Origin of the sequence: Sphaerisporangium rhizosphaerae, from assembly GCF_042665155.1 — a bacterium.
Lineage (GTDB): Bacteria > Actinomycetota > Actinomycetes > Streptosporangiales > Streptosporangiaceae > Sphaerisporangium > Sphaerisporangium rhizosphaerae.
Map to the genome: position 1 here is coordinate 171241 of NZ_JBHTCG010000007.1, position 198156 is coordinate 369396.

The following is a 198156-nucleotide window of genomic DNA, read 5'->3' on the forward strand; positions in this document are numbered from 1 at the left end:
GAGAAGCGCCCCAGGCGGTCGGTGCTCGCCGCCCCGGCGACCAGCGTGCCGACGGCGCGGCCCTCGGGCAGGTCCAGCGCGTCGCCGGCCGGGTAGGCGACGGCCAGCACGTCGGCCCCGGGCAGGGCGGCGCCGTCGCGGGTGACCACGCCGCTCACCGCCGACAGGCCGGTCATCTCGGAGGTGGGGAAGACGACGTCGTCCGCCGCCGCCGGGCCGCCGGCCCCGGGCAGGGCCGCCGCCGGGACGCCGCCCGCGGGAACGGCCGCCGCCGGGACGCCGGCCGTCAGCGTCGCGGCTGCGGCCACCGGCGCCCACCTGCGGGGGTAGGCCCTCACACCTGCTGTCCTCCTGCCCGGTGCCGCCTGGCTCTCTGTCCGGTGCCGCCTGGTTCTTCTGCTCGGCCGCCGCTCGTCGGTGCGCGTACGTGCGCGTACGTGCGCGTGCGTGCGCGGTCCGTGCGCGTCGATCCAACCGGTCCCGAGGGATGTCCTGTCCGCTCGGGCCGCCGCGTGGCGGCGCGCGTCCGTCCGTCCGGGACGGGGGGAGGGACGCCCGCCCGGTGGCGCGCCGTCAGCCGGAGGGAGGCGGCTTGGCCGGGAACCGCTCTCGTGCGGCCGGGCTGACCAGGGTGTTCTGGAAGGAGGTGATCTGCCATCGGCCGGCCTGCTTGACCGCGACGCTGGTGTTGATCGACAGAGTGTCGGGACGGCAGGCCTTCTCGGCGCCGTAGAGCACGCAGCCCTGGCGGATGATGACGGCCATGGCCGGTGACACGAACCGCACCCGCTCCTGGTTGACGAGCACGCGCGTGTGGCGCAGCGCCCCCTGGAAGTAGCGCTGGAGGGCCACCGCGATGCCCTGGCGGCCGTGCAGGTTCTCGCCGAGGATGTTGATCAGGTCGGCGTCGGGCGCGTAGGGCGCGGCGTACGCCCTGCCGTCGCCGCGCGCCCAGGCGTCCTCCTGGGCGCGCCGGATGCGCGCGAAGGCGGCGAGGTCCGCGGTGTGGAAGGGCGCGGCCGCCGCCGGCGCCGGGGCCTGGCCCGGGGCGGCCGCCACGGCGCCGGAGGGCGAGGCGGGGCCGGAGGATGAGGTGGTGGCGGGGGAGGCGGCGCCGGTCGAGGCGAAGCCGAGGGCGGCCGCAAGAGCCAGGCGGAGCGACGCCCGCCCATGTCGATGAAGGCCCATCGTGTGCTCCCGTCCGATGTGGATCTGCAGCAAACGTATCCGCGCGTCGTCCGATCAACGGTGAGGACCGCCACGTGTCCCGGTGAGCGCCGGTGAATGCGCGCATGCCGAAGGGCGCGGCGGTGGAAGGGATGGAGGTCTCACGCCGCCCGATCCGCCTGAGAGAAGGGGCGGAGGGCTTTTCCGGCGCGAGTGTGCGAGAGGTTCGGCCTGTTCTCCGAGGGCACGTCGTGCACAGAACGCGCCTTGTTCTACATGTCCGACATTACGGGAAATCTCGCTTGGAGTATTCCCCCGTAATGTCGGGATTAGTCCATTTCGAGCAGGACGGCTCAGGCGGCGGGAGAGGTGAGCAGGCGGTCCAGCACGCGGACGCCGAACTCCAGCCCGGCGACCGGCACCCGCTCGTCCACGCCGTGGAACATGCCGAAGTAGTCCAGCCCCGGGTCCAGCATCAGCGGCGCGAAGCCGTACCCGCGGATGCCGATCGTGGCGAAGGACTTGGCGTCGGTGCCCCCGGTCATGACGTACGGCACCGGCCGCCCCTCGGGGTCCTCGGCCAGCAGCGCCCCGCACAGCTCGTCGAACAGCCCCTCGGTGGGCGAGGCGACTCCGTCGCCGAAGCTGACGAACTCCCGGGTGACCTTGGGCCCGAGCAGCCGGTCGACGGTCTCGAGGAACTCCTCGCGGAACCCGGGCAGGAACCTGCCGTCCACGTGCGCCTCGGCCGTGCCGGGGATCACGTTGACCTTGTAGCCGGCCTCCAGCATGGTGGGGTTCGCCGAGTTGCGGATCACGCCCTTGAACAGGGTGCCGGCCCGGCCGAGCCGCTCGGCCTCCTCGTCCAGCCGGTCGAGGTCGATGCTCGTCCCGAGCGCCTTGCCCAGGTCGCTGATCAGCGTGGCGACGGCCGGGGTGAGGCGCACCGGCCACCGGTGGTCGGCCAGGCGGGCGAGCGCCCGGCACAGCTCGGCCACCGGGTTGTCCACCGGCGGCTTGGAGCCGTGCCCGGCCACGCCGTGCGCGGTGACCTTCATCCACGCCGTGCCGCGTTCGCCGACCGCCACCGGGTAGACCCGCCCTCCGTGGGGGCCGGTCACGCTGAAGCCGCCGGACTCGCTGATGGCCTCGGTGCAGCCCTCGAACAGGTCGCGGTGCCGGGTGACGGCGTACCCGGCGCCGTACTCGCCGGTGGCCTCCTCGTCGGCCAGGAACGCCAGCACGATGTCACGCTTCGGCCGCGCGCCGCGCCGGGCCCACTCGCGCACCAGCGCCAGCGTCATCGACAGCGAGCCCTTCATGTCGACCGCGCCGCGCCCGTTGACGCACCCGTCGGCGATCTCGCCGGAGAACGGGTGCGTGCGCCACTCGGCCGGGTCGGCCGGGACGACGTCCAGATGCCCGTGGATGAGCAGCGCGTCGGGGCTGTCGCCGGGGATGCGCGCCACCACGCTGGTGCGCCGGGGCGCCGACTCGAACACCGTCGGCTCCACGCCGGCCTCCGACAGCAGCCCGGCCACGTACTCGGCGGCCTGGCGCTCGCCCGAGCCGCCGGGCGTGCCGTCGTTGGTGGTGTCGATCCTGAGCAGATCGGAGCAGATGCCCGCGACGCCGGTCGCGCCGTCCGCGCTCGGGCCGGTCGGCCCCGCCCCGTTCGCCCGTGCCCTGTGCGCTCCGGTCGTCCTCGCCTCGCTCACGTTCTTCCTTTCAGTGCCAGCGGCGGCACCTCGTCGGTGGGGAAGCCGAAGATGAGCCCGTAGAACGCCAGCTCGGCCTCCAGCGCCGCGACGATCGTCTCCTCCCGCCGCCAGCCGTGCTGTTCCCCCGGGAAGGTGAGATACGCCCACCGTCCGCCGTGCTCGTCCAGCGCGGCGATGAAGCGCTCGGCCTGGCCGGGGTCGACGATGGCGTCCTCCAGGCCGTGCATGAGCAGGGCGGGCCCGGAGGCGCGGGCGGCGTGCAGGGTGGGGGAGCGGTCGAGGTAGCGCTGCCGGGTCTCGGGCAGCGGGCCGATGAGTCCGTCGAGGTAGCGCGACTCGAAGTCGTGGGTCTCCCGCGCCCAGCCCTCGGGATCGGTGATCGCGTAGTGGGCCACCGCGCCGCGGAAGACGTCGCTGTGCACCAGCGCGGCCACCGACGTCCACCCGCCCGCGCTGCCACCCCTGATCGCCACCCGCCCGGCATCGGCCAGCCCGGCGGCGATCAGGCCGCGGGCGACGCTTTCGCTGTCGCGCACGTCCACGATGCCCCAGTTGTGACGCAGCCGCTCGCGGTAGGCCCGGCCGTACCCGGTGGAGCCGCCGTAGTTGACCTCGGCGACGCCGATACCCCTGCTGGTGAAGTAGGCGATCTCCAGGTCGAACACCATCGGGCTGGACCCGGTGGGGCCGCCGTGGACGAACATCACGTACGGCGAGGCGACGCCCTCCACGGCGCCGGCGGGTGGGTACACATGGGCGTGCACGCCGTCGAACTCCATCGCGCGCGGCACCGGCAGCACCGCCGGGTCGGGCAGCTCCTTGGCACGCGACAGCACCTCGTGGGCCCCGGTGGACAGCTCGACGCGGACCACCTCGAACGGCCTGAGCGGGGACCCGCCGACCGCGACGACGGCGTCGCCGCCGGGGGAGGCCGACAGCGCCGGCGCCCAGTAGGTGGAGGAGCCGCCCACGTCGGCGATCTCGCCGGTGGCCGGGTCCAGCACGCCCAGCCGCTTGCCGTCGGCGGTGCCGTGCACGGTCACGACGCGGTCGCCGGCCAGGGTGAACCACTGGTAGCCGAGCTTCCAGGCCGCGTCGCCGAACTCCTGCGGCAGCGGGGTGAGGTTGCGCGGCGGGGCGCCGTCCAGCGTGACCAGGTGGAGGTTCCACCAGCCGGTCGGGTCGGTCACGGCGTACAGGGCGCCGTCGTCACGCCACTCGGCCTGCGCCACCGCCTCCTCGGGCCCGCCCGCCACCACGCGGTGGGGCCCGGCGGTGCCGTCCTCGCGCAGCGGGGCCACGCACAGCGAGGTGCCGTCCCAGGGCATGGCGGGGTGGTCGTAGCCGATCCAGGCGATCTGGCCGCCGCCGGGGGAGACCCGCGGGTTGAAGATGAAGTGCTGCGCCTTGACCACCACGCGCGCGGGCCCGCCCTCCAGCGGGACGGCGACCAGGTCGCGCTCGTCCTCGGTCTCGCGCACGCACCACACCTCCTCGCCGTACACGACAAGGTCGGCGTAGCGCGACGGGCCGGGAGGAGTGAGCGGCACGGGGCCGGCGCCGGGCCGCAGGAGGTACAGCCGCTGGTCCTGCCAGTTGGTGAAGACCAGGCCGCCGCCGGGCAGTGGACGCCAGGAGCGGCCGCCGTACTCGATCACCCGGTTGCGGGCGTTCCAGCCCGGCGGCAGGACGTCGTGGATCTCGCCGTCCGGGCCGCGCCGGACGACGCAGCGCCGCCCGCCCTCGGCCGGGCGCGGCTCGTCCCACCAGACCTCCTCACCGCCGGCGGTGGGCACGATCTCCACCCAGAACGGGCGGGCGTCCACGCGTGCGACGTCAACGGCAGTGATGGGAGACCGGATCACCAGTTGCCCTCCGAGGATGGGAGCGGGATGTCGTGCGGGTGGACGACATGGACGATTCCCCCGCTGCTCGTGGTCCGTAACCACACGTTCTCGAACGCGGCCCGCGGATAGGTTCTCTTGACCGTGTCGTCGGAGGCGCCGGCCGGGTCGTTGGCGATGACGTCACCATCGGCGGTGAACCCGGTGACGACCATCAGGTGGCCGCGCGTGGAGTAGCCCGACCCCGGCAGCTCGTGCTCCTTGAACGACTGGGAGGTGATCACCGGGATGCCGGCCGCGACGAGGCGTTCGACCTCGGTGAGCGAGCGCAGGCGGGTGACGAACCCCGCGAGCCCGTACCGCCCGGCGTAGGCGACGCCGAACGGCCAGTTGCCGGTGCCCTGGTAGCTGTGGTCGTACATGTCGCGCGCCGCGTGGTCCACGGCGGGACACGGGTCGCCGGGGTCGACGAACAGCAGGTCGTCGGCGCTGGGCCCGCGTCCCCAGTATTGCAGCACCATCGTCGTCGAGGCCGGGCTGCACCACGCCTCGCCGCCGCCGCCCCACTCAGGGTAGTGGCCGGCGTGCAGGCGCTGCGAGCGCGGCGGCACGTTGAGCTCGACGCCGGCCGCGGGGCCGGGCACGCTGGGCGGGACGCCGGCGCGCGTGGGCAGCGCCGAGGCCATCACCCCGACCGAGCGCACCGCCGCCCCGGGGCCGTGCAGCGTGACGCGCAGCCGGTAGCTCGAGACGGGCCGCCGGGCGACGAAGGTGTCGACGGCGACGTCGCCGTCCTCGTCGCCCTGGCCGGGCAGCGAGGTGCGGTGGATGTCGCCGCCGCCCTCGGCCCAGCGCCCCATGTCGTACCACTTGGTCAGGCCGCCGGTGACGGTGCGCGCCCGCAGCTCGACGCGCAGCCAGGAGCCCGGCGGCGCGGCGGCCGTCCACGAGGGCACCAGCTCGGTCGCCGGGAAGCCGATCTCGCGCTCCTCGGAGGTCCAGCGGCGGTAGGGCCACGCGGTGGCCGAACCGCCGAAGGGGTCGAGATAGGACGTGACGCCGCTCTCCGAGGGGACCACGTCGGTCCATCGGTGGAAGGCCACGGGAAGCGTGTCGGCGGACGGCTTGACCACGCTGTCGATTGTGGTTTCGCCCGCAGTGCGGCGCATCGGATGGTTTACGTATCTGACACCTCGCCGCGAGCCCAGCCGCCCGGTGGTGGGCGCCGCTTGGCAACCTCCCTCCGTTCTCGGCCGTCCATTACGGTGTCGCGGCGCGACAAGGCAGGCAAAGCAGACGGTTTATCTGCTTATTTGACTCTATGGCGCCGTCATTACTTTCAGTCGGTTTGATGTGATTCGGGGCCATGTGATAGGAGTTCGATTTTGCATGCCATTTTGGTGGACCTGCTGATGGCGGGGGCGGACGATCAGGAGGTGTACGAGGCCGCCTCGCGCCTGCGGGCGCACCTGCTGGAGCTTCCCGTGGACGACGTGGCCTTTCCGGCCGGGCGGGCGCCCGCCGGGGCCAAGGGCGACGGGTCCCTCATCGGCACACTGGTCGTGACCTTGGCCAACTCGGCCGTCCTGGTCGCGGTCGTGCAGGCCGTCCGCGAATGGACCACGCGTGGCGCCGGCCGGCAGGCGAAGATCAGCGACGGCGACCGGTCGCTGGAGGTCACCGGCCTCACCGCCGGGCAGCAGCGGCGGATCATCGACGCCATGCTGCTCGCGATGGACGCGGAGACCACGCGGCGCGCGGCGGAGGCGCTCAAGGACGCGGCGGAGGCCGGGAAGGACGCGGCGGAGGCGAAGCCGGACGCGCTGGAGGCCGGACAGGAGCGGGACCGGCGTGGTTAGCCCGTCCGGCGGGACCCGCGCGTACGCGCTCCTCATCGCCACCGACCACTACGACGACCCGGCCTTCGGCCACCTGCGCACGCCCGGCAGCGACGCCGCGGCGCTCGCCGCGGTGCTGGCGGACCCGCTGATCGGCGGCTACGCCGTGCGCGTCCTGCACAACCGGCCGGCCGGGGAACTGCACCTGGCCGTCGAGGACTTCTTCGACGGCCGGGGACGCGACGACCTGCTGTTCCTGTATCTGTCCGGTCACGGGTACAAAGACGACTTCGGGGTGCTGTCCTTCGCCGCCCGCGACTCGCTCAGAACCCGTATGGCCTCCACGTCGGTCGCCGCCGAGTTCGTGCGCGCCCAGATGCACCGGTCGCGCTCGCGCCGCATCGTCGTCGCGCTGGACTGCTGTTACTCCGGCGCGTTCCCCTTCGGCACGCGGCACCGCGGCGCGGCCCCGGTGGACGTGGTCGAGCGCCTGTCCGGGCGAGGACGGGTCGTGCTCACGGCCACCTCCGAGCTGGAGTACGCCTTCGAGGTGGACGACGGCAACAGGCCGGCAGGCGTCACGCGCCTGGCCGGCGGCGCCTCGTCGGTCTTCTCCGAGGCGCTCATCCACGGGCTGCGCAGCGGCGAGGCCGACCGGGACGGCGACGGCTACGTGGACGTCGGGGAGCTGTACGACTACGTCTACGACCGGGTCCGTGCCGGCTTCCCGCAGCAGACGCCCAAGATGCGCGGCGACATCGAGGGCACCCTCCACGTCGCCCGCAGCCCGAGACCTCACGTGCGAAGGGACGACGGCCCCTCGCGGGCGCCCTGGAGGCCAGGAGAGCCTGAGTCCGGGCGGTTTCCGCCCGGGGAGGGCGGGACATCTGGCGAGTCCGGCCGGACGTCGGAGACGCGCACACCCGTGCACGGTGGCCGAGCCGGGGACACCGGCCGGCGCGTCACGGCCCGGCGCGGATTCGGCGTGACGGCGCTCCTCGCCGGGACGAGACGGGGCCGCCCGGGGCGACGCGTGCCGGTGCTGCTGGCGTCCGGCGGTGCCCTCGCCGCGGCCGCGGTGGCCGCGTGGACGGTGCTGCCCGGAATGCTGTCCACCGTGCTCGCCGGGACTCCCGGCCCGAACGCCACGACCTCGGCCGGCCACCTCTCCTCCACCCCCTCCCCGGGCGGTTCGCCCTCCCACACCTCCGCCTCCGACCTGCCCAAGGGGACCCTCGCGCTGGCGGCCACCACGCAGGCGGGGCGTGACGTGGTGGCCGAGTGGACCGACCCGGCGCTCAGGACCGCCACGTACTTCGCCTACGCGCCGAGCGTGCGCCCCTCCAAGACGGGCCTGGAGGTGGCGCCGCCGCTACGCGACAAGGCGGGCGAGGTGCGGTTCCCGAAAACCCTCGGCAAGGTCTTCTTCCGGGCGGGGGGCGAGCGGCACTGGTGTTCCGCCACCTCGGTGCAATCCAAGTACCACAACGTGGTCGTCACGGCCGCCCACTGCGTCTACGACCCGGCGACCGGGCGCGCGCGCGAGGGCTGGGCATTCGTCCCGGGCTTCTACGAGGGCAGGAAGCCCTACGGCCTCTACGTCGGCAGGGCGGCCTCGGTGGACACGCGTTTCCTGCGTTCGGGGGATCAGGCGCACGACGTCGCCTTCGTGGTCGTGTACAACGGCACGAACGGCGAACGGCTCGGGGACACCGTGGGCGGGCAAGGGCTGGCCTGGAACCTGGACGGCGACAGTCCGGCGTACGCCTTCGGGTATCCGGCGGGGGCGCATCCCGACGGCGACCGCGGCTACACGGGCGTGACGCCCAAGTGGTGTGCCGGCACCATCCGGGCCGCCTCCTCCTCCGGCGGGGTCCCGCGGGGAGATGTGCTGTCCTGTCCGTTCACTCCCGGCGCCGACGGCGGACCCCTGCTCATCCGGTACGACAAAGGGAAACATCTCGGGTACGTGGCGGGCGTCGTCGCCGGATACGCCGACGCCGACGGCGACCGGCGGTTCGACCGGATCTACTCGCCGGGGTTCGGAGACGACGTCCACGACGCCTACGAGCGGGCCGCCGCGCTGTGGTCGGGTGGCCTTTAGGGCGGCCGGGGTGGCATCGGGGCCGGTCGGAGCGGGTAGGTCGGTTCCATGCGCGATCTTGCCGACGTGCGGATGTTCGTCTACCGGTGGTTCGCCGAGCGGGGGGAGCCGCCGCGCCCGCAGGACGTCGCCGGGGAGTTCGGGGTGGAGGTGCCCGTGGCGCTGGAGGCGCTCGGGGCGCTGCACGACGGCCACCTGATCGTCCTGGACGCCGACCGGCGCGGCATCCTCATGGCCCACCCGTGGTCGGCCGTGTCCCTCGGCTTCGTCGTCACCGACGACCGGGTGAAGTGGTGGGGCGGCTGCGCCTGGGACTCCTTCGCCATCCCCGCGCTGGTCGGCCGCGAGTGCCTGGTGGCGACGCACTGCCCCGGCTGCGGCAGGGCGCTGGCCGTGGACGTGTGCCCCGACGAGCACCCGGCCGTCGACCTGGTCGCCCACTTCCTGGTCCCCATCCCGCGCATGTGGGACGACGTGGTCTACACCTGCGCGCACCAGGCGCTGTTCTGCTCGGAGGAGCACGTCGGGCGGTGGCTGCGCCAGAACCGCCGCCCGCGCGGCGCGATCCTCGACATGCGCACGCTGTGGCTGCTGGCCACCCGCTGGTACGCCGGCCGCCTCACCAGGGAGTACCGCCGGCGCACGCCCGACGAGGCGCGAGCGCTGTTCCAGGAGCTCGGCCTCGTCGGGCCCTTCTGGGCGGGCGCCTGAGGCGCCCGCCCAGAAGGGTCACAGGTACAGGCCGGTGGACTCCGCCGGGGCCGCCGACGCGGCGGGCGCGCGGCCGGAGCGCAGGGCGTACAGCTCGGCCAGCGTCGCCCCCGAGCGCGGCACGCCGTCCGCGGCGCCGAGCCAGGCGGCGGCCTCCTCGGCCGACATGCGGCCGGCCTCCACCTGCGACAGGCACCGCCCGGGGCGCACGACCGCCGGGTGCAGCCGGGCCAGGTCCTCGTTGGTGGTCACCGCCACCAGCACGTCTCTGCCCTGGCCGAGCAGGCCGTCGGTCAGGTTGAGCAGCCGCGACAGGCCCTGGCCGGTGGCCTCCTTGGCCTCCGCGCGGATCAGCTCGTCGCAGTCCTCCAGCACCAGCAGCCGCCAGCGGTGGTCGTCGTCGTCGGTGTCGTACCCGACGGCGACCTCCATCAGGTAGCCGGGCTCGGCGAACAGCCGCTCGGGGTCCAGCACGCAGTCCACCTGGCACCAGCCGGACCACTGCCTGGCCAGCGCGCGCAGGGCCGTCGTCTTGCCGGTGCCCGGCGGCCCGTGCAGGAGGATGAGCCGGCCGTTGATCTCCGTGGGAGTGACCGCCATCAGGCGCTCCAGCGACTCGCCCGCCCCGCGGGTGTAGTTCTCCTTGATCGCCGGCCAGCGCGGCGCGCTGATCGGCCGCTGCGTGCGGCGCGGGCCGTGGGCGCCCGTCCACCAGAACCCCATCTCCACGTGGTCGGTGTCCTGCGGCAGCGGCTCGACGGCGTCCCTGGTTGACTCCTCCAGCACAGAGCGCGCCAGCTCGTCGCTGACGGCGGTGACGGTGAGCACGGCGGTGCGGTTGCGGAACCGCACGACGCGCAGCGTCCAGCCGTCGCCGCACGCCAGCCGCGAGTCGCGGCCGTCGTCCTCCTTGGCGGAGCGGGTGAGCCGGGCGCGTGCGGGCATGAGCGGGGCGTCGGGGCGCACCCTCTCCAGGTTGGCGGTGCGCGCCCAAGGCTGGTTCCCCGTGGCGAACGGGGACAGCGCGAGCGCGTCGATGACATCGACCGGCGAGTCGCCGTCGTCGAGCCATACCTTCATCGGCAGGGCTTCGGCGGCGGGGAAACGGACCTCCTCCACAACGGACATATATTCATGATTCCGGCCGCCCATGGGGCGAGTCCACGGATTTTCCCGTACGCCTGTCCGAAACCGCCCACTCCCGATGCGTGATTGGTAAATCACCCCATGTGGTGTTGTGTCGGTAGCTAGGGTGTCCGTGCGGATTGATGCGCTGGGAACCCTTCGGAGACAGTTTGACGTCTCTTCCGGTGGACAGTGGCCCTGAGTCCGCATACACGTCGCACCACCAGGAGAGAACTCTGTGGCAATCGACCTCGTGTCGCGCGAAGCCTGGGGCGCCCGTGCCCCGCGCGGCTCCTATTCGACGGTGACCGAGAATCGTGGCGTCAAGGTGCACTACACCGGCGGCCGGGTCGACCCCGCGATCGTGAACGACCACGCCAAATGCGTCGCCATGGTGAAGTCCATCCAGAACTTCCACATGGACGGCAACGGCTGGCTCGACATCGGATACTCGATGGTGGCCTGCCCCCACCGCAAGGTCTTCGTCGGGCGCGGCCCCCACCACCTGCCCGCCGCCAACGGCGCCGGGCTGAACAGCGACCACTACGCCGTCCTCGGCCTGGTGGGCAACAGCGGTCTGGTCCAGCCGCCCGACGCCATGCTCGAGGGCATCGTCGACGCCATCGAATACCTGCGCAAGCAGGGCAAGGCCGGCACCGAGATCAAGGGGCACCGCGACGGGTACTCCACCGACTGCCCTGGCGAGCCGCTGTACGCGTGGGTGCGCAAGGGCGCCCCGCGCCCCGGCGGCACCGGCGGGCCCGGCCCGCAGAACCCCCCGGAGGAGCACCCGCAGTGGCCCGGCAGGCTGCTGAAGTACCCGCCCGTCATGCACGGCGACGACGTGCGCACCTGGCAGGCCCAGATGGACAAGCGCGGCTTCACCATCGACGCCGACGGCGCCTACGGCCCGGCCTCCCGGCAGGTCTGCCTGGACTTCCAGAAGCAGCAGAAGCTCGACGCCGACGGCATCGTCGGCAGGCAGACCTGGAACGCCTCCTTCGAGGCCCCCATCACCTGAGCCCGCCCGGTGGCGCGGTCCCTGAGGCGTCACGGCGGCCCGCCACCGCCGATTCCCGTCATGACAGGGGGCATTACGATCCATGTCATGACGGTGGAGCATGAGGGGTTCCGCCCGGGGGCGGGCTTCGCGCCCGGCACCCGGGAGGAGTGGCGGCGCGCGGCCGTCGGAGTGCTGCGCAGGTCCGGCGCGGAGGTCGACTCCCCTGAGGAGGCGCTGGCGCACACGACCTACGACGGGGTGACGCTCAGACCGCTGTACGACGCCTCCGACCTGCCCGGCGATCCCGGCCTGCCCGGGTTCGCCCCCTACGTCCGGGGCGCCCGCCCCCTCGGCGGCGCGCTGTCCGGCTGGGACGTGCGCCAGCGCCACGCCCATCCCGACCCCGCGGTCACCCGCGAGGCCGTGCTCGCCGACCTGGAGAACGGCGTCACCTCGCTGTGGCTGGTCCTCGGCGAGGGCGGCCCGCCCCCCTCCGCGCTGCCCCGGATGCTGGACGGGGTCTACCTCGACCTCGCCCCCGTCGTCCTTTCCGCCGGCGCCGCCACCCCGGAGGCCGCCGAGGTCTACCTGCGCCTGGCCGACCAGCGCGGCACCGCCCCGGCGGGCGGCAACCTCGGCGCCGACCCGATCGGCCTGCGGGCCCGCACGGGCACGCCGGCGCCGCTGCCCGAGGCCGTCGCCCTCGCCCGGCGGGCCAAGGACGTCCCCTCGCTGCGCGCGATCACCGTGGACGCCACGCCCTACCACGACGCGGGCGGCTCCGACGCCGAGGAGCTCGGCTGCTCCCTGGCCACCGGCGTCGCCTACCTGCGCGCCCTCACCGACGGCGGCCTGACGCTGGAGGAGGCGCTCGGGCAGCTCGAGTTCCGGTACGCCGCCACCGCCGACCAGTTCCTCACCATCGCCAAGTTCCGCGCCGCGCGCATGCTCTGGGCCCGCGTCGCCGAGGTGTGCGGCGCGCCCGCCCTGGGCGGGCAGCTCCAGCACGCGGTCACCTCCTCGGCGATGATGACCGCACGCGACCCGTGGGTGAACATGCTGCGCACGACCCTCGCCTGCTTCGCCGCCGGCGTCGGCGGCGCGGACGCCGTCACCGTCCAGCCCTTCGACGCCCGCCTCGGCCTGCCCGACGCCTTCGCCCGGCGCATCGCGCGCAACACCCAGTCGCTGCTGGTCGAGGAGGCCGGCGTCGCCCGCGTCGCCGACCCGGCCGGCGGCTCCTGGTACGCCGAGCGGCTCACCGCCGACCTGGCGGGCAAGGCGTGGGAGTGGTTCCAGGAGATCGAGCGCGCCGGAGGCGCCGAGGCGGCGCTCGGACGGCTGATCCCCGAGCGCCTGGCCGCCACCTGGGCCCGCCGCTCCCGCGACGTCGCCCGCCGCGCGCGGCCGATCACCGGCGTCAGCGAGTTCCCCCACCTGGACGAGCGGCGCCCGGTGCGCGAGCCCGCGCCCGAGCCGGCCGGCGGCGGCCTGCCCCGCGTCCACTACGCGCAGGAGTTCGAGGCGCTGCGCGACCGCGCCGACCGCGCCGACCGCGCCGACCGCGCCGGCGAGCGGCCGCTGGTGTTCCTCGCCACCATCGGCCCGGTGGCCGCGCACACCGCGCGGGCCTCCTTCGCCGCCAACCTGTTCCGCTCCGGCGGCATCGCCACCCTCACCGGCGGCGCGAGCACCGACCCGGCGGCGATCGCCGGGGAGTTCGCCCGCAGCGGCTCCGCCGTCGCCTGCCTGTGCTCCAGTGACCGGCTGTACGCCGAGCACGCCGAGGCGGTCGCCGCCGCACTCGCCGCGGCGGGGGCGAGGAAGGTGTGGCTGGCGGGGAAGGGCCACTATGAGGGAGTGGACGCCGTCCTGCACGCCGGCTGCGACGTGCTCGACGTGCTCCGCACCACCTTCGACGACCTGGGGGTCGCCCCGTGATTCCCGACTTCACGCAGACGCCGCTGACGCCGGCCGGAGCGCCCGGCGAGCGATCACCCGCGGACCCGCGCGGCGAGGTCGCGCGCTGGGCCGAGGCCGTGCGCGACCAGATCGGCAAAGACCCCGCGGACCTGGTGTGGGACACCCCCGAGGGCATCGGCGTCAAGCCGCTCTACACCGCCGACGATCTCGCCGGCCTGGACTTCCTGTCCACCTACCCCGGCATGGCGCCGTACCTGCGCGGCCCCTACCCGACCATGTACGTCAACCAGCCGTGGACGATCAGGCAGTACGCCGGGTTCTCCACGGCCGAGCAGTCCAACGCCTTCTACCGGCGCAACCTGGCCGCCGGGCAGAAGGGCCTGTCGGTCGCCTTCGACCTGGCCACCCACCGCGGCTACGACTCCGACCACCCGCGGGTGGCCGGCGACGTCGGCATGGCCGGCGTGGCCATCGACTCGATCTACGACATGCGGCAGCTTTTCGACGGCATCCCGCTCGACCGCATGAGCGTGTCCATGACCATGAACGGCGCGGTGCTGCCGGTGCTGGCGCTGTACATCGTCGCCGCCGAGGAGCAGGGCGTGGCCCCCGAGCAGCTCGCCGGGACCATCCAGAACGACATCCTCAAAGAGTTCATGGTCCGCAACACCTACATCTACCCGCCGGGTCCGTCGATGCGGATCATCTCCGACATCTTCGCCTACACCTCCCGGCGGATGCCGAAGTTCAACTCCATCTCGATCTCCGGCTACCACATCCAGGAGGCCGGGGCCACCTGTGACCTGGAGCTGGCCTACACCCTGGCCGACGGGGTGGAGTACCTCCGGGCCGGCGTCGGCGCCGGGCTGGACATCGACGCCTTCGCGCCGCGCCTGTCGTTCTTCTGGTGCATCGGCATGAACTTCTTCATGGAGGTCGCCAAGCTGCGCGCCGCCCGGCTGCTGTGGGCCACCCTGGTCAAGGACTTCGGCGCGCGCGACCCCAAGTCGCTGTCGCTGCGCACCCACTCGCAGACCTCCGGCTGGTCGCTGACCGCCCAGGACGTCTTCAACAACGTCGTGCGCACCTGCGTGGAGGCCATGGCCGCCACCCAGGGCCACACCCAGTCGCTGCACACCAACGCCCTGGACGAGGCGCTGGCGCTGCCCACCGACTTCTCCGCGCGCATCGCCCGCAACACCCAGCTGCTCCTGCAGCAGGAGTCGGGCACCTGCCGGGTGATCGATCCGTGGGGCGGCAGCGCGTACGTCGAGCGGCTCACCCACGATCTGGCCCGCGCCGCCTGGGGCCACATCCAGGAGGTCGAGCGGGCCGGCGGCATGGCCAAGGCCATCGACGCCGGCCTGCCCAAGCTGCGCATCGAGGAGGCCGCCGCCCGCACCCAGGCGCGCATCGACGCGGGGCGCCAGCCGGTGATCGGCGTCAACAAGTACCGCACCGGCACCGACGAGGACATCGAGGTGCTGAAGGTCGACAACAGCGCCGTGCGCGCCCAGCAGGTCGACAAGCTGCGCCGCCTGCGCGAGGAGCGCGACGAGCGGGCCTGCCGCGACGCCCTGGACGCCCTCACCCGGGGCGCCGCGGCCGACGGCAACCTGCTCGCCCTCGCCGTCGAGGCCGCGCGCGCCAAGGCCACGGTGGGGGAGATCTCCGACGCCCTGGAGAAGGTCTTCGGGCGGCACGCCGGGCAGGTCCGTACCATCTCAGGGGTGTACCGCGAGGAGGCGGGCGACGCCGCCGGCATCGAGAAGGCCCGCGCGGCCTGCGCCGCGTTCGAGCGCGAGGAGGGCCGCCGGCCGCGCATCCTCGTCGCCAAGATCGGCCAGGACGGGCACGACCGCGGCCAGAAGGTCATCGCCACCGCCTTCGCCGACCTGGGCTTCGACGTCGACGTGGGCCCGCTGTTCCAGACCCCGGCCGAGGTGGCCCGCCAGGCCGTCGAGGCGGACGTGCACGTCGTCGGCGTCTCCTCGCTGGCGGCCGGCCACCTGGCGCTGGTGCCCGAGCTGCGCGAGCGCCTGGCCGAGCTGGGCCGCGACGACATCATGATCGTCGTGGGCGGGGTGATCCCCCCCGACGACTTCCCGGCGTTGCGCGAGGCCGGGGCGAGCGCGATCTTCCCGCCGGGCACGGTCATCGCCGACGCCGCCGTGGACCTGCTGCGCGAGCTGTCCGGCCGGCTCGGGCATGCCACCTGAGGGCGGCCGGGCGGTGCCGTCGCTGGAGGACTACGTCCAGGGCGTCCGCGCGGGCGCCGTCGGATGGATCGCCCGCGCCATCACGCTGGTGGAGTCCACCCGGCCCGACCACCGGGCGCTGGCCCAGCGGCTGCTCGTCGAGCTGACGCCGCCGGCCGGCAAGGCCAGGCGCGTCGGGGTGACCGGCGTGCCCGGCGTGGGCAAGTCCACCTTCATCGACGCGCTCGGCGTCCACCTCACCGGCGAGGGGCACCGCGTCGCCGTGCTCGCCGTGGACCCCTCCTCCACCCGCACCGGCGGCAGCATCCTGGGCGACAAGACCCGCATGGCGCGGCTGTCGGCCGACCCGAACGCCTACATCCGGCCCTCGCCGACCTCCGGCACCCTCGGCGGGGTCACCAGGGCCACCCGGGAGGCCATGGTCGTCGTCGAGGCCGCCGGGTTCGACGTGGTCCTGGTCGAGACCGTCGGCGTCGGCCAGTCCGAGACGGCCGTCGCCGAGATGGTGGACACCTTCCTGCTGCTCACCCTGGCCCGCACCGGCGACCAGCTCCAGGGCATCAAGAAGGGGGTTCTGGAGCTGGCCGACGTCATCGCCGTCAACAAGGCCGACGGCCCGCACGAGATGGACGCCCGCAAGGCCGCCCGCGAGCTGTCCGGCGCCCTGCGGCTGCTGCGCGGCGGCGGCGGAACCTGGCAGACCCCGGTGCTCACCTGCAGCGCCCTGGAAGGCACGGGTCTGGGTGAGCTCTGGCGGCACATCGTCGCCCACCAGGACCGGCTGGAGGCATCCGGGGAGCTCGCCGCCAAACGCCGCCGCCAGCAGGTCGGCTGGACCTGGACGCTCGTGCGCGACCGCCTGCTCTCCCGCCTCACCGAGGACCCCGCCGTGGCCGCCGTCACCGCCGAGGTCGAACGCGAGGTCCTGGAGGGCACCCTCACCCCCTCACTGGCCGCCGACCGCATCCTGTCGGCCTTCGACCACACCGCCTGACCCCTGCCGCGGTACCGCCTCGCCAGCGGCCGACCGCATCCTGTCGGCGTTCGGCCACTCCGCCTGACCTTGCCGCGGCACCCCTCTCGCCGGCCGCCGGCCGCATCCTGTCGGCGTTCGGCCACTCCGCCTGACCCGCCCTTGCCGCGGTCGTCCGTGAGGCGCCGGCGGACAGCGGTCCCGGCGTCGCCGCCGGGCAGAGATCCGCCGCGCCCCCGCCGTCGTTACTACCAACGGTACGGCGATCACTCTCGGTAGAAGATTTCTCTTCCTGGGGGAGCCATCCGGCGTGCCGATCATGCCGGAGGTGTCACCATGGCGACACACCGAGTGAACAGGAGGTGCGCGGGCATTGAGCAGTGATCCGCGTGATCCGCGACCGGACGGGCCACGGTCGCCCCGGGAAGGCCGCAGCGCGCCGGCCGGTCAGCAGGAGCCGCCGCCGCTGTACGCCCGGGTGGTCACCCTGTGCCGCCTGCTCGGCGAGGAGCGCTTCTTCCGCGCGGCGTTCGGCGAGGCGGGCGTCCACCCCCGGGAGGCCGCCGTCGGCGAGCGCACCCGCGTGCTGGAGCTCGACGTCGAGGAGGTCCTGCGCGCCGCACTCGGCACGCGCACTCTCAGCGCCCCCGGCCCCCGAGACCTCGACCCCGAGCCGCGCACCCTCTCCGGCCGCTGACGCCCCACCCCCGGCTCCGCCGACCACGATCCTCTCCCGGCCCTGCGCCATCCACCGGGTACACGTCCGTGGTGGCTGGTGCGCGGAGGACCGCCTTCGTCGGTGCGATGCTCTGCCGGCCTGGCCGAGTCCTTCCCAGCGCCGGGACGGTGAGTCCGGCGCAGCCGTGCGGCGGGCGATCCGGTGCCGTCCGTGGCGGCTGGTGCGCTGGGGACTCGACCTCGCCGGAGTGTTGTCCTCCCCGGCCCTGGGCGGGTCTTTTCCGGCGCCGGGGCGGCGGGGCGGGGGGACGGCGAGTTCGGCGCCGTCGTGCGGCGGGCGACCGGTGGACGGGGGACTGAGCTGGGCATGTGTGGGCACTAACGAAGGCATGTGGAACGCCAGCTCCAGCGGTACGGGCATCAGGAAGCGGCTCGGCGCCCTCGACCGGCGCCTGTTCAGATCGGTCGCCGACGCGCACCTGCCCGGCTTCGACCACGTCCTGCCGCGCCTGTCGCGCGCCGCGGACAACTCCCTGCTGTGGGCCGCCGTCGCGGGCGGCCTCGCGCTGACCGGCCGCAGGCGCATGCGCCGCGCCGCGACGCGAGGGCTGCTGGCGATCAGCCTGGCCAGTCCCGTGGTCAACCTGCTCGGCAAGCAGGCGTTCGCCCGGGCCCGGCCCTCCATCGTGGACTTCCCACTGGCCCGCCTCGGCAAGATCCCCTCCTCGCACTCCTTCCCCTCCGGCCACTCCGCCTCCGCGGCGGCCTTCGCCACCGCCGTGGCGCTGGAGGCGCCGGCCAGGGTGGCGGTGCCGGTCGCGGTCGCGGCGGGCGCCGTCTGCTTCTCCCGCGTCTACACCGGCGTCCACTACCCGGGGGACGTGCTCGCCGGGACGGCGCTCGGCGTGACGGCGGCGCTGGTCACCAAGCGCCTGTGGCCCGGCCAGACGGTCATCGGCGAGGCCCGCGGCGCCACCACCGCCCCGCTGCACGACCTCGACCCCGAGGGGGAGGGGGTCGTCGCCGTGGTGAACAACGGGGCCGGGCGCGACCCGTGCACCGCCGCCGCCGTGCGCAAGGCCCTGCCCCGGGCGGAGGTCGTCGAGACCGAGCCCGGCGAGGACCTGATGGAACGGCTGAAGGACGCCGCCAAGCGCGCCCGGGTGCTGGCCGTCGCCGGCGGGGACGGCACGATGAACTGCGGAGCCCAGGCCGCGATGGAGCACGGCGTCCCGCTGCTCCCGGTGCCGGCCGGCACGTTCGACCACTTCGCCCGCACCCTCGGCATCGAGACCATCGAGGAGGCCGCCGCGGCCTACCGGTCGGGCCAGGTGGTGGCGGTGGACGTCGGCGAGATCGCCGGACGGGTGTTCCTCAACACCGCGAGCATCGGCATCTACCCGTTCGTCGTCGACCGCAGGGAGGAATGGGAGAACAAGATCGGCAAGTGGCCGGCGCTGGTGCTGGCCATGGCCGACGTGCTCATGCACGAACGCCGGCCGCTGGAGCTGGTCGTGGACGGCGTCAGGCGCAGGGTGTGGCTGCTGTTCGCCGGCAACTGCGCCTACGAGTCGCGCGGGGTGGCGCCGACGCGCAGGAACCGGCTGGAGGACGGCGTGCTGGACATCCGCATGCTGACCGCCGCCGGGCGCCTGCCGCGCCTGCGGGCCATGCTGAGCACGATCGGCGGCGGGGCGGGCCTGTCGCGGCACTACACCCAGTGGCGGGCCGACACCCTGCGGGTCGCCGCTCCGGGGGACCCGCGCGGGGAGATCAGGCTGGCCCGCGACGGGGAGACCTTCACCGCGCCCGGGCCCGTGGTGCTGGGCAAGCGACCCCGCACCCTGCTCGTCTTCCGCCCCTCCACCTGATGACCCGGGCGGCCTGACCGCCCCTCCGTTGGACTGCGCGTCCGTTGGACTGCGCGTCCGTTGGACCGCCCCTGCGTTGGACCGCGCGTCGGGTTCGACCGCGCGTCGGTTCGACCGCCGGGTCCCGTTGACCGTGGGTCCCGTGTGGCCGAGGGCCGCCCGCTGCGGGTCCCGTCTGGTCGTGCGTTCGTCCGGTCCGCCATACGCGCGAGCCGCCGTCACGGGCGTGACGGCGGCTCGCGGCGACGGCCGAGGCTACGGCTCAGCTGGAGAACAGCATGCCGACCCAGCTGCGCTGGTGGTGGCCGTGGCGGCCGTGGTGCGGCGCGCCCCAGGCCGGACCGCCGTGCGGGGGCGGCGGGGCGGCGTACTGCTGCTGGGCCCACTGGCCCTCGACCCGCGACAGGGTCTCGAGCTCGCCGTAGTCGAGGAAGATGCCGCGGCAGTTCTCACACTGCTCGATGTGGACGCCGTTGCGGTCGTAGGTCCGCATGGTACCGCTGCACTTCGGGCAACGCATGGAGTCGGTCTCCTTCGGGGTGGTCTCGGGGCGACCCTACTGCGGGGCCGCGGCGCGCGCGATCCTCCCGCAGGAGGAGACGAGGGCCTGTTCCACTTCGTCCAGAGGACGGCCCTCCGCGCCCGCCGCCGCCACGGCTGTGGCCGCCAACTGGACGGTCAACGCGCGGGCCGGCACGTCGAGTTCCCGCCACGGATCACCGGCGGGCAGGGCCGGCCCGGCCGCGCCGAGGTAGGCCGACAGGAACCGCACCCACAGGCCGGGGGACAGCAGGCCGCTCGCGTACCAGGCCGCGGGACGGGCCAGGTCCCACGCCGGGTCGCCGGTGCCCAGGTCGTCCACGTCGATCAGCAGCCACTCGCCCTGGTACCGGATGACCTGCCCGAGATGGAAGTCGCCGTGCGCGAGCCTCCCAGAGGCCGATCTCCGGCCGTCCAAGTCCGGCGCGCCCTCGTGGTCGAGTCGTACCGGGGCCGGCCCCCTGCCGTCCAGGTCCGGCGCGCCCCTGTGGTCGAGTCCCACCGGGGCCGGCCCCCGGTCGTCCGGGTTCGGTGCGCGCTCGTGGTCGAGTCCCACCGGGGCCGATCCCCGGTTGTCCGGGCTCGGCGTGATCTGGGGGAGCAGGCTGCGGTGTGCCGCGAGGACGGTCGCCACGGGGCCGGCGAGCGCGCCGTCCAGGCCGTCGAGCAGGGCGACGGCGCGCGCGAGCCGGGCGGGGCCGCCGGCCGGGGGGAGGGCCGGCGTGTCCGGCGGGGCGGCGTGCAGCCGGGCGAGCAGCACGGCGGCGCTCTCCCACGGCGCGCCCTCGGGGTCGGCCGGGTCGACCGGCTCGCCGGCCGGCCACAGCGTGACCAGGCGCCCGTCCAGGCGCTCGGGACGGGTCGACAGCGGCGGCAGCAGCACCCCGGGCAGCGCGGACGCCGCCCGCAGGCGCGCTGTCAGCGCCGGCTCGTCGGTGCCCGGCGGGTGGGCCTTGGCCACCACGCCGCCGGCCCGGACGACCGTCACGCGGGTGTCCTTCAGCACGGACGTCGCGGGTCCGCCGCCGTACGCCCGGGCCAGGCGCGCCAGCCCTTCGGCGAGACCGTCCGCGATGCCGTCCAGCCCTTCCGCGAGCCCGCTCGCGTTGCCGTCCCGCCGTTCGGGGAGGCCGTTCGCGAGGCCGTCCCGCGGTTCGGCGAGACCGTCCGCGATGCCGTCCAGCCCTTCCGCGAGCCCGCTCGCGTTGCCGTCCCGCCGTTCGGGGAGGCCGTTCGCGAGGCCGTCCCGCGGTTCGGCGAGCCCGCTCGCGTTGCCGCTTCGCCCTTCAGGAAGGCCGTTCGTGATGCCGTCCCGCCGTTCGGGGAGGCCGTTCGCCGGGCCGTCCTGCCCGTCGATCAGGCCGCTCGTGGCGGCGTCCCGCCCGCTCGCAGCCGTGTCCTGCCGCCGGGCGGTCGCCGGTGTCGCTCGCCCATCCTCGTCGCGCACGGTCACCGGACCAATGTAGAGGCGTGCTGCGTAGGGTGGGACCATGAGGATCGGTTTCGGAGTGCCCGTCTCGGGCTCGTGGGCGACGCCCGCCAACATGCTCCGCGTGGCCCGGCGCGCCGAGGAGCTCGGCTACGACTCGCTGTGGACCTTCCAGCGGCTGCTCTACCCGGTCGGCCACCCCATGGGCCCGGTGTACCGCAGCGTCCAGGACCCTCTGATCACCCTGGCCTACCTCGCCGGGGTGACCGAACGCGCGCGCCTCGGAGTCGCCGTGCTCAACATGCCGTTCTTCTCGCCCGCCCTGCTGGCCAAGCAGCTCGCCACGCTGCAGCAGGTGTCGGGCGGGCGGCTGGAGGCCGGGCTCGGCCTGGGCTGGCTCCCCGAGGAGTTCGTCGCCTCAGGGGTGCCGATGCGGGGCCGGGGGCGGCGCGCCGTGGAGTACCTCCAGGTGATGCGGCGCTTCTGGCAGGACGACATCGTCTCCCACAAGGGGGAGTTCTACGAGGTGGCGCCGTCCCACCAGGATCCCAAGCCCCCGCCGGTGCCGGTGCTGCTCGGCGGCACGGCCGAGGTGGCGCTGCGGCGGGCGGGCGAGCTGGCCGACGGGTGGATCAGCTCCAGCCGAGCCGACCTGGCCGCGATCGATGACCAGATCTACATTGTAAAGGACGCGGCCCGGGCCGCCGGGCGCGACCCCGAGGCGCTGCGGTTCGTCTGCCGCGGCGTCACCAGGGTCCGCCAGGCGGGGCAGGACGATCGCGCGCCCCTGACCGGGTCCCTGGAGGAGATCCGCGCGGACGTCGCCGCGCTGGCCGCCACCGGGGTCACCGAGCTCTTCCACGACCTCAACTTCGACCCGGAGATCGGCGACCCGGAGGCCGACCCGGCCGCCTCGATGCGCCGCGCCGAGGAGGCCCTGGAGGCCCTGGCCCCCGGCGCCTGAATCACGTCTCACGACACGCCCTCGTAGGGGTCCCGAAGCGTCCGCATGACTCCCGGGCCGGGGGCGACGCCACCTGTTCAGCGCCCGTCAGGTGAAGGAGGGGCCGGCACCTGTCATCCTGGGGGCGTACGCACAGAAGACGCCCGAACGCGGGGGAACGGTGAACGAGCGCAAGCCGATCGAATGCTGGCTGTCGGACATGGACGGCGTCCTCGTCCATGAGGGGAGCCCCGTGCCCGGGGCGGACGAGTTCATCCGCAAACTGCGCGACTCGGGCAAGCGGTTCCTCGTGCTGACCAACAACTCCATCTACACCCCGCGCGACCTGTCGGTGCGGCTGCGCGGGGCCGGGCTGGAGGTGCCGGCCGAGTCGATCTGGACCTCCGCGCTGGCCACGGCCCGCTTCCTCTCCGACCAGCGGCCCGGCGGGACGGCGTACGTGATCGGCGAGGCGGGCCTGACCACGGCCCTGCACGAGGTCGGGTACATCCTCACCGACACCGCGCCCGACTACGTGGTGCTCGGCGAGACCCGCACCTACAGCTTCACGGCGATCACCAAGGCCATCCGGCTCATCGACGCGGGCGCCCGCTTCATCGCCACCAACCCCGACGCGGTCGGCCCGTCCAACGAGGGCTCGCTGCCCGCCTGCGGGGCGGTGGCCGCGATGATCACCAAGGCGACGGGCGTCGAGCCGTACTTCGTGGGCAAGCCGAACCCGATGATGATGCGCAGCGCCATCAACGCCATCGACGGGCACAGCGAGAGCACCGCCATGATCGGCGACCGGATGGACACCGACATCGTGTCGGGCATGGAGGCCGGGCTGCACACCATCCTCGTCCTCACCGGCGTGACCGCCAAGGACCAGGTGGACCGCTACCCGTTCCGCCCCTCGCGCGTGGTGAACTCCGTCGCCGACCTGATCGAGCTGGTCGACTGACTCCTTTGCCGGTGCGCCGTCCCGATGGCGGCGCACCGGGTTCGCCGGAATGCCGGAATGCCGGAATGACTGCCATGTCCTGACAGGCTCAGGGGGCAGGATGACGGCATGACCGACGTCTATCTTGAGATCGGCCCCAAAAGGGTTTTCGCGTGTGCCTGTGACTGGCCGGGGTGGTGCCGTGTCGCCAAGGGCGAGGAGGCCGCCCTGGAGGCGCTGGCCGAGTACATACCGCGCTACCGGGTGATCGCCGACCGGGCCGGGCTGCCGTTCGAGCCTGACGCCTTCACCGTCGTCGAGCGGGCGCCCGGCGGCAGCACGACCGACTTCGGCGCGCCCGAGGCCATCCCCGCGATCGACGCCCGGCCGGTCGACGCCGCGACGGCCGAGCGCGACGCGGCGCTGCTGCGTGCCGCCTGGTCGGTGTTGGACGAGGTCGCCGCGGCCTCGCCGGAGGAGCTGCGCAAGGGGCCGCGCGGCGGCGGGCGCGACCGCGACAAGATGGTCGCGCACGTCGTGGAGGCCGAACGGGCCTACGCGCGCAAGATCGGCGTGCGGCACAAGCCGTTCCCGATGGCCGACCTCGCCGCGCGCGACGCGCTGCGCGAGGACATCGCCGCGGTGCTGGCCGAGCCGTCCGGCGGCTGGTCCCCCGAGGCCGGCGGCTGGCCCGCCCGGTACGCGGCCCGGCGGATGGCCTGGCACGTCATCGACCACATCTGGGAGATGGAGGACCGCCGGCTCTGACGGAGCCACCGGCGCCCCCGGCGCGTCCGGGGGATCAGTGGTCGTCGGTGCGGCGCAGGCGCTTGATGTCGGAGCGGTGCTTCTTGGCCGTGATGCGCCGCTCGACGGCGCCGCGCGAGGGCTTGGTGGCCCGCCGCTTGGCGGGCGGGGGCGCGACGGCCTGCTCCAGCAGGTGGGTCAGGCGCACCCTCGCGGCCTCGCGGTTGCGCAGCTGCGAGCGGTACTCCGAGGCCGTGATGGTGATGACGCCGTCCACCAGGCGCGGGGCCAGCCGTTCCAGCGCGCGCGCCTTGAGCGGCGGCGCGAGGGCCTCGGTGGCTCCGAGGTCGAAGCTCAGCTCGACCCGGCTGTCGGTGGTGTTGACGCCCTGCCCGCCGGGCCCCGAGGAACGCGAGAAACGCCAGGAGAGCTCGGCCTCGGGGATGACGACCGAGCCGCGGACGTGAAGGGGACCGGGCATACTCCCAGCGTAGCCGCCGGCCCCTGCCGAGGATCAACTGGTTTGTGGCCTGCTTTCCGGTTGGTCAGTGTGTTGTGGCGTCGCGGGAGTCGCTTGCGAAGATCGCAGGGCTGGAGCACAGTGTCCCTGTACTGCGGGGGATTGCGGGGGCCGGCGCGATCGGGCCCCTTTCCAGGGACGACGCGGCCGGGCCGTGCGTCGTGACAGGGGAGGCCGTCCGGTGGCGGGCATCGTGGGGGTTCACGGCATCGGCAAGTACCGCTACTTCCTGGAGGCCGGTTCCGCGCAGGGGGCGGCCGAGACGATGCGGGCCAAGTGGAACCGTTACCTGCACCAGGGGCTGCACGGCGGCGTGCCGTACGCGGGCCAGTCCTACGTCGGCGAGGTGGCCTACTACGCCCATCTGCTGCGCGAGGAGGCGCCGCCCGCGACCAAGCGCGACCTGCGCAAGATGGACCCGGCCTCCCAGCTCGTGCTCGCCGGGTGGATGGAGCAGATGGGCGGGGTCGGCACGCGGGCGGGGGAGACGCTCACCGGAGTGATCCACCGCTTCGCGGAGTGGCTGCTGATGCGGCTCGGGCCCAAGGCCAAGGACTTCGCCGAGGACTTCTGCCCCGAGGTCGCCGCCTACCTCGCCGGGGCTGACGCCGCGGCCCGGGTGCGCTCGCGCGACGCCGTGGCCGACGCGATCCGCCGCAACCGGCCCAAGGTGCTCATCGCCCACTCGCTGGGCAGCGTGGTCGCCTACGAGGCGCTGTGCGCCCACCCCGAGCTGTCGGTCGAGCTGTTCATCACGCTCGGCAGCCCGCTGGCCATGCGCAACGTGGTGTTCGAACGGCTGCAGCCGCTGCCGTCGGCCGGGCGGGGCCGGCGCCCGGCCGGGGTGACCCGGTGGGTCAACATCGCCGACAAGGACGACATCGCCGCCATCCCTGGCCGGCTGAAGAAGTTCTTCGACGGGGTCACCAGCGACGAGACCGTCAACATCAACTGGGCCGACTTCCACACCGTGCGCAACTATCTGGCCTGCGGCGCGGTCAACGAGCACGTGCGCCCTTACGTCGCGTCCTGATTTGGGTAGGATCGCGATCATGAAGTGGGTGCTCTTCGACTACGGGGAAGTGCTGTGCCACGCGCAGCCCGCGGCCGACCGCGAGCGGATGGTGCGGACGGCGGGCGTCGACGCCGACCTGTTCTGGCGCGGCTACTGGGAGCACCGGCTGGAGTTCGACCGGGGCACCCTGACGCCGGGCGCCTACTGGTCGGAGGTGCTGGACCGCCGCGCGCGCGACGCCGAGGTCGAGCGGCTGGTGGAGCTGGACGTCCAGAGCTGGACCCACGCCAACCAGGACGCCGTCGCGCTGCTGGAGGAGTTCCGCGCGTCCGGGCGGCCGGTGGCGCTGCTGTCCAACGCCCCCGCGTGCCTGGCCGAGGGCGTCGAGCGGCTGCCCTGGATCGCTTCCATGGACGCCCGCTTCTACAGCGGCCACATGGGCCTGGTGAAGCCGGACGCCGAGATCTACCTGAGGGTGGCCGCGGCGCTCGGGGTCCGTCCCGAGGACGTGGTCTTCGTGGACGACCGGCTGGTGAACGTCAACGGGGCCGAGTCCGCCGGCATGACGGCCATCCACTTCCACGACGCCGGGACGCTGCGCGCCGACCTCAAGGTTGCCCTCGGCGCGTCCTGACCCGCATATCCGTAACACGCCGCTGTTCCATGCCCTGACCTGCGCCGACGTATCGGAGGTTCCGTATACGGGAATAAGTGCGACAACCGAATAACGGAGGGTGAAGATGCATGTAGGCGGCATAATCAGCGCCATCGTCGTCGGCCTGGTGATAGGCGCGCTCGCGCGGCTTCTCATCCCCGGACGGCAGAACATCCCGATCTGGCTGACCATCGTCATCGGCATCATCGCGGCCCTCATCGGCACCGCGATCGCCGGCGGCCTGGGAGTCGCCAACACCCGAGGCATCGACTGGATCGAACTGATCCTGCAGATCATCCTCGCCGTCATCGGCGTCCTGATCGCCAGCGCCCTGTGGAGCAAACGCAAAGTGACCTGATCCGCCGGGCCTCCCCCCTCGCCCGATTCGGGGGCGAACCCGGAGACTTCGCCTGGAATGCCGGAACCGGTCGCCTGGTCGTCGGCGGGTGTTCAATCACGGTGGGTAATCCGCCCACCTGGCCCGAAGGTGTTCACGCGGGCGACATCCGGCACTCGCCTGCAGGTCAGCCGGGCCGTCTGCACTTGCGGCGTGGACCACAAGCCGTCACGCAGAGCGTTCCTGATCGCCGCCACCGCCGCGGGAGCCGGTGGCCTGCTGTCATCCGCGTCCGCCGTCGCCGCGAGCGCGGCGCCCGCCGGCCGCGCCGCACGGGACCCGTTCACCCTGGGCATCGCCTCCGGCGACCCGGCGGCCGACGGGTTCGTGCTGTGGACCCGTCTCGCGCCCGAGCCTCTGGCCCCCGACGGGCACGGCGGCATGCCGTCCCGCGACGTCGAGGTCGGCTGGCAGGTCGCAGCCGACGAGCGCTTCCGCCAGGTGGTGCGCACGGGGACGGCGACCGCCCGCCCCGGCTCGGCCCATTCGGTGCACGTCGAGTTGCAGGGACTGCAGCCGGGCCGCGAGTACTTCTACCGCTTCCGCTCCGGCGGTCACCTGTCGGAGGCCGGGCGCACCCTCACCGCGCCGGCCCCCGGCACCGCGGAGACGTCCTTCACCTTCGCGGCCGTCTCCTGCGCCCAGTACGAGCACGGCTACTACACCGCCTACCGGCGGATGGCCGAGCAGCACCCCGACCTGGTCGTCCACCTCGGCGACTACATCTACGAGTACTCCGGCGGCATCTACACCGCCGCGCAGGGCAACGTGCGCGAGCACGCCGGAGGCAAGCTGCAGACCCTGGCCGACTACCGGCTTCGGCACGCCCAGTACAAGACCGACCCGGACCTGCGGCTGGCCCACCTCAACAGCCCGTGGCTGGTGATCTTCGACGACCACGAGGTGGAGAACAACTGGGCCGGCGACAACCCCGGCACGCTCGTCCCGGACTTCGCCACCCGCAAGGCGGCCGGATTCCAGGCGTACTACGAGAACATGCCGCTGCGCAGGTCCGCGGTGGCGCGCGGGCCGCGTATCAAGATCAACCGTACGGTGGCGTGGGGTTCCCTGGCGACCTTCCACCTGCTCGACAGCCGCCAGTTCCGCGACGACCAGCCCTGCGACGACGGCATGCGCTCCGGCTGCGACGAGCGCCTCGGCCAGGAGCGGGTCATGCTCGGGGACGAGCAGATGAAGTGGCTGGCCGGCGGGTTGCGCTCGGCTCCGGCCGCCTGGAACCTCATCGCCCAGCAGGTCATCGTCGGCCAGCGCGACTACCACCTCGGCCCCGGCCGCGAGCTCAACGTGGACGCCTGGGACGGCTACCCCGCCGAGCGCGACCGCCTGCTGCGCACCCTGACGGGCGCCGCGACCGGCAACCCGGTCGTGCTCACCGGCGACGCCCACGTGGCCTCGGCCTCCGACCTGCCGGCCGACTTCGACGACCCCGACTCCGAGCGGGTCGGCGTCGAACTGGTCGCCACCTCCATCTCCAGCGACGGCGACGGCTACCACGACGCCGCCAGGGACGCCGCGCTGCTGGAGGAGAACCCGCACCTGAGGTTCGTCAACGAGCGCCGCGGCTACATCATGTGCCAGGCCACGCCGCAGGAGCTCAGGGCCGACTTCCGCACCCTCGACTACATCAGCCGCAAGGGCGCCCCGGCCCGCACCGCCGCCACCTTCACCATCCCCGCCGGCGAGCGCGCCCTCACCTGAGCGCCGCGCGGCGCCGGCACGGCGGCGGCGGGCCCCGGCCCGCCGCCGCCGTCTTCGCGTCTTCGGGTCTTCGCGATCAGATGCGTCAGGGCGCGACGGCGAAGCCGAACAGGCCGGCCGGGTGGCCGGTGAGGGTGCGGGCGGCGCCGGTGCGCAGGCCGGTGTAGGAGCCCTTGCGGACCGAGGAGGGGACCAGGGTGACGCGCCCGCTTCCTGGAGAGCCGACGGCGAGGCCGGCGCCGGTGACGGCCACCGAGGAGCCGTACAGGTCGCCCGGGTGCCCCGCGCGGCCCGTCAGGACCACCGCGTGCTTGGCGGTGAGGCCGCCGGTGCGGGTGCCGGGCAGGACCAGGACGCGGTCGCCGCCGGGCAGGCCGATGGCCAGTTCGGCGTCGCCGTCCCCGTTGAGGTCGCCGGCGGCCAGGGCCGAGCCGAGCCGGTCGGTGTTGAGGCTCTTGCCCCGGATGCCCTTGGTCTTGCGCGACCAGAACTCGCCGCCGACCGCGCTGAGGCCCCGCCGCGTCCCGTACAGGACGTGCACGCCGCCGTTGCCGTACATCGGCCCGTCCTGGAAGGCGTCCAGGCCCTCGCCGGGCACGCCGATGGCCAGGTCGTCGCGGCCGTCACGGTCGAAGTCGCCGGCGGCGAGCGCCGCGCCGAAGTCGTCCCACTTCTCGGCCTCGCCGGGCACTCCCGGGCTGTTCTGGGTGTACATGCCGGCCTGGCGGGCGCGCAGGTCGACGATGGTGACCGACCCGCCGCCGGAGGTGGTGGTGCCGACGGTGTCGGCGGGGGTGCCGACCGCGAGCTCCGCCCTGCCGTCGCCGTCGAAGTCGCCGGCCGCGACGGCGGCGCCGAACTGGTCGCTCTCGAGGTGGTCCTGCGCGACCCACGGCGTGGCCTGGGTGAGGAGCGTTCCCCTGCCCTTGGGGTCGCGTCCCTTGAGGCCGAACACCCCCACTCCGCCGCCCTCCGACAGGCCGGGGATGCCGACGACCAGCTCGTCGTCCCCGTCGCCGTCCAGGTCGCCGGCGGTCAGCGCGGCGCCGAACCGGTCGGTGTCGCGGTCGCGGCCGAGGCGGGTCATGTCCAGCGTCCCGGCCGGCTTCAGGCCGCCCGCGGAGCCGTAGAGCAACTGGACCACGCCGTTGCCGTCTGCGCCGTCGGGGACGGGGGTGCCGGCGAACTCCTCCGACGCGCCGATCGCCAGGTCGGCGCACCCGTCGCCGTTGAAGTCGCCGGAGGCCACCGCCGATCCGAAGGAGTCGCCGCGCTCGGGCTCGCCCGGGATGCCGTGCTCGCCCTGGGCGAGGACGGCGGTGCGGTCGGCGCCGCGGTACAGCGTCACCGTGCCCGCCCGGCGCCGCCCGTCCACGGTGTCGTACGGCGCGGCCACGACCAGGTCGGCGGCGGCGGCGCACGCGGCGCCGAGCGCGCCGGAGGGCGTCGCGGCGGACGCCGTCCCGGCGGACGTGGTACGGGCGTGGGAGGCGGCGGCCTCGGCGGCGGGCTGGTGCAGGACGGGGACGACCACGAGGGTCGCGGCGGTGAGCAGGCGGAACGCGCGCGAGGCACTCATGCTCCGGATGGTCCCCGCCTGCCAGGACATCCGCCCTACCGCAGCGTGAAGTCCCCGCGTCGGTCGTCTGAACGGCGTGTCCACTGATCCGGAAGCCCATTGTCAGGACGGCGGGGAACCTCTACAACTTGATCGTCACGAAGTTCGTCGAGACGTCATCGGTATGTCATGACATGGACCCGAGATCAGCTCCGTGCCTGTCTACCTTCATGCCCGTTCGTACTTGGAGGTAGTAATGCGTAGTTTGGCGCGCGCCGTCGTCGTGGCGCTGGCCATCGGCCTTCCCGGGCTGGTCCAGGCGACCGCGTACGCGGGAGACCACGGAGCCGGGGGGACGCGGCCCGACTACCACACGACCGTGCCGGGGGAGTCGGTCGAGGCCGGCCGCACCGACCGCACCATCGCGCCCGGGGTCGTGCTGACGAGTTTCGACACCTTCGGCCGCGACGGCTGGACCCGGGCGCACGTCCTCAACGCCGACCTGTCGGGCCCCGGCGTGGACGTCGGGCTCGTGGGCGGCAGGCTCACCGAGACCCGGCCGCTGTCGGAGTCGGCCGACGCCCGCGGCGCCGTGGCCGCCGTCAACGGCGACTACTACGAGATCAACAACACCGACGCGGTCATCGGGCCAGAGGTCAGGGACGGCGAGCTGCGCAAGGCCACCACCGACGCCCGCACGGTCGCCACCGTCGGCGAGGACAAGGTGGCCCGGCTGGCGAGCGCGCTGCTGGAGGGCGGCGTCACCGTCGCCGGCACCTCGCACCCCGTCGCGAACCTCAACTCGCCGTCCTTGCCGGCGAACGCCGTGTCGGTCTTCACCGACCAGTGGGGCCCGGCCGCGCGCACCCTGATCGGCCACTCGGGGGCCATCACCGAACTGGTCGTCGCCGCGGGAGCCGTCACCGCGGTCGCCGGCACGGTCACGGCCACCCCCGTCCCGGACGGCGGGCTGGTCGTCGTCGGCCAGGGCACCGCCGCGGCCGCGCTCGCCGCCGCCAAGCCCGGCGACCCGGTCACGCTGGACGTCGCCCTGCGCACCGACTCCCCGGCCAAGCTGCGCACGGCGCTCGGCAGCGGCGAGGTGCTCGTGCGTGACGGCCAGGCCATCGACTTCCCGCCCTCCACCGGCAACGACGCGCCCAAGCCCCGCACCGCCATCGGCTGGTCGCAGGGTGGCAGGCGGCTGCTGCTGGTGACGGTGGACGGCTCGGCCAACTTCTCGGCCGGCCTGAGCTTCGACGAGACGGCCAGGCTGCTGGTGCGGCTCGGCGCCCGCGAGGCGTTCATGCTCGACGGCGGCGGCTCCTCCGACCTGGTCGCCCGCACCCCCGGCGACGGCCGCGTCAGCGTGGTCAACACCCCCTCCGACGGCGGCGAGCGCTCCATTCCGAGCGGCGTCGGCCTGTTCACCGCCAGGGGCTCGGGCAGGCTCACCGGCCTGTCGGTGCGCACCCCCGCGGACCGGGTGTTCCCCGGCCTCACCCTGAAGGTGTCGGCCGCCGGGTACGACGAGACCTACGCCCCCGCCGGCCTCGGCCGCGAGCGGGTCGCCTGGGAGGCGGGCCGGCTCGGTGAGGTGCGCGGCGGCCTGCTGCGCGCCGCGCGGCCCGGGCAGGGCGAGGTGAGCGCCCACGCCGGACGGGCCCGCGGCCGGGCGCGGGTGCGCGTGCTCGGCGAGCTGGCCACGGCCGGGTTCACCGTCCCGAGCCTGACCCTGGAGAGCGGCGACTCGGCCGTGGCCGGCGTGCGCGGGTACGACGCCGACGGCTTCGGCGCGCCGGTCGCCGTCCGCGACCTCACCCTCGACTACGACAAGGCCGTGGTGAAGGTCGAGCCCCGGGACGACGGCTCGTTCACCATCACAGGACTGGACGCGCCTGGGGGGACGGCCACCGTCATCACCGCCACCGTCCAGGGCAAGCCGGCGCGGCTGCCCGTCGTGGTCGGGCTCAAGCGCGCGTCGCTCGCCGAGTTCGAGCCCGCAGAGAGCTGGGAGGTCTCCACCGCCAAGGCCACCGCCACCGTGGCGTCCGTGGACGCCGCCGACCGGCCGGGCGCCCCCGCGGGCAACCAGGCTCTCGCGCTGCGCTACGACTTCACCGGCACCTCGGGCACCTCCGCCGCCTACGCCGTCGCCAAGCCCGCGGCCCTCACCCTGCCGCACGGCACCCGGCGCATCGGCGTGTGGGCCTACGGCGACGGCAGGCGGCACTGGCTGCGCGCCACGCTGCGCTCGCAGGGCACCACGAACGTGCCGTTCACCTTCGCCCAGGTCGTCGACTGGACCGGCTGGAAGTGGGTCGAGGGCACGCTGCCCGCGGGCTTCTCCGAGCCGCTCACCCTCACCAACGTGTACGTCGTGGAGACCTCCAACCTCGCCAAGGACGCGGGCGAGATCAGGTTCGACGGGCTCACCGCCCTGGTCGGCCAGGAGGTCACGCCCGAGGTGGCCATCGGGGCCGACCCGTTCGTCCTTGAGCAGAAGGGCGTCGGCGCGGGCCGCTGGCGCTTCGCCGTCATGTCCGACCTGCACGTCAGCGCCGCCGCCGGGCCGTCCTCGTTCCCGGCGCGGCAGGCCGCGGCGGCGCTGAGGCAGGCGGTCGCCGCCGAGCCCGACTTCATCGTCGTCAACGGCGACTTCGTGGACAACAACGCGCCGGCCGACATCGCCTTCGCCGAGCAGGTGCTCAAGGACAACGTCCCCGCCGGCGTCCCGGTGTACTGGACGCCGGGAAACCACGAGTCGGGGGCCACCGCAACCGGCACCCTGGACGCCTTCCTGGCCACCGGCCGCCCCGCACACCAGGTCTTCGACCACAAGGGCACCCGCTTCGTGCTGATGAACACCACGCTCGGCGGGCTGCGCGCCTCCGACTGGACGCAGGTCCCCGCCCTCCAGCAGGAGCTGGCCAGGGCCGCGAAGGACCGCTCGGTGAAGTCGCTCGCGGTCCTGTTCCACCACCCGTTGCACGACCCCTCCGGCGCCGGCGGCTCGCAGTTCGCCGACCAGCTCGAAGCCGGGCTGGTCGAACGGTGGCTGGCCGGGTTCCGCGAGAGCGCGGGCAAGCCGGTGGCGCTGTTCACCGGGCACGCCCACACCGCGGCCGTCACCCGGGTGGACGGCGTGGCCGAGGTCACCACCCCGGCCGTCGGCAAGACCCCCTACAGCTCGCCCGACAAGGGCGGCTTCCTCGGCTGGATGCTGGTCGGCGTGGACGCCACGCCGGGCAGGGTCGAGGCGGGCCTGCCCAGCCCCGGCACCCGCGACTGGCTGACCGCGCGGGTCAACCCGCTGTTCGACGAGCTCACCCTGACCGCGCCCGGCACGCTCGCCGCCGGCGCGAGCGCCGAGGTGTCGGCCACCGGCACCACCACCGGCTTCGGCCTGACCTTCCCGCTGCGCTACCCGGCCAGCGTCACCTGGAGCGGCGACCGGGCCCTCGCGGTGGCCGGCTCCGCCGAGGACGCGCGGGACGCGGCCCGCGACCACCGCGTGGTCGCGGTGCTCGACCTGTCCAGCGGCCGGCTCACCGCCGTCCGGGCCGGGCGCGCCACGCTCACCGTCGCCTCCGCCGACCGGTCGGCCTCGGCCACCGTCACGGTGACGGGGGCGCAGAAGCCCCGCTGACCGCGACGGCGGGGGCGGGCAGGGCGAAGGCCACGGCCTTGCCCGCCCCGCCGCCGGCGGACATCGTCGTCGGGTAGGCGTAGCAGTGCCCGTTGGACAGCCGGTGGGCCAGCAGCAGCCCGCGGCCGCTCTCGGAGAACGGCGCGAGGTCCACGACCTCCGGCCCAGAGCCGGCGGCCCGTCCGGGGCCCTCGTCCTCCCCGTGGCCCGCGGCCCGTCCGGGGTCGTCGGCCTCTCCGGGGGCGTCGTCGTCCTGCTGCAACCGGGCCAGGACGGCGGTGACGTGGCCGAGGTCGTGCCCGCCGTCCACCACCTCGCACCACATCGGGATGCCGCTCAGGCAGTGGACGCGCACCTCGTACGGCCCGCGCGCGTGGGTCTCGGAGTTGGCGGCGAGCTCGGCCACGATGATCTCGGCGTCGCCGATGTCGTCGCCGTCCACCCCCGCCGCGGCCAGCACCTCGCGCACGGCCGCCCGGGCGCAGCGCGAGGCCGACCCCGCCCGCAGCGTCGTGACCACGACCTGGAAGGCGTCCTCGGCGGGCGAGGGGGCATATGGCGCGCACGGGTGGTCACCCGGCCGCCGCTCCCGCGCCAGGACCCCGGTGCGGTGGTGAGCCTCCTGTGGGACGGGCTGCTCGGCGCGCATGAGCTGATCACTCCTTGGCATGTCGACCGTTGTGCCGGCGGAGGAAGCGCGCGGTGATCCCCCCGAGGTTGGCCTCCATGCTGCGGGAGCGGCGCGGGAGACGGGGAGCCGCCTCACCGATACCCATCCCGGGTCTGCCGCGATCGCCCGAGCCGATCAGCCCGGGCGATCGGTCCGACCGTTATCCCCACCGAAACCCATGGTCACCTGGTTACCTGAGAGGCCAGCGCAGCCCACCGTGGAAGGTTTGCATGAACGTCACTCAGCCGAGTGAGCAGGCGATCAGCTTCGCCGTCTGGGAACGTCCCCAAATGCGGCAGGCGCTGGCGGGGCGCGACATCGCCACCGTCTACCTGCTCCTGCAGCGCGTCGGCATCTCCCAGCGGCGCATCGCGGCGCTGACCGGGCAGTCCCAGTCCGAGATCTCCGAGATCCTCAACGGCCGCCAGGTCATGGCCTACGACGTGCTCGTCCGCATCGCCGACGGGCTCGGCGTGCCGCGCGGTTACATGGGCCTGGCCTACGACGACGGCACCCATCTCGTGGCCGTGCCGGCGCCCGGCGGGCACGACGACGACCTGGACGAGGACGAGCAGGTCCGCCGGCTGCTGGCCCACGCCGCGCAGGTGACCATCGGCGCCGCGGTGGCCTGCGCCGACGACTGGCGCCGGCCGCTGGCCCGCGTCGACACCCCCACCCCGGGGCGCATCGGCGACGCCGAGGTCGACCAGGTCGAGAGCGTCACCCGGTCGCTGCGCGCGCTGGACTACCGCTACGGCGGGGGCGTGTGCAGGGACGCGGTGGTCGCCCAGCTCACCTGGTCGCAGGCTCTGCTGCGCGCCTCCTGCTCCGAGCGGGTCGGGCGCCGTCTGCACCGCGCCCTGGCCGACCAGCACAACCTCGCGGGGTGGACCTCCTTCGACGTCGGCCTGCACGTTGCCGCCCGGCGCCACCTGGCCCGGGCCCTGGAACAGGCCAAGCACGCCGGTGACTCCTCCCTGGCCGCGAACATCCTGTACCGCATGGGACGGGTTCACCTGCATCTGAAGCGGGTGGAGGACGCGCTGCGGTTCTTCCAGCTCGGCCAGATCTGCGCCCAGGACGCCAGTTGCGAGCTGACCGTCGCCCTGCTGTGCGCCAACGAGGCGTGGGCCTACGCGCTGCTCGGCGACGAGCGGCTGGCGACCAAGTCCATCAGCCGGGCCCGTGACGAGTTCAACCGCGCCAGCACCGACGAGGCGCCCGGCTGGGTGCGGTTCTTCACCGAGGCCGACCTGATGGCCGCGAGCGGCATGACCTACCTGGGCCTGGCCGAGGCCGACGCCCGCCACCTGCCGAGAGCGGCCGAGCTGCTGTCGGGCAGCGTGCGGCGGCGCGAGCCCGAGATGGCGCGCAGCAAGGTGTTCGAGCTCATCGGCCTGGCCACCGTGCGGCTGCTGCTCGGCGAGACCGACGACGGCCTGGCCGACGGGCGCGAGGCGGTCGAGTTGATCACCCAGATCAGGTCCGTGCGCACGATCGACCGTCTCGCGCCCCTGGAGGCCGCCGCGGCGGCCCGGCCGGACAGCGCCGACGCCCGCGACCTGCGCAGGCGCATCGCGGAGCTGCGCGCCGTATGAGCCTCACCACAGTCGACGCCTCCGGCGGGCTCACCAGGGACAACCTCCACTTCCTGCTCGGCGCCCTGCACGCCGAGACGGGTCTGGACCCCGCGGGGGCCCAGCTGATCAAGTTCACCAACAACGCCGTCTTCCGGCTGCGCACGGCTCCGGTCGTGGTGCGCGTGGCCGGGTCCACCGCCGCGCGCGACCGGGTCCCGCTGGTCGTGCGGGTGGCCCGCTGGCTGCGGGACCACGACTACCCGGCGGTGCGCCTGCTGTCCGGGCTCGACCAGCCGCTGCGGCTGCACGGCCAGATGATCACGCTGTGGGAGGACGTCCCCGAGGTCGGCCCCCGCCCCGACGGCGCCGCCCTGGCCGTCCTGCTCAGGCGTCTGCACCGCCTTCCCGGCCCGCCCGCCGGCCTGCCGCGCTGGCGGCCGATGCGCGAGGTGCGGCAGCGGCTGGCCGAGCCCGAGGATCTCGGCGCCGCCGACCACGCGTTCCTGCTGCGCGAGTGCGACGAGGTGGAGGAGCAGCTCGCCGGGCTGCGCTTCGCGCTGCCGCCCGGCGTGATCCACGGCGACGCCTTCCTCGGCAACGTCATCGCCGGACCTCGCGGCCCGGTGCTGTGCGACTTCGACGGCACCGGCGTCGGCCCGCGCGAGTGGGACCTGGCGCCGGTGGCCGTCGGGCGGCTGCGGCTGGACTACGCCACCGACGACCACGCCCTGCTGGCCGAGCACTACGGCGTGGACGTCACCGCCTGGGAGGGTTTCCCGGTGCTGCGCCGGCTGCGCGAGCTGAAGCTGGTCACCAGCGTGCTGCCGATCCTGCGCAGCAACCCGGCGATCCGCCTCCAGTGGGAGCACCGCATGCGCACCTTCCGCGCCCGCGACCTGACCACCCGGTGGCAGCCCTACCGCTGAGGCGGGACGATCCCCGCGCGGCGGCGCCGCCGCCGCGGGCGTGCCAGGATAGGACCGTGACAACGGCGGTGGACACGGGCATCGACCTGGCGGACCTGGCGTTCTGGCGCCGGCCGCCGCACGAGCGCGAGCGCGACTTCGCCCGGCTGCGGAGCCTTCCCCACCCGGTGTTCTTCCCCGAGCGCCGGGTGCCTCTGCTCCGCTCCGGCAAGGGGTTCCACGCCCTGGTGCGGCACGCCGAGGTGGTGGAGGCCAGCCGCAACGCCAAGGTGTTCTCCAGCGAGCCGGCCGTCACCAACCCCGAGCCGCCCGGCTGGGTCAAGCACGTCTTCGGCGATTCGATGGTCAACCTCGACGACCCCCGCCACGCCCGCCTGCGCCGCATCGTGTCCCGCGCGTTCTCGCCGAAGATGCTCAGCGGCCTGAACGACGGCATCGCCAGGGCCGCCGAGCGCATCGTCGACGACGTCGTCGAGCAAGGGGCGCGCGACTTCGTCTCGCAGGTCGCCGCCCGGCTGCCCATCCACGTCATCTGCGACATGATGGGCATCCCCGACGGCATCCGCGCCAAGGTGCACCAGCACGTGGACGTCTCCACCGCCTACACCGGCGTCCGCATGAGCCTGCCGCGCACGGTCGCCATGGCCGGGCGCAACATGGCGGCGCTGTTCGCCCTGCAGCGCATGGTGATCGACCTCGGGCGTGAACGCGAGCGCGAGCCGGCGGGCGACCTGGTGTCGGCGCTGGTCACGGCCAACGTCGATGGCGAGCGCCTGACGCCGAGGGAGCTCGGCTCGTTCTTCACGCTGCTGCTGGTGGCCGGCAACGAGACCGCGCGCAACACCATGGCGCACGGCCTGAAGCTGCTCACCGACAACCCCGCCGAGCGCGAGCGGCTGACCGGCGACTTCGAGGCCCACATCGGCGGCGCCATCGAGGAGACCGTCCGCTACGTCTCGCCCATCATGCAGTTCCGGCGCACCGTCACCGAGGAATACGAGATGCGCGGGGTCAGGCTCGTCCCCGGCGACAAGGTGGTGCTGTTCTACGGCTCCGCCAACCGCGACGAAGAGGTCTTCGACGATCCCGGCCGCTACGACATCACGCGCAAGCCGAACCCGCACGTGGGCTTCGGCGGTCCCGGCCCGCACTTCTGCCTGGGCGCCAACCTGGCCCGCCAGGAGATCAAGATCATGTACCGGGAGCTGTTCACCCGCCTGCCCGGCATCCGCGCCACCGGCGAGCCCGGCCTGCTGCTGTCCAACTTCGACAACGGCGTCACCTCCCAGCCCTTCACCTTCTGACCCCCGCGTGGCCGCGACGCGAACCCGCCCGGCCGCTGGGTGCGGCCGGGCGGGCGTGGGGGCGAGGGTCAGCTGTTGCCGACGCGGCAGCCGTCGCCGGTCTTGCCGTTGTTGCACTGGTTGAGCTGCAGGCCGTCCAGCACGTAGGCGAAGTTCTGCCCGGAGGGGCTGACCACCGACAGTTGCGCGGTGGCCGTCCCACTCGGCGCGACCGCCGACACCGAGTACTCCTGCCAGCCGGTCGTCAGCGCGGTGACCGGGCCGTCGCTGTTGGAGATCAGCGTGCCCGAGGAGTTGTACCAGCCCAGCCGCAGCTTCACGTTGCCCGAGGTGCCGGTGGTCAGCTTGGCGAAGAACTTGTAGCGCTGCCCGGCGGTGACCGCCGGCTTACGGGTCACCGACACCGATCCCTCGGCGTAGGACTGGACGTTCATGGTCAGCGACCGCCGCCCGTCGTAGTACCGCGCGGAGACCTGGCTGTCGGACCCCGGCGGGGTGACCTGCATCCAGCCCCCGCCCGAGACGCTGAAGCCCGCGGGCGTCGCGTAGGGCGCCTGCGCCTCGACGGTGCGCTCCTGAGCGGTCAGCAGGTCGTTGCTGTACCCGACGTCGCAGCAGGTCGCCGTGGTGAAGTACGGCCAGCTCGCCGCGTTGGCCTTGCGGGTGTCGGGATAGTTGCCCTGATAGAAGGTGGCCGAGGTCTCGCTGGGGTCGTAGTAGTTGTTGAAGTCGTGGTCCAGCGTCCAGTCGTAGTACGGGTTGGCCATCAGGTCGGGGTAGCTCAGGATCTCCGAGCCCTCGGTGACCTTGGGGTGGTCGACGTAGAAGCCGTCCGCGGCGAGGTGGACCAGCTCGTGCAGCACGGTGCCGCTGGCCCAGGCGTCGGCGGTCGCCGCGCACGCGGGCTCGCACCAGGCGTTGGCCGTGCCGTTGAAGTCCTCGAACACCACGTACTTGCGGTTGTCGACGTCGTAGCCGGAGTCCGCCAGATCGTGGGTGATGGTCTGAACCGGGGTCTCGCCGCCGATGACGCCGGACTCGATCTTCTCCGGGACGACCAGGGCGTGGGCGTACCCGGAGTAGGTGCTGGTGCTGTACCCGGTCCTGCAGCTCAGGTTGATGTGCTGGTCGTAGTTGGTGGACTCGTCGAGCGACCAGTCCATCCGGTCGACGATCTTGGCGATCTTCTCGACCTGCTGCTCGTACCTGTTCCCGATGCCGTCGTGCCAGGCGTAGATGACCTGGACCGCCGGGATGCTCCCGCTGGCGTTCTTCGGGTCCGCGAGCGTCGCGGCGCAGCCCCGCTGGGGGATGCTCGCGTCCGCCGGCTGCGCGTAGGGAGAGATGGGTTCGGGGTCGTAGGGGGCATCGAAAGCGCCTGCCGGACTCGCCGTCACCAGGACAGCGAGACCCCCCGCGGCGATCACCGAAACAAGGCGCCTCAACCGTAACGACAAAGCTGCTCCTCCTGTGGGTGACATTCCGGAGGGAGCCTAACCGTCAGTGGGGGCCCAAAAAAATACGTTGACATGAAATTTCACCAGAAATCCGGAATGGGGGTGAATTGTTCCGGAGAAACGTCGGCTTCCCTGCCTCTCTATGGATGATCATCCGGGTTGTCTCCAGAGTTGCCCTTGTCGTGATCAATGCGTTCCCTGTCCCGCCGATCGGGTTGTACTGCTGCTTTGTCCCTATTCGCGAGCTTTATCGGCGTGATTCGTGCTGGTTTGTGAGCTTTATCGGCTGGGGGCCCAAAGGGCGTCCGGACGTGGCCGATTTGTTCCATATGGCGAGACGATCCGCGCCGCCGGGTTCCTGAGGAGCAGGTGAATGCGTGAAACCCGATGAGCGGCGAACCCGCGCATTACCGCCGCCCGGCCGTGCACGGGCGCCCTTTCGGGCATGGACGAGGCCGGAGCGGACCAGCGGGAGGGAAAGGCGGGGCGGCGAAGGAGCGTCCGGGCGACGGCGGTTAGTGTCCGGTTGTGGATATCGAAGACTTCAGCCTGGACCCCGCCGTCGTGCACCTGAACCACGGATCGTTCGGGGCGGTGCCGCGCCGGGTGCAGGAGAGGCAGGACGAGCTGCGCCGGGAGGCCGAGCGGGCTCCCGACGCGTTCTTCGCCACGGTGACCGAGCGCGTCGCCAAGGCGCGCGAGGAGGTGGCGGCCTTCCTCGGCGCCGAGCCCGGCGGCGTCGCGTTCGTCTCCAACGTGACCGAGGGCGTCGCCGTCGCGCTGAACAGCCTGCCGCTGCGGCCCGGCGACCAGATCGTGATCAGCGACCACACCTACGGCGCCGTCGAGATCGCCGTGCGTCGCACGGCCGAGCGGACCGGCGCCGAGGTGGTCGTGGTGGACCTCCCCGGGCGCGACGACGGCGAATGGTCGGGGGAGGACGCCGCGCGGGCCTACCTCGGCGCGGTGACGCCGCGCACCAAGGCGGCCGTCTTCGACCACATCACCTCCCACACCGCCCGCCTGCTGCCGGTGGGCGAGCTGGTGGCGGGGTTCCGCGCCCTGGGCGTGACGACGATCGTGGACGCCGCGCACGCGCCCGGCATGCTGGAGGTGGACCTCGGCGAGCTGGACGCCGACTTCTGGACCGGCAACCTGCACAAATGGGCGTTCGGGCCCCGGCCCGCGGGCGTGCTGGCCGTCGCCCCCGCCTGGCGCGAGCGGGTCGAGCTGCTGATCCCCTCCTTCTACCAGCCGGACGGCTTCCCCCGCAGTCTCGAATTCCAGGGCACCCGCGACTACACGGCCTGGCTGGCCGCGCCCGAGGGCCTTCGGGTGCTGGAGGACGTCGGGCCGAGCGCCGTCCGGGCCGGCAACGCCGAGCTGGCGGCGACCGGCCGCCGTATCGTCGCCGACGTCGCCGGCCTGCGGCCCTGGCGCGCGGACCCGGAGCTGGCCATGTGCGTTCTGCGGCTGCCGGACGGGGTCGCCGAGACCCAGCCGCGCGCCGAGGCGCTGTCGGCCGAGATCCTGCGCAGGCACGGCGTCCGGGCCGGGATCAAAGGATGGCCCGGCGCCGGCCTGCTGCGCCTGTCCGCCCAGGTCTACAACCGCGAACAGGACTACGAACGCCTCGCCGCAGCCCTGCGCGACCTGTTCGCCTGAGGCCGGTGCGGGGAGCCCGCGCGTTAGGATCTGCGGCATGGAAGCGGTGGCGCTGGCGTTGACGGCGGTCGGCACCGTGGCGGGCGTCGTGGCCGCCTACTACGCCTGGGTGGCGGTGCGGCCCGCCCGTCGAGCGGCCCCGCGCCCGGCCGCCTCCGCACCCGCACCTACACCCGCGCCCGAAGCCCTGCCGTCCGAGGAGACGGCGGGAACGGCCCTGTCCGAGCAGACGGAGCCGGCGGCGGGAACGGGACCGTCTGAGGAACCTTCGGTGGCGGGAACGGGACCGGCTGAGGAGAGCGGACCTTCGGCGGCGGGAACGGGACCGCTCCGGCGGCCGCGGTCGTCCCCGCGACGGCCGGGGCGGGTCGCCTACGACGCCTTCGTCGCCTACTCCCATGAGGACGGCGAGTGGGTGGAGGCGTTCACCCGGCGCCTGGAGGACAGGGGGCTGCGCATCGCGCGCGACCAGGTCGTCCTCGTGCCCGGCGACGTGCTCGTGCACGCGGTGGAGCGGGCCATCCGCGACTCGGCCGCCGGCATCCTGGTCTGCAGCCCGGCGTCGATGGCCAGCGGGTGGGCCCGGCAGGAGTACGCGGCGCTGGTACAGCGGGCCATCGAGAACGGGTCGCGCTTCATCCCCGTCGTGATCAAGGACGTCGAGCTGCCGGCGTTCGCGAAGACGCGCTACTACGCCGACTTCAGGGACGCCGCGCCGTCGGAGTACGACCGGCGGATCGACGACATCGCGAGCGCTCTGCGCGTCACCCGGCCCGAGGCCCGGCCCGCGACCTGAGCCGGGACGCCGCGCGGCGTCCGGAGCGGATGTCCCGCGGGAACGCCGCCGGTCCCGCGCCGTGGGTCACGGGCGCTCCATCCTGGTGGCGATCGCGGCGTGCACGGAGGCCTCGAAGTCGCCCTCCAGATCGTTCAGGATGGCGAGCATCCGGGCGCAGACCTCCACGACCTCGCGGATCCGCCGGCTCGACTCGCCCCGGTCGCCGGGATCCCTGGAGCCCCGCACCACGGCCTTCTTGGCCGGCTCTATGCAGTCTCGCAGCGCCCGCAGCCGCTGGTCGCCGTCCGCCACCGGGGCCAGCAGCTCCTCCAACCGGTCCATGGCCGAGAAGAACGGCGGATCGTCGTCGCTGGCGGCGTACTTGACCGACCAGTGCCAGGTGTCGAACCACTGGAAGTAACCGGTGGCGGTGTCGGTGCGGGTGTGCAGCACCGACACGGCGTGCTTGACGAACTTCAGCGTGTCGAGGTTGTCCAGGTACCAGAGGATCTGCCGCTGTCCGATCAGCACCGGAGCGCCGCCCAGGGATTGGAGCAGCTCCAGCACCGTCTTGCGGTAGGACGTGGCGTCCCGCCAGTCCCGGAAGTCGGCGTACTTGATGTGGCTGACGCTCGGCGGGAGCGTGACGTCGTCGAGCAGGAGCGGCAGGATGCCGAACCCCTTGCCCTCCATCGCGCGGATCTTGGCGACGCCCAGCTCCTCGCGCACCCAGGGCGAGCGCACCGAGGCGCGGGAGACGACGTAGACCAGGCTGGTGGCGGCGGCGATCTCCCCGAAGATCCGCTCCGGGATCGAGTCGCCCACCTTCAGATCGCGCTCGGCCAGGAAGGTGGCGACACCGGCGGCGGCCAGCGAGCCGTCCAGGAACCGGGCGAACTCGCGGTCCGCGCTCGAATAGGAGATGAACACCCTGGCCGGTAAAGCCCCGTCGTCGCCCATCGGTGCCCTCCCCACGACCATCGCCTCTGACCCGGCCGGGCCAGGCACCGGACGGACGCGCCGGGCGTCGCACCGCGAGCGTGTGCGCGCGGGCCGGCGGCCGGGTGGAACGCAGCGAGCATACTGCGCGCCGCCCGGCCGCCGGGCCCTGCGGAGCGTCAGCGCGGGGGAGTGGTCACCTGGACGGACTGCGACTTGGGTCCGAGGTTGCCGGCCAGGTCGCGGGCGCGCACCCAGAACGTGTAGCGCCGGCCGGGCGCCAGGTCGGTCACGACGGCCCGGGTCGCGGTGAGGTCCTGCGTTCTGACCGGCTCGCCGGGCGCCTGCCGGGGAAGCTGGTAGCCCTTGACCGCGACGTTGTCCCTGGCCGGGGACCAGGTGAGCGTGACCGCGTGCGCCGTGGGACGGCCCGCCTTCAGCCCGGCCGGAGCGGTGGGCGGCACCGAGTCCGGCACGACCAGCGTGGTGATGGAGTTGGCCGGGAAGGTGGTGGAGGCCGTGGCCGAGGTGGCCGTCGTGGTGAGCGGCAGGTCCGCGGCGCGGGCGATCGCGGCGAGGAAAGGGGACCCGGTCGCGGCCGGTGGTCATCGCACCGGCACTCCAGTCGCAGTCTGTGATTCTCCGTGCCGGTGGAGACGGCGGGTCGAGGGGATCCGGCGACATCGGCCTCCGATCGTTGGCGCTCACTGGACAGGAGAGGGGAGTCTGACGTGCGGTTCTCCTGCGGTTCTCCTGTGGTGTGCGGCTATCGCCGCGCCGAGGGTGAGGGCGGCGTAGGCGCAGGTCACGGCCAGGCCGACCGATGGGGGGAGGGGGTAGTAGCCGACGAGCGGTGACGGGTCGACGTCCACGTGCGCGAAGGTGGGGATGCTCTGGATGATCGCGAAGCCGGCGGCGGGGGTGATGATCAGCAGCCATGGCGCCAGGCCCGCGGTCGCCAGCAGGTAGGGGACGACGAGCAGCGCGATGGCCGGCACGACGGCGACGATCGCGCGCCTGACCAGGGCGGCGAGGCCCAGAGCCAGTACGGCGGCAAGCGCGGTCAGCGTCGCGAAGCCGACGATCATCCGCAGCTCGGTGCCGAGGGTGATCGGCTGGATCGGGTTCTGGTGCGCACGCAACAACGCCAGGCCGGTAGGGACCACGACGCCCGAGGCCACCAGCCCCGTCACGAACGCGACCGCGCCGACCACCGCAGCCTTCGCCGCGAGCGCCCACGCCGGATCCGGCGCGCCCGAGGAGCGGGTATCGCGCGGCGAACCGGTCCCGATCGCCGAACTGGTCCTGATCGCCGGGCCGGTCCCGATCGCCGGGCTGGTTCCGATGGCCGGGCTGGTCCCCGGCGGGGAGTCGGTCCTGTTCGACGGGTTGGTGCTGGTCGGGGAGCCGGCATTGGTCGGCGGGACGGGTCTGGTCGGGTGGCTGATCGCGGTTGGAGAACTGGTGTCGCTCGGCGGGATGGTGCTGGTCCTGGCCGGGGAGCTGGTTCTGGTCGGCGGGCCGGGTCTGGGCGGGAGGTCGGGTTCGGTCTGGGGGTTGGGTTCGGTCACGAAACTGGTCCTGGGTGGTCTGCGTCGGTGCTCTGTCGTGATGAACGTGGCGGCCATCACGAGCAGCGGGATCAGGCCCAGGGCTCCGCCGAGTAGGAGGAGGTCGGCGCGGATGCCGCCTTCGGCAGTGGCGGGGCCGATGTCGCCGCCTCCGGTCACGATGAGCTTGTCCCCGGACTCGACGACTCCGCCGGGGTGATGCGGAGTCCTGCCGTCGGACTCCATGACGACGCCGACGTCGTCGTGGCGCCAGGAACCGTTCGCGCCCTCCAGTCTGATCTGGTCGAAGGTGGCGGTGGCCTGGGCGAAGGCCATCGCCCTCTCCCACAGGGCGCCTGGTGAGGTGACGAACAGCCCGATCTCGGCCGTCTCCGGCAGCCCGGTCAGCCTGACCGTGCTGATCTCGCTCCACGTCGTGCCGTCGTCCGACTCGTACCCGGTGACGGTGTCGCCCGACCTGGTCAGCCGCAGCCACTGCGGGCCATTGTGAGGGCCGCCGGGCACGTCGTGGGTGAAATCGTCCTGCATCCGCACGCCGTGGTCTCCGGTGAGCATGACGGCGGCGTACGGGGTGCCCTGCTTGATACTCTGCCTGACGAGGAGCCCGGCCTTCGCCCACGGCACCACCCCCTGCTTCACGTTGCGCACCCCGGGTACGGCGTCCGGCATCCGCATCTGGCCGGTCAGGTCCGACACACGGGCGGTGATGCCGCCGTTCCCCTTGAGCGGCTGGTGCACGAAGTAGTACTTGTCCCGCACCGCCGTGCCGTCGGGTCCCACCAGAGGCGCGGGGCAGGGGCCCTCGCCCTTCCCGGTCACGCAGGTGCTGCGGGTACCCCCGGCGATCAGCAGTCCGAGCGACACGGTGACCAGTACGGAGGCCGCCACGGCGAGCGCCCGGCCGCGTCCGGTGCGGAACCTGACCCACTCCTCGCGCAGCGCCCGGCCCGCCAGGGTCGCCCCATATCGCTCGCGCAGGCCGGTGACGGTCCGGCTCGTCGGGTTAACAGATGGACTCATGCCGACGGTTGTACGCGGCCCCCGGTCTCGGCCGGGTCGCACGGGCTGCGACCTGGCTGAGACCGGGGACCTGGCATCGTTGAGCCATGGCACCTCGACCCGGCCGCCCCGTCCGCACGATGACCGGCGGTGAACGGCGGTGAGGGTCCTGGTCGTGGAGGACTTCGAGATCCTCGCCCGCTCCATCGGGACCGGGCTGCGCCGCGAGGGCATGGCCGTCGACGTGGTCCTGGACGGGACCGCCGCCCTCGACCGCCTGGCCACCACCCGCTACGACGTGGTGGTGCTCGACCGCGACCTGCCCGGCGTCCATGGGGACGAGGTCTGCCGGCGCCTCGCCCAGGGCCGCTGTCCGACCCGTGTCCTGATGCTCACCGCCTCCGGCACGATCGAGGACCGCGTCGCCGGGCTCGGCCTCGGCGCCGACGACTACCTGCCCAAGCCTTTCGGCTTCGCCGAACTGGTGGCCCGCGTCCGCGCCCTGGCCCGCCGCGCCACCCCGCCGCTGCCGCCGATCCTCGCATGCGGGGACATCACCCTCGATCCGGCCCGCCGTACCGCGTTCCGGGCCGGCCGGAGCCTTGACCTGAGCCCCCGGGAGTTCGCCCTGCTCGAATGCCTGCTCGCCGTGCCCGGCGTGGTCATCTCCGCGGAGGACCTGCTCGAACGCGTCTGGGACGAGGCCGCCGACCCCTTCAGCAGCGCCGTCAAGCACACCATGCACCGGTTGCGGGCCAAGCTCGGCGACCCGCCCGTGATCGAGACCATCCGCGAGGGCGGCTACCGCATCGGATCGTCATGACCGCTCACGCACTCCCCAGAAGATCCCTGCAGACACGGCTCGCGCTCGCCTACGCGGCCGGCATCTACGCCGCCGGGGTCCTGGCGCTGGTCCTGGCCGCCGTCCCGCTGGCCCGCATCGACGCGGCCATCCCCGCAGGGCACCCGTCGAGCGCGAGCGCCGAGACCGGGCCCGGGGTCGGCCTGCCCCAGCTCCTCACGGGCTCCGCCGTCGCCCTGGTCGTCCTGATCCCCATCGCCCTGGCCCTCGGGTGGTTCGTCGCCGGGCGGTTCCTGCGCCCGCTGCGCGCCATCACCGCCACCGCCAGGAGCATCTCCGCCGGAGACCTCCACCGGCGACTCGCCCTCGGCGGGCCCGCGGACGAGCTGACCGAACTCGGTCACACCCTGGACGACCTGTTCGCCCGCCTTCAGGCATCCTTCGACGCCCAGCGCCACTTCGTCGCCAACGCCTCCCACGAGCTGCGCACCCCCCTGGCCGGCCTGCGCACCCTTCTCGAAGTCGCCCTCGGCGACCCCGACGCCGACGCCGCCACCCTGCGCTCGGTCTGCCAGGAGGCACTGGCTCTCGGCGAACACCAGGAACGGCTCGTCCAGGCACTGCTGGCTCTGGCCACCGGCGAGGGCGGCGTCACCCGCTGGGACGCCGTCGACCTTGCCCACCTCGTCCAAGGAGTGCTCGCCTCTCGCCGCGGCCTGGCCCAGGAGAAGGCCGTCGATCTCAGCGAACGCCTGGCGCCTGCGGTGACGGCCGGAGACCCTGGACTCATCGAGAGCCTCGTCGCCAACCTCGTCGACAACGCCATCCGCCACAACCATGCCGGCGGGTACGTCGAGGTCGCCACCGGCACCTCCGGTACGCAGGTCGCCCTCACCGTAGCCAACACCGGGCCGGTCATCCCCGTCGACCAGGTCGAACGCCTCTTTCGACCCTTCCAGAGACTGACGCCCGAACGTCACGGCCATCACGACGGCCACGGGCTCGGCCTTGCCATCGTCAACGCCGTCGCCCACGCCCACCACGCCACCCTCACCACCAGCGCACCCCCCGAAGGCGGCCTGTCCATCACGGTGCGCTTCCCACGCGATCCTCATCCGGACCGTTTGTGACCTGCCCGGCCCGCGCATTGGACGGCACGGTCTGTGTCCACCGTCATCGGCGTGGAGTCCCCGTCGCCGAGGAAGGCTCTGGTTGTAGTGAGCACGAGCGTTCACCGGGCGCGGGGCTTTCCACTCCGGCCATGTGATGGAGATGATCGGCGCCGGGTCGGCGGGTCGTGGTACGGCGATGTCGGCGCCGGCTACGGACCCGAGCCGGTCAACGTTCCCGGACAGTGCACTAACCGTGCGCGCCCTGCTCGCGGAAGTCGACTTGGAACCAGACGACGCAGCGGGTGCCGTCCCGGTAGGTGCCCCAGCGTTTGGCGAGCGACTGCAGTATCGCCAGTCCGCGCCCGTTCTCGTCCACCGGCTTCGCGGTCCTGGGACGCGGGATCGCGTACGGCGAGCCGTCGTCGACCACGACGACGTGAAGTCTCCTGCCGGGTAGTTCTCCGATGCCTACCCGGATGATCCCGCCGTCCAGTCCAGAGCCCGAGTGGGCCAGCGCGTTGGTGACCAGTTCCGAGACGAGCAGCGTCACGTCGTCCAGGACGGGGTGCCCGGCCCCCAGAGTGTCCCGGACGAACCGCCGCGCGACGCCCACGCTCCGCGGCGTGCCCTCCAGCTCCGTCTCACCCAAAAGAATTCCCACGGTCATGCCGTCCCCTTTCTCTGCCGTCTATTCCGGTGACTTGTCACGTTTCGCGCGGTGACCGACCGGCAGAATCGCCTTACCGTGCGCAAAGAATGCCCGCACGGCCCGCCGTTCCGAAGTAAATTCACACGGCAGGGAACGGCGATGAACGGCGGTGTACGGCCAACGACGACACGCCTGTCGTAAAGCGTCGTAAATTGACGTCCATCGCCGTTCTAGCTGCACTTCACCCCATGATTGGAGCGGTCATGAACGGTGAACCCGGCGCCGGGTCATGCTCTCCGCTGGAGCGCTTCGGCGCTGACCTGCGGGCGTACAGAATGGAGGCGGGCCTGTCGCAGGCGCGCATAGGAGAACGTCTTGGCTGTTCGCAGGATCTCGTGTCGCAGATCGAACTGGCCAAGCGAAGGCCGTCCCGTGATTACGCAGAAAGGCTCGATCAGATCTTCGGTCTATCTGCTAAATCGCACTTTGTCGCGCTATACAGGCTGATGCTTTCCCCTGACGGAGGACCGCGCTACCACCTGGCCTGGGTGGAGGAGATCGAACCCCGGGCCGGGGTGTTGCGCACCTGGGATCCGCTGCTGGCCCCCGGTTTGCTCCAGGTCGAGTCCTACGCCCGGTACATATTTCGGCGCGCTCCCATGATCACGGCAGCCGAGCTGGACCGGCGACTGGTCAGCCGGATACGGCGCAAACTGGTCCTGGACCGGCAGAACCCTCCGTTCACCCTCTGGGCGTTACTGGACGAGGGGATACTCCATCGGCCAGTGGGTGACCCGAAGACCATGTGCGAGCAACTGGACTATCTGCTGGAAACCGCGGAGCGTCCCAATGCGGCCATTCAGGTCGTGCCTTTGACCGCCGGTTGCACGCCGGGGCTGATGTCACAGTTCGCTATAGCGGAACTCTTGCCGGGCGGGCAGCCCGATACGGTGTACGCGGAATCCGCGGCCGAGGGGCTCGTCACGACGGACGAGGACATCGTGACCCAGGTCCGCGGCAGGTACGACGCCATAAGGGCGGACGCACACTCGCAGCAGGCATCGCTCATCTTGATCAAGGACGCTCGGGACCGATGGAAGAGACAGATATGAGCAAGGCCGACTGGCACAAGGCCACGGCGAGCGGAGACCAGGTGGGCTCGGGGTGCGTGGAGGTGGCGACGAATCTGCCGGGGGTGGTGGCGGTGCGGGATTCCAAGGATCCGGGCGGGCCGGTGCTGGTGTTCACCCCGCACGAATGGGCGTGCTTTCTCGACGGGGCCACCAAGGGCGAGTTCGACCTCTGACATCCGAGTCGCCGCTGCGCCGGACCCGCCACTGCGCCCGACCCGGCGCGGCAGGTCAGGGCGTGGTCGGCCCGAGCTGAGGACTGCCGACCGGCCTGTGGTGGCGTCCCCCACGCCGGGCGCCACTGGTCCGTGGTGGCGCCTACCACGCCGGGCGCCCCCGCCCGCGCGCATGGGCGCGGGCGGGGGCGAGGCGGGCGAGGTCAGGCGGTCAGGGCGTCGAGGCCGTCGAGGAGGCGGTCGACGTCGGATTCGTCGGTGTAGGGGGCGATGCCGGCGCGGACCGCTCCGGCATCGCCGAGTCCCAGCCATCGGCTGCACTCGAGGGCGTAGAAGCTGCCGGCCGGCGCGTTCACGCCACGCGCCGCGAGGAAGGAGTAGATCTCGGCGGAGTCCACGCCGTCCACCGAGAACAGCGTCGTGGGGGTGCGCCTGCGTCCGGGGGCGCCGTACAGGCGCATGCCGGGGATGCGGGCCAGCCCGTTCTCCAGTCGCTCGAGCATGACCTGCTCGTGGTCCTCCAGCGCGGTCATCGAGCGCACCAGCCGCTCGCGACGGGTGCCCGCGCCGGGGACGAGGCCGGCCAGGAAGTCGACGGCGGCCGTCGTGCCGGCGAGCAGCTCGTAGGGCAGCGTGCCGAGCTCGAAGCGCTCGGGAACGGCGCCCGTCTGCGGCAGGAGCTTGTCGGAGTGGACGCCCTCCAGCAGCTCCGGGTCGGCGGCCAGGACGCCGAGGTGCGGGCCGAGGAACTTGTACGGCGAGCAGGCGTAGAAGTCGGCGCCGAGCGCCCCGATGTCGACCACGCTGTGCGGGGTCAGGTGCACCCCGTCCACGAAGAGTAGCGCCCCGGCGGCGTGCGTGCGCTCGGCGATCGCGGGGACGTCCGGCCGGGTGCCCAGCAGGTTGGACGCGCCGGTGACGGCGACGAGCCTGGTGTGCGGGCCGAGCAGCCCGGCGACCGCCTCCACGTCCAGCTCGCCGCTCTCGCGGTCGAACTCGGCCCACCGCACCGTGACCCCGCGCGCCTCGGCGGCGTGCACCCAGGGCCGGATGTCGGCGTCGTGGTCGAGCCGGCTGACCACGACCTCGTCGGCGGGGTTCCAGTCCTTGGCCAGCGCGCGGGCCAGGTCGTAGGTGAGCTGGGTCATGCTGCGGCCGAACACGATGCCCGCCGGCACGCCCGCGAGCAGGTCGGCCATCGCGCGCCGCGCGTCCAGGACGATCTGGTCGGCGCGGACCTCGGCGGCGGTCACCGACCCCCGGTTGGCCACGGCGGCCGTCAGCGCGCCGGCCACCGCGTCGGCCACGGCGTCGGGCACCTGCGTGCCGCCGGGCCCGTCGAAGTGCGCCGCCCCTTCCTTCAGTGCCGGGAACCGCTCTCGCACCGCCGCGACGTCGTACGTCACCAGACCTCCACTGTCGTCATTGAAACGACCTTTTCGCAGCGTGCGGCGTTTGCCAAGTTCGTGACGGCGGGCGTCCGGCGCGTGACGCAAAGCCGCCCACCCGTAACGGGGAACCGCCCGTGCGTGACGGGAAGCCGCCTGTGCGTGACGCAAAGCCGCTGCACGGGAAGCGAGGCGGGAGCGGGTGCGGAGCCGGGGAGGAAAGGAGCCGGTCAGGCGACGAGCTTGGAGGCGGCGGTCCAGGTGTCGCAGGAACGCGGGTCGCGGGAGGCGTGCCCCCTGTCGAGCCAGCGGGCGATGCTCGCGCCCCTGCCCTGCCGTCCCGGCTTCTTGCCCTCGTCGCCGTTGTCCTTCATCAGCTCCAGCAGGGCCCGCCAGCTCTCGGCCTCGCGCGCCGCGGTCTTCCAGGTGGCGCCGAGGAAGATCCCGGCCAGGCATTTCGACTGCAGTGAGTACCGGCGGAACTGTTCGTTCAGCTCGGCCTTGGAGGAGTACGGGATCGCCTCGAACGCCTTGCCGATGCCGGTGAGCCGCTGCAGGTGGTAGGCGTACACGCCGGCGACGAGCTGGAAGTGGAAGATCTCGCGGGTGCGCAGGTAGTCCTTGTCCGCGAGCACCGCGCCGGTCGAGGTGTCGTCGCAGTACGACCCGGCCTGGTCCTTGCCCCAGGCGTCGCCGCAGAAGCGGGCGCCCTTGGTGAGCACGACCAGCTTGGCGGGGGTGAAGGGCAGCCCCGCCTTGCGGAAGTAGCCCTCCCACGCCGTGTTCATGCACCCCCACAACGCCTGGAGCGTCTTCGCGGCGGCCTTGGCGCCGGCCGTGCTGAGCGCGCCCTTCCGGCACTCGAAGACGGGCAGGGCGCCGCTCTTGTACAGCTTGTTGGCCGTCAGCGCCGGCGCGTTCTTGACGGGATAAGCGGCGGAGGCCCCCGCGGCGGACAGGACGACGGCGGCGGAGGCCGGCGCGGCGGGCAACGGGACGACCGCGGCCACAAGCGCCGTGACGACCGTCGCGACCAGAGGTCTCCCCATGACCACCAGACGCTAGCCGAGCGAGTGACCTCGATCAATGCGCATGCCAAAGCGTGATGAAGCTCGCTCGCCCGGCCACGCGGCGACTCGGCGGACGGTGAAACCTTGTCTTCCTCGTTGACGAGGTTGGTCCGTCTCCACTAGCTTCGTCTCTGACAGAGACGAGGTTCTGCCGGTCGTCGCCTGGGCGAAGATCTCGCCGCGGCATGGTAGTAATGAGACCCCCGAAGGAGGCCGGACGGACGAGTTGGTGCGCCATGACCGAGCGATTCCTCGGCGTCGTGGGCATCGGCGAGGCGCTGGGAGTGAGCCGGCACGCGGTGCACAAGTGGCGCTCCCGCTATCCCGGCGACTCCACCCATCCTTTTCCTGAGCCCGACGTCGAGGTCGACGGGGCTCCCGGCTGGCGTCCTGACCGGCTTGCGGAGATCGTGCGGTGGCGCGACGGCCTGCCCGGCCGCGGTGCGGGAGGAGGCCGCCCGTCCGCCGCGCGCCAGGAGTACTTCAGGGCGGCGGCGGCGCACGGCCTGGACCGCGACGAGGCGACGCGCGCGCTCGTCACCTTCACCGAAGAGTTCCCCGAGATGACCGAGCCGGAGATCTGCGCCTGGCTCATCGAGAAGTGGCGCAGGTAGCCACTTCCCGGCCACCCCCAGCGAGACGGAAGGCGATGACGCATGCCCGAAATAGGTGGACAGACCGCACCGGGATTCGAAGGAGTGCGCGAGGCGTTCGCGGCCAACCTGGCCGGCGGGCAGGAGGTGGGCGCGGCGGTCGGCGTCTACCTGCACGGCCGCAAGGTCGTCGACCTGTGGGGCGGCGTCGCCGACCCCGAGACCGGCCGCCGCTGGGAGCGCGACACCCTCCAGGTGGTGTTCTCCACCACCAAGGGGATCACCGCCGCCTGCGCGCACCTACTGGCCCAGCGTGGCGAACTGGACCTGGACGCGCCCGTCGCCGAGTACTGGCCGGAGTTCGCGGCGAACGGCAAAGAGCGCATCCCCGTCCGATGGCTGCTCACCCACCAGGCGGGGCTCCCCGCGCTCGATCGCCCGGTCACCCCGGCCGAGGCGATCGCCTGGGAGCCGATGGTGACCGCCCTGGCCGCCCAGCGCCCGTTCTGGGAGCCGGGAACCGACCACGGCTACCACGGGCACACCTACGGCTGGCTGGTCGGCGAGGTCGTCCGCCGGGTGACCGGCCGCGGCATCGGCACGTTCCTCGCCGAGGAGATCGCCGCGCCGCTCGGCCTGGACCTGTGGATCGGGCTGCCGGAGTCCGAGCGGCACCGGGTGAGCCGGATCATCGCCCCCTCCTACGACCTGGACGCGCTGGCCGCCGTCGATCTGGACTCCCTGCCGGAGTCCGCGCGCGAGGTGATGAGCGCCTACACCGACCCCACGTCGCTGACCATGCGGGCGATGACCGTCATCACGCCGATGCCGAACCACGACGATCCCGCCGAGCAGGCCGCCGAGATGCCCTCGACCAACGGCATCTGCACCGCCCGCGCGCTGGCCCGCTTCTACGCCGCGCTCATCGGCGAGGTCGACGGGCACCGCATCCTCTCGTCCGAGACCCTGGCCGCGGCGACCAAGGAGCAGGCCGGTGGCGTCGACCGCGTCCTGCGCGTGCCCGTCCGCCTCGGCACCGGTTTCGGCCTGCCGACGCCCGACGCCTTCTGGTACAGCCCGACCGCCTTCGGGTTCCCCGGCTACGGCGGGTCGCTGGGCTTCGCCGACCCGGCGACCGGCCTGGCCTTCGGCTACGTCATGAACCACATCCAGGAAGGCGTGCCGGACCTGAGAGCCGCCGCCCTCCTCGACGCCGTCCGAACCGCCATCAAGGCACACGCCGGATAGCCCCGGAGCGCTCGCGGGCTCCGCGTGGCGCCGAGGCCATGAGGCGCGGATCATGCTCTCCCCGACCATCGGACGGTAGGAGGCGCGGACCTTCTGGACGGGATGGTCGAGGGGCCGTCGAGGCACCTTGGGGGACCGATTCCGAGTCGGTCCACGGTGACCCGAACGTGACGCCACGATTACCGAGGGTCATGCCGGAACCTGGTGTGCCGGTTGGCCCGTGCCCTGTGGGCGGTGCACACTGGACGGTGTGGAAGGAGATCCGATGAGCGCGCTCCCCTTGGCCGAGGGATGGCCGGGGCCGTCGGCAGAGCGGGCTCATCTGGTGATGCTCCCCGACCACCCCGGCCCGTACACCGTCGACGACTGGCTCGCGCTTCCGCAGACCGAGGAGCGCATCGAGCTCATCGACGGGAGTTTCGTGGTGAGTCCTGCCCCCGCGGCCGACCACGCGCTGTGCGCCCAGCGGCTGGTGCGCGCCCTTCTCGACGCCGCGCCGCATGACGTGGAGGTGGTCGAGAGTCCGAACGTGCAGGTCGGCAAAGAGGGGTTCATCCCCGACGTGGTGGTCGCCCGGGCGGAGCCGATCGTCGCCGGGGCCGTGGTGCTCGACTGTGACGACGTGCTGATGGTGGTCGAGATCGTCAGCCCCGGCAACAGGAAGCGCGACTACGTCGTCAAGCCGCCCTCCTACGCCGAGGCCGGGGTGCCGGTGTTCCTGCGCGTCGAGCTGCACGCGGAGGGGCCCATGCCGCTGGTCGAGGCGTTCGCCGAGCGTGGCGGAGAGTACGAACCCCTCGCCACCGCCCGCGCCGGGCAGATCCTGGTGCTGACCGACCCGTTCGAGGTACGTCTGGACCCGGCCGAGCTCACAGGCCCCCGGCGTCCACGCCAACGGTGACCGGGAGGTTCGCCGGGTCTCCGCCGTAGACGGCGCCGGCGTTCGCCGTACACCGTCCCGCCGACGCGGCGCCGTCGGGGGGATCCTTGGGACGGGTGGAAGGAGTTCGTCGGCGGAGGGGGGCCGTCACAGGACCGGTCCCCCCTGGGGATCCGCCGACCAGGTCATGTCCGGTGCTGGAAGGCCGGATATGACTGGTCGGGTCCGCCTGTCGGGTTGTCGACTCATGGGGGGGACTTCCGGCCCGGCGTGTCAGGGCCTCGTGGGTGAGGTGCTTTCTCTGATCTTGAGGTGGTAGGAGGCGCGGACCTCCTGGACGGGGTGGTCGAGGGGGCCGTCGAGGCGGCGTTTGAGCAGGTCGACGGCCACGCGGGCCAGTTCGTCCTTGTCGGGGGCGACCGTGGTGAGGGTCGGGGTGCTGAACCGGCCGTCCTCGATGTCGTCCACCCCGGCGACCGCGATGTCCTGCGGGACGCGCAGGCCGGCCGACAGGATGGCCCGCATCGCGCCGAGGGCCAGCAGGTCGTTGAAGCAGAACACCGCGTCCGGCCGGTCGGGGGAGTCCAGCAGCGTCTCCATCGCGGCGGCGCCTTCCGCCCGGCCGAACCGCTCGACCTCGACGACGGTCTCGGGCAGGCCGTGCGCCGCCATCGCCTCCCGGTAGCCCTCCAGGCGGACCGAGGAGGTGCCGCTCGGGGCGTTCTCCTGGGCGCCGAGCGCGGCGACGCGGGTGCGGCCGAGGCCGATCAGGTGCTCGGTGACCTCGCGCGCCGCGCGCACGTTGTCGATCGCCACGTGGTCGGCGGGGCCGTCGTGGATGCGCTCGCCGAGCAGCACCAGCGCGGTGTCGTCGCTGCGGGCGGCGAGTTCCTCCTTGCCGATGGCGACCGGGCTCAGGATGAGCCCGTCGATGCGGTGGTCGCGCACGCCGTCCAGCACCTGGCGCTCGCGCCCGAGGTCGCCGTCGGTCTGCTCGATGACCACGATCCACCGGTGCTCGGCGGCGGCGGCGATGACGAACCGGGACAGCTCGGCGAAGTACGGCTTGTCGATCTCGGGGAGGCCGAGCGCGATCACCCCGGTGCGGCCCTGGCGCAGGTTGCGGGCGGAGAGGTTCGGGCGGTAGTCCAGCTCCGACAGCGCCCGGTCGACCTTCTCCCGTGTGGCGGCGGAGACGTGCGCGTAACCGTTGACCACGTTGGAGACGGTCTTCACCGACACCCCGGCCAGGCGCGCGACGTCGCGCAGGCTCACTCCCACGGTGCCTCCCACGTGGCCATCCTTCCCCGTCCCCGCTTCGATCTCCGCCTACGACGGTACCGGTCCTATCGCACGTAACAGCACGGTATCGGGGTGTTTGGGCCTGTTTACAACGTTGAAACAACGTTGTACAAATCCACGTACCACTGAACGCGCGATGACAGAGAGGTCGTGCCTTGGCTGCGGCTGCTCATATCTCCCTTGACCCCTCCTTCCGGATCGCCCCGGTGGAGCCGCGGCTGTTCGGCTCGTTCGTCGAGCACATGGGCCGCACGGTCTACTCCGGCGTCTTCGAGCCGGGCCATCCGCTGGCCGACGCCGACGGCCTGCGCACCGACGTGCTGGAGCTGACCCGCGAGCTCGGCGTGACCCTGGTGCGCTACCCCGGCGGCAACTTCGTCTCCAACTACCGGTGGGAGGACGGCGTCGGCCCCGTGGAGGACCGGCCGGCCCGCCTGGACCTCGCCTGGCGCAGCCTGGAGGACAACAGCTTCGGGCTCAACGAGTTCATGGCCTGGGCGGCCAAGGCGGGCGTCGAGCCGATGATGGCGCTCAACCTCGGCACCCGCGGCGTGGCCGAGGCGCTGGAGCTGGTCGAGTACGCCAACTACCCCGGCGGCACCCGCCTGTCGGAGCTGCGCCGCTCGCACGGCGTCGACAAGCCGCACGACGTGCGCCTGTGGTGCCTGGGCAACGAGCTGGACGGGCCGTGGCAGATGGGCCACAAGACCGCCGGCGAGTACGGCCGGCTCGCCGCCGAGACCGCGAGGGCGCTCAAGCGCTTCGACCCCAACCTGTCCCTGGTCGCCTGCGGCAGCTCCAACAGCGGGATGGCGACCTTCGGCTCGTGGGAGGCCGAGGTGCTTGAGGCGACCTACGACATGGTCGACTACATCTCGCTGCACGCCTACTACGACCCGAGTGACGGCGACGCCGACTCCTTCCTGGCCAGCGCGGCCGACATGGACCACATGATCAAGTCCATCGCCGCGACCGCCGACCACGTGGGCGCCAAGCTGCGCAGCCGCAAGAAGATCAAGCTGTCGTTCGACGAGTGGAACGTCTGGTACCAGAGCCGCTTCAAGGGCGAGTCGTCCCTGGAGTGGGCCGCCCACCCCCGGCTCATCGAGGACGTCTACGACGTCACCGACGCGGTCGTCGTCGGCAGCCTGCTCATCACGCTGCTGCGCAACGCCGACCGGGTGGGCGTCGCCTGCCAGGCCCAGCTCGCCAACGTCATCGCACCGATCATGACCGAGCCGGGCGGCCCGGCGTGGCGGCAGACGATCTTCCACCCGTTCGCGCTCACCGCCCGGTACGCCCGGGGCGAGGTGCTGCGGGTCGAGCCGGACTCCCCGCTCATCGAAACCGCCAAGTACGGCGAGGTGCCCGCCATCTGGGCGACCGCCACCCACGACCCGGAGACCGGCGAGATCACGCTGTTCGCGGTCAACCGCGACCGCCACGGCGCGCTGCCGCTCGAGATCGCGCTGCCGGGGGACATGCGCGTGGCCGAGCACCTCGAACTGGCCGACGACGACCCCTCCGCGCGCAACACCGCGGCCGACCCCGAGCGCGTCGTCCCACGTCAAGGCACGGGTGCCGCCCTGGACGGCCGACGCGCCACGCTTACGCTTCCGCCCGTTTCTTGGACTATTGTCCGCTTTGCTCCCCTCACCGCCAGGAGTGCACGATGACCTCTCCTCTGTCCCGCCGTTCCTTCCTCGGACTGTCCGGCGCCGTCGGGCTGACCGCGACGCTGGCCGCCTGCGGCGGCGGCACCAAGATCGGCGCCGACGGCGGCGCGCCCGCCTCGGCCGCGCCCACCTTCTCCGGCGGCGAGTACAACGGCCCGAAGGTCACCCTGGAGTTCTGGAACGGCTTCACCGGCGGCGACGGCCCGCACTTCCGGGCCATGCTGGAGGAGTTCAACAAGCAGTACGCCGGCCGCATCGAGGTCCGCAACGTGACCCGGCGCTGGGAGGACCTCTACCCGGCGCTGCCCACCGCCATCGCCGCGAACAAGGGCCCGGACGTGGCGGTCATCCACATCGACTGGATCGGCACCTTCGCCGCCCGCTCGGTGCTCACCCCGCTCGACGACGTCGTGTCCGCCCTCAAGATCAGCGACGCCGACTTCATCCCGGCCATCTGGAACGCCGGCGTCTACGACGGCAAGCGCTACGCCGTCCCGCTGGACGTCCACTGCCTGGGCGACTACTGGAACGCCGCGCACCTGGACAAGATCGGCCTGAAGGACGCGCCCAAGGACAAGGCTTCCTACGAGGACGCCCTGGCCGAGCTGGCCAAGGCCGGCGTGGCGCAGCCGTTCTGGATGCCGAACAAGTGGCCGGCCCACCTGATGTTCATGTCCCTGCTGTGGCAGAACGGCGGCGAGCTGTACAGCCAGGACGGCGCCAAGGCCCTGTGGGGCGGCGCCGAGGGCGAGCAGGCGCTGGCCTGGATGATCGAGCAGATCGACAAGGGCCGCAGCCCGGCCAAGGTCGCCATCGACAGCCAGTACGCCGCCTTCAAGAACGACAAGACCAGCTTCACCTGGGACGGCATCTGGCAGATCAACGACCTGAAGACCAACGCCCCGAGCCTCAAGTGGGGCCTGTCCTCGGTGCCCGCCATCGGCGCCACCCCCGCGGTGTGGAGCTCCTCGCACAACTTCGTCATGACCGCGCAGGCGGCGAAGGACGCCGACAAGGTGCAGGCGGCCAAGTTCTTCATCGACCACATCAGCCGCCAGTCCACCGAGTGGGCCAAGGCCGGCATGATCCCCGCCCGCAACTCCGTCCGGCAGGACCCCTCGATCGCCGACCTGCCGCAGATCAAGCTGGCCGAGAACCCCGACGTCTTCCGCTTCCTGCCCGCGCTGCCCGGCGTCGGCGACGTGCAGTCCAAGGCCCTTGAGCTGGCCGTGGCCAAGGCGGTGCTGAAGCAGTCCTCGCCGGCGGACGCGCTGAAGGAGGGCGTGAAGACCGCCGACCAGCTGCTGGCCGACAACAAGCGGAAGTACGGCCGGTGAGCGTGCTCACCCGCTCGCGGGACCTCGCGGGGGCGGCCGCCGCCCCCGCCGGGGCCGCGCGCCGAATGCGCTGGTGGACCCCTTACGCCTTCCTGGCCCCCTACCTGCTGCTGTTCGCGGTCTTCATGGTGCTGCCGATCGGCTTCGGCCTCTACACCAGCCTCCACGAGTGGGACATCAGCCTGCCGGCCAAGCCGTTCGTCGGCCTGGCCAACTACGCCGAGCTGTTCGACCCCGCAAGCGTCGACGGCTCGCGCTTCTGGACGGCGATGCGGGCCACCGGCGTCTTCACCCTGTTCTCGGTGCCCCTGCTCATCCTGCTGCCGCTGTTCGCGGCGCTGCTGATGAACGGGCGCTTCCGCGGGCGCAACCTCTACCGCGCCGTCTACTTCGCCCCCTACGTCCTCGGGGTGGCCGTGGTCGGGTTCGTCTGGCGGTACCTGCTGGACGGCAACATCGGCCTGATCAACCACTACCTGGGCCTGGACGTGCAGTGGACCACCGACGTGCCGCCCGCCTGGATCGCCCTCGTCGGGGTCACCGTGTGGTGGACGCTCGGCCTGAACGCCGTCATCTTCCTGGCCGGGCTGCAGGACATCCCGCGTGAGCTGTACGAGGCCGCGATGGTGGACGGCGCGGGGCCGGCGGCCCGCTTCCGGTCGGTGACGCTGCCGGGGCTGCGGCCGGTCATGGTCTTCGTGGTCAACGCCACGATCCTCGCCTCGGCCAACATGTTCGGCCAGTCGTACCTGATCACGGCGGGCGCGCCCGCCGACCAGACCAAGACGGCGATCTACCTCATCGCCGAGACCGGCCTGCGGCGCTTCGACATGGGCAGCGCCTCGGCGATGAGCTTCATCCTCGCCGGGTTCCTCATGTGCGCCAGCGCCCTGGTCTTCGGCGCCTTCCGCGACAGGAGGACCTCGTGACCGCGCCTGCTCCGCGCCGGGTGCGCCGGGCCCTGCTCCACCTGGTGCTGGCCGTCGTCGCCGCGCTCTACATCAGCCCGCTGGTGTACATGGTGCTCACCTCGTTCAAGACCCGCGGGGCCGCGGGGTCCACCGAGCCCCAGTGGATACCGAGCCCGGCGACCCTGGACGCCTACCGGGAGATCCTGAACAGCCCCGACAGCCCGATCTTGACCTGGTTCGCCAACAGCCTGATCGCGGCCGTCGGCCACGCCGCCCTGGTGCTGCTCACCGCGACCCCCGCCGCCTACGCCCTCGCCCGGCTGCGCTTCCGCGGGCGGTCGACGATCTTCGCGGTGATCGTCGCGACACTGTTCGTGCCGCCGGTGGTGCTGCTCATCCCGAACTTCCTCATCGTCAACGAGCTGTCGTGGGTGGACAGCCTGCCCGCGGTGATCGTGCCCGCGGCGGCGGGCGGCTTCGGGGTCTTCTTCCTGCGGCAGTTCTTCATCACGCTCCCGGCGGAGCTGGAGGAGGCGGCCGAACTGGACGGGGCCGACCGCTGGCGGATCTTCACCTCGATCGCGCTGCCGCTGGCCAAGCCGGCGCTGGTCACGCTGTTCCTGCTGTCGTTCCTGACCAACTGGAACGACTTCCTGTGGCCCATCTACGTGCTGCTCAGCCCGGACTCGCTGACCCTGCCCGCCGGGCTCGGCAACTTCCAGAGCGCCAACACCATCCGCTACGACCTGCTGATGGCCGGTGCGGTGATCGCCAGCCTCCCGGTGATCCTGCTCTACCTGGTCGCCCAGCGCTGGGTCATCGAGGGCATCTCCCGCTCCGGCCTCAAGGGCTGAGGCCTTGTCGGCGCCCCACGCGTCGAGGCCGCGTCCGGGCCTCGACGGCTGCGGCGCCGCCGACGGTCAGCGCGAGCGTGGCCGCGGCCGGGTGGCGGGGCGGTCGCGGGTCTCCTCGATCGGGGTGCAGGGTTGCAGCGGAGGGGCGTCGAGGTTGCACGCGGCCTTGCGGTCGGGGGCTCGCAGCACGTTGGTCCGGATGGTGAGGAAGGTCAGCACGGCGGCGCAGGCCATCATCGCGGCGCTGATCAGGATCGCGGTGCGGAACCCCGAGGTGAAGGCGGTCGCCGAGGTGTAGGCGGCGCCGGTCAGCCCGACCAGCGGGGGGATGGCCGCGACGGCCAGCAGGCCGCCGGTGCGCGCCACCGCGTTGTTGACGCCGCTGGCCACGCCCGCGAACCGCTCCTCGGCCGTGGCCAGCACGGTCGCGGTCAGCGGCGCGACCGCCGAGGAGGTGCCGAGGCCGAACAGCACGACCGGCGGCAGCACGTCCAGCAGGTAGGAGGCGCCCGGCCCGATGCGGCTCATCAGGACCAGCCCGCCCGTGCAGAGCAGGATGCCCACCGTCATCGGCAGCCTGGGCCCGATGCGCTTGGCCAGGTCGCCCGCGCGGGGGGACAGAACGAGCATCAGCAGCATGACCGGGAGCATCGCCGACCCGGAGGCAAGCGGCGAGAACCCGGCGGCGACCTGGAGTTCGACGACCAGCAGGAAGAACACCACGCCCATCGCCGCGTACATGATGAGCGTGACCACGTTGACGGCGGTGAACTCGCGGGAGGCGAACACGCGGACCGGCACCAGCGCCGACACCGCCGCCCCGGCCCGCGAACGGCGGATCTCCAGCACGACGAAGGCGGCGCCCAGCGCGACGCCGGCCAGCGCCGACAGCAGCGGGATGGCCGTCCCGCGCTCGATCAGCCCGTAGGTGATCCCGGCCAGGGCCAGCGCGGCGAGCATGGCGCCCAGGATGTCGAAGCGGCCGTCCATCGCGTCGTCGCGGGTCTCGGGCACGTGCCGCGCCGCGACGGCCACCGTCAGCGCGGCCAGCGGCAGGTTGATCAGGAAGACCCAGCGCCAGCCCGCCGTCTCCACCAGCCACCCGCCGAGCAGGGGGCCGACCGCGCCGGCGACGCCGCCCAGGCCCGACCAGGCGCCGACGGCGCGCGGGCGGTCGTCGCGGGCGAAGGACGACTGGATGATGGCCAGTGAGCCCGGGGTGAGGAGCGCCCCGCCGATGCCCTGGAGGCCGCGGGCCAGCACCAGCGTCTGGATGTTGGGCGCCAGCCCGCACAGCGCGGAGGCCAGCGCGAACCAGACGACGCCGATGACGAAGATCTTGCGCCTGCCGTACCGGTCGCCGAGGGAGCCGCCGAGCAGGATCAGCCCGGCCAGGGTGAGGGTGTAGGCGTTCACCGTCCACTGGAGGCCGGAGATCGACGCGCCGAGGTCGTTGCCGAGCCGGGGAAGCGCGACGTTGACCACCGTGCCGTCGAGGAAGGCCATTCCCGAACCCAGCACGGTGGCGAACAGAACCCACCGGCCACTTGGGGATTTGAGCCGGATTCCACCCTTTTCCATGCCGTCCATCATGCTCTGACCTTCAGTGTGCTCCGAACATCCCGTCTTGCCCGGCCCCGCCCATGCCAGAGGCCGAGGTGGTGCGCTGGTGTCGCGCACGCCGGTCCCGGTGCGGGGGCAGTGCGCAGAGGAGAGCGACGAGGACGGCGGGCAGCGGCAGCCAGGACACCCGCTCAAGCAGCCATACGGGTGAGTCAGGCGCGCCAAGGAGGCCGGGGACGGCCGGGCCGGACGGCAGCGCGGCCAGCAGGACCACGGCCAGCGCCGTCTGGTGCCACAGGAAGACCGTCATCGCCGACAGGTTGACCAGGACGGCCGCCGCCCACACGCGTGGACGCCGCATGAGGGAGGTCAGCGGCCGGTGCAGTAGCATGACCAGGCCCACCTGGGCGATCCCGAAGCACACCGCGGCCAGGGTGGGCGGGCTGAGGTTGGACACCCGCGCCCCGGTGACTCCGACCATGCTCGCCGGGTAACCGAAGCCGGTGACCAGGATCACCGTCCCCGCCGCCCCGCCCGCCAGCATCGCCGCCGCTCCCCATCCTCCACCGAGCCGCGGCGCGTCACCGGCCCCGCGGGCGAGACCGAGGGCGTACGGGACGAGCCAGCCGGCGAGCACGTTGGTCCAGGCCGGCCACGCGGGGCCGCCCAGGCCGAAGCGGATCACGTCCGTGACCAGGACCAGCACGACCGCCGCGACGGCCGCGTGGACGGGCGGCACCCGGACCAGCAACGGAGTGACCGCGGTGAGCAGGCCGTACACGCCGAGGAACCACAACGGGCCGAGGGCCGGGACGGCCAGGGAGCGCAGCGACCCCGGCGGCACGCCGGCAGCCGCGAGCAGGACCAGCAGTCCGGCCCACACCGCGAGCAGCGGCCCTGCCGGGACGAGCAGGCGGCGCAGGCGGGGGCGGACCCACGCCCCGCCCGGCTCCCGGCCGAGGCTGCGCGCCGCCGCGTACCCGCCCACGAAGAAGAACACGGCCAGCGTCTGGAGCACCCACGACAGCGGAACCAGACCGGGCATGGCGGAGAGCGGGCTGGTGACCCGGAGGTGCCCGAGATCGTCCACCACCCAGGCGGTCACGAGCCAATGCCCCGCCATCACTCCGAAGATCGCCAGGGCGCGCAGCGCGTCGGCTCCCCGATCGCGCGTGGCCGGCGTGCCCGCCTCGATCCGCCCGGCGAGCCGGTCCCACGCCCGCCGCACCGGAACCGTCACGCGTGCTCCGGGCAGGGTCCCCGCCCGCCGCGTCATGGCGCGCTCACTTCGGAGGCGCGGCCGAGCGTGATCAACGCCAGGTTCCGCAGGGACACGCCACCCGGCTGGAAGTAGTCGCTGTGCCCGGCCGTTCCGGCCGCGAAGAGCAGCGCGCCGAATGAGGGGCGCGCCGGGTCGGCGCCGAAACCGAGATGCCCGATGCGCACCGGGGGGACGAAGCGCATCCAGTCGTCACCGCCGCGGCCCGCCCACAACCGGGCCCGGGCGCCGAGATCCCGCGCCCGGCTGACACCGAGGCCGGGGCTGCCGAAAACGGCCACGTCGGCCACGGGCAGTCCGGGCAGGGCCTTCGCGCAGACCACCGAGCCGTAGCTGTGGCACAACAGCGTCACCGGAGCGGAGGTGATCGAGCGGACGCGGGCGACGGCGCGGCGCAGTTCTCCGGCGCCCTCCTCGGCGACCGCGTCGGTGGCCGCCGCGAGACTGACGGCCCGCGGGCTGTCGTACCCGAGCCAGGCGATCACCGCCGGCCGGGCCGCCGGGTCCAGGGCCCGCACCTGCGCGACCAGGGCGCGCGCGGCGCCGCCCGGCGTGCTGTACGCCTTGCGCCGCCCACCGTCGAAGGTGGCCCGCGTGACGTCGGCGCCGGGCACGATGACGGCGACCCGGTCCGCCGTCGCCAGGTCGCCGAAGACCGTGACCCTACGATCGTCGGGAGTGGGGGTGAGCAGGATGAGGACGCCGAGTGCGCCGGTGAGGGAGATCGCTGCGAAAGCGCTCGTGGCCATGGGGGAGCCTCCTGTCCGGTCCGCGGCGCGCTCGCCGCGGACACGGCAGCAAGCTAGGAATCGCGATCGCTGACCCGCGTCCCCGGCAGGTGTGGTCTTCTCCGCTCCCGCCCTGGTACACGGCCGTGCGGTGCGGTGGCACCACGGGGTGAGGCGGAGAGATCACCCCTGGGGGTGACGCCGGGCGAGGGCATGGCTCGTACGCTGGGGCGGTGATCTCGCGCGCCTGGTCCGGGCTCGTCCGGTCGGCCTCGCCGCTGACCGCGGCGCTGGTCACCGGGACGGCGGAGCCCGCGGGCCCGCGGTCGCGGTCGCGGTGGCTGCGGCTCGCCGTGCCGGCGTGGGCGCGGTGGGCGCCGTTCGCCACCGTCGACCTCGTCCTCGTCGCCGACCTGGTGCTGGCCTTCATCCTGCTCGGCACTGGCGTGTCGTACCTGGAGACGGAGGCGGTGGCGTCCCACTTCTCCCCCGATGGGCCCGTCTTGATCGTGCTCGCCGCCGCCTACGCGGTGCCGGTCGCTCTGCGCGAGCGCTGGCCGGTGGCGGCGTGGCGGATCTCGGCGATGGCAGCGGTGGTGGGCGGCCTGGTCAACCCGCGCATCCTCGACGGCGCGATGGGCGGCGCCGCCGGCCACGGTGACGGCGTGATGCCCTACGTGGCGGCTCAGGCGATCACCTATCTGCTCTGCGCGTACTCGATCGCCGTGCGCGCTGATCGCAACGTCGTGATCGGGGTCTGGATCGTCTCGGTGGTGGGTGCGTGGATCATCCATCCGAACTCGATGTTCCTTGCCACGGTCCTGGTGACGGTGGCCCTGCTGTTCGGCCAGAACGTCCGGGCACGCAGGCGGGCGACCGGCCGGCTGGAGGAGGAGCGGCGGCACGGCGAGGAGCAGCGGGCGGCGCGCAGCGTGCTGGAGGAGCGCACGCGCATCGCCCGCGAGCTGCACGACATCGTCGCCCACCACATGTCCGTGATCGCGATCCAGGCGGAGGCCGTGCCGCTGCGGGCCCAGGGCGAGGTCGTGGCCCTGGAGGCGGGGCTGGCCGAGATCAGGGTGCTGTCGCTGGCGGCGCTCGCCGAGATGCGCCAGGTGCTGGGCGTCCTGCGTGGTGCGGACGGCCGCCGGGAGACGGCGCCGCAACCGGGGCTGGACCGGCTGGAGGACCTGATCGGCAATGTCCGGGCTGCTGGGCTCGCCGTCACGACGGAGGTGTCCGGCCCTCTCGACCTGCCGGCCGCAGTCGGCCTGTCGGCGTACCGGATCCTGCAGGAGTCGCTGAGCAACGCGATGCGGCACGCGCCCGGGTCGCCGGTGCGAGCCGAGATCGAGCGGACGGCCGCCGAGCTGAGGCTGAGCGTCACCAACGGCCCCGCCGACGCGCCTCCGGCCGCCACCTCGGACGGACCGGGCCAGGGGATCACGGGGATGCGCGAGCGCGCGGCTCTTCTGGGTGGCACCCTGGAAGCCGCGCCCATGGCGGACGGCGGGTTCTCTGTGACGGCCACCCTGCCGCTCGCCGCCGAACCCGCCGCGCCGGAGGAATCGTGATCCGTGTCCTGATCGCCGACGACCAGGGCATGGTCCGCACCGGCTTCACCACCTTCCTCGGCACCCAGCCCGACATCGAGGTCGTCGCGGAGGCCGTCAACGGTCAGGAGGCGGTGACGCGGGCGGCCGAGCTGGCGCCGGACGTGGTGCTGATGGACGTCCGCATGCCGGTGATGGACGGGCTGGAGGCGACGCGCCGCATCCTCGCGGGCACCGCCACCAAGGTCCTGATCCTGACGACCTTCGACCTGGACGACTACGTCTACGAGGCGCTGCGGACGGGGGCGAGCGGCTTCCTGCTCAAGGACGCCTCCGCGCAGCAGCTCGTCGAGGCCGTGCGGGTGGTCGCCGCAGGGGAGGCCCTGCTGGCCCCGTCGGTCACCAGGCGGCTGATCGCCGAGTTCGCCCGGCTCGGCGGGCCGCGGGCCCCGACCGTGAAACGGCTGGCCGAGTTGACCGGACGCGAGACCGAAGTGCTGGCGCTGATGGCCCAGGGCCTGTCCAACGGGGAGATCGCCGGGCGGCTGGTGGTGTCGGAGCAGACGGTGAAGACGCACGTCGGCCGCGTCCTGGCCAAGCTGGGTCTGCGCGACCGTGCCCAGGCCATCGTCTTCGCCTACGAGACCGGCCTGGTGCGTCCCGGCGACTGACCGCCGGCCGGGGTCCACGCGCGGGCGGTGGCCCGCCTAGATCGCGCATTGGCTCGCCGTCCCCCTCGAGGGGTGATCGGGCACCGGCGGTGAGGGTCACGGGGTTGCCGCCGACGGTCGTTCATGTCGGAGTCAGGGCTCGTCATGTGCTGTGAACTGCGATGACGCTTCGCATGCGACAGGCTGGCGGCGCCGGTGGACGGCGGGCGAGGGACGCGGCCGACGTCGCCGATTACAGAATTACGATCGCTGCAAGCGAACAAGCGCAGACATGGGAACAATCTCGGGCTCTCATTAATTGAGTCGATGTAACTCAACCCTTGGAGTTCGCATGAGTGAGAGCTTGATCCTCCCGGTGCTTCCGCTGGACGACGAGGTCGTCCTGCCCGGCATGGTCGTTCCCCTCGACCTGTCGGACGCCGAGGTGCGCGCCGCCATCGACGCCGCGCGGGCCACCTCCCAGCAGAGCAAGCCGCGCGTGCTGCTTGTTCCGCGCATCGACGGCAAGTACGGCGCCGTCGGCGTCTCGGCGGTCGTCGAGCAGATCGGAAGGCTTCCCGGCGGCGAGCCCGCCGCCGTCGTCCGCGGTGTCGAGCGGGTGCGCATGGGCTCGGGCACGACCGGCCCCGGCGCGGCCCTGTGGGTGGAGTCGACCCGCATGGAGACCGTCCCCGCCGACGGCCGCGCCGAGGAGGCGGCCAAGGAGTACAAGGCCCTGGCCACCACGATCATGCAGAAGCGCGGCGCCTGGCAGATCGTCGACGCCATCAACCAGATCGAGGACGCCTCGGTCCTGGCCGACAGCTCCGGGTACGCGCCGTGGCTCACCACGCCCCAGAAGGTCGAGCTGCTGGAGAACGCCGACCCGGCCGAGCGGCTGGCCCGGCTGGTCGAGTGGGCCCGCGAGCACCTGGCCGAGCTGGACGTCGCCGAGACGATCCGCAAGGACGTCCAGGAGGGCATGGAGAAGCAGCAGCGCGAGTTCCTGCTGCGCCAGCAGCTCGCCGCCGTCCGCAAGGAGCTCGCCGAGCTGAACGGGGACGCCGCCTCCGAGGAGGAGGACTACCGCGCCCGCGTCGAGGCCGCCGAGCTGCCGGAGAAGGTCCGCGAGGCCGCGCTCAAGGAGGTCGACAAGCTCGAGCGCACCTCCGACCAGTCGCCCGAGACCGGCTGGATCCGCACCTGGCTGGACACCGTGCTCGACATCCCGTGGAACGAGCGCACCGAGGACTCCTACGACATCACCGCCGCGCGGGCGGTGCTCGACGCCGACCACACCGGCCTCGACGACGTCAAGGACCGCATCATCGAGTACCTCGCCGTCCGCAAGCGGCGCGCCGACCAGGGGCTCGGCGTGGTGGGCGGCCGCCGCAGCGGCGCCGTCCTGGCGCTGGCCGGCCCTCCCGGAGTCGGCAAGACCTCTCTCGGCGAGTCGGTCGCCCGCGCCATGGGTCGTAAGTTCGTCCGCGTCGCCCTCGGCGGCGTCCGCGACGAGGCCGAGATCCGCGGCCACCGGCGCACCTACGTCGGCGCGCTGCCCGGCCGCATCGTGCGGGCGATCCGCGAGGCCGGAAGCATGAACCCCGTCGTCCTGCTGGACGAGGTGGACAAGGTCGGGGCCGACTACCGGGGCGACCCGACGGCGGCGCTGCTGGAGGTGCTGGACCCGGCGCAGAACCACACCTTCCGCGACCACTACCTGGAGGTCGAGCTCGACCTGTCCGACGTGCTGTTCCTGGCCACCGCCAACGTCCTTGAGGCGGTGCCCGGCCCGCTGCTCGACCGCATGGAGATCGTGACCCTCGACGGCTACACCGAGGACGAGAAGGTCGCGATCGCCCGCGACCACCTGCTGCCCCGCCAGCTCGACAAGGCCGGTCTGACCTCCTCGGAGGTCACCGTCGAGGAGGAGGCGCTGCGCAGGCTCGCCGGCGAGTACACCCGGGAGGCCGGCGTCCGCTCGCTGGAGCGGGCGATCGCCCGGGTGCTGCGCAAGGTGACGGCCAACGCGGCCTTGGAGCAGGCGGCGCTGCCGGTGCACGTCGGGGCCGGCGACCTGGTCGGCTACCTCGGCAGGCCGCGGCACGTGCCGGAGTCCTCGCTGCCGGAGTCGGCGCAGCGCACGGCCGTGGCGGGCGTCGCGACCGGGCTCGCGGTGACCGGCGCCGGCGGCGACGTGCTGTACGTCGAGGCGTCGCTGGCCGACCCCGAGACCGGCTCCACGGCCGTCACGCTCACCGGCCAACTCGGCGAGGTGATGAAGGAGTCGGCGCAGATCGCCCTGTCCTACCTGCGTTCGCGCGGCGCCGAGATGGAGCTGCCGGTCGGGTCGCTGAAGGACCGGTCGGTGCACATCCACGTCCCGGCGGGCGCGATCCCGAAGGACGGCCCGTCGGCGGGCGTCACGATGACCACCGCCCTGGCCTCGCTGCTGTCGGGCCGCCCGGTGCGCTCGGACGTGGCGATGACCGGCGAGGTCTCGCTGACCGGCCGGGTGCTGCCGATCGGCGGCGTCAAGCAGAAGCTGCTCGCCGCCCACCGGGCGGGCATCACCACGGTGCTCATCCCGGCGCGCAACGAGCCCGACCTGGACGACGTGCCCGAGGAGGTCCGCAACGAGCTGACCGTCCACGCGGTGAGCGACGTGCGGGAGGTGCTGGCCATCGCGCTGACCCCGGCCACGGTGGCCGAGACCGCCGCCGTCTGACCTCGGCACGGCCCGGTCCTCGCCGCGGTGTGCACCGGGCCGTCACCGGCCCGGTGCACACCCTGGCCGAAGCGCAGGGACATTTCTGGACGAATCATTCGGTCGCTTGACCGGATGATTCGTCCATGCTGTTATGAAGGGGTGATCTACCGAACCCCTGAGCTGGAGCCGGCCGACAAGGCCGTGCTCGGCGAGATCGAGGACATGCGCCGCGACCTGAAGTACCGCCTGGCCGAGCCGCACCGCTGGGACGGGCAGCTCCGGCGCCAGCTCCAGGCGCGTGCCATCCAGGGGTCCAACTCCATCGAGGGCTACCGGGCCAGCGTGGAGGACATCGAGTCCATCATGCTGGGGGAGGAGCCGCTGGAGACCTCGCAGGCGGTCGCGAGCGAGATCGCCGGCTACAAGCAGGCGCTCACCTATGTCCGGCGGTTGTCGATGGCCCGCTCGTTCGGCTACGACAAGGGCCTGCTGCACGCGCTGAACTTCATGATGATCGGCCACCACCACGACAAGACCCCCGGCGTCGTACGGCCGGGCGGCATCTACGTCCGCGACTCCGCCACCGGCCAGGTGGTGTACGAGGGCCCGGACGCCGAGGACGTCCCCGGGCTGCTGGACGAGCTGGTCGAGTGGCTCAACGCCGGAGACCTCGGGGAGCCGGCCTACGTCCGGGCCGCCATGGCGCACCTCAACCTGGTGCGCATCCACCCCTGGAGGGACGGCAACGGGCGCATGTCCAGGGCCCTGCAGACCCTGGTGCTCGGCCGCGACCAGATCACCACGCCGGAGTTCTGCTCCATCGAGGAATGGCTGGGCGAGGGACGCACCACCTACGACTACTACGACGCCCTCAGGGACGTCGGGCGCGATCATTGGAGCCCGCACGGCGAGACCCTGCCCTGGGTGCGGTTCTGCCTGCGCGCGCATCACATGCAGGCGCAGCGGGTGCGGCGCCGGCTGGCCGAGGCGGGGGAGGTGTGGACGCTTCTCGAGGAGCAGGTCGACAAGGAGGGCCTGCACACCCGCTGCGTCTCCGCGCTGTACCAGGTCTTCGTGAGCAGGCGGCTGCGACGCGGCACCTACCAGGCCGAGGAGTCGCTCAGCCAGGGCCAGGCCGCCCGGGACCTTCGTGAGCTGGCCGCACGCGACTGGCTCACCCCCTATGGCGAGACCAAGGGACGCTTCTACGCTCCCGGCCCCCGCATGGAGCGGATCAAGGCGGACTTCGCCGCCCGCGTCGAGCCACTGCGCGACCCGTACCGCACCGCCGCCTGACCGCAGGCCCGGGACGGCATGGCCGGGGCGAGGGAACCGGGCACCGCGTCGGGTGAGTTCCCTGTGGGGGGCTACGCGCCGGCCGGGTCGTCGGTCGACAGGTGCAGGCCGAGCTGGGTGTACAGCTCCAACTGGTCGAAGTACTCCCGGTGCGTGACGATCTTGCCGTCCTCGACGAACGAGGCGCAGGTGCCCCGCAGAGTGATGCGGCGGCCGGTCGGCTCCAGCTCCCGCCCGTCGGGCAGCAGGAACGGTCCGGTGTGCGTGCCGGTCCCCGTCCATTCGACCATCATGGGTCTGTCGGTGCTGGTGGCCTCGAACCACACCGACAGGTGGAGGTCCGGAAATCCCTGGAAGAACTGCTCGTAGACCCACGCGATCTGCTCGTGTCCCTCCGCCACTCCTACGGGGGAGACCAAGACGGCGTCCTCGGTGAAGAGTTCGAGCATCCGGTTCACGTCGTGATCATTGAGCGCGTCGGCCAGTCCGCGCTTGACTTCCCACTTGTCGACCATGGCCGTGGTCCTTCCGTGGTCGGGTGTCAACCTATCGATCACGCTACCCAGCAGTAGGTCGGCTATCGGCTACGAGAACGTCGCGGACACGCCAGGAAGTCCCCTCGTCCTCCAAGCCGGGCAAAGTCGCGCGGAGACCTCCCGTGCCCGGCGGGCCGGCGCCGCGCCGATCAGCGGGTGCTTTTCCGTGGCGGGATAACCGAGTACGGTTCGGTTTTATGTACCCGGGAGCGGTCGCGGCCGAGACGCCCGACAAACCTGCCGTGATCATGGCGGGCTCCGGGCGGGTGGTGACCTACTGCGAACTGGACGAGGAGTCCAACCGGCTGGCGCGGCTGTTCCGGTCGGCCGGGCTGCGACCCGGGCAGCACATCGCCCTCATGCTGGAGAACCACCCGCTGTTCCTGGTGGTGGCATGGGCGGCGCACCGCTCCGGGCTGTACTACACGGCCATCAGCCCCCGTCTGCAGCCCGACGAACTGGCCTACATCCTGGACAACTGCCAGGCCGAGGTCTTCATCTCCTCGGCGGCGCTCGCCGGCGTCGCCACCTCGGTCACCGAGCGCACGCCGAAGGTCCGGCTCAGGCTGATGATGGACGGCGTCGCCCCCGGCTTCGCCTCCTACGAGCGGGCCGTGGCCGAGCACCCGCCGCTTCCCGTCGAGGACGAGTGCCAGGGGGCGGACATGCTCTACTCCTCGGGCACCACCGGCCGTCCCAAGGGCGTCAAGCCGCCGTTGAGCCGCGCGCCGCTCGAGGCTCCCGGCGCGCTGGTGGGGTTGGTCCGGCTGCTGTTCGACCCGTCGGCCGACGCGGTGTACCTGTCGCCGGCTCCGCTCTACCATGCCGCGCCCCTGCGCTACTGCATGGCCTTCCAGCGCATCGGCGCGACCGTCGTGGTGATGGAGAGGTTCGACCCCGAGCAGGCGCTGGCGCTGATCGAGAAGTACCGCGTCACCCACTCCCAGTGGGTGCCGACCATGTTCATCAAGATGCTCAAGCTCCCCGAGGCCGTACGCCGCAAGTACGACCTGTCCTCGCTGACCTGCGCCATCCACGCGGCCGCGCCGTGCCCGGTCCCGGTCAAGGAGCAGATGATCGACTGGTGGGGGCCGGTCGTCCACGAGTACTACGCGGGCACCGAGGGCAACGGCTTCCTGTACGTGGGTCCCGAGGACTGGCTCGCCCACAAGGGCACCGTGGGGCGCCCGCTGCTCGGCGTCGTCCACATCTGCGACGAGGACGGCGAGGAGCTGCCGGCCGGCGAGCACGGCACCGTGTACTTCTCCGACGGGCCGCGGTTCGAGTACCACGGCGACCCGGAGAAGACGCGCGCGGCCGGCGACCCGAAGGGCCGGGGGTGGACGACGCTCGGCGACATCGGCTACCTGGACCAGGACGGCTTCCTGTACCTCACCGACCGCCGCTCGTACATGATCATCTCTGGTGGGGTCAACGTGTACCCGCAGGAGGCGGAGAACGTGCTGTCCCTGCACCCGAAGGTGGCCGACGTGGCGGTCTTCGGGGTTCCCGACGAGGAGATGGGCGAGGCGGTGAAGGCCGTCGTCCAGGCCGCCGATCCGGCCGAGGCCGGGCCTGCCCTCGCGGCCGAGCTCATCGCGTACTGCCGCGACCGTCTCGCCCACTACAAGTGCCCCCGATCTGTGGACTTCCGGCCGGAGCTTCCCCGCCATCCCACGGGGAAGCTCTACAAGCGCCTGCTGCGCGACGAGTACTGGCCGTCCGCCGGCTGATCCCGCCCGGTCGCCCGCTCGCGCCGGTCAGGGCGCGAGCGCCGGGAGCCCCGCGGCCGGTTGCGGCATCACGGGTGACCCCAGGTGCGCCGGCGGTCCGGGCTTCGCGGGCGGTTCCGGCTTCGCGGAAGGCTCGGGTTTCACGGATGGTCCGCCGGGCGACACGGGCGGTTCCGGCTTGACGGGCGGCTCCGGCTTCACGGGCGGTTCACCGGGCTTCACGGGCGGCTCCCCGGGTGGCGCCGGAGGCTTCGCGACGGCCGGCGGGCAGTCGTAGAGCGAGCGCACGGCCGTCAGGTCGGCCCGGCTGAAGCCCTCCCGCTGACCGATCGGCACCGGCACGAGCGGGACCAGGGTGTCCAGCCCGTTGGCGCTGAAGAAGTTCCTGCCGTACAGCATCACCGACCCGTAGTCGAGCGTTCCGAACAGCCGGTTCTGTTCGGGCGCCAGCTTCTGGAACTGGGGCTCGTACCCTTTCAGCACGTTCTCCAGATGGACGGTCACCGCGGAGTCCCGGTCGGAGCGCGAATGTTCGTGGTAGAAGCCGATGGCGTGCAGCAACTCGTGAATGGCGACGCCCTTGCGCTCGCACCCCGCGCCGATCGAGACGTCCTGCGGCTGCCCGCCGATGCGTCCCACGTACGAATAGCAGCCCTTGCCGGAGATGACGTTCAGATATCCCGCCTCGTCGGTGCGCGGGACGAAACGCACGCAGGTGTTGTCGTGGAAATCCTTCATCGCCTGGACGACCGCCTCGCGCGCCCCGGGCGTCAGCGCGGGGGACAGGACGTAGGGCACCCTCCGGTCGGGCCACAGCGCGCCCGCCTGGGTGGTGCCCGCGCCCGCCGAGGACCCGGGGCAGGCGGCGAGACGCGCCGGCCGCCCGGACGGCGGCCCCGGCGCGGCCGGTGGCGAGGCCGGCCTGGCCGCAGGTGAGGCCGATCCGGTCGGAGATGAAGCAGTCGCGGCCGGTGGTGAAGCCGGCGCGGCGGGAGGTGGGGCCGGCGCGGCCGGAGGTGGGGCCGGCCTGGTCGGAGGTGGAGCAGGCGCGGCGGGAGGTGAGCCGGGCATGACCCGGGGCGGGTCCTGCGCGCCCGTCACCGGCTCTCCCGGCCCCCGCTCTCCCGGTGGGGGCGGGGTGAGACGGCCGGTCCCGGGGAAGACGCCCGGCAACTGGATCTTCCCGGCGGAGGCGTCGGCGGGCGTGCCGATGATGATGTCGCCCTCGGTGACGGCGTGCCCGTCGATGTCCGCGAACCCGATCGTGTGCGGCTGCCCGGTGACGTCCGGAGCGGTGACGAACTGGGACGGGTGCTCGACCTGCTGCTGCCACAGCCAGTCCAGCGCGTCGTCGTCACCGTCACCGTCCCCGTCACCGGCGAAGGCGGGTGCGGCCACCGTCAGCAGCCCGGACATCACCACGGCCAATATCAGTTTATGTCGCATATCGATACCCCCGGAAAGCGTTTCACGACGGTGTGCGAACCGTCGCGGGGGAAACCTACCCGCATGATCACCCGGCACTCGCGGGAAAAGCCGGTGCGACGGGAGACCTCGTCGGGAGCGCGGCGCCCACGGTAATTCACCGGGCCCCCTTTCTCCTTATCCCGGCCTTACATTTCCGCCGCAGTCGGGACGGCGATAATGCAGCTCAGCGCCATTTCCGCAGGTCGCTCCGCCGGTCGGCGACCGCCGTGCCGCCGCCGGTGACAACCTCCAGGCGACGTTCAGCAGACCTTCAGTCAGGGCTTAGGACGTTCTTATCGCCGGTGCGCCATCATTGATTTACCGGTCCTCAACCGGCCGCCGCCGAATAGCGGCGCATGCGGACGACCTTGGGGGAAGAGATGAGCACCGAAGACCCGCGTGAGCAGACGACCAGCGAGACCACCCCGGTGGAGGCGCCGGGTGCGCGGGGCTGGACGCAGTTCGGCCGGACCGCGCCCCAGGCGGGCGGCTTCCGGCACCATTGGAGCGCATCGGGCGGGCCGGCCGGTGACACCCAGCAGTTGCCGCCCTTCGCGGCGGGCGCCGTGCCGGCCGGTGGCCCGGCGGGCGGGTGGTGGACCACCGGTCGCAAGGCGGTGGCGGGCCTCGCCCTGGCCGCGGTGGCGATCGGAGGCGGGGCCGCGGGGGCCTTCGTCGCCACGGCCGCCGCCGGGACCCGGCCCGTGATCTCCAGCCCGATCGTCCGCCCGGCGTCCAACACCGCCGCCGCGACGGTCGCCGACGTGGCGCGGGCCGTGCAGCCCTCCGTGGTCTCCATCACCGTGACCAGCGGCGCCGGCCAGGCCGAGGGCTCAGGGGTGGTCCTGTCCGAGGACGGCCTGATCCTCACCAACAACCACGTGGTCGCCGGAGCCGGGCAGGACGCCAAGCTCCAGGTGAAGTTCAGCGACGGCAAGGTCGCCTCGGCCGACGTCGTCGGCACCGACCCGGCCACCGACCTCGCCGTGGTGCGGGCGAAGGACGTGTCCGGGCTGACCAAGGCCACTCTCGGCGACAGCGACAAGCTGAGGGTCGGCGACGCCGTCCTGGCCATCGGCAGCCCGCTGGGCCTGGAGGGCTCGGTGACCGCCGGCATCGTGAGCGCGCTGGACCGTACGCTGACCGTCGGCGGCGAGTCCCAGCAGCAGCGCCCGCAGCTCCCGCCCGGCTGGGGCGACGGCGGGTTCGGCCAGCAGCAGCCCGGCCAGCAGCAACCCGGTCAGCCGCAGAGCTCCGGCACGACGATCGGCGGGGCCATCCAGACCGACGCCGCGATCAACCCCGGCAACTCGGGCGGCGCCCTGGTGAACGCCTCCGGCCAGGTGGTCGGCGTCAACAGCGCCATCGCGACCAACGGCGGCGAGGGCAACATCGGCGTGGGCTTCGCCATCCCCATCAACACCGCCCGCCAGGTCGCCGACCAGCTGATCAAGACCGGCAAGGTCAGCCACGCCTACCTCGGGGTCACCCTGGCCGACGCCACCGGCGACACCCCCGGCGCCGTCGTCGGGTCGGTGCAGGAGGGCAGCCCGGCCGAGCGGGCGGGGCTCAAGGCCGGCGACGTGATCACCAAGATCGGCCAGACGCAGGTGTCCGGGGCCGAGACGGTGGTCGGCGCGGTGCGCGGCTTCCAGCCCGGCACCAAGGTCGAGGTGACGTACCTGCGGGGCGGCGCCACCTCCACGGCCACCGTCACCCTCACCGAGAAGACCGTGACGAGCTGACCGTCTCCAGGACCGGACGCGCCACCGGGTACGCTGCGGGCCCGGCGGCGCGTCCGCCCTTCCCCTGAGGCCCGCGACCGAGCAGGTCGCGGGCCTCAGGGGCTCTCCGGTGTCCAGGGAGGCGGGCCTCAGTGGCTCTCCGGCGCCCGGGGAGTGTCGGCCTCAGAGGGGCTTGAGCACCGGGGGAGCAGGGGGCGTGGGAGCTCAGGAGAACCTGCGGCCCTCGTCGCGGCGGTAGGCCCAGGCGGCCAGGCCGCCCGCGACCACCGTCCACACCGCCATCATCACCAGCGCGAGGGCGTGCGGGGTGAAGTCCCCCGTCGCGGCCCACACCAGCTCCACCGCGCCGCGCGCCGGCAGGTAGGGGGCGATGGCCTCGATGAAGCCCGGAGCCCGCCCCGGGCCGGTGAGCAGCCCGCTGCCGAACGCCATCGGCAGGAACACGACCTGCGCGACGGCGATCGCCGCCTTCGACGGAAGCGCGTAACCGATCAGCAGGCCCAGCATGGTGAACGGGACGGCGGCGACGGCCAGCGCGCCGAGGCCCAGCAGCGCGCCGAGGGGCGTCACCGTCGCCTCGGTGAGCAGCGCGGCGATCAGGACCACCGGCAGCAGCGCCAGTGCCAGGAACGCCAGGCCGTTGAGCAGCCGGCCGGCGAACCTCGGCCCGGCGCCGGCGGGCAGCGTGCGCAGGTAGGGGTCCCAGGGCTGCGCGCGGTCCTCGGCGACGCCGACGCCGTAGGAGAACAGGCAGGTCCCCATGACCGCGAACGTCATCATCGAGCCGGTGGCGAACGTCGCGGCGACCGGGTCGCCGCCGGCGAAGGGGACCACGAAGAACAGCATCGAGGCGGAGGGGAAGAAGGTGTTGCCGATCACCGCGATGGGGATGCGGATGGTCTCGAGGAACTGGTACTTCACGTGCGTGACGACGAGCGACACAGGACTCTCCCTCGGGGGGGCGGGCAGGGGCTGTCAGCGGGGAGCTCAGGCGGCGGCGGGCGCGTCGTCCCGGGCGGTGATCGCCAGGAACGCCTCCTCGAGCGTGGTGGCCCGGATCTCCAGGCCCGAGAAGGGCACGCCCGACCCGACCAGCTCGCGGACCAGCCGGTCGGCGTCGGCGGTGACCAGGTGCGTCCGGTCGCCGTCGGTCTCCGCGCGCAGGACGCCCGGTAGCTCGGGCAGGTGGGCGGCGGTCAGGCTGACCCGGCGGACGCCGACCATGCCGCGCACCGCCGCGAGGCTGTCGTCGGCGAGCACCCGGCCCTTGCCAAGGACGACGACCCGCTGGGCCAGCGCCTCGATCTCCTCCAGGTAGTGGCTGGTCAGCAGCACGGTGCCTCCATCGGCGTGGAAGGCGCGCACGGCCTCCCACAGCGCGCGGCGGGCCTCGACGTCCAGCCCCGTGGTGGGCTCGTCGAGCAGGACGAGCCGCGGCCGCCCGGCGAACGCCAGGGCGACCGCGATCCGCCTCTTCTGCCCGCCCGACAGGCCCCCGATCTGCCGGTCGCGCATGCCGGTGAGTCCGAAGCGCTCGAGAAGCTCGTCGCGGTCGGCCCGCGAGGGGAAGTGGGCCGCGACGAAGTCCACGCACTCGCGCACGCGCAGGGTGGGCGGGAGCCCGGTCTCCTGCGGGGTCATGCCGAGCAGGCGGCGGCGGGCCGGGTCGCCGGGCGGGCCGCCGAACAGGCTGACCGAGCCCGAGGACGGCCGCCGCAGCCCGGCCAGCAGGTTGACCAGGGTCGACTTGCCGGCGCCGTTCGGGCCGAGCAGGCCGATGAGCTCCCCCTCCCGGATCTCCAGCGATGTGGTGTCGAGCGCGGTCACCTCGCCGTACCGGCGGGTGACCTCCTGGAGGCGAGCGAGCGTCTCGGTCATGGTTCCTGCCCCGTCTCTTTCTGGTCTGTACCGGATGGCGCCGAAGGCGCCGTCTCGCCGCCGGCCGCGCGGATCTCCGGCGCGCGCGCCGGGGCCGGCTGGGCGCCGGCCATGTCGAGCAGCGCCCGGATGGCGGCGGTGTAGTCGTCGAAGGCCAGCCGCCCCCGCCGGGTGAGCGCCACGTACGTCACCGGGGTGCGCCCCCGGTGGGTCTTGCCGATCTCGACGTATCCGGCGCTCTCGAGCTTGCTGAGGTGGACCGACAGGTTGCCGGCGGTCATGCCGAGGATGTCCTTCAGGCCGGGGAAGCTGATCTGGTCGCCCTCGGCCAGGGTGGACAGCGCGGTGACGACGCGCAGGCGCGCCTGGGCGTGGATGACGGGGTCGAGCTCGGGGAGCCCGGCGGACGGGCTCATGCCCTGCCCGGCCGCAGGCGGGTGCGCAGGTGGATGCCCACGCCCATGGCGATGAAGACGCCGCCCACGCCCACGGCGGAGAACAGCGCGTGCAGCCCGGGGCCGGCGACCACGCCGGCGACGTTCACCACGGTGACCCAGACGCCCACGGCGAACATCTGGCGCACCCCCCACACGGCCCCTCCGGCCATGAACAGCAGGCCGACGACCAGCATCGAGACGCTGCACCAGAGCAGGGTGCGCTCGGCCTCGGGGAGGAGCCTGCCGAAGTGGCCGCACAGCGCCCCGACGAGCATGTAGCCGAAGAACCAGCTCAGGCCGTACATGGCGCCCCGCGCCTGCGAGGCGCCGCGCACCTGGCTGCCCTGCCGCCACCCGGCGTACCCGGTGATGACCAGGGCCAGGGCCATCGTGCCGAACAGGATGGTCAGCGCCACGCCCAGCGAGAGCGGCCCCTGCGGCCGCCCCGACACCCCGTAGCGCACGAACAGGGCGCCGTAACCGATCAGCCAGACCAGCCCCCACAAGATGTAGAAGGCAGGCAGCGGACCGGCGAAATGCCGGGCCGCCGCCGCCCGCTGGTCCTCGATGATGCCCAGCATCTCCTCCGGACTGAGCGCACGCTCACCCTCGGCGTCCTCGGCCTCACCTGCCCGCATGACCCTCTCCTCACACCGCACTGCAAACTGGTTTGAACTATAAACCAAACAGGTTTGCGATGTAAACCACTGCCCCGCGTTTCGGCATCAAACGGCCGGATCGGGCGGGTGGGCGGTCAGGCGGAGGGCGTGGTGAGGGCCTCGGAGTGCCACAGGTCGTGGTAGTAGCCGGGGGCGGAGATCAGTTCCTCGTGGCGGCCGCGCTGGGTCACGCGGCCGGACTCCAGGACGACGATCTCGTCCACGCCCTCCAGGCCGTGCAGGCGGTGGGTGACCAGCAGCGTCGTGCGGCCGTGGGTGGCGTCGAGCAGGTCGGCCATCAGGGCGTCGGCGGTGGCGCCGTCCAGCGCCTCGGCGGGCTCGTCGAGCAGCAGGACCTCCGGGTCGTGCAGCAGCGCGCGCGCCAGGGCGAGCCGCTGGAGCTGGCCGCCGGAGACCGTGCGCCCGTCCTCGCCCAGCGTCACCTCCCAGCCGGTGCGCTCGACCCAGGCGTCCAGCCGCGCCCGGCGCACCGCCCCGGCCAGCTCGTCGTCACCGGCGTCCGGACCGGCCAGCCGCAGGTTGTCGCGCAGCGTCGCACGGAAGACGTAGGGATCCTGCGTCAGCCCGGTGATCAGGGAGCGGACGTCGTCGGTGCAGAACGCGCGGACGTCGGCGCCGTTGAGGCGGATGCTCCCCGACTCGAAGCCGGTGGTGCGCATGAGCGCGGACAGCAGCGTGCTCTTGCCCGCCCCGCTCGGCCCCACCACGGCCACCCGCTTGCCGGGGGTCAGCGTGAGACCGACGCCGTCCAGCGCGGCGGGGCGGCCGGGCGCGTGGCGGACCACCAGGTCCGCCACCTCGACGGTCAGCGGGCCTCGCGGCGCGGGAGCGGGCGTGGCCGGCTCGGGCACGGCGGCCGGGACGACCTGGACCTCCCGCAGCCGGCGCAACGCCGCGCTCACCCCGGCGAACCGCTCGCCCGCCGCGGCCAGCGGCAGGACCGGCTCGAACGACACCAGGGCCGTCAGCGCCAGCACGGCCGTCGCCACCGTCCCAAGCTGGGCCCGCTGGGCGGTCAGCACCACGGCGGCCACCGTGAGGCCCTGAACGAGGATGCCGGCCATCAGGGCCGCGGCGTTCGCCCGGCTCTGCCGCCGCTCCAGCGCCGCGAGCCGCGCGTCGGCCTCGGCGGCGGACGCCAGCGCCCGGACGGCGGCCCGGTAGGCGGCGAGGTCGGCGGCGCCGTGCACCAGGTCGGCGACCCGGGCCGCCAGGTCGGCCCGGGCGGGCGCCAGGCGCGCCGACCACCGGCGGGCGGCGGCGGCCGTCCCGGCGGGCAGCAGCACACCGGCGAGCAGCAGGCCCGCGAGCAGGACCAGCGCGGCGGCGGGCAGCAGGAAGGCCCCCAGCGTCACCGCGGCGACGGCCGTCACCAGGGCGGCGAGGGCCGGCAGCAGGCAGCGGACCAGCAGGTCCTGGACGGCGTCGGTGTCGTCGACCATGCGGCTCAGCAGGTCGGCGCCCCGGTGGCCGGGCGGGCGGGCCGGGATGAGCGCCCGGTACAGCCGCTCCCGGGTCGTGGCCTGCGCGCGCAGCGCCACGTCGTGCCCGGCCAGGCGCTCGGCGTACCGGAACACGCCCCGGCTGGTCGCGAAGGCCCGCACCCCGACGATCGCCACGCTGAGGGCGGCCAGGGACGGCCGCTCGGCGGCCCGGGTGATCAGCCAGGCGGCGCAGCCGATGAGCGCCAGCGACGCCAGCTCGGCCGCGGCGCCCGCGGCGACGGCGGTCAGCGCGCGCCCGCCCATCCCGGACAGGAGGTGCCGCCTGGGGGCCGGCGCGTTCTGGCCGGCGGCCGGCCCGGCCGGCGTGCCGCTGGTCATCGTCCGCCTCCCAGCGTCGTTCCGCCCTCGCTGTCCGGCCCCGGCACTGCGGCCCCTACGACCGCTGCCGGCCTCGTGACCGCCGGGCGGTCGGAGACGATCTTGCCGTCGGCCACGCGGACGACGCGGTCGGCCAGCTCGATCATCGCGGGCCGGTGGGCGACGATGACCGCGGTGCGGCCCTCGGCCAGCGTCCGGGTGGCCGCCACGATGGCGGCCTCGCTCCTGCCGTCCAGGCGCGCGGTCGGCTCGTCCAGCAGCAGCACCTGCGCGTCCGGGCGGCAGAACGCGCGCGCCAGCGCCACGCGCTGCCGCTGGCCCGCCGACAGGTCGGCCCCGCGCTCGCCGACGACGGTGGCGTACCCCTCGGGGAGCGCCTGTGCGAACTCCGCCGCCCGCGCGGCCGACGCCGCGGCGTGGACCTGCTGGTCGGAGGCGTCGGACCCGAGCCGGATGTTGTCGGCGACGGAGGCGGCGAACAGGTGGGGGCGCTGCGGCACGAACGCCAGGCGGCGGCGCCACCGGCCGGCGTCCACGGCGGAAAGTTCCACCCCGTCGACCAGCACGCGGCCCTCGGAGGGGGTGACGAAGCCGAGCAGCAGGTGGAGCAGGGTGCTCTTGCCGGCGCCGCTCTCGCCGACCAGCGCCACGCGTTCGCCGGGGGCGACGGTCAGCGACACGCCGTCGAGCGCGGCGTCCTGGCGCCCCGGGTAGCGGACGGTGACGTTCTCCAGCCTGATCTCCGGCACACCGGCCGGCATCGCGGCGACGGGGGCGGGTGTGGGCGGGTCGAGGGTGCCGGAGGTGGTCCGCTCCAGGACGGCGAAGGCGTCGTCGGCCGCGGCGACCCCCTCCATGGCGGCGTGGAACCTGGTGCCCATCATGCGAAGCGGGATGTAGGCCTCGGGAGCGAGCAGCAGCACCAGCAGGGCGGTGCGCAGGTCCAGCGACCCCGACAGCAGCCGCAGGCCGACCGGGACGGCGACGAGCGCGAGGGACAGCGAGGCGACCAGCTCCAGCACCAGGGAGGACAGGAAGGCGACCCGCAGGGTGCGCATGGTGGCCGAACGGTGGGCGTCGGCGACCTGCCGGACCACCGTGGCCTGGTACTGGGCGCGCCCGAACGCGCGCAGCGTCGGCAGGCCGCGCACCACGTCGAGGAAGTGACCGCCGAGGCGCGACAGCGCCCGCCACTGCCGCTCGGTGACCGCCTTGGTCTGCCACCCGACCAGCGCCCCGAAGACCGGGATCAGCGGCAGCGTGAGCAGGACGATGACGGCGGTGCCGAGGTCGGCCGCGAAGAGCCGCACCAGCACGGCGACCGGCACGACCCCGGCGACGGCGACCGCGGGCAGGTAGCCGGTGACGTAGGGGTCCAGCGCGTCCAGCCCTCGTCCGGCCAGGGTGACCAGCTCGCCGGACCGGCGGGCGCTGAGCCCGCCCGGCCCGAGGTCGCGCAGCCGCGCCAGCAGCCCGCGCCGCAGCACCGACTTCAGCGCGGTCGCGGTGCGCCCCGCCGTGACGCCCTGCAGGCCGCCCAGCAGCGCGCGCACCACGACCACGGCCGCCAGCGGGAGCAGGGCCGCCGTGGTGAACGCGCCTGAGAGCACACCCGACAGCAGCTCGGCCTGCGCCAGGACGAGCAGTCCGGCCAGGACGGCCGCCGCCAGGCACACCATCAGGTGCGGGCGGACCGCCGGCTCGGTGCGTGCCAGGCGCAGCAGATCCTTGTGCATCGGCTCCTCGAAGGTCCTCTAGAAGAAGGAGGGGACGGCCGCGGCGGCGCCCGCCGGCCTGGCCGGGCCGAAGGTGCGCCATACCCATACTTGCGCCGCGACCATGATGGGGACGACGGGCAGGACGATGAGATTGAGCACATTCAGCGTCGCGGGGGAGGCGGCGTGCTCCAGCAGCACCGGGGACAGCGCCGCGAGCGGCACGGCCACCGGCAGGGCGGCGACGGCGGCCGACAGGCGCAGCCGCCGGCCGGTGCGGCGGGCCTCGGCCGGGCCCGACAGGCGCCACTCGGTGAAGGCCCGGCCGTGGAAGGCGAACACGGCGGCCACCACGGCGCCGCCGAGCAGGCCGGCCAGGTCGAAGGGCCCGTCCGGCAGCCCGCGCGCCACCGACGCCAGGGCGACGCCCCAGCTCAGGGCCAGGCCCCAGGAGCCGGCGCACAGCACGGCGTCCCAGAAGCCGCGCCAGGCGGCGCCGTCCAGCCTGCGCCGGAACCACAGGCCCGCGTCGCGCAGGATCCAGGACACCAGCAGGGTCACCACGACCGGGTACAGGCCGTGGACCACCGTCCCTTCCAGGGAGGGGAACGCGCCGAACAGCGTGCCGGCCGCCGCGATCAGCCAGATCTCGTTGGCCAGGACGAACGGGGCCATCGCGGCCACCAGGCGGTCGCGGTGCCGCGCGCGCGTGCCCGGCTCGCCGGCCCGTTCGCGGGCCCGGCCGAGCACCGGGAGGAGCATGCCGACGCCGATGTCGAAGCCTTCGAGGGCGAAGTAGCCGACCAGCAGCACGGCGAGGATCGCCAACCAGATGATCTCCATGGGGGGAGCTCCTCATTCGGGGGCGGCCTTGCCGCCGGGGGTCACAGGACGAGCGAGGGGGTGGGGGAGGGGTCGGCGGGCTCGGCGACGCCGAGGTCGGCCCTGTCGGGGCCGCGCCGGACGACCCGGGCGATCAGCAGGTAGTCGGCCAGGGCCAGCAGCGCCAGCACGCCCGCGAAGGCGGCGAAGGAGAGGGTGATCATCGGCCTGGTCAGGCCGGGCGACATGGCGTCGGCCACCGTGAGCCTGCCGTACACCAGCCAGGGCTGGCGGCCGACCTCGCGGACGAGCCAGCCGAGGACCGCGGCGACGAACGGCAGCGGCGTCATCAGCATGAGCATCGGATGCAGCCACCGGGCGCGGGCGAGCAGGTCGCGGAACAGCAGCGGCAGCAGCAGGAACAGCACGATCAGGTGCACGAGCTGCCCGATGAGGATCATGTTGCCGAGCGCCATCCCGGGGATCGCGCCCTTGAACTTGTCGGGCTGGATGTCGCGGACGAAGCCGAACTGCGCGTACCCGAAGCCGACGGCGATGTTGGTGCCGACGAGCGCCCACACCACCCCTGTGCGCAGCGACCGGCGGAAGAACTCCTGCTCGGGGGTGCGGCGGAAGAGCTGGTAGGCGCTGGCGCCGATGATCACGGAGCTGCCGGCGAACAGTCCGGCGCCGATGACGTGCGGGAAGGCCATCACCAGGCTCGGGTTGGCGAGCAGCGCGCCGAAGTCGGTCAGCACCAGGTGGTCGCCGCGCTGGACGCTGCCGGCCGGGTGCTGCAGGAAGGAGTTCGCCACCATGATCCAGAAGGCGCTGGCGTAGGCGGTGAGCGCCACCAGCCAGATGCACGCCAGGTGCAGCTTCTTGGGCAGGCGGTTCCAGCCGAAGATCCACAGGCCGAGGAAGGTGGACTCCAGGAAGAACGCCACCAGCGTCTCGATCGCCAGGGGCGCGCCGAACACGTCCCCGGCGTAGTGGGTCAGCCCGCTCCAGCTCAGCCCGAACTGGAACTCCATCACCAGGCCGGTGAACACGCCGAGCGCGTAGTTGATCAGATAGATCTGGCCCCAGAAACGCGTCATGCGCTCGAACACCGGCCTGCCGCTGATGACGTGGCGGGTCTGCATGATCGCGACGAGGGGGGCCAGGCCCAGCGTCAGCACGACGAACAGGAAGTGCAGGGCCCCCGTCACCGCGAACTGGAGCCGCGCCAGGTCGGTCACGTCCATGGCTCCTCTTTCTCTACGTTGTGTCTGCCTACATGTAGAGAGCCTACCTATAGAATGACGTCATGACGCACCTGAGTAGGCTTGAGCGGTGAATCCCGACGCGCTCCGCGGTCACATGGACGCTTTGCTGCTCTCCGTCCTGGAGGGCGGGCCGCTGCACGGTTACGCGATCATCGAGGCGTTGCAGGAGCGCAGCGGAGGCGCGCTCAACGTCCCGACCGGCACCGTCTACCCCGCCCTGCGCCGGCTGGAGCGGGTGGGCCACCTGACGAGCGAGTGGGCGACGGTCGCCGGCCGCCGGCGCCGCACCTACCGGCTGACCTCCGGCGGGTACGCCGCGCTGGCCGGCGAGCGGTCGTCGTGGCGGCAGTTCACCGACGCCATCGGCAGCGTCCTGTCCCCCCGGCCCCAGGAGTCGGCGCCTCAGCCCCAGGAGTGAACGCGCCGCAGGAGGCCAGTGCCCTGCCTCTAGGACTGGACGCCCTGCGCACCGCCTCGGGAACGGGCGCCCCGGCACGCGCCGGCCGGGGCGGCGCCGCTCAGTTCAGCGCGCTCCGCTGGGAGACCGTCGCGGCGGACGCGGCCGGCAGCGGGCGCGAAACGATCACGCAGCGGGTGGCGCTCCACAGCAGCGAGCCCGACACCAGGTAGCTCACCAGGCTCGCGACCATGCCCGGCGGGTAGGCGTCGAAGCCGCTCAGCGCCCGGCCGGCGCCCGCCGCCAGGGCGAGCCCCATCAGGCAGATGGCCGGCACCTGGATCCACAGCAGGATGCCCAGGGCACGCGTGAGCACGCCCGGGCGCCGCACCGCGCGCAGCGGACCGCTGAAGGCGAGCAGCGCCAGCGCGCCGAGGACGCCCACGCCGAACTGGAAGAAGTCGAGGAAGCGCGCGAGCGGTGTGAACCACGCCGCCCTGACCTCGGTGACGGTCCAGGGGTTCTCGGGGAAGATCTTCCAGATGACGCTCCACATCAGCGTCATGAGCGGCACGGTCACGAACATCACCGCGGCGGTCCTGCGACCCTGGTGGGCGGCGATCTCCTCCTGGTAACCGGGGGCGATCTCGTCGACCGGACCGAACTCGGCGACGGCCATGCGCTCGGCCTCCGCCCGGTCGAACCCCTCGGCCAGGTACGCCTCGGCGGAGTCGGCGAGGCCGTCGCGCGCCTCGGCGAGCAGATCGCGCCTGACGCGCGTGGAGCCCCGCAGCGTGCGGCCGAGTGTGCTCACGTAGTCGTCGATGACACTCGCGCTCGCCATGCTCTCCCCAGGTCTCCGCCCTCCGTGGGCTCCGGCCCTCATTGTCTCCTCAGGGCGGGCCGGGGGGTAATCCGGGTAATCCCTGACGCATCCCTGGAGGTCGGGCCGGTTCCCCCGATATGCGGGCGCGCATCTGTGCCGCTCAGACCCCCTCTGGCCCGCGGGTCAGCCGACGCCGGTCGCGGTGGCGTGCACGACCGGGGCGGGAGCGGGGGAGCGGTGGCCGACCGGGCGCCGGGCGGGATGGGCGCCGGCCGTCCAGAACAGCGCCCCGGCGGCGACGGCCGCCGCCACGACCAGCCAGCCGAACGCGCGCCCCATGCGCAGGCCGTACCCGCAGGCCAGCCAGTAGGCCGCGAGGGCCAGCCGCACCCGGCGCCGCCGGGTCGCCAGGCGGCGCATCTCCATGGCGCCGAACGCGAAGTCGGCCGCGACCTTCTTGTCGTCCACCGCGCGCCGCAGCCGCTCGTACAGGCCGGCCAGCCGGCCCGGGTCGAGCGGCTGCTCGGGACGCGTGGACCAGCCGCGCCAGGCCCGCTCGTCGGCGAGGACCCGGCGCTCGCTCCACCACAGCACCGGCGGCCAGTTCAGGGCGACCCGCACGCCCCGCGGAGTGCCGGCGAAGACGCACTCCGACAGCCGCAGCGCCTCCGGATGGCGGACCTGGGCCAGCCGGCAGCCGCTCAGGTCGGCCCCGCGCAGCGTCAGCGCGCCGGCGTCCAGCCGGTCCAGCGACAGCACCCGAAGCCCGCCGGCCGCGCCGGTCACGGTCGCCGGCCCGCCGAGCACGGCCTCGCGCAGCTCCAGGTCGACGTCCGACAGGCGCGCGGTGAGCCGGGAGGAGAGCCGGGCCCCGCGCAGGTCGACCGGGCATCCCGCGGCCTCCAGCTCCACCGGCGCCGAGGCGTGGACGCCGGAGAGCACGAGCCGGCGGCCCGCGCGCAGACCGGTGAGGTAGGCGCCGCCGTGGAACCCGGCCCCCTCGAACCCGGCCGTGCCGCCGAAGGCCGCCTTGCGGAAGGACACCGCCCGGCGGAAGCGGGACCCGCGGAACAGGGCGTCGTTGTCGAAGACCGCGCCGTCGAAGGCGGCGAACCCGTGGAACTCGGCGCCGCGGAAGGAGGCGTCCCTGCCGAACCGGGCGTCGCCGAACAGCGCGTCGCTGCCGATGCGCACGCGGTCGAAGGCGCCGTGCCCGCGCAGGCGGGCGCCGTGCATGGAGAACTCGCGGGAGAAGCGCACCTCGCGGAAGGAGGCGTTGCGGGTGAAGCGGGTGCCGAAGAAGGAGGCGAGACGGTCGAAGCGGGCATGGTCGAAGCTCGCGTCCCCCGCGAAGACGACCTCGCCGAACCGGGTCGGCCCGGTGAACCGCGCGCGGTCGAACCTGGCCCTGCCGAGATGGCGCCCCGTGGCCGACAGCACGCGGTCCAGCAGCTCCTCCGCGAGGGTGGTGCCGCGCAGGTCGACCCCGCCCCCGGGCGCGAGGCGGGCCAGGACCTCCTCCAGCTCGGCGGGGGTCAGATGGGCCAGGCAGCGGTCGTAGGGCCGGCACGTGATTCCCACGCACGCGGCCGACGCGTCGCAGGTCTGCCAGCCGACGTCGAGGGAGAGCGTCTTCAGCGGGGGCGTCATGCCAAAGTCATACCCAATGTCGGGTAACGGGTCGCTAAATCGTGACGGGAAGCTGACAGAGTGTATCCATGGCGTCGGGTGCGCCCGGCCCGCTAGGTCCAAGCACGACAAGCCTGGCGGCGCTCGCTAGACATCAACTGTCAAGCTTCGGTTATTTCACCTTCTATCTAGTTCTAGTACGAGATAGCGGGCTTTCCCGGGCCTACGCTCCCGGTCATGCGTGCTCTATCCCGGGCGCTCGCCGCCCTCACGGCCGCCGGCATGATCGTCGCCGGTGCCGCCGCCCTCTCTTCGTCCCCGGCCTCGGCCGAGCCGGGGACCGTCGTGATCAGCCAGGTGTACGGCGGCGGTGGCAACACCGGCGCCCCCTTCACCAACGACTTCGTGGAGCTGTTCAACCGCGGCGACTCCGCCGTCACCCTCGAGGGATGGTCCCTGCAGTACGCCAGCGCCACCGGCACCGGGACCTTCGCCGCCAACAAGCTCGACCTGTCCGGCACCCTCGCCCCCGGGCGCTACCACCTGGTCCAGCTCGCCGCGGGTGCGACGCCCAGCGCCCCGCTGCCGGCCCCCGACGCCACCGGCGGCCTCGCGCTGAGCGGCACGGCGGGCAAGGTCGCGCTGGTCCGCTCCGCCGAGGGCCTCGCCTGCAACGGCGGCTCGGCGCCCTGCACGGCCGACCAGCTCGCCCTGCTGGGCGACCTGGTGGGATACGGCACCGCCAACTTCTCCGAGGGCGCGGCGGCCCCGGCGCTGACCAACTCCACCGCGGCGATCCGCGGCGAGCACGGCTGCGCCGACACCGACGCCAACGCCGCCGACTTCACCGCCGGCGCCCCGGCGCCGCGCAACTCGGCGACCCCCGCCGCCCCCTGCGGCACGACGCCGGGCGACCCCACGCCGACGCCGACGGTCACCCCGACGCCCACGGTGACGCCGACCGACACCCCCACCCCCACGCCGACCCCCACCGAGACGCCGACGGCGAGCCCCACGCCGACCCGCACCGCCGAGCCCTGCACGCTCCCGGCGGACCACCAGATCGCGCAGGTCCAGGGCGGCGGCGCGACCAGCCCGCTGGCCGGGCAGACCGTGCGCGTCGAGGGCGTCGTCACCGCCGACTACCAGGGCACCGGATCCCTCGGCGGCTTCTACCTGCAGGACCCGACCCCCGACGCCGACCCGGCCACCTCCGACGCGGTGTTCGTCTTCACCGCCAAGCCCGCCGCCGTCGGCGACCGCGTGCTGGTCAGCGGCACCGTCACCGAGTACAACGGCCTGACCGAGCTGTCCCCGGTCACCTCCGTCGAGGTGTGCGGCACCGGCAAGGTCAAGCCCGCGAAGGTCAAGCTGCCGGTCGCCGAGGGCGCGAGCCTGGAGCCGCTGGAGGGCGTGCTGGTCACCTTCCCGCAGGCGCTCACCGTCTCGGAGGTCTACAACCTCGGCCGCTACGGCGAGATCACCCTGTCCTCCCACGGCCGCCTCTTCCAGCCGACCGACCGCGAGAAGGTCGACCCGGCGCTGGACGCCCGGCGCCGGATCCTGCTCGACGACGCCTCCAACCTGCAGAACCCGCCCGAGCTGCCCTACCACACCAACGGCGCCAACACCGTGCGCGTCGGCGACGCCACCACCGGCCTCACCGGTGTGCTGACCTACGGCTTCGGCCTGTACCGCGTGGAGCCGTCCCAGCCGGTCGTCTTCACCCCCGACAACCCGCGCCCGGCCGCGCCCGGCAAGGTCGGCGGCAACGTCCGGGTCGCGAGCCTCAACACCCTCAACTGGTTCACCACGCTCGGATCGCGCGGCGCCACCACGGCCGAGGAGCGCGACCGCCAGCTCGCCAAGCTGGTCTCCACCCTCAAGGGCCTCGACCCCGACGTCGCCGGGCTCATGGAGGTCGAGAACAACGGCGCCACCGCGCTGACCACCCTGGTCGACGCGCTCAACGCCGCCGTCGGCGCGGGCACCTACAAGGGCGTCACCTCGCCGGTCCCCGGGACCGACGCCATCCAGGTCGCCCTCATCTACAAGCCGGCGGTGGTCAAGCCGGTCGGCGCTCCCCGTTCCTCCGGTGACCCGGTCTTCCGCCGGCCGCCGCTCATCCAGGAGTTCCAGCGCGTCAAGGGCGGTGGATCCTCCTTCACGATGATCGTCAACCACTTCAAGTCCAAGGGCTGCGACGGCGCCACCGGTGCCGACCTGGACCAGGGCGACGGGCAGAGCTGCTTCAACGACGAGCGCGTCCGCCAGGCCAAGGCCGTCCTCGGCCTGATCGACACCCTGGGCCTCACCAACCCGGTCGTGCTCGGCGACCTCAACGCCTACGGCGAGGAGGACCCGATCCACACCCTGGAGGCCGGGAAGCTGGTGAGCGTCAGCAAGAAGTTCCTCGACAAGAAGGACCGCTACAGCTACGTCTTCGACAGCCTGTCGGGCGAGCTGGACCACGTGCTGGTCGGCAGGCGGCTGCTCAAGCAGGTGACCGGCGCCACCATCTGGCACGTCAACGCCGACGAGGGCAGGTTCATGGACTACAACACCGAGTTCAACCCGCCGGCCCTCTACTCGCCGGGAGCCTTCCGCTCCTCCGACCACGACCCGCTGCTGTTCGGGCTCAAGCTGTAGGACGCACGCGGCCTGGAGCGCCGAACGTGCGACCTGACCCGGTTCCCCGCAGGGCCTGCGAGCGCCCGCGGGGAACCGCGGCGGGCCGCCGAAGGACCACCGCACCCCAAGACGGCATGCGCCCCGACGAGTGATCGGACGAAGCGCGCGGCGCGCGGGCCCGGGAACGGCCGGGACCCGCGTGCAGGCGGGATGAAAGCGGCCTGTAAGGCGCCGCCACTAGCTTCTCGATCGAAGAGATCACTAGGAAAGGCGCACGATGTCCCTCATCCTCTCCCGCCGCGCCCTCGCCGTCTGCGCGGCGGCGGTACTCCTCTCGCTGACGACGGGATGCGGCGGCGGCAGCACCAAGGCGGTCTGCCAGGACGCCGTCAAGGCGTTCCAGGACTACAGCACCCAGGCCGCGGCCGGCGCCGGAAACCTGGACGCCTTCAACACCGCGAACGCCGGCCTGGCCGCCAAGCTGAAGGGCCTGTCGGGCAAGGCCGACGGCCACCTGAAGGACACCCTGACGGAGCTGTCCCTCACCTGGGGCGCCATCAAGATCGACGCGTCGAACCCGGCCGCGGCGGCGACCGAGCTGACCAAGCTCGGCACCCAGGCCACCGAAGCCACCCAGAAGCTGGCGAAGGACTGCTCCTAGCCGACGCCCGGCGAACCGCGGTGGCCCTCGCCCCACCGGCCTCACGGCGGCGACGAACCGCCGCCGCCCGGCCCCCCTCGCCGCCGAAGCCGCGCCGCTCCCTCCGGCCACCCCTGGGTCCCCCAGGGGTGGCCGGCTCGTTTCCACCGGGACGCGGGGCGCCCCCCAGACGCCATCTGGTGCGGAATTCCGGGAAAGGGTAGATGGTTATGCCGATCGGAATCGACGAGACACGAGACGAGGAAACACTGTGGCGACCATCGCGGTGACCGAGAAGAACTTCAACGACATCGCCGACGAGGGCATCGTCCTGCTCGACTTCTGGGCGGCGTGGTGCGGGCCCTGCCGCACCTTCGGGCCCATCTTCGAGAAGGCTTCGCAGAAGCACGAGGACATCACCTTCGGCAAGATCGACACCGAGGCCGAGCGGGGCCTGGCGGAAGGCTTCGAGATCACCTCCATCCCCACGGTCATGGCGATCAGGGACGGCATCGTCGTGTTCGCCCAGCCGGGGGCGCTGCCCGAGCCCGCGCTCGAGGACCTGATCAGGCAGGTGCGCGCCCTGGACATGGAGGCCATCCGCAAGGAGATCGCCTCCGACATCGACTCCGGGGTCGCCGAGGGCCCCGACGACGGCCGCCGCCCCTGAGCGAGGCCGCCGCCCTCGAGCACGGGAGCCACGCGAACGCCAGAGCCGGCCCCGCCGCCCTTTTCCACGGGCGGCGGGGCCGGCTCTCGTCGTGCGGGGCCCGCCCGGCTCGGCGCACGGCGGGCCCGGCCGTTGCCGTGCGGGCCCGCCGGGCTCAGCTGGAGCGGTAGAGCTCGGCGAGCTGGAAGGCCAGGTCGAGCGACTGGCTGCGGTTGAGGCGCGGGTCGCAGGCCGTCTCGTAGCGCAGCGCCAGGTCCTCCTCGACGATCGGGTGGCCGCCGCCGACGCACTCGGTGACGTCGTCGCCGGTGAACTCGATGTGGATGCCGCCCGGGTGGGTGCCGAGGGCGTGGTGCACCTCGAAGAAGCCGGTGACCTCGTCCAGCACATCGCCGAGCCTGCGGGTCTTGTGGCCGCTCGGCGCCTCGAAGGTGTTGCCGTGCATCGGGTCGCAGATCCACGCGACCTGGGCGCCGCTCGCGTGGATCTTCTCCACCAGCGTGGGCAGCGCGTCGCGCACCTTGGAGGCCCCCATGCGGGTGATGAAGGTCAGCCGGCCGGGCTCGTTGGCGGGGTTGAGCTTGTCGATGAGCGCGAGGGCGTCCTCGGGCGAGGTGGTGGGCCCGAGCTTGACGCCGATGGGGTTGCGGATGCGGCTGAAGAACTCGACGTGGGCGCCGTCGAGCTGACGGGTGCGCTCGCCGATCCACACCATGTGGGCCGACACGTCGTAGGGCAGGCCGGTGCGGGAGTCGACGCGGGTGAGCGCGCGGTCATAGTCGAGGATCAGCGCCTCGTGCGAGGAGTAGAACTCGACGGTGTGGAACTCCTCGGGATCGGCGCGGCAGGCCCGCATGAACGCCAGCGCGTGGTCGATCTCGCGGGCGAGCTGCTCGTAGCGGCGGCCGGCCGGCGACTCGGCCACGAAGTCCTGGTTCCAGGCGTGCACCTGCCGCAGGTCGGCGTAGCCGCCCTTGGTGAAGGCGCGCGCCAGGTTGAGCGTGACGGCCGAGGAGTGGTAGGCGCGCAGCAGCCGCGCGGGGTCGGGCGTGCGCGACTCGGGGGTGAAGTCGAAGCCGTTGACCATGTCGCCGCGGTAGGCGGGCAGCTCGACCCCGCCCCGGGTCTCGGTCCCACTGGAACGCGGCTTGGCGAACTGCCCGGCCAGCCGGCCGATCTTGACGACGGGGACACGGCCGGCATAGGTGAGCACGATGGCCATCTGCAGCAGCGTCTTGAGCTTGTTGCGCACGTTGTCGGCGGTCGCGCCGGCGAAGGTCTCGGCGCAGTCGCCGCCCTGCAGCACGAACGCCTCGCCGCGCACCACGGCGGCGAGCCGGTCCTTGAGCTCGTCGCACTCGCCGGCGAACACCAGCGGTGGCAGACCCTGCAGCTCGGCGACGGTGCGCTCCAGCGCCGAGTGGTCGGGCCACTCGGGCTGCTGCGCGGCGGGCAGCTCCCGCCAGGAATCCAGGTTGATCGGTTCGGCGCTCACGCTAAAAGGCTATTGCACCTTTCCCCGTGTGACAGAGTCCGTGTCCACAAGGTGAGAAATCTTTCTCCATTCGGGGGGAGATGCGAGGAGTCGTGCCACGCCCGTACGCCGGCCGTCGCGAGGCCGGCTCGCCCATCCGGACCCTTTCGCGCCCCTTCGTGCCGTCAGGAGGCGCCTGCCCGGGGAGCCTCGGGCGTGCGGACATGCTCGGGCAGGACGCCGAAGCCGACGAAGCGGCGGGCGAGGGCTCCGATGAGCGGCAGGCGCGCGGGATCACGCGGCCGCGCCGCCCCGCCCGGCGTGGCGCGATCACGCAGGGCCGGTGCCGGCCGGGGCGCGTCGCGCAGCGCCGGGCCGATGACCAGGGCCTGCACCGCGCGCTGCGCGAGCTGGGTGACGACCGTGGGCAGGGTGCGGCGGCGCTGCACCCGGCGCAGCAGCTCCTCGGGGACCGCCCCGGCGCGCAGCGGCCCGGCGAGCAGGTTGGCGGCGGCCACCGCGTCCTGCACGGCCAGGTTGATGCCGACGCCGAACACCGGTGACATGGCGTGCGCGGCGTCCCCGAGGAGCAGCAGCCCGGGACGGTGCCAGCGGCGCAGCCGGTTGACGGCGACCCGCAGGACGCTGACCTGCTCCATGCTCGCCAGCTCCCCGGTGCGGCCGGCGAGGAAGGGCACCAGCGTGCCGATGGAGGCGCGCAGCGCCTCGATGCCCTCGGCCCTGACCTGCTCGAACCGGCCCTTCGGGATCAGGTAGGCGAGCTGCCAGTAGCTCTCGCGGTTGATCGCGACCATCATCCGCCCGGCCGAGACGCGCAGGAAGGCGTCTGCGGTGTCGCCGTCCTCGCGCGGCAGCCGGAACCACAGCACGTCCATGGGCGCGCCGTGCTCCACCGGGACCAGGCCCGCGGCGCGGCGCACGGCCGAGCGCCGCCCGTCGGCGCCGATGGTGAGGGCCGCGCGCAGTTCGTGCTCCCGCCCGTCCCGGTCGCGGTAGCGCAGGCCGCGCACGGCGCCGCCCTCCCGGATGAGGCCCACCACCTCGGCCTCCATGAGCAGCCGGAAGGTGGGATAGCGCCGGGCCGCCGCGGTGACCAGGTTGAGGAAGTCCCACTGCGGGACGAACGCGATGTAGGGGAACCTGCTCTTCAGCCCGCGCAGGGAGGCGACGGTCAGGACGCGCTCGTCGGTCCACACCAGCACCTTCTCGGCCTTGCGGTGAGGCAGCGCGAGGAACTCCCCGGCGAGCCCGAGCTCGTCGAGGATCTGCAGGGTCGAGGGATGGACGGTGTCGCCGCGGAAGTCGCGCAGGAAGTCGGCGTGTTTCTCCAGCAGCGTCACCTCCACCCCGGCCCGGGCGAGCAGGAGGGCCAGGACGGCGCCGGCGGGGCCGCCTCCGGCGATCGCACATGTGGTCCGCATTTTTCATCACCTGATGAAATCATCGCACACCCCGCCTTCCGGGTGAAGCCCGGCGCGGCGGACGGGCGGCGCCTTTCGTGACCATGCGTGGCCCGCGGGCCACCGAGGAGCCCGCGGGCCGGATTCCCCGGCGCCCACGGCGATCGCGTACGTCACGGTTGGGGCGCGGGAGGAATAACCGGAAGGCTCCGGGGCAGTCGGTCTGCGCCCACGAAGGGGCGACAACGAGGCGACTTGGAGTTGAGGTCACATGATAGTGCTGGGCCTGCTCTTGATCGTGCTCGCCGGCGCGACCCTGGTCGCGGTGGCGAACGACGAGACCGGCGGCATCGCGGCGTCGGTCACGGTGCTCGACCGGACCCTCCAGCTCAGCAAGCTGGAGCTGTTCCTGGCAGGCGCGGCCACCGCGGCCGTGTTCCTGATCGGCCTGATGATCCTCACGGCCGGCATGCGGCGCGCCGGCGCCAAGCGCAGGAAGCTGCGCGAGGCGCGGGTGGAGACGCGTGACCGCGTCGCCCGGCTGGAGGAGGAGAAGCGCCGCCTCGAGCGCCGGCTGGAGGCCGAGAACACCGCTCCGGCCGCCACCGCCACCGCCGCCGCGCCCACGCCGGCCGGACGGCACGCGCACCTGCCCGACCATGACGGCGACGGCGTCGACGACCGGGTGGAGATCCCCGCCGCCCGTCCCGCCGACCGCGGCGCCTACCCTGGCGCCGACCACGTCGAGACCACCACCGAACCGGTGCGTGGCCGCGACGCCTACGACGGCGACCGGCTGGTCGCCGGGCCCCGGGCCGGCCGGGACACGAGCGCCTGACATGCGCGGCGACACCATCGACAACCCGGCGGCCGTCCGGGGACCCGGTCCCTGGGCGGCCCTGCCGGGGCGCCGCCGGCTGTCACGGCCGGTGGAGCACCGGTGCTCGGCCCGGCGCCCGCGCCGGCCGCGGCGTCAGGCGCGCCCGCCTCACCCGCACTCGCTGAGGGCGGCGGCGCTCCTGGCGTGTCCGGGGACGGCGCGTCAGCGCTGCCTGAGCAGCGCCAGACAGTTGGTCACCCCGGTGGTCGCCGGCTCGCGGATGCGGGCGTAGTCCTCCGGCGGGTACTGCCGGGGGCCGTTCTCCACCAGCAGGATGAGGTTGAGGTACAGCCGGTACAGAGCCTCGCGGACGCGGGCCTGCGGGGTCAGGTCCAGCTTGCCGCCCGCCTGCCGGTACCCCACCAGCATCGGGTCGTCCTCGCTCAGCCGCCCGAAGATCGTCGGAGTGATGAAGTCGGCCAGCGGGTCGCCCCAGAAGGCCCGCTCGTGGTCGATCAGCGCCTGGACGCGCGGCGGCCCCTCGTCCCGCGCGGTCACGAACACGTTGCCGGGCCAGATGTCGAAATGGACCAGTGAGGGCGCCGTCACCTCCTCCAGCACGTGGAGGTTGGCGTGGATGGCGCCCGCGATGTCCACCAGCGAGCAGGGCAGCGGCGTGGCGTAGCGGACCGCGTCGTCCAGCAGCGCGCCGGTCATCACCACGAAGGCGTCGCGCCACGTCGTGCCGGTGAGCCCGGCGTAGGGGTAGCCGTAGACGCCCTGGCCGGGGATCGTGTGCAGCGTCGCCAGATGACCGCCCACCTCGTGCCGCAGCGCGCGATGGTCGGCGTCGGTCAGGGAGCCCGCCTGGCTCCACGGGACGCCGTCCAGCGCCGAGAACAGCAGATAGTCGCCGCCGAGCCCCGGGTCGTCGAAGCCCGAGTGCAGCAGCCGCGGCAGCGGCAGGCCGGTGGGTCCGGCCAGGTGGTACACCAGCGCCTCGGTGCGCAGCAGGTGACGCTCGTAGGTGAGCTGCCGCAGCTCGGGGGGCGGTGCGACCTTCACGACGACCTGGCGGCCGTCGTCGAGGGTGACCAGCCACACCGCGTTGGCGAAGCCGTCGGTGAGCTCCTCGGCCGACCGCACCCCCGTTCCCACTGCTCCACGGATCAGCGCGTCCAACTGGGCGGCCGACAGCCGGCGCTTGGTCCTGCTCTCCATCGGTCACATCACTTCGGCTGGTCAAGACGGTCAGGGGAAGGGAAGGAGAAAGGAAGGCCGGGCGGGGCCGGCGAAGACCGGGGCCCTCGCCGGCCGCCCGGGCGCGCGCGCCTCACACGGCGGAGATGGTCCAGGTGACCTCGTGCTTGTCTCCCGGCTCCAGGACGACGAGGTCGGTGCCGGTGTTGAAGGCGTCCGGCGGGCAGGTCATCGGTTCGACGGCGATGCCCCGGTGGCCGAAGCCGGTGCCCGTGCAGACCTGCACCCACGGCATCGCCGCCGCGTCCCAGACGATCTGCACCGCGCCGCGCTCGCCGCTCAGCCGCACGCGGGCGAAGCCGTCGGGGGCCGCGTCCAGCCCGGTGAACGCCTCGTCGATCACGGTGGCGGCGAGCGGGCGGGGGGAGCGGAAGTCGAACGGCGTGCCGTCGACCGGCTCCAGCGTGGTGGGGATCAGGACGTCGTCGACGCGCAGCACGCGGCCGGCCGGCAGGTCGAGCTCCCAGCCCGTCTCGGGGCCGTCGTCGGCGATCAGCCACGGGTGCGGGCCGCAACCGTAGGGGGCCCGGCGCTCGCCGATGTTCTCGGCGGTGAGCGTCGTCGCCAGCCCCTCGGGACTCACCGCGTACCGCACCTGCAGGGCCAGGCGGAACGGGTAGCCGGGGGTGGGCTCGATGGTGTGCGCGAGCCGCACGAACCCCTGGTCGCCCTCGGCGGTGGGCGGCTCGACCAGCTCCCAGTCGGCGAAGGCCACCAGGCCGTGCAGCGCGTGGCCGCGTTCGAGCTCGTTGACCGGGACCTCGAACCGCTCGCCGTCGAAACCGTAGCGGCCGCCGGCCACGCGGTTGGGCCAGGGGGCGAGCAGGGTGCCGCTGTAGTGCGGGACGGGTCCCTCGGAGGGCCAGGTGGCCACCAGGTCGCGGTCGCCGTGCCTGAGCACTCGCAGGGCCGCGCCCATCTTGGTCACCTCGGCGTGATAGCCGCCACCGTGGAGAACGTACTGAGGCACGGGGGAAATCCTCTCATCGACGCGCGAACAACCAGATTCCGGGCGGCACCAGGGCGCACGCCTCCCATCTTCCCGGTCGTCTTCCGGTGGTCGTCACCGGGTCCCGGAAAGTGGGAGCGCTCCCATAGCGCCCTAAAGGTAGGGGCTTTGGCGCAAAGAGTCAACTAATTGAGTAAATACGGTCACACGTGGTGGGGTTTCGGCGCGACCCTGATCGAATGGGTGCGACCGCAGGTCAAACCGGTTTCGGACAGCCGGGACCGATCCCCGGTGCGGCGCTGTCCCGCCCTTTCACCACAAGCCCCCGGCGTGCGAAAACTCCCGCACAGGCAGTCAATGCCCATTGTCAGCTCATTATGTGAACCACGTCAGGTTACCGGCGATTCGGTCCTGTGTGGAGACCTCCGACCATCCCAGTTGACCCCCGCCATCCCCGCCTCCTCGCCGCGGAACGCCGGCCGCCTGCTAGCGTCACCGTCCGTGACGGACATGACCGACCCGGCAGGCCCGGCGGACCCGGCGGACTCGGCGGACCCGATGGACGGGGTGTACGTCGGGCGCGCCGACGTGGACGCGGCCGGCGACCAAGGCTGGCTGCTCGGGCACTTCAAGCCGCCCGGCGACCCGCGCCACAGCGACGAGGTCGAGATCAAGTGGGGCGTGCACGCCCGCGGCGACGAGCGGGCCGAATGGGTCAGGGGCGAGAAGCGCACCGCGCTGCTCATCCTGGTGCGCGGCCGGTTCCGGGTCGAACTGCCGGGCCGCGGCGTGCTGCTCGCCGAGCCGGGGGACTACGTCGTCTGGGGGCGGGGAGTCGACCACTCCTGGTACGCCGAGGAGGATTCGGTCGTGATCACCGTCCGCTGGCCCTCCGTCCCGGGCTACGCGGTCCCCTGAGCGCCGGGCGGTCCATCGCACTCGGCGAAGGCGAGTGGCAGGTCGGTGCTGTTTGGGGAGGGGCGTCTATCGTGCCGGGCGGATGCCTGAGATCCTCGGGCGAGCGTATTGGGACGTGCCGCCGCGGGCGCGCCGAGGGCGGGCGACGCCTGCCGACGAGGAGGGGTCCGATGGCCATCGACTTCACGCTCGCCCCCGAGCACGAGGAGATCCGCCGGCGCGTGCGGGACTTCATCCGGGGCACCGTCGTCCCCGCCGTCGAGGGCCTGGACGAGGAGACGGCAGCCACCACGCGTGAGGAGTACCTGCGGGTGATCTTCGGCCTGCGCGCCCGGGCGCGCGAAGAGGGGCTGTGGCTGCCTCATATGCCCAAGGAGTGGGGCGGCATGGGTCTCGGCCACGTCGAGCTGGCCATGGTCCAGTCGGAGGCCGCCAAGACCCGCCTCGGCCCCTGGATCCTCAACTGCGCGGCCCCCGACGAGGGCAACATGCACACGCTGCTGCACTGGGGCGACGACGAGCAGAGGGAACGCTACCTGCGGCCGCTGCTCGAGGGCGCCAAGATGTCGTGCTTCGCCATGACCGAGCCCGAGGTGGCAGGCTCCGACCCCACGCTCATCCGCACGTACGCCGTCAGGGACGGGGACGAGTGGGTGATCAACGGCCACAAGTGGTTCATCTCCAACGCCCGCCGCGCGAGCTTCGCCATCCTCATCGCCCGGACCGAGACCGACGTCCCCGAGGGCTCCCGCGGCGCCAACACCGCCTTCCTGGTCGACCTGCCCCAGGAGGGCTGGAACGACGTCCGCGAGGTCGAGACGATGCACGGCTCCACCGGGCACAGCGAGATCGTCATCACCGATCTGCGGGTGCCCGACGGCGCGATATTGGGCGGCCGGGGCAACGGCCACCGCCTGGGCCAGTACCGTCTCGGCCCCGCGCGGCTCGCGCACTGCATGCGCTGGATCTCCCAGGCGGAGACCGCGCTCGACATGATGGTCGACCGGGCGCTCAACCGCTACAGCCACGGCTCGCTGCTGGCCGACAAGCAGGGCGTCCAGTGGCTCGTCGCCGACTCGGCCATGGAGTTGTACCAGTGCAAGCTCATGGTGCTGCACGCCGCCTCCAAGATCGACAAGGGTGAGGACTTCCGCACCGAGGTCTCGATGGCCAAGCACTTCGTCGCCGGCAGCCTCAACCGGATCATCGACCGGGCCATCCAGGTGCACGGAGCGCTCGGCTACTCCACCGACACGCCGCTGGCCAAGATGTTCCAGCACGCCCGGTGGGCGCGCTTCGCCGACGGCGCGGACGAGATCCACCAGATGCGCATCGCCGAGCGTACGATCGCCGCGTACCGGGCCACCGGTTCCACCAGCGCCGCCACCGGAGGGTTGCCACTGTGAACGAGATCGACCTGATCAGCGGGCTCGTCCCCGCGACGGGGGAGGAGCGGCCGGCGCCCGCGCCGTCCAACGTGGTGCGCTCCGACCGGCTCGACGGCAAGGTCGCCCTCGTCACCGGGGGCGCCGGCGGCATCGGCGCCGCGGTCGCCCGCCGGCTGGCCGCGGGCGGCGCGCGCGTCGTCGTCGCCGACATCGACGACGCGGGCGCCGCGGAGGTCGCCGGCGAGATCGGCGGGACGGCCGCGCGTTGCGACGTGCGGCGGCCGGCCGACAGCGAGAAGGCCGTGGCCCTGGCGGTCGAGCGGTACGGGCGGCTCGACCTGGCCTTCCTCAACGCCGGCGTGACCACCGGCTGCGGCCTCGGCGACGACTTCGACCTCGAGCGCTACCGCCTGGCGATGAGCGTCAACCTCGACGGGGTCGTGTTCGGCGTGCGGGCCGCGACGCCCGCGCTGCGGGCGGCCGGCGGCGGCACCATCGTCGCGACCTCCAGCATGGCCGGCATCGTGGGCATCCCCGCCGACCCGATCTACGCCGCCGGCAAGCACGCCGTCGTCGGGCTGGTCCGCTCGCTCGGCCCCGCCCTCGCCCGGGCCGGCATCAAGGTGCAGGCGCTGTGCCCGTCCTTCGCCGACACCCCGATCCTCGGCGGCGGCAAGGCCGTGCTCGAGGAGATGGGCTTTCCCATCCTCCCGGTCTCCGCGGTGACCGAGGCCTTCATGCGGCTGCTCGACAGCGACGGCACGGGCGAGTGCTGGTTCGTGGTGCCCGGCCGCGAGAGCGCCCCGTTCGAGTTCCGCCGCGCCCCCGGCCCGCGCGCCTGACCTTTCCCGCGCCGGTCAGCCGAGGCGGCCGGAGGAGATGCAGGCCAGGCGGCCGGAGGTCTAGGCGAGGCGGCCGGAGGAGATCAGGTCGCGGTACCACAGGGCGCTGCTCTTCGGCGTCCTGCGCTGGGTGGCGTAGTCGACGTGCACGATGCCGAAGCGGGCGTCGTAGCCCTCGGCCCACTCGAAGTTGTCCAGCAGCGACCAGACGTAGTACCCCTCCACCGGCACGCCCTCGGCCAGAGCGTCGTGCACGGCCGCGAGGTGGTCGCGCAGGAAGGAGACGCGCTCGCCGTCGGCGACCCCGCCGTCCGGGCCGACCTCGTCGGGCGCGGGCACCCCGTTCTCGGTGATCACGATCGGCACCGCGGGGTAGTCGTACTTCAGCCGGGTCAGGGTGTCGTACAGACCGCGCGGGTAGATCTCCAGCCAGTCGAGCTGCGCCGTCGGGTGCTTGTGCACGCGGTTGCCCTCGGCGTCCAGGAAGTGCGGGGTGTAGTACTGCACGCCGAGCACGTCGATGGGCTCGCTGATCACCGCGAGGTCGCCGTCGAGGATGCGGTCGGGCATCGGGCTGCGCTCGGCGATCCACGCGAGCGTGTCCTCGGGGTAGGCGCCGGTGAAGATCGGGTCGAGGTAGAGCCGGTTCTCCAGCCCGTCCTGGTGCCAGACCGCCGCGTCGGCGCCGGTGAAGGGCTCGGCGGCGTAGGTCGGGTGCAGGTTGAGCGCCGGGCCGATGCGCCGGCCGGGGTGGGCCTCGTGCAGCACGCGCGAGGCGCGTCCGTGGGCGAGCAGCAGATGGTGCAGGGCCACGAACGCCCGCCCCTCGTCCTGGACCCCCGGCGCGTGGATGCCCCAGCGGTAGCCGCAGTCGACGACGGTCTTGGGCTCGTTGATGGTCAGCCAGTCGCGGACCTCCAGCGCGTCGAACATGATCGCGGCGTAGTCGGCGAACCGCTCGGCGGTGTCCCTGTTCTCCCAGCCGCCGGCCTCCTGCAGCGCCTGGGGCAGGTCCCAGTGGAACAGAGTGGCCATGGGGTGGACGCCGCGCTCGCGCAGCCCGTCGACCAGGCGGCGGTAGAAGTCCAGGCCGGCCTGGTTCACCGCGCCCGCGCCGTCCGGCTGGACGCGCGGCCAGGCGATGGAGAAGCGGTAGCCGCGCAGGCCCAGCGAGGCCATCAGGTCGAGGTCCTCGCCCAGACGGTGGTAGTGGTCGGCGGCCACGGCGCCGGTGTCGCCGTTCTTGACGTTGCCGGGGACCGCCGCGAAGGTGTCCCAGATCGACCTCCCGCGCCCGTCCTCCTCCGTGGCGCCCTCGATCTGGTAGGCGGAGGTCGCCGCACCCCAGACGAACTCGTCGGGGAAACGCTGCTCAGGCACGGGGTTCTCCTTCGGGGGGTGGGGGCGCGCGACGGCCCGGGCTCCCGGCCGCACGGGCTGCCCGGGCCGCGCCTTTGGGGGGTCAGGCCGAGCCGCGCTCGACCAGATGGGTGTCCAATATCACGACGGGCTGCTCCAGCCGCTCGCCGTTGATGCGGCAGACGAGCAGCTGCGCCATCTGGCGGCCCATGTCCTCGGTCGGCTGGTGGACGCTGGTGAGCGGCGGCACGGTGTGCGCGGCCACCGCCGAGTCGTCGAAGCCGATCACCGCGACATCGTCCGGGATGATCTTGCCGTGGTCCTTGAGCACCCTCATCGCGCCGAAGGCCATCGGGTCGGAGGCGGTGAACACCGCGTCCAGCGCCGGGTGCTGCTGGAGCAGGCGCTCCATCGCCGACACGCCGCTGGCCTCGCTGAAGTCTCCGTAGGCGACGATCTCCTGCATGCCGGTGGCCAGCAGCGCGTCGCGGTAGCCGGCCAGACGGTCGACGCCCACGCCCATGTCCTGGGAGCCGGCGATGGTCGCGATGCGCCGCCTGCCCCGGCCGAGCAGGTACTTGACCGCCTGCCGGGCGCCGGCCCGGTTGTCCATGTCGACGTAGCTGAACGGGGTGAAGCCCACCGGGCGGCCGCCGAGGACGGTCGGCACGCCCATCTCCTCCAGCCGGCCGGGCAGCGGGTCGGCGCCGTGCAGGGAGATCAGCAGCACGCCGTCCACGTGCTGCCCGGTGAGGTAGAGCTCCAGGCGCTCGTGCTCGTCGCGCGACTGCGCCATCGTCAAGATGAGCTGCAGGCCGGTCTCCGACAGCGACGAGCCGATGCCGCGGATGATGCCCGCGAAGAACGGCTCGTCGAAGATGCGCTGCTCGGACTCCGACACCACCAGCGCGATCGTGTCCGTGCGCCTGGTGACCAGGGTGCGCGCCGCCCGGTTCGGCACGTAGCCGAGTTCGTCGATCGCCTGCTGCACCGCTTCGCGCGCCTTGTCGCTCACCTTCGGCGAGCCGTTGATGACGCGAGACACGGTGCCGCGGCCGACGCCCGCGCGAGCGGCGACGGCCTCAAGGGTCGGTCGCGCTCCCGAGCGGCGGTCCCCGTTCATCAAAGTAGCCCCCTCCTGACAGTTAACGCCTTATTCTGCCGGACCCAGCAACCCGCCTCTGCGGATCGTGTCGGCGTACCAGAAGGCGCTGGCCTTGGGGGTTCTGCGCTGGCTCTCGTAGTCGACGTACACCAGTCCGAACCGCTTGCCGTAGCCCCAGGCCCACTCGAAATTGTCCATCAGGGACCAGGCGAAGTATCCCTTGAGCGGGATGCCCGCCTCGATGGCGGCGTGGCAGGTGCGCAGGTGCGCCTCGATGTAGGCCAGGCGCTTCTGGTCGTCGACCGACCCGTCGGCCACGACGTCGTCGAACGCGGCGCCGTTCTCGGAGATGACCAGGGGGATGCTCGGGTATTCGGTGGCGACCCGCTGGAGCACCTCGTACAGGCCGAGATCGTCGATCTCCCAGCCCATCGAGGTGACCGGCCGGCCGCCGTTGACGAACGACACGTGCTCGTTGCCGGGCCACGGCGAGCCGGCGCCGGTCGGGGCGGCGGCGGCCGAGGCGGCGCCTCCGGGCTTGCCCGACACGGTGAACCGGCTGTAGTAGTTCACCATCAGGGTGTCGAACGGCGTGGAGATGGTCTCCATGTCGCCGTCCTGGATGAAGTCGATGTCGGTGACCGCGCTCAGGTCCGCGAGGACGTCCTCGGGGTAGGAGCCCTTCAGCAGCGCGTCCAGGAAGAAGCGGTTCTGCAGGCCGTCGATGCGCCGCGCGGCGTCCAGGTCGGCGGCGTCGTCGCTCGCCGGGCTGATCGCGTACAGGTTCACCGAGCCGCCGATGCGCGCGTCGGCGCCCTGGGCGCGCAGCGCCTGGACGGCCAGGCCGTGGGCGAGGTTGAGGTGGTGGGCGGCCCTGATCGAGGCGGCCGGCTCACGGCGTCCCGGCGCGTGCTCGCCGGAGGAGTAGCCGAGGAAGGCGGCGCACCAGGGCTCGTTGACGGTGCTCCACTGCTTGACGCGGTCGCCGAGCGCCTGGTGGACGCAGGCGGCGAAGTCGGCGAAGCGCTTCGACGTGTCGCGTGCGGGCCAGCCGCCGAGGTCTTCAAGTGCCTGGGGAAGGTCCCAGTGGTACAGGGTCAGCCAGGGCTCGATGCCGTTGGCCAGCAGCTCGTCCACCAGCCGCCGGTAGAAGTCCAGGCCGGCCTGGTTCACCGTGCCGGCGCCGTCCGGCATGATCCGCGGCCAGGACACCGAGAAGCGGTAGGCGGTCAGCCCGAGCTCGGCCATGACGGCCACGTCGTCCCGGTAGCGGCGGTAGTGGTCGATGGCCACATCGGCGTTCTCGCCGTTGAGGATGCGGCCCGGCTGCCGGACGAACGTGTCCCAGATGGAGGTCCCGCGCCCGTCCACGTCGGTGGACCCTTCGATCTGGTACGCCGAGGTGGCGGCGCCCCAGACGAAGCCGGTGGGGAACGCGAGGGCGGGGATGCCGGTCTGGGGTTGAGTCTCCTGCGTGGTCACGCTTTGACCGCACCTTCCATGAGTCCGCCGACGATCTGCCGGCCGAACGCGACGAAAACGACAATGAGCGGTAGTACGGAAAGGGCCGTTCCGGTGAAGATCAGGACGTAGTCCGTGCTGTGGGCCGCGGTGAGGAAGCTGATCGACACCTGAACCGTGGGGTTCTCCGGGCTCAGGACGATCAGGGGCCACATGAACTCGTTCCAGTTGAGCATGAAGGTCTGCAGCGCCAGCACGGCCATGCCGGGCCGGACGGCGGGCAGGATCACGTTCCACCAGATGCGCATGGTGGACGCGCCGTCCACCCGCGCCGCCTCGACCAGCTCCTCGGGCACGGCCTGATCGGTGTACTGCGTCATCATGAAGACGCCGAAGCCGTTGAGCAGGTAGGGCAGGATGACGGCCTTGAGCGTGCCCGTCCAGCCGAGGGTCACCATGAGCTGGTAGAGCGGGACGATGCCCATTTGCTGGAGCGGCACCATCATCGTGATGAGGATGGAGCCGAGCAGCAGGTTGCGGCCGCGGAAGTGGAGTCTGGCGAAGGCGAATCCCGCGAACGTCGAGATGAGCACGACGGAGAGCGTCACCGTCGAGGTGACGATCAGCGAGTTCACCAGACCCGTGATGAAGTGCGCGTCCTCGGTCTCGAGCACGCGCTGGATGTTGGCGCCGAGGTTGCCGCCGGGGAGCAGCGGCGGGGGCACCTCCACCGCGTCGGAGTTGGTCCGCGACGCGATGATGATCATCCAGTAGATCGGGAAGATCGACAGCAGGACGGTGAAGCCCAGGGCGATCTTCGTCAGGGGGGTGGCGCGGAACGGGTCCCGCTTGCTGCGCGCCTTGCCCCTCTGCGCCGGCCTGACCTGCGTGATCGCGGTCACTTGCTGCCTCCGATCCGGCGGACGAACGTGTAGTTGATCCCGACGCCGAGGAGGATCAGCAGGAACAGCAGCCAGGCGGCCGCGGCGGCGTAGCCGTAGTTGAAGTTCCGGAAGCCCTGCTCGACGATGTACATGGCGATCGTCTGGAACTGGCCGGTGGCCCCGCCGTCCATCCGGTTGCTGGCGAACATCACCGGCTCGGCGAACAGGGTGAGCCCGCCGATCGTCGAGACGAACACGGTGAAGATGATCGTCGGGCGGATCATCGGCAGGGTGATCTGCCAGAACTGGCGGCGCGGGGAGGCCCCGTCGATGGACGCCGCCTCGTACAGGTCGCGGGGGATGGTCTGCATGCCCGCGAGGTAGATGATCGCGTTGTAGCCGGTCCAGCGCCAGTCGACCATGGTGGCGATGGCGGTCCAGGACGACCACTTGGCGCTCTGCCAGTCGATGTGCTGGTCGACGCCCACGAAGCCGAGCAGCCAGTTGAACAGGCCGAAGTCGCGGCCGTAGAGCTGGGTGAACACGATGGCGACGGCGACGACCGAGGTCACCAGCGGCACCAGGACGCCCAGCCGGAAGAACAGCCGGCCGCGAAGGCGCTTGTTGAGCGCGTTGGCGAGCATGAGCGCGAGGACGAGCTGTGGCACCGTGGCGAGGACGAAGATGCCGACGGTGTTGATCACCGCGTTCCAGAAGTCCTCGTCCGCCAGGAGCTTGGTGTAGTTCGCCAGGCCGGTGAAGGAGGCGTCTCCGCCGGCCAGTCCGTAGTCCTGGAGCGACACCCACAGGGTGAACACCAGGGGGAACAGACCGAAGATCGCGAAGAGCAGGAAGTACGGGGAGATCAGGAAGTACGGGGTCGCCTTGATGTCGAACTGCGACCAGATACTGCGGCGGGAGCGCGCCTGGTGGCGTCCCGGCCGGGGCGGCGGAGGCGCCGGATCCGCCCGCTGCGTGTGGAGGTTGACGCTCATCGGATTTCCGGGGCGCTCCCTGGCCGGCGGCCACGGGGAGGAGCCCCATTCTCCTTCTTCTCGTCGGTAACGGTCGATCGTGTGCCCGCTACCAAGCGATAACCAAGCTCGGCATCGGTACGACTGGACGAGTGCCTCGCGGGGCGTAGGCGGTGGTGGGTTCCACCACCGCCACGCCGCTCACTACGGCAGGTCACCGGTTCGCCGGGGCGGTGAGCCCCGGCGAACCGGTGAGGACCGGGGAGGATCAGCCCGCCGCCTTCTGGCCCGCCTCGACGAACTTCTGCCAGGCCTGGGCCACGGGCACCGAGCCCTGCTCCATGCCGTTGAGGACCTGCTCCACCTCGCGCTTGACCTGCGCGTGCTTCTCACCGAGGAAGATCGGCTGAAGCGACTTGATGGACGGCCCGAAGATCTTGCCGATGGGCGCGTTGTTGAAGTACTCGTTGTTCACGCTCTGGAGCTCGGGGTTGTCCTGCGCCGGGATGGTGCTGGGCAGGTTGCCGCCCTCCTTGAACGCCATGAGCTGGGCGTCGGGGCTGGTCAGGTAGCTGGCCAGCTCGGCGGCCTCCTTCGGGTGCTTGGACTGCTTGGGCACCGCGAGCCAGGAGCCGCCCCAGTTGCCGCCGCCGCCGGGCACGGTCGCGACGTCCCACTTGCCCTTGAACTTGTCACCGGCGTTGCCCGAGACCACGCCGAGCATCCAGCCGGGGCAGCCCAGGGTCGCGAACTGCGACTTGACGAAGCCGGTGTTCCAGCCGTCGGTGAAGTTCTGCAGCTTGGCGGTCAGGCCGTCCTGGCTGATCTTCGTGGCGAGGTCGAACGCGGACTTGACGGCCGGGTTCTTGTCCACGATGAGCTGCTGGTTCTTGTCGAAGTAGGTGACGTTGCCGTTCTTGGCGGCCTCCTGCGCCAGCACCACGTTGTAGATGGTGTTGATGCTGTCGACGAACTTGGCGTCCTTGACCTTGGACTGGAACTGCTGGCCGGCCTTGATGAAGTCCTCCCAGCCGCCGCTCCACAGCTTGCCGACCTCGTCGCGGTCGGTGGGAAGCCCGGCCTGCTTGAACAGGTCGGAGCGGTAGCAGATGCTCATGCCGCCGACGTCGGTGCCGAGGGCGAACAGCTTGCCCTCGGTGTTGATGCCGTTCTCCCACTTCCAGGCGGGGAAGTCGGCCTGGCGGCTCTGCAGGCCGTACTGGCCGAGGTCGGTGAAGAACTGGGGACGGGCCTTGGCCAGACCCATGCCGCCCTCGTCGATGCCGACGACGTCGCCGGCGCCGGTGCCCGACTGCAGCCACTGCAGCATCTGCGGCCAGTAGACGTTCTCAAAGCTGTCGGTGAGGTTGTTGTACTTCACCTGAACGTTGGGGTGATCGCTGTTCCACTTGGCGACCGCGGCCTTGTAGCCGAAGTTGGTCCCGCCGCCGAAGGTCTGCAGCGTAAGGGTGATCTTCTCGGCCGCGGCCGAGGACGAGCCACCGGTGCTGGTGTTCCCGCCGTCCCCGCCGGAGCTGCACGCGGCGGTGATGCCGAGTGCGACCGTCATCACCGATGCGACCGCGAGTGTCTTCCCGCGGCGCATATTGTTCATCATTCCGGACCCCTCTCAGGTGGTTGCCCGATCTTTGGGAGGTGCATCGAGGGCCGGCCCCGACAGTCGGGCCCACGATGGCTGGATCCCTCAGTCGTGATCTCGCGGGGGTGAGCCTGCGAGCGATATTTGGGAGCGCTCCCACGAAGGGTCCCCGACGGGCAATGCTGGCGTCAATATGCCGAAACCTAACTGTTACTCCTGGGGCGGTTAGCGCTGAGAAAACCGTAGAGTAGCCCCCATAAGGCCCTTTCGCAGCATTGGGAGCGCTCCCACCGCTTCGGCACAGTCGGGCGCAAATCATCCATGCGCCACGGCGCACGGGCTTCGCCGGGCTCCCTGGCCACCGCGCGCGGGCTCCGCCGAGGTCCTGGGGGCGCGGCGCGCGGGCTGCGCGGCGTTCCGGCCGGCCCGCCGGAGCGATGGGAACGAGCGCCGGCGCCGCGCGGCCGGGGGAGTGGGCCGGCCGTGCGGCGCCGGGAGGCGTCCTTCGCGGGGAGGCGGGCGGGACGCCGCGGAAAGGTGGAACGAGGGCGGCGGGCCGCCGAGGTCAGGCGGCGTAGCCGGGGTAGCCGTATCCGACGATCTGCGAGGCCGGCCTGGTGCGGATCTCGACCCTGCCGCCGTCGGTGTTGCCCTCGACGGTGCGGATGGTGCCGTCGCCGTTGTCCTTGATGACGAAGCCGACGTGCTCGATGCCGTCGATGCTCTTGTCGCCGTTGAAGGAGAAGAACACGACCGCGCCGGGCTTGGGCGTGGTGCCCCAGCGGTCCCGCGCGGCGAACCACTTGGCGTGGGCGACGGTGTAGGCGTCGGCGCCGACGGTGTCCTGCAGGCCCATCTGCGCGCCCACCCAGGAGACGAACATGTCGCACCAGGCGGCGTCGGCGTAGTCGGCGATCGTGCCGCTGTCGCGCGCCACGGTCTCCCTGGCGCGCGGGGAGCTCATGTACCAGGCGTGGAACTTGGTGCCGCCGCCGCTGCCGTTCTCGCTGATGCCGACCTGCTTCTCGGCCAGTGCCAGCAACTGCTCGGCGGAGACCTGCCGGGACGGCAGCCCCGCCTTCGCCGCCTCCTGCCGCGCGACGGCGACGATGCCGCTCTTGGGAGAGGCGGCGTCGGCCTGGGGAGAGGAGTCGGCGTTCGCCGCAAGGGCGGTGCCGGTGACAACCTGGGCGAGCACGAGCCCGCCGAACGCGACGGCCTTCAACTGGTTCTTCGGGGCATCCAGAAGCCGATGTACGGTCGTGACGAACATGGACAAGCTGAGACTCCTTCTTCCTGCCGCCTACCGGGTTAGCTGACGGGTTCGGACGTGAAGGTTCGTCCTACGGGCGCGTCCGTGGGCGGGCGCGCCTGATTCACCCCAAGAAGGTGGGTCCCCGGCTCCGCGTGGGCGCGGACTCGACGGAGGCGCGTGACGGTGGGAGAGGGGTCTCTCCGCAGAGGACCGGCCGCGCCGGGCGATATCGACGGCACGGGCGGGTCGCTCAGAGAAGCGGTCTCCCGTGCCGGGATTCCTCCGAGAGTAATACATCGGACAAACCACATGCAAGTGGGACAAAGCTCTCGTCCGTTCTGGCCTTCTCATGGCAAAGCCAGGCACGCGGCCCGGCGAGAATGCGCGTCGGGCGCGGTTGACCTGCCGCGACGCGGGTAAGGTGCCGCCGATCCGGGCCCCGCGGGCGCGGACACGCCTCCCGGGGGCGTCCGGGCCCAGTGATACTCGGAGCCTGCGACGCCTCCTGTGTCAAGTGGGGCCCGCGTTGCTCCTGTGACTCCTGGGAGCCGCCCGCATCCGACAACGGCCGGGCCGCCGTCGGCCGCCGTTCATCGTCTGTTCCCTATTACGTAGGGTCGCGGGGCTAGGTTGCATGCGTCGTGAACGTGTCAATGCCCGGCGTGGAGAGGAACGGTCGAAGCCGCGTGCGGGAGCAGGGGTCGGCCGTCGCCTGGGTGGAGTCTCCGCTCCAGTTGCTGTGCGCGGTCGAGGCGCGGCACGCGGGGCTGATCGGGCCGGACACCCGCGTGGTGACCCGCGGCAGGCTGCCCGGCCTGCGCGTCACCCGCGCCGAGCTGGACGCGCTGGAACTGCCGGCCGGGCTGAGCATCCAGGCCGCCGATCAGGGCATGCCCCGTCCCGGCCGCCGCGACGCCTGGGTCCTCGGGGACGCCTTCTCCGGCAGGATGCAGCTCACCTCGCTGACGGCCTTCCCCACCCGCATGGTCATCGTCGACGACGGCCTGGCCACCATCCGCCTGCTGGAGCTGCTGACCGCGGGCCTGGCCACCCCTCTGCTGCGCGCCCGCGCCGCGGCCAAGCCGTCCCGCCTGGTCCTGGGCGTCGCCGCGGGGATCCGCCTGCGCGCCGCGGCGAGGGCCGGACGGCTCACCGTCTTCACCGCCCTGCCCGTCCCCGCCGCCCTGGCCGACGCCGTGCGCGGGCTCGGGGCCGAGCTGGTCACCCACGACTTCGCCTGGCTGCGCTCCCAGCCGGTGGTCGCCCACCCCCGGCCCCGCGAGAACACGGTGGTCCTCGGCACCTCGCTGGTGCGCAACGGGCTGATCCACCGCGACCGCTACCTGTCCTGGCTGTTCGCCCTCGAAGGGCCCCTGGCCTACTACCCGCACCGCAGGGAGGACCCCGGCGACCTGGCCGCGGTCCGCGACCACCCCGGGGTCACCGTGTACGACGCCGGGGCGCCGGTCGAGATGACCCTGCGCGACCTGCGCCCCGGCCAGCGCGTTCTCAGCCTGCCGTCCACGGCCGTCACCTCGCTGCGCGTGCTGCTCGCCGCCCGAGGGGTGCCCGTCCAGACCGTGGAGGTGCCCGACGACTGGTGGACTCCCTCCGCGTCGGTCTCCCTCCGATCGCATCTCCAGATGTTCGCGCACGAAAGGGCTTCTCCTTGAGCCGGGTTCTCGCTGTGGCCGATTCGGACTCGTATCTGAAATGGGCGGCGGGTCTTCTCGACCAGCTACCGGCCGGTTGGACATCGACGCTGGCCGTCGTGCGCACGCCGATCGTGCCGTCCCCGGCCCAGATCACCGCCGCCGTCAGCGGCACCCGCTCCGGCGCGGCCGAGCCGCCCGCCGTGGTGTCGGCGCGGGCGCTGCGCCGCATCGCCGAACGCGACCGGCCCGACGCCATCCTGCTGGCCTGCACGGGACCGGTGGTCGACGTGCTGGCCGGCGACGTGTTCGGCGGGCTCTCGCCGCGGCCGGTGCTGGTGTCGGGGCTGCCGGGCATCTCCATCCCCGCCACGGAGAAGGCCTGGCTGTACCGCGGGGCCTGCGACCTGTTCGTCGTGCACAGCGGCAGGGAGGTGGAGGAGTTCGGCCGCATCGGCAGGGAACTGGGCGCCACCGGGTCGATGGCCCTGGCCCGCCTGCCCTACCTGGACCATCGGACGGCCGGCGGCGGGACGGGCGACCGCCTGGTGTTCGCCACCCAGGCCAAGGTGCCCAAGCGGCGCGAGGACCGCGAGAGCATCCTGCTGGCCCTCGCCCGGCTGGCCGAGGCCCGTCCGGGCCTGGACGTCGTGGTCAAGCTGCGCGCCCTTGAGAACGAGCGCCAGACCCACAACGAGCGCTACCACTACGAGCGCCTGTGGCGGTCGCTGGCCGAATCCGGCGCGGTGCGTCCCGGCTCGGTGCGCTTCGCCGCCGGCGCCATGCACGAGCACCTGGCCGCCGCGGCGGGATTCGTGACGGTCAGCTCCACCGCGGCCCTGGAGGCGATCGCCGGCCGCGTCCCGCTGCTGGTCCTTTCGGACTTCGGGGTCAGCGCCGAGATGATCAACCTGGTGTTCGAGGACAGCGGGTGCCTGGGCACCCTGGAAGACCTGGCGCGCGGCGACCTGCGGCACCCGACGGCCGCCTGGTGCGACGCCAACTACTTCCACGACCCGGCCACCAGCGACTGGGTGGCCAGGCTCGGCTCCCTGATCGCCGAGGCGCGCGCGGGGCGGCTCGCCCCGGTGCGGCCGCTGCTCACCGGACCCGAGCACGCGGCCGCCCGGCGGCGGGCCCGCCTGCGGGTGGAGGTGCCGCCGAACGTGCTGCGCGCCGGTTACCGCGCGAGCCGCCGCGTGCGCCGCTACCTCAAGGCGCTGGGCTGAACACCGGACGGGACGGCGTGAAACTTTCGCGCCGCCCCGTCCGCATCAGTGGTGGCATGGGCGCTGCGGCCCCCGTCCGCGCTGCGGAACATGACGCGCCACGTTGACAACTCCCGGCGTCCGGTCACAATCAGTGACGTCAACGCCCCTGGTGACGGGAGGACGGTCATGGCGGGAAATCCCGGGTCGGAGGTCGCCATGCGCCGCTCCCTCGCGCGCGCGGCGATCGCCGCCTTCGCGGTCATCGGCGCGGTGGCCTCACCACCGCTGACGGCGGCCCCGGCAGGCGCCGCGGCCGCCACGCTGGGAGGGGCGGCCGCGGCCACCGGCCGCTACTTCGGCGCGGCCGTCGGCGCCTCCCATCTCGGCGAGGCGCCCTACGCGGCCGTGCTCGACCGGGAGTTCACCTCCGTGACGCCCGAGAACGAGATGCACTGGGACGCGGTGGAACCGGTGCGCGGCCAGTTCAACTTCACGCCGGCCGACGCCATCGTCGCCCACGCCCAGAGCAAGGGCATGCGAGTGCGCGGGCACAGCCTGGTCGACTCCCCGCACACGGCCTGGACGGGCAACCTGCTGACCGCCCAGGACACCTACCAGGCGCTCACCGCCCACATCGCCGCGGTGGCCGGCCACTTCCGAGGGAAGATCCACAGCTGGGACGTGGTGAACGAGGCGTTCGCCGACTCGGGTGGCGTGCGCCCCGGCCTGTTCCAGCGGCGCCTCGGCGACTCCTACATCGAGACGGCCTTCCGGGCCGCCCGCGCCGCCGACCCGGCCGCCCGGCTGTGCCTCAACGACTACGGCATCGAGGATCCGGCGGCCGCCAAGACCCGCGGCGTGCTGGCCATGGTCAAGGACTTCAAGACGCGGGGCGTGCCGATCGACTGCGTCGGGCTGGAGTCGCACTTCACCGCGACGACGCCGGTGCCGGCCGGGTACGCCCAGACCATCGCCCAGTTCGCGGCGCTCGGTGTGGAGGTCCAGATCACCGAGCTGGACATCGAGGGCTCGGGCGCCGCCCAGGCCCAGGCCTACGGCAGGGCGGTCACCGCCTGCGTGTCGGTGCCGCGCTGCACCGGCGTCACCGTGTGGGGGGTGACCGACAGGTACTCCTGGCGCAGTGGCGGCACGCCCCTGCCTTTCGACCGCGACTACAACAAGAAGCAGGCGTATTACTCCGCGCTGTCCGCCTTCGCCATTTGCGGGGCCCCGGCGGCCGCGGCCGATGGCGCGGTGGCGGCCGCCCGGCGCTGCTAGCGGGACAGGGCGCGGCGCAGGCGCGAGAGGGGACGGGACTTGGCCGGTTCGGGCGCGGGCAGCAGGCCGACCGAGGCCAGCCGCCGGTTCTTGAAGTAGCGGGCCTGCGGGCCGTTGGCCTCGATGTAGCGGGCCGCGGCCTCGCGCAGCGCCGGGTAGTGCTCGCTCTGCATGCAGAAGCCCACCGCCTCCACCAGCGCGCGCAGGTCGCTCCGATCGCCGGTCGGCGGCTCGGTGATCGAGCCGTCCGGCGCCAGGCGCGGCACGGTGGCGTCGACGATCGTCACCGGGATTCGGTTGCTGTTCTCGTAGGGCGCCAGCCGCTCCAGCACCAGCTCGCAGCCCATGGTCGCGATCGGCAGGCCGAACAGCCGGCGCGCGGTCATCAGAGCGGTGGAGAAGCATCCGACCACCAGTCGCGGGCGCAACGCCAGGAAGCACACCTCGGCCGGCACGGTGTCGCCGGCCACGCACAGGTCGACCCCGAGCTCCCGCGCGACCGCGCGCAGCAGGCGGGCGTGGTGGCCGCCCGCCGCCGGGTGCGGCTTGAACAGCACGCTGCGGTGGCCGCGCGCGGCGAGGGCGCGCAGCATCCCGGCGTGCAGCTCGGCCTCCTCCTCGGCGGTGACGATGTCCAGCGCCGACAGGTACTGGCCCAGGATGATCGCCTCGCCGTACAGCCCCTCGACGGCGGGCATCTCCTCCAGCACCCGCAGGAACGCCTCGTCCGGTAGCGGCTCGGGCGCGACCCCGACCTCGCGCAGCAGCAGCGGCGTGAGCTCGGGCACCAGGTCCAGGTGGAGCAGCCGGGTGATCCGGCCGGAGATCTCCAGCGGCAGCGGGTCGCGGGTCGGACCGTAGCTCATCAGGCCGTCGGAGTACACCGTGATCGGGCAGTCGCGGACCAGCGCCGCAACCGTCCTGGCCGGCGGCACCGCCACCGACTCCAGCACCAGCTCGGCGGCCCCCTCGCCCAGTGCGAGGTGGCCGCGCACCAGGCGCTCCAGCATGGGCACCTCGATGACGCGCGCCTTCCAGTCGGAAGGGTGCAGCGGGGCGATGATGTCGTTCCACGACCAGACCTCGTCGAACCGGGGCCGTAGCGCCGCGAACCCCGGGGCCTCGTCCAGGGACGGGGTCACCTCGGGGATCGCGGCGTTGTTGGACACCAGCAGCACCCGGCGGCCGTCGTGCGGGCCGAACCTGCCCGCGTCCATGGCCGCCGCCAGCGTCATCGTCCCGAACAGGGTGGAGCTGTAGAAGACCTGCGTCATGGCGAACGCTCCTCGGGCTGTCTGAGAGGTCGGGGGAGCAGCGGCCCGAGCAGGGCCTGCCGCTCCTCGTCCAGCCCCGTCTGCCCGAGCAGGTCCGCCGGGAGGCCGGCCAGGACGTCCCGCGCCCTGTCCTCGAAGCGGGCACGCAGCGCGGGGGAGAACCGGTCGCCGAGCTCCAGGTGGTGGGCCAGCAGCGCGCAGAAGGTGCGCACCGCCTTGGGCTGCAGGTGCGGCTCGCCCTCGATCTGCTTGAACACCAGGTCGAAGGCGTCGAAGAAGTGCAGTTGCCGTTCGTCGCCGACCTGGGTCAGGGAGGTGGACACCAGCCGCCGGTAGAACACCCCGGCGATGGAGGCCACCGCGAACGACCGCGCCTCGCGGTGCAGCCGCCAGATCCACGGCCGGTCCTCGGCGGTGTGCAGGTGCCCCGGGAAGGCGAGCAGGTCGCCCAGCGAGCGCCGGTACACCCCCGCCCACGCGTAGGGGTAGTCCACCATCGTCCGCGCGTCGGCCGGCAGGATGCGGTCGCGCGGGTCGAGCACCACGCCCCGCCGGGCCTCCGGCGCGCGGTGCACGGTGCGCTTGCGCCCCTCCACCTGCACGTGGTCCACCCGGACGAAGTCGCAGCCCAGGCCCTCGATCGCCTCGACGAGCCGGGAGAGGTACCCCCGGCCCAGCCAGTCGTCGCCGTCCAGGAAGGTGAGATACCGGCCCGAGGCGAGGGACAGGCCGGCGTTGCGGGCGTCGGCCAGCCCCGCGGGAGAGCTGTTGCGCAGCACGGTCAACCCCGGCAGGTCGTCGCGGAAGTCGTCGATGACCTGCGGGGTCGCGTCCACCGAGCCGTCGTCGACGACGATGAACTCGAAGTCGGGCCGCGCGTTGTGCCGCAGTGAGGCCAGCGTGTCGCCGATGAACGGCGCCGCGTCCCGCACCGGCACCACGACCGACAGCGTGATCACCGGCGTCCTCCGGTGCGCGTCGCCGCGCCGCCTCCCGCCGCGCGCCGCACGGGGCGGCGCGCGTCCATGTCGATGATCATCTCGTGGGTCAGACGGTGACGCGGCGCAGGCGGGACTTGGGGGCCTCCTCGCCCGGGAAGACGCGCTTGACGCCGTCGCCGAGGGCCTGCTCGATGATCCTGATGTCGCGCACCAGGTGCTCCAGGCCGCTCGGCTCCAGCGACGCCGCGTGGTCGGAGCCCCACATCGTGCGGTCCAGGGTGATGTGGCGCTCCACGGTCACCGCGCCCAGCGTCACCGCGGCCAGGGAGATCTGCAGGCCGCGCTCGTGGCCGGAGTAGCCGACCGGGACGCCGTACCGGTCCTGCAGGGTGATGATCGTGCGGAGGTTGGCCTCCTCAGGCGGCAGCGGGTAGGTGGAGGTGGCGTGCATGATCACCAGCTTGGAGGTGCCGAGGATCTCCACGGCCGCGTCGATCTCCGGAAGCGTCGACATGCCGGTCGACAGGATGATCGGCTTGCCGGTGGCGGCGAGCCGGCGCAGCAGCTCGTGGTCGGTCACGCTGGCCGAGGCGACCTTGTGCGTGACGACGTTCATCTCCTCCAGGAAGTCCACCGACGGCACGTCCCACGGGGAGGCGAACCAGTCCAGGCCCCGCTCGGCGCAGTACTTGGCGATCTGGGTGTACTCGTCCTGGCCGAACTCCACCCGGTACTTGTACTCCAGGTAGGTCATCTCGCCCCAGGGCGTCTGGCGCATCTGGTCGCGCTGGTGGGCCGGCACGGCGATCTCCGGCGTGCGCTTCTGGAACTTCACCGCCTGGCAGCCGGCGTCGGCGGCCACGTCGATGAGGCGGCGGGCGATGTCCAGGTCGCCGTTGTGGTTGATGCCGATCTCGCCGATGACGTACACCGGCTGCCCGGGGCCGACCAGCGACTCGCCGATCTGGACCGGGGCGCCCTTGACGCGCAGCGTCGCGCGCGGGCCGGCGGCGGCCGGCTCGGCGTCCACCGGGCGGGCGGCGAGCACGCGGTCGCACAGCTCGCGCACGGCGCCGGCGCCGCCCCCGTGGCCGAGCACGATGCGGGCGGCGGCGCGCACGCGGGGGTGGGCGTCGGGCACGGTCACCGGCCAGCCGACCAGCTCCATGCAGCCGAGGTCGTTGAGGTCGTTGCCGACGTAGGCGACCCGCGCCGGGTCCAGGCCCTCGATGCTGAGCCAGTCGCGCAGGGCGGTCTGCTTGGAGGCCAGGCCCTGCAGGACCGGGACGCCGAGCTTGCGGGCGCGGGCGGTGACGACCGGGTTCCGCTCGGTGGACAGCACCAGGATCTTGACGCCGGACCGCTTGAGCAGGGCGATGCCGAGGCCGTCGGAGCGGCTCACCGCGACGGTCTCACGGCCGTCCTGGTCGACGTAGACCAGGTCGTCGGTGTGCACGCCGTCGAAGTCGGTGACCACCGCGTCAACGTCGAGCGGGCCCGGACGGTCCACGAACGGGGCCAGCGCCCGCACCATCTCCAGGTCCTCGGGGGAGTCCACCTCGACGGCGTGGCGGCTCGGCACCGGCTGGACGGCGACGGTGCCGAAGAAGCGGTGCCCGTGCTCGCGCAGCCCGGCGGCGCGGATGGCGTAGAAGGCGCCGGTCTCGCGGTACTCCGGCTCGCGGTCCTGGCGGCGCGGGCGGTGGGCCGGGTCGTGGTTGATCCCGCGCACCCCGTCCTCGCCGCGCGCCCACACGAACTCGTGGGTGGGCAGCCCGGAGAACACCACGTCGGCGGCGCCGTCGAGCACCTTGGACACGGCGGCGTCCAGGTCGGCGGGGTCGATGAAGGCGCTGGTGCACTGGACGAGCACGACGACCTCGGGGTCGGTGCCGTGCTGGTCGAGGACCTGGTCGAGGGCGTGCAGCAGGGCCGACTCGCTGGAGGCGGTGGCGCCGCTCAGCTCGGCGGGGCGCTGGACCACTTCGGCGCCCGCCGCGCGGGCCGCGGCGGCGATGGCGTCGTGGTCGGTGCTGACGACCACCCGGTCGATGAGCTCGGCTTCCGTGCAGGAGACGACCGCGCGGGCGACCAGGGGCGTGCCGCCCACCTTGGCCAGGTTCTTCAGCGGGACGCCCGCAGAACCTCCACGGGCGGGGACGACGGCCAGGACTCGCAAGGTTGACTCCCTGATATGCGGCGTGCGAGCGGGCCGTCCTTCGGCCACGCTCGCGAGGTGTCACGCACGCTAACCACCGGCACCATCCCGTTAGGAGATTGCGAGCTGAACGCCCAGCGTCACTCCTGTTAACACTTGGGAGAGCCGGGAAGCCGGGGCCGCCGCCGCCGCGCCCCGTCCGGCCGGACGGCGGGCGGGGGCGGGCTCATCCGGCGAGGGGGGTCACTCGTTCAGCGGGCGGGGGCGGGCTCAACTGGCGAGGGAGCGGGGGCTGGTTCGGCGGGCGGGCGGAGGGCTCACTCGGCGAGCGGCAGCCGCAGCACGAAGCGGGTGCCCTCGGGGACGTTCTCGACGTGCAGCGTTCCGCCGTGGGCGATGGCGACGTCGCGGGCGATGGCCAGACCGAGGCCGGTGCCTCCCTTGTTCCTGCTGCGGGCGGCGTCCAGCCGGGCGAAGCGGTGGAAGACGCGCTCGTGGTCCTCCTCGGCGATGCGGTCGCCGTCGTTGGTGACGGCGAGCACGGCCGACCCGTGGTCGCGGTGCACCTCGATCTTAACCATGTCGGCGGCGTGCCGCTGGGCGTTGTCCAGCAGGTTGTCGATCACCCGGTACAGGTGCGTGCGCACGCCCATCACGGTGACGTGCTCCTCGACGCCGGCGATGACCGGCACGCGGCCGGGCCGGGCGGCGATCTCGCCGGTGGCGAGCTGGCCGAGGTCGACGGGCTCCTGCGCGGCCGGGCCGCCCGAGCCGAGCCTGGCCATGAACAGCAGGTCGGTGACGATGGTCTCCAGCCGGTCGGTGTCGCGCAGCGCGCCCCGCACCAGCGTGCCGAGGTCGGTCTCCTCGGGGTGCAGCAGTGACTCCTCAAGCTGGGCGCGCAGCCCGGCGATGGGCGTGCGCAGCTCGTGCGAGGCGTCCGCGGCGAACCTGCGCTGCTGCTCCACCGAGTGCTCCAGCCGCGCCAGGGTGCTGTTGACGGTGCGGGCCAGGTGGGAGATCTCGTCCTCGCCGGGAGGCTCCCGCACCCTCAGGGACAGATCGCTCGCGGTGATGTGGGCGAGCTGGGCCTGGATGTGGTCGATGGTGCCAAGGCCACGGTCGGCGGTCTTGTAGGCGATCCAGCCGACCAGGCCGGCCACGGCGGCGATCTGCAGGCCGACGGCCACGTCGAGAATGCGGGTGGACAGCACGGCCGGGGTGGGCGCGGCCGCGTACACCACCGGCGCGCCGGGGCCGGGGCCGGTGAGCGTCGCGGTCACGTGGAAGCAGCCGACGGACAGAGGCCGGCAGGTGGTGAAGTCGAGCAGGTCGTGCGGGGCCACCGGCCGCGCGTCGCTGAGCGGCGGCAGGGTCCGGCCGCGGGCGGTCGAGGCCAGGATGTGCCGCCCGGGCCCGACCACCTGGATGAGGTCGACGTCGCCCGGGCCGGGCGCGATCGGGTTGAGCAGGGACGACTCGCGGTAGGCCACCACGACCCGCGAGGCGGCCTCTCTGGTGTCGTGCCAGATGGCGTTGGCGACCGTGGCCCTGATGACCAGGTCGGCGGCGACGCCGAGGGGGATCAGGAACAGGGCGGCCAGGACGAGCGTGAGGAGGGTGACCCGCCCTCTGATCGATCGTGGCCAGATGGCGGCCCGTGGGAGGGGCATTGGCAAAGGCTATCCGCGCGGATCTCCGCCAAGATCCGCGTGCCGGGAAAGAGGTGGCCAAGGGATGGCAAACTCCCCCGGCGCGGGCCGGGGCGCCACGCCACCGGACCCTAGCGTCCGGCGTGCCGGATCACCGATCCGGCCGCCGGAGGGTTGGGGTCTCCCCCTGGGGATCACCGACCGCTACGGTGTGCGGCAGCAACCTTTTAATACCGAGTGTGGGGTTATGGCGCCGAAAGCCTGGCGGGCCTGTCTGTCCTTACCGTTGACCTCCGTGCTGCTCGCCACCCCGGCGTCGGCCGCCTCGCTTCCCGTGGAGCGCTCGAACGCCGCCGCCGCCGCCGCGCCGCGGGCGGCGTCCGGGACCGGCGGCGCCGGCGCGGCTCTGGAACGCTCCGCCGCCGGCCGGGCCTTCTACGTGGACTCCCGCGAGGGGGACGACGACGCGCCGGGCACCTCGCCGGGCAAGGCCTGGCGGTCGCTGGAGCGGGCGGGGGAGGCCCGGCTGCGCCCGGGGGACACGCTGCTGCTGAGGCGGGGCGGCCGGTGGAAGGGCACGCTGAGGCTGGAGGCGGACGGCACCGCCCGGCGTCCGATCACCGTCGGGGCCTACGGCAAGGGCGGGCGGCCGAAGATCAGCGGGCGTGATGACGACTGCGTGGTGGTCGCCGGGTCCTACCTGCGGGTGTCGGAGGTGCGGGCGAGCGACTGCGGATGGGCGGGCTTCCGCGTGGACGGCCGCCACAACGACCTGTGGGACGTGTACGCCGACCGCAACGTCGCCGGGGTGTGGATGACCGCGCGCGGCGGGCGCAACGTCCTGCGCAACAGCCAGATGGTGGGCAACGACCGGATGAGCGTCGACGACGCCGAGCCCGACAACGACTCGGGCGCGTTCGGCGTGCTGCTCAACGGCGACGACAACCGTGTGATCGGCAACCTGATCTCCGGCAGCTACGCCAGGAGCCAGGACTACGTGACCGACGGCGCGGCCGTGGAGGTGTACGACGGCGACCGCAACCTGGTGGCGCACAACGTCGCCAGGGACAACGAGACCTTCACCGAGCTCGGCCACCGGCCCGGCGGGACCGCCGACGGGAACCTGTTCGCCAACAACGTGGTGACCTCCTCGCGTCCCCGGGGATCGTTCCTGATCACCCGGGGGCCCGGGCACATCGTCGGCCCGGTCAGGGGCACGGTCGCGGTCAACAACTCGGTGTACCTTCCCGCGCGCCGGACCATCGGCTTCTCCTGTGCCGACGGCTGCGGCAAGAAGATCCTCAGGTTGCGCAACAACGCGATCAAGGTGGGCGGCCTCGTCGGGTTCGAGGACGCCTCGGGGATCGACGACGCGGGCGGGGTCTACGACGGCAGGATCAAGGACTTCAAGCCCGGCCACCGCTCCATCCACGCGGACCCGCGCTTCGCCGGCCGTCGTGACCTGCGGCTTCGTCCGGGGTCACCCGCCATCGGGCAGGGTGTGCCGCTCGGGGCATCCTGGTACGGCGGGGCCTCCATGGCCCACGACGCGGCGGGGCGGACGATCCGGCGATCGAAGAACCCGGACGCGGGCGCCTATCAATACTGAATTGGATTTATTTCCTACATATCTCCGGAACATCGGTGAAACCTACATCCGACACCCTGTGTGGCGAGGGGCCGCGGATGAAACAAAACAGGAGGTCGGCACGCATGCGTGGCCCGGCTGGACATGAGAGGTGGTGGTGAAGGTGCTGAGAGTTCGGGTGTCGCTCCCTGACCGCCCGGGGGTCCTCGGACAGGTCGCCCGGGCGTTCGGAGTGCTCGGCGCGGACATCTTGCAGGTCACGGTCCTGGAGCGCGAGGCGGGCCGTGCGGTCGACGACTTCACCGTGTCCTGGCCGGGCGGCTTCGCCGCCGACGAGCTGCGCGACCGCCTGTCCGTCGTGCCGGGGGTGCGCATCGAGGGCGTGTGGCCGACCAGGGAGGTGCCCGGCGCGAGCCCCGACTACGACCTGCTCGGACACGTCGTCACCGACGCCGAGCGGGCCTTCGTCACGCTCGTCGACGCGGTGCCCGACCTGGTCAGCGCCGAGTGGGCCGTCGCGGTCGACTCCGGCACCGGCGCCGTCGTGCACGGCAGCTGGCAGGCTCCGGGCGTGGAGGAGATGCCCGACCTGACGCCGCTGCGGCCCTCGGCGTTCAGCGAGGGGCCGCTGCACCTGCTCAGCCTCCCGGTCAAGGCGGCGGGCCTGCACCTGGTCGTGGCACGTTCCGAAGGGCCGGCCTTCCACCAGGTCGAGCTGGACAAGGTGGTCAGAGTGGTCGAGATCATCGCCCTGCTCGCCGCGGCGGAGCCCCGCACGCTCGCCTGAGGCGCGCGGCGCGGGGCGGGGGCTCCTACCGGCGGGGCGGGTCGATGCGGTTGCCCTGCACCGTGAAGAGCATCAGCCTGCTGAGGTCGACCGCGACGCGGCCGATCTCTCCGGCGCGCCACACCGGGCGGGAGCCGAGCCGGACGATGATGTCGGCGCGGCGGTGGTGGCCGCTGCCCGGCGTGGGCGTGTTCTCCTCGGCGTGCGGGGGTCCTTCGCCGCCCGAGATGAAGCGCCGCATCATCGTGCGCACCCGGCCCGGGCCGTGCGCCGCGTGCCCGTTGCCGTTGCCGTTGGTGTGGCCGTTGACCCTCGCGGGGCCGGGCTCGGGCGCGACCACGGCCGGGATGCCCACCTCCAGGTAGGCCAGCCACTCGTGGCCGTGGTACTCCAGCGCCCGCACCCTGCCGGTGAAGTGCGGCCCGTCGGCGCCCTCGGGGATCGGCGTGAGCCCGTCCGGCCGGATGCCCACGATGATCTGGCTGCCGGTGTGCTGGGAGACGGCGTACGCGCGGGGGTCGGTCCACGGCATCGTGATGTTGTGCAGGCCGAAGTCGAGCGAGATGTACTGGTTCTGTGGGGTCCGCACCGTCGCCGACAGCAGGTTCAGCTGCTGTGAGCTGAGAAAGGCCGCCACGAAGGCGGTGGCGGGGTCGTTGTAGATCTGCCCGGGGGTCCCCACGTCCTGCAGGACGCCGCGGTTCATGATGGCGATGCGGTCGGCCAGCGTGAGCGCCTCGACCTGGTCGTGCGTGACGTAGATCGTCGTGACGCCGAGCGCCCGCACCAGCGAGGAGATCTCCATGCGCAGTTCGGTGCGCATCCCGGCGTCGAGGTTGGACAGCGGCTCGTCCATCAGGAACAGCGAGGGCTGCCGGACGATGGCCCTGCCCATCGCCACCCGCTGGCGCTGCCCGCCGGAGAGCGTTCCAGGCCGGCGGTCCAGCGTCTCGTCGATGTGCAGGGCGCGGGAGAGCTCGACCACCCGCTCCCTGACCATGTTCGGATCGGCCTTGGCGATCTCCAGGGGGAAGGAGATGTTGCCCCGGACGGTGCGGTGAGGGTACAGAGCGCCGTTCTGGAAGACCATCGCCACATCGCGGTCGCGCGGGGCGAGGTCGTTGGCGTGCTTCCCGTCGAGATAGAGATCGCCGGCGGTGATCTCCTCCAGCCCGGCGATCATGCGCAACAGCGTGGACTTCCCGCATCCGGACGGCCCGAGCAGGACGAGCAACTCGCCCTCTTCCGCGCGCAGGCTCATGCGATCGACCGCGAGATGCCCCCCCGGGTACACCTTCGTCACGCTGTCGAGAACGACGGTACTCATCGTCACTCGTTCCTCCCGGGCATCAGAACCCGGATCCCAGCCGTCATTGTGATTGATGAGGTAGTACATCGCGTCCCGGGCCGCCGTGTCCATACGTGTCGTAATAAATCGCTCATGCGCTGGTTACTTGACCGTTGCCTCGTGGCCGACGTCAGGACGTGTGCAAACACCCGCTGGGAAAGGCGTCCGCGAGGCGTCCTTCGGCCGGTGGCGACGCGCGTCACTCGTCCGCCCGTTCTCTGGTAATGCCGATGCAATGACGGACGTGTCACAATTTGCAGCAACTTTCCGAAAGGTCTTTCATGTCAGTTCACACGCCTGTTACGTTCCGCGTACCCGGTGGACGCCGCCACCGCTCGGGGGGTGGCGGGCGTCCCGGTCTCATGGCAATGGAGCTGAGCAAGGAGTGCACACAATGCGGCGAGGCATCTCGGCAGCGGCGGCAGCCGCGGCGCTCGCGCTGGCGGTTTCCGCCTGCGGCGGCCAGGACACCCCCACCCCGTCGGCCGCCCCGGCCAAGAGCGCCGACGCCTCGGCCGTCTCCGGAGAGGTGACGTGGTGGGACACCTCCGACGCCACCAACGAGGGGCCCGTCTTCCAGGACCTGATCAAGGACTTCCAGGCCAAGTACCCCAAGATCAAGGTCAACTACGTCAACGTGCCCTTCGCCGACGCGCAGAACAAGTTCAAGACCGCGGCGCAGAGCGGCTCGGGCGCGCCCGATGTGCTGCGCGCCGAGGTCGGCTGGGTCGCCGAGTTCGCCTCCCTGGGCTACCTGGCCCCGCTGGAGGGCACCCCCGCCCTCGACAAGCCGGAGGACTTCCTCGCCAGCCCCGCGAGCAGCGGGAAGTACAACGGCAAGACCTACGCCGTGCCACAGGTCACCGACACCCTCGGCCTGCTCTACAACAAGGAGCTGCTGAAGAAGGCCGGCCACGACGCGCCGCCGAAGACCTTCCAGGAGCTCAAGCAGGTCGCACTGGACGTCAAGTCCAAGGCCGGCGCCGACGGCCTGGCCCTCAACGTGGACGCCTACTTCCTGCTGCCGTTCATCTACGGCGAGGGCGGCGACCTGCTCGACGTCGCGAGCAAGAAGATCACCGTCGCCTCGCCGCAGTCCACCGCGGGCGTGAAGATCGTCGAGGACCTGATCACGTCCGGCGCCGCGGCCAAGCCGGCCATCCAGGACAGCTACACCAACGCCGAGACCGCCTTCAAGGAAGGCAAGGTCGCGATGATCTTCAACGGGCCGTGGTCGAACACCGACAACCTCGGCGGCAAGGTCTTCAAGGACAAGCCCGACAACTTCGGCATCGCCCCGGTGCCGTCCGGCTCGGCCAAGGCCGGTTCCCCCACCGGCGGCCACGACTACGCGGTGTACGCCGGCTCCAAGAACCTGGACGCCTCCTACCTGTTCGTCCAGTTCATGGACTCCGCCGAGAGCCAGGCCAAGGTCGCGGGCAAGCTCGGCCTGCTGCCCGCCCGCCAGTCCGCCTACGCCATGCCCGACGCCCAGGCCAACGACATGATCGCCAAGTGGAAGGAGCCCATGGCCTCCGCGGTCGAGCGTCCCTGGATCCCCGAGGGCGGCCAGCTGTTCCAGCCGCTGCTGGAGGGCTACCAGAAGATCGCCGCCGGCCAGAAGGGCACCGACGCGGCGCTGCAGGACGTCGCCAAGGCCTACCAGGGCATCCTCAAGGGCTGGAGCCTGTGACCCATGACGACGCAGGTCGTTGACGGCACGGCCGCGGGCGCACCGTCCCGCGGCCGGGCCCGCCGTCCCCGGCGCGAGGGCGGCGCGGGGCGGTTCCTCGCGCGCCACTGGTACGCGTGGGCGATGTGCGCCCCGGTGGTCATCGTCACCCTCGTGCTGATCGGCTACCCGCTGGTGCGCGGCCTCTACCTGTCGCTCACCGACGCGACCGAGGCCAACATGGGCCGCACCATCGGCATGAACGTCATCCCCTCGACCTACGAGTTCGTCGGCCTGTCCAACTACGCCGACATCGTCACCTCCAGCGAGTTCCTGTCCCGGCTCGGCTGGACGGTCACCTGGACCGTCGTCTGCGTCGCCCTGCACTACGGCATCGGCCTCGGCCTCGCCCTGCTCCTCAACCGGCCGATGCGGCTGCGCTCGCTCTACCGCATGCTGCTGGTGCTGCCGTGGGCCGTGCCGGCGTTCGTGTCGGCCTTCATCTGGCGCTACCTGCTCAACGGCGAGTTCGGCGTCGTCAACGCGATGCTCCGGGCGGCCGGCCTGGCCGGGGTCGACTGGCTGGACGACCCGCTGTGGGCCAAGGCCTCGGTCATCGCCGTCAACGTCTGGCTCGGCGTGCCGTTCATGATGCTCGCCCTGCTCGGCGGGCTCCAGGCCATCCCGCGCGAGCTGTACGAGGCGGCCGAGGTGGACGGCGCGACGCCCTGGCAGCGCTTCCGGCACATCACCCTGCCGGGCCTTCGGCCGGTGTCCAGCACGGTCGTGCTGCTCGGCACCATCTGGACCTTCAACCAGTTCCCCGTCATCTTCCTGGTCACCAGGGGCGGCCCCGGCGGGTCCAGCGAGATCCTCGTCACCTACGCCTACCGGCAGGCGTTCGAGGGCATCCGCAACTACTCGGGTTCGGCGGCGTGGGGCGTGCTCATCCTGGTCCTGCTCGTCGTCCTGGCCGTCGTCTACCGCCGGGCGCTGCGCCGGCAGGGGGAGGCATGGTGAGCACGCTCACCCCGGCGGGCGGCACGCGCCCGCGCGGCCGCGAGAGCCGCGGCCCCGGCAGGTCACTGGCCCTGCACGCCACGCTGATCGCCGCGAGCGTCATCGCGGTCTTCCCGGTCCTGTGGCTGGTGCTGACCTCGATCAAGCCCAGGGACGCCTGGCAGTCCTCCACGGTGGAGCTGTTCAACAGCCCGAGCCTGTCCAACTACGCCCAGGTGCTCGGCCAGACCGCCTTCCCGCGCTGGCTGTTCAACTCGCTGCTGGTCGCGGCGATGACCACCGTCCTCGGGGTGGTGCTCGCGGCCACCACCGGCTACGCGGTCAGCCGCTTCCGCTTTCCCGGCTACCGGTCGATCATGTGGATGCTGCTGGTCACGCAGATGTTCCCCGTGGCGATCCTGATCGTGCCCATCTACAACCTGCTCGCCGGCCTGGGGCTGATCAACCAGTTCCCCGGCCTGGTCATCGCCTACCTGACCTCGACCGTGCCGTTCTGCGCCTGGATGATGAAGGGCTACTTCGACACCGTCCCGGCCGAGATCGACGAGGCGGGACGGGTGGACGGGCTGACGCCCTTCGGCACGTTCTGGCGGCTGATCCTCCCGCTGTCCAGGCCGGGCCTGGCCGTCGCGGCCTTCTACTCCTTCATCACCGCCTGGGCGGAGGTCGCCTACGCGACCGCGTTCATGACCGGCGACGACAAGTACACGCTGGCGGTCGGGCTCGGGCAGTTCGTCGGCCAGCACAAGGCCGAGTGGGGCCTGCTCACCGCGTCCTCGGTGCTGATCGCCGTGCCGGCCGCGGTGGTCTTCCTGCTCGTCCAGCGCCACCTGGTCACCGGCCTCACCGCCGGGGCGACGAAGTCCTGACCCTCATGGTGGTATCGGTCCTGAAATTTCGGAGAATCGGGGATCCCAATGACCGACGTCGTCCGTGAAGCCCGCCCCGTCAAGGCGGCCACCCGGTGGTGGCGGGACGCGGTGATCTACCAGGTCTACGTGCGCAGCTTCGCCGACGGCAACGGCGACGGCGTCGGCGACCTGCTCGGCGTGCGCAGCCGGCTGGACTACCTGGCCGAGCTCGGCGTGGACGCCCTGTGGCTCACCCCCTTCTACACCTCTCCCATGGCCGACTTCGGCTACGACGTCGCCGACTACCGCGACGTCGACCCGATCTTCGGCACGCTCGCCGACGCCGAGGCCCTCATCCGGGACGCCCACCGGCACGGGATGCGGGTCATCATCGACGTGGTGCCCAACCACACCTCCGACCGCCACGCCTGGTTCCTCGAGGCCGTCCAGGCGGGCCCCGGCGCCCCCGCCCGCGACCGCTACATCTTCCGTCCCGGCAGGGGCGAGGCCGGCGAGCTGCCCCCCAACGACTGGGAGTCGGTGTTCGGCGGCCCGGCGTGGACGCGGCTGCCCGACGGCGAGTGGTACCTGCACCTGTTCGCCCCCGAGCAGCCCGACCTCAACTGGGACGCCCCCGAGGTCCACGCCGAGTTCGAGGCCATCCTGCGCTTCTGGCTGGACCTCGGCGTCGACGGGTTCCGCATCGACGTCGCCCACGGCATGGTCAAGGCCGCCGGGCTGCCCGACATCGGGTCGGCCGGGCAGATCGAGCTGCTCGGCACCGCCGTCCTGCCGTACTTCGACCAGGACGGCGTCCACGAGATCCACCGCACCTGGCGCCGGGTGCTGGACTCCTACGACGGCGAGCGCATCGGCGTCGCCGAGGCGTGGGCGCCCTCGCAGGAGCGCCTGGCCCGCTACGTGCGTCCCGACGAGCTGCACCAGGCGTTCAACTTCCACTTCCTGAAGGCTCCCTGGGACGCCGGCCGGCTGCGCGCGGTCATCGACGAGTCGCTGGCCACCGTCGGCCCCGTCGGGGCCCCGCCCACCTGGGTGCTGTCCAACCACGACGTCAAGCGGCACCTCACCCGCTACGGCGGCGGCGAGACCGGCCTGCGCCGCGCCCGCGCGGCGGCCCTGCTGATGCTCGCCCTGCCCGGGTCCGCCTACGTCTACCAGGGCGAGGAGCTCGGACTACCCGAAGTGCTCGACCTGCCGGACGAGGTCTGCCAGGACCCGCAGCGGCTGCGCCACCCCGACGACGGCCGCGACGGCTGCCGCGTCCCCATTCCCTGGGCCCACTCCGAGCCGCCGTTCGGGTTCAGCCCGCCCGGCATCCAGGACACCTGGCTGCCCGTCCCGGCGTCCTGGGGCCCGCTCAGCGTGGAGGCCCAGCTCGGCGACCCCGCCTCGACGCTGCGGCTGTACCGGGAGGCGCTGCGGCTGCGGCGCGATCGCCCCGAGCTCGGCGACGGCGGCCTCACCTGGCACGAGTCACCCGCGGGGACGCTGACCTTCACCCGGGACGGCGCCTTCGCCTGCACGGTCAACGCCACCGGCGACCCCGTGGAGCTGCCCAGGCCCGGCGCCCTGCTGCTGGCGAGCGGCCCGGTGACCGTGGAGGGCGGCGTCGCGCTGATGGCGCCGGACTGCGCGGCGTGGTGGGCCCTCGGCGATGCGTAAAGTAACGTCCATGAACGGCACTGCGCGGCTCGCCGACATCGCGGCCCAGGCGGGGGTCAGCGAGGCCACGGTCAGCCGCGTCCTCAACGGCAAGTCGGGGGTGTCGGCGAGCACCCGCCAGCTCGTGCTCACGGCGCTGGATCTCATGGGGTACGAACGCCCGCAGCGGCTGCGCCAGCGCAGCAACGGCCTCATCGGGCTGGTCACCCCCGAGCTGGACAACCCGATCTTCCCGGCGTTCGCCCAGGCCATCGAGAAGTCGCTCACCCAGCACGGGTACACCCCCGTGCTGTGCACCCAGAGCCCGGGCGGCGCCCCCGAGGACGAGTTCACCGAGCTGCTGCTCGAACGCGACGTCAGCGGCATCATCTTCGTCTCGGGCCTGCACGCCGACACCACCTCGCGCATGGACCGCTACACCCGGCTCACCGACCGCGGGCTGCCCATCGTCCTGGTCGACGGCTACAGCGAGCACATCGCGGCGCCGTTCATCTCGCCCGACGACCGCATGGCCGCCCGCCTGGCCGTTCAGCACCTGGTCGACCTCGGCCACGAGCGCATCGGCCTGGCGCTCGGCCAGCGGCGCTTCGTCCCGGTCATCCGCAAGATCGAGGGCTTCGCGCAGGCCATGTCGCAACTGCTCGGCGTGTCCGACTGCGAGGACCTGATCCAGCACTCGTTGTTCTCGGTCGAAGGCGGTCAGGCCGCCGCGTCGGCGCTCATCGGCCGCGGCTGCACCGGCATCGTCTGCGCCAGCGACCTCATGGCCCTGGGCGCCATCCGCGCCGCCCGCGAGCGCGGCCTGTCGGTGCCGGGCGAGGTCTCGGTCGTCGGGTTCGACGACTCGCCGCTCATCGCCTTCACCGACCCGCCGCTCACCACCGTCCGCAAGCCGATCGGCCCGATGGCCTCGGCCGCCGTCCAGACCCTGCTGGAGGAGATCGGCGGCGCCCCGCCCAAGAACATCGAACTGGTCTTCCAGCCCGAACTGGTGGTCCGCGGCTCCACCGGCTCCGGCCCGCTGGTCAACCGCTGACGATCCCCGTGAGCACGCGGGTACCTGGTGGTGAGCGAGAAGCGCCGGCGCGTCATCCCGTGAGGGAGAAGCGCTCGGCGAACGCGGACAGTTCCTCGTGGCGCCGGTCGGGGTCGGCGGCAGTGGGGTTGACGACGATGCGGGTGACGCCTTCGGCGGCGAGGGCCTCGACCTGTGCGGCGGTCATGTCGATCGACCCCCACCGCGTGTACTCCAGGGCGCGTGGGTCGCGGCCCGCCCCGGCCGCGGTCCAGCGGGCGAGTTCCACCTGCGCGGCGCGCTCGGCGGGGTCGAGCGCGCCGCCCGGGAAGTAGCCGTCGCCACGCAGACCGGTCCGCCGGGCGGCCGCCCGGCTCGAGCCGCCGATGTGGATCGGGAGACGCGCGACCCCGTGCGGCTTGGGGTAGCTGCACACGTTCTCGAAGGAGAAGAACTCTCCGGCGAAGCTCACGCCTTCCTCGCCGCCGGCCCACAGCAGCCGCATCGCGTCGATCGCCTCGTCGGCGCGGCGGCCGCGGGTGCGGAAGTCGACCCCCATCGCCGCGGCCTCGCCCGGCAGCGTGCCGAGCCCCACGGTCAGCAGCCGCATCCGCCCCCGGGACAGCACGTCGATGGTCGCGAGCCGCTTGGCGAGGACCACCGGATGGCGGTACGGCAGCAGCAGCACGCCCGTGCCGAGCAGGATCCGGCTCGTGGCCGCCGCGACGAAGCTCAGGCAGTCGAGAGGATCGGCGTACGGCAGCGTCTGCGGGATCTCGTAGGGCCCGAGCTTCGCGCCGGGGTACAGCACCAGGTGCTCCGGCAGGTACAGCGACTCGAACCCCAGGTCCTCCGCGTGCCGCGCGAAGGCGGCGATCTCCTCCGGATCGACGCCGTGATACGCGGTGTTGTAGCCGACCCCGAACCTCATCCGCCGTCCCTCCGCCACCCGGCGGCCTTTCTCGGCGGCCGGGACCTGTCAGACCAGGGCAACGTTAGAACCCTGCCACCGGCGTCAAGGCAAGCCGTCCGTCACGGAGAAGTCCCGCCACCGGGAAGAGATGCGGCCGGAGGAGGCGGCCGCTGCCGGTGGTGTGCTCCTCGGGGCCGTTCGTCACGCGGTTTGACGGTGTGAGGTGAGGCGGCGTCTCGTCCAGACGCCGGCCGCCGCCACCGGCCACAGGCGGGTGGCGAGGTTGCGGGTCAGGATGCCGGCCGAGGTCGCCGGGATCATCATCGCGGCGGCCTGGTCGACGCTCCGCTGCTTGGGCTCGACCAGCCTCCGGTGCCGCATCTCGTACCGGCCGAAGGCCGCCGCGTGGTCGGCGGGGGAGGCGGCGAGCTCCTCGGCCAGGGTGTGGGCCCCGGCGATGGCCAGGGTGGAGCCGTCCCCGAACAGCGACACGCACGACGCCGCGTCCCCGAGCACCGCGACCCGGCCGCGTGACCAGCGGGGGAGATCCACCACGCTGACCGAGTCGAAGTAGAGGTCGTCGGTGGCCCGAACCTGCTCCAGCAGCTCGGGCACCTGCCACGAGCCGCCCGCGTAGGCGTCGGCGATCATCCGCTTGTGCTGTCCGGCGTCGCGGTGGTCGAAGTCCGGCACCATGGGTCCGCGGAACATGAACGCCGCCAGGGCCGGGCCGCCCATCGAGGGATGCACGGCGACCGCCCTGCCCGGGGTGTTGTGCATGACGACGTGGTGCGGATCCTCGGCCGGGCGGCCGAGGCGCAGCGTCGCCACCCAGACCCCGGCGTGCCGCACGTAGTCGTGCTCCGGCCCGAACGCCAGCCGCCGCACGGTCGAGTGCAGGCCGTCGGCCCCGATCACCAGGTCGAAGCGCCGGGGCGCGGCGCGCTCGAAGGTCACCTCCACTCCGCCCGGATCCTGGCTCAGGGTGGCGATGGAGTCGCCGAAGAGCAGCTCGACGTGGTCCCGGCTCGCCTCGGACAGGATCGAGGCGAGGTCGCCGCGCGGCACCTCGACCTCACGGCTGCCGGCGGCGCGTTGCACGGCGCGCATGTTCACCCGCCCGACGCGCCTGCCCGCGGCGTCGACGAAGCTCAACCCCCTGACGTCCGTGGCCGCCTCGCGCAGGCGGGGCATGACGCCCATCCGCTCGGCCACCTCCACCGCCGGGCCCCGGACGTCCACCGGGCTCCCGCTGGACCTGACCGTCGTCGCGCGCTCGACCACCGTGGGCCGCATGCCGTGCCGCGCCAGCCAGTACGCCAGCGTCGGCCCGGCGATGCCCGCCCCTGATATCAGCACCGTGCGCCCCGCCATCACGCTCTCCCGCCTCCGTGCCGTCGTCCGACGGCCGGTCCCCGCCGCTCCGCCCTGTGGCGGGCCGGGCTCCTTCCTCCTCCGCGCCCTGCGGCGCGCGGAGCCCGGCGGTCGATTCACTGACCATCGGTCAGGGCGAGACGCTACCTTCCTGTCCGGCGGTCAGTCAACCGCTATGCTGATCCCCGTGGCATTGACACCGCCGGACACCCGCACCCGCATCCTCAAGGCCGCGCTGGAGGAGTTCGCCGCGCGCGGCTACCACGCCACGTCGATCCGCGAGATCGCCGAACGCGTGGGCGTGACCAAGACGGCGGTGCTCTACCACTTCCCGGGGAAGGCCGAGATCGTCGGCGCGCTGGCCGCGCCGATGCTGGAGGACCTCGACGCGGCCGTGGCCGCCGCCGCGCGGTTGGCCGAGCCGGTCGCGGCGAAGTGGGCCGTCATCGAGGGGCTCGTCGAGGTGTGGCTGGCCCACCGCTATCTGCTGCGCATGAACCTCTACGACCTGGCGCTGGCCGTCGAGAACACGATCTTCCACCGCTTCCGCGACGCCATGGTGCGGGCGAACGCCCTGGTCGCGGGGCCCGACCCGGACTTCGAGCGGCAGGTGCGCGCCTCGCAGGCGATCGCGATGCTCTCCGACCCGATCGTCTTGTTCGCCGACGCCCCGGCCGGGGCCCTGCGCGCCGCCGTGCTGCGGGGGGTGCGCCTGCTGCTGGACGCCGCGCCGGACCTGTCCGCCGGGCGGACGGAGGGCTCCGCGCCGGACGGCCTCGCCCGCCCGGCGGCGGAGGTCCACGTGCCGGACGGTCCCGGCCGGCCGGAGGACGGCGGCGCGGCGGACGCCCCCGCCCTGGTGGGGCACGGCGCGTCCGGCGGCTCCGCCCCGCCGGCGGGCGGCGCGTCCGACGGTCTCGCGCTACCGGCGGAAAGCGCGGCGAGGCAGGCCGGGAACGGCGCCGGAGCCGCCGCGACCTCTGGAGCGGCCCGCGGGCGGCGGGGACGGCCGGGAGTGATGAGCCCGGCCATGGCCGAGACGGCCCGCCGCATGCACGCCGCAGGGAGCACCGCCGCCGAGATCGCCGCCGTGCTCGGCGTCTCCCGCGCCACCGTCTACCGGCACCTCCCCGGGCCGGGACATTAATGAGACAGTTATTGAGACGATTTTGAGACAGTGTCGGTCCGGACGGGGATCAGGGCATGGAGCCGGAGCGGAAGGGGTGGGCGTACGTGCACCGAGGTGAGCGTCCGGAGGACGGCGCGCGGAAGCAGGGGGCCGGGCAGCGGGCCGCAGGGCAGGTGGAGGCCGGGCAGAGGGACGCAGGGCAGGGCGAGGTAGAGCAGGAGCGCGTGGAGCAGGGGCGCGTGGAGCAGGGGCGCGTGGAGCGGGAGGACGCGGGGGAGCGGTACGACGTCGTGGTGATCGGCGGGGCGGGCGTGGACACGACCGTCTACGTGCCCGAGCTGCCGCTTCCGTACGCCGACACCTACGGCGTGCCGCCCGTGGTCGACCGCATCGGCAACACCGGCAGCGGCGTCGTGCTCGGCTGCCACGCCCTCGGACTGCGGTCGCTGCTGATCGACCTGATCGGCGACGACCCGCAGGGAGCGCTGATCCGCGACCACCTCGCCGCGCGCGGCGCCGGCTTCGCCTGGGCGGTCGTCCCCGAAGGCACCCGGCGCAGCGTGCTCCTCGTCGGCCCCGACGGGCGGCGCACCTCCTTCTATGACGCCCGCGCGGCCGCCGGGCAGCGGCTGCCCGCCGGCCTGTACCGGCCCGCGATCCGCCGTGCCCGGCACGTCCACGTGTCGATCACCGACTTCTCCCGCCACCTGTACCCCGAGCTGCGGGAACTGGGCGTGCCCGTCTCGACCGACCTGCACGACTGGGACGGCGAAAACCCCTACCACCAGGACTTCGCCTACAACTCCGACCTGGTCTTCCTGTCCGCCGCCAAGCTCACCGACCCGCCGGCCGTCATGCGCGACATCATCCAGCGCGGCCGGGCCACCACCGTCGTCTGCACCGCCGGAGCCGCCGGCGCCTACCTCCTGGAGGTCCCCCCAGGCGAGCTTGATGGACCCGCGGCGGTGGGGCCGGCGGGCGCGGGGCAGTGGGAGCGCGCCGCCTCCGCCGACGTGCGGCACTTCCCGGCCGCGCCCCTGACCGGGCCCGTCGTCGACGCCAACGGAGCCGGAGACGCCTTCGTGTCCGGTTTCCTCTACGGCCGGCTGCGCGGCCTGCCCGTCGCCGACTGCGTCCGCCTCGGCACCATCGCCGGCGCCCACGCCTGCACCAGCGAAGGCACCCACGAGAACCCGATCGACGAGCATGCCCTGCTGGCGAGCACGGAGACACCCCGCTGACGAACGGACATCCCCGGGGCGCCGCCATCCGTTGCCTTCCGTTGCCGCCGTCTCGCGAGAAACCACACGCAAACGAGCTGGCGCGGGCTGTGCATCGGGCACGAGCCCGGTCGTCAGGAGGACCGCCGGCCCGCCGGGCGGGCAGGGCCCGTTGCCGTATGCCCCCTCCACGGGAGGAGGGGGGTTATAGGAAGTCGAACTCGTTCGCGCGGACGCCGGCGAGGAAGGCGTTCCATTCTGTCCGGCTGTAAACGATGATCGGGCCCTCGGGATGGTGACTGTGCCGGACGGCGATTCGGTCGGATCCGTCGAGGACGGGACCCGCTTCGACGCAGTCGCTGCCACCGTTGGGGCTAAATCTGCTGATATGCCGCGAGACGCGGAGTTCTTCCGATGAAGTCGACCTGGTCACTGTGCCGTCGCTTTCCGCCCTTGGGCCATCGAATCCGCAGCCGCCTTGATGCGGCTCCTTGACTCGTCTGTCGTGAGGCAGTGATCACGCAGGCGATCGAATTTCATGATAAGTCGCTCCACGCGGTCCGTCTCGACGTAGAGACCGCCGGCCGGAGTGTCCACGTAGCCGACCTCGGGAAACGGCTCCGGCATCTCGAAGAGGAGGAAGGCGCCTTCCGGACTGGGGTGGACCGGTGATCTCAGCGGCAGCACCCGTATTGTGATGTTCGGCCGTTGGGACAGCTCGATCAGCTGTATGAGCTGCTCCTTCAGGACCTCTATCCCGCCAGGTGCTCTATGGAGCAGGCTCTCGTCCAGCACGGCTTCGATCTCTGGAGGGTCGAGGGCGCTGAGGATCCGTTGTCGTTCGAGCCTGAACGGAGTTCCGAAGGGAGTGAGGTCGGCGTTGGTGTCGGATCCCGGGATCAGAGCTTCCATGTAACCGGGTGTTTGGAGTAGTCCGGGTACGACGACGGCGTCGAAGGCCCGACGGTCCCGTTGCCTCGAACGGGCGCCGATGACGAGATGAGCGAGGGAGGAAGAGGGCTGGCCATCGTCGCGGCGCTCAGTACTCAGACCGGGATGCGGGGCGATCACAGGGGACGCCTGATCTGGGCGGATCTGACTCTGCATGAGGGCGGTGCCGATGGGGCCACGGCGGGGCTCCGATACGACTTCCATGGGTGGGAGGTGTGGTTCGGCTGCTGGACGCGCCAGTGGTGGGCCGTCCCGCGAGGCTGTGGGCCTTACCTGATCAGTGCCCCCTCGGAGAAGGATCTCCTACGTCAGATCGACCTCATAGAGCGTGACCTGGTGGAGTCAGCCGATCATTCGGCTGGCACGGGAGATGTCCACCTCCCTCGCCAACGTCGTCCCGACCCAGAGGATGACGACGTATCAGGCCGGTAGAGGGTTGTGGTGAGAGGGCCGTTGGCGGTGGAGCATGGGGGTTCCGGACCGGGCTGCGGAGGCGTTTCCCGAGGCACAGGCGGAGGCATGGGGACGGACTCGTCTGGCGAGGAGCCCGGCCGCTGGTCGTTTCCGGGCCGGGCTGGTGGCGGGGCCCTCACAGACCGTTAGAGAGGCGTTCGGCTGGGCAGAGGGCGTTGCCGTAGTCGCCGCCGGGGCGGCCGAGGTCGGCCGCCGGTTGGGGCGGTGCGGACGCTAGGGCGGGTGAACATGTCAGATGTCGTGCGAACGCTGGTCCCGGCGCGCCTGGACCGGTTGCCGTGGTCGCGGTTCCACACGCGGCTGGTCGTCGCGCTCGGAGTCGCGTGGGTGCTGGACGGGATGGAGATCACGATCGCCAGCGCGATCGGGTCGGTCCTGCAGGACAAGCACACGCTCGGGCTGTCGGCGGTCCAGGTCGGGTTCACCGCCACGGTCTATCTCATCGGCCAGGTGGCGGGCGCCCTGGTCTTCGGCCGGCTGTCGGACCGCTTCGGACGCCGCAAGCTGTTCATCCTGACGCTCGCGCTGTACCTCGCCGCGAACGGCATCACCGCCTTCTCGCCGAACCTGGCCTTCCTGCTGGTCTTCCGGTTCTTCGCCGGCGCGGGCATCGGCGGCGAGTACGCCGCCATCCACTCGGCCATCGACGAGCTGATCCCCTCTCGCTACCGCGGCCGGGTCGACCTCGCGGTGAGCGGCACGTACTGGCTGGGCGCCATCATCGGCACCGCGAGCACCTACATCCTGCTCAACCCCGACCTCCTCCCGCTCAACCTCGGCTGGCGGCTCGGCCTGCTGATCGGCCCGGTGCTCGGCGCGGCCATCTGGGTGCTGCGGCGGCACCTGCCCGAGAGCCCGCGGTGGCTGCTCATGCACGGCAGGCACGAGGAGGCCGAGCAGGCCGCCGAGTCGGTGGAGAAGGCGGTCGCCGCCGGCGGGCACCGTCTGCCGCCGGTCGACGAGAGCAAGGCGCTGGAACTGCGCCCGCACGGGTCTCCGTCCTACCGGGAGATCATGCGCGTCGTCCTGCGGGAGTACCCGAGCCGCACTTTCCTGGGCGTGACCATGATGGTCAGCCAGTCCTTCCTCTACAACGCCATCTTCTTCACCTACGTGCTCGTGCTGAACACCTTCTACGGCGTGTCCCCGAACGACGCCTCGAAGTACCTGCTGGTCTTCGCGGTGGGCAACCTGGCCGGGCCGTTCATCCTCGGCCCGCTGTTCGACACCGTCGGGCGCCGGCCGATGATCTCCAGTACGTACGTCGTCTCGGGAGTGCTGCTGGCGATCACCGGGTGGCTGTTCAAACAGGGGGCGCTGACGGCGACGACGCAGACCATCCTGTGGTCGGTGATCTTCTTCGTGGCGTCGGCGGCGGCGAGTTCGGGGTACCTGACGGTGAGCGAGCTGTTCCCGCTGGAGATCAGGGCGCTGGCGATCGCGCTGTTCTTCTCGGTGGCCCAGGGCTTCGGCGCTCTCGGCCCGACGGTGTTCGGCGCGCTCATCGGCGACCAGGCCCACCCCGACCCGACCCGCCTGTTCTACGGCTACCTGTTCGCCTCGGCCCTCATGATCGGCGCCGGGCTGGTGGCGTGGTTCTTCGCGGTCAAGGCCGAGCGCCGGTCGCTGGAGGACCTCGCCCCGTCGCTGTCGATGAGGGACGCCAGAACCAGTGCGGCCGCGGCCGGCTGACCCCGCCCCCTCTGGAGCCGGAGCCGGCCCGCCCGCCGTCCGCGGCGGCGGGCCGAGCCCGGCTCCTGTCCAGGTGAGAGGGCATCGTAGGGTTCTCACGTGCAGACAAGGCAGAACGAGGACACCGCGGCCGCCGTGTGGATGGACGCGATGAAGATGTTCGCGCGGGCGCAGCCGAGCGGCTTCTCCCGCGACGGTGCGCACGGCACCTCCCAGGTGATCTCGGGCGCCGCGATGCCCCTGCTGAACGGGGTGTTCAGCAGCGCCCGCGAGCCCGACGCCGCCGAGATCGCGGCCTTCGCCGGGTCTCCGGAACTGCGGTCGATGCCGTGGAGCGTCCAGGTGCGCGGCGAGCGGTTCGACCCGCGCATCGCCGACACGGCCGCCGCTCACGGGCTGGCGCGGCGGTCCACACTGCCGTTCATGCTCAAGTCGCTGTCGCGGGCCGACGCGGCGGACGCCGAGGACGGCCCGTCCAAGGTGCGCCCGGTCGGCGGGGACGAAAGCGCGCTGTACCAGGCGATGCTGGCCGCCGGGTACGAGGGGCCGCCGTCGCTGTTCACCCCGATGTGCCTGCCGTCCGTCCTGGACCACCCCGCCATGCGCGCCTACGTCGCCGAGGAGGCGGGCGAGCCGGTGGCCACCTCGTTCGGCGTCTTCCTCGGCGACCACGTGGCGCTGTTCAACATCGCCGTCCTCCCGGCGCACCGGCGGCGCGGCCACGGCAGGGCCGCCACCGCGGCGGTGCTGCGCGACGGGTACGCGACCGGGGCGCGCACCGCGTTCCTGCACTCCAGCACGATGGGCGTCCCGCTGTACGAGAGCATGGGCTTCCACATCGCGGAGAACTGGACGACGTTCATCGCCTGACAGACTCGCCATGGGTGAGGTGTCGCTACGCTGAGTGACCATGGTGAGGGTGGTCCGCAGTCTGGTGCCGGCGCGGCTCGACCGGCTGCCGTGGTCGGGGTACCACACGCGGCTGGTCGCGGCCCTCGGCGTCGCCTGGGTCCTGGACGGCATGGAGATCACCATCGCGGGAGCGATCGGGTCGGTGCTGCAGGACCGGCGCACGCTCGGGCTGTCGGCGGTCGAGGTCGGCTTCACCGCCACCGTCTACCTGATCGGCGAGGTCATCGGCGCGCTGGTCTTCGGCCGGCTGTCGGACCGCTTCGGCAGGCGCAGGCTGTTCATCTTGACCCTGGGCCTGTACCTGGTCGCGAACGGCATCACCGCCTTCTCGCCGAACCTGCTGTTCCTGCTGTTCTTCCGCTTCCTGGCGGGCGCCGGCATCGGCGGGGAGTACTCGGCGATCCACTCGGCCGTCGACGAACTGATCCCCTCCTACTACCGGGGCCGGGTCGACCTGGCCGTCAGCGGCACGTACTGGCTCGGGGCGATGCTCGGAACGGCGAGCACGTACGTGCTGCTGAACCCCGCGCTGCTGCCCGTCGACCTCGGCTGGCGCATCGGGCTGCTCATCGGCCCGGCGCTCGGCGCCGCCATCTGGGTGCTGCGCCGCCGCCTGCCCGAGAGCCCTCGGTGGCTGCTCATGCACGGCAGGGGGGAGGAGGCCGAGCGCGCGACCGGGGAGATCGAGGAGGCCGTGCGTCGCAGCGGCGGCGCGGTGCCCCCGGTGGACCCCGCCGGCGCGATGGACTTCCGCCCGCACGGCGCGCCGGCCTACCGCGAGATCCTGCGGGTCGTGCTGCGGCAGTACCCCCGGCGGACGATCCTCGGCGCGACGCTGATGATCAGCCAGTCGTTCCTCTACAACGCGATCTTCTTCACCTATGTGCTGGTGCTGAGCACCTTCTACGGCGTCTCACCGCACGACGCCTCCAAGTACCTGTTCGCGTTCGCGGTGGGGAACCTGGCGGGGCCGCTGCTGCTGGGACGGTTCTTCGACACCCTCGGCCGCCGGGTGATGATCTCCTCCACCTACGTCTTCTCGGGGTTGCTGCTGGCGGTCACCGGGTGGCTGTTCAAGCAGGGCGTGCTGACGGCGACGACGCAGACCATCCTGTGGTCGGTGATCTTCTTCGTGGCGTCGGCGGCGGCGAGTTCGGGGTACCTGACGGTGAGCGAGCTGTTCCCGCTGGAGATCAGGGCGCTGGCGATCGCGCTGTTCTTCTCGGTCGCCCAGGGCTTCGGCGCCCTCGGCCCGACCGTGTTCGGCGCGCTCATCGGCGATCGCGCCCATCTCGACCCGGTCCGGCTGTTCTACGGCTACTCCTTCGCCGCGGCGCTGATGGTGTCGGCCGGCGCGGTGGCCTGGTTCCTGGCGGTGAACGCCGAGCGCAGGTCCCTGGAGGAGGTCACCCGTCCCCTGTCGTCGACCTGACCCGGCCCGCCCCTGCCTGACCTTCCCGGAGCCGGTCCGCCCTCGCCGGCGTCCTCCCGCCGAGGCGGGTCCGAGCCCCGCCGCCGGCCCCGGGCGTGCCGGAGCGGCGGGCGGGACGAGGACCAGGGCCGATGACCGGGCCGGTCAGAGAAGGCCGCGGGCGGCGAACGCGGCGCGGGTGGCGTCGGCCGCGGCGGCGCCGCCGTGCCGCTGCGCGGACCTCACGGTCGCCTCGGCGGCGGCGCGGAAGGTCGTGTCCTTCGTGAAGTCGAACTGCGCGTCGATGATGACCTCGCCGGCGAGGGTGTCGCCGAGCGCGGTCCTGATCGCGTACAGCGCGGAGGACCAGATCTCCCCGTCGGCGTGCACCTCGCCGACCACGTCCTGCGGGTAGTGCTTCGTGCCGTCCAGGCGGCGCAGGCAGTGGGGGGCGGCCGAGGTGTAGGAGACCGAGTCCCAGTCGGCGACGCACGCCTCGGGCGTCCTGGTGGGCGTGCCGGTCTTCCAGCTCGTCACCGCGACCGCGAGGTAGTCGCCGAACGCCTCGCCGATGGCGCCCGACTCCAGGGTCGTGCCGAACCCGGTGACCTGGCCGTCCTGCACCGAGTGCCCGTACTCGTGGACGATCACCTCGGCGTCCTCGGCGTCGTCCACGCCGCCCTTGCCGAGCGTGATGTCGGCCTTGTCGTCCCGGAAGAAGGAGTTGTCGCCGCCGTACTGGTTGATCCGCAGTTCGATCTGGCGCTGGTTGACCGGGCGCAGCGTGGAGCCGAAGCCCTGCTCGCGGACGACAGAGGGGTGCCTGGCCGGGGGAGGGAGGGAGGCGTGCTCGCGGGCACCGGGTGAGGCGCCCGCGAGCGGAGTTCCCATGAACGTCGCATCGGGTCGCGACGACCTCCATGGCCGCTCGCCCGCCGCCCGAGGGAGGCTGGACGCGGACGAGACGCCTCCCAAGCTTCGCATGTTCCCCTCACGGCTCGCCGCTGGCAGGAACTCGGCACGGAAAGACGAGCTGGAACCACACCACCCGCCGTTCGTTGTCGCGATATGTCCCCCCGCGCCGGGCCAGGGCGTCCAACGTCACCAGATCGCGTCCGCTCTCGTCGGTAACCGCCGCAGGGGGTGCGAGGACGCGGCCCGTACCCACCGACCCGCCGTCGGTCACCACGTCACCGCGGACGAGACCATCGTGGGCGCGGTGGTGAGGGCGCGCGTGCGGGAAGGCGCGGATTCCCGGCGCTCGCTTGCCGTCGCGGGTTGGGTGCGTGATCATTTCGAATGGGATGGCGTACTGGGGCAGGTATGACGGCAGAGCGCGGCGGTTCCTGCGGCTGACAGGTGCGGCGGCGCTCGCCATCGGACTCGGCGTCGCGAACGGCTTCCTCGCGGCCTACGGCCCGACGGGCTGGCCTGCCGTGCTGCTGGCGATCGCCGGGTTCTTCGTCTCCATGGCGCCGGTCGCCGTGGTCTTCTTCGGCATGGGCACGCTGCTGTGCCTGCCCGTGGCGCTGCTGCTGGCGATGTCCGTCTGGTCCGCGCAAGGAGCGGTGACGGACGTCGTACGGGCCGATCGTGGACGGGTGAGCGACTGCACGGTGCTGTCGGAGCGGTCGGAGTCGCGCACCGTGTCCGACTACCATCCTGGCACCGGTCCCAACGATCCAGGATCGTGGGACACCCACACCGAGGTGACCTACCACTACCGGCTGTCCTGCGGGGGGAACGGCCCCGGCACGATGGAGACCGGCTCGTCGGTCGCGAAGCCCGGCTCGGTCATCGCCGTGTCCTGGGACCCGACGGGCCGGCTCAAACCGGTCCCGGCCCGGGAGGTGTCGTCGTCGGAGGAGGTACGGAGCGCCGCGATGACCGCCGGCGCGGCCGAACTGCTGCTCCTCGCGGACCTGTTCATCGGCCGCGGATGGTTGAGGCGCCTTCGCCGTCGATCGCGACCGATCCACAGGCCGCCGGACTGAGCCTCCTCACGCCCTCATCGAAGGCTTCAAGGCCCTGGCCCACCGCGCCCACACGGCCGGCCTGAATATCCTCGCCGCCACCATCGGCCCGTTCGCGGGCGCCATCCACCCCGGGAACAGCACCCCCGAGGGCCTCGCCACCCGACGCGAGGTGAACGACTGGATCCGTACCACCGACACCTTCGTGAACAGGGCGAACGTTGCATGATGCGGCACTACTTCAGCGGCGAGTGCACATTATTACCCACTTGACCGGTAGGATTGATTCGGATTTGATTGTGGTCATGACATCGACCGCCTGGAATGGACACGGCTTCCACGCCACTGTGCGGCGTCACATCGACTTGGCGCGCGTGAGCAGCGCCTTGTGTCGCCCGGTTCGCCACCGCTGATTCTCCACCTCCCATTCGGGCGAGACCTTCTGTGCCGCAGTCGCCGGCACGCCTGGATGGACTTCACCCAGATCGAGGCTGGAATGTCTCGGCGCGTATTCATCGACATCAAGCGATGGACCAGGTATCCCGGGAAAGGGTGCAGTATGAACGCCCGCAAGCCACATCGTCACCGATCGAAACTCTTGGGGGCCCTGCTCATCGCATCCGCGAGCATCACCTACGCGGGTGTGAAACTCGACAGTTCGCCGGCGTCGGCGGCGACGACCCAGCCCAACATCGTCTTCATCCTCACCGATGACCTCAACGAGGACGTCTTCGGCAAGGACGGCGGGCTCCAGACGCTCCTGACCAGTCAGGGAACGACATTCAACAAGCAGTTCGTCGAACTGTCGCTGTGCTGCCCATCGCGAACGTCCACGCTGCGCGGACAGTTCGCACACAACACGGGCATCTACACCAACGAGGCCGCCTCCGGCGGCGGATTCCAGTCCGTCCACAGCAAAGGACTGGAGAGCTCGACCGTCGCCACCTGGCTGCAAAGCGCCGGGTACCGCACCGGGTTTTTCGGTAAGTACCTCAACGGGTACCCCAACGGAGCGCCCAGTAGCACCTACATTCCGCCTGGCTGGACGCGCTGGTTCAGCCCCAACGGCGGAAGCCCGTATTCGGAGTACAACTACGACGTCAACGACAATGGCACGACCGTCCACTTCGGCGGCGCACCGTCAGACTACGGCGTTGACGTGATCTCTCGCAGGCTGACCACGTTCATCAAGAACACCACCACCAACTACCCGGACAAACCATTCTTCACCTACGTCGCCCCCTATATCCCACACGGACCGGCGACGCCGCCGCCGCGCTACGACGGCATCTACCCCAACGCCAAGGCTCCACGCACTCCGTCCTTCAACGAGGACGACGTCAGCGACAAGCCGGCGTGGATCCGCAACAAACCCAAGCTCACCGCCGCCCAGATCGACAACATCGACGCCTTCTACGAAAAGCGCAGAGAATCCTTGCGCTCGGTCGCCGACCTCGTCCAGGACACGATCGACACTCTGCGGGCGCAAGGCGTACTCGACAACACCTACATCGTCTTCACGTCAGACAACGGGTTCCACCAGGGCCAGCACCGCCTGAACTCCGGCAAGAACACCGCCTTCGAGGAAGATCTCAACGTCCCGCTGGTCATCCGCGGACCCGGCGTCCCCGCCGGGGCGGTCGTCAACGCCTTCACCCTCAACGTCGACCTCGCACCGACATTCGCCGAACTGGCCGGAGCAACCGCGCCCGCCTTCGTCGACGGCCGCTCACTCGTGCCGTTCCTGCGCGGCACCACACCATCGCGGTGGCGCCTGGCGTTCCTCAACGAGCATGCCGGACCCAGCACCCTGAACACCAACACTCTGAACAACCTGCTGGAACCCCAAGATCCCGGCGACGCACAAGCGCTCGCCTCCGGAGGCGCTCCCGTCTACGCCGGCCTGCGGGCCAAACCCAACACGCTCGGCATCAACGCAGCGTTGAACTACGTCGCCTACAACACCGGCGAACATGAGCTGTACGACCTGTCCGCCGATCCCTACCAGCTCGACAACTCCTACACTTCCGCCGACCCCACGCTCAAACAGAGGCTCGAAACCTGGGTCACCAGACTCAAGAACGCCTCTGGGCAGGCATTGCGAGACGCGGAAGAGAACCCGCCGCAGTAGAGGACCTATCGCGGTGTGGGCGGGGATGAGGACTGCCGCTCCCCGCCCGCACCACAGGGAAGGCTTCGCCACACCCGCGCCACAGCCTCGCTCAACGGCCGGTTCGCCATATGGAGTCGGCGGTCATGTTATGGCCGGGATGAGGGGCGCAGGGCGGCGGCCTCGGCGGCGAGTTTCTCCACGCGGGCGTAGTCGCCGGTGGCCAGCGCGTCGGCGGGGGTCAGCCAGGTGCCGCCGACGCAGCCGACGTTCGGCAACGCCAGGAACTCGGCCGCGGTCTCGGGCCGGATGCCGCCCGTCGGGCAGAAGCGCACCTCGGGGAGCGGCCCGGCGAGCGCCTTGAGGTAGGGAATGCCGCCGGCGGGCACCGCCGGGAAGAACTTCAGCTCGGTCAGGCCGCGCTCGGCCAGGGCCATGACCTCCGAGGCGGTGGAGGCGCCCGGCAGGAACGGCACGCCGCTGCCGAGCATCGCCTCCAGCAGGGCGGGCGTGCCGCCGGGGCTCACCAGGAAACGCGCGCCCGCCTCGGCCGACGCCGTCACGTCGGCGGGCGTCCGCACGGTGCCGGCGCCGATGACGGCGTCCGGGACCTCCGCCGCGATCCGGGCGATCGCCTCCAGAGCGCACGGGGTGCGCAGAGTGACCTCGATGGCGGGGAGGCCGCCCGCCACCAGCGCCCGCGCGAGAGGGACCGCGGTCTCCACCCGGTCGATCACGACGACCGGGACGACGGGGGCGAGGTCGAGGATGCTCACGAGGCGGTGCTCCTTGCTTCGTGGGACGCCTGCGAGGCGGCGTCCGCGATGCCGGACGAGGATGGCGGGGACGGTGCGGAGGCGTCCGCGGTGCCGGCGCCGGATGGCCGGGACGGGGCGGGGGAGTTCACGGGGCCGGCCGGGGCCGGCCGGGGAGAAGAGGGGACGGCCGGGGTGTCGAGGCCGGACATCCGCTGGGCGAGCCAGGCGGCGGCGCCGGTCAGGGCGGGTTGCTCCGCCACGATCGCGGTGGTCGCGATGCCGGTGAGATAGCCCGACAGGACCAGGTTGGCCTCGAACCTGCGGCGGAAGTCGCTGCCGTTGATGCGGTTCACCATCCGCGGCACGATCCCACCCCCGAGGTACACCCCGCCGTGCGCTCCCAGCGTCAGGGCGACGTTGGCCGCGAAGCTTCCCAGGAGCCCGCAGAACACCTCAACGGTACGCGCGCACAGCGAGTCGTCCAGCCGGGCCACGATCTCGGAGGCCGGAAGCGGGGCGACGGGGGTGCCCTCGACGAGCGCGAGCCCGTGGCGGAGGCGCACGAGGCCGGGCCCGGACAGCAGGTGCTCGGCGTCCACGAAGCTCATGCCGTCGGCGCGCAGCGCCCGGACGATCTCGAACTCCAGGTCGGTGACGACCGGCGCCGAGACGTGCCCGCCCTCGCCCGGAACCGGCACCCAGCCGCTGCGCGCGGGCACCAGTCCGGCGACGCCCAGCCCGGTGCCGGGGCCGAGCACCGCCTTGACCATGTACGGGGCGGGCTCGGGGCCGCCGAGTGAGGCCAGCTCGCCGGCGCCCAGGTGGGGCAGGGCCAGCGCGAGGGCCTCGAAGTCGTTGAGCAGTTCCACGTGCGCGATGCCGAGGCCCGAGACCGAGCCGGACCAGGAGGCGTTGGTCAGCCGGTAGCGGTCGGCGTGGACCGGCCCGGCGATGGCGAGGGACGCGGCGGCCGCCCGCACGCCGCCGCCGTGGTGGGTCAGGTAGTGCTCCACCGCCGCCGCGAGGCCGTCGAACTCGGCCACGGGGAGCACCGCGATCCGTCCGGGACGTCCGCCCGGCCGCGTGAGGAGCCCGAAGCGGGCGTTGGTGCCGCCGATGTCGGCGACCAGCCACGGGTGCCCGGGGGTAGGCGCGGCGCTCATGCCCGCGCCTCCCGGCGGCCGGGAACGCCGCCGGCCCCCGAAGCCGCGGCGTTCCCGGCCGCCGGAGGCGCGCCGCCGGCCACGAGCACGTCGCCCGTCGCGGTCGCGTCACCGGCCACGAGCACGTCGCCCGCCGGGTGCCCTGCACCCGTCCGGAGAGCGCCGCCGGCCGGGAGCGGGGTGCCGGCGCCTTCGGCGCCGCTGATGGCGAAGATGCCGGCGCCGCGGTCCGCGGGGGCGGCGGCGCGGCGGAACGCGGCGAACAGCTCGCGCCCGGTGCCCACCCACTCGTCGTCCCGCAGAGGCCGGCCCTGCGGCGTTCGGGCGGCCAGCTCCTCGGCGGGGACCAGCACGTCGAGCGTCCCGGCGGCCGAGTCGAGCCGGACCAGGTCGCCGTCGCGGACCAGGGCGATCGGGCCGCCGTCGGCCGCCTCGGGCGACAGGTGGATGGCGGCCGGCACCTTGCCCGACGCTCCGGACATCCGGCCGTCGGTGACCAGCGCGACGCGTTGTCCCCGGTCCAGCAGGACCGCGAGCGGTGGCGTCAGTTTGTGCAGCTCGGGCATCCCGTTGGCGCTCGGCCCCTGGTAGCGGATGACGGCGACGAAGTCCTGCCCGTCCAGCGCGCCCTCCTGGAAGGCGGCCATCAGTTCGGCCTGGTCGTCGAACACCTTCGCCGGCGCCTCGATCACCAAGTGCTCGGGCTTGACCGCCGAGACCTTGCTGACGGCGCGGCCGAGGTTCCCGCTGACCATGTGGATGCCGCCGTCGGCGGAGAACGGCTCGGCCGCCGGGCGCAGCACGTCGAGGTCGGCGCTGACCGACGGGCGCTCCTCCCAGACGACCTGGCCCTCCTTGAGCTCCGCGCCGCTGCGGTACAGGCCGAGGCCGCGGCCGGCGACGGTGAGCACGTCCTGGTGGAGCAGCCCGTTGTCCAGCAGGTCGCCGATGAGGGCCTGCATGCCGCCCGCCGCGTGGAAGTGGTTCACGTCGGCCTGCCCGTTGGGGTACATGCGGGTCAGCAGGGGGACCACGCGGGACAGGGCGGCGAGGTCGTCCCACAGCAGTTCGACGCCGGCCGCGGCGGCGATGGCGACCAGGTGCATGGTGTGGTTGGTGGAGCCGCCGGTGGCCAGCAGCGCGACGGCGGCGTTGACCAGCGCCTTCTCGTCGACCACGTGCGCGACCGGGGTGTACTCCTCGCCGTGCGCGGTGATCTCGACGGCGCGCCGGGCCGCGGCGCGGGTGAGGCCGTCGCGCAGTTCGGTGCCGGGGTTGACGAAGGTCGCGCCGGGCAGGTGCAGGCCCATGACCTCCATGAGCACCTGGTTGGAGTTGGCGGTGCCGTAGAAGGTGCAGGTGCCGGGGGAGTGGTAGGACTTGGCCTCGGCGTCGAGCATCTCGCCGCGCCCGATCTTGCCTTCGGCGAACGACTGCCGGGCGCGCGCCTTGACCTTGTTCGGCAGGCCGGACGGCATGGGCCCGGCGGGGACGAAGATGGCGGGCAGATGCCCGAAGTGCAGGGCGCCGATCAGCAGGCCCGGGACGATCTTGTCGCAGACGCCGAGCAGCAGCGACGCGTCGAACATGTCGTGCGACAGGGCGATCGCCGTGGACATGGCGATGACCTCGCGGCTGTAGAGCGACAGCTCCATGCCGGCGCGGCCCTGGGTGACGCCGTCGCACATCGCGGGGACCCCGCCGGCGACCTGGGCGACCCCGCCCGCCTCGCGCACGGCGTCCTTGAGGACCGGCGGGTAGGTCTCGAACGGCTGGTGCGCCGAGAGCATGTCGTTGTAGGAGGTGACGATCGCGACGCCGGGGCGTTCGGCGCCGCGCAGGACCAGCTTGTCGCCGGGGGAGCAGGCGGCGAAGCCGTGGGCGAGGTTGGCGCAGCCGAGCCCGGCGCGGGCGGGGCCTCGCTCGTAGGCCTCCTCGGCCGCGGCCGCGACGCGGCGCAGATAGGCCGCTCGGGTACGGGCGCTGCGCTCGACGAGCCGCTCGGTGACCTCTTGGACGGTGCGGTGCACGGCAGGTGACGTGGGTGCTGGATCAGCAGACACGGGAGCGGCTCCATAGATCGACCAAGGCGGGACAGAACGGACACTAGCCCGATCTTTGGTCTCCCACAACCACAGTTCTGCCATTTGAGATGAGGAACTTAGGAATTTTGGATTACAAAAGAGGTGTGATTGACTTGCCCGGTGGGTCGACGATCAGCTTCCACGCTCGCCAGCGGCGGTGAGGTGCTCCACCTCATCCGCAGCGGCGAGGCCGTGACCCGGGCCGACATCGGGCGGATCACCGGGCTCTCCCGTCCCGCCGTGGCACTGCGGGTCGCGGGGCTGCTCGACCACGGCCTGGTGGTGGAGCACACCGACGGGCCGTCCACCGGAGGCCGCCCGCCGGCCCGGCTCGCCTTCAACGCCACCGGGGGCGTCGTCCTGGTCGCCTCCCTCGGCGCCAGCCGCACCCAGATCGCCCTGTGCGACCTGGCCGGTCGCGAGCTGGCCCGCACCGATCTGGAGATCGACGTCGAGCGCGGCCCCGACGTGGTGCTGCCCCTGCTGATGGACGTGTGGGCCGACCTGCTGGAAGGCCGCCCGATGTCGTCGGTCAAGGGCGTCGGCCTCGGCGTCCCGGCCACCGTCGAGTTCGCGGCCGGCCGCACCGAGAGCGCCCGCGTCATGGCGAGCTGGACCGGCGTGGTGATCCCGCCGGTCATCTCCGCCCGCTACCCCGTGCCGGTCTTCGTGGACAACGACGTCAACGTCATCGCGATGGGCGAGTACCGCGAGGCGTACGCGCCGGAGGTCTCCGACCTGCTGTTCGTCAAGGTGTCCACCCGCATCGGCGCGGGGGTGGTCGCCGGCGGCGAGATCCTGCGCGGCGCGCTCGGCGCGGCGGGGGAGATCGGCCACATCCCCGTCCGCGACGGCGGGGGAGTGCTGTGCCGGTGCGGCAACGTCGACTGCGTCGACTCGGTGGCCAGCGGCACGGCCATTCTGCGCGACCTGCGGGCGAGCGGGCGCGACGTCGACTCGCTGTCGGACGTCGTCGCGCTGGTGCGCGCGGGGGACGCCGAGACGATGACCGTGGTGCGCAGGGCGGGACGGCTGCTCGGCGAGGTGATCGCGAGCGCGGTCAACCTGCTCAACCCGGCCGTGGTGGTGCTCGGCGGCGACGTCGCCGAGCGCTTCCAGCCGCTGGTGTCGGGGGTGCGCGAGGTCGTCTACCGGCGCTCGACGGCGCTGTCCACCCGCAGTCTGCGCATCGAGCGCAGCCGCCTCGGCCAGAGCGCGGGCATCACCGGCTGCGCCCTCATGGTCATCGACCACATACTGGCGCCCGAGGCGGTGGACGCCGCCATCGAGGGGGTCAGCGCGGGCACAGCAGCAGGCTCAGTGCCCGCTCCAGCTCATGCGCCCCTTCGACCGGCGCCGGCCAGGGGATCCGGATGAACGTCGTGTCCACGGAGTCCGAGCGCACCGTCGCGCCGTAGCGGTCGAGCTCCCACAGCCACGGCTCGCGCACCGGCTCGCCCGTCAGCGTCCGGACCGCCCGCGCGAGCTGCTCGCGGTGCGCCTCGTTCACGTGGCGGAGCATCCGCTCGGCCGCGTCGTGCACCGGGCCGGGGCCGGCGGCCAGGTACTCCTCGGCGTCCAGCATCCCCGACTCCCGGCCGGTCAGGTAGATCACGTAGCCGACGTCGACGCGGAACAGGCGCGGGCCGGCCGGATCGCCCTCCACGGCGGCGAACAGCGCCTCGTCCGGGCATCGGGCGGACACCCTCACGGCGGCCTCCCGCAGGCTCTCGGGCGGCACCGCCTGCGCCCATCCCTGCACCTTCAGCAGGCCGCGCGGGTACTCGACCCCGGCCAGGGTCCGGGTCGCCGACAGGTCCACGGTCACCACGGCGTCGTCCCCTGCGCGCAGGCCGTGCAGGGCCTCGCCGGGCTTGACCAGCAGCAGCGGCCGGCCCGTGCCGTCGACGCAGCCCCGGGCGGGCCCGGCCGAGCCGTCCAGCGACACATGGGTGGGCGCGGCGGCGCCGGCGAGACCGCGGACGCGCTCGGGAATCGGGGGCACCTTCACATGCATGGGCGTCGGCTCCTCGGTTCGCACGGGCGGCGCACGACGCTTGGCGATGCGTCACGCGCCGGGGCGGGAGGCGGCGGTGGCGCCGCCCCTTCGACTATGGTTAGGGTTGCCTAACTAAGGCTTACCTAACCACAGCGAGGTCGACATGCGCTACACCGGACCCAAGGTCCGCCTGTCCCGCCGCGCGGGCGTCCCCCTGACCCGCAAGGCCGTGCGCTATTTCGAACAGCGGCCCTACCCGCCCGGCGAGCACGGCCGCAAGACCAGCCGCCGCACCGCCGGCGACTACGGGCTGCGCCAGATGGAGAAGCAGAAGCTCCGCTGGTACTACGACGTGTCCGAGCGGCAGATGCGCAGGTACTGGGCCCTCGCGCTGCGCCGGCCCGGGCGTTCGGGCGCCGAGCTGGTGACGCTGCTGGAGTCCCGCCTGGCCTCCCTGGTGCTGCGGGCCGGCCTCGCCCCGTCCATCTACGCGGCCCGCCAGTACGTCACCCACGGCCACATCGCCGTCGACGGCCGCAAGGTCGACATTCCCAGCTATCTGGTGCGGCCCGGCCAGACCGTCGCCGTGCGCGAGAGGTCGCGCGGCATGCAGCCGTTCGTGGCCGCCGCCGAGGGCGTGTACGCCGACGAGATCACCGCGCCGTACCTGGAGACCGACCTGAGGCAACTGCGCTTCACGCTGCTCGCCACGCCGGAACGCGCGCAGGTGCGCGTCCCGGTCGACGAGCAACTCGTCGTCGAGCACTACTCCCGCTGAGCCGCGCGGCAGGGCACGGCCGGGCACACCGCTCGGCGCGGGGCCGGCGCGCCCACGTGGCGCTCGGCGTCAGGAGTGGCCGGCGTGGCGCTCGGCGTCAGGAGTGCGCTGTCAGCGCAGGGTGGGGGCGTCCTCGCGAGAGGGGAGGGCCGCGCGGAGCGCCGCGATCTCGGCGCGCAGCGCGGCCAGCTCGGCGGCCACCCCCGCGACGGCGTCATCCCCCGTGCCCTGGGATCGCGCCACGGGGCCGGCGATGCCCTGGACCGCCTCGTCCGGGGCCTGGGCGGGGCTCTCGTCGCGCTCGCGCTGGTGCTCCTCCTCCATCGCGCTCACCACCACGGCGATGAACAGGTTCAGCACGACGAAGGTGCAGATCAGAACGAACACCACGAAGAACGCCCATGCCGACGGGTGCTGCTCCATGACGCGCCGGTTGATGTCCGACCAGCCGTCCCCGGTCATCACCTGGAACAGCGTGAACAGCGACGTCGGCAGGTCGCCGAAGTACTCGGGCGCCGTCGCGCCGTACAGCTTGGTGCCCATCACCGAGGCCACGTAGAGCACCAGCCCGAGCAGCATGGCGATCGAGGTCATCCCCGGGATCGCCGTGAGCAGGGCCGCCACCACGCGGCGCAGGCTCGGCACCACCGAGATCAGCCGCAGCGCGCGCAGGATGCGCAGCGCGCGCAGCACCGACAGCCCGCCCGCCGTCGGCAGGAACGACACGGCCACGATCACCGTGTCGAACAGGTTCCACGGGTCCAGCACGAACCGCGCCCGGTAGACGTACATCTTCGCCAGCAGCTCGGCGACGAACACGTACAGCGCGGCGTGGTCCACCACGTGCAGCACCGAGCCGTACGCCGCCGTCGCCTCCGGCGAGGTCTCCACCCCCAGGGTCGCCGCGTTGACCACGATCACGACGATGATCGCGCGCTGGAACCACGCCGACTCGATGACACGGCGGACACGTTCACGCATAGGGGTGAGCACTCCAGAGGTTCATGGACCGGAATGCGCAAGATCCTAGAGCGTGCGCGGCCACGCCCGTGTCCCGCCCGGCGCCGGCGCCGTCATCGGGCGGCGCGCGACGACCGCCCTGTCTCCGGTGGGGACGGCGCCCCGCAGCCGGGGCCGGAGGGGTTCGGACGAGACCGATGGCGCCCCCCCGCCGGGCGGGAGGCCCAGGAAGGCGCCGTGGATCAGTGGGGCGGGCCGTACGGCTCGATCGGGGGATCGGCGAAGGGGCCCTCGCCGGGCGGAGTGACGCGCTGGCCCGCCTGCTCGGTGACGCGCACGGCGTAAAGCCCCTGGCCCGGGTCGAGCGGCACCAGCCCGTAGGCGGTGTCCACCTCCTCCTCGCTCAGGCCGAGCCTGCGCATGGCTCCCTCGAGGGTCGCCTCCGCCGGCGGCAGCTCCAAGGTGACCAGGACCATGCGGCCCACGCTACGCGTCCCCGCCCCGCCCGTACACGCCGCCCCCGTCTCGTCACAGCCGGTGACGCTCCGCCCGGCGGCGCAGCGCCGCGACCAGCGCTGCGGCGTCGGCGACGCCGTACCCGTAGTCATAGTCGAAGCCCACGGTGCTGCGGTCCTCGGCGGTGCGGTGCAGCAGGGTGCGCAACTGGCTCGGGGAGATGCGCGAGGCCGGCCAGCGCGTGCGGATCGCGGCCACCAGGCCCGCGGCGACCGGGCAGGCCGCCGAGGTGCCCGAGTCGGGGACGTCGTCGCCGAACGCCTTGGACCCGGCGAAGTGCGTGTACGCGCAGACGTCGGGCTTGCGGTCGCTGAGCCGCCCCGGGCCCTGGGAGGAGTACCCCACCCGTTCGCCGTTGGTGTCGACCCCGCCGACCGACAGCACCTGCGGATGGGAGTTGGCGCCCACGATGGGACGGCCCGGATAGGCGCACCGCCGGTCCTTGCATTCGGCGCCGCAGTTGCCCGCCGCGAACAGGATGTCCGCCCCGGCCTGCTCCAGGCTGCCGACGATGATGTTGAACGGGTGGGCCGCGTTGTCGGAGTAGTTGCCCGGCTGCCCGGGCGGCAGGTCCCACAGCGGGGAGAACGAGCCCCAGCTGTTGCTGACGACCAGCGCGCGGGAGTCGGCGGGCTGGGCGTCCAGGACCGCGCGCAGGTGGGCGAAGGCCGCCACCGCGTCCGACAGCAGGCCGTCCATGACCGTGCCGCCCTGCCGCCGCGACAGCAGGATCGGCACGTCGACCAGCGTGGCGCGCGGCGCGGCGATCAGCGTGTCGAAGGCGCACATCGTGCCGTGGTCCACCGCGAACCCGCCCGGCTCGCCGGTGACGCCGGAGGGGTTCCAGCTCCGCCCGCGGTCGACCGTGACGTCCTTGCCGAGGTGGTCGCGCACGTGGGCGGCGTTGACGCCGGTGTCGCAGACGGCGAGCGCCACGCCGGCGCCGTCGTAGCCCTCGGCGTGCAGCTCGGGCACCCGCAGCAGGCGGGCCACGTCCTGCCAGGTGCCGACGGGCGGGCTGCCGCCGCAGGTGAGGCTGGTCTCGATGAGCGGGTCGGCGTAGACGCCCACGACGTCGCGGCCGCGGCCGGGCAGCAGCGCCATGCGCGCCGAGCTCTCGTCGTCGGCGATCTCGCCCCGGACCAGGACCGACGCCTCCTCCGGCGCCAGGGAGAACACCAGCGGCTGGTGCAGCGACAGCGGGTCGCCGCCGGCGGAGGCGGGGTGGGCGCGGGGGAGGGCGACGGGGGTGAAGGAGTGGTCCAGCGCGACCCCGGGGAGGCCGTCGGTGACGTCCGCGGTGGTGGCGGTGAGGTCGGGCGCCGCGACGGCGGCGACCACGTCGGGCGAGGGACGGAGCTGGATCAGGACCCGCATGAGGACACCACCTTGAGATCGCCAAGTCGTGACACCACCACATTCCTGTATCCACGACACCCCCGTCCACCAGCAGAAATACCGTGTCTCCCCGCATTCCCCGCGATTCGCCGAACCAATTTCCGCCACCCGGCCCTCGCCACCTCCCACCGCCCGGCGGCACCTCTCGGGCCGGGGCTTCGGGCGCGCGGCGGCGCGCGGATGCGGGTGGACGGGAAACGTTCAGCGGGTATGCGGGCCGAGGGCCGTGCCGGGGCCGGCGAGCTGCGCCGCCGCCGCGCGGATGCACGGGCCGGCGGCCGGTGGCGGTCCGGTGGCGCGTAAGGCTTTCGCGGAGGGCGGGGGTTGACTACCTTGAGACCCGTGATCGCCGAGGTAGATACCCCATCCCGTCCCGGTTCCGGAGCGACGGGAGAGCACTGGATCCCCGTCCGTGCCCGACTGATCGTGGCCAGCGCCTTCATGCTGTTCCTCGAACTGGCGCTGATCCGCTGGACGGGGTCCAACATCGTCCACCTCAGCTACTTCACCAACTTCGTGCTGCTCGGCTCGTTCCTCGGCATCGGGCTGGGCTTCCTGCGCGTCGGCCGCTCCACGAGGCAGCCGTACTACTCGCCGGTCGTCCTGGCCGCGCTGGTGCTGATCGTCTTCTACTTCCCGGTCACCGTGGACCGCCAGACCGAAGGCGTGCTGTACTTCACCAGCCTGTCCACCAGCGGCCCTCCCGCCTGGGCCATCCTGCCGGTGGTGTTCGCCGCCGCGGCGCTGGTGCTCATGGGGCCGGCCGAGCTGGTCGGCCGATGCTTCCCCGAGCTGCCCCGGCTGGAGGCCTACCGCTACGACCTGATCGGCAGCCTCACCGGCATCGCCATGTTCTCGCTGTTGTCGCTGGCGAGCGCGCCGCCGGCCGCCTGGGGCATCATCGCCGCCTGCGCCTACGGCGTCCTGCTGCGGCCGCGCTCCATCGGCCGCTACCTGGGGTTGGTCACCTTCCCCTCCCTGGTCGTCATCGCGGCCCTGGCGGTGGAGACCTTCACCACGGGCGCGCTGTGGTCGCCGTACTACAAGGTCACCTACCAGCAGCACTTCCTCGGCGATGTGCCGATCATGGACATCGCGGTCAACGGCATCCCGCACCAGCAGGCCATCCCCGCCGCCGCCCGCCTGCAGTGGGAGCGCCAGTACGCCCTGCCCTACGAGCGCGCGGCGTCGGCGGCGAACCTGGACGACGTGCTCATCGTCGGCGCGGGCAGCGGGACCGACGTGGCCATCGCGCTGTCCAAGGGCGCCAAGCACGTCGACGCGGTCGAGATCGACCCCAAGCTGAGAGAGCTGGGCGGCGTCTACCACCCCGACCGGCCCTACCAGGACCCGCGTGTCACCACCCACATCACCGACGGCCGCGCCTACCTCGAACGCACCGACAAGAAGTACGACCTCATCCTGTTCGCCCTGCCCGACTCGCTCACCCTGGTGTCCGGCGCGAGTTCGCTGCGCCTGGAGAGCTACCTGTTCACCCAGCAGGCCATGCGCGCCGCGCACGACCACCTCAAGCCGGGCGGCGCGTTCTCGATGTACAACTACTACCGCGAGCAGTGGCTGGTCGACCGGCTCGCCTCCACCGCCCAGGCCGCCTTCGGCCACAAGCCGTGCGTCGACGAGGTCGGCTCGGGGCAGCAGGCGGTCATCACCGCGGGCGTCACGGCGGACGCCCAGCGCTGCGCCTCCGAATGGGCCGGCGCCAAGGCCGACACCCCGCCCCCGGCCGTGGACGACCGCCCCTTCCTCTACCTGCACGGGCGCGACATCCCGTCCATCTACCTGATCGCGCTCGGCCTGATCCTGCTGGTCAGCGTCGTCGCGGTGCGCGCGGTCGCCGGGCCGTTCCGCAGGATGCGCCCCTACGCCGACCTGTTCCTGCTCGGGGTGTCGTTTCTGCTGCTGGAGACCAAGAACGTCACCGGGTTCGCGCTGCTTTTCGGCACCACCTGGGTGGTCAACGCCATCGTCTTCGCCGGGGTGCTCGTGGCGGTGCTGGCCGCGGTGGAGGTGACGCGGCGCTTCCGCACGCCGCCGCTGCCGGTGATGTACGCCATCCTGCTCGGCGGCCTGGTGCTGGCCGCGCTGGTGCCGAACTCCTGGCTGCTCGGGCTGCCGGTGCCGCTGCGGGTGGTCTGCGCGGTGGTGGTCGCCTTCCTGCCCATCTTCGCGGCCAACGTCGTGTTCGCCAAGCGGTTCGCCGACACCTCCGACGCCACGGTCGCCTTCGGCGCCAACCTGCTGGGCGCCATCCTCGGCGGGTGCCTGGAGTACCTCTCGCTCGTCATCGGCTACGAGGGGCTCCTGGTGGTCGCCGGCCTGCTCTATCTGGGCGCCTTCGCCCTGCTGCCCCGCACCGCCCGGGCCCTGTAGGCGCCCGGGCCCCCTGCTCCGCCACGACGGCCGTCCGCTCGGAAAGCGGACGGCCGTCGTCGCATCGGCGGACGCCCGCGCCGGCCGGGCGTGGCCGACGGCGGGCGTCAGAAGCGGCGGGGGTCAGAAACCGCAGGCTTCCTTGAGGCTCTTGGCGGCCGCCTTGCTCTGCCGGTTGGGCGTCGGCGTCCTCACCGGAGTGGGGGCCGTCGCCGAGCGCGAGGTGGACGGCGTCGCCGAGGAACCGCCGCCGGAGGGCGTCGCGCTCGCGCCGGTGGTCCCCGACGCGGCCGCGGCGGCGGTCGCGCCCGCGGCCACGGTGCCGGACCCGGTGCGCTCGGACTCCTTGACCGCCTGCGCGGTGAGCCGCCGGATCTTCACCCAGTCGGCGGCGCCCGGCCAGATGGTGGGCGGCACGAACTGCAGGCTGGTGGTCTTGGCGTCCTTGACCTTCACCGCCAGCGGCACGAGGTGCTCCAGCAGGTCGCGCGGGATGTCGGTGCGGAACAGGTGCCGCGTCGCGGTGGCGATCTTGCCGAAGTTGGCGAGCACCACGCTGGGCGTCGCCTGGTTGAGCAGGGCGCCCATCACGCAGCGCTGCCGGGACATGCGCGAGAAGTCGTCGCTGTCGACCCGCGAGCGGCCGTACCAGAGCACGTGCTCGCCGTCGAGCCGCTGGTACCCGGCCTTGATCGTGCCCGCGGTGCCGAAGTGGCCGCCCCACCTGATGTCCTGCTCGACGCGGATCTTCAGCCCGCCGATCGCGTCGATGAGCGCGGCGAATCCGTACATGTCGACGATCGCGTAGTAGTCGACCTTGATCCCGAGGGTGTAGCCGATGGCGCTCTTGAGCTCGCGCGGGCCCCTGCCCTTGCCGAGGTGGTCCTCGGCGTACTGCCAGACCTCGTTGAGCAGGCCCTGGCCCGAGTCGCCGGTGAACCCGTTCGGGAACCGCGCGGCGAGCGGGTCGCCCTTGGGGAAGTGCACGAACTGCAGGTTGCGCGGCAGGCTGAACATGACCGAGTTTCCGGTGCGGACGTCGACGCTGGCCACCGTCATGCTGTCGGTGCGCACGCCCGTGCGGTCGCCCGCGGCGTCACCGCCGATGAGCAGGAAGTTGACCCTGCGGCGGCCGTTCCACGGGTCCTCCTGCTTGACGGGGGCCACGCTCGTGCCCGGTTCGGGCTGGAAGATGTCGTTGGTGGTCTGCCGCACGGTCAGCATGCCTCCGGCCGTGAGGGCGAAGGGCCCCATCACGCCCACGCACAGGATGCCGACCACGATGCCCGAGATCACCTGCCCCGACTGCGGGAGCCGGTCGGGGCCGAGGGCGATGTAGGAGGTGATGACCAGGGCGAACCAGGCGAGCGCGCCGATCGTGGCGGCCACCACGATGGTCACCCAGACGCCGTCCTTGACGGCCAGGCCCAGATTGGCGTCGATGACCACCGCGAAGATCACGGCGGCCGCCAGGAGGGCGCCGAAGACGCCGAGCAGGATGAACCCGGTGCGCCGCTGACCGGCCCGCAGGTGCGCCGCGCCCGGGACGACGGTGGACAGCAATGTCCAGCCGATGACCGAGCCGGTCGTCGGGGGCTTGGCGAAGCGGGGGAGGGCCGCCTTGCGCTCCTCGGAGTCCCGCGCGGAGCCGCCTGTGCTCCCCGTCGAGCCGGCCACCGCGGCCGGCCGGCCCGGCGCACCCGTGGCGGGCGGTCGGGTCGGGGCGCCCGTGGCGGCCGGCCGGCCTGCGGCGTTCGTGGCGGGCTGCCGGGCCGGGGCCTGCGCGGCGGAGGCCCGATCTCCGGAGTCCCCGGCGGGCGGATCCTGCGGGTCGCCCTCACGGCCGGGCCTCGTCCGGGCGCGGCCCTCGGCGGGAGCGGATCGCCTGTGCTCTTCGGAGGAAGCCGGTGGCGCGTGGCCCTCTCGGGAGACGGGTGGCGCGGAGCCGTTCGCCGGCGCGGGTTGGCCGGAGCCGTCCCCGTCCGCCTCTCCCGCGGTACGGCCAAGAGGCGTGGTCACACGTGCTCCCTCATGACGGTTGGAATTCTCCCGTCAACCAGGAGAAACCCATCATTGGCCCCCCGCGGGTTCACGGATGCCCAGGATTCTAACCCCCATACCTGGACATCACTGACGCAAAGCCAATATTGGGGAATCGGACGGTAACAAGCAGCTGAAGCCACAGCCGTTCGGCGGCCATCCGCGGGCCCTCGGCACGGTCGCCCGTGACGGCGGGTCCATGGCCTCCCGGCGCGGTCGGTCCGCTTCCGCGCCGGGAGGGCCGCCTTCGACGCTCCGACCACCGTGACGTCGGGCTAGGAGGTCGAGGAGGAGGAGGCCAGCCAGGTGTTGCACTGGTAGGCCTTGGTCCGCTCGTACCCCTGCCGGAACCACCGGCCGCTGTTGGGCGGGCTGCCGTGGTCGCGCGGATACCCCGGCCAGTCGCCGACGTTGGAGAAGAAGTAGAACAGGTTGTTGCGGCGGACCGGCGGGATCGGGTAGCTGGTGGCCACCGACCGCATCCACATGCCGCTGAAGCAGTTGGCCTGCAGCTCGTACCGGCGGCTCAGGGCCAGCCTGCCGCTCAGCGTGCGCGAGGACAGCGTCTTGCTCCACCAGGAGTTCGCCAGCCCCGACAACTGCTGCACGTGGTGGCCGTACTCGTGGGCCATCATGCCGATGATCGCCCCGTGCCAGCTCGACAGCGAGCCGTATCCGCGCTGGTTGCCCCGTCCACGCGACATCGCCGACGTCGAGGCGTAGATCGTCGTGTTGCGCGGGCAGTAGTAGGGGACGATGCTGCCCCGCTGCGGGAAGTCGCCGCACGCGCCCCGTCCGCCGCGCGCCGTGATCGCGTAGTGCGGCGGCGCGAAGTCGATGCCGACCCGCCCGAGCGCGGCCGACCACGTCCGGCTCATGCACTGCCCCGTCTTCAGGATCAGCGACTTCAACTGAGCGTCGTTGAAGACGTTGGTCGACGTGGCCCGGCAGGCGGTCCGCGGCAGGCTGCCGGCCCGGTAGAGGGTGTTGCCGGTCAGGGTCGTGTTCAGCCGCGGCCGGGAGGTCGTGGTGCCGGTGTCGGAGGACGTCGAGGAGTCGCTGGACGACCTGGTCGGCCGGGGGTTGGAGGTCGGGGCGGAGGTCGAGGTCGGGAACGGCTTGGGGGTGTACGGGGAGAACGTGGGAACCGCGAACGTCGGGATCGCCACCGGCGAGGGCGGCTCGGCGTGCCGGGCGCTCTTCAACGCCGCCGATCCGATCACCAGCAGCACGAACACCGCGGCGATCACGCCGAGAAGGCCGCCGGCGACGGCCGCGCCGCTGGACTTGCGCTTGGGCGGGCGCCAGTTCGGCCCGTAGGGCCCGTGCGGTCCCCGGGGCGGCCCGGGCGGCGTCCACCCGGGCGAGGGCGACGGCAGCGGCCCCTGCCCTCCCGGGTACGGCGCCTGGCCGCCCGGGTACGAAGGCGTCCCCTGGAACGGTGGCCGGCCGGTGGGCTGCGGCTGCCCGCCCGGCGCGTACGGCGCCTGGCCGCCACCCGGCGGGTACTGCCCTCCTCCGGGGTGCGGCCCTCCTCCGGGGTATGGCCCTCCCCCGGGATAGGGGCCCCCTCCCGGATACGGTCCTCCGCCGGGATGCGGTCCCCCTCCGGGATGCGGGCCGCCCCCCGGGGGCGGCGCGGCGGGATGCGGCGGGCCCTGCGGAGGCGGCGCCCCCGGTCCCGGCGGCGGATACGGCTGACGGTACGGCTGTTGCGGCCCCGGCGGCTGCCCCTGGCCCGGCGCGGGAGGGCCGCCGGGCGCCGGACGCGAGCCCGGCGGCGCCTGCGGCGGGTACCCCTGGGGCGGGTAGCCGGGAGGCGGCTGCCGGGAGTCACGGGGCTGCCACCCGCCGTCCGGGGCCTCCGGGTGAGGGGGCGGCGGCGCGGCGGGGGAGCCGCCGGGCGGCCCGTTCCATGCCGGTTCTTGCGGAGGCGGATACGGATGGCGTCCGCCGGGTGACGATTGATTCGGATACTGACCGTTACTCGCCATTTCCGGCTGCCCCCTTCTCGGCCCCACCAGACCGAGCGTTCTCCCCCGTCACAAGATCCACATTCTGCATCATTTTGGGCAGAACTGTACTCAATTCCCAGTAGTCACGGATGTCGCGGTATCTGGTTACATTCTGAAATCATCCAAGGTGATCTCTGCGATAGTCCGGAATCGCCGGACCGGTCTGCCCTAGCTTCGATGCATGAATCTGCAGCAGCTGCGTTATGTGGTCGCCACTGCGGAGCACCGCACCATGACCGACGCGGCACGATCGCTTTACATCGCGCAGCCCGCGCTTTCCCGCGCGATTCGCGACCTCGAACGGGAACTCGGCATGACGCTTTTCGCGCGTTCCGGCCGGGGAGTGGTCGTGACGGCGCAGGGACGCCGCGTCGTCAAACTCGCCAAGGAAGCGCTGGACGCCGTGCACGAGATCGAGGCGCTGGCCACGCACACCCATTCGGGCGCCGGCGAGCTGCGCGTCGCCTCACCGCCGAGCCTGGAGCCGGCGCTGGCCGGGCGGCTCCTGCCCGCCTACGTCTCCGAGCACCCGGGGGTGCGGGTGCAGATCGTCCGGTGCGACGGGCGCGACGGCGTGGTGAACGCGGTCAGGGAGCAGCGCGCCGACCTGGGCCTGACCGACCTGCCCGTGCCGGCCGACCTGGTGAGCCACCCCCTGGAACGCCAGGAGATCGTGCTCATCTCCCCGCCCGGCCTCGACCTTCCCGGGTCGGTCGCGATGAGCCGCCTGAACGGCATGCGCATCGTCCTGCCCCAGCCCGGCAGCGCCCGGCGCCGGGAGTTCGAGCAGCTGTTCGCCACCCACGGCGTGCGGCCGGTCGTGGTCGCCGAGACCGACGAGCGCGGCGGCTGGCCCGTCACGGTCCGCACCGCCTCGGCGTCCCTGCTCGGCTACCGCACGATGGCCGACCAAGCCCTCAGGGCCGGGCTGGTCGTCCGCTCCCTGGACCCGCCGCTGCGCCGCATCATCGCCCTGGTGCACACGCGCAGGCGCATCCCCGCGATGGCGCAGGACTTCCTCACCGTGGCCGAGAGCGGATCAGCCGTCTGAGCCGTTTTGGAGCGTTCCCGAACGGCCTGCGCCTGCCTCCGCCGGTGCGGACGCGGCCGGTGGGGAGCTGGCGTACGCTTGCGGCGATGCATACTCTGCGCCTGCGCGACCGCGAGTTCCGGCCGGGCGAACACGCCGTCATGGCCGTCGTGAACCGCACCCCCGACTCCTTCTACGATCGGGGCAGGACGTTCGGTTTCGACGCCGCCCTGGCCGCCGTCGGTGAGGCGGTCGCCGCCGGTGCCGACATCGTGGACATCGGCGGGGTGAAGGCCGGCCCGGGCGACACCGTGGACGCCGCCGAGGAGATCCGCAGGGTCGCCGACCTGGTGGCGGCCGTGCGCGAGGCGCACCCCGACCTGGTGATCAGCGTGGACACCTGGCGGGCCGAGGTCGGCGAGGTGGTGGCCGGCGCCGGCGCCGACCTGCTCAACGACACCTGGGGCGGACCGGACCCCGGCCTGGCCGAGGTCGCGGCCAAGCACGGCATCGGGCTGGTGTGCGCCCACGCCGGCGGGGTGATCCCGAGGACCCGCCCGCACCGCATCGGCTACGGCGACGTGGTCGCCGACGTCGTCTCCCACACCGTCGCCCTGGCCGAGCGGGCCGTGCGCGCCGGGGTGCGCGAGGACGCCATCCTGATCGACCCCGCGCACGACTTCGGCAAGAACACCTGGCACTCCCTGGAGGTCGGCCGCCGGCTCGGGGAGCTGGTGGACACCGGCTGGCCGGTGCTGGTCGCGGTCTCCAACAAGGACTTCGTGGGCGAGACGCTCGGCGGACTCCCCGTGGACGAGCGCCACGCCGGGACGATCGCCACGCTCGCCGTCTCCGCCTGGCAGGGGGCGCGGGTCTTCCGCGTCCACGACGCCGCCTCGGCCCGCGCCGCGCTCGCCACCGTCGGCGCGCTGCGCCCCCGGCCGGGCGGTCAGCTGTAGATCACCGACAGGAACCGCGTCAGGATGGCCTCGCGGGCCGGGGCCGGCAGCGCGTCCAGCACCGCGTTGACCACCGCCATCTCCGGCTGGCCCTCCCCGCCGAGGTCGATGCCGACCGAGGCGGCCAGCTCGGTGAACGTGGCGTCGTCGATCGCGTCCAGGTCGAGGGTGGCCAGGATCTCGGCCAGGCCCTCCGGCACCCGCGGCGGACCCGCCGCCCGCGCCGCCTCCGCGGACGCGGCGATCACCTCCAGCATCGCCTCCACGCCCGCCAGGGTCACCCCGGTGACCGTCACGTGCAGGTTGGCCGGGATGCCGGCGTAGGAAAGCTGCGGCTGCAGGAACCAGCCGAGCTTGCGCGCCTCGTCCGACAGCACGAACACGTCCACGTCGTCCCCGGCGAAGGCCACCAGCGAGGCCTCCGGCTCACCGAGCACCCGCAGGCCCGGGATGGCGCCGATGCCCTCGGCCAGCCGCCGGGTCGCGGTGAGGGTGTCGCGGGCCAGGGCCAGGTAGCCCTCGCGGCCCAGGGCGTTCAGCGTCGCCCACGCGCCGCCGAGCGGCCCGGCCGACTTCGAGCTCTGCACGGTCGCGTTGATCACCGTGTAGCCGGGCCAGGCGGCCGAGGCGAAGTAGGCGGCGCGGCGCAGGGCGGGGTCGGAGAACAGCACGACCGAGGCGCCCTTCGGGGCGTAGCCGAACTTGTGCAGGTCGCACGATATGGACGTCACCCCCGGCACCGTCAGGTCGAACGGCGGGACGCTCGCCCCCGCCTCCGCCAGCCAGGGCAGCAGCCAGCCGCCCACGCAGGCGTCCACGTGGCACAGCACCCCGCGTCCGGCCGCGATCGCCGCGATGTCGGCGACCGGGTCGACGACCCCCTGCGGATAGGACGGGGCCGAGGCCACCACCAGCACCGTGTCCGGGGTGATCGCCTCGGCCACGGCCTCGGGGACCGCGCGGAAGGTGGCGGGGTCCACGGGCACCGGCGCCACCTCCAGGCCGAGGTAGTGCGCCGCCTTGTGGAAGGCGGGGTGCGCCGTGACCGGCACGACGACGCGGGGACGTCCGGCCACGGGACGGGCGTCCCGGGCGGCCTTCATCGCGAGCATGATCGACTCGGTGCCTCCGCTGGTGAAGATGCCCGGCGTGCCGGGCCCCCCGCCGAGCAGGCCGGCCACCGCGCCCACGACCTGCCGCTCCATCGCGACGGCGCTCGGGAAGGCGGTGGGGTCGAGGGTGTTGACCTCGAGCATCTCGAAGTAGGCGCGGGCCGCGGCGTCGTGCACCTCCGGGCGCCCGGTGTCGTAGATGTAGGCGGTGACCTTGCCACCGCGCACCTGCAGGTCGTGCCGTCTCAGCAGGGAGATCTCCGCCAGCAGGTCTTCGGAGGTCCGGCCGTTCTCGGGAAGCACGCGGTTCTCCCTCGCCAGATGGTGCGGCGTCGCCGCACGTGATCGGCGTGGGACGTTATCACGAGGTTCCGGGCAGGCGGAACAGGCGGTCGATCAACAGGTGCAGATGCCGCTTGAACCGCTCCAGCAGCCAGGCGTCGGGCGGCCCGGGGATGTGCCCCATCACCGTTGCCTGGGTCGTGATGCCCTGCACCATCCAGATCACCGTCCACAGCCCGAGCTCCAGGTCGACCTCCGGGTCCATGTACCCCTTCTCCAGCGCCGGCTGGACCCCCTCGAGCACCATCTGCAAAATCGGCTGGATGAACTGTTCCTCAAGCTCGGCCAGGTCGGCGGCGTCCAGCAGCGAGCGGTGCACCCACAACTGCGTCCGCTCCGGGTTGCTGAGTGTGTACTCCGTATAGTCGTCCAGCAGCCGGTGCAGCGACTCCACCGTCTTCTCGGGCGTCTCGGTCGAGAACTGCGTCATGACCGCCTCGCGCGCGGCCCGCTCCTGCTCGAACAGCCGCCGCACGACCGCCAGATAGAGATCGCGCTTGTGACCCGCGATCTCTTCCACGGTGGCGAGGTCGAACCCGGCGGTGTCGGCGATCTGCTGCAAGGACGTCCCGTCGTAGCCGAAGGCCGCGAACAGCTTGATGGCGGCGCGCATCAGCAGCTCGCGGTCGCTTTCCCGCTCGGAGGTCATAGAACCGACGCTATGCTCACCATCCGTGCCGGGGCGATCGCTTGATGGAACCCTGTCATGGTTTTGCGCGCCCTGGAACGGGCCGGCTCAGCGGCAGCCGGACGACCGCACGCACCCCCGGCCCGGCGTCCTCCAGGCGCACCGCCCCGCCGTGCGCGCGCACGGTCTCGCGCACGATCGCCAGGCCCAGGCCGGCCCCGCCGTCGTCGCTGCTGCGGGCGCTGTCGAGCCGGGTGAACCGGTTGAACACCCGCTCGCGGTCGGCCTCGGGGATGCCCGGTCCGTCGTCGGTCACCGTGACCTCGGCCTCGCCGCCGCGGGCGCGCAGCTCGACGGCGACGCGGGCACCGGCGTGGCGCACGGCGTTGTCCAGCAGGTTGACCAGCACCCGTCCGAGGTCCAGGGCGTCGCCCTCGACGACCGCGGGCTCGACCCCCGTGATCTTCACCATGGCCGGGTCGTAGCGCCCGGCCGTCGTGCCGACCAGCTCGGCAAGGTCCACCGGCTGCCTGCGGGCCGGGCGGCGGTGCTCGTCCAGCCGGGCCAGCGTGAGCAGCCCCTCGGCCAGGCGGCTCAGGCGCATGGTGTCCTCCAGCACTCCCTCGGCCGTCTCGCGCCACTCCTGCTCGTCGGGAGGGTGGCCGAGGGCGACCTCCAGTTGCAGGCGGATGCTGGCCAGGGGACTGCGCAGCTCGTGGGCCGCGTCGGAGATGAGGGCCCGCTGCGAGGCCTCCGCGCCCTCCAGCCGGGCCAGCATGCCGTTCAGCGTGATCGCCAGCTCCTGCACCTCGTCGCGCGCCACCGGCACCGGCAGGCGGTGCGCGCGGGCGGTGCCGCTGATCTCGGCGGCGCCCCGGCGCAGCGCGGTGATCGGGCGCAGCGTGCGGCCGATGATCAGCCAGCCGGCCGCGCCGAGCAGCACCAGGAGCATCGGAGTGCCGATGACCAGCATGTGCACGGTCGTGGTGAGGCTGTCGGCGACGTCCTTGAACGAGCGGGCGGCGATCACCGTGCGGCCCTCGTCGGCGTGCACCACCACCACGCGCAGCGGCCCGGGGATGCCGTACAGGTCGCCGTCCACGAACCGGCCCCGCCCCTCACCGGGCGAGGTGGCGCGGTCGCGGGCGCTCACCAGCGGCACCAGCCGGTCGGCGCCGGCGGTCACGTGGGTGATGCGCCCATGCGCGTCGAGCACCTGGATGATCGTGCCGTCCGCGACGGCGACCGGGTCGGACAGCCGGCCGTCGTCGGCGAGGGCGGCCACCTCGCGGGCCCGCTGGTAGGCGATGCCGTCGGTGGAGCCGATCAGCGCCCGGCCGAGCACGCCGACCAGCAGCGACGCCGCCGCGGCCAGGGCCACCGCGAGCACCGCGGAGGCCGCCGCGGTCAGCCGGAAGCGCAGGCTCCTGCGCCGCCACCACGCCAGGGGGTCAGCCGCCATCGCCGACCAGACGGTAGCCGGCGCCGCGCACCGTCTGCAGGGCGTTGCGCCCGAACGGGACGTCGATCTTCCTGCGCAGGTAGCCGACGTAGACCTCGACCACGTTCGGATCGGTGTCGTAGGTGTCCCAGACGTGTTCGAGGATCTCGGCCTTGGACACCACCTCGCCGGGGCGGCGCAGCAGGTACTCCAGCAGGCCGAACTCGCGGGGCGTCAGTTCGATGGGCGTGCCGTCGCGCGACACCGACCGCCGGGCCGGGTCGAGGGTGAGGTCGCCCGAGCGCAGCACCGGCGGCCGGCGGCGGGCGCCGCGCCGCAGCAGGGCGCGCAGCCGCGCCACCAGCACCACGTACGAGAACGGCTTGGTCAGGTAGTCGTCGGCTCCGAGATCGAGGCCGTCGGCCATGTCGTACTCGCCGTCCTTGGCCGACAGCATCAGGATCGGCACCCAGTTCTCCTCCGCGCGCAGCCGCTTGCACACGTTGTAGCCCGACAGCCGGGGCAGCATGATGTCGAGCACGACCACGTCGTAGTCGCCCTCACGGGCCAGGTGCAGGCCCTCCTCGCCGTCGTAGGCCAGATCGACCGCGAAGCCCTCGGCGCGCAGCCCGCGCCGCAGCGCGGCGGCCATCCGCCTCTCGTCCTCCACGACGAGCACGCGCATTGCTCACCCTCCCAGCCGATGTGTCCCCCTATCTTGGCCCGTCCCGGCTGAGATCCCGCTGAGAGGCCGGAACCGGCGGTCGCACCCGCGAGCTGCGGCGCGGGCCGCCCCGGGCGGCTCCTGAGAAGCCTCTCAGGCCGTCTCAGCCTGGGCACAGGACCCGCGCGGCAGTCTTCCTGTATCGGATCTCGAGCGGCGGGCCCCCCGCCGCCGACTACCGTTGAGGAGTGACATGCCGTCCCAGTCGAGAAGATCACGCGCCGTGAGGTGGGGCGTCCCCATCGCCGCCGTCGTGGTGGTGGGCGCAGCCGTGGGCACCGGGCCGGTGATCGCCGCCGTCCAGGGCGACCCGGCGCTGCCCGAGCGCACCGCCCAGCAGTTGCTCGCCGAGGTCGCCAAGAACGCGAGCCGCGCCGAGCCCCCCGCCATGTCGGGCACCGTCGTGGAGACCGCCTCCCTCGGCCTGCCGGCCCTGCCGGCGACCACGGGCGTGAGCAGCTCCCCGTTCGCCCTGCTGTCCGGCTCCCACACCCTGAAGGTCTGGTACGGCGGCGACGACCGCGTGCGGCTCGCCCTGCCCGGCCAGATGAGCGAGACCGACCTGATCTCCACCGGCCACGGCGAGGCGTGGCTGTGGCAGAGCGGCACCAACACCGCCACCCGCTACAAGCTCGACGGCCCGGCCGGGGCGCACGCCATCCCCACCCCGTCGGTGCTACCCACCGCGCGCACGCCGGAGGATCTGGCCGGCGAGCTGCTCAAGGCGGCCGGCCAGGACACGGCGGTCGGCGTCGAGAACGGCCAGCACGTCGCCGGGCGCGCCGCCTACCAGCTCGTGCTCACGCCCAAGGTCGCCACGTCCCTGGTCGGCAAGGTCACCGTCGCGCTCGACGGCGAGACCTACATCCCGCTGCGCGTCCAGGTCTACGCCAAGGGCACCGCCGAGCCGGCGTTCGAGGTGGGCTTCACCCAGGTCGCCTTCACCACTCCCGCGCCAGAGAACTTCGCCTTCACGCCGCCCGCCGGGGCCAAGGTCGAGGACAAGACGTTCGGCGCCGGGGACGGGGGTCCCGGTGACGAGGTCATGGCCACAGCCAAGGCCGGTCAGCAGGCGAAGGCGGGGGCGCGCACCCACGGCACCGGCTGGGGCACCATCGCCGAGCTGCCGTTCTCCCCTGAGAACCTGGCCCCGTCCACCCCGTCCACCCCGTCCAAGCGGCTCGGCGCCGGCAAGTTCGGCGACACCGATCCGAGCAAACTCGCCGACTCGCTGCTGAAGTCCGCCAAGCGGGTCTCCGGGCCGTGGGGGAGCGGCAGGGTGATCGAGAGCAAACTGGTCTCGGCGCTGCTGACCGACGACGGCCGGCTGCTGATCGGCGCGGTCACGCCCGAGGCGCTGACCGAGGCGGCCGGACGCAGGTGACCATGGTGACCACGGGCGAGGGGGCGCACGAGGCGGCGCCCCCTCGGGCGGCCCACCAGACGGCCTCCGCGGGCGACTGCGCGATCGTCGCCCGCGGGCTCACCAAGCGCTTCCGCGGCGGCCAGGTCGCCGTCGACGACCTCCACCTCGCCGTGCCCCGCGGCTCGGTGTTCGGCTTCCTCGGCCCGAACGGGTCGGGCAAGACCACCACGATCCGCATGCTGCTCGGCCTGGTGCAGCCCACGAGCGGCGGCTGCGACGTGCTCGGCCGGCCGATGCCGGCCGGTCTCGCCGCCACGCTCCCCAAGATCGGCGCCCTGGTGGAGGGGCCCGCCTTCTACCCCTACCTGTCCGGCGAGGCGAACCTCCGCCGGTACGACGCCGCCGACCCGGCCGCCGACCCGCGCACGGTGTCCGCCCGCGTCGGCGCCGCGCTCGAACGGGTCGGGCTCGGGGCGGCGGCCCGCAAGAGGTACCGCGCCTACTCCCTGGGCATGCGCCAGCGCCTGGCCATCGCCGGCGCCCTCCTCGGGCCGCGCGAGCTGCTCGTCCTGGACGAGCCGACCAACGGCCTGGACCCCCAGGGCACCCGCGAGGTCCGTTCGCTCATCAAGGACGTCGCCGCCGACGGCACCACCGTCTTCGTCTCCTCCCACCTGCTGACCGAGGTCGAGCACATGTGCACCCACGTCGGCGTCATGCGCTCCGGCCGGCTGGTCACCCAGGGGCCCATCGCCGGGCTACGGGCCGGCCACGCGCCGCGCGTGCGCGTGGACACCCCGCACGTCGCCCAGGCCGCCGCCGTCCTGCGCCGTCTCGGCCTGGCAGAGGTGCGCGCCACGGCCGAGCCCGGGGAGGCCGAGCGGGTCACGGCGCTGCTCGGCGAGCACGCCCCTGAACGGGTCTGCGCCCTGCTCGTCACCGACGGCGTCGCCGTGCGCGGCTTCACCGTCGAACGGCCGAGCCTCGAAGAGGTCTTCGTCAGCCTCACAGGAGAAGGTTTCGATGTCGACGCCTGACGCCACCCCCCGCACCCCCGCCACCCTGTCTTCGCCACACGCCGACACCCTCCACGGGACCAACGCCACGACCCTGCCCCGCCAGCCCCCACCCGCCGCCGACCTGCCCGCCGCGCACGGCGGCCTCTCCGATGCGGCGATCACGTCGTCCGCCGACCATGAGGTCCCGGCTGCCGCGGGTGTGGTCGGCGTGACCGAGGGCTCCGCCGGTCGTCCGCCTCAGGGGCGTGGGCGGCCGTCTCCAGGGCGGGCGATGCTGCGGTTGCTCGGCTCAGAGCTCGGGCTGACCTTTCGCAAGCCCCGCAACATCGCGATGCTCATCGTCCTGGCCTGCGTCCCGGCGCTCATCGGCGTCGTGCTGCGGGCCTTCGGCGGGGACGTCGACGAGGAGATCCCCTCGCTGATCACGCAGGTCGCCGGGAACGGGCTCATGCTGACCTTCGTGGCCTTGTCGCTGCTGCTGGTGATGCTGCTCCCGCTGTCGGTCTCGGTGGTCGCCGGTGACGCGATCGCGGGGGAGGCCGGAGGGGGCACCCTTCGCTACCTGCTCACCGCTCCCGCCGGGCGCACCCGCCTGCTGGCCGTCAAGTTCGCCAACGTGACCGTCTACGCGCTGGTGGCCACCTCGGTCGTCGCCGCGGGCGCGCTGGTCACCGGGCTGGTGCTCTTCCCGGTCGGCCCGATCACGCTGCTGTCCGGGTCGACGATCTCCGTTGGCGAGGGGCTGGTGCGCGTCCTCATCGTCACCGGGTACACCGCCGCCGGCATGGCGGCGCTCGGAGCGGTCGGCCTGGCCGTCTCGACGCTGACCGAGGTGCCGATCGGCGCGGTGGCGGCGACCATCGTGGGCGTGGTGTTCTCGCACGTGCTCAGCGCCATCCCGCAGCTCGAGCCGGCACGGCCGTACCTTCTGACCTACTGGTGGAGCTCCTTCGACGGCGCTCTGCGCGACCCGATAGCGACCGAGGGAATGACCCAGGGCCTGCTGGTGTACGGCGCCTACATCCTGATCGCCCTCTCGATCGCCTGGGCCCACTTCACCGGCCGGGACATCACCAGCTGATCAGGCGCGCCAGAGGCTCATCCCCCTGGCGCGCCCATCCAGGGCCCCGCTTCTCGACCGCGGTGCGCCTGCCCACGGCTCCGCCCGCGGTTCCATGGCCGACTTGGCCGCGGTCACGGTCACGGTCACGGTCGTGAGCGTCCGGAGGCGTCGTCAGTGTTCGGAGGCGTCGTCAGCGTTCGGAGGGGCGGCGGCCGCGGCGCAGGCCGATGACGCCGGTGGCCACGCCGGCCAGGCCGACGGCGATGCCGATGCCGCCGAGCAGTCGCGCGGTCCCGTCGGAGTCGGCTTCGTCGTGTGCGCCGGGACCGGACGCCTTCACCTCCACGGCCGGGGCGGTGGAGGCCGCGGGGCTCGCGGAGGCCGCCCCGTGGTGGTCATCCTCCTGCGTGCCCGCGGCGACCAGCTTGAGCGTCGGGACGGGGTGCTCGGCCTCCGAGCCGTCCGCCTTCGGCTCGTCGGCCCACTTCACCACCTCACCGTTGGAGTAGGTCTGGGTCGCCGGGAACAGCAACTGGTCGGTGTCCTCGGGAAGGAAGCCCATGGACACCTCGAACTCCTGGAACTGCTTCGGGCCGATCTTCCCGCCGCTCCAGGTGATCCTGGTGACGGCCTCGGTGATGTCGCCGTACTTGGACGGCACGGCCTTGGGGAGCTTGGTCTCGGTGACCTCGGCCTTCCAGCCGGGCACCGGGCGGACCGACACGAACGGCAGCGGGTGGTCGACCGGGAGGTCGATCACGAGCTTGGTGGTGGAGGCGTTGTCCCGCTCGTTGGGAACGCGGAAGGCGACCTTGGTGAATCCGCCCTTCTCGGCCGTGCCGGGGTTGATGGTGACATGGGCGAGGGCGGGCAGGGCGAGACCCGTGACGAGGGCGAGTGCGCCGGCTGCGACGACGACGCCGCGACGCGCGACTGCGGTGAACGACATGTGAGGACTCCACTTCATCGAGGAAAGACAAGGGGATGCAGACCGCCGGCGGCACCGGACGGCGCGCGCGGCCACGGTGGGGTGGCCGAGGAAGACGCGGGCCCCTCGACAACGCCCGGTGGACAGGCGCGCCATACGGACCACTCTCGGTCCGGCACGATCGAAGTGCCGGCCAGGGCGCTCCACGAAGCGCCGCTCACCCTTGAGTGCCACGCGACGGAGGACCGTCCATTCGCGAGGTCACGGGACGGACGATCCAACTACCGCCCGCGAGGCCACGCGAGGGAGGACCCGTCCACCGCCCGCGAGGCCACGTGTGACGGAGGGCCTGTCCACCGTTGGCCGCGCGACAGACGGCTCGTCCATCCGTGAGGCCATGAAACGGAGGTTCCGTCCGTCCGCAAGGCCACGTGAGGGTGGTTCCGTCCACCGCCCGCGAGGCCACGTGTGACGGAGGGCCTGTCCACCGTTGGCCGCGCGACAGACGGCTCGTCCATCCGTGAGGCCATGAAACGGAGGTTCCGTCCGTCCGCAAGGCCACGTGAGGGTGGTTCCGTCCACCGCCCGCAAGGCCACGTGAGGGAGGACCCGTCCACCCGCAAGGCCACGTGACGGAGGGCCGGTCAGCCGCGCGGCCACAGGACCGGGCCCAGGGGTGACCTATGCCGACCGCGCCGGGTGACCGTTGGGCGAGCCACCGGTGGGCCGGCCGGATCGGGGGCCGATGCCGGTGGCCGGTTGGTTCATCCGTGGTCTGGCGAGGTCATGTGGCCGTCGAGGGGGCTGACGGGGCGCCGGTGAGGGTCTTCGGGGCGGTGTCCGGGCCGCGAAGGGTCAGCGGATGGCGGGAAGTGGTGGACCGCGCCTGGTGACCGTGTGGCGGAGAGCCTCGCGAGCCGGGGGCGGCGCGAGGCGGCGGGGACCGCGTCCGGCCGGTCGGGGGAGGAGGGCGGTGGGGTCGCCGCCCAGCAGTGTCAGCGGCCGGGACAGCCCGAGCAGGGCGCGGGTGCCCATCCGGCGCAGTACCGACCACAGGGCCGACTCGCCCTGGGCCAGCCACCAGCCGGTCATCAGCGTGGCCGTGAGGTGGGCGATGACCATGCCGAGACCCGCGCCGAGCCCTTGGCCGTGGGAGACGTGGAGGCTGAGAGGGGAACCCGCGCCGCCCGAGGCGCCGAACAGTTCGTGCAGGACGACCTGGGCGGCGATCAGGAAACCGATGATCGTCCGTGGCGAGCGCTCGCGCCCGGCGATCAGCGTCGCGGCGAGCGTCACACCGGCCGATCCGCCCGCTAACGCCCACGTGGCGGGCCCCGTCCCGCCGGCGGCCCGGTGGCCGAGCACGGCGAGGCCCACGCAGACGACCGTGAAGACGGCCGACCGCGCCAGGCGCAGGGGAAGGCGGGCACGCATGACGCCCCACATCGTGCCATGCCGTGAGTCCGGTTGTCCCCACCCCACCCCAGGACTGGGGTGCCCCCGCCGCCCCGGCTGCCCCCCGGGCTGCTTCCGCTGACCCGGCTGGTTTCCCTGACCTGGCTTTCCCTGACCTGGCGGCCCCGCTGGTCTCGCTGGCACGGGCCGTGCCTGCTTGTCCGGCTGGAGCGGTCGGACCCGTCTTTCGCCTCGGTGGGGCGGTGGAGGGCTGAGGTTCCTGTGCCTACGCCGGTCGCTTCCAGAATGACGCTCGCCTGTCCGGATGGGTGAGCCCCTGGTGGGCGGGTGAGGGCGCGGCGCTGGTGGGTGGTCCTTCGGTGTGCGCCTGATGTCTGCCGTTTGGCGGTATTTGTCGCTACTGTTGCCCGCGTTCATTGGTTCTGTGAAGGGCGTGGTGGTGGTCGTGCGGCACTTCCTGGGACTTCTGCTCGGCGTCGTCGTGACCGCGGTCCTGCTTGCAGGGACCGGCTGGGCGTCCCAGGACGCGGCCAGGAGCATGGCGGCGGGCGCGGTCGACCCGGTGCGCGACACCCCGGCGCTGGTCGGCCTCGGCGCGATGCTGGTGGCCGGCCTCGTGCTCGGTCTGGTCGTGGCGACCCGGGTCTCGCCGCTGGCGACGTTCGTCCCGTCCATGGTGCTGCTGGCCTGGACGGTGATCTACACCCTCGACGTGCACCGCGCGCTCGGGCTCGCCCCCACCGCTCCGTCGATGCACCCGATGGTCGTCCAGGCGGGTAAGGGCATGCAGGACCTGCTGGGCAAGGGGGTGTTCGCGATGCTGGGCATCGCGTTGTTCATCCCGGTGCTGATGCCTTCCCGCTGGGCGGGGCGCCGGCGCGACCTGGACGACGGCTACGAGGAGGAGACCCCGCAGGCCGCCGGAGGTTACTACTGACCGGCGGTCGTGGCGCGCTTCCGGGGACGAGCAACTCGGTCATGACCGACCCCTGACCTGCCGGGCTACGGGTGCAGGCGGGCTCGCAGGACGCGGGGCGAGCGCGGCCGCCGTCGGCGGGCGGGGTCACAGGGGGAGGCGGCGGGTGTAGAGGCGGGTGACGACGTCCTCGATGGAGGTCTCGTCCGGGGCGGTGGCCATGAGATCGTCCACGGTGCCGTCGAAGGCGAGGCTCCCGTGGTCGATGAGCATGACCCGGCGGCAGAGCCGCTCGATGTCCCCGAGGTCGTGGGTGGTCAGCAGCACGGTCGTCCCGCGTTCGGCGTTGAGGTCGCGCAGGAAGCCGCGGACGGCCGCCTTGCTCACCACGTCGAGCCCGATGGTCGGCTCGTCCAGCACCAGGACGGCCGGATCGTGCAGCAGCGCCGCCGCGATGTCGCCCCGCATGCGCTGGCCGAGGCTGAGCTGGCGGACCGGCTTGTCGAGGAACGAGCCCAGTTCGAGCACCTCCGACAGTTCGGCCAGTCGCCTGCGGTGCTCCTCACGATCTACTTTGTAAAGGTGCCGGATCAGCGTGAAGCTGTCTCGCAACGGCAGATCCCACCACAACGTCGTCCGCTGCCCGAAGACCACGCCGACGCGACGGGCGAGCGCCGTGCGGCGGCGGGACGGATCGAGGCCGGCGACCTCGATCTTTCCGCTGGTCGGGGCGAGGATGCCGGTCAGCATCTTGATCGTGGTGGACTTGCCGGCGCCGTTCGGGCCGAGGTAGCCGACGAACTCCCCGGCGGCCACCTCGAACGACAGGTCGCGGACGGCGTGCACCACGCGCGTCCCGCCGCGCAGCAGTCCCCGTCCGCTCCGGACGGTGAAGGAACGGCCGACGCCGTCGACTGTGATCACTGTGGTCAACTCCCGGTGGAACGGTAGCGGCGCAGCCCGGCCCGCCAGGCGAGCCCGGCCAGGCAGGCCAGCGTGAGAGCGGCGGCCGGGCCCATGAAGCGCAGCCAGTACGGCAGGCCGAGCGGGTCGGCGCGGTCCAGGACGTAGAGGCCGGGCTGCCAGTTGACGAAGGCCAGCGGCACGATGAAGGTCACCGCGCGCACCAGGTCGGTGCCGAAGACGGTGAGCGGGAACTGCGTGAGCTGGCCGCCGCCGTAGGTGAAGGCGTTGGCGATCTCGGGCGCGTCGGTGAGCAGGAACTGGAGCGCGCCGCCGAGGGTCCAGATGGCGGCGAACAGCACGATGCCGCACAGCACCATGAGTGGGACCATCCACGCCCGCTGCCAGGGCACGTGCAACTGGGGGAGCGCGACGGCGAGCACGGTGACCGCCTGGGCGGTGCGGCCGAAGCGCTGGAAGCTGAACCGGTCCACGGCCATCTGCACGAACGGGCTGGCCGGCCGGATCAGCATCGCGTCGAACGTGCCGGCCTTGACGTGCTGGCTCAGCTTGTCCACGTTGCCGAACAGCAGGTCGGCGAGTGCGAAGGACATGCCCGAGGTGCCGTACAGGAACATCACCTCGGGCAGGGTGAAGCCGCCGAGCGAGGCGGTGTGGGTGAAGATCAGCGCGATCGCCGCGAGCTCCAGGCCGGTGACGAGGAACGAGCCGATGACGAGCATCGCCATCGACACCGGATACTGGGCCGCGGCGCGGATCCAGGTGACCGCGAGCAGCACGTACGTCCTGACCGGTTCGAGCACGCCGCCTCACCCGCCCTGGATGACGACTTTGCGGCGGGCGGTGCGGGTGACCGCGGCGCCCGCCGCGAGGAGCGCCGCGACCCAGGCGGCCTGGAAGGCGAGCGCGCCGAGGACGTCGCGCTTGCCGAGGAAGACGTCGGCCGGCACCTGCACCATCGCCGCCCACGGCAGCGCGTCGGCCAGCGTGCCGAGCCAGCCGGGGAACAGCACAAGCGGCAGGGTCATGCCGCTGAAGAACATCGTCATGACCAGCGACAGCGACTGGACGCCACGGTCGTCCACGATCCAGAACGTCGACATCGCGACCAGGTAGCGCAGGCCGAAGCTGACGACGACGCCCAGTGTCATCGAGGCCAGGAACGCCGCCCAGGTGGCCGCGTCGCCGGGGAGGTGGATGCCGAAGACCACCGCGCCGACCAGCGTGGGCGGGACGCTGCGGGCGACGAACAGGAACACCGCCCGGCCGAGGTCGTCGGCGAGGGCCCACATCTGGAGCGACGCGGGGCGCGACAGGTCGAGGGCGACGTCGCCGGTGCGCACCCGCTGGGCGAGATCGAGACCGCCGCCGAACAGTTCCATGGGGCCGATGAACCCCTGGGTGAGGAAGCAGAAGGTGATCGCGTCGGTGACGTCGTACCCGGCCAGGCCGGGCCGGGCGTGCCACAGGGCGATGAGCACGTACGCGCGCAGGAAGCCGAACACCGTGTTGGTGAAGGCCCCGGCGAGCGCCGCGCCCCAGTAGGTGGCGTGACGGCGGAAACCGTATCGGAAGATGGTGAGATAAAGCGCGAAGGCGGCACCTCCGGTGACGGCTGGACTCGCATTGTAACCAGCCGCGCCGTACAGATCATCGGCATTTTCCGCGCCGTCCGGGCCGCCGCGCTGGACCGCGTGACGGCGTCTACGAAGGGCCACCCGGCCACGAGGGCCGGGCAGGCCGGTTGCCACCGGTCCCAGGCAGAGGTGCAGCCGTCCCTCGTCCGCCGATGACAAGCCCTCCCGGCCCGGTCGCTCCCATGGATCAGGAGTGAGCGGTCTGGGCGAGTACGGGGGCGATGACGTGGTCGGTGGCCCAGTGGGCGACGCCCTCGGGGTAGGGGGTGCGCAGGCCGAGGGCGATGTGGGTGACGCCGGCGTCGATGAGCTCCAGGGCCGTGCCCCGCGTGGCGGCCGGGTCGTCGTAGTCGGCCACCATCTGGGCCGACCGGATGATCTCCGCCGGGTCGCGCCCGATGGCGGCGCAGTGCTCGTCCAGGACGGCGCCGCGCTCCTTGACGTAGGCGACGGTGTTGTGCGGATGGGCGGGGATGTTCCAGATGTCGGCGTGCTCGGCCACGACGCGCAGCGTCCGGGTCCCCCAGCCGCCGATCATGACGGGCGGACCGGGCCGCTGCACCGGCTTGGGCGCGCAGCGGGTGCCCTTGAGCCGGTAGTGGCGCCCCTCGAAGTCGAAGACGTCCTCGGTCCACATGCGCCGGATGATCGTGCAGGACTCCGCCAGCCGGGCGACGCCCTCCGCGGGGGAGACGGCGGTCAGGCCGTAGGCGTCGTACTCGCGGGGCACGGAGATGTCGCCGGGCTGGTGGGTGCCGCCGACGCCGATGCCGAGGACCAGGCGGCCGCCGGAGATCACGTCCACGGTGGCGGCGATCTTGGCGAGCACGGCCGGCGGGCGGGTGAGGTTGCTGGTGACCATCAGCCCGAGCCGCAGCCGCTCGGTGCGGGCGGCCAGGGCGGCGAGCAGCGTCCACCCCTCGTAGATCGGCCCGCCGGGGTCGCCGAACAGCGGCAGCATGTGGTCCCACAGCCAGGCGTGCTCGATGAGGGGGATGGCGTCGGCCTCCTGCCAGACCCGCAGGATGTCGTCGTAGGTGGTGTGCGCGGGGACGGTCTTGAGGCCGAAGCTCACCCGCGGATGGTCGGTCATGGGGCGCCTTTCGCACGCGGGCGGCGGAGGCCCGCAGTGAACGTGAGCCGACTAACGTTAGCCGGGCAGCGGATTACGTTAGTCAGCTAACGAAAGGCCGTCAAGCCTTCCTGGTACGTTGCGGGAGATCCCGGCACGATCGGCAGGAGGGGAGAGGTGGCCACCGACTTCCAGACCGCGTTCTGGACGGCCAAGCGGGCGATGGCGCTGGCGTCCGAGGCCGCCTACAACCGCCACGGCGTGCGCTCGGGCCAGCAGTTCATCCTGCGATGCCTGTGGGAGAACGACGGCATGGCCCCCGGCGAGATCGCCCGGCTGCTGGAGCTGTCCACGCCCACCGTCACCCGTGCGGCCACCCGCATGGAGACCGCCGGCCTGCTGCGCCGCGAGCCGCATCCGACCGACGCGCGCCTCGTGCGGCTGCTGCTGACCGACCGCGGCCGCGAGCTCGAGAGCGTGATCGACGAGGAGATGGCGCGGCTGAGCGAGCGGGCCCTGCGCACCCTCGACGCGGCGGAGCGCGAGCAGTTCCTGCGCTTCCTCGGAGAGATCCGGCAGAACCTCACCTGAAGCCCTTATAGCCCCCTACCAGGTCAAATCTTCTGTTTGCCTCTCGACGTACCGTGTAAACGTCATGTAAACCGGGGTATACGCGTCGGCATAGAACGGCGTTCGGATTGGTATCGCCCGGTGGAGGTTCGTGATGTCTCGGGAGATCGACGTAGACATCCAGCCCGCGTACCCCGTCAGCTGGCGGGCCGCACTGTTCAACACGCTGATGCGCGGGACCACCAAACCCCTGTCGGCGCTTCTGGTCAGGCACGGCCTGGGCATCAGCTGCGTCTCGCGGGTCGTCGAGCTGAGCCAGCGGCTGCCGCTCCCGGTGCCGGGCCATGTGACGATCGACAAGGTGGACGGGGAGCCCTGCGGCTCCGAGTGGGTGCGGGCCGGCGACGAGCTGGACGAGAGCAAGGTGGTGCTCTACTTCCACGGCGGCGCCTATTTCTTCTGCTCCCCGGCGACGCACCGCCCGATCACCTGGCGCCTGTCGGCGGTCGCGCGCCGTCCGGTCTTCGCCCTCGACTACCGCCAGGGGCCGATCCACTCGCTGCCGGAGTCGCTGGCCGACGCCCTGGACGCCTACCAGGGCCTGCTCGACCGCGGCTTCGCCCCGCAGGACGTCATCGTCGCCGGCGACTCCGCCGGCGGGCACCTCACCCTGGCCACGCTGCTCGCGCTGCGCGACCGCGGCATGCCGCTGCCCGGCGCCGCGATCTGCCTGTCGCCGTGGGCCGACCTGTCGGACGTGCGGCGCAGGGCCAACCGCTGGGCCGACCCGATGCTGTCCGCCGGCCGGGTCGACTGGCTCGCGCGCCGCTGGACCGCGGGCCTGGACTGCCATGACCCGCTGGTCTCGCCCGTGTACGGGGACTACACCGGCCTGCCGCCCATGATGGTCGTGACCGGGTCCACCGAGGTGCTGCGCGACGAGGACCGCCGCGTCGCCCTCCAGGCGCGCCGGGCCGGGGTGAAGGTGACCTACGAGGAGTGGCGCCGCATGCCGCACGTGTTCGCGATGCTGGCGGACGTCGTCCCGGAGGCGCAGATGGTCTTCCGCCACATCGGGCGGTTCCTGGACGCCGTCGCCGCCTCCGGCGCGAGCGAGCCGTCCGGCGCCACGGCCGTCGGGTCCGCGGTGGCAGGGGCCACGGTGGCCGGGTCGGCGGTGGCCGGGTCCGCAGCCGTCGGGTCGACGGCCGTCCGGTCCGCGGTGGCCGGGGCCGGCGTGCCCGAGGGTCCCGGGTCCACCGCCGCCGCCTGAACGCGGGCGCCGGTTCCGGTGCCGCAGGGTCACCGGTTCCCGCGCCGCGAGGTCGCCGGTTCCGGTGCCGTAGGTGCGCCGGGTTTCCGCGCTGCCTGAAACGGCGGCGCCGGGGTCTCGCACGGCCGAGGGGTCCGGTTTCCAGCGCCGCCGGCCGACCCGCACGACCGGGTCCGACGGGCCGTCAGGGAGCCCTGTGAGAGGGGGCGTCCCGGGAAGTCGGCAGCTCACAGCGGTCCCTGTCGTCACAGGCGGCACACCGCTTCCTTACCTGCAGGGATCAGTCACCTTACCTCTCATGCCGCTTTCAACTAGTTCACGCCAGATGTCCTCACGGGGAGACACAGTGGCCTGTGCCGTACCCCGAAGGGAGGTCATCTCCGGATGGCACGTGGCGGAGCAGGCGTCCCAAGCGGGACGCCTCCAGGCGTTCGGCCGCTGACGGTGGGCGACCCGGTCATCATCGGGCGCTACCTCCTGCTCGGCAGGCTCGGCGCCGGTGGCATGGGCGTGGTCTACCTCGCCGAGCGGCCCGAGGGCGGCCTCGTCGCGCTCAAGACCCCGCATTCGGTCCATCTCGGCGACCCGACGCTGCGCGCGCGCTTCGCCGAGGAGGTCGAGTTCTCCCGCCGCGTGGTGCCGTTCTGCACCGCCGCCGTCGAGGAGGACGGCACCGACCGCGACCGGCCCTACCTGGTGACCGAGTACATCCCCGGCCCGTCCCTGTCCCAGGTGGTCGCCGTGCGGGGGCCGCTCACGCCCGACCTCGCCTACGGCGTCGCCCTCGGAGCCGCGGCCGCGCTGGTGGCCATCCACGAGGCCGGCTTCGTCCACCGCGACCTCAAGCCCGGCAACGTGCTGCTCTCGCCCAGGGGGCCGCGGATCATCGACTTCGGCATCGCCAGGGACCTCGACGCCGCCGTCGCGCACACGCAGGCCGGGCAGGTCATGGGCAGCCCCGGCTGGGTGGCGCCCGAGCGCCTCACCGGCGGCCCGGCGATCCCCGCCTCCGACGTGTTCGCCTGGGGCTGCCTGGTCGCCTACGCCGCGACCGGCCACCACCCGTTCGGCGCCGGCGAGGCCGACGTGCTCACGCGGCGCATCCTGGTCGAGCAGCCCCGGCTGTCCTCGGTGCCCAAGCTGCTGTGGGACCCGGTCTCGGCCGCGCTGGCCAAGGAGCCCGGCGACCGGCCCGGGGCCGCGGCGCTGCTCGGATGGCTGCTGGACGCCGGGGGAGTCGACCGTTCCTGGGACCGCCGTGAGGCCGTGACCGCCGTGCTGGAGGAGATCTGGGCGCCCGTCCCGTACCCGATGGGCGCGCGGCACCTCAAGCTCGCCGGCGCCGGTGAGGACGAGCGGCAGGACGGCGCGCCCACCACGGGCGCGCGGGCGGCGCGGCGGGCGGCGGCCCGGCGCGGGCACGCCTCGCACGCCGGCTTCGCGGCGCTCGCCACGGTGTCGATCGCCGCGGTGACCGTCGCGGCGGCGAGCACCGGCGCGACCCGCATCGACGAGAGCGCGAACCGCGCCGGCAGGGTGCCGGTCGCGGTGCCGCTCCAGGGGTCGCGCGTCCCGGTCGAGGTGCTGGACACCTCGGGGCCCGTCGTTCGCGGCACCGACTACGGGTCCCCGTCCGGCACCGCCACCGCCCCCGGGCGCCTGCCGGCGTTCACCACCACGCCGAACCCGCCGGGGTCGCCGTCGGCGCGCCGCACCGAGGGGCCGGAGGGGGCGCCGACGGCCACCTGGCAGACCCCCGTCCCTTCGCCGCCGCCGTCGCCGTCCCCCAAGCGCACGACGCCCCGGCCCCAGGTGCCCGACGAGCCTCAGCCGTGCCGGAACAAGCGCGGCAAGGAGAAGCCGTGCCCGCCCAGCCCGCGTCCGCCCGGCGGCACCGGCGATCCGAAGCCCACCAAGAGCCCCAAGCCGACGATCAGCATCAGCCAGGTCCCGGAGTGGGGGGACGGCGAGTCGCCGGAGCCGACGCCGCCGCAGCCCACTCCCACCCTCAGCGATTCCTCCCCCTCGGCCTGACCGCCCGCGCCGTCCTACCGCCCTGCCGGCCTGACCGCCCCGTGCCGCGCGAACCTAGTGCTGAGAGCGGGTGAACTGCTCGGCCTCGGTCGAGCCCTTGAGCGCCACCGTCGAGGAGTCCGGTGCGACGGCGGTGCTGACCAGGTCGAAGTAGCCGGTGCCCACCTCGCGCTGGTGGCGCGTCGCGGTGTAGCCCTGCCGCTCGGCGGCGAACTCCGCCTCCTGCAGCTCGACGTAGGCGGGCATGCCCTCCTCGGCGTAGCCGCGCGCGAGGTGGTACATCGAGTAGTTCAGCGAGTGGAAGCCCGCCAGGGTGATGAACTGGAAGCGGTAGCCCATGTGGCCGAGCTCGCGCTGGAACTTGGCGATGGTCGAGTCGTCCAGGTGCTGCTTCCAGTTGAACGACGGCGAGCAGTTGTAGGCGAGCATCTGGTCGGGGAAACGGTCCTTGATCGCCTCCGCGAAGCGCCGCGCCACGTCCAGGTCGGGTGTGGAGGTCTCCATCCACAGCAGGTCGGAGTACGGGGCGTAGGCCAGGCCGCGGGCGATGCAGGCGTCCACGCCGTTTCGCACGCGGTAGAAGCCCTCGGGAGTGCGCTCGCCGGTGGTGAACGCCTGGTCGCGGGCGTCGACGTCGCTGGTCAGGAGCGTCGCGGCCTGGGCGTCGGTCCGCGCGATGATCAGGGTCGGCACGTCGCACACGTCCGCCGCGAGGCGGGCCGCGTTGAGGGTCTTGATGTGCTGGCTGGTCGGGATCAGCACCTTGCCGCCGAGGTGGCCGCACTTCTTCTCCGAGGCGAGCTGGTCCTCCCAGTGCACGCCCGCCGCGCCCGCGGCGATCATGCCCTTCATCAGCTCGAAGGCGTTGAGGACGCCGCCGAAGCCGGCCTCGGCGTCGGCGACGATGGGGGCCATCCAGTGCGGAGCGTCCGCCTCGCCCTCCGACCAGGTGATCTGGTCGGCGCGCATCAGCGCGTTGTTGATCCGGCGCACCACGGCGGGCACCGAGTTGGCCGGGTACAGGCTCTGGTCGGGGTAGGTCTGGCCGCCGAGGTTGGCGTCCGCCGCGACCTGCCAGCCGGACAGGTAGATGGCCTTCAGGCCCGCCTTGACCTGCTGCACGGCCTGGTTGCCGGTGAGGGCTCCCAGTGCGTGCACGTACTCGTCGGTCCGCAGGAGTGACCACAGCCGCTCGGCGCCGAGACGGGCGAGAGTGTGCTCCTCCTGCACGGTGCCGCGCAGGCGGACGACGTCCTCGGCCGTGTAGGTCCGCTCGACGTCCTTCCAGCGCGGGTCGCTCTCCCAGTCGCGCCGCAGCTCATCTGCAGCTCCCTTGAGGCGATCTTCCATTTTGACTCCTTCGGCGTCCTCTGGGGGCTTGGTTCGAGTCTGCGATGGTTCGAGCCGCCAGAACAAGAGTGATCGCGTGAAAGCTGTCAGAATTTTCGGGTCTGATGAATACTCGGCAGTATTCACGCGGCAAGAAACGCAAAGTTTTCACTATGGACTAGACCAATCCGTCCGCTCTGGATCACTGTCACGGTCGCCGGGTCCGTCGCCGGCCCGCGCGGGAGCGGTCGGGGTGGCGGCGCGGACGGGACAGGAGCGCACGGCCGCGGCGCGAGCGGCCCAGGTACCCGGGTAAGGCTGGAAGAACGGTGGAATTTGCGTTTAGGATCGTGCTATGGCGTCTTTGGTGGGAGAAGAACCGCTGTCTTTGACGCAGGAGCTCGACCTCCTCGCGTTCGGCCAGCGGCTGAAGCACCTGCGCAAGCAGCGCGGGCTCACCCTGTCGGAGCTCGGCGAACGCGTCGGGCGCGCCCCGAGCCAGCTCTCCCTGCTGGAGAACGGAAAGCGCGAGCCCAAGCTGTCGCTGCTCAAGGCGCTCGCCGTCGCGCTCGGCGTACCGGTCGAGGAACTGCTGCGCCGCCAGGCCCCGAGCCGCCGCGCGCAGCTCGAGATCGCTCTGGAGGAGGCGCAGCGCGACCCCGTCTACGCCTCGATCGGCCTGCCCCGGCTGAAGGTCTCCGCCCGGGTGCCGAGCGACGTCCTGGAGCACATCGTCGGGCTGTACGAGGAGCTGCGCTCGCGCGAGGCCAAGGGCACCGCCACCCCCGAGGAGGCCAGGGCGGCCAACGCCGAGCTGCGGCGCAAGCAGCGCGAGCAGGGCAACTACTTCGCCGAGATCGAGACCGCCGCGGCCGAGGCGCTGGCCGCCGTGGGCTACCGCACGGGCGCGCTGTCGCAGGGCACCGTGCAGGCGCTGGTGACCCACTTCGGCTTCACCGTGCGGACCGCGCAGGACCTTCCCCGCTCGGTGCGGTCGATCACCGACCTGCGCAACCGGCGCATCTACGTCCAGCACGAGCAGCTCGGCATGCACACTCCGCGCACGATCCTGCTGCAGACCCTCGGCCACCTCGCGCTCGGCCACCACAAGCCCCGCGACTTCGCCGACTTCCTGCGCCAGCGCACCGAGGCCAACTACTTCGCCGCCGCCGTCCTGGTGCCCGAGACGGCCGCCGTCCCCTACCTGCAGGAGGCCAAGCGCGACCGCGCGCTGTCGGTGGAGGACCTGCGGGACGTGTTCGCCGTCTCCTACGAGATGGCCGCGCACCGCTTCACCAACCTGGCGACCCACCACCTGGACCTGGCGTGCCACTTCGTCCGCAACGACGCGGGCGGCATCATCTACAAGGCCTACGAGAACGACGGCATCGTCTTCCCCGCCGACGAGCAGGGCGCCATAGAGGGGCAGCGGATGTGCCTGCGCTGGTCCGGGCGCCAGGTCTTCCTGTCACCCGACCGCTTCTCGGTGTACCACCAGTACTCCGACTCGCCCACCGGCACCTACTTCTGCATCGCCCACGTCGACCCCTCGCGCGAGCGCGACTTCGCCATCACGCTCGGCGTCCCCTACCGCGAGTCCCGCTGGTTCCGGGGCCGGGAGACCACCAACAGGACCAAGTCGAACTGCCCGTCCGGAGACTGCTGCCGCCGCCCGCCGGCCGAGCTGACCCAGCGCTGGGAGGGCTATGCCTGGCCCTCGGCGCGGGCCAACTCCCACGTGCTGGCGGCCCTGCCCCCGGGCTCGTTCCCCGGTGTGGACGAGGCCGACGTCTACTCCTTCCTCGAACGCCACGCCGGCCCCTGACCCGGCGGCCCCGGTACGGCCGCGCCGCCAAAGGAGGCGATCGCGCCGCTTAAAGTGATACGTCAGGTGATGGGAGGCGACGGGGGGATCGCGTGCTGCCTGAGGTGAAGACGTGGCTGCGCGACCGTACGACGGCATCGGCCGACTGGCCGGTCGGCGACCTGATCGCCGCGAAGGGCGACACCAGGATCAGCGTCGTCCTCCCGGCCAGGAACGAGGCCGCAACCGTCGGCGAGATCGTCTCGGCGATCCGCCGCGACCTGGTGGAGGACGTCCCGCTCGTCGACGAGCTCGTCGTCATCGACTCGCGCTCCACCGACGACACCGCCGCCCGCGCCGTGCAGGCGGGGGCCAAGGTCTTCGCCCAGGACGAGATCCTGCCCGCCGTGGCGCCGATGGACGGCAAGGGCGACGTGCTGTGGAAGTCATTGGCCGTCACCTCCGGCGACGTGCTGGTGTTCATCGACGCCGACCTGCGCGAGTTCGGCACCGGCTTCGTCACCGGCCTGCTCGGCCCCCTACTCGCCGACCCTTCCGTGGTGTACGTCAAGGGGTGCTACGACCGGCCGCTGCGCGAGGCGCAGAGCGGCGGCGGGCGCGTCACCGAGCTGGTCGCCCGCCCCATGCTGAACCTGCACTGGCCGCTGCTCGCCGGCTTCGTCCAGCCGCTCGCCGGGGAGTACGCGGGTCGCCGCGAGGTGCTGGAACGCGTGCCGTTCGCGACCGGGTACGGCGTGGAACTCGGCCTGCTCGTCGACCTGCTGGAGTACGCCGGCCTGGACGCGCTCGCCCAGGTGGACCTCGGAAGGCGGGTGCACTCCCACCAGTCCACCGAGGCCCTCGGTGTCATGGCCGGGCAGATCATGCACACGGCGTGGGCGCGCCTGGAACGCCAGCGCAAGATCGTGCCCATGCACGTCCCCGCCTCCGGGCTGACCCAGTTCCGCCGCGGCGAGGCCGGCCACCTGCCGATCGACCGCGACGTCGCCGCCCCCGAACGCCCCCCGATGGCCGAGATCCCCGAATACGCCGCCTCCCACCTCCCCAACCTCCTCACCTGCCGCCCAACACCCCCTTCCCAAGAAGACCGGCCGGGATCCCGCTCGACGCGGACACAGATCAGTGCCCGGTCAGGCACACACCGCCTCGAGGATCGACATATCTGATGTCGTCGCGACGACCCGCTCGAGCCGGAAACCGCAGGTCCGCAACAGCGACTCGTGTTCGCTGTGGGTGCGTTGCCTGCCGCCGGTGTGGATGAGCATCATGATGTCCATGGCTTTGGACCAGTCGGGCCCAGGGTCGTCGGGGATGACGCTCTCCACCAACAACAGCCGCGCATGCGGCGGAGCGGCCTTCCGTACGGCGGCCAGGATCGCCGTGGCCCGCTCGACGTCCCAGTCGTGGATCACGTCCATGAGCATGTAGGTGTCGCAGACCGGCAGCGGGTCCTCGAAGAAGTCGCCGGCTTGCAGCGTGAGCCGATCGGAGGCGATCTCCGCGGCACGCTCGATCACCGGGGGCAGGTCGAAAAGGATGCCCGTGGTTCGCTCGGCCGCGTCCACCACCGCCCGCAGGAGGTGTCCTTGGCCGCCGCCGATGTCGGCGATCGTTCCGCGGTCCGAGAAGTCGTAGGCGGCCAGGACGCTCGCGACCTGGATACGCGCCTTTGAGACCATCGCGGCGTCGAAGACCCGGCCCGCCTCGGGATCACTCTGAAGGATGGCGAAGAACCCGTCCGGATTCAGCTTGTTCGTGGCCGGGAGTCCCGTCTGGAGTGAGTAGTCGAAGTAGCCCAGGTGCTTCGCAGTACGTTCGGTTCCGAATGTCGCCACGAAGTCACGCCAAGACTGGGGATGGTCGGAACGGAGCATTCGCGACGCGCCGGTGTGGGTGAAGCGGTCGTCGCCGGCCGCGAAGACTCCATGGGCGGCGAGGAGGCGAAGCACACGACTGAGGGCCTCGGGATTCGCCCCGGTGAGTTCGGCCAGCTCCTGGGCCGTCCGCGGCGTGTCGTCGAGCGCGTCGGCGACGCTGAACCTGGCCACGGCGCCCAGACAGTGCCCGACGAACAGGCCCCCGAGCGCCGCGGTCAGTGTGTCGAAGGGCTCCGTCCGTCGATCGAGCGCGGCGTGGTGGTCATCACTGGCGGCCATGAAACGCCTCCGATTCGTCCCCGGCACGTGGACGGCGCGATCGTCGTCGCAATCATTGTGCGAGCCGTAAGGCGTCGTCGACTAGGTACAGCCGGGCGTCGACCAGCGCCCGGCCGATCGCAGACGCGTAGGTCAGAACACCCCGACCTGATCGCCCTACGCGGGGGCCCAGGAGTCACGGCCCTTCGTTGGCGCGCTCGCCGTCCTTGGTCGTGGCGTCGGGTGAGGGGCGGCCGGGGGTGGGGGTGATGCCGTGCATGATGGTCGTGACGAGGGCGTCGATGAGGGTGTCGGGGACGGGCGTCGCCGGCGCGCCGGTGAACAGGCGCGGGAGGACCAGGTCGTGGCACGCGCCGATGATCATCGTGGCGGCGGCGTCCACGTCGGCGCCGGGGGACAGGCGGCCGAGGCGCTGTTCGGCGCGCAGGTAGCCGGCCAGGTCGGCGCGCAGGCCGCGCCCGCCGGCCATCGGGTTGGACAGCCGGTCGAAATTCGCCAGCACCTGAGGCCGGCCCAGCAGACCGGCGAAGGCGGGCATGATCGCGATGTGCAGCGCCAGGCTGTAGGCGATGTAGGCGCGCAGGTTCGCGGCCACCGTGCCCTCACCGGCCGTGCGCGGCGGTTCGCCCAGCGCCTTCTCGACGCTGCGGACGTGCGCGTGCAGGCCGAGCGCGAGCAGCTCTTCCTTGTCGGCGAAGTGGTTGTACAGCACGCCGTCGGCGACCCGCGCCTCCCGGGCGATGGCGCGCACGGTGAGGCTCGCGGTGCCGCCCTCGGCGATCAGGCGTTCGGCGGTGGCGATCAGGTGGTCGCGCAGGCTCTGCCCGCCGCCGTCACGCAGCGCTGCCGCTTTTCTCGGAGACATCACGCCACATCGTATTGACCGCCGCCCCCGCCGGTGATCGGGGGCGGCGCGGGGTGTCGAATCGGGGCCGGGTCAGGGGCGGAGGGCGGTGATGAGCAGGGCGGCGCCGTTGAGGCGGACGGCGCCGTCCTGCTCGAAGGGGGCCAGCGCCTCGGCGAGCGCCCGGCGTACCTTGGCCGCCGCCGCGGCGTCCACCTGGCCGAGCCAATGGTGCACAGGGCCCCAGTCGCCGAGGAACGCGGCCGCGTCCTCGGTGTCGCGTCCCCAGACCTGGGGAGCCTCGACGGGCGTGCAGGCGACGTCGGAGAAGCCCGCGGCGGTGAAGATCTGCCGCACCCGCGCCGGGTCGGCGAGTGAGTCGGGCCCCGGGCCGTGGGCCGCCTCGACGGCGGCGGTCGGGGGGAGCAGAGCCCGCAGTCCGGCGAAGACCCGGCCGAGGTCGTTCCGGTCCATCGTCTGCAGGGCGAGGAAGGCGACGCGCCCGCCCGGGCGCAGTGCGCGGCCGATGTTGGCGAACGCCGCCACCGGGTCGGCGAAGAACATGACGCCGAACCGGCTGATGGCCACGTCGTAGGCGCCTTCGGGGAAGGGGTGCACCTGGGCGTCCCCCTGCTCGAAGGCGAGGTTCCGCACGCCTTCGGCGTCGGCGAGCGCTCGTGCCCGCCTGAGCATCGGCGCCGACAGGTCGAGCCCCGTGGCCGCGCCCAGCGGGGCGAGCCGCGCGGCCAGCCGGGTCACCTGGCCGTTGCCGCAGCCGACGTCCAGCACCTGGTCGTGCTCACCGATGGCGGCCGCACGGAGCAGATGGTCGTTGAAGCCGTTGTTGACCGCGTCGTAGCGGTCGTGGTTGTCGGCCCAGTGTGAGCCCTCGTACCCGTTCCACGCCTCGGCCTGCGCGGTGTTGACGATCGAGGTCATTCGGCGTACGTCCCTTCCGTCGGCCCGGAAGCTCCTGTGTTCCCGGCCACTCTGCCATGAACGGTCGTTCATGAACGTATGTTCATGACTGTAGCACCCGGAAACGGCGCGAGCCGCCGCCGGCGGGGCCTCATGGCTCCCGCCGGCGGCGGCTCGACGTGTCGGGGTTCTGGCGGCGCGGCCGGGTCAGGGATGGGCGAACTGGGCCATGGCGGCGGTCGGCCGGTTGTTGAAGTCGAACAGGGCCTGGTTGTCCCAGCCGTCGCCCGAGCCGGGGTTCTCGGGGTCCCAGCCGTTCCCGGTGACGGCCGTCCAGGTCGGCTCCCAGTAGAAGGCGCCGAGCGCGCCCGCCGCCTGCGCCGTGCTCAGCACGTCGCGGAACATGGCCGCCTGGCCCGCCTGCGTCGCCGGGTAGCCGGTGTAGGGGGTGGCGGCCGTGATGATGTTGGGCTCGCCGTCGTCGTTGCCCGTCGTGAAGGGGTAGGCCGTCTCGGCGAGGAACACCGGCTTGCCGTACCTGGACCTGATGTCGAGGAGGTTGGCCTGCATGGCGGCGAGCGTGCCGTGCCAGTACGAATAGTAGGAGGCGCCGATGACGTCGTAGCGCACGCCGTTGTTCCTGGCGTTGTCGAAGAACCAGCGGAAGAGCGAGTTGTTGCCGCCCTCGGCCAGGTGGACGACCAGCTTCGTCGACGACGACACGGCCCTGACCGCGTCCGACCCGGCGTTGAGCAACTGGGCGAGCCTGCCGAAGTTCGCCGAGGCCCGGCCGTCCTCCCACAGCATGCCGTCGTTGATCTCGTTGCCGATCTGCGCCATGTCGGCCGTCGTGCCCTGTGCCTTCAGCGCGTTCAGCACGTCGTAGGTGTGGTCGTACACGGCCTGCCTGAGCTGGTCGAACGGCAGTGAGGCCCACGACGCGGGCTTGGTCTGCGTGCCGGGGTCGGCCCAGCGGTCGGAGTAGTGGAAGTCCACGAGCAGGCCCATGCCCAGGGCCTTCACCCGCCGCGCCATGGCCAGCACGTGCGCCTTGTCGTTGTAGCCGTCCGCCGGGCGCACCCAGACCTTCAGCCGCGCGTAGTTCGCGCCAGAGGACCTCAGCACCGACAGTGCGTCCCGCCTCGCCCCGTCGGACCCGTAGTAGACGCCGCCGTACGCCTCGGACTTGGCCAGCGTCGAGACGTCCGCCCCCTTGACGGACAGGTTGCTCGCGCCCGCCGCGAACGAGACGTCGTCGAAACTGGCCCAGTTCCCGGCCGAGGCGCTGGAGTACAGGCTGATCGTGCAGGAACCGCCGGAGACGTTCGCCGACACGACGACCTTCAGCCAGTCGGCGGTCACCGGCAGCGCCGTCTGCGCGGCCGGACCGCCGCAGTTCTCCAGGCCCGCGTACACCGACCCCTGCCCGCCGCCGTTCTTGACGTACAGACTGAGCGTGTAGGGGCCGGCGGCCAGGCCGGTGAGCGTCTGCGACGTCTTCACCGTGTACGCCGACGACGACCAGTGGGTGAGCCGGTAGGAGCCGGAACGCCCGCCGGTCTCGGTGTAGTCGGCGGACGCCGTGCCGGACGTCGTCCATCCCGGGGGGCTCGCCACCCCGGTGCCGGAGGACTCGAACCCCCCGTTCGTCACCGTCGTCGCGGCCCGCGCCGGCGTCACCGCCACCATCGGGAACAGCAGCGCGGCGCCGCACGACACCGCCGCCAACGTCCTTCTCATAGGTCCTCCGTCAGGGAAAGGACGGTTATGTGAACGTGCACGGTAATGTGCCCCAACGGGCTTGGGAAGACGTCCGGAAACAGTCAGGTCAGCGCCCTCGCTAACCACGACGTCAGCGGCCTGGCGGGTTTCTGGCGGGCATTTCCATCTGTGTACGTTCACAGAAGCCCTGGTCGATGTCGGCCACCCGAGGTGGGGCGGACGTTGTCGCCGCGAGCTCCCGTCCGGTCATCTTGCTCGCCCGGCTTATTGTGCATGCCGGCTTGCCATCCCCGTCGTGTTCGCGCCGCCCGCGGCGGCCGTCAGGGCCCTCCCCGTGGTCGTGGGCGCCGGCCGCGCGGTCGCGGGATACGGACTCTCGTGCGCCGCCCCAGCAGTCGCAGGACGCGGCCGCGGACGCGCCCGGGGCGGGCGAAGAGCCGTCCACTGTGGCCGCGGCCTCGCGCGTGGCCCGTCCAGAGGCGGGGACGCCTCCCGCACAGCCGGGGGTGCCGGCCGTGACGTCGCCGCGCGTCATGAGGCGTCCACGGGCGAGTGCTCCACGCCCGTCCGGCGCGCCGGTCGCGAGAAGCGAGGAGGCTCCCCGCTCGACGGTGGTTCTCATCGATAACCGCGAAGATCATTGTCATCCATCACATTCGTCGTAAGGGGGAAGCGCCTCTGGTCCGAGCGCGCGGGTCGGTCTGCCCGGGCCCCGGCGATCGCCGCTGGACCTGCCAGGGCGGCGCCGGGGCCCACCTCGCGAATGCTCCTTTCGCCGTCACTCCTGCTCGCAATCCGACCTCATGCCGGCCAACCGCCGGGGTGATCGAAACCTGACCTCGTACCTCTCAGGGTGATCTCACGTGTGCGTTCCTGATCTCATGTCGGCGACCTGCTCAGATGATCGAATCCTGACGTTCCATCTCCCTGTCTGATTCCGCGTGTGCGATCCGTTCTCATGTCGGCGGCCTGCTCTGATGAAGAAAGTCCGGCGTTGTGTCTCCCGTTCTGATCTCGTGTGTCGATGCGTTTCATGCCGGCGACCTGCTCGGGGGAAAGTCTGACGTTGTGCCTCCCGGTTTCATCTCGCATATGTGATGACCTCGCGCTTGTGCCCGCCTCCTGTCGTTCGTGATCCGCCGGACTTTCTCGTGTGTTGGCGACTCGGCCTCTGCTCGCGACGTTCTCGTGCCGACCATGTGAGTTCATGCGCCCGGGCAATCCGATCTTGCGCCTGTGACGCCGCCTGTGGTCGCGACCTGACGTTCGCTGTGCGGGGTGAACCTCGTACGCGCGATGTGATGTCCTCCCGGCGGACCGGCCTTGGGCCTCCGGCCTTCATCTCATGGCCGTGTCGCCGGTTCCGCGAACCACCTCCAAATGCTCTAGTCGTATGTGCGGGGATCGGTCGATGCCCGCGGATGATCTGTCCCGTCCCTCGTCGTCCGGTCGTGCCTCCGTCCCTGGTCGTGCGCCGCCCGTCCGGTTCATCCCTCACTTTCCGTCGGATCCGTCAGTCGCCGGTGCTTCTCCTGTTCCTGGTCGTGGGCTTCAACGGGGCTTGTCGTCGCGTGGCCGCCTCCTTTCGGCCGGGTCGCCGCGTACCGTCTCCGATGGCCGGTGAGGTCGTGGGGCCCGGCGGGCCGCGGTCAGTTCCACTGGGCACGCTGGTCCGCCCTTCGGGCCGGCGCCACCGGTACGGTCGCCCGGGGCGGGCGGTGGTCGCGGAGCAGCGTCTCGTAGGAGACCAGCCGCCAGGGGCCGAGTTCGGGATTGGTGAGCACCGACACCACCTGCGCGTGGATCTGCGCGGACCTGATGTTCTCATCGGTCTCGATGCGAATGGCGACGAAACCGGCGGCCTGTTTGAACTCCTTTTCCCATTGTTTCGGCAGCAGCGCCAGCAGTCGTTTCCCGTCGACGTTCGCGTCCATCTTGCGCCCTCGGGCCGGGCGCATCGTCAGCACGACGAGCATGGCCGTTCCTCCCTTCAGTCCCAGGTGGTGCCCGCCGCGGCGAGCGTTCGGACGGGTGCGGCGAGGCGACGGACGCGCCCGTGCGGGGCGGCCGCGGCGGGTGCGCCGTTCGCGGGGAAGGGAGTCTGGCTCTGCATTTCCGGTTCCTTTTCCGTGGTCTGGGGATTTGTTCTCGCACCACCAACTCTGCGCTTTCTCCGGGCCGCGGAACAGAGAAATGAAAGGCAGTAAGCTGCCGTCGGCTGACCGTTTCCTGCCACAATCCGCACTGGACACCGCGCCCGGCGCCGCGCCGGACCTCGCGCCGGCGCACCTGGCCCGCGCCGTCCGGCCTCGCCGGTCACCGGCCCGGGCCACCGAGGAGCCGAGGACCCGGCGAACCGGAGGCCGAGGAGGCAGGGAGGCCGAGGAGGCGGGAAGGCCGAGGAGGTGGGGGTGGCGGTCGAGGGTCACGCCGGCCGTGGTTGGGTGGTGGCCGTGACGATCACGGACGCGCTGGGGCTGGTGACGGTCGGAGTGGCGGCCGGTCTGGTGAGCACGGTGGTGAGCCTGGCGTCGATCGTCTCCTACCCGGCCCTGCTGGCGTTCGGGCTGTCGCCGCTGAGCGCCAACGTCACCAACACCGTCTCGCTGGTGTTCACCGCTCTCGGCGCGGCGGCCGGGTCGCGACCCGAACTCGCCGGTCAGAGCGGGCGGCTGCTCCCGCTCGGGACCATGTCGATGGCGGGCGGGGTCGTCGGCGCGGCGCTGCTGCTGGTGACGCCGTCGCGGATGTTCGAGATGATCGCTCCCTGCCTGATCGCCGCCGCGTCACTGCTGCTGTTCCGTCCGCCGAGGCCGGACGGGGCAGCGGACGCGCCGGGCGGAGGGGGGAACCGGCTGCTGCGCGCGGGGGTGTTCGCCGTCGCCGCGTACGTCGGATATTTCGGGGCGGCCGGCGGAATCCTGATGTTCGCCGTGCTCGCGTCGATGGTGCGCGAGGCGCCGGTCCGGCTCAACGCCTTCAAGAACGTGCTGTCCGGGCTGGCGAACGCCGTGGCCGCCATCGGGTTCGCCGTGTTCGGACCGGTTCAGTGGGCCGCCGTGCTGCCGCTCGCGGCGGGATTCCTGGTCGGAGGGCGGCTCGGCCCCGTGCTGGCCCGCCGGCTGCCCGGGGCGAGCCTGCGCTACGCCGCCGCCGTCTGCGGCCTGCTCGTCGCCGCCAAACTCGGCCTGGACGCCTACCGCTGACCAAGGGCTCCGAATCGGCCTGGACGCCTCCGGTGACCGAGGCCTCCGAGCCGGCCTGGACGCCTCCGGCGGACCGCGACCGGCGAACCGTCAGCCGAAGGAGCGGCGGGCGGCGCGCTTGAGGGCCTCCTCGGCCTCCGAGGCGAGCCGTCGCACGAGCTCCGCGGCGGGGATCTCCTCGGCGAACGGGAAGCCCTGCCCCGCCCACAGGTTGATGGTGTCGGCGTCGCCGGCCTTGCGCGCCGCCGCCCGCAGCGGCGCGGTCAGGTGATGGACCTGCGGATACGCCGAGGGCGCCTCGCCCGAGTGCTCCCGGAGGAAGCGGTTGACCAGCCCCCGGGCCCGCCTGCCGGTGAACGCCCGGGTGACGGCCGTGCGGTCGTAGGAGCTCAGTGCCTGGCGGTGCGCGGGGCTGGTGCCGGCCTCCGGGGTGCGCAGGAAGGCGGTGCCGAGCTGGGCGGCGACGGCGCCCGCCGTCAGGACGGCCGCGATGCCGGCGCCGTCGGCGATGCCCCCGGCGGCGATCACGGGCAGCGGCGTTGCGCGCAGGGTCAGTCTCAGGAGCACGAGCAGGCCGTAGTCTCCGCCGTCGTCGGTGAAGCCGCCGCGGTGGCCGCCGGCCTCGATGCCCTGGGCCGCCAGCGCGTCCGCTCCGGCGTCGTGCGCGGCCGACGCCTCCTCGGGAGTGGTGATCGTCACGATGACCCGCGCGCCGGCGGCGCGCACCTCGTCGATCACCTCGCGCGCGGGCAGCCCGAAGGTGAACGACACCACAGGCACCCGCTCGGCGGTGACGACCGCGAGCTTGGCCTGCCAGCCGTCGTCGTCGTCCGCCGGCACGCCGAGGGCCACGCCGTACCGCTCGGACTCGCCGCGCAGGCGCCCGGCGTAGGCGTCGACGGCCGTCCGGTCGACCTCGCCCTTGGAGGGGACGAACAGGTTGACGCCGAACGGCGCGTCCGTGCGGGCGCGCACGGAGGCGATGTCGGAACGCAGATCGTCCGAGGAGCGGTAACCGGCGGCCAGGAACCCGAGGCCGCCGGCCGACGAGACCGCGGCGGCCAGCTCCGGAGTCGAGGGGCCGCCGGCGAGAGGAGCCTGCACGATGGGCAGGGCGAGAGCCGCGAGGTCCACCTGATCACTCTAACCGCGGGCCGTCCGGGCCTCCCCGGCCGCCCCGGAGAGATGGGTCACATCCCGCGGATACGCCGGGGCTCACCCGCCGGGGCGGATGCGGCGCATGCGCTGGATCTCGGCCGTCTGGGTGACCGAGATGTCCTCGGCCAGCTCCTGCACGGTGATGTGCGAGCCCTTCTCCATCTCGCCGGCGGCCATGGTGACGGCGCCCATGTGGTGGGCGGTCATCAGCTGCAGGTAGAGGCGGTCGAAGCCGGCGCCGGAGGCGGCCCGCAGGTCGGAGAGCTGCCGCTCGGTGGCCATGCCGGGCATGGCGTCGTGGTGGGCCGTGTGGTGGTCGGGGACGCGCTGGCCCTGCTGCTGGAGCCATCGGATCATCGCGTTGATCTCCGGCCCCTGCGTGTCCGATATCCGGGCCGCGATGCGCTTCACGTCCCCGGACGCCGCGCGGGTGGCTGCCAGGGCGCTCATGTCGAGCGCCTGGCGGTGGTGGACGACCATGTCCTGCATGAAGACCACGTCCGCCGCGTTGGCCGTGGGGGAGGGGACGGCGGTGACGGTCGCTCCCGGGGGAAGGGTCTTGGCCGCCTCGCCCGGCTTGCCGGGGACGATGACGGGGACGGTGGAGGTCGCGACCGGCGTCGCGGAGCCTCCCGAACAGCCGGTCACGGTGAGCGCGACCACACCGGCGGCGATGAGGAGCGCGAAGCGCACCCGGCCTCCTTGAAGATCTCTGCTGTGCGGCTGCACCCTAACCCAGCGCGGAGTTTGGGGTAAAGACGGAATGTTGGCACATTTTGCTGACAAAGTGGACTATGGCAACACCGCGGAGTTTGGGACATGATCTCCTCAACTGTGTTCACCTCTGGCAAAAAGCACCAAGGAGGGTCCTGAGGTGTTGTCCACCCCCCGCAGAGGCGGCCTGACCGGCCGGTTCCTCGTCCTGGCGGGCTCGGTCGCGGCGATGCTGCTGGCGACGGTCCCGGCCCAGGCAGCGGACATCCCGGGCACCGACCAGATCGTCATGAGCCCGAACGTCCAGCATGTGGCGAACGTCCCGAAACCCGCGGCCATCGCCGCCACCATCAACACCGACATCGCCTTCCAGGGCGACTACGCCTTCGTCGGCAACTACGGTGGCTTCTCCATCTACGACATCAAGAACCCCAAGAAGGCCTCCGTGGTCAGCTCGGTGGTGTGCCCGGGATCCCAGATGGACCTGTCGGTCTACGGGAACCTGCTGTTCGCCTCGGTCGACTCCTCCCGCTCGGACGACTCCTGCAACAGCGCGGCGCAGCCGGCGTCGGTGAAGGAGTCCTGGGAGGGCATCCGCATCTTCGACGTGAGCGACAAGGCCAACCCCAGGTACATCAAGTCGGTCGAGACCAACTGCGGGTCGCACACCCACACGCTGGTGCCCGACAAGCGGCGCGGCAACGTCTACCTGTACATCTCCTCCTACAGCCCGTCGGCGACCTACCCCGACTGCCAGCCGCCGCACGACAAGATCTCGATCGTCAAGGTCCCGCTGCGTGACCCGGTGTCCGCCTCGGTGGTGGCCACGCCCGTCGTGTTCCCCGACGGCGGCAACGAGACCCAGCCGGGCCTGCTGGTCCCCACCAGCGGCTGCCACGACATCACCGTCTACGCCGAGAAGGGCATCGCGGCCGGCGCGTGCATGGGCGACGGCGTGCTGTTCGACATCAGGGACCCGGAGAACCCCAAGGTGACCGCGCGGGTGACCGACCCGAACTTCGCCTTCTGGCACTCGGCCACCTTCAACAACGCCGGTACGAAGGTCGTGTTCACCGACGAGCTCGGCGGCGGCGGCGCGGCCACCTGCAACGCGGTCGTCGGCCCGAACCGCGGCGCGGACGCGATCTACGACATCGTCGGGGGCCGGCTGGTCTTCAAGAACTACTACAAGATCCCGCGCTACCAGGCCGACACCGAGAACTGCGTCGCGCACAACGGCTCGCTGATCCCGGTCAAGGGCCGCGACATCATGGTGCAGGCGTGGTACCAGGGCGGCGCCTCGATCTGGGACTTCACCGACTCGGCCCACCCCGCTGAGATCGGCTACTTCGAGCGCGGGCCCGCCGCCGAGGGCTCGGGCGGCTTCTGGTCTGCCTACTACTACAACGGCTACATCTACGCCAGCGACTTCAACAGGGGCTTCGACGTCATCAAGATCGACGACCCGCGGACCAACCCCGCCAAGGGCGTCCACGTCGACCGCCTCAACGTGCAGACCCAGGGCTCGTACCGCGACCGCGGCCACGGCAACTGGATCTGGAGCGCCGACGAGGACTGACCGGCCGGCCCGCCGCGCGGAACGCCTCCGGGCGTCACGCGCCCTGCGCGGGCGTCGCGCCGTGCGCGCGGGCCCGCCGCCCGCAGGCGTCCCGGCGCACGGGGGTCGCCCCGCGCGCCGCGGCGCGAAGACGCATCCACCGAAGGACGGCCCGGGCGGACCAGCCCTGGCCGTCCTTCGGCATGTCCGCCCTGGCCGCCGTTCGCATCGGCCGGGCGGCGGGATGCGGGTAGGGTGACAGCGCTCGGATGTTACCGTTGGTAACGCCCGCTGTCGTGGGAATATACGTCCCCGACACCGATCGTCTGGTCCGTTGCCCTGAGGAGTTGTCACGATGGCTGAGAGCGCGAGCGATTTCTGCCCGGAACCGAGCGCGGACCTCCGCGAGGTACGCGACTGGGTCCACGACTTCGCCGCCACCGTGATCCGTCCCGCCGGCGCCGAATGGGACGAGCGCGAGGAGACCCCCTGGCCGGTCATCCAGGAGGCCGCGAAGATCGGGCTGTACTCGCTCGACTTCTTCGCCCAGCAGTGGTTCGAGCCGAGCGGACTCGGCATCCCGGTCGCCTTCGAGGAGATCTTCTGGGGCGACGCCGGCATCGGGCTGTCCATCGTCGGCACCGGCCTGGCCGCCGCGGCGCTCGCCTCCAACGGCACCTCCGAGCAGATGGGGGAGTGGCTGCCCCAGATGTTCGGCACCGCCGACGAGGTCAAGCTCGGCGCCTTCTGCGCCTCAGAGCCCGACGCCGGCTCCGACATCGGCGCCATCCGCACCCGCGCCGTGTACGACCAGGGCAAGGACGAGTGGGTGCTCAACGGCGTCAAGACCTGGGCCACCAACGGCGGCATCGCCGACGTCCACGTCATCGTGGCCTCCGTCGACCCTGACCTGCGCACCCGCGGCCAGGCGTCCTTCGTCGTCCCGCCCGGCACCCCGGGGCTGTCGCAGGGGCAGAAGTTCAGGAAGCACGGCATCCGCGCCTCCCACACCGCCGAGGTCGTCCTTTCCGACGTGCGCGTGCCGGGCCGCTGCCTGCTGGGTGGCAAGGAGAAGCTCGACGCCCGCCTGGCCCGCGTCCGCGAGGGCGGCCGCAGCGGCGAGCAGGCCGCCATGCGCACCTTCGAGACCACCAGGCCCACCGTCGCCGCCATGGCCGTCGGCATCGCGCGCGCCGCCTACGAATACGCCCGCGACTACGCCCGCGAGCGCGAGCAGTTCGGCCGCAAGATCGGCCAGAACCAGGCCGTCGCCTTCCTGCTCGCCGAGATGGCGACGCGCGTGGACATCGCCCGCCTGATGACCTGGCGCGCCGCATGGATGGCCCGCAACGGCCGCCCCTTCGACCAGGCGGAGGGCTCGATGTCCAAACTGGTCGCCGGCGAGAGCGCGGTGTGGGTCACCGAACAGGCCATCCAGATCCTCGGCGGCGCCGGCTACACCCGCGACCACCCCGTCGAACGCTTCCACCGCGACGCCAAGATCTACACCATCTTCGAGGGCACGTCCGAGATCCAACGCCTCCTGATAGGCCGCGCCGTCACCGGCCTGCAGGTTCAGTGATTCCGCCCTGCCGGCGAGCACCCCGCATCGACCCCCTGTTCCGTCGCTGTTCCGTCGCTGTTCCGTCAGACACGGCGCGGGGACGGAACAGCCGGTCGTCGACGGCCCGCCGGGCGCGGTCGTGTGAGCCGGGCATCAGGTGCGCGTAGGTCCGCAGAGTGAAGCCCGGACCGGCATGCCCGAGGTACTCGGCGAGCTCGGCGAAGCGCACAACCGCCCTGTGTCCCGGCACTCGCCGGGACACAGGGGTCCACACCGGATCTCCGTGGCAGTCGCTGCTCTCGCGGCCGGGGTCCGGCGAACGCTGGCTCAACCGGACGCCCGACCACCTGCATGTGCCGCACCGTGGGCGTGATGCAAACGGATCAGCTTCGCGTCCATTTCTGGTTGTTCTGGCTGTTGCAGGTCCAGATCTGGGCCCTGGTGCCGTTGGCGGTGCCGCCGCCGTTGACGTCCAGGCACTTGTTCGCGCCGATGGCGGTGATGGTGCCGTCGGAGTTGAGGCGCCACTTCTGGTTGTTCTGGCCGTTGCAGTCCCAGATGATCACCGCGGTGCCGTCGGCGGTGGCGCCGCCGTTGACGTCCAGGCACTTGTTGCCGTAGACCCGCAGCTCGGTCGCGCTGGTCGAGGCCCACTTCTGGTTGTCCTGGCTGTTGCAGTCCCAGATCAGCACCTGTGCGCCGTTCGACTGCGAGGCGCCGTTGACGTCCAGGCATCGGCCCGAGCCCACACCCTTGATCTGGCTTCCCGACGAGGTGCTACCACCGGGCCGGCGGTACAGGCCGACCTCGGCGATGGCGGGATTGGCCCGTGCGCTGGTGATCCTCAGCCTCACCTGGGTCGTGCTGACCGGAGAGGACAGGCGGATCAGTCTCTTGTGCCCGATTGTGGTGTCGGTCGCGATCTGGGTCCAGGAACCTCCGTTCCACGCGTCGACCGCGAACGACCTGGTGCGCTGGCCGACGTTCAGGTCCTCCTGCACCGAGATGACGTCGAAGGTCTGCGCCGACGGCAGGGTCAGCACGAGGCCGCCGCTCGTGCCGGTCGGTTGCCAGGAGGTGTCCAGGTCGCCGTCCTCCGCCAGGCCGGGGGCGTGGCCGGAGCTGTTGGAGGTCCCGCTGTCGTTGGCCGCACCGGCGCCGGCGGCCAGGTTGGTGCCGAACGTCTGCGACACCGTGCCGCCGAACTGGGAGAGGGTGTCGACCGCCGCGTCGTCCAGCAGGCCCTGCCGGTTGGGGGAGAGGTTCAGCAGCATGTTGCAGTTGCGTCCCACCGACCCGTAGTACATCTCCATCAGTTCCGACGGGCTCCGCCAGTACTCGCCTGGCTGCCAGAACCAGTTGTGGCGCGCTGACAGGGTCCCGTTGCACTCCGCGGGGAACCACCGCAGTACGTTCCACGCGCTGGTCCCGTCCGATTTGCGCTGAGACAACACGCTGTCACTGCCGACGTCGGAGGCCCCGTTGCCGCCGGGCAGAGCTTGTAACTCGTAGTGTGTAAAGCTGATCTTGCTGCTGGTCTTGGTCGTTTTACCTGATGCGACCTGGATAGGCCTCTGCCAGTTCGTTGAGGGCCTCGATCCAGCCGTAGGTCTTGGCGCCTT

The 198156-nt window shown here is 72.4% G+C and carries 165 protein-coding genes, 1 pseudogene and 1 riboswitch (1 of these 167 only partly in view); of the genes and pseudogenes, 82 read left to right on the forward strand and 84 right to left on the reverse strand.

Annotated features, from left to right (window positions below; all coding sequences use genetic code 11):
• From ACFQSB_RS13020 to ACFQSB_RS13040, 5 genes are all read right to left on the reverse strand, one after another.
• On the reverse strand, positions 1-338 hold the 5' portion of the coding sequence (locus tag ACFQSB_RS13020) for a hypothetical protein (protein ID WP_380826557.1). 1357 nt of this gene lie to the left of the window's left edge; only the first 338 of its 1695 coding nucleotides appear in the window; its start codon is at positions 336-338; its stop codon lies beyond the left edge, outside the window.
• A 235-nt stretch (positions 339-573) separates the two neighbouring features.
• Positions 574-1188, reverse strand: coding sequence for an SgcJ/EcaC family oxidoreductase (locus tag ACFQSB_RS13025; protein WP_380826558.1), 615 nt, complete (start codon positions 1186-1188; stop codon positions 574-576).
• A 332-nt stretch (positions 1189-1520) separates the two neighbouring features.
• Entirely contained in the window at positions 1521-2885 is a 1365-nt protein-coding gene (locus ACFQSB_RS13030) for a M20/M25/M40 family metallo-hydrolase (protein WP_380826559.1), read from the reverse strand.
• Positions 2882-4714 (reverse strand): prolyl oligopeptidase family serine peptidase, encoded by a 1833-nt coding sequence (locus ACFQSB_RS13035; RefSeq protein WP_380826561.1) that lies wholly within the window; start codon positions 4712-4714, stop codon positions 2882-2884. The genes ACFQSB_RS13030 and ACFQSB_RS13035 overlap by 4 nt, the downstream gene beginning before the upstream one ends.
• Positions 4715-4749: 35 nt before the next feature.
• Complete coding sequence (locus ACFQSB_RS13040) at positions 4750-5865, reverse strand: C39 family peptidase (protein WP_380826564.1); 1116 nt, start codon at positions 5863-5865, stop codon at positions 4750-4752.
• A 252-nt stretch (positions 5866-6117) separates the two neighbouring features.
• On the opposite strand from ACFQSB_RS13040, the gene ACFQSB_RS13045 reads away from it, so the two are divergent.
• Genes ACFQSB_RS13045 through merB form a run of 3 tightly spaced genes read left to right on the forward strand, consistent with a single transcriptional unit; the run spans position 6118 to position 9385 of the window.
• On the forward strand, positions 6118-6591 hold the full coding sequence (locus ACFQSB_RS13045; protein ID WP_380826566.1) for a hypothetical protein: 474 nt from the start codon (positions 6118-6120) through the stop codon (positions 6589-6591).
• Positions 6584-8674, forward strand: a complete 2091-nt coding sequence (locus ACFQSB_RS13050; RefSeq protein ID WP_380826567.1) for a caspase, EACC1-associated type — start codon at positions 6584-6586, stop codon at positions 8672-8674. Before ACFQSB_RS13045 ends, ACFQSB_RS13050 begins: the two co-directional genes overlap by 8 nt.
• A gap of 48 nt (positions 8675-8722) precedes the next feature.
• Positions 8723-9385, forward strand: coding sequence for an organomercurial lyase (gene merB / locus ACFQSB_RS13055; protein ID WP_354923946.1), 663 nt, complete (start codon positions 8723-8725; stop codon positions 9383-9385).
• 18 nt (positions 9386-9403) lie between these two features.
• Here the strand turns inward: merB and ACFQSB_RS13060 are convergent, their stop codons facing one another.
• Positions 9404-10513 (reverse strand): DUF5925 domain-containing protein, encoded by a 1110-nt coding sequence (locus ACFQSB_RS13060; RefSeq protein WP_380826568.1) that lies wholly within the window; start codon positions 10511-10513, stop codon positions 9404-9406.
• A 235-nt stretch (positions 10514-10748) separates the two neighbouring features.
• On the opposite strand from ACFQSB_RS13060, the gene ACFQSB_RS13065 reads away from it, so the two are divergent.
• The 6 genes from ACFQSB_RS13065 (at position 10749) to ACFQSB_RS13090 (ending at position 19177) form a co-directional block, all read left to right on the forward strand.
• A complete protein-coding gene (locus ACFQSB_RS13065; RefSeq protein WP_380826569.1) occupies positions 10749-11531 on the forward strand; it encodes a peptidoglycan recognition protein family protein in 783 nt (260 codons plus the stop codon).
• 87 nt (positions 11532-11618) lie between these two features.
• A complete protein-coding gene (locus tag ACFQSB_RS13070) occupies positions 11619-13454 on the forward strand; it encodes a methylmalonyl-CoA mutase subunit beta (RefSeq protein WP_380826570.1) in 1836 nt (611 codons plus the stop codon).
• Positions 13451-15655, forward strand: coding sequence for a methylmalonyl-CoA mutase (gene scpA / locus ACFQSB_RS13075; RefSeq protein ID WP_380826571.1), 2205 nt, complete (start codon positions 13451-13453; stop codon positions 15653-15655). The genes ACFQSB_RS13070 and scpA overlap by 4 nt, the downstream gene beginning before the upstream one ends.
• Entirely contained in the window at positions 15645-16649 is a 1005-nt protein-coding gene (gene meaB / locus ACFQSB_RS13080) for a methylmalonyl Co-A mutase-associated GTPase MeaB (protein WP_380826573.1), read from the forward strand. The genes scpA and meaB overlap by 11 nt, the downstream gene beginning before the upstream one ends.
• A 352-nt stretch (positions 16650-17001) precedes the next feature.
• The gene (locus ACFQSB_RS13085; RefSeq protein ID WP_380826574.1) at positions 17002-17325 is read left to right on the forward strand and encodes a hypothetical protein; all 324 of its coding nucleotides are present in this window, start codon (positions 17002-17004) and stop codon (positions 17323-17325) included.
• 352 nt (positions 17326-17677) lie between these two features.
• The gene (locus tag ACFQSB_RS13090; protein ID WP_380826576.1) at positions 17678-19177 is read left to right on the forward strand and encodes a bifunctional phosphatase PAP2/diacylglycerol kinase family protein; all 1500 of its coding nucleotides are present in this window, start codon (positions 17678-17680) and stop codon (positions 19175-19177) included.
• A gap of 262 nt (positions 19178-19439) precedes the next feature.
• Here the strand turns inward: ACFQSB_RS13090 and ACFQSB_RS13095 are convergent, their stop codons facing one another.
• Entirely contained in the window at positions 19440-19697 is a 258-nt protein-coding gene (locus ACFQSB_RS13095) for a TFIIB-type zinc ribbon-containing protein (protein ID WP_354836285.1), read from the reverse strand.
• 36 nt (positions 19698-19733) lie between these two features.
• A complete protein-coding gene (locus tag ACFQSB_RS13100) occupies positions 19734-21170 on the reverse strand; it encodes a phosphotransferase family protein (protein WP_380826577.1) in 1437 nt (478 codons plus the stop codon).
• A gap of 37 nt (positions 21171-21207) precedes the next feature.
• Here ACFQSB_RS13100 and ACFQSB_RS13105 point away from each other — a divergent pair, with 37 nt between their 5' ends.
• The 3 genes from ACFQSB_RS13105 to ACFQSB_RS13115 all read left to right on the forward strand — a co-directional run bounded on the left by ACFQSB_RS13105 (position 21208) and on the right by ACFQSB_RS13115 (position 23800).
• Positions 21208-22110, forward strand: a complete 903-nt coding sequence (locus ACFQSB_RS13105; protein WP_380826579.1) for a TIGR03619 family F420-dependent LLM class oxidoreductase — start codon at positions 21208-21210, stop codon at positions 22108-22110.
• A 160-nt stretch (positions 22111-22270) separates the two neighbouring features.
• Positions 22271-23053, forward strand: a complete 783-nt coding sequence (locus ACFQSB_RS13110) for an HAD-IIA family hydrolase (protein ID WP_354836279.1) — start codon at positions 22271-22273, stop codon at positions 23051-23053.
• 108 nt (positions 23054-23161) lie between these two features.
• Positions 23162-23800, forward strand: a complete 639-nt coding sequence (locus ACFQSB_RS13115) for a hypothetical protein (RefSeq protein ID WP_380826580.1) — start codon at positions 23162-23164, stop codon at positions 23798-23800.
• A 34-nt stretch (positions 23801-23834) separates the two neighbouring features.
• Here ACFQSB_RS13115 and arfB read toward each other — a convergent pair whose 3' ends face one another.
• On the reverse strand, positions 23835-24260 hold the full coding sequence (arfB, locus tag ACFQSB_RS13120) for an alternative ribosome rescue aminoacyl-tRNA hydrolase ArfB (protein ID WP_354836275.1): 426 nt from the start codon (positions 24258-24260) through the stop codon (positions 23835-23837).
• A gap of 220 nt (positions 24261-24480) precedes the next feature.
• Here arfB and ACFQSB_RS13125 point away from each other — a divergent pair, with 220 nt between their 5' ends.
• The 4 genes from ACFQSB_RS13125 to ACFQSB_RS13140 all read left to right on the forward strand — a co-directional run bounded on the left by ACFQSB_RS13125 (position 24481) and on the right by ACFQSB_RS13140 (position 28085).
• A complete protein-coding gene (locus ACFQSB_RS13125) occupies positions 24481-25332 on the forward strand; it encodes an alpha/beta hydrolase family protein (RefSeq protein ID WP_354836274.1) in 852 nt (283 codons plus the stop codon).
• 19 nt (positions 25333-25351) lie between these two features.
• Positions 25352-25948, forward strand: coding sequence for an HAD family hydrolase (locus ACFQSB_RS13130; protein ID WP_354836272.1), 597 nt, complete (start codon positions 25352-25354; stop codon positions 25946-25948).
• Positions 25949-26054: 106 nt separating this feature from the next.
• Positions 26055-26327, forward strand: coding sequence for a GlsB/YeaQ/YmgE family stress response membrane protein (locus ACFQSB_RS13135; RefSeq protein ID WP_354836270.1), 273 nt, complete (start codon positions 26055-26057; stop codon positions 26325-26327).
• Positions 26328-26519: 192 nt separating this feature from the next.
• Entirely contained in the window at positions 26520-28085 is a 1566-nt protein-coding gene (locus ACFQSB_RS13140; RefSeq protein WP_380826583.1) for an alkaline phosphatase D family protein, read from the forward strand.
• A gap of 85 nt (positions 28086-28170) precedes the next feature.
• Here ACFQSB_RS13140 and ACFQSB_RS13145 read toward each other — a convergent pair whose 3' ends face one another.
• Positions 28171-29664 (reverse strand): FG-GAP repeat protein, encoded by a 1494-nt coding sequence (locus tag ACFQSB_RS13145; RefSeq protein ID WP_380826584.1) that lies wholly within the window; start codon positions 29662-29664, stop codon positions 28171-28173.
• A 235-nt stretch (positions 29665-29899) separates the two neighbouring features.
• Between ACFQSB_RS13145 and ACFQSB_RS13150 the strand changes: the two genes are divergently transcribed.
• Complete coding sequence (locus ACFQSB_RS13150) at positions 29900-33292, forward strand: phosphodiester glycosidase family protein (RefSeq protein WP_380826585.1); 3393 nt, start codon at positions 29900-29902, stop codon at positions 33290-33292.
• Here ACFQSB_RS13150 and ACFQSB_RS13155 read toward each other — a convergent pair.
• Positions 33261-33962, reverse strand: coding sequence for an ATP-binding protein (locus ACFQSB_RS13155; RefSeq protein WP_380826587.1), 702 nt, complete (start codon positions 33960-33962; stop codon positions 33261-33263). The genes ACFQSB_RS13150 and ACFQSB_RS13155 overlap by 32 nt on opposite strands.
• A gap of 230 nt (positions 33963-34192) precedes the next feature.
• On the opposite strand from ACFQSB_RS13155, the gene ACFQSB_RS13160 reads away from it, so the two are divergent.
• The 3 genes from ACFQSB_RS13160 to ACFQSB_RS13170 are packed head-to-tail and all read left to right on the forward strand — an operon-like array spanning position 34193 to position 37772.
• On the forward strand, positions 34193-35560 hold the full coding sequence (locus tag ACFQSB_RS13160) for a helix-turn-helix domain-containing protein (protein ID WP_380826588.1): 1368 nt from the start codon (positions 34193-34195) through the stop codon (positions 35558-35560).
• Positions 35557-36468: a phosphotransferase enzyme family protein gene (locus tag ACFQSB_RS13165; protein ID WP_380826589.1), complete on the forward strand. Its 912-nt coding sequence runs from the start codon at positions 35557-35559 to the stop codon at positions 36466-36468. Before ACFQSB_RS13160 ends, ACFQSB_RS13165 begins: the two co-directional genes overlap by 4 nt.
• Before the next feature lie 56 nt (positions 36469-36524).
• Entirely contained in the window at positions 36525-37772 is a 1248-nt protein-coding gene (locus ACFQSB_RS13170) for a cytochrome P450 (RefSeq protein WP_380826590.1), read from the forward strand.
• A gap of 68 nt (positions 37773-37840) precedes the next feature.
• On the opposite strand, the gene ACFQSB_RS13175 is transcribed toward ACFQSB_RS13170, so the two are convergent.
• Entirely contained in the window at positions 37841-39169 is a 1329-nt protein-coding gene (locus tag ACFQSB_RS13175; protein ID WP_380826591.1) for a hypothetical protein, read from the reverse strand.
• Between the two features lie 588 nt (positions 39170-39757).
• On the opposite strand from ACFQSB_RS13175, the gene ACFQSB_RS13180 reads away from it, so the two are divergent.
• Together ACFQSB_RS13180 and ACFQSB_RS13185 are read left to right on the forward strand one after the other, a co-directional pair.
• Entirely contained in the window at positions 39758-40894 is a 1137-nt protein-coding gene (locus ACFQSB_RS13180) for an aminotransferase class V-fold PLP-dependent enzyme (RefSeq protein ID WP_380826593.1), read from the forward strand.
• A gap of 37 nt (positions 40895-40931) precedes the next feature.
• Positions 40932-41690, forward strand: coding sequence for a toll/interleukin-1 receptor domain-containing protein (locus ACFQSB_RS13185; RefSeq protein WP_380826594.1), 759 nt, complete (start codon positions 40932-40934; stop codon positions 41688-41690).
• Positions 41691-41756: 66 nt separating this feature from the next.
• Here ACFQSB_RS13185 and ACFQSB_RS13190 read toward each other — a convergent pair whose 3' ends face one another.
• From ACFQSB_RS13190 to ACFQSB_RS13200, 3 genes are all read right to left on the reverse strand, one after another.
• Positions 41757-42632 carry a toll/interleukin-1 receptor domain-containing protein gene (locus ACFQSB_RS13190; RefSeq protein WP_380826596.1) on the reverse strand — a complete coding sequence of 292 codons (876 nt, stop codon included), beginning with the start codon at positions 42630-42632 and terminating at the stop codon, positions 41757-41759.
• Between the two features lie 158 nt (positions 42633-42790).
• Positions 42791-43087 carry a fibronectin type III domain-containing protein gene (locus tag ACFQSB_RS13195; RefSeq protein WP_380826597.1) on the reverse strand — a complete coding sequence of 99 codons (297 nt, stop codon included), beginning with the start codon at positions 43085-43087 and terminating at the stop codon, positions 42791-42793.
• 228 nt (positions 43088-43315) lie between these two features.
• Complete coding sequence (locus ACFQSB_RS13200; protein ID WP_380826599.1) at positions 43316-45202, reverse strand: DUF1349 domain-containing protein; 1887 nt, start codon at positions 45200-45202, stop codon at positions 43316-43318.
• 139 nt (positions 45203-45341) lie between these two features.
• On the opposite strand from ACFQSB_RS13200, the gene ACFQSB_RS13205 reads away from it, so the two are divergent.
• Together ACFQSB_RS13205 and ACFQSB_RS13210 are read left to right on the forward strand one after the other, a co-directional pair.
• The gene (locus ACFQSB_RS13205; RefSeq protein WP_380826600.1) at positions 45342-46004 is read left to right on the forward strand and encodes a response regulator transcription factor; all 663 of its coding nucleotides are present in this window, start codon (positions 45342-45344) and stop codon (positions 46002-46004) included.
• A complete protein-coding gene (locus ACFQSB_RS13210; protein ID WP_380826601.1) occupies positions 46001-47113 on the forward strand; it encodes a sensor histidine kinase in 1113 nt (370 codons plus the stop codon). Before ACFQSB_RS13205 ends, ACFQSB_RS13210 begins: the two co-directional genes overlap by 4 nt.
• Before the next feature lie 229 nt (positions 47114-47342).
• On the opposite strand, the gene ACFQSB_RS13215 is transcribed toward ACFQSB_RS13210, so the two are convergent.
• Positions 47343-47762 carry an ATP-binding protein gene (locus ACFQSB_RS13215; RefSeq protein ID WP_380826603.1) on the reverse strand — a complete coding sequence of 140 codons (420 nt, stop codon included), beginning with the start codon at positions 47760-47762 and terminating at the stop codon, positions 47343-47345.
• 245 nt (positions 47763-48007) lie between these two features.
• On the opposite strand from ACFQSB_RS13215, the gene ACFQSB_RS13220 reads away from it, so the two are divergent.
• Together ACFQSB_RS13220 and ACFQSB_RS13225 are read left to right on the forward strand one after the other, a co-directional pair.
• On the forward strand, positions 48008-48856 hold the full coding sequence (locus tag ACFQSB_RS13220) for a helix-turn-helix domain-containing protein (protein WP_380826604.1): 849 nt from the start codon (positions 48008-48010) through the stop codon (positions 48854-48856).
• Positions 48838-49050 carry a DUF397 domain-containing protein gene (locus ACFQSB_RS13225; protein WP_380826605.1) on the forward strand — a complete coding sequence of 71 codons (213 nt, stop codon included), beginning with the start codon at positions 48838-48840 and terminating at the stop codon, positions 49048-49050. The genes ACFQSB_RS13220 and ACFQSB_RS13225 overlap by 19 nt, the downstream gene beginning before the upstream one ends.
• A 203-nt stretch (positions 49051-49253) precedes the next feature.
• On the opposite strand, the gene ACFQSB_RS13230 is transcribed toward ACFQSB_RS13225, so the two are convergent.
• Together ACFQSB_RS13230 and ACFQSB_RS13235 are read right to left on the reverse strand one after the other, a co-directional pair.
• Complete coding sequence (locus ACFQSB_RS13230; RefSeq protein ID WP_380826607.1) at positions 49254-50456, reverse strand: cysteine desulfurase-like protein; 1203 nt, start codon at positions 50454-50456, stop codon at positions 49254-49256.
• 212 nt (positions 50457-50668) lie between these two features.
• A complete protein-coding gene (locus ACFQSB_RS13235; protein ID WP_380826608.1) occupies positions 50669-51487 on the reverse strand; it encodes a hypothetical protein in 819 nt (272 codons plus the stop codon).
• Positions 51488-51744: 257 nt separating this feature from the next.
• On the opposite strand from ACFQSB_RS13235, the gene ACFQSB_RS13240 reads away from it, so the two are divergent.
• The 3 genes from ACFQSB_RS13240 to ACFQSB_RS13250 all read left to right on the forward strand — a co-directional run bounded on the left by ACFQSB_RS13240 (position 51745) and on the right by ACFQSB_RS13250 (position 54250).
• Positions 51745-52122 (forward strand): hypothetical protein, encoded by a 378-nt coding sequence (locus ACFQSB_RS13240; RefSeq protein ID WP_354836226.1) that lies wholly within the window; start codon positions 51745-51747, stop codon positions 52120-52122.
• 42 nt (positions 52123-52164) lie between these two features.
• Entirely contained in the window at positions 52165-53349 is a 1185-nt protein-coding gene (locus ACFQSB_RS13245) for a serine hydrolase domain-containing protein (protein WP_380826609.1), read from the forward strand.
• Positions 53350-53614: 265 nt separating this feature from the next.
• Entirely contained in the window at positions 53615-54250 is a 636-nt protein-coding gene (locus ACFQSB_RS13250; RefSeq protein ID WP_380826610.1) for a Uma2 family endonuclease, read from the forward strand.
• A gap of 252 nt (positions 54251-54502) precedes the next feature.
• Here the strand turns inward: ACFQSB_RS13250 and ACFQSB_RS13255 are convergent, their stop codons facing one another.
• A complete protein-coding gene (locus tag ACFQSB_RS13255) occupies positions 54503-55522 on the reverse strand; it encodes a LacI family DNA-binding transcriptional regulator (RefSeq protein WP_380826611.1) in 1020 nt (339 codons plus the stop codon).
• 164 nt (positions 55523-55686) lie between these two features.
• Here ACFQSB_RS13255 and arfA point away from each other — a divergent pair, with 164 nt between their 5' ends.
• From arfA to ACFQSB_RS13275, 4 genes are read left to right on the forward strand one after another with little or no spacing between them, the layout of a single operon-like run.
• A complete protein-coding gene (gene arfA, locus ACFQSB_RS13260; protein WP_459117332.1) occupies positions 55687-57207 on the forward strand; it encodes an arabinosylfuranosidase ArfA in 1521 nt (506 codons plus the stop codon).
• A complete protein-coding gene (locus ACFQSB_RS13265) occupies positions 57204-58544 on the forward strand; it encodes a substrate-binding domain-containing protein (RefSeq protein WP_380826614.1) in 1341 nt (446 codons plus the stop codon). Before arfA ends, ACFQSB_RS13265 begins: the two co-directional genes overlap by 4 nt.
• Complete coding sequence (locus ACFQSB_RS13270; RefSeq protein ID WP_354836216.1) at positions 58541-59473, forward strand: carbohydrate ABC transporter permease; 933 nt, start codon at positions 58541-58543, stop codon at positions 59471-59473. Before ACFQSB_RS13265 ends, ACFQSB_RS13270 begins: the two co-directional genes overlap by 4 nt.
• Positions 59470-60309 carry a carbohydrate ABC transporter permease gene (locus ACFQSB_RS13275; RefSeq protein WP_354924027.1) on the forward strand — a complete coding sequence of 280 codons (840 nt, stop codon included), beginning with the start codon at positions 59470-59472 and terminating at the stop codon, positions 60307-60309. The genes ACFQSB_RS13270 and ACFQSB_RS13275 overlap by 4 nt, the downstream gene beginning before the upstream one ends.
• A gap of 66 nt (positions 60310-60375) precedes the next feature.
• Here ACFQSB_RS13275 and ACFQSB_RS13280 read toward each other — a convergent pair whose 3' ends face one another.
• Genes ACFQSB_RS13280 through ACFQSB_RS13290 form a run of 3 tightly spaced genes read right to left on the reverse strand, consistent with a single transcriptional unit; the run spans position 60376 to position 63900 of the window.
• Positions 60376-61890, reverse strand: coding sequence for an MFS transporter (locus tag ACFQSB_RS13280; protein WP_380826615.1), 1515 nt, complete (start codon positions 61888-61890; stop codon positions 60376-60378).
• 22 nt (positions 61891-61912) lie between these two features.
• Positions 61913-63112: an acyltransferase family protein gene (locus ACFQSB_RS13285; protein WP_380826616.1), complete on the reverse strand. Its 1200-nt coding sequence runs from the start codon at positions 63110-63112 to the stop codon at positions 61913-61915.
• 32 nt (positions 63113-63144) lie between these two features.
• Positions 63145-63900 carry an alpha/beta hydrolase gene (locus tag ACFQSB_RS13290; RefSeq protein WP_380826618.1) on the reverse strand — a complete coding sequence of 252 codons (756 nt, stop codon included), beginning with the start codon at positions 63898-63900 and terminating at the stop codon, positions 63145-63147.
• Positions 63901-64112: 212 nt separating this feature from the next.
• On the opposite strand from ACFQSB_RS13290, the gene ACFQSB_RS13295 reads away from it, so the two are divergent.
• The 4 genes from ACFQSB_RS13295 to ACFQSB_RS13310 all read left to right on the forward strand — a co-directional run bounded on the left by ACFQSB_RS13295 (position 64113) and on the right by ACFQSB_RS13310 (position 70088).
• Entirely contained in the window at positions 64113-65453 is a 1341-nt protein-coding gene (locus ACFQSB_RS13295) for a sensor histidine kinase (RefSeq protein WP_380826620.1), read from the forward strand.
• Complete coding sequence (locus ACFQSB_RS13300; protein WP_380826621.1) at positions 65450-66103, forward strand: response regulator; 654 nt, start codon at positions 65450-65452, stop codon at positions 66101-66103. Before ACFQSB_RS13295 ends, ACFQSB_RS13300 begins: the two co-directional genes overlap by 4 nt.
• A 331-nt stretch (positions 66104-66434) precedes the next feature.
• Positions 66435-68810, forward strand: a complete 2376-nt coding sequence (gene lon, locus ACFQSB_RS13305) for an endopeptidase La (protein WP_380826623.1) — start codon at positions 66435-66437, stop codon at positions 68808-68810.
• A 141-nt stretch (positions 68811-68951) separates the two neighbouring features.
• The gene (locus ACFQSB_RS13310) at positions 68952-70088 is read left to right on the forward strand and encodes a Fic family protein (RefSeq protein WP_380826624.1); all 1137 of its coding nucleotides are present in this window, start codon (positions 68952-68954) and stop codon (positions 70086-70088) included.
• 71 nt (positions 70089-70159) lie between these two features.
• Here the strand turns inward: ACFQSB_RS13310 and ACFQSB_RS13315 are convergent, their stop codons facing one another.
• On the reverse strand, positions 70160-70603 hold the full coding sequence (locus ACFQSB_RS13315) for an ester cyclase (protein WP_380826626.1): 444 nt from the start codon (positions 70601-70603) through the stop codon (positions 70160-70162).
• 218 nt (positions 70604-70821) lie between these two features.
• On the opposite strand from ACFQSB_RS13315, the gene ACFQSB_RS13320 reads away from it, so the two are divergent.
• Positions 70822-72357 (forward strand): acyl-CoA synthetase, encoded by a 1536-nt coding sequence (locus tag ACFQSB_RS13320; RefSeq protein WP_380826628.1) that lies wholly within the window; start codon positions 70822-70824, stop codon positions 72355-72357.
• Between the two features lie 27 nt (positions 72358-72384).
• Here ACFQSB_RS13320 and ACFQSB_RS13325 read toward each other — a convergent pair whose 3' ends face one another.
• On the reverse strand, positions 72385-73803 hold the full coding sequence (locus ACFQSB_RS13325) for a M12 family metallopeptidase (protein WP_380826629.1): 1419 nt from the start codon (positions 73801-73803) through the stop codon (positions 72385-72387).
• A 401-nt stretch (positions 73804-74204) separates the two neighbouring features.
• On the opposite strand from ACFQSB_RS13325, the gene ACFQSB_RS13330 reads away from it, so the two are divergent.
• Positions 74205-75569 (forward strand): S1C family serine protease, encoded by a 1365-nt coding sequence (locus ACFQSB_RS13330; protein WP_380826631.1) that lies wholly within the window; start codon positions 74205-74207, stop codon positions 75567-75569.
• 204 nt (positions 75570-75773) lie between these two features.
• Here ACFQSB_RS13330 and ACFQSB_RS13335 read toward each other — a convergent pair whose 3' ends face one another.
• The 8 genes from ACFQSB_RS13335 to ACFQSB_RS13370 form a co-directional block, all read right to left on the reverse strand.
• On the reverse strand, positions 75774-76511 hold the full coding sequence (locus ACFQSB_RS13335; protein WP_380826632.1) for an ABC transporter permease: 738 nt from the start codon (positions 76509-76511) through the stop codon (positions 75774-75776).
• Between the two features lie 45 nt (positions 76512-76556).
• Positions 76557-77447, reverse strand: coding sequence for an ABC transporter ATP-binding protein (locus ACFQSB_RS13340; RefSeq protein WP_380826633.1), 891 nt, complete (start codon positions 77445-77447; stop codon positions 76557-76559).
• The gene (locus ACFQSB_RS13345; protein WP_354836188.1) at positions 77444-77863 is read right to left on the reverse strand and encodes a winged helix-turn-helix domain-containing protein; all 420 of its coding nucleotides are present in this window, start codon (positions 77861-77863) and stop codon (positions 77444-77446) included. Before ACFQSB_RS13345 ends, ACFQSB_RS13340 begins: the two co-directional genes overlap by 4 nt.
• Positions 77860-78522, reverse strand: a complete 663-nt coding sequence (locus ACFQSB_RS13350; protein ID WP_380826634.1) for a hypothetical protein — start codon at positions 78520-78522, stop codon at positions 77860-77862. Before ACFQSB_RS13350 ends, ACFQSB_RS13345 begins: the two co-directional genes overlap by 4 nt.
• 116 nt (positions 78523-78638) lie before the next feature.
• Complete coding sequence (gene cydC, locus ACFQSB_RS13355) at positions 78639-80387, reverse strand: thiol reductant ABC exporter subunit CydC (protein WP_380826636.1); 1749 nt, start codon at positions 80385-80387, stop codon at positions 78639-78641.
• Positions 80384-82123, reverse strand: coding sequence for a thiol reductant ABC exporter subunit CydD (gene cydD / locus ACFQSB_RS13360; protein ID WP_380826637.1), 1740 nt, complete (start codon positions 82121-82123; stop codon positions 80384-80386). The genes cydC and cydD overlap by 4 nt, the downstream gene beginning before the upstream one ends.
• Before the next feature lie 18 nt (positions 82124-82141).
• Entirely contained in the window at positions 82142-82945 is an 804-nt protein-coding gene (locus ACFQSB_RS13365) for a cytochrome d ubiquinol oxidase subunit II (protein ID WP_380826638.1), read from the reverse strand.
• A 41-nt stretch (positions 82946-82986) separates the two neighbouring features.
• Positions 82987-84171, reverse strand: coding sequence for a cytochrome ubiquinol oxidase subunit I (locus ACFQSB_RS13370; protein ID WP_380826640.1), 1185 nt, complete (start codon positions 84169-84171; stop codon positions 82987-82989).
• An 88-nt stretch (positions 84172-84259) separates the two neighbouring features.
• On the opposite strand from ACFQSB_RS13370, the gene ACFQSB_RS13375 reads away from it, so the two are divergent.
• Positions 84260-84610: a PadR family transcriptional regulator gene (locus tag ACFQSB_RS13375; RefSeq protein ID WP_354836175.1), complete on the forward strand. Its 351-nt coding sequence runs from the start codon at positions 84260-84262 to the stop codon at positions 84608-84610.
• A gap of 100 nt (positions 84611-84710) precedes the next feature.
• Here ACFQSB_RS13375 and ACFQSB_RS13380 read toward each other — a convergent pair whose 3' ends face one another.
• Positions 84711-85433, reverse strand: coding sequence for a permease prefix domain 1-containing protein (locus ACFQSB_RS13380; RefSeq protein ID WP_380826642.1), 723 nt, complete (start codon positions 85431-85433; stop codon positions 84711-84713).
• Between the two features lie 165 nt (positions 85434-85598).
• Positions 85599-87065 carry a pentapeptide repeat-containing protein gene (locus ACFQSB_RS13385; RefSeq protein ID WP_380826644.1) on the reverse strand — a complete coding sequence of 489 codons (1467 nt, stop codon included), beginning with the start codon at positions 87063-87065 and terminating at the stop codon, positions 85599-85601.
• Positions 87066-87281: 216 nt separating this feature from the next.
• Here ACFQSB_RS13385 and ACFQSB_RS13390 point away from each other — a divergent pair, with 216 nt between their 5' ends.
• The 3 genes and pseudogenes from ACFQSB_RS13390 to ACFQSB_RS13400 form a co-directional block, all read left to right on the forward strand.
• Entirely contained in the window at positions 87282-89693 is a 2412-nt protein-coding gene (locus tag ACFQSB_RS13390) for an ExeM/NucH family extracellular endonuclease (protein WP_380826645.1), read from the forward strand.
• A 259-nt stretch (positions 89694-89952) separates the two neighbouring features.
• A complete protein-coding gene (locus ACFQSB_RS13395; protein WP_380826647.1) occupies positions 89953-90336 on the forward strand; it encodes a hypothetical protein in 384 nt (127 codons plus the stop codon).
• A gap of 190 nt (positions 90337-90526) precedes the next feature.
• Positions 90527-90985: pseudogene (locus tag ACFQSB_RS13400) on the forward strand (thioredoxin family protein); the annotation flags it as partial.
• Positions 90986-91139: 154 nt separating this feature from the next.
• On the opposite strand, the gene ACFQSB_RS13405 reads toward ACFQSB_RS13400, so the two are convergent.
• A complete protein-coding gene (locus tag ACFQSB_RS13405; protein WP_354836165.1) occupies positions 91140-92480 on the reverse strand; it encodes a class II 3-deoxy-7-phosphoheptulonate synthase in 1341 nt (446 codons plus the stop codon).
• Between the two features lie 164 nt (positions 92481-92644).
• Positions 92645-93901: an FAD-dependent oxidoreductase gene (locus ACFQSB_RS13410; protein ID WP_380826648.1), complete on the reverse strand. Its 1257-nt coding sequence runs from the start codon at positions 93899-93901 to the stop codon at positions 92645-92647.
• Positions 93902-94151: 250 nt separating this feature from the next.
• On the opposite strand from ACFQSB_RS13410, the gene ACFQSB_RS13415 reads away from it, so the two are divergent.
• On the forward strand, positions 94152-94718 hold the full coding sequence (locus ACFQSB_RS13415) for a hypothetical protein (protein WP_380826650.1): 567 nt from the start codon (positions 94152-94154) through the stop codon (positions 94716-94718).
• 204 nt (positions 94719-94922) lie between these two features.
• Here the strand turns inward: ACFQSB_RS13415 and ACFQSB_RS13420 are convergent, their stop codons facing one another.
• Both ACFQSB_RS13420 and ACFQSB_RS13425 read right to left on the reverse strand, forming a co-directional pair.
• On the reverse strand, positions 94923-95921 hold the full coding sequence (locus tag ACFQSB_RS13420; RefSeq protein WP_380826653.1) for a phosphotransferase family protein: 999 nt from the start codon (positions 95919-95921) through the stop codon (positions 94923-94925).
• Between the two features lie 112 nt (positions 95922-96033).
• Positions 96034-96930 carry an aldose 1-epimerase family protein gene (locus ACFQSB_RS13425; protein ID WP_380826654.1) on the reverse strand — a complete coding sequence of 299 codons (897 nt, stop codon included), beginning with the start codon at positions 96928-96930 and terminating at the stop codon, positions 96034-96036.
• A gap of 489 nt (positions 96931-97419) precedes the next feature.
• Here ACFQSB_RS13425 and ACFQSB_RS13430 point away from each other — a divergent pair, with 489 nt between their 5' ends.
• The 3 genes from ACFQSB_RS13430 to ACFQSB_RS13440 all read left to right on the forward strand — a co-directional run bounded on the left by ACFQSB_RS13430 (position 97420) and on the right by ACFQSB_RS13440 (position 100057).
• Positions 97420-97827 (forward strand): cupin domain-containing protein, encoded by a 408-nt coding sequence (locus ACFQSB_RS13430; protein WP_380826758.1) that lies wholly within the window; start codon positions 97420-97422, stop codon positions 97825-97827.
• Positions 97828-97997: 170 nt separating this feature from the next.
• Positions 97998-99233 carry an acyl-CoA dehydrogenase family protein gene (locus ACFQSB_RS13435; RefSeq protein ID WP_380826656.1) on the forward strand — a complete coding sequence of 412 codons (1236 nt, stop codon included), beginning with the start codon at positions 97998-98000 and terminating at the stop codon, positions 99231-99233.
• The gene (locus tag ACFQSB_RS13440; RefSeq protein WP_380826657.1) at positions 99230-100057 is read left to right on the forward strand and encodes an SDR family oxidoreductase; all 828 of its coding nucleotides are present in this window, start codon (positions 99230-99232) and stop codon (positions 100055-100057) included. Before ACFQSB_RS13435 ends, ACFQSB_RS13440 begins: the two co-directional genes overlap by 4 nt.
• Before the next feature lie 60 nt (positions 100058-100117).
• Here the strand turns inward: ACFQSB_RS13440 and ACFQSB_RS13445 are convergent, their stop codons facing one another.
• The 7 genes from ACFQSB_RS13445 to ACFQSB_RS13475 all read right to left on the reverse strand — a co-directional run bounded on the left by ACFQSB_RS13445 (position 100118) and on the right by ACFQSB_RS13475 (position 108713).
• A complete protein-coding gene (locus ACFQSB_RS13445; protein WP_354836151.1) occupies positions 100118-101437 on the reverse strand; it encodes a GH1 family beta-glucosidase in 1320 nt (439 codons plus the stop codon).
• Positions 101438-101519: 82 nt separating this feature from the next.
• A complete protein-coding gene (locus tag ACFQSB_RS13450; protein ID WP_380826659.1) occupies positions 101520-102539 on the reverse strand; it encodes a LacI family DNA-binding transcriptional regulator in 1020 nt (339 codons plus the stop codon).
• A gap of 30 nt (positions 102540-102569) precedes the next feature.
• Complete coding sequence (locus ACFQSB_RS13455; protein ID WP_380826661.1) at positions 102570-104003, reverse strand: GH1 family beta-glucosidase; 1434 nt, start codon at positions 104001-104003, stop codon at positions 102570-102572.
• Entirely contained in the window at positions 104000-104884 is an 885-nt protein-coding gene (locus ACFQSB_RS13460) for a carbohydrate ABC transporter permease (protein ID WP_380826662.1), read from the reverse strand. The genes ACFQSB_RS13455 and ACFQSB_RS13460 overlap by 4 nt, the downstream gene beginning before the upstream one ends.
• Complete coding sequence (locus ACFQSB_RS13465) at positions 104881-105861, reverse strand: carbohydrate ABC transporter permease (protein ID WP_354836145.1); 981 nt, start codon at positions 105859-105861, stop codon at positions 104881-104883. Before ACFQSB_RS13465 ends, ACFQSB_RS13460 begins: the two co-directional genes overlap by 4 nt.
• 247 nt (positions 105862-106108) lie before the next feature.
• Positions 106109-107446 (reverse strand): ABC transporter substrate-binding protein, encoded by a 1338-nt coding sequence (locus ACFQSB_RS13470; RefSeq protein WP_354924409.1) that lies wholly within the window; start codon positions 107444-107446, stop codon positions 106109-106111.
• 559 nt (positions 107447-108005) lie between these two features.
• Positions 108006-108713 (reverse strand): CHAP domain-containing protein, encoded by a 708-nt coding sequence (locus ACFQSB_RS13475; RefSeq protein ID WP_380826760.1) that lies wholly within the window; start codon positions 108711-108713, stop codon positions 108006-108008.
• A gap of 12 nt (positions 108714-108725) precedes the next feature.
• Positions 108726-108875: riboswitch (cyclic di-AMP (ydaO/yuaA leader) on the reverse strand.
• Between the two features lie 506 nt (positions 108876-109381).
• On the opposite strand from ACFQSB_RS13475, the gene ACFQSB_RS13480 reads away from it, so the two are divergent.
• The 3 genes from ACFQSB_RS13480 (at position 109382) to ACFQSB_RS13490 (ending at position 112836) form a co-directional block, all read left to right on the forward strand.
• On the forward strand, positions 109382-110368 hold the full coding sequence (locus ACFQSB_RS13480; protein WP_380826665.1) for a hypothetical protein: 987 nt from the start codon (positions 109382-109384) through the stop codon (positions 110366-110368).
• Between the two features lie 14 nt (positions 110369-110382).
• On the forward strand, positions 110383-111576 hold the full coding sequence (locus tag ACFQSB_RS13485; RefSeq protein ID WP_380826667.1) for a DUF6716 putative glycosyltransferase: 1194 nt from the start codon (positions 110383-110385) through the stop codon (positions 111574-111576).
• Positions 111577-111744: 168 nt separating this feature from the next.
• A complete protein-coding gene (locus ACFQSB_RS13490) occupies positions 111745-112836 on the forward strand; it encodes an endo-1,4-beta-xylanase (RefSeq protein WP_380826669.1) in 1092 nt (363 codons plus the stop codon).
• Here ACFQSB_RS13490 and ACFQSB_RS13495 read toward each other — a convergent pair.
• From ACFQSB_RS13495 to ACFQSB_RS13510, 4 genes are all read right to left on the reverse strand, one after another.
• Entirely contained in the window at positions 112833-114110 is a 1278-nt protein-coding gene (locus ACFQSB_RS13495; protein ID WP_380826670.1) for a polysialyltransferase family glycosyltransferase, read from the reverse strand. The two genes, ACFQSB_RS13490 and ACFQSB_RS13495, sit on opposite strands and share 4 nt — an antisense overlap.
• Positions 114107-115069, reverse strand: coding sequence for a glycosyltransferase family 2 protein (locus ACFQSB_RS13500; protein ID WP_380826671.1), 963 nt, complete (start codon positions 115067-115069; stop codon positions 114107-114109). The genes ACFQSB_RS13495 and ACFQSB_RS13500 overlap by 4 nt, the downstream gene beginning before the upstream one ends.
• Positions 115070-115157: 88 nt before the next feature.
• Positions 115158-117230, reverse strand: coding sequence for an N-acetylneuraminate synthase family protein (locus ACFQSB_RS13505; protein ID WP_380826672.1), 2073 nt, complete (start codon positions 117228-117230; stop codon positions 115158-115160).
• 296 nt (positions 117231-117526) lie between these two features.
• Positions 117527-118882, reverse strand: coding sequence for a sensor histidine kinase (locus ACFQSB_RS13510; protein ID WP_380826673.1), 1356 nt, complete (start codon positions 118880-118882; stop codon positions 117527-117529).
• 274 nt (positions 118883-119156) lie between these two features.
• On the opposite strand from ACFQSB_RS13510, the gene ACFQSB_RS13515 reads away from it, so the two are divergent.
• Together ACFQSB_RS13515 and ACFQSB_RS13520 are read left to right on the forward strand one after the other, a co-directional pair.
• Entirely contained in the window at positions 119157-120470 is a 1314-nt protein-coding gene (locus ACFQSB_RS13515) for a right-handed parallel beta-helix repeat-containing protein (protein WP_380826675.1), read from the forward strand.
• 157 nt (positions 120471-120627) lie between these two features.
• Positions 120628-121236 (forward strand): ACT domain-containing protein, encoded by a 609-nt coding sequence (locus tag ACFQSB_RS13520; protein ID WP_380826677.1) that lies wholly within the window; start codon positions 120628-120630, stop codon positions 121234-121236.
• Positions 121237-121261: 25 nt separating this feature from the next.
• Here the strand turns inward: ACFQSB_RS13520 and ACFQSB_RS13525 are convergent, their stop codons facing one another.
• Entirely contained in the window at positions 121262-122563 is a 1302-nt protein-coding gene (locus ACFQSB_RS13525; protein ID WP_380826678.1) for an ABC transporter ATP-binding protein, read from the reverse strand.
• Between the two features lie 415 nt (positions 122564-122978).
• On the opposite strand from ACFQSB_RS13525, the gene ACFQSB_RS13530 reads away from it, so the two are divergent.
• From ACFQSB_RS13530 to ACFQSB_RS13550, 5 genes are read left to right on the forward strand one after another with little or no spacing between them, the layout of a single operon-like run.
• Positions 122979-124277, forward strand: coding sequence for an extracellular solute-binding protein (locus ACFQSB_RS13530; RefSeq protein WP_354924391.1), 1299 nt, complete (start codon positions 122979-122981; stop codon positions 124275-124277).
• 3 nt (positions 124278-124280) lie between these two features.
• Positions 124281-125276, forward strand: a complete 996-nt coding sequence (locus ACFQSB_RS13535) for a carbohydrate ABC transporter permease (RefSeq protein WP_380826679.1) — start codon at positions 124281-124283, stop codon at positions 125274-125276.
• A complete protein-coding gene (locus tag ACFQSB_RS13540) occupies positions 125270-126145 on the forward strand; it encodes a sugar ABC transporter permease (protein WP_380826680.1) in 876 nt (291 codons plus the stop codon). Before ACFQSB_RS13535 ends, ACFQSB_RS13540 begins: the two co-directional genes overlap by 7 nt.
• A 48-nt stretch (positions 126146-126193) precedes the next feature.
• Positions 126194-127810 carry a glycoside hydrolase family 13 protein gene (locus ACFQSB_RS13545; protein ID WP_380826681.1) on the forward strand — a complete coding sequence of 539 codons (1617 nt, stop codon included), beginning with the start codon at positions 126194-126196 and terminating at the stop codon, positions 127808-127810.
• A 10-nt stretch (positions 127811-127820) separates the two neighbouring features.
• Positions 127821-128846, forward strand: a complete 1026-nt coding sequence (locus ACFQSB_RS13550; RefSeq protein WP_354836113.1) for a LacI family DNA-binding transcriptional regulator — start codon at positions 127821-127823, stop codon at positions 128844-128846.
• Between the two features lie 52 nt (positions 128847-128898).
• On the opposite strand, the gene ACFQSB_RS13555 is transcribed toward ACFQSB_RS13550, so the two are convergent.
• Complete coding sequence (locus ACFQSB_RS13555) at positions 128899-129756, reverse strand: LLM class F420-dependent oxidoreductase (protein WP_380826682.1); 858 nt, start codon at positions 129754-129756, stop codon at positions 128899-128901.
• A gap of 183 nt (positions 129757-129939) precedes the next feature.
• Entirely contained in the window at positions 129940-131112 is a 1173-nt protein-coding gene (locus ACFQSB_RS13560; RefSeq protein WP_380826683.1) for an FAD-dependent monooxygenase, read from the reverse strand.
• Between the two features lie 187 nt (positions 131113-131299).
• Between ACFQSB_RS13560 and ACFQSB_RS13565 the strand changes: the two genes are divergently transcribed.
• The gene (locus ACFQSB_RS13565; protein ID WP_380826684.1) at positions 131300-132259 is read left to right on the forward strand and encodes a TetR family transcriptional regulator; all 960 of its coding nucleotides are present in this window, start codon (positions 131300-131302) and stop codon (positions 132257-132259) included.
• Between the two features lie 56 nt (positions 132260-132315).
• A complete protein-coding gene (locus ACFQSB_RS13570) occupies positions 132316-133482 on the forward strand; it encodes a carbohydrate kinase family protein (protein ID WP_380826685.1) in 1167 nt (388 codons plus the stop codon).
• Positions 133483-133666: 184 nt separating this feature from the next.
• On the opposite strand, the gene ACFQSB_RS13575 is transcribed toward ACFQSB_RS13570, so the two are convergent.
• Together ACFQSB_RS13575 and ACFQSB_RS13580 are read right to left on the reverse strand one after the other, a co-directional pair.
• Entirely contained in the window at positions 133667-133894 is a 228-nt protein-coding gene (locus ACFQSB_RS13575; RefSeq protein ID WP_380826688.1) for a DUF397 domain-containing protein, read from the reverse strand.
• Positions 133891-134616, reverse strand: a complete 726-nt coding sequence (locus tag ACFQSB_RS13580) for a DUF5753 domain-containing protein (protein WP_380826690.1) — start codon at positions 134614-134616, stop codon at positions 133891-133893. The genes ACFQSB_RS13575 and ACFQSB_RS13580 overlap by 4 nt, the downstream gene beginning before the upstream one ends.
• 498 nt (positions 134617-135114) lie before the next feature.
• On the opposite strand from ACFQSB_RS13580, the gene ACFQSB_RS13585 reads away from it, so the two are divergent.
• The 3 genes from ACFQSB_RS13585 (at position 135115) to ACFQSB_RS13595 (ending at position 138922) form a co-directional block, all read left to right on the forward strand.
• Entirely contained in the window at positions 135115-136578 is a 1464-nt protein-coding gene (locus tag ACFQSB_RS13585) for an MFS transporter (RefSeq protein ID WP_380826761.1), read from the forward strand.
• Between the two features lie 99 nt (positions 136579-136677).
• On the forward strand, positions 136678-137448 hold the full coding sequence (locus ACFQSB_RS13590) for a GNAT family N-acetyltransferase (protein ID WP_380826691.1): 771 nt from the start codon (positions 136678-136680) through the stop codon (positions 137446-137448).
• A 40-nt stretch (positions 137449-137488) separates the two neighbouring features.
• Positions 137489-138922 carry an MFS transporter gene (locus tag ACFQSB_RS13595; RefSeq protein WP_380826693.1) on the forward strand — a complete coding sequence of 478 codons (1434 nt, stop codon included), beginning with the start codon at positions 137489-137491 and terminating at the stop codon, positions 138920-138922.
• Between the two features lie 144 nt (positions 138923-139066).
• Here ACFQSB_RS13595 and ACFQSB_RS13600 read toward each other — a convergent pair whose 3' ends face one another.
• Entirely contained in the window at positions 139067-139792 is a 726-nt protein-coding gene (locus ACFQSB_RS13600) for a M36 family metallopeptidase (RefSeq protein ID WP_380826695.1), read from the reverse strand.
• A 395-nt stretch (positions 139793-140187) separates the two neighbouring features.
• Between ACFQSB_RS13600 and ACFQSB_RS13605 the strand changes: the two genes are divergently transcribed.
• The 3 genes from ACFQSB_RS13605 to ACFQSB_RS13615 all read left to right on the forward strand — a co-directional run bounded on the left by ACFQSB_RS13605 (position 140188) and on the right by ACFQSB_RS13615 (position 143005).
• Entirely contained in the window at positions 140188-140895 is a 708-nt protein-coding gene (locus ACFQSB_RS13605) for a hypothetical protein (RefSeq protein ID WP_380826696.1), read from the forward strand.
• Positions 140896-141179: 284 nt separating this feature from the next.
• A complete protein-coding gene (locus ACFQSB_RS13610) occupies positions 141180-141287 on the forward strand; it encodes a putative leader peptide (protein ID WP_380826763.1) in 108 nt (35 codons plus the stop codon).
• Between the two features lie 146 nt (positions 141288-141433).
• Positions 141434-143005 carry a sulfatase family protein gene (locus tag ACFQSB_RS13615; protein ID WP_380826697.1) on the forward strand — a complete coding sequence of 524 codons (1572 nt, stop codon included), beginning with the start codon at positions 141434-141436 and terminating at the stop codon, positions 143003-143005.
• Between the two features lie 128 nt (positions 143006-143133).
• Here the strand turns inward: ACFQSB_RS13615 and eda are convergent, their stop codons facing one another.
• From eda to edd, 3 genes are read right to left on the reverse strand one after another with little or no spacing between them, the layout of a single operon-like run.
• Entirely contained in the window at positions 143134-143760 is a 627-nt protein-coding gene (gene eda / locus ACFQSB_RS13620) for a bifunctional 4-hydroxy-2-oxoglutarate aldolase/2-dehydro-3-deoxy-phosphogluconate aldolase (protein ID WP_380826698.1), read from the reverse strand.
• A complete protein-coding gene (locus ACFQSB_RS13625; protein WP_380826699.1) occupies positions 143757-144905 on the reverse strand; it encodes a glucokinase in 1149 nt (382 codons plus the stop codon). Before ACFQSB_RS13625 ends, eda begins: the two co-directional genes overlap by 4 nt.
• The gene (gene edd, locus ACFQSB_RS13630; RefSeq protein WP_380826702.1) at positions 144902-146968 is read right to left on the reverse strand and encodes a phosphogluconate dehydratase; all 2067 of its coding nucleotides are present in this window, start codon (positions 146966-146968) and stop codon (positions 144902-144904) included. Before edd ends, ACFQSB_RS13625 begins: the two co-directional genes overlap by 4 nt.
• A 141-nt stretch (positions 146969-147109) precedes the next feature.
• Between edd and ACFQSB_RS13635 the strand changes: the two genes are divergently transcribed.
• Positions 147110-148366 (forward strand): ROK family transcriptional regulator, encoded by a 1257-nt coding sequence (locus ACFQSB_RS13635; protein ID WP_354924369.1) that lies wholly within the window; start codon positions 147110-147112, stop codon positions 148364-148366.
• On the opposite strand, the gene ACFQSB_RS13640 is transcribed toward ACFQSB_RS13635, so the two are convergent.
• Complete coding sequence (locus tag ACFQSB_RS13640) at positions 148284-149006, reverse strand: DUF2470 domain-containing protein (protein ID WP_380826704.1); 723 nt, start codon at positions 149004-149006, stop codon at positions 148284-148286. The genes ACFQSB_RS13635 and ACFQSB_RS13640 overlap by 83 nt on opposite strands.
• A 145-nt stretch (positions 149007-149151) precedes the next feature.
• Between ACFQSB_RS13640 and rpsD the strand changes: the two genes are divergently transcribed.
• On the forward strand, positions 149152-149766 hold the full coding sequence (rpsD, locus tag ACFQSB_RS13645; protein WP_380826705.1) for a 30S ribosomal protein S4: 615 nt from the start codon (positions 149152-149154) through the stop codon (positions 149764-149766).
• Positions 149767-149877: 111 nt separating this feature from the next.
• Here rpsD and ACFQSB_RS13650 read toward each other — a convergent pair whose 3' ends face one another.
• From ACFQSB_RS13650 to ACFQSB_RS13660, 3 genes are all read right to left on the reverse strand, one after another.
• Positions 149878-150747, reverse strand: coding sequence for an ion transporter (locus ACFQSB_RS13650; protein WP_380826707.1), 870 nt, complete (start codon positions 150745-150747; stop codon positions 149878-149880).
• 221 nt (positions 150748-150968) lie between these two features.
• Positions 150969-151202 carry a hypothetical protein gene (locus ACFQSB_RS13655; RefSeq protein WP_380826708.1) on the reverse strand — a complete coding sequence of 78 codons (234 nt, stop codon included), beginning with the start codon at positions 151200-151202 and terminating at the stop codon, positions 150969-150971.
• Between the two features lie 52 nt (positions 151203-151254).
• Complete coding sequence (locus ACFQSB_RS13660; RefSeq protein WP_380826709.1) at positions 151255-152619, reverse strand: S8 family peptidase; 1365 nt, start codon at positions 152617-152619, stop codon at positions 151255-151257.
• Between the two features lie 363 nt (positions 152620-152982).
• On the opposite strand from ACFQSB_RS13660, the gene ACFQSB_RS13665 reads away from it, so the two are divergent.
• Entirely contained in the window at positions 152983-155031 is a 2049-nt protein-coding gene (locus ACFQSB_RS13665) for a spermidine synthase (protein WP_380826711.1), read from the forward strand.
• Positions 155032-155154: 123 nt separating this feature from the next.
• Here the strand turns inward: ACFQSB_RS13665 and ACFQSB_RS13670 are convergent, their stop codons facing one another.
• Together ACFQSB_RS13670 and ACFQSB_RS13675 are read right to left on the reverse strand one after the other, a co-directional pair.
• Entirely contained in the window at positions 155155-156708 is a 1554-nt protein-coding gene (locus ACFQSB_RS13670) for an LCP family protein (protein ID WP_380826712.1), read from the reverse strand.
• Between the two features lie 638 nt (positions 156709-157346).
• On the reverse strand, positions 157347-158321 hold the full coding sequence (locus ACFQSB_RS13675; RefSeq protein WP_354924347.1) for a neutral zinc metallopeptidase: 975 nt from the start codon (positions 158319-158321) through the stop codon (positions 157347-157349).
• A 946-nt stretch (positions 158322-159267) separates the two neighbouring features.
• Here ACFQSB_RS13675 and ACFQSB_RS13680 point away from each other — a divergent pair.
• Positions 159268-160137 carry a LysR family transcriptional regulator gene (locus ACFQSB_RS13680; RefSeq protein WP_354924346.1) on the forward strand — a complete coding sequence of 290 codons (870 nt, stop codon included), beginning with the start codon at positions 159268-159270 and terminating at the stop codon, positions 160135-160137.
• A gap of 86 nt (positions 160138-160223) precedes the next feature.
• On the forward strand, positions 160224-161075 hold the full coding sequence (folP, locus tag ACFQSB_RS13685) for a dihydropteroate synthase (protein WP_380826714.1): 852 nt from the start codon (positions 160224-160226) through the stop codon (positions 161073-161075).
• Here folP and ACFQSB_RS13690 read toward each other — a convergent pair.
• Genes ACFQSB_RS13690 through ACFQSB_RS13705 form a run of 4 tightly spaced genes read right to left on the reverse strand, consistent with a single transcriptional unit; the run spans position 161066 to position 165283 of the window.
• Positions 161066-162490 (reverse strand): pyridoxal phosphate-dependent decarboxylase family protein, encoded by a 1425-nt coding sequence (locus ACFQSB_RS13690; RefSeq protein ID WP_380826716.1) that lies wholly within the window; start codon positions 162488-162490, stop codon positions 161066-161068. The two genes, folP and ACFQSB_RS13690, sit on opposite strands and share 10 nt — an antisense overlap.
• 58 nt (positions 162491-162548) lie before the next feature.
• Positions 162549-163178 (reverse strand): TetR/AcrR family transcriptional regulator, encoded by a 630-nt coding sequence (locus ACFQSB_RS13695; RefSeq protein WP_380826717.1) that lies wholly within the window; start codon positions 163176-163178, stop codon positions 162549-162551.
• 55 nt (positions 163179-163233) lie between these two features.
• Positions 163234-164619, reverse strand: a complete 1386-nt coding sequence (locus ACFQSB_RS13700) for a sensor histidine kinase (protein ID WP_380826719.1) — start codon at positions 164617-164619, stop codon at positions 163234-163236.
• Positions 164609-165283: a response regulator transcription factor gene (locus ACFQSB_RS13705; protein ID WP_354836057.1), complete on the reverse strand. Its 675-nt coding sequence runs from the start codon at positions 165281-165283 to the stop codon at positions 164609-164611. Before ACFQSB_RS13705 ends, ACFQSB_RS13700 begins: the two co-directional genes overlap by 11 nt.
• 262 nt (positions 165284-165545) lie before the next feature.
• Here ACFQSB_RS13705 and ACFQSB_RS13710 point away from each other — a divergent pair, with 262 nt between their 5' ends.
• From ACFQSB_RS13710 to ACFQSB_RS13720, 3 genes are read left to right on the forward strand one after another with little or no spacing between them, the layout of a single operon-like run.
• Positions 165546-166706 (forward strand): LolA family protein, encoded by a 1161-nt coding sequence (locus tag ACFQSB_RS13710; protein ID WP_380826720.1) that lies wholly within the window; start codon positions 165546-165548, stop codon positions 166704-166706.
• 2 nt (positions 166707-166708) lie between these two features.
• Entirely contained in the window at positions 166709-167725 is a 1017-nt protein-coding gene (locus ACFQSB_RS13715; protein WP_380826765.1) for an ABC transporter ATP-binding protein, read from the forward strand.
• The gene (locus tag ACFQSB_RS13720; RefSeq protein WP_380826722.1) at positions 167712-168788 is read left to right on the forward strand and encodes an ABC transporter permease; all 1077 of its coding nucleotides are present in this window, start codon (positions 167712-167714) and stop codon (positions 168786-168788) included. Before ACFQSB_RS13715 ends, ACFQSB_RS13720 begins: the two co-directional genes overlap by 14 nt.
• A gap of 172 nt (positions 168789-168960) precedes the next feature.
• Here the strand turns inward: ACFQSB_RS13720 and ACFQSB_RS13725 are convergent, their stop codons facing one another.
• Together ACFQSB_RS13725 and ACFQSB_RS13730 are read right to left on the reverse strand one after the other, a co-directional pair.
• Positions 168961-169719, reverse strand: a complete 759-nt coding sequence (locus ACFQSB_RS13725) for a YcnI family copper-binding membrane protein (protein ID WP_380826723.1) — start codon at positions 169717-169719, stop codon at positions 168961-168963.
• A gap of 834 nt (positions 169720-170553) precedes the next feature.
• The gene (locus ACFQSB_RS13730; protein ID WP_380826725.1) at positions 170554-171132 is read right to left on the reverse strand and encodes an MFS transporter; all 579 of its coding nucleotides are present in this window, start codon (positions 171130-171132) and stop codon (positions 170554-170556) included.
• 406 nt (positions 171133-171538) lie between these two features.
• On the opposite strand from ACFQSB_RS13730, the gene ACFQSB_RS13735 reads away from it, so the two are divergent.
• The gene (locus ACFQSB_RS13735) at positions 171539-172051 is read left to right on the forward strand and encodes a hypothetical protein (RefSeq protein ID WP_380826726.1); all 513 of its coding nucleotides are present in this window, start codon (positions 171539-171541) and stop codon (positions 172049-172051) included.
• Between the two features lie 126 nt (positions 172052-172177).
• On the opposite strand, the gene ACFQSB_RS13740 is transcribed toward ACFQSB_RS13735, so the two are convergent.
• From ACFQSB_RS13740 to ACFQSB_RS13755, 4 genes are all read right to left on the reverse strand, one after another.
• Positions 172178-172954, reverse strand: coding sequence for an ABC transporter ATP-binding protein (locus ACFQSB_RS13740; RefSeq protein WP_380826728.1), 777 nt, complete (start codon positions 172952-172954; stop codon positions 172178-172180).
• Positions 172955-172959: 5 nt separating this feature from the next.
• Complete coding sequence (locus ACFQSB_RS13745; RefSeq protein WP_380826729.1) at positions 172960-173757, reverse strand: ABC transporter permease; 798 nt, start codon at positions 173755-173757, stop codon at positions 172960-172962.
• A 6-nt stretch (positions 173758-173763) separates the two neighbouring features.
• On the reverse strand, positions 173764-174672 hold the full coding sequence (locus tag ACFQSB_RS13750; protein ID WP_380826730.1) for an ABC transporter permease: 909 nt from the start codon (positions 174670-174672) through the stop codon (positions 173764-173766).
• A gap of 106 nt (positions 174673-174778) precedes the next feature.
• On the reverse strand, positions 174779-175684 hold the full coding sequence (locus tag ACFQSB_RS13755) for an LLM class flavin-dependent oxidoreductase (protein WP_380826731.1): 906 nt from the start codon (positions 175682-175684) through the stop codon (positions 174779-174781).
• Between the two features lie 156 nt (positions 175685-175840).
• On the opposite strand from ACFQSB_RS13755, the gene ACFQSB_RS13760 reads away from it, so the two are divergent.
• The 3 genes from ACFQSB_RS13760 (at position 175841) to ACFQSB_RS13770 (ending at position 179540) form a co-directional block, all read left to right on the forward strand.
• Positions 175841-176254, forward strand: a complete 414-nt coding sequence (locus ACFQSB_RS13760; protein WP_354924325.1) for a MarR family winged helix-turn-helix transcriptional regulator — start codon at positions 175841-175843, stop codon at positions 176252-176254.
• A 133-nt stretch (positions 176255-176387) separates the two neighbouring features.
• Positions 176388-177506 (forward strand): alpha/beta hydrolase, encoded by a 1119-nt coding sequence (locus ACFQSB_RS13765; RefSeq protein WP_380826733.1) that lies wholly within the window; start codon positions 176388-176390, stop codon positions 177504-177506.
• A gap of 444 nt (positions 177507-177950) precedes the next feature.
• Positions 177951-179540 carry a serine/threonine protein kinase gene (locus tag ACFQSB_RS13770; protein ID WP_380826735.1) on the forward strand — a complete coding sequence of 530 codons (1590 nt, stop codon included), beginning with the start codon at positions 177951-177953 and terminating at the stop codon, positions 179538-179540.
• 54 nt (positions 179541-179594) lie between these two features.
• Here ACFQSB_RS13770 and aceA read toward each other — a convergent pair whose 3' ends face one another.
• Entirely contained in the window at positions 179595-180890 is a 1296-nt protein-coding gene (aceA, locus tag ACFQSB_RS13775; protein WP_380826737.1) for an isocitrate lyase, read from the reverse strand.
• Between the two features lie 334 nt (positions 180891-181224).
• Here aceA and ACFQSB_RS13780 point away from each other — a divergent pair, with 334 nt between their 5' ends.
• Positions 181225-182694 carry a helix-turn-helix domain-containing protein gene (locus ACFQSB_RS13780; RefSeq protein WP_380826739.1) on the forward strand — a complete coding sequence of 490 codons (1470 nt, stop codon included), beginning with the start codon at positions 181225-181227 and terminating at the stop codon, positions 182692-182694.
• A 92-nt stretch (positions 182695-182786) separates the two neighbouring features.
• A complete protein-coding gene (locus tag ACFQSB_RS13785) occupies positions 182787-183860 on the forward strand; it encodes a glucosyl-3-phosphoglycerate synthase (RefSeq protein WP_380826740.1) in 1074 nt (357 codons plus the stop codon).
• On the opposite strand, the gene ACFQSB_RS13790 is transcribed toward ACFQSB_RS13785, so the two are convergent.
• The 6 genes from ACFQSB_RS13790 to ACFQSB_RS13815 all read right to left on the reverse strand — a co-directional run bounded on the left by ACFQSB_RS13790 (position 183825) and on the right by ACFQSB_RS13815 (position 190447).
• Entirely contained in the window at positions 183825-184850 is a 1026-nt protein-coding gene (locus tag ACFQSB_RS13790; RefSeq protein ID WP_380826741.1) for a methyltransferase, read from the reverse strand. The genes ACFQSB_RS13785 and ACFQSB_RS13790 overlap by 36 nt on opposite strands.
• Positions 184851-185025: 175 nt before the next feature.
• Positions 185026-185715: a TetR/AcrR family transcriptional regulator gene (locus tag ACFQSB_RS13795; RefSeq protein WP_380826743.1), complete on the reverse strand. Its 690-nt coding sequence runs from the start codon at positions 185713-185715 to the stop codon at positions 185026-185028.
• A gap of 72 nt (positions 185716-185787) precedes the next feature.
• Positions 185788-186633: a class I SAM-dependent methyltransferase gene (locus ACFQSB_RS13800; RefSeq protein ID WP_380826744.1), complete on the reverse strand. Its 846-nt coding sequence runs from the start codon at positions 186631-186633 to the stop codon at positions 185788-185790.
• A 186-nt stretch (positions 186634-186819) separates the two neighbouring features.
• On the reverse strand, positions 186820-188352 hold the full coding sequence (locus tag ACFQSB_RS13805) for a glycosyl hydrolase 53 family protein (RefSeq protein WP_380826745.1): 1533 nt from the start codon (positions 188350-188352) through the stop codon (positions 186820-186822).
• Between the two features lie 1631 nt (positions 188353-189983).
• Positions 189984-190310, reverse strand: a complete 327-nt coding sequence (locus tag ACFQSB_RS13810; RefSeq protein ID WP_354836017.1) for a hypothetical protein — start codon at positions 190308-190310, stop codon at positions 189984-189986.
• Between the two features lie 14 nt (positions 190311-190324).
• Positions 190325-190447, reverse strand: coding sequence for a hypothetical protein (locus tag ACFQSB_RS13815; protein ID WP_354924307.1), 123 nt, complete (start codon positions 190445-190447; stop codon positions 190325-190327).
• A gap of 340 nt (positions 190448-190787) precedes the next feature.
• On the opposite strand from ACFQSB_RS13815, the gene ACFQSB_RS13820 reads away from it, so the two are divergent.
• The gene (locus tag ACFQSB_RS13820) at positions 190788-191540 is read left to right on the forward strand and encodes a sulfite exporter TauE/SafE family protein (protein ID WP_380826748.1); all 753 of its coding nucleotides are present in this window, start codon (positions 190788-190790) and stop codon (positions 191538-191540) included.
• Between the two features lie 90 nt (positions 191541-191630).
• Here ACFQSB_RS13820 and ACFQSB_RS13825 read toward each other — a convergent pair whose 3' ends face one another.
• Together ACFQSB_RS13825 and ACFQSB_RS13830 are read right to left on the reverse strand one after the other, a co-directional pair.
• Complete coding sequence (locus ACFQSB_RS13825; protein ID WP_380826750.1) at positions 191631-192674, reverse strand: nitronate monooxygenase; 1044 nt, start codon at positions 192672-192674, stop codon at positions 191631-191633.
• An 81-nt stretch (positions 192675-192755) separates the two neighbouring features.
• Positions 192756-193391 (reverse strand): DUF305 domain-containing protein, encoded by a 636-nt coding sequence (locus tag ACFQSB_RS13830; RefSeq protein ID WP_380826751.1) that lies wholly within the window; start codon positions 193389-193391, stop codon positions 192756-192758.
• A 184-nt stretch (positions 193392-193575) separates the two neighbouring features.
• On the opposite strand from ACFQSB_RS13830, the gene ACFQSB_RS13835 reads away from it, so the two are divergent.
• Positions 193576-194991, forward strand: coding sequence for an LVIVD repeat-containing protein (locus tag ACFQSB_RS13835; protein WP_354836564.1), 1416 nt, complete (start codon positions 193576-193578; stop codon positions 194989-194991).
• A 334-nt stretch (positions 194992-195325) separates the two neighbouring features.
• Positions 195326-196552, forward strand: a complete 1227-nt coding sequence (locus ACFQSB_RS13840; RefSeq protein WP_380826752.1) for an acyl-CoA dehydrogenase family protein — start codon at positions 195326-195328, stop codon at positions 196550-196552.
• 365 nt (positions 196553-196917) lie between these two features.
• Here the strand turns inward: ACFQSB_RS13840 and ACFQSB_RS13845 are convergent, their stop codons facing one another.
• Positions 196918-197985, reverse strand: a complete 1068-nt coding sequence (locus tag ACFQSB_RS13845) for a lectin (RefSeq protein ID WP_380826753.1) — start codon at positions 197983-197985, stop codon at positions 196918-196920.
• Positions 197986-198156: the final 171 nt, after the last annotated feature.

What these genes read in the sequence shown, in the direction of transcription:
- ACFQSB_RS13585 (WP_380826761.1), top strand. Translation starts at nt 135,115, where the DNA reads ATGTCAGATGTCGTGCGAACGCTGGTCCCGGCGCGCCTGGACCGGTTG.
- ACFQSB_RS13390 (WP_380826645.1), top strand. Translation starts at nt 87,282, where the DNA reads ATGCGTGCTCTATCCCGGGCGCTCGCCGCCCTCACGGCCGCCGGCATG.
- ACFQSB_RS13715 (WP_380826765.1), top strand. Translation starts at nt 166,709, where the DNA reads ATGGTGACCACGGGCGAGGGGGCGCACGAGGCGGCGCCCCCTCGGGCG.
- ACFQSB_RS13810 (WP_354836017.1), bottom strand. Translation starts at nt 190,310, where the DNA reads ATGCTCGTCGTGCTGACGATGCGCCCGGCCCGAGGGCGCAAGATGGAC.
- ACFQSB_RS13245 (WP_380826609.1), top strand. Translation starts at nt 52,165, where the DNA reads ATGCCCGAAATAGGTGGACAGACCGCACCGGGATTCGAAGGAGTGCGC.
- ACFQSB_RS13755 (WP_380826731.1), bottom strand. Translation starts at nt 175,684, where the DNA reads ATGACCGACCATCCGCGGGTGAGCTTCGGCCTCAAGACCGTCCCCGCG.
- ACFQSB_RS13070 (WP_380826570.1), top strand. Translation starts at nt 11,619, where the DNA reads ATGACGGTGGAGCATGAGGGGTTCCGCCCGGGGGCGGGCTTCGCGCCC.
- ACFQSB_RS13370 (WP_380826640.1), bottom strand. Translation starts at nt 84,171, where the DNA reads ATGGACGTGACCGACCTGGCGCGGCTCCAGTTCGCGGTGACGGGGGCC.
- ACFQSB_RS13160 (WP_380826588.1), top strand. Translation starts at nt 34,193, where the DNA reads ATGAACGTCACTCAGCCGAGTGAGCAGGCGATCAGCTTCGCCGTCTGG.
- ACFQSB_RS13800 (WP_380826744.1), bottom strand. Translation starts at nt 186,633, where the DNA reads ATGACCTCGATCGTCAACACCGCGCAGGCCGAGGCGTGGAACGGGTAC.
- ACFQSB_RS13680 (WP_354924346.1), top strand. Translation starts at nt 159,268, where the DNA reads ATGAATCTGCAGCAGCTGCGTTATGTGGTCGCCACTGCGGAGCACCGC.
- ACFQSB_RS13130 (WP_354836272.1), top strand. Translation starts at nt 25,352, where the DNA reads ATGAAGTGGGTGCTCTTCGACTACGGGGAAGTGCTGTGCCACGCGCAG.
- ACFQSB_RS13450 (WP_380826659.1), bottom strand. Translation starts at nt 102,539, where the DNA reads ATGAACGGGGACCGCCGCTCGGGAGCGCGACCGACCCTTGAGGCCGTC.
- ACFQSB_RS13155 (WP_380826587.1), bottom strand. Translation starts at nt 33,962, where the DNA reads ATGCCAAGGAGTGATCAGCTCATGCGCGCCGAGCAGCCCGTCCCACAG.
- ACFQSB_RS13250 (WP_380826610.1), top strand. Translation starts at nt 53,615, where the DNA reads ATGAGCGCGCTCCCCTTGGCCGAGGGATGGCCGGGGCCGTCGGCAGAG.
- ACFQSB_RS13350 (WP_380826634.1), bottom strand. Translation starts at nt 78,522, where the DNA reads ATGCGGGCAGGTGAGGCCGAGGACGCCGAGGGTGAGCGTGCGCTCAGT.
- cydC (WP_380826636.1), bottom strand. Translation starts at nt 80,387, where the DNA reads ATGACCAGCGGCACGCCGGCCGGGCCGGCCGCCGGCCAGAACGCGCCG.
- ACFQSB_RS13470 (WP_354924409.1), bottom strand. Translation starts at nt 107,446, where the DNA reads ATGCGCCGCGGGAAGACACTCGCGGTCGCATCGGTGATGACGGTCGCA.
- ACFQSB_RS13780 (WP_380826739.1), top strand. Translation starts at nt 181,225, where the DNA reads ATGGCGTCTTTGGTGGGAGAAGAACCGCTGTCTTTGACGCAGGAGCTC.
- ACFQSB_RS13495 (WP_380826670.1), bottom strand. Translation starts at nt 114,110, where the DNA reads ATGACGCAGGTCTTCTACAGCTCCACCCTGTTCGGGACGATGACGCTG.
- ACFQSB_RS13475 (WP_380826760.1), bottom strand. Translation starts at nt 108,713, where the DNA reads ATGTTCGTCACGACCGTACATCGGCTTCTGGATGCCCCGAAGAACCAG.
- ACFQSB_RS13625 (WP_380826699.1), bottom strand. Translation starts at nt 144,905, where the DNA reads ATGAGCGCCGCGCCTACCCCCGGGCACCCGTGGCTGGTCGCCGACATC.
- ACFQSB_RS13200 (WP_380826599.1), bottom strand. Translation starts at nt 45,202, where the DNA reads ATGAGTCCATCTGTTAACCCGACGAGCCGGACCGTCACCGGCCTGCGC.
- ACFQSB_RS13095 (WP_354836285.1), bottom strand. Translation starts at nt 19,697, where the DNA reads ATGCGTTGCCCGAAGTGCAGCGGTACCATGCGGACCTACGACCGCAAC.
- ACFQSB_RS13535 (WP_380826679.1), top strand. Translation starts at nt 124,281, where the DNA reads ATGACGACGCAGGTCGTTGACGGCACGGCCGCGGGCGCACCGTCCCGC.
- ACFQSB_RS13550 (WP_354836113.1), top strand. Translation starts at nt 127,821, where the DNA reads ATGAACGGCACTGCGCGGCTCGCCGACATCGCGGCCCAGGCGGGGGTC.
- ACFQSB_RS13325 (WP_380826629.1), bottom strand. Translation starts at nt 73,803, where the DNA reads ATGCGACATAAACTGATATTGGCCGTGGTGATGTCCGGGCTGCTGACG.
- ACFQSB_RS13615 (WP_380826697.1), top strand. Translation starts at nt 141,434, where the DNA reads ATGAACGCCCGCAAGCCACATCGTCACCGATCGAAACTCTTGGGGGCC.
- ACFQSB_RS13570 (WP_380826685.1), top strand. Translation starts at nt 132,316, where the DNA reads ATGGAGCCGGAGCGGAAGGGGTGGGCGTACGTGCACCGAGGTGAGCGT.
- ACFQSB_RS13115 (WP_380826580.1), top strand. Translation starts at nt 23,162, where the DNA reads ATGACCGACGTCTATCTTGAGATCGGCCCCAAAAGGGTTTTCGCGTGT.
- ACFQSB_RS13420 (WP_380826653.1), bottom strand. Translation starts at nt 95,921, where the DNA reads ATGGAGAGCAGGACCAAGCGCCGGCTGTCGGCCGCCCAGTTGGACGCG.
- ACFQSB_RS13530 (WP_354924391.1), top strand. Translation starts at nt 122,979, where the DNA reads ATGCGGCGAGGCATCTCGGCAGCGGCGGCAGCCGCGGCGCTCGCGCTG.
- ACFQSB_RS13210 (WP_380826601.1), top strand. Translation starts at nt 46,001, where the DNA reads ATGACCGCTCACGCACTCCCCAGAAGATCCCTGCAGACACGGCTCGCG.
- ACFQSB_RS13025 (WP_380826558.1), bottom strand. Translation starts at nt 1,188, where the DNA reads ATGGGCCTTCATCGACATGGGCGGGCGTCGCTCCGCCTGGCTCTTGCG.
- ACFQSB_RS13840 (WP_380826752.1), top strand. Translation starts at nt 195,326, where the DNA reads ATGGCTGAGAGCGCGAGCGATTTCTGCCCGGAACCGAGCGCGGACCTC.
- ACFQSB_RS13415 (WP_380826650.1), top strand. Translation starts at nt 94,152, where the DNA reads ATGATAGTGCTGGGCCTGCTCTTGATCGTGCTCGCCGGCGCGACCCTG.
- ACFQSB_RS13600 (WP_380826695.1), bottom strand. Translation starts at nt 139,792, where the DNA reads ATGGGAACTCCGCTCGCGGGCGCCTCACCCGGTGCCCGCGAGCACGCC.
- ACFQSB_RS13465 (WP_354836145.1), bottom strand. Translation starts at nt 105,861, where the DNA reads ATGAGCGTCAACCTCCACACGCAGCGGGCGGATCCGGCGCCTCCGCCG.
- ACFQSB_RS13265 (WP_380826614.1), top strand. Translation starts at nt 57,204, where the DNA reads ATGACCTCTCCTCTGTCCCGCCGTTCCTTCCTCGGACTGTCCGGCGCC.
- lon (WP_380826623.1), top strand. Translation starts at nt 66,435, where the DNA reads ATGAGTGAGAGCTTGATCCTCCCGGTGCTTCCGCTGGACGACGAGGTC.
- merB (WP_354923946.1), top strand. Translation starts at nt 8,723, where the DNA reads ATGCGCGATCTTGCCGACGTGCGGATGTTCGTCTACCGGTGGTTCGCC.
- ACFQSB_RS13280 (WP_380826615.1), bottom strand. Translation starts at nt 61,890, where the DNA reads ATGGAAAAGGGTGGAATCCGGCTCAAATCCCCAAGTGGCCGGTGGGTT.
- arfB (WP_354836275.1), bottom strand. Translation starts at nt 24,260, where the DNA reads ATGCCCGGTCCCCTTCACGTCCGCGGCTCGGTCGTCATCCCCGAGGCC.
- ACFQSB_RS13150 (WP_380826585.1), top strand. Translation starts at nt 29,900, where the DNA reads ATGCGTAGTTTGGCGCGCGCCGTCGTCGTGGCGCTGGCCATCGGCCTT.
- ACFQSB_RS13145 (WP_380826584.1), bottom strand. Translation starts at nt 29,664, where the DNA reads ATGAGTGCCTCGCGCGCGTTCCGCCTGCTCACCGCCGCGACCCTCGTG.
- ACFQSB_RS13340 (WP_380826633.1), bottom strand. Translation starts at nt 77,447, where the DNA reads ATGACCGAGACGCTCGCTCGCCTCCAGGAGGTCACCCGCCGGTACGGC.
- ACFQSB_RS13545 (WP_380826681.1), top strand. Translation starts at nt 126,194, where the DNA reads ATGACCGACGTCGTCCGTGAAGCCCGCCCCGTCAAGGCGGCCACCCGG.
- ACFQSB_RS13765 (WP_380826733.1), top strand. Translation starts at nt 176,388, where the DNA reads ATGTCTCGGGAGATCGACGTAGACATCCAGCCCGCGTACCCCGTCAGC.
- ACFQSB_RS13540 (WP_380826680.1), top strand. Translation starts at nt 125,270, where the DNA reads ATGGTGAGCACGCTCACCCCGGCGGGCGGCACGCGCCCGCGCGGCCGC.
- ACFQSB_RS13725 (WP_380826723.1), bottom strand. Translation starts at nt 169,719, where the DNA reads ATGTCGTTCACCGCAGTCGCGCGTCGCGGCGTCGTCGTCGCAGCCGGC.
- ACFQSB_RS13225 (WP_380826605.1), top strand. Translation starts at nt 48,838, where the DNA reads ATGGAAGAGACAGATATGAGCAAGGCCGACTGGCACAAGGCCACGGCG.
- ACFQSB_RS13385 (WP_380826644.1), bottom strand. Translation starts at nt 87,065, where the DNA reads ATGACGCCCCCGCTGAAGACGCTCTCCCTCGACGTCGGCTGGCAGACC.
- ACFQSB_RS13215 (WP_380826603.1), bottom strand. Translation starts at nt 47,762, where the DNA reads ATGACCGTGGGAATTCTTTTGGGTGAGACGGAGCTGGAGGGCACGCCG.
- ACFQSB_RS13555 (WP_380826682.1), bottom strand. Translation starts at nt 129,756, where the DNA reads ATGAGGTTCGGGGTCGGCTACAACACCGCGTATCACGGCGTCGATCCG.
- ACFQSB_RS13805 (WP_380826745.1), bottom strand. Translation starts at nt 188,352, where the DNA reads ATGAGAAGGACGTTGGCGGCGGTGTCGTGCGGCGCCGCGCTGCTGTTC.
- ACFQSB_RS13490 (WP_380826669.1), top strand. Translation starts at nt 111,745, where the DNA reads ATGGCGGGAAATCCCGGGTCGGAGGTCGCCATGCGCCGCTCCCTCGCG.
- ACFQSB_RS13595 (WP_380826693.1), top strand. Translation starts at nt 137,489, where the DNA reads ATGGTGAGGGTGGTCCGCAGTCTGGTGCCGGCGCGGCTCGACCGGCTG.
- ACFQSB_RS13795 (WP_380826743.1), bottom strand. Translation starts at nt 185,715, where the DNA reads ATGTCTCCGAGAAAAGCGGCAGCGCTGCGTGACGGCGGCGGGCAGAGC.
- ACFQSB_RS13185 (WP_380826594.1), top strand. Translation starts at nt 40,932, where the DNA reads ATGGAAGCGGTGGCGCTGGCGTTGACGGCGGTCGGCACCGTGGCGGGC.
- ACFQSB_RS13135 (WP_354836270.1), top strand. Translation starts at nt 26,055, where the DNA reads ATGCATGTAGGCGGCATAATCAGCGCCATCGTCGTCGGCCTGGTGATA.
- meaB (WP_380826573.1), top strand. Translation starts at nt 15,645, where the DNA reads ATGCCACCTGAGGGCGGCCGGGCGGTGCCGTCGCTGGAGGACTACGTC.
- ACFQSB_RS13650 (WP_380826707.1), bottom strand. Translation starts at nt 150,747, where the DNA reads ATGCGTGAACGTGTCCGCCGTGTCATCGAGTCGGCGTGGTTCCAGCGC.
- ACFQSB_RS13510 (WP_380826673.1), bottom strand. Translation starts at nt 118,882, where the DNA reads ATGCCCCTCCCACGGGCCGCCATCTGGCCACGATCGATCAGAGGGCGG.
- ACFQSB_RS13060 (WP_380826568.1), bottom strand. Translation starts at nt 10,513, where the DNA reads ATGTCCGTTGTGGAGGAGGTCCGTTTCCCCGCCGCCGAAGCCCTGCCG.
- ACFQSB_RS13730 (WP_380826725.1), bottom strand. Translation starts at nt 171,132, where the DNA reads ATGCGTGCCCGCCTTCCCCTGCGCCTGGCGCGGTCGGCCGTCTTCACG.
- ACFQSB_RS13580 (WP_380826690.1), bottom strand. Translation starts at nt 134,616, where the DNA reads ATGGAAGTCGTATCGGAGCCCCGCCGTGGCCCCATCGGCACCGCCCTC.
- ACFQSB_RS13330 (WP_380826631.1), top strand. Translation starts at nt 74,205, where the DNA reads ATGAGCACCGAAGACCCGCGTGAGCAGACGACCAGCGAGACCACCCCG.
- ACFQSB_RS13560 (WP_380826683.1), bottom strand. Translation starts at nt 131,112, where the DNA reads ATGGCGGGGCGCACGGTGCTGATATCAGGGGCGGGCATCGCCGGGCCG.
- ACFQSB_RS13220 (WP_380826604.1), top strand. Translation starts at nt 48,008, where the DNA reads ATGAACGGTGAACCCGGCGCCGGGTCATGCTCTCCGCTGGAGCGCTTC.
- aceA (WP_380826737.1), bottom strand. Translation starts at nt 180,890, where the DNA reads ATGGAAGATCGCCTCAAGGGAGCTGCAGATGAGCTGCGGCGCGACTGG.
- ACFQSB_RS13380 (WP_380826642.1), bottom strand. Translation starts at nt 85,433, where the DNA reads ATGGCGAGCGCGAGTGTCATCGACGACTACGTGAGCACACTCGGCCGC.
- ACFQSB_RS13240 (WP_354836226.1), top strand. Translation starts at nt 51,745, where the DNA reads ATGACCGAGCGATTCCTCGGCGTCGTGGGCATCGGCGAGGCGCTGGGA.
- ACFQSB_RS13700 (WP_380826719.1), bottom strand. Translation starts at nt 164,619, where the DNA reads ATGGCGGCTGACCCCCTGGCGTGGTGGCGGCGCAGGAGCCTGCGCTTC.
- ACFQSB_RS13655 (WP_380826708.1), bottom strand. Translation starts at nt 151,202, where the DNA reads ATGGTCCTGGTCACCTTGGAGCTGCCGCCGGCGGAGGCGACCCTCGAG.
- ACFQSB_RS13660 (WP_380826709.1), bottom strand. Translation starts at nt 152,619, where the DNA reads ATGCGGGTCCTGATCCAGCTCCGTCCCTCGCCCGACGTGGTCGCCGCC.
- ACFQSB_RS13320 (WP_380826628.1), top strand. Translation starts at nt 70,822, where the DNA reads ATGTACCCGGGAGCGGTCGCGGCCGAGACGCCCGACAAACCTGCCGTG.
- ACFQSB_RS13165 (WP_380826589.1), top strand. Translation starts at nt 35,557, where the DNA reads ATGAGCCTCACCACAGTCGACGCCTCCGGCGGGCTCACCAGGGACAAC.
- ACFQSB_RS13790 (WP_380826741.1), bottom strand. Translation starts at nt 184,850, where the DNA reads ATGGCCGCCAGTGATGACCACCACGCCGCGCTCGATCGACGGACGGAG.
- ACFQSB_RS13235 (WP_380826608.1), bottom strand. Translation starts at nt 51,487, where the DNA reads ATGGGGAGACCTCTGGTCGCGACGGTCGTCACGGCGCTTGTGGCCGCG.
- ACFQSB_RS13315 (WP_380826626.1), bottom strand. Translation starts at nt 70,603, where the DNA reads ATGGTCGACAAGTGGGAAGTCAAGCGCGGACTGGCCGACGCGCTCAAT.
- ACFQSB_RS13610 (WP_380826763.1), top strand. Translation starts at nt 141,180, where the DNA reads ATGACATCGACCGCCTGGAATGGACACGGCTTCCACGCCACTGTGCGG.
- ACFQSB_RS13525 (WP_380826678.1), bottom strand. Translation starts at nt 122,563, where the DNA reads ATGAGTACCGTCGTTCTCGACAGCGTGACGAAGGTGTACCCGGGGGGG.
- rpsD (WP_380826705.1), top strand. Translation starts at nt 149,152, where the DNA reads ATGCGCTACACCGGACCCAAGGTCCGCCTGTCCCGCCGCGCGGGCGTC.
- ACFQSB_RS13365 (WP_380826638.1), bottom strand. Translation starts at nt 82,945, where the DNA reads ATGGAGATCATCTGGTTGGCGATCCTCGCCGTGCTGCTGGTCGGCTAC.
- ACFQSB_RS13290 (WP_380826618.1), bottom strand. Translation starts at nt 63,900, where the DNA reads ATGGCCACGAGCGCTTTCGCAGCGATCTCCCTCACCGGCGCACTCGGC.
- ACFQSB_RS13430 (WP_380826758.1), top strand. Translation starts at nt 97,420, where the DNA reads ATGACCGACCCGGCAGGCCCGGCGGACCCGGCGGACTCGGCGGACCCG.
- ACFQSB_RS13190 (WP_380826596.1), bottom strand. Translation starts at nt 42,632, where the DNA reads ATGGGCGACGACGGGGCTTTACCGGCCAGGGTGTTCATCTCCTATTCG.
- ACFQSB_RS13640 (WP_380826704.1), bottom strand. Translation starts at nt 149,006, where the DNA reads ATGCATGTGAAGGTGCCCCCGATTCCCGAGCGCGTCCGCGGTCTCGCC.
- ACFQSB_RS13720 (WP_380826722.1), top strand. Translation starts at nt 167,712, where the DNA reads ATGTCGACGCCTGACGCCACCCCCCGCACCCCCGCCACCCTGTCTTCG.
- ACFQSB_RS13345 (WP_354836188.1), bottom strand. Translation starts at nt 77,863, where the DNA reads ATGAGCCCGTCCGCCGGGCTCCCCGAGCTCGACCCCGTCATCCACGCC.
- ACFQSB_RS13395 (WP_380826647.1), top strand. Translation starts at nt 89,953, where the DNA reads ATGTCCCTCATCCTCTCCCGCCGCGCCCTCGCCGTCTGCGCGGCGGCG.
- cydD (WP_380826637.1), bottom strand. Translation starts at nt 82,123, where the DNA reads ATGCACAAGGATCTGCTGCGCCTGGCACGCACCGAGCCGGCGGTCCGC.
- ACFQSB_RS13410 (WP_380826648.1), bottom strand. Translation starts at nt 93,901, where the DNA reads ATGCGGACCACATGTGCGATCGCCGGAGGCGGCCCCGCCGGCGCCGTC.
- ACFQSB_RS13435 (WP_380826656.1), top strand. Translation starts at nt 97,998, where the DNA reads ATGGCCATCGACTTCACGCTCGCCCCCGAGCACGAGGAGATCCGCCGG.
- ACFQSB_RS13705 (WP_354836057.1), bottom strand. Translation starts at nt 165,283, where the DNA reads ATGCGCGTGCTCGTCGTGGAGGACGAGAGGCGGATGGCCGCCGCGCTG.
- ACFQSB_RS13815 (WP_354924307.1), bottom strand. Translation starts at nt 190,447, where the DNA reads ATGCAGAGCCAGACTCCCTTCCCCGCGAACGGCGCACCCGCCGCGGCC.
- ACFQSB_RS13105 (WP_380826579.1), top strand. Translation starts at nt 21,208, where the DNA reads ATGAGGATCGGTTTCGGAGTGCCCGTCTCGGGCTCGTGGGCGACGCCC.
- ACFQSB_RS13695 (WP_380826717.1), bottom strand. Translation starts at nt 163,178, where the DNA reads ATGACCTCCGAGCGGGAAAGCGACCGCGAGCTGCTGATGCGCGCCGCC.
- folP (WP_380826714.1), top strand. Translation starts at nt 160,224, where the DNA reads ATGCATACTCTGCGCCTGCGCGACCGCGAGTTCCGGCCGGGCGAACAC.